The sequence below is a fragment of the Kitasatospora sp. NPDC004745 genome (assembly GCF_042873275.1).
Classification (GTDB): domain Bacteria; phylum Actinomycetota; class Actinomycetes; order Streptomycetales; family Streptomycetaceae; genus Kitasatospora.
The window spans coordinates 228,035-449,598 of sequence record NZ_JBIALK010000002.1 but is presented as its reverse complement, the minus strand read 5'-3'; the positions used below and the strand labels follow the sequence as shown (position 1 = coordinate 449,598).

At 73.4% G+C, this 221,564-nt stretch carries 224 protein-coding genes, 1 tRNA gene, 1 other RNA gene, 2 pseudogenes and 1 riboswitch (2 of these 229 running past the window's edge); of the genes and pseudogenes, 93 read left to right on the top strand and 135 right to left on the bottom strand.

Annotated features, from left to right (window positions below):
* From ACFYUY_RS05645 to ACFYUY_RS05620, 6 genes are all read left to right on the top strand, one after another.
* A protein-coding gene (locus ACFYUY_RS05645) for a hypothetical protein (RefSeq protein WP_387898232.1) crosses the window boundary here: on the top strand, positions 1 to 958 show its 3' portion. Its footprint begins 1,145 nt before the window's first position; the window shows 958 of its 2,103 coding nt (coding positions 1,146-2,103); its start codon lies beyond the left edge, outside the window; its stop codon occupies positions 956 to 958.
* Between the two features lie 206 nt (positions 959 to 1,164).
* The gene (locus tag ACFYUY_RS05640; RefSeq protein WP_387898230.1) at positions 1,165 to 1,353 is read left to right on the top strand and encodes a hypothetical protein; all 189 of its coding nucleotides are present in this window, start codon (positions 1,165 to 1,167) and stop codon (positions 1,351 to 1,353) included.
* Positions 1,354 to 1,387: 34 nt separating this feature from the next.
* Positions 1,388 to 1,816, top strand: coding sequence for a hypothetical protein (locus ACFYUY_RS05635; protein ID WP_387898227.1), 429 nt, complete (start codon positions 1,388 to 1,390; stop codon positions 1,814 to 1,816).
* Positions 1,817 to 1,991: 175 nt separating this feature from the next.
* Positions 1,992 to 3,986 carry a DUF3987 domain-containing protein gene (locus ACFYUY_RS05630; RefSeq protein ID WP_387898225.1) on the top strand — a complete coding sequence of 665 codons (1,995 nt, stop codon included), beginning with the start codon at positions 1,992 to 1,994 and terminating at the stop codon, positions 3,984 to 3,986.
* A 266-nt stretch (positions 3,987 to 4,252) separates the two neighbouring features.
* Entirely contained in the window at positions 4,253 to 4,480 is a 228-nt protein-coding gene (locus ACFYUY_RS05625; RefSeq protein ID WP_360214612.1) for a helix-turn-helix domain-containing protein, read from the top strand.
* Positions 4,481 to 4,483: 3 nt separating this feature from the next.
* The gene (locus tag ACFYUY_RS05620; protein WP_387898222.1) at positions 4,484 to 5,761 is read left to right on the top strand and encodes a tyrosine-type recombinase/integrase; all 1,278 of its coding nucleotides are present in this window, start codon (positions 4,484 to 4,486) and stop codon (positions 5,759 to 5,761) included.
* Between the two features lie 75 nt (positions 5,762 to 5,836).
* Here ACFYUY_RS05620 and ACFYUY_RS05615 read toward each other — a convergent pair whose 3' ends face one another.
* Entirely contained in the window at positions 5,837 to 7,198 is a 1,362-nt protein-coding gene (locus ACFYUY_RS05615; RefSeq protein ID WP_360214608.1) for a glutamine synthetase family protein, read from the bottom strand.
* 174 nt (positions 7,199 to 7,372) lie between these two features.
* Between ACFYUY_RS05615 and ACFYUY_RS05610 the strand changes: the two genes are divergently transcribed.
* A complete protein-coding gene (locus tag ACFYUY_RS05610; protein ID WP_387898219.1) occupies positions 7,373 to 9,127 on the top strand; it encodes an NAD+ synthase in 1,755 nt (584 codons plus the stop codon).
* A 26-nt stretch (positions 9,128 to 9,153) separates the two neighbouring features.
* On the opposite strand, the gene ACFYUY_RS05605 is transcribed toward ACFYUY_RS05610, so the two are convergent.
* From ACFYUY_RS05605 to ACFYUY_RS05595, 3 genes are all read right to left on the bottom strand, one after another.
* Positions 9,154 to 10,209 (bottom strand): endonuclease/exonuclease/phosphatase family protein, encoded by a 1,056-nt coding sequence (locus ACFYUY_RS05605; RefSeq protein WP_360214604.1) that lies wholly within the window; start codon positions 10,207 to 10,209, stop codon positions 9,154 to 9,156.
* 275 nt (positions 10,210 to 10,484) lie between these two features.
* Entirely contained in the window at positions 10,485 to 11,123 is a 639-nt protein-coding gene (locus ACFYUY_RS05600; RefSeq protein WP_360214602.1) for a TetR/AcrR family transcriptional regulator, read from the bottom strand.
* Positions 11,124 to 11,288: 165 nt separating this feature from the next.
* Positions 11,289 to 12,899 (bottom strand): MFS transporter, encoded by a 1,611-nt coding sequence (locus ACFYUY_RS05595; RefSeq protein ID WP_387898215.1) that lies wholly within the window; start codon positions 12,897 to 12,899, stop codon positions 11,289 to 11,291.
* A 279-nt stretch (positions 12,900 to 13,178) separates the two neighbouring features.
* Here ACFYUY_RS05595 and panB point away from each other — a divergent pair, with 279 nt between their 5' ends.
* From panB to ACFYUY_RS05580, 3 genes are all read left to right on the top strand, one after another.
* Positions 13,179 to 14,048, top strand: a complete 870-nt coding sequence (panB, locus tag ACFYUY_RS05590; protein WP_360214598.1) for a 3-methyl-2-oxobutanoate hydroxymethyltransferase — start codon at positions 13,179 to 13,181, stop codon at positions 14,046 to 14,048.
* A 255-nt stretch (positions 14,049 to 14,303) separates the two neighbouring features.
* Positions 14,304 to 15,311, top strand: coding sequence for an ATP-binding cassette domain-containing protein (locus tag ACFYUY_RS05585; RefSeq protein ID WP_360214596.1), 1,008 nt, complete (start codon positions 14,304 to 14,306; stop codon positions 15,309 to 15,311).
* Complete coding sequence (locus ACFYUY_RS05580; RefSeq protein ID WP_387898211.1) at positions 15,308 to 16,120, top strand: ABC transporter permease; 813 nt, start codon at positions 15,308 to 15,310, stop codon at positions 16,118 to 16,120. Before ACFYUY_RS05585 ends, ACFYUY_RS05580 begins: the two co-directional genes overlap by 4 nt.
* Before the next feature lie 442 nt (positions 16,121 to 16,562).
* On the opposite strand, the gene ACFYUY_RS05575 is transcribed toward ACFYUY_RS05580, so the two are convergent.
* Positions 16,563 to 19,937 (bottom strand): BTAD domain-containing putative transcriptional regulator, encoded by a 3,375-nt coding sequence (locus tag ACFYUY_RS05575; RefSeq protein ID WP_387898208.1) that lies wholly within the window; start codon positions 19,935 to 19,937, stop codon positions 16,563 to 16,565.
* 275 nt (positions 19,938 to 20,212) lie between these two features.
* On the opposite strand from ACFYUY_RS05575, the gene ACFYUY_RS05570 reads away from it, so the two are divergent.
* A complete protein-coding gene (locus ACFYUY_RS05570; RefSeq protein ID WP_360214590.1) occupies positions 20,213 to 21,028 on the top strand; it encodes a site-2 protease family protein in 816 nt (271 codons plus the stop codon).
* 92 nt (positions 21,029 to 21,120) lie between these two features.
* Here the strand turns inward: ACFYUY_RS05570 and ACFYUY_RS05565 are convergent, their stop codons facing one another.
* Together ACFYUY_RS05565 and npdG are read right to left on the bottom strand one after the other, a co-directional pair.
* Positions 21,121 to 21,312: a hypothetical protein gene (locus tag ACFYUY_RS05565; RefSeq protein WP_360214588.1), complete on the bottom strand. Its 192-nt coding sequence runs from the start codon at positions 21,310 to 21,312 to the stop codon at positions 21,121 to 21,123.
* Positions 21,313 to 21,424: 112 nt separating this feature from the next.
* Positions 21,425 to 22,117, bottom strand: coding sequence for an NADPH-dependent F420 reductase (npdG, locus tag ACFYUY_RS05560; RefSeq protein WP_387898205.1), 693 nt, complete (start codon positions 22,115 to 22,117; stop codon positions 21,425 to 21,427).
* Between the two features lie 47 nt (positions 22,118 to 22,164).
* On the opposite strand from npdG, the gene ACFYUY_RS05555 reads away from it, so the two are divergent.
* Entirely contained in the window at positions 22,165 to 22,770 is a 606-nt protein-coding gene (locus ACFYUY_RS05555) for a hypothetical protein (RefSeq protein WP_387898203.1), read from the top strand.
* Between the two features lie 139 nt (positions 22,771 to 22,909).
* Positions 22,910 to 24,313 carry an MFS transporter gene (locus ACFYUY_RS05550; RefSeq protein ID WP_387898200.1) on the top strand — a complete coding sequence of 468 codons (1,404 nt, stop codon included), beginning with the start codon at positions 22,910 to 22,912 and terminating at the stop codon, positions 24,311 to 24,313.
* A 14-nt stretch (positions 24,314 to 24,327) separates the two neighbouring features.
* On the opposite strand, the gene ACFYUY_RS05545 is transcribed toward ACFYUY_RS05550, so the two are convergent.
* Positions 24,328 to 24,564: a hypothetical protein gene (locus ACFYUY_RS05545; protein ID WP_360214580.1), complete on the bottom strand. Its 237-nt coding sequence runs from the start codon at positions 24,562 to 24,564 to the stop codon at positions 24,328 to 24,330.
* A 104-nt stretch (positions 24,565 to 24,668) separates the two neighbouring features.
* Here ACFYUY_RS05545 and map point away from each other — a divergent pair, with 104 nt between their 5' ends.
* Complete coding sequence (gene map, locus ACFYUY_RS05540; protein WP_360214578.1) at positions 24,669 to 25,514, top strand: type I methionyl aminopeptidase; 846 nt, start codon at positions 24,669 to 24,671, stop codon at positions 25,512 to 25,514.
* A 21-nt stretch (positions 25,515 to 25,535) separates the two neighbouring features.
* Here map and ACFYUY_RS05535 read toward each other — a convergent pair whose 3' ends face one another.
* Positions 25,536 to 26,237 carry a bifunctional DNA primase/polymerase gene (locus ACFYUY_RS05535; protein WP_360214576.1) on the bottom strand — a complete coding sequence of 234 codons (702 nt, stop codon included), beginning with the start codon at positions 26,235 to 26,237 and terminating at the stop codon, positions 25,536 to 25,538.
* Positions 26,238 to 26,736: 499 nt separating this feature from the next.
* Between ACFYUY_RS05535 and ACFYUY_RS05530 the strand changes: the two genes are divergently transcribed.
* Both ACFYUY_RS05530 and ACFYUY_RS05525 read left to right on the top strand, forming a co-directional pair.
* The gene (locus tag ACFYUY_RS05530) at positions 26,737 to 26,967 is read left to right on the top strand and encodes a hypothetical protein (RefSeq protein WP_360214574.1); all 231 of its coding nucleotides are present in this window, start codon (positions 26,737 to 26,739) and stop codon (positions 26,965 to 26,967) included.
* Between the two features lie 54 nt (positions 26,968 to 27,021).
* The gene (locus ACFYUY_RS05525) at positions 27,022 to 27,219 is read left to right on the top strand and encodes a hypothetical protein (protein ID WP_360214572.1); all 198 of its coding nucleotides are present in this window, start codon (positions 27,022 to 27,024) and stop codon (positions 27,217 to 27,219) included.
* A 48-nt stretch (positions 27,220 to 27,267) separates the two neighbouring features.
* On the opposite strand, the gene ACFYUY_RS05520 is transcribed toward ACFYUY_RS05525, so the two are convergent.
* Positions 27,268 to 27,918: a helix-turn-helix transcriptional regulator gene (locus ACFYUY_RS05520; protein ID WP_387898195.1), complete on the bottom strand. Its 651-nt coding sequence runs from the start codon at positions 27,916 to 27,918 to the stop codon at positions 27,268 to 27,270.
* 166 nt (positions 27,919 to 28,084) lie between these two features.
* Here ACFYUY_RS05520 and ACFYUY_RS05515 point away from each other — a divergent pair, with 166 nt between their 5' ends.
* Positions 28,085 to 28,483: an ACT domain-containing protein gene (locus tag ACFYUY_RS05515; RefSeq protein WP_360214568.1), complete on the top strand. Its 399-nt coding sequence runs from the start codon at positions 28,085 to 28,087 to the stop codon at positions 28,481 to 28,483.
* A gap of 101 nt (positions 28,484 to 28,584) precedes the next feature.
* Positions 28,585 to 28,842, top strand: a complete 258-nt coding sequence (locus tag ACFYUY_RS05510) for a Prokaryotic metallothionein (protein ID WP_360214566.1) — start codon at positions 28,585 to 28,587, stop codon at positions 28,840 to 28,842.
* Positions 28,843 to 28,902: 60 nt separating this feature from the next.
* Here ACFYUY_RS05510 and ACFYUY_RS05505 read toward each other — a convergent pair whose 3' ends face one another.
* The 6 genes from ACFYUY_RS05505 to ACFYUY_RS05480 all read right to left on the bottom strand — a co-directional run bounded on the left by ACFYUY_RS05505 (position 28,903) and on the right by ACFYUY_RS05480 (position 33,580).
* Entirely contained in the window at positions 28,903 to 29,169 is a 267-nt protein-coding gene (locus ACFYUY_RS05505; RefSeq protein WP_387898191.1) for a hypothetical protein, read from the bottom strand.
* A 166-nt stretch (positions 29,170 to 29,335) separates the two neighbouring features.
* Positions 29,336 to 29,734, bottom strand: an RNA gene (gene rnpB, locus ACFYUY_RS05500) — RNase P RNA component class A.
* Positions 29,735 to 29,747: 13 nt separating this feature from the next.
* Entirely contained in the window at positions 29,748 to 31,235 is a 1,488-nt protein-coding gene (locus ACFYUY_RS05495; RefSeq protein ID WP_360214564.1) for an MFS transporter, read from the bottom strand.
* Positions 31,236 to 31,262: 27 nt separating this feature from the next.
* A complete protein-coding gene (locus ACFYUY_RS05490) occupies positions 31,263 to 32,735 on the bottom strand; it encodes an RNB domain-containing ribonuclease (protein ID WP_387898189.1) in 1,473 nt (490 codons plus the stop codon).
* A gap of 66 nt (positions 32,736 to 32,801) precedes the next feature.
* Positions 32,802 to 33,173, bottom strand: coding sequence for a Fic family protein (locus tag ACFYUY_RS05485; protein WP_360214560.1), 372 nt, complete (start codon positions 33,171 to 33,173; stop codon positions 32,802 to 32,804).
* The gene (locus ACFYUY_RS05480) at positions 33,170 to 33,580 is read right to left on the bottom strand and encodes a hypothetical protein (protein ID WP_387898187.1); all 411 of its coding nucleotides are present in this window, start codon (positions 33,578 to 33,580) and stop codon (positions 33,170 to 33,172) included. The genes ACFYUY_RS05485 and ACFYUY_RS05480 overlap by 4 nt, the downstream gene beginning before the upstream one ends.
* A gap of 228 nt (positions 33,581 to 33,808) precedes the next feature.
* Here ACFYUY_RS05480 and yaaA point away from each other — a divergent pair, with 228 nt between their 5' ends.
* Positions 33,809 to 34,594 carry a peroxide stress protein YaaA gene (gene yaaA / locus ACFYUY_RS05475; RefSeq protein ID WP_387898184.1) on the top strand — a complete coding sequence of 262 codons (786 nt, stop codon included), beginning with the start codon at positions 33,809 to 33,811 and terminating at the stop codon, positions 34,592 to 34,594.
* 65 nt (positions 34,595 to 34,659) lie between these two features.
* Here yaaA and ACFYUY_RS05470 read toward each other — a convergent pair whose 3' ends face one another.
* From ACFYUY_RS05470 to ACFYUY_RS05460, 3 genes are read right to left on the bottom strand one after another with little or no spacing between them, the layout of a single operon-like run.
* On the bottom strand, positions 34,660 to 35,796 hold the full coding sequence (locus ACFYUY_RS05470; protein WP_387898182.1) for a bifunctional RNase H/acid phosphatase: 1,137 nt from the start codon (positions 35,794 to 35,796) through the stop codon (positions 34,660 to 34,662).
* Positions 35,797 to 35,800: 4 nt separating this feature from the next.
* A complete protein-coding gene (locus ACFYUY_RS05465) occupies positions 35,801 to 36,544 on the bottom strand; it encodes a zinc ribbon domain-containing protein (protein ID WP_387898179.1) in 744 nt (247 codons plus the stop codon).
* 23 nt (positions 36,545 to 36,567) lie between these two features.
* Positions 36,568 to 37,404: a Nif3-like dinuclear metal center hexameric protein gene (locus ACFYUY_RS05460; protein ID WP_360214550.1), complete on the bottom strand. Its 837-nt coding sequence runs from the start codon at positions 37,402 to 37,404 to the stop codon at positions 36,568 to 36,570.
* An 879-nt stretch (positions 37,405 to 38,283) separates the two neighbouring features.
* Between ACFYUY_RS05460 and ACFYUY_RS05455 the strand changes: the two genes are divergently transcribed.
* Both ACFYUY_RS05455 and ACFYUY_RS05450 read left to right on the top strand, forming a co-directional pair.
* Positions 38,284 to 40,275 (top strand): alpha/beta hydrolase family protein, encoded by a 1,992-nt coding sequence (locus ACFYUY_RS05455; RefSeq protein ID WP_387898175.1) that lies wholly within the window; start codon positions 38,284 to 38,286, stop codon positions 40,273 to 40,275.
* A 200-nt stretch (positions 40,276 to 40,475) separates the two neighbouring features.
* The gene (locus tag ACFYUY_RS05450; protein ID WP_360214546.1) at positions 40,476 to 40,649 is read left to right on the top strand and encodes a hypothetical protein; all 174 of its coding nucleotides are present in this window, start codon (positions 40,476 to 40,478) and stop codon (positions 40,647 to 40,649) included.
* 71 nt (positions 40,650 to 40,720) lie between these two features.
* Here ACFYUY_RS05450 and ACFYUY_RS05445 read toward each other — a convergent pair whose 3' ends face one another.
* Complete coding sequence (locus tag ACFYUY_RS05445) at positions 40,721 to 41,809, bottom strand: Zn-dependent alcohol dehydrogenase (protein WP_387898173.1); 1,089 nt, start codon at positions 41,807 to 41,809, stop codon at positions 40,721 to 40,723.
* A 183-nt stretch (positions 41,810 to 41,992) separates the two neighbouring features.
* On the opposite strand from ACFYUY_RS05445, the gene ACFYUY_RS05440 reads away from it, so the two are divergent.
* The 4 genes from ACFYUY_RS05440 (at position 41,993) to ACFYUY_RS05425 (ending at position 46,299) form a co-directional block, all read left to right on the top strand.
* Entirely contained in the window at positions 41,993 to 42,646 is a 654-nt protein-coding gene (locus ACFYUY_RS05440) for a class I SAM-dependent methyltransferase (RefSeq protein ID WP_360214542.1), read from the top strand.
* A 251-nt stretch (positions 42,647 to 42,897) separates the two neighbouring features.
* Positions 42,898 to 44,190, top strand: coding sequence for a hypothetical protein (locus ACFYUY_RS05435; protein ID WP_387898171.1), 1,293 nt, complete (start codon positions 42,898 to 42,900; stop codon positions 44,188 to 44,190).
* A gap of 7 nt (positions 44,191 to 44,197) precedes the next feature.
* On the top strand, positions 44,198 to 45,205 hold the full coding sequence (locus tag ACFYUY_RS05430) for an N-acetylmuramoyl-L-alanine amidase (protein ID WP_387898168.1): 1,008 nt from the start codon (positions 44,198 to 44,200) through the stop codon (positions 45,203 to 45,205).
* A 197-nt stretch (positions 45,206 to 45,402) separates the two neighbouring features.
* The gene (locus ACFYUY_RS05425; RefSeq protein WP_387898167.1) at positions 45,403 to 46,299 is read left to right on the top strand and encodes a hypothetical protein; all 897 of its coding nucleotides are present in this window, start codon (positions 45,403 to 45,405) and stop codon (positions 46,297 to 46,299) included.
* A 111-nt stretch (positions 46,300 to 46,410) separates the two neighbouring features.
* Here the strand turns inward: ACFYUY_RS05425 and ACFYUY_RS05420 are convergent, their stop codons facing one another.
* The 3 genes from ACFYUY_RS05420 to ACFYUY_RS05410 form a co-directional block, all read right to left on the bottom strand.
* Entirely contained in the window at positions 46,411 to 47,472 is a 1,062-nt protein-coding gene (locus ACFYUY_RS05420) for a prenyltransferase (RefSeq protein WP_387898165.1), read from the bottom strand.
* Positions 47,469 to 48,203 (bottom strand): class I SAM-dependent methyltransferase, encoded by a 735-nt coding sequence (locus tag ACFYUY_RS05415; protein ID WP_360214532.1) that lies wholly within the window; start codon positions 48,201 to 48,203, stop codon positions 47,469 to 47,471. The genes ACFYUY_RS05420 and ACFYUY_RS05415 overlap by 4 nt, the downstream gene beginning before the upstream one ends.
* Positions 48,204 to 48,328: 125 nt before the next feature.
* Complete coding sequence (locus ACFYUY_RS05410; protein ID WP_387898162.1) at positions 48,329 to 49,639, bottom strand: glycosyltransferase family 4 protein; 1,311 nt, start codon at positions 49,637 to 49,639, stop codon at positions 48,329 to 48,331.
* 221 nt (positions 49,640 to 49,860) lie between these two features.
* On the opposite strand from ACFYUY_RS05410, the gene ACFYUY_RS05405 reads away from it, so the two are divergent.
* The 6 genes from ACFYUY_RS05405 (at position 49,861) to ACFYUY_RS05380 (ending at position 56,529) form a co-directional block, all read left to right on the top strand.
* Positions 49,861 to 50,490, top strand: a complete 630-nt coding sequence (locus ACFYUY_RS05405) for a TetR family transcriptional regulator (protein ID WP_360214528.1) — start codon at positions 49,861 to 49,863, stop codon at positions 50,488 to 50,490.
* Between the two features lie 135 nt (positions 50,491 to 50,625).
* Positions 50,626 to 50,700: riboswitch (cobalamin riboswitch) on the top strand.
* 117 nt (positions 50,701 to 50,817) lie between these two features.
* Positions 50,818 to 52,059, top strand: coding sequence for a prenyltransferase/squalene oxidase repeat-containing protein (locus ACFYUY_RS05400; RefSeq protein WP_360214526.1), 1,242 nt, complete (start codon positions 50,818 to 50,820; stop codon positions 52,057 to 52,059).
* A gap of 92 nt (positions 52,060 to 52,151) precedes the next feature.
* On the top strand, positions 52,152 to 52,793 hold the full coding sequence (locus ACFYUY_RS05395) for an SCO2322 family protein (protein WP_387898660.1): 642 nt from the start codon (positions 52,152 to 52,154) through the stop codon (positions 52,791 to 52,793).
* An 81-nt stretch (positions 52,794 to 52,874) separates the two neighbouring features.
* Positions 52,875 to 53,978: an energy-coupling factor transporter transmembrane protein EcfT gene (locus ACFYUY_RS05390; RefSeq protein ID WP_387898159.1), complete on the top strand. Its 1,104-nt coding sequence runs from the start codon at positions 52,875 to 52,877 to the stop codon at positions 53,976 to 53,978.
* On the top strand, positions 53,975 to 55,576 hold the full coding sequence (locus tag ACFYUY_RS05385; protein WP_387898156.1) for an ABC transporter ATP-binding protein: 1,602 nt from the start codon (positions 53,975 to 53,977) through the stop codon (positions 55,574 to 55,576). The genes ACFYUY_RS05390 and ACFYUY_RS05385 overlap by 4 nt, the downstream gene beginning before the upstream one ends.
* A gap of 74 nt (positions 55,577 to 55,650) precedes the next feature.
* A complete protein-coding gene (locus tag ACFYUY_RS05380) occupies positions 55,651 to 56,529 on the top strand; it encodes an ECF transporter S component (RefSeq protein ID WP_387898153.1) in 879 nt (292 codons plus the stop codon).
* A 57-nt stretch (positions 56,530 to 56,586) separates the two neighbouring features.
* On the opposite strand, the gene ACFYUY_RS05375 is transcribed toward ACFYUY_RS05380, so the two are convergent.
* Positions 56,587 to 57,342 (bottom strand): SDR family NAD(P)-dependent oxidoreductase, encoded by a 756-nt coding sequence (locus ACFYUY_RS05375; protein ID WP_387898151.1) that lies wholly within the window; start codon positions 57,340 to 57,342, stop codon positions 56,587 to 56,589.
* Between the two features lie 89 nt (positions 57,343 to 57,431).
* On the opposite strand from ACFYUY_RS05375, the gene ACFYUY_RS05370 reads away from it, so the two are divergent.
* The 3 genes from ACFYUY_RS05370 to ACFYUY_RS05360 all read left to right on the top strand — a co-directional run bounded on the left by ACFYUY_RS05370 (position 57,432) and on the right by ACFYUY_RS05360 (position 62,506).
* Positions 57,432 to 58,382 carry a helix-turn-helix transcriptional regulator gene (locus ACFYUY_RS05370; protein ID WP_360214516.1) on the top strand — a complete coding sequence of 317 codons (951 nt, stop codon included), beginning with the start codon at positions 57,432 to 57,434 and terminating at the stop codon, positions 58,380 to 58,382.
* Positions 58,383 to 58,659: 277 nt separating this feature from the next.
* Positions 58,660 to 61,476, top strand: coding sequence for a glycoside hydrolase family 3 C-terminal domain-containing protein (locus tag ACFYUY_RS05365; protein ID WP_387898147.1), 2,817 nt, complete (start codon positions 58,660 to 58,662; stop codon positions 61,474 to 61,476).
* Positions 61,477 to 61,627: 151 nt separating this feature from the next.
* Positions 61,628 to 62,506: a LysR family transcriptional regulator gene (locus tag ACFYUY_RS05360; protein ID WP_387898144.1), complete on the top strand. Its 879-nt coding sequence runs from the start codon at positions 61,628 to 61,630 to the stop codon at positions 62,504 to 62,506.
* A gap of 76 nt (positions 62,507 to 62,582) precedes the next feature.
* On the opposite strand, the gene ACFYUY_RS05355 is transcribed toward ACFYUY_RS05360, so the two are convergent.
* Positions 62,583 to 62,906, bottom strand: a complete 324-nt coding sequence (locus ACFYUY_RS05355; protein WP_360214510.1) for an antibiotic biosynthesis monooxygenase — start codon at positions 62,904 to 62,906, stop codon at positions 62,583 to 62,585.
* A gap of 90 nt (positions 62,907 to 62,996) precedes the next feature.
* Positions 62,997 to 63,407: a cupin domain-containing protein gene (locus tag ACFYUY_RS05350; protein ID WP_387898141.1), complete on the bottom strand. Its 411-nt coding sequence runs from the start codon at positions 63,405 to 63,407 to the stop codon at positions 62,997 to 62,999.
* A gap of 63 nt (positions 63,408 to 63,470) precedes the next feature.
* Here ACFYUY_RS05350 and ACFYUY_RS05345 point away from each other — a divergent pair, with 63 nt between their 5' ends.
* Positions 63,471 to 63,947, top strand: coding sequence for a MarR family winged helix-turn-helix transcriptional regulator (locus ACFYUY_RS05345; protein ID WP_360214506.1), 477 nt, complete (start codon positions 63,471 to 63,473; stop codon positions 63,945 to 63,947).
* A 45-nt stretch (positions 63,948 to 63,992) separates the two neighbouring features.
* On the opposite strand, the gene ACFYUY_RS05340 is transcribed toward ACFYUY_RS05345, so the two are convergent.
* Complete coding sequence (locus tag ACFYUY_RS05340) at positions 63,993 to 66,065, bottom strand: MFS transporter (protein WP_387898138.1); 2,073 nt, start codon at positions 66,063 to 66,065, stop codon at positions 63,993 to 63,995.
* A gap of 322 nt (positions 66,066 to 66,387) precedes the next feature.
* Here ACFYUY_RS05340 and ACFYUY_RS05335 point away from each other — a divergent pair, with 322 nt between their 5' ends.
* Positions 66,388 to 67,482 carry a hypothetical protein gene (locus ACFYUY_RS05335; RefSeq protein WP_387898135.1) on the top strand — a complete coding sequence of 365 codons (1,095 nt, stop codon included), beginning with the start codon at positions 66,388 to 66,390 and terminating at the stop codon, positions 67,480 to 67,482.
* Positions 67,483 to 67,592: 110 nt separating this feature from the next.
* On the opposite strand, the gene ACFYUY_RS05330 is transcribed toward ACFYUY_RS05335, so the two are convergent.
* The 4 genes from ACFYUY_RS05330 to ACFYUY_RS05315 form a co-directional block, all read right to left on the bottom strand.
* Positions 67,593 to 68,183, bottom strand: a complete 591-nt coding sequence (locus ACFYUY_RS05330; protein ID WP_360214628.1) for a TMEM165/GDT1 family protein — start codon at positions 68,181 to 68,183, stop codon at positions 67,593 to 67,595.
* A 199-nt stretch (positions 68,184 to 68,382) separates the two neighbouring features.
* A complete protein-coding gene (locus ACFYUY_RS05325; RefSeq protein ID WP_387898133.1) occupies positions 68,383 to 69,192 on the bottom strand; it encodes an ABC transporter permease in 810 nt (269 codons plus the stop codon).
* Positions 69,171 to 70,781, bottom strand: a complete 1,611-nt coding sequence (locus ACFYUY_RS05320; RefSeq protein ID WP_387898130.1) for a dolichyl-phosphate-mannose--protein mannosyltransferase — start codon at positions 70,779 to 70,781, stop codon at positions 69,171 to 69,173. The genes ACFYUY_RS05325 and ACFYUY_RS05320 overlap by 22 nt, the downstream gene beginning before the upstream one ends.
* 157 nt (positions 70,782 to 70,938) lie before the next feature.
* Positions 70,939 to 72,231, bottom strand: a complete 1,293-nt coding sequence (locus tag ACFYUY_RS05315; protein WP_360214498.1) for an MFS transporter — start codon at positions 72,229 to 72,231, stop codon at positions 70,939 to 70,941.
* A 158-nt stretch (positions 72,232 to 72,389) separates the two neighbouring features.
* Here ACFYUY_RS05315 and ACFYUY_RS05310 point away from each other — a divergent pair, with 158 nt between their 5' ends.
* On the top strand, positions 72,390 to 72,950 hold the full coding sequence (locus ACFYUY_RS05310; protein WP_360214496.1) for a MarR family transcriptional regulator: 561 nt from the start codon (positions 72,390 to 72,392) through the stop codon (positions 72,948 to 72,950).
* Between the two features lie 122 nt (positions 72,951 to 73,072).
* On the opposite strand, the gene ACFYUY_RS05305 is transcribed toward ACFYUY_RS05310, so the two are convergent.
* The 3 genes from ACFYUY_RS05305 to ACFYUY_RS05295 all read right to left on the bottom strand — a co-directional run bounded on the left by ACFYUY_RS05305 (position 73,073) and on the right by ACFYUY_RS05295 (position 76,617).
* Entirely contained in the window at positions 73,073 to 74,890 is a 1,818-nt protein-coding gene (locus ACFYUY_RS05305; RefSeq protein ID WP_360220566.1) for a glycosyl hydrolase family 18 protein, read from the bottom strand.
* A 306-nt stretch (positions 74,891 to 75,196) separates the two neighbouring features.
* Positions 75,197 to 75,877 carry a hypothetical protein gene (locus ACFYUY_RS05300; protein ID WP_360220563.1) on the bottom strand — a complete coding sequence of 227 codons (681 nt, stop codon included), beginning with the start codon at positions 75,875 to 75,877 and terminating at the stop codon, positions 75,197 to 75,199.
* Positions 75,878 to 76,056: 179 nt separating this feature from the next.
* Complete coding sequence (locus ACFYUY_RS05295; RefSeq protein ID WP_387898125.1) at positions 76,057 to 76,617, bottom strand: DoxX family protein; 561 nt, start codon at positions 76,615 to 76,617, stop codon at positions 76,057 to 76,059.
* A 327-nt stretch (positions 76,618 to 76,944) separates the two neighbouring features.
* On the opposite strand from ACFYUY_RS05295, the gene ACFYUY_RS05290 reads away from it, so the two are divergent.
* Positions 76,945 to 77,577, top strand: a complete 633-nt coding sequence (locus ACFYUY_RS05290; protein WP_360220558.1) for a MarC family protein — start codon at positions 76,945 to 76,947, stop codon at positions 77,575 to 77,577.
* Positions 77,578 to 77,627: 50 nt separating this feature from the next.
* Here ACFYUY_RS05290 and ACFYUY_RS05285 read toward each other — a convergent pair whose 3' ends face one another.
* Positions 77,628 to 78,167, bottom strand: a complete 540-nt coding sequence (locus tag ACFYUY_RS05285; protein WP_387898123.1) for an NADPH-dependent FMN reductase — start codon at positions 78,165 to 78,167, stop codon at positions 77,628 to 77,630.
* A gap of 52 nt (positions 78,168 to 78,219) precedes the next feature.
* Positions 78,220 to 78,654: an Lrp/AsnC family transcriptional regulator gene (locus ACFYUY_RS05280; protein ID WP_360220552.1), complete on the bottom strand. Its 435-nt coding sequence runs from the start codon at positions 78,652 to 78,654 to the stop codon at positions 78,220 to 78,222.
* A gap of 300 nt (positions 78,655 to 78,954) precedes the next feature.
* Here ACFYUY_RS05280 and ACFYUY_RS05275 point away from each other — a divergent pair, with 300 nt between their 5' ends.
* From ACFYUY_RS05275 to ACFYUY_RS05260, 4 genes and pseudogenes are all read left to right on the top strand, one after another.
* Complete coding sequence (locus ACFYUY_RS05275) at positions 78,955 to 79,701, top strand: tryptophan 2,3-dioxygenase family protein (protein WP_360220549.1); 747 nt, start codon at positions 78,955 to 78,957, stop codon at positions 79,699 to 79,701.
* A gap of 8 nt (positions 79,702 to 79,709) precedes the next feature.
* Positions 79,710 to 80,942 carry a kynureninase gene (kynU, locus tag ACFYUY_RS05270; RefSeq protein ID WP_360220546.1) on the top strand — a complete coding sequence of 411 codons (1,233 nt, stop codon included), beginning with the start codon at positions 79,710 to 79,712 and terminating at the stop codon, positions 80,940 to 80,942.
* 228 nt (positions 80,943 to 81,170) lie between these two features.
* Positions 81,171 to 81,551: pseudogene (locus ACFYUY_RS05265) on the top strand (SDR family oxidoreductase); the annotation flags it as partial.
* Positions 81,552 to 81,638: 87 nt separating this feature from the next.
* Entirely contained in the window at positions 81,639 to 82,136 is a 498-nt protein-coding gene (locus tag ACFYUY_RS05260) for a hypothetical protein (protein ID WP_387898118.1), read from the top strand.
* A gap of 136 nt (positions 82,137 to 82,272) precedes the next feature.
* Here the strand turns inward: ACFYUY_RS05260 and ACFYUY_RS05255 are convergent, their stop codons facing one another.
* Positions 82,273 to 83,232: a hypothetical protein gene (locus ACFYUY_RS05255; protein ID WP_387898116.1), complete on the bottom strand. Its 960-nt coding sequence runs from the start codon at positions 83,230 to 83,232 to the stop codon at positions 82,273 to 82,275.
* A 76-nt stretch (positions 83,233 to 83,308) separates the two neighbouring features.
* On the opposite strand from ACFYUY_RS05255, the gene ACFYUY_RS05250 reads away from it, so the two are divergent.
* A complete protein-coding gene (locus tag ACFYUY_RS05250; RefSeq protein WP_387898113.1) occupies positions 83,309 to 83,938 on the top strand; it encodes a TetR family transcriptional regulator in 630 nt (209 codons plus the stop codon).
* A 215-nt stretch (positions 83,939 to 84,153) separates the two neighbouring features.
* Here the strand turns inward: ACFYUY_RS05250 and ACFYUY_RS05245 are convergent, their stop codons facing one another.
* Positions 84,154 to 85,716 carry a choice-of-anchor A family protein gene (locus tag ACFYUY_RS05245; protein WP_387898110.1) on the bottom strand — a complete coding sequence of 521 codons (1,563 nt, stop codon included), beginning with the start codon at positions 85,714 to 85,716 and terminating at the stop codon, positions 84,154 to 84,156.
* Between the two features lie 271 nt (positions 85,717 to 85,987).
* On the opposite strand from ACFYUY_RS05245, the gene ACFYUY_RS05240 reads away from it, so the two are divergent.
* The 3 genes from ACFYUY_RS05240 to ACFYUY_RS05230 all read left to right on the top strand — a co-directional run bounded on the left by ACFYUY_RS05240 (position 85,988) and on the right by ACFYUY_RS05230 (position 88,319).
* The gene (locus ACFYUY_RS05240) at positions 85,988 to 86,695 is read left to right on the top strand and encodes a 4'-phosphopantetheinyl transferase superfamily protein (RefSeq protein ID WP_360220528.1); all 708 of its coding nucleotides are present in this window, start codon (positions 85,988 to 85,990) and stop codon (positions 86,693 to 86,695) included.
* Positions 86,696 to 86,940: 245 nt separating this feature from the next.
* On the top strand, positions 86,941 to 87,423 hold the full coding sequence (locus tag ACFYUY_RS05235) for a DUF2269 family protein (RefSeq protein WP_387898107.1): 483 nt from the start codon (positions 86,941 to 86,943) through the stop codon (positions 87,421 to 87,423).
* 65 nt (positions 87,424 to 87,488) lie between these two features.
* Positions 87,489 to 88,319: a helix-turn-helix domain-containing protein gene (locus tag ACFYUY_RS05230; RefSeq protein WP_387898105.1), complete on the top strand. Its 831-nt coding sequence runs from the start codon at positions 87,489 to 87,491 to the stop codon at positions 88,317 to 88,319.
* A gap of 50 nt (positions 88,320 to 88,369) precedes the next feature.
* On the opposite strand, the gene ACFYUY_RS05225 is transcribed toward ACFYUY_RS05230, so the two are convergent.
* Both ACFYUY_RS05225 and ACFYUY_RS05220 read right to left on the bottom strand, forming a co-directional pair.
* Positions 88,370 to 88,798 carry a hypothetical protein gene (locus tag ACFYUY_RS05225; protein WP_387898102.1) on the bottom strand — a complete coding sequence of 143 codons (429 nt, stop codon included), beginning with the start codon at positions 88,796 to 88,798 and terminating at the stop codon, positions 88,370 to 88,372.
* A 225-nt stretch (positions 88,799 to 89,023) separates the two neighbouring features.
* On the bottom strand, positions 89,024 to 90,073 hold the full coding sequence (locus ACFYUY_RS05220; RefSeq protein WP_387898100.1) for an Lrp/AsnC family transcriptional regulator: 1,050 nt from the start codon (positions 90,071 to 90,073) through the stop codon (positions 89,024 to 89,026).
* 129 nt (positions 90,074 to 90,202) lie between these two features.
* Here ACFYUY_RS05220 and ACFYUY_RS05215 point away from each other — a divergent pair, with 129 nt between their 5' ends.
* Positions 90,203 to 91,045 carry an inositol monophosphatase family protein gene (locus tag ACFYUY_RS05215; RefSeq protein ID WP_387898097.1) on the top strand — a complete coding sequence of 281 codons (843 nt, stop codon included), beginning with the start codon at positions 90,203 to 90,205 and terminating at the stop codon, positions 91,043 to 91,045.
* Positions 91,046 to 91,186: 141 nt separating this feature from the next.
* On the opposite strand, the gene ACFYUY_RS05210 is transcribed toward ACFYUY_RS05215, so the two are convergent.
* The 6 genes from ACFYUY_RS05210 to ACFYUY_RS05185 form a co-directional block, all read right to left on the bottom strand.
* Positions 91,187 to 92,065: an amidohydrolase family protein gene (locus ACFYUY_RS05210; protein WP_387898094.1), complete on the bottom strand. Its 879-nt coding sequence runs from the start codon at positions 92,063 to 92,065 to the stop codon at positions 91,187 to 91,189.
* On the bottom strand, positions 92,062 to 93,696 hold the full coding sequence (locus ACFYUY_RS05205) for an acyl-CoA dehydrogenase family protein (RefSeq protein WP_387898093.1): 1,635 nt from the start codon (positions 93,694 to 93,696) through the stop codon (positions 92,062 to 92,064). The genes ACFYUY_RS05210 and ACFYUY_RS05205 overlap by 4 nt, the downstream gene beginning before the upstream one ends.
* Complete coding sequence (locus ACFYUY_RS05200) at positions 93,680 to 94,444, bottom strand: TetR/AcrR family transcriptional regulator (RefSeq protein WP_387898090.1); 765 nt, start codon at positions 94,442 to 94,444, stop codon at positions 93,680 to 93,682. Before ACFYUY_RS05200 ends, ACFYUY_RS05205 begins: the two co-directional genes overlap by 17 nt.
* A gap of 215 nt (positions 94,445 to 94,659) precedes the next feature.
* A complete protein-coding gene (locus ACFYUY_RS05195; RefSeq protein ID WP_387898087.1) occupies positions 94,660 to 96,144 on the bottom strand; it encodes a S28 family serine protease in 1,485 nt (494 codons plus the stop codon).
* A gap of 180 nt (positions 96,145 to 96,324) precedes the next feature.
* Entirely contained in the window at positions 96,325 to 97,248 is a 924-nt protein-coding gene (locus ACFYUY_RS05190) for a serine protease (RefSeq protein WP_387898084.1), read from the bottom strand.
* Positions 97,249 to 97,379: 131 nt separating this feature from the next.
* Entirely contained in the window at positions 97,380 to 98,009 is a 630-nt protein-coding gene (locus ACFYUY_RS05185; protein WP_387898081.1) for a TetR family transcriptional regulator, read from the bottom strand.
* Between the two features lie 118 nt (positions 98,010 to 98,127).
* Between ACFYUY_RS05185 and ACFYUY_RS05180 the strand changes: the two genes are divergently transcribed.
* From ACFYUY_RS05180 to ACFYUY_RS05170, 3 genes are all read left to right on the top strand, one after another.
* On the top strand, positions 98,128 to 98,283 hold the full coding sequence (locus ACFYUY_RS05180; RefSeq protein WP_360220492.1) for a hypothetical protein: 156 nt from the start codon (positions 98,128 to 98,130) through the stop codon (positions 98,281 to 98,283).
* 40 nt (positions 98,284 to 98,323) lie between these two features.
* Positions 98,324 to 98,653, top strand: a complete 330-nt coding sequence (locus ACFYUY_RS05175) for a DUF4190 domain-containing protein (RefSeq protein WP_387898079.1) — start codon at positions 98,324 to 98,326, stop codon at positions 98,651 to 98,653.
* A 106-nt stretch (positions 98,654 to 98,759) separates the two neighbouring features.
* Positions 98,760 to 99,632 carry a metallophosphoesterase gene (locus ACFYUY_RS05170; RefSeq protein ID WP_360220486.1) on the top strand — a complete coding sequence of 291 codons (873 nt, stop codon included), beginning with the start codon at positions 98,760 to 98,762 and terminating at the stop codon, positions 99,630 to 99,632.
* Positions 99,633 to 99,798: 166 nt separating this feature from the next.
* On the opposite strand, the gene ACFYUY_RS05165 is transcribed toward ACFYUY_RS05170, so the two are convergent.
* The 6 genes from ACFYUY_RS05165 to ACFYUY_RS05140 form a co-directional block, all read right to left on the bottom strand.
* Positions 99,799 to 102,357: an FtsX-like permease family protein gene (locus tag ACFYUY_RS05165; protein WP_387898076.1), complete on the bottom strand. Its 2,559-nt coding sequence runs from the start codon at positions 102,355 to 102,357 to the stop codon at positions 99,799 to 99,801.
* Positions 102,354 to 103,109: an ABC transporter ATP-binding protein gene (locus ACFYUY_RS05160; protein WP_387898073.1), complete on the bottom strand. Its 756-nt coding sequence runs from the start codon at positions 103,107 to 103,109 to the stop codon at positions 102,354 to 102,356. The genes ACFYUY_RS05165 and ACFYUY_RS05160 overlap by 4 nt, the downstream gene beginning before the upstream one ends.
* Positions 103,106 to 103,384 (bottom strand): SHOCT domain-containing protein, encoded by a 279-nt coding sequence (locus ACFYUY_RS05155; RefSeq protein ID WP_360220477.1) that lies wholly within the window; start codon positions 103,382 to 103,384, stop codon positions 103,106 to 103,108. Before ACFYUY_RS05155 ends, ACFYUY_RS05160 begins: the two co-directional genes overlap by 4 nt.
* A gap of 293 nt (positions 103,385 to 103,677) precedes the next feature.
* Entirely contained in the window at positions 103,678 to 104,355 is a 678-nt protein-coding gene (locus tag ACFYUY_RS05150) for a response regulator transcription factor (RefSeq protein ID WP_360220474.1), read from the bottom strand.
* The gene (locus ACFYUY_RS05145) at positions 104,352 to 105,650 is read right to left on the bottom strand and encodes a sensor histidine kinase (RefSeq protein WP_387898070.1); all 1,299 of its coding nucleotides are present in this window, start codon (positions 105,648 to 105,650) and stop codon (positions 104,352 to 104,354) included. Before ACFYUY_RS05145 ends, ACFYUY_RS05150 begins: the two co-directional genes overlap by 4 nt.
* 193 nt (positions 105,651 to 105,843) lie before the next feature.
* The gene (locus ACFYUY_RS05140) at positions 105,844 to 108,429 is read right to left on the bottom strand and encodes an ATP-dependent Clp protease ATP-binding subunit (RefSeq protein ID WP_387898657.1); all 2,586 of its coding nucleotides are present in this window, start codon (positions 108,427 to 108,429) and stop codon (positions 105,844 to 105,846) included.
* A gap of 715 nt (positions 108,430 to 109,144) precedes the next feature.
* Here ACFYUY_RS05140 and ACFYUY_RS05135 point away from each other — a divergent pair.
* The 3 genes from ACFYUY_RS05135 to ACFYUY_RS05125 all read left to right on the top strand — a co-directional run bounded on the left by ACFYUY_RS05135 (position 109,145) and on the right by ACFYUY_RS05125 (position 112,157).
* Positions 109,145 to 110,275, top strand: coding sequence for a hypothetical protein (locus ACFYUY_RS05135; protein ID WP_387898067.1), 1,131 nt, complete (start codon positions 109,145 to 109,147; stop codon positions 110,273 to 110,275).
* On the top strand, positions 110,259 to 110,696 hold the full coding sequence (locus tag ACFYUY_RS05130; protein WP_387898065.1) for a hypothetical protein: 438 nt from the start codon (positions 110,259 to 110,261) through the stop codon (positions 110,694 to 110,696). The genes ACFYUY_RS05135 and ACFYUY_RS05130 overlap by 17 nt, the downstream gene beginning before the upstream one ends.
* Positions 110,697 to 111,212: 516 nt before the next feature.
* A complete protein-coding gene (locus tag ACFYUY_RS05125; protein WP_387898063.1) occupies positions 111,213 to 112,157 on the top strand; it encodes a nuclease-related domain-containing protein in 945 nt (314 codons plus the stop codon).
* 1 nt (position 112,158) lies between these two features.
* Here ACFYUY_RS05125 and ACFYUY_RS05120 read toward each other — a convergent pair whose 3' ends face one another.
* On the bottom strand, positions 112,159 to 112,638 hold the full coding sequence (locus ACFYUY_RS05120; RefSeq protein WP_387898654.1) for an NUDIX hydrolase: 480 nt from the start codon (positions 112,636 to 112,638) through the stop codon (positions 112,159 to 112,161).
* A 17-nt stretch (positions 112,639 to 112,655) separates the two neighbouring features.
* Here ACFYUY_RS05120 and ACFYUY_RS05115 point away from each other — a divergent pair, with 17 nt between their 5' ends.
* The 16 genes from ACFYUY_RS05115 (at position 112,656) to ACFYUY_RS05040 (ending at position 122,359) form a co-directional block, all read left to right on the top strand.
* Positions 112,656 to 113,435, top strand: a complete 780-nt coding sequence (locus ACFYUY_RS05115; protein ID WP_387685950.1) for a GntR family transcriptional regulator — start codon at positions 112,656 to 112,658, stop codon at positions 113,433 to 113,435.
* Between the two features lie 182 nt (positions 113,436 to 113,617).
* On the top strand, positions 113,618 to 113,974 hold the full coding sequence (locus ACFYUY_RS05110; protein ID WP_387898060.1) for a hypothetical protein: 357 nt from the start codon (positions 113,618 to 113,620) through the stop codon (positions 113,972 to 113,974).
* A 5-nt stretch (positions 113,975 to 113,979) separates the two neighbouring features.
* A complete protein-coding gene (locus ACFYUY_RS05105; protein WP_387898059.1) occupies positions 113,980 to 115,362 on the top strand; it encodes an FtsK/SpoIIIE domain-containing protein in 1,383 nt (460 codons plus the stop codon).
* 83 nt (positions 115,363 to 115,445) lie between these two features.
* Entirely contained in the window at positions 115,446 to 115,664 is a 219-nt protein-coding gene (locus tag ACFYUY_RS05100; RefSeq protein ID WP_387898056.1) for a hypothetical protein, read from the top strand.
* 5 nt (positions 115,665 to 115,669) lie between these two features.
* Entirely contained in the window at positions 115,670 to 115,852 is a 183-nt protein-coding gene (locus ACFYUY_RS05095; RefSeq protein ID WP_387898054.1) for a hypothetical protein, read from the top strand.
* A complete protein-coding gene (locus ACFYUY_RS05090) occupies positions 115,849 to 116,013 on the top strand; it encodes a hypothetical protein (RefSeq protein ID WP_387898051.1) in 165 nt (54 codons plus the stop codon). The genes ACFYUY_RS05095 and ACFYUY_RS05090 overlap by 4 nt, the downstream gene beginning before the upstream one ends.
* Before the next feature lie 6 nt (positions 116,014 to 116,019).
* On the top strand, positions 116,020 to 116,736 hold the full coding sequence (locus tag ACFYUY_RS05085; protein ID WP_387898049.1) for a DUF2637 domain-containing protein: 717 nt from the start codon (positions 116,020 to 116,022) through the stop codon (positions 116,734 to 116,736).
* 12 nt (positions 116,737 to 116,748) lie between these two features.
* Complete coding sequence (locus ACFYUY_RS05080; RefSeq protein ID WP_387898047.1) at positions 116,749 to 116,943, top strand: hypothetical protein; 195 nt, start codon at positions 116,749 to 116,751, stop codon at positions 116,941 to 116,943.
* A gap of 23 nt (positions 116,944 to 116,966) precedes the next feature.
* Positions 116,967 to 117,497 (top strand): hypothetical protein, encoded by a 531-nt coding sequence (locus ACFYUY_RS05075; protein ID WP_387898044.1) that lies wholly within the window; start codon positions 116,967 to 116,969, stop codon positions 117,495 to 117,497.
* 87 nt (positions 117,498 to 117,584) lie between these two features.
* Positions 117,585 to 118,133, top strand: a complete 549-nt coding sequence (locus ACFYUY_RS05070; RefSeq protein ID WP_387898041.1) for a GGDEF domain-containing protein — start codon at positions 117,585 to 117,587, stop codon at positions 118,131 to 118,133.
* Positions 118,134 to 118,234: 101 nt separating this feature from the next.
* Entirely contained in the window at positions 118,235 to 118,420 is a 186-nt protein-coding gene (locus ACFYUY_RS05065; protein ID WP_387898039.1) for a hypothetical protein, read from the top strand.
* 3 nt (positions 118,421 to 118,423) lie between these two features.
* A complete protein-coding gene (locus tag ACFYUY_RS05060) occupies positions 118,424 to 118,591 on the top strand; it encodes a hypothetical protein (protein WP_387898036.1) in 168 nt (55 codons plus the stop codon).
* 67 nt (positions 118,592 to 118,658) lie between these two features.
* Complete coding sequence (locus ACFYUY_RS05055; protein WP_387898034.1) at positions 118,659 to 119,633, top strand: DNA cytosine methyltransferase; 975 nt, start codon at positions 118,659 to 118,661, stop codon at positions 119,631 to 119,633.
* On the top strand, positions 119,633 to 120,973 hold the full coding sequence (locus tag ACFYUY_RS05050) for a replication initiator (protein WP_387898032.1): 1,341 nt from the start codon (positions 119,633 to 119,635) through the stop codon (positions 120,971 to 120,973). Before ACFYUY_RS05055 ends, ACFYUY_RS05050 begins: the two co-directional genes overlap by 1 nt.
* Positions 120,966 to 121,190 carry a helix-turn-helix domain-containing protein gene (locus ACFYUY_RS05045; RefSeq protein WP_387898030.1) on the top strand — a complete coding sequence of 75 codons (225 nt, stop codon included), beginning with the start codon at positions 120,966 to 120,968 and terminating at the stop codon, positions 121,188 to 121,190. Before ACFYUY_RS05050 ends, ACFYUY_RS05045 begins: the two co-directional genes overlap by 8 nt.
* Positions 121,190 to 122,359 (top strand): tyrosine-type recombinase/integrase, encoded by a 1,170-nt coding sequence (locus ACFYUY_RS05040; RefSeq protein WP_387898028.1) that lies wholly within the window; start codon positions 121,190 to 121,192, stop codon positions 122,357 to 122,359. Before ACFYUY_RS05045 ends, ACFYUY_RS05040 begins: the two co-directional genes overlap by 1 nt.
* Before the next feature lie 62 nt (positions 122,360 to 122,421).
* On the opposite strand, the gene ACFYUY_RS05035 is transcribed toward ACFYUY_RS05040, so the two are convergent.
* Positions 122,422 to 122,496 (bottom strand) — tRNA-Val (locus ACFYUY_RS05035).
* A 167-nt stretch (positions 122,497 to 122,663) separates the two neighbouring features.
* On the opposite strand from ACFYUY_RS05035, the gene ACFYUY_RS05030 reads away from it, so the two are divergent.
* Together ACFYUY_RS05030 and ACFYUY_RS05025 are read left to right on the top strand one after the other, a co-directional pair.
* Positions 122,664 to 124,031, top strand: coding sequence for a hypothetical protein (locus tag ACFYUY_RS05030; protein WP_387898025.1), 1,368 nt, complete (start codon positions 122,664 to 122,666; stop codon positions 124,029 to 124,031).
* A gap of 152 nt (positions 124,032 to 124,183) precedes the next feature.
* Positions 124,184 to 124,405, top strand: coding sequence for a zinc ribbon domain-containing protein (locus ACFYUY_RS05025; protein WP_360222652.1), 222 nt, complete (start codon positions 124,184 to 124,186; stop codon positions 124,403 to 124,405).
* A gap of 222 nt (positions 124,406 to 124,627) precedes the next feature.
* Here ACFYUY_RS05025 and ACFYUY_RS05020 read toward each other — a convergent pair whose 3' ends face one another.
* The 3 genes from ACFYUY_RS05020 to ACFYUY_RS05010 all read right to left on the bottom strand — a co-directional run bounded on the left by ACFYUY_RS05020 (position 124,628) and on the right by ACFYUY_RS05010 (position 129,600).
* Positions 124,628 to 125,482 (bottom strand): HAD family hydrolase, encoded by an 855-nt coding sequence (locus ACFYUY_RS05020; protein WP_387898022.1) that lies wholly within the window; start codon positions 125,480 to 125,482, stop codon positions 124,628 to 124,630.
* Positions 125,482 to 128,211, bottom strand: a complete 2,730-nt coding sequence (locus ACFYUY_RS05015; RefSeq protein ID WP_387898021.1) for a phosphoribosyltransferase — start codon at positions 128,209 to 128,211, stop codon at positions 125,482 to 125,484. The genes ACFYUY_RS05020 and ACFYUY_RS05015 overlap by 1 nt, the downstream gene beginning before the upstream one ends.
* A 192-nt stretch (positions 128,212 to 128,403) precedes the next feature.
* Positions 128,404 to 129,600, bottom strand: coding sequence for an HpcH/HpaI aldolase/citrate lyase family protein (locus ACFYUY_RS05010; protein WP_360222643.1), 1,197 nt, complete (start codon positions 129,598 to 129,600; stop codon positions 128,404 to 128,406).
* 372 nt (positions 129,601 to 129,972) lie between these two features.
* On the opposite strand from ACFYUY_RS05010, the gene ACFYUY_RS05005 reads away from it, so the two are divergent.
* Positions 129,973 to 131,223: a TerD family protein gene (locus ACFYUY_RS05005; RefSeq protein ID WP_387898018.1), complete on the top strand. Its 1,251-nt coding sequence runs from the start codon at positions 129,973 to 129,975 to the stop codon at positions 131,221 to 131,223.
* 150 nt (positions 131,224 to 131,373) lie between these two features.
* On the opposite strand, the gene ACFYUY_RS05000 is transcribed toward ACFYUY_RS05005, so the two are convergent.
* A complete protein-coding gene (locus tag ACFYUY_RS05000; RefSeq protein ID WP_360222637.1) occupies positions 131,374 to 132,123 on the bottom strand; it encodes a Tellurium resistance in 750 nt (249 codons plus the stop codon).
* A 347-nt stretch (positions 132,124 to 132,470) separates the two neighbouring features.
* Here ACFYUY_RS05000 and ACFYUY_RS04995 point away from each other — a divergent pair, with 347 nt between their 5' ends.
* A complete protein-coding gene (locus ACFYUY_RS04995) occupies positions 132,471 to 133,688 on the top strand; it encodes a DUF2637 domain-containing protein (RefSeq protein WP_360222634.1) in 1,218 nt (405 codons plus the stop codon).
* A gap of 82 nt (positions 133,689 to 133,770) precedes the next feature.
* On the opposite strand, the gene ACFYUY_RS04990 is transcribed toward ACFYUY_RS04995, so the two are convergent.
* The 5 genes from ACFYUY_RS04990 to ACFYUY_RS04970 all read right to left on the bottom strand — a co-directional run bounded on the left by ACFYUY_RS04990 (position 133,771) and on the right by ACFYUY_RS04970 (position 137,939).
* Positions 133,771 to 134,865 carry a DUF475 domain-containing protein gene (locus ACFYUY_RS04990; RefSeq protein WP_360210003.1) on the bottom strand — a complete coding sequence of 365 codons (1,095 nt, stop codon included), beginning with the start codon at positions 134,863 to 134,865 and terminating at the stop codon, positions 133,771 to 133,773.
* Between the two features lie 149 nt (positions 134,866 to 135,014).
* Positions 135,015 to 135,593, bottom strand: a complete 579-nt coding sequence (locus tag ACFYUY_RS04985) for a TerD family protein (RefSeq protein WP_360210005.1) — start codon at positions 135,591 to 135,593, stop codon at positions 135,015 to 135,017.
* 214 nt (positions 135,594 to 135,807) lie between these two features.
* Positions 135,808 to 136,383 (bottom strand): TerD family protein, encoded by a 576-nt coding sequence (locus ACFYUY_RS04980; RefSeq protein WP_360210007.1) that lies wholly within the window; start codon positions 136,381 to 136,383, stop codon positions 135,808 to 135,810.
* Positions 136,384 to 136,678: 295 nt separating this feature from the next.
* Positions 136,679 to 137,137: a peroxiredoxin gene (locus tag ACFYUY_RS04975; protein WP_360210009.1), complete on the bottom strand. Its 459-nt coding sequence runs from the start codon at positions 137,135 to 137,137 to the stop codon at positions 136,679 to 136,681.
* Positions 137,138 to 137,501: 364 nt separating this feature from the next.
* Positions 137,502 to 137,939 (bottom strand): DUF3052 domain-containing protein, encoded by a 438-nt coding sequence (locus ACFYUY_RS04970; RefSeq protein WP_360210011.1) that lies wholly within the window; start codon positions 137,937 to 137,939, stop codon positions 137,502 to 137,504.
* Between the two features lie 516 nt (positions 137,940 to 138,455).
* Here ACFYUY_RS04970 and aceE point away from each other — a divergent pair.
* Positions 138,456 to 141,206: a pyruvate dehydrogenase (acetyl-transferring), homodimeric type gene (gene aceE / locus ACFYUY_RS04965; RefSeq protein WP_360210013.1), complete on the top strand. Its 2,751-nt coding sequence runs from the start codon at positions 138,456 to 138,458 to the stop codon at positions 141,204 to 141,206.
* Positions 141,207 to 141,439: 233 nt separating this feature from the next.
* Here aceE and ACFYUY_RS04960 read toward each other — a convergent pair whose 3' ends face one another.
* Positions 141,440 to 143,041 (bottom strand): MFS transporter, encoded by a 1,602-nt coding sequence (locus tag ACFYUY_RS04960; RefSeq protein ID WP_360210015.1) that lies wholly within the window; start codon positions 143,039 to 143,041, stop codon positions 141,440 to 141,442.
* 224 nt (positions 143,042 to 143,265) lie between these two features.
* On the opposite strand from ACFYUY_RS04960, the gene ACFYUY_RS04955 reads away from it, so the two are divergent.
* From ACFYUY_RS04955 to ACFYUY_RS04915, 9 genes are all read left to right on the top strand, one after another.
* Positions 143,266 to 143,958, top strand: coding sequence for a TetR family transcriptional regulator (locus ACFYUY_RS04955; protein ID WP_360210017.1), 693 nt, complete (start codon positions 143,266 to 143,268; stop codon positions 143,956 to 143,958).
* 121 nt (positions 143,959 to 144,079) lie between these two features.
* On the top strand, positions 144,080 to 145,384 hold the full coding sequence (locus ACFYUY_RS04950; protein WP_360210019.1) for a sensor histidine kinase: 1,305 nt from the start codon (positions 144,080 to 144,082) through the stop codon (positions 145,382 to 145,384).
* Positions 145,381 to 146,055, top strand: a complete 675-nt coding sequence (locus ACFYUY_RS04945) for a response regulator transcription factor (protein WP_360210021.1) — start codon at positions 145,381 to 145,383, stop codon at positions 146,053 to 146,055. The genes ACFYUY_RS04950 and ACFYUY_RS04945 overlap by 4 nt, the downstream gene beginning before the upstream one ends.
* A gap of 263 nt (positions 146,056 to 146,318) precedes the next feature.
* Positions 146,319 to 147,440 (top strand): alpha/beta hydrolase, encoded by a 1,122-nt coding sequence (locus tag ACFYUY_RS04940; protein WP_360210023.1) that lies wholly within the window; start codon positions 146,319 to 146,321, stop codon positions 147,438 to 147,440.
* 26 nt (positions 147,441 to 147,466) lie between these two features.
* Positions 147,467 to 148,696: an acyltransferase gene (locus tag ACFYUY_RS04935; protein WP_387898010.1), complete on the top strand. Its 1,230-nt coding sequence runs from the start codon at positions 147,467 to 147,469 to the stop codon at positions 148,694 to 148,696.
* Between the two features lie 232 nt (positions 148,697 to 148,928).
* Complete coding sequence (locus ACFYUY_RS04930) at positions 148,929 to 150,833, top strand: galactose oxidase-like domain-containing protein (protein ID WP_360210027.1); 1,905 nt, start codon at positions 148,929 to 148,931, stop codon at positions 150,831 to 150,833.
* A 34-nt stretch (positions 150,834 to 150,867) separates the two neighbouring features.
* A complete protein-coding gene (locus ACFYUY_RS04925) occupies positions 150,868 to 153,255 on the top strand; it encodes a Dyp-type peroxidase (protein WP_387898006.1) in 2,388 nt (795 codons plus the stop codon).
* 79 nt (positions 153,256 to 153,334) lie between these two features.
* Positions 153,335 to 153,670, top strand: a complete 336-nt coding sequence (locus tag ACFYUY_RS04920; RefSeq protein WP_360210031.1) for an MmcQ/YjbR family DNA-binding protein — start codon at positions 153,335 to 153,337, stop codon at positions 153,668 to 153,670.
* A gap of 186 nt (positions 153,671 to 153,856) precedes the next feature.
* Positions 153,857 to 155,071, top strand: coding sequence for an alpha/beta hydrolase (locus tag ACFYUY_RS04915; protein WP_387898003.1), 1,215 nt, complete (start codon positions 153,857 to 153,859; stop codon positions 155,069 to 155,071).
* Positions 155,072 to 155,101: 30 nt separating this feature from the next.
* Here the strand turns inward: ACFYUY_RS04915 and ACFYUY_RS04910 are convergent, their stop codons facing one another.
* Positions 155,102 to 156,130, bottom strand: coding sequence for a helix-turn-helix transcriptional regulator (locus ACFYUY_RS04910; protein WP_387898000.1), 1,029 nt, complete (start codon positions 156,128 to 156,130; stop codon positions 155,102 to 155,104).
* Between the two features lie 101 nt (positions 156,131 to 156,231).
* Between ACFYUY_RS04910 and ACFYUY_RS04905 the strand changes: the two genes are divergently transcribed.
* Positions 156,232 to 156,810 carry a TIGR03086 family metal-binding protein gene (locus ACFYUY_RS04905; RefSeq protein ID WP_360210037.1) on the top strand — a complete coding sequence of 193 codons (579 nt, stop codon included), beginning with the start codon at positions 156,232 to 156,234 and terminating at the stop codon, positions 156,808 to 156,810.
* A gap of 52 nt (positions 156,811 to 156,862) precedes the next feature.
* Here ACFYUY_RS04905 and ACFYUY_RS04900 read toward each other — a convergent pair whose 3' ends face one another.
* Complete coding sequence (locus ACFYUY_RS04900; RefSeq protein ID WP_387897997.1) at positions 156,863 to 157,888, bottom strand: aldo/keto reductase; 1,026 nt, start codon at positions 157,886 to 157,888, stop codon at positions 156,863 to 156,865.
* A complete protein-coding gene (locus ACFYUY_RS04895) occupies positions 157,885 to 158,388 on the bottom strand; it encodes a MerR family transcriptional regulator (protein WP_360210041.1) in 504 nt (167 codons plus the stop codon). The genes ACFYUY_RS04900 and ACFYUY_RS04895 overlap by 4 nt, the downstream gene beginning before the upstream one ends.
* 122 nt (positions 158,389 to 158,510) lie before the next feature.
* Between ACFYUY_RS04895 and ACFYUY_RS04890 the strand changes: the two genes are divergently transcribed.
* Positions 158,511 to 159,341, top strand: a complete 831-nt coding sequence (locus ACFYUY_RS04890) for a serine hydrolase domain-containing protein (protein WP_387897994.1) — start codon at positions 158,511 to 158,513, stop codon at positions 159,339 to 159,341.
* A gap of 30 nt (positions 159,342 to 159,371) precedes the next feature.
* Here ACFYUY_RS04890 and ACFYUY_RS04885 read toward each other — a convergent pair whose 3' ends face one another.
* Complete coding sequence (locus ACFYUY_RS04885) at positions 159,372 to 160,148, bottom strand: pirin family protein (protein WP_360210045.1); 777 nt, start codon at positions 160,146 to 160,148, stop codon at positions 159,372 to 159,374.
* A 195-nt stretch (positions 160,149 to 160,343) separates the two neighbouring features.
* On the opposite strand from ACFYUY_RS04885, the gene ACFYUY_RS04880 reads away from it, so the two are divergent.
* The 5 genes from ACFYUY_RS04880 to fabF all read left to right on the top strand — a co-directional run bounded on the left by ACFYUY_RS04880 (position 160,344) and on the right by fabF (position 165,378).
* Positions 160,344 to 161,540 carry a helix-turn-helix domain-containing protein gene (locus ACFYUY_RS04880; RefSeq protein ID WP_360210207.1) on the top strand — a complete coding sequence of 399 codons (1,197 nt, stop codon included), beginning with the start codon at positions 160,344 to 160,346 and terminating at the stop codon, positions 161,538 to 161,540.
* A 90-nt stretch (positions 161,541 to 161,630) separates the two neighbouring features.
* Positions 161,631 to 162,581, top strand: coding sequence for an ACP S-malonyltransferase (locus ACFYUY_RS04875; RefSeq protein WP_360210047.1), 951 nt, complete (start codon positions 161,631 to 161,633; stop codon positions 162,579 to 162,581).
* On the top strand, positions 162,578 to 163,609 hold the full coding sequence (locus ACFYUY_RS04870) for a beta-ketoacyl-ACP synthase III (RefSeq protein ID WP_360210049.1): 1,032 nt from the start codon (positions 162,578 to 162,580) through the stop codon (positions 163,607 to 163,609). Before ACFYUY_RS04875 ends, ACFYUY_RS04870 begins: the two co-directional genes overlap by 4 nt.
* A gap of 80 nt (positions 163,610 to 163,689) precedes the next feature.
* The gene (locus ACFYUY_RS04865) at positions 163,690 to 163,932 is read left to right on the top strand and encodes an acyl carrier protein (RefSeq protein ID WP_360210051.1); all 243 of its coding nucleotides are present in this window, start codon (positions 163,690 to 163,692) and stop codon (positions 163,930 to 163,932) included.
* Positions 163,933 to 164,112: 180 nt separating this feature from the next.
* A complete protein-coding gene (gene fabF / locus ACFYUY_RS04860; protein WP_360210053.1) occupies positions 164,113 to 165,378 on the top strand; it encodes a beta-ketoacyl-ACP synthase II in 1,266 nt (421 codons plus the stop codon).
* A gap of 63 nt (positions 165,379 to 165,441) precedes the next feature.
* Here the strand turns inward: fabF and ACFYUY_RS04855 are convergent, their stop codons facing one another.
* Together ACFYUY_RS04855 and ACFYUY_RS04850 are read right to left on the bottom strand one after the other, a co-directional pair.
* Positions 165,442 to 165,936, bottom strand: a complete 495-nt coding sequence (locus ACFYUY_RS04855; RefSeq protein ID WP_360210055.1) for a DUF3145 domain-containing protein — start codon at positions 165,934 to 165,936, stop codon at positions 165,442 to 165,444.
* A gap of 352 nt (positions 165,937 to 166,288) precedes the next feature.
* Positions 166,289 to 167,314 carry an NADP-dependent oxidoreductase gene (locus ACFYUY_RS04850; RefSeq protein WP_360210057.1) on the bottom strand — a complete coding sequence of 342 codons (1,026 nt, stop codon included), beginning with the start codon at positions 167,312 to 167,314 and terminating at the stop codon, positions 166,289 to 166,291.
* Between the two features lie 100 nt (positions 167,315 to 167,414).
* Between ACFYUY_RS04850 and ACFYUY_RS04845 the strand changes: the two genes are divergently transcribed.
* Together ACFYUY_RS04845 and ACFYUY_RS04840 are read left to right on the top strand one after the other, a co-directional pair.
* Entirely contained in the window at positions 167,415 to 167,879 is a 465-nt protein-coding gene (locus ACFYUY_RS04845; RefSeq protein ID WP_360210059.1) for a MarR family transcriptional regulator, read from the top strand.
* A 121-nt stretch (positions 167,880 to 168,000) separates the two neighbouring features.
* Positions 168,001 to 169,605: an LCP family protein gene (locus tag ACFYUY_RS04840; RefSeq protein ID WP_387897988.1), complete on the top strand. Its 1,605-nt coding sequence runs from the start codon at positions 168,001 to 168,003 to the stop codon at positions 169,603 to 169,605.
* 56 nt (positions 169,606 to 169,661) lie between these two features.
* Here ACFYUY_RS04840 and ACFYUY_RS04835 read toward each other — a convergent pair whose 3' ends face one another.
* The 50 genes from ACFYUY_RS04835 to ACFYUY_RS04590 form a co-directional block, all read right to left on the bottom strand.
* Entirely contained in the window at positions 169,662 to 170,579 is a 918-nt protein-coding gene (locus ACFYUY_RS04835; protein WP_387897986.1) for a 1-aminocyclopropane-1-carboxylate deaminase/D-cysteine desulfhydrase, read from the bottom strand.
* A gap of 9 nt (positions 170,580 to 170,588) precedes the next feature.
* Positions 170,589 to 171,239: a response regulator gene (locus ACFYUY_RS04830; RefSeq protein ID WP_387897983.1), complete on the bottom strand. Its 651-nt coding sequence runs from the start codon at positions 171,237 to 171,239 to the stop codon at positions 170,589 to 170,591.
* Positions 171,240 to 171,243: 4 nt separating this feature from the next.
* Positions 171,244 to 172,533 carry a sensor histidine kinase gene (locus ACFYUY_RS04825; RefSeq protein WP_387897980.1) on the bottom strand — a complete coding sequence of 430 codons (1,290 nt, stop codon included), beginning with the start codon at positions 172,531 to 172,533 and terminating at the stop codon, positions 171,244 to 171,246.
* Positions 172,524 to 173,273 carry an ABC transporter permease gene (locus ACFYUY_RS04820; RefSeq protein ID WP_360210069.1) on the bottom strand — a complete coding sequence of 250 codons (750 nt, stop codon included), beginning with the start codon at positions 173,271 to 173,273 and terminating at the stop codon, positions 172,524 to 172,526. The genes ACFYUY_RS04825 and ACFYUY_RS04820 overlap by 10 nt, the downstream gene beginning before the upstream one ends.
* Positions 173,274 to 173,338: 65 nt before the next feature.
* Positions 173,339 to 174,241: an ABC transporter ATP-binding protein gene (locus tag ACFYUY_RS04815; protein WP_360210071.1), complete on the bottom strand. Its 903-nt coding sequence runs from the start codon at positions 174,239 to 174,241 to the stop codon at positions 173,339 to 173,341.
* Between the two features lie 315 nt (positions 174,242 to 174,556).
* A complete protein-coding gene (locus ACFYUY_RS04810) occupies positions 174,557 to 175,201 on the bottom strand; it encodes a GPP34 family phosphoprotein (RefSeq protein WP_387897976.1) in 645 nt (214 codons plus the stop codon).
* 43 nt (positions 175,202 to 175,244) lie between these two features.
* Complete coding sequence (locus ACFYUY_RS04805; RefSeq protein ID WP_360210075.1) at positions 175,245 to 175,472, bottom strand: hypothetical protein; 228 nt, start codon at positions 175,470 to 175,472, stop codon at positions 175,245 to 175,247.
* Between the two features lie 13 nt (positions 175,473 to 175,485).
* Positions 175,486 to 176,439, bottom strand: coding sequence for an SPFH domain-containing protein (locus ACFYUY_RS04800; protein WP_387897973.1), 954 nt, complete (start codon positions 176,437 to 176,439; stop codon positions 175,486 to 175,488).
* A 733-nt stretch (positions 176,440 to 177,172) separates the two neighbouring features.
* Positions 177,173 to 178,456: a DUF6349 family protein gene (locus tag ACFYUY_RS04795; RefSeq protein WP_387897972.1), complete on the bottom strand. Its 1,284-nt coding sequence runs from the start codon at positions 178,454 to 178,456 to the stop codon at positions 177,173 to 177,175.
* Entirely contained in the window at positions 178,453 to 178,995 is a 543-nt protein-coding gene (locus ACFYUY_RS04790) for a hypothetical protein (RefSeq protein ID WP_387897970.1), read from the bottom strand. The genes ACFYUY_RS04795 and ACFYUY_RS04790 overlap by 4 nt, the downstream gene beginning before the upstream one ends.
* Before the next feature lie 51 nt (positions 178,996 to 179,046).
* On the bottom strand, positions 179,047 to 179,916 hold the full coding sequence (locus ACFYUY_RS04785; protein WP_387897968.1) for a hypothetical protein: 870 nt from the start codon (positions 179,914 to 179,916) through the stop codon (positions 179,047 to 179,049).
* A gap of 60 nt (positions 179,917 to 179,976) precedes the next feature.
* Positions 179,977 to 180,669: a hypothetical protein gene (locus ACFYUY_RS04780; protein ID WP_387897965.1), complete on the bottom strand. Its 693-nt coding sequence runs from the start codon at positions 180,667 to 180,669 to the stop codon at positions 179,977 to 179,979.
* Positions 180,670 to 180,766: 97 nt separating this feature from the next.
* A complete protein-coding gene (locus tag ACFYUY_RS04775; protein ID WP_387897962.1) occupies positions 180,767 to 181,789 on the bottom strand; it encodes an N-6 DNA methylase in 1,023 nt (340 codons plus the stop codon).
* Between the two features lie 33 nt (positions 181,790 to 181,822).
* Entirely contained in the window at positions 181,823 to 182,434 is a 612-nt protein-coding gene (locus tag ACFYUY_RS04770; protein ID WP_387897959.1) for a hypothetical protein, read from the bottom strand.
* 62 nt (positions 182,435 to 182,496) lie between these two features.
* Positions 182,497 to 182,802: a hypothetical protein gene (locus ACFYUY_RS04765; protein ID WP_387897956.1), complete on the bottom strand. Its 306-nt coding sequence runs from the start codon at positions 182,800 to 182,802 to the stop codon at positions 182,497 to 182,499.
* Positions 182,803 to 182,905: 103 nt separating this feature from the next.
* Positions 182,906 to 184,009 carry a PP2C family protein-serine/threonine phosphatase gene (locus ACFYUY_RS04760; RefSeq protein WP_387897953.1) on the bottom strand — a complete coding sequence of 368 codons (1,104 nt, stop codon included), beginning with the start codon at positions 184,007 to 184,009 and terminating at the stop codon, positions 182,906 to 182,908.
* 22 nt (positions 184,010 to 184,031) lie between these two features.
* On the bottom strand, positions 184,032 to 184,172 hold the full coding sequence (locus ACFYUY_RS04755) for a hypothetical protein (RefSeq protein ID WP_387897949.1): 141 nt from the start codon (positions 184,170 to 184,172) through the stop codon (positions 184,032 to 184,034).
* Positions 184,166 to 184,678: a hypothetical protein gene (locus tag ACFYUY_RS04750; protein ID WP_387897946.1), complete on the bottom strand. Its 513-nt coding sequence runs from the start codon at positions 184,676 to 184,678 to the stop codon at positions 184,166 to 184,168. The genes ACFYUY_RS04755 and ACFYUY_RS04750 overlap by 7 nt, the downstream gene beginning before the upstream one ends.
* The gene (locus tag ACFYUY_RS04745; RefSeq protein ID WP_387897945.1) at positions 184,675 to 185,055 is read right to left on the bottom strand and encodes a hypothetical protein; all 381 of its coding nucleotides are present in this window, start codon (positions 185,053 to 185,055) and stop codon (positions 184,675 to 184,677) included. The genes ACFYUY_RS04750 and ACFYUY_RS04745 overlap by 4 nt, the downstream gene beginning before the upstream one ends.
* Positions 185,056 to 185,114: 59 nt before the next feature.
* Positions 185,115 to 185,474 carry a hypothetical protein gene (locus tag ACFYUY_RS04740; protein WP_387897942.1) on the bottom strand — a complete coding sequence of 120 codons (360 nt, stop codon included), beginning with the start codon at positions 185,472 to 185,474 and terminating at the stop codon, positions 185,115 to 185,117.
* A 59-nt stretch (positions 185,475 to 185,533) separates the two neighbouring features.
* On the bottom strand, positions 185,534 to 185,905 hold the full coding sequence (locus ACFYUY_RS04735) for a hypothetical protein (protein WP_387897939.1): 372 nt from the start codon (positions 185,903 to 185,905) through the stop codon (positions 185,534 to 185,536).
* A 108-nt stretch (positions 185,906 to 186,013) separates the two neighbouring features.
* A complete protein-coding gene (locus ACFYUY_RS04730; RefSeq protein WP_387897936.1) occupies positions 186,014 to 186,628 on the bottom strand; it encodes a hypothetical protein in 615 nt (204 codons plus the stop codon).
* Positions 186,629 to 186,710: 82 nt separating this feature from the next.
* Positions 186,711 to 187,091 (bottom strand): hypothetical protein, encoded by a 381-nt coding sequence (locus ACFYUY_RS04725; RefSeq protein WP_387897933.1) that lies wholly within the window; start codon positions 187,089 to 187,091, stop codon positions 186,711 to 186,713.
* Positions 187,092 to 187,135: 44 nt separating this feature from the next.
* The gene (locus tag ACFYUY_RS04720) at positions 187,136 to 187,498 is read right to left on the bottom strand and encodes a hypothetical protein (RefSeq protein ID WP_387897930.1); all 363 of its coding nucleotides are present in this window, start codon (positions 187,496 to 187,498) and stop codon (positions 187,136 to 187,138) included.
* Positions 187,499 to 187,517: 19 nt separating this feature from the next.
* Positions 187,518 to 187,928, bottom strand: coding sequence for a hypothetical protein (locus tag ACFYUY_RS04715; RefSeq protein WP_387897927.1), 411 nt, complete (start codon positions 187,926 to 187,928; stop codon positions 187,518 to 187,520).
* A gap of 55 nt (positions 187,929 to 187,983) precedes the next feature.
* Positions 187,984 to 188,256, bottom strand: coding sequence for a hypothetical protein (locus tag ACFYUY_RS04710; RefSeq protein WP_387897924.1), 273 nt, complete (start codon positions 188,254 to 188,256; stop codon positions 187,984 to 187,986).
* A complete protein-coding gene (locus ACFYUY_RS04705) occupies positions 188,256 to 189,752 on the bottom strand; it encodes a DNA cytosine methyltransferase (RefSeq protein WP_387897921.1) in 1,497 nt (498 codons plus the stop codon). The genes ACFYUY_RS04710 and ACFYUY_RS04705 overlap by 1 nt, the downstream gene beginning before the upstream one ends.
* Positions 189,753 to 189,858: 106 nt before the next feature.
* Complete coding sequence (locus tag ACFYUY_RS04700; protein ID WP_387897918.1) at positions 189,859 to 189,993, bottom strand: hypothetical protein; 135 nt, start codon at positions 189,991 to 189,993, stop codon at positions 189,859 to 189,861.
* Positions 189,990 to 190,130 carry a hypothetical protein gene (locus tag ACFYUY_RS04695; protein WP_387897915.1) on the bottom strand — a complete coding sequence of 47 codons (141 nt, stop codon included), beginning with the start codon at positions 190,128 to 190,130 and terminating at the stop codon, positions 189,990 to 189,992. The genes ACFYUY_RS04700 and ACFYUY_RS04695 overlap by 4 nt, the downstream gene beginning before the upstream one ends.
* A gap of 34 nt (positions 190,131 to 190,164) precedes the next feature.
* Complete coding sequence (locus ACFYUY_RS04690; protein ID WP_387897912.1) at positions 190,165 to 190,830, bottom strand: hypothetical protein; 666 nt, start codon at positions 190,828 to 190,830, stop codon at positions 190,165 to 190,167.
* 162 nt (positions 190,831 to 190,992) lie between these two features.
* Positions 190,993 to 191,931 (bottom strand): hypothetical protein, encoded by a 939-nt coding sequence (locus tag ACFYUY_RS04685; RefSeq protein ID WP_387897909.1) that lies wholly within the window; start codon positions 191,929 to 191,931, stop codon positions 190,993 to 190,995.
* Positions 191,932 to 191,983: 52 nt separating this feature from the next.
* Positions 191,984 to 193,114, bottom strand: coding sequence for a PD-(D/E)XK nuclease family protein (locus ACFYUY_RS04680; RefSeq protein WP_387897906.1), 1,131 nt, complete (start codon positions 193,112 to 193,114; stop codon positions 191,984 to 191,986).
* Between the two features lie 40 nt (positions 193,115 to 193,154).
* A complete protein-coding gene (locus tag ACFYUY_RS04675; RefSeq protein WP_387897903.1) occupies positions 193,155 to 194,228 on the bottom strand; it encodes an AAA family ATPase in 1,074 nt (357 codons plus the stop codon).
* Between the two features lie 30 nt (positions 194,229 to 194,258).
* The gene (locus ACFYUY_RS04670) at positions 194,259 to 194,615 is read right to left on the bottom strand and encodes a hypothetical protein (RefSeq protein WP_387897901.1); all 357 of its coding nucleotides are present in this window, start codon (positions 194,613 to 194,615) and stop codon (positions 194,259 to 194,261) included.
* A 281-nt stretch (positions 194,616 to 194,896) separates the two neighbouring features.
* Positions 194,897 to 195,511: a hypothetical protein gene (locus ACFYUY_RS04665; RefSeq protein ID WP_387897898.1), complete on the bottom strand. Its 615-nt coding sequence runs from the start codon at positions 195,509 to 195,511 to the stop codon at positions 194,897 to 194,899.
* 242 nt (positions 195,512 to 195,753) lie between these two features.
* Positions 195,754 to 196,005: a hypothetical protein gene (locus ACFYUY_RS04660; RefSeq protein ID WP_387897895.1), complete on the bottom strand. Its 252-nt coding sequence runs from the start codon at positions 196,003 to 196,005 to the stop codon at positions 195,754 to 195,756.
* Between the two features lie 29 nt (positions 196,006 to 196,034).
* Entirely contained in the window at positions 196,035 to 197,078 is a 1,044-nt protein-coding gene (locus ACFYUY_RS04655) for a peptidoglycan-binding protein (RefSeq protein ID WP_387897892.1), read from the bottom strand.
* 56 nt (positions 197,079 to 197,134) lie between these two features.
* A complete protein-coding gene (locus ACFYUY_RS04650; protein WP_387897890.1) occupies positions 197,135 to 197,494 on the bottom strand; it encodes a hypothetical protein in 360 nt (119 codons plus the stop codon).
* A 93-nt stretch (positions 197,495 to 197,587) separates the two neighbouring features.
* Entirely contained in the window at positions 197,588 to 199,330 is a 1,743-nt protein-coding gene (locus tag ACFYUY_RS04645) for a hypothetical protein (protein WP_387897889.1), read from the bottom strand.
* A 2-nt stretch (positions 199,331 to 199,332) separates the two neighbouring features.
* Positions 199,333 to 200,421, bottom strand: a complete 1,089-nt coding sequence (locus tag ACFYUY_RS04640) for a hypothetical protein (RefSeq protein ID WP_387897886.1) — start codon at positions 200,419 to 200,421, stop codon at positions 199,333 to 199,335.
* Positions 200,421 to 201,350, bottom strand: coding sequence for a hypothetical protein (locus ACFYUY_RS04635; protein WP_387897884.1), 930 nt, complete (start codon positions 201,348 to 201,350; stop codon positions 200,421 to 200,423). Before ACFYUY_RS04635 ends, ACFYUY_RS04640 begins: the two co-directional genes overlap by 1 nt.
* Before the next feature lie 34 nt (positions 201,351 to 201,384).
* On the bottom strand, positions 201,385 to 202,293 hold the full coding sequence (locus tag ACFYUY_RS04630; RefSeq protein ID WP_387897882.1) for a hypothetical protein: 909 nt from the start codon (positions 202,291 to 202,293) through the stop codon (positions 201,385 to 201,387).
* On the bottom strand, positions 202,293 to 206,486 hold the full coding sequence (locus ACFYUY_RS04625) for a phage tail tape measure protein (protein WP_387897880.1): 4,194 nt from the start codon (positions 206,484 to 206,486) through the stop codon (positions 202,293 to 202,295). The genes ACFYUY_RS04630 and ACFYUY_RS04625 overlap by 1 nt, the downstream gene beginning before the upstream one ends.
* Before the next feature lie 10 nt (positions 206,487 to 206,496).
* Positions 206,497 to 206,802, bottom strand: a complete 306-nt coding sequence (locus ACFYUY_RS04620; RefSeq protein WP_387897878.1) for a hypothetical protein — start codon at positions 206,800 to 206,802, stop codon at positions 206,497 to 206,499.
* A 26-nt stretch (positions 206,803 to 206,828) separates the two neighbouring features.
* The gene (locus ACFYUY_RS04615; RefSeq protein WP_387897875.1) at positions 206,829 to 207,446 is read right to left on the bottom strand and encodes a hypothetical protein; all 618 of its coding nucleotides are present in this window, start codon (positions 207,444 to 207,446) and stop codon (positions 206,829 to 206,831) included.
* Between the two features lie 11 nt (positions 207,447 to 207,457).
* A complete protein-coding gene (locus ACFYUY_RS04610; protein ID WP_387897873.1) occupies positions 207,458 to 207,949 on the bottom strand; it encodes a hypothetical protein in 492 nt (163 codons plus the stop codon).
* Between the two features lie 175 nt (positions 207,950 to 208,124).
* Positions 208,125 to 208,562, bottom strand: a complete 438-nt coding sequence (locus ACFYUY_RS04605; protein ID WP_387897870.1) for a hypothetical protein — start codon at positions 208,560 to 208,562, stop codon at positions 208,125 to 208,127.
* Positions 208,563 to 208,832 (bottom strand): hypothetical protein, encoded by a 270-nt coding sequence (locus tag ACFYUY_RS04600; protein ID WP_387897867.1) that lies wholly within the window; start codon positions 208,830 to 208,832, stop codon positions 208,563 to 208,565.
* Entirely contained in the window at positions 208,829 to 209,233 is a 405-nt protein-coding gene (locus ACFYUY_RS04595; RefSeq protein ID WP_387897864.1) for a hypothetical protein, read from the bottom strand. The genes ACFYUY_RS04600 and ACFYUY_RS04595 overlap by 4 nt, the downstream gene beginning before the upstream one ends.
* Positions 209,233 to 209,640, bottom strand: a complete 408-nt coding sequence (locus tag ACFYUY_RS04590) for a hypothetical protein (protein WP_387897862.1) — start codon at positions 209,638 to 209,640, stop codon at positions 209,233 to 209,235. Before ACFYUY_RS04590 ends, ACFYUY_RS04595 begins: the two co-directional genes overlap by 1 nt.
* A 118-nt stretch (positions 209,641 to 209,758) precedes the next feature.
* Between ACFYUY_RS04590 and ACFYUY_RS04585 the strand changes: the two genes are divergently transcribed.
* Positions 209,759 to 210,373 carry a GIY-YIG nuclease family protein gene (locus ACFYUY_RS04585; protein WP_387897859.1) on the top strand — a complete coding sequence of 205 codons (615 nt, stop codon included), beginning with the start codon at positions 209,759 to 209,761 and terminating at the stop codon, positions 210,371 to 210,373.
* 104 nt (positions 210,374 to 210,477) lie between these two features.
* Here ACFYUY_RS04585 and ACFYUY_RS04580 read toward each other — a convergent pair whose 3' ends face one another.
* The 15 genes and pseudogenes from ACFYUY_RS04580 to ACFYUY_RS04510 all read right to left on the bottom strand — a co-directional run.
* Complete coding sequence (locus ACFYUY_RS04580; RefSeq protein WP_387897857.1) at positions 210,478 to 210,909, bottom strand: DUF6093 family protein; 432 nt, start codon at positions 210,907 to 210,909, stop codon at positions 210,478 to 210,480.
* Positions 210,906 to 211,355, bottom strand: a complete 450-nt coding sequence (locus tag ACFYUY_RS04575) for a DUF6093 family protein (RefSeq protein ID WP_387897855.1) — start codon at positions 211,353 to 211,355, stop codon at positions 210,906 to 210,908. The genes ACFYUY_RS04580 and ACFYUY_RS04575 overlap by 4 nt, the downstream gene beginning before the upstream one ends.
* Before the next feature lie 155 nt (positions 211,356 to 211,510).
* Positions 211,511 to 212,686 carry an enhanced intracellular survival protein Eis gene (gene eis / locus ACFYUY_RS04570; RefSeq protein WP_387897852.1) on the bottom strand — a complete coding sequence of 392 codons (1,176 nt, stop codon included), beginning with the start codon at positions 212,684 to 212,686 and terminating at the stop codon, positions 211,511 to 211,513.
* Between the two features lie 11 nt (positions 212,687 to 212,697).
* Positions 212,698 to 213,228: a MaoC family dehydratase gene (locus ACFYUY_RS04565; protein ID WP_387897849.1), complete on the bottom strand. Its 531-nt coding sequence runs from the start codon at positions 213,226 to 213,228 to the stop codon at positions 212,698 to 212,700.
* Positions 213,225 to 214,097 carry an HpcH/HpaI aldolase/citrate lyase family protein gene (locus ACFYUY_RS04560; RefSeq protein WP_387897846.1) on the bottom strand — a complete coding sequence of 291 codons (873 nt, stop codon included), beginning with the start codon at positions 214,095 to 214,097 and terminating at the stop codon, positions 213,225 to 213,227. The genes ACFYUY_RS04565 and ACFYUY_RS04560 overlap by 4 nt, the downstream gene beginning before the upstream one ends.
* Positions 214,094 to 214,354, bottom strand: a complete 261-nt coding sequence (locus ACFYUY_RS04555; protein WP_387898651.1) for an acyl carrier protein — start codon at positions 214,352 to 214,354, stop codon at positions 214,094 to 214,096. The genes ACFYUY_RS04560 and ACFYUY_RS04555 overlap by 4 nt, the downstream gene beginning before the upstream one ends.
* Before the next feature lie 3 nt (positions 214,355 to 214,357).
* Positions 214,358 to 215,365: pseudogene (gene dmpG, locus ACFYUY_RS04550) on the bottom strand (4-hydroxy-2-oxovalerate aldolase); the annotation flags it as partial.
* Entirely contained in the window at positions 215,362 to 216,255 is an 894-nt protein-coding gene (locus tag ACFYUY_RS04545) for an acetylating acetaldehyde dehydrogenase (protein ID WP_387897844.1), read from the bottom strand. The gene ACFYUY_RS04545 and the pseudogene dmpG, both read right to left, overlap by 4 nt.
* A 48-nt stretch (positions 216,256 to 216,303) precedes the next feature.
* Complete coding sequence (locus tag ACFYUY_RS04540) at positions 216,304 to 217,101, bottom strand: 2-keto-4-pentenoate hydratase (RefSeq protein WP_387897841.1); 798 nt, start codon at positions 217,099 to 217,101, stop codon at positions 216,304 to 216,306.
* Positions 217,094 to 217,846: an NUDIX hydrolase gene (locus tag ACFYUY_RS04535; RefSeq protein ID WP_387897840.1), complete on the bottom strand. Its 753-nt coding sequence runs from the start codon at positions 217,844 to 217,846 to the stop codon at positions 217,094 to 217,096. The genes ACFYUY_RS04540 and ACFYUY_RS04535 overlap by 8 nt, the downstream gene beginning before the upstream one ends.
* 94 nt (positions 217,847 to 217,940) lie before the next feature.
* Positions 217,941 to 218,834 (bottom strand): hypothetical protein, encoded by an 894-nt coding sequence (locus ACFYUY_RS04530; protein WP_387897838.1) that lies wholly within the window; start codon positions 218,832 to 218,834, stop codon positions 217,941 to 217,943.
* A 36-nt stretch (positions 218,835 to 218,870) separates the two neighbouring features.
* Positions 218,871 to 219,338, bottom strand: coding sequence for a hypothetical protein (locus tag ACFYUY_RS04525; RefSeq protein WP_387897835.1), 468 nt, complete (start codon positions 219,336 to 219,338; stop codon positions 218,871 to 218,873).
* Positions 219,335 to 219,517, bottom strand: a complete 183-nt coding sequence (locus tag ACFYUY_RS04520; protein ID WP_387897832.1) for a hypothetical protein — start codon at positions 219,515 to 219,517, stop codon at positions 219,335 to 219,337. Before ACFYUY_RS04520 ends, ACFYUY_RS04525 begins: the two co-directional genes overlap by 4 nt.
* Before the next feature lie 130 nt (positions 219,518 to 219,647).
* Positions 219,648 to 221,156 carry a Scr1 family TA system antitoxin-like transcriptional regulator gene (locus ACFYUY_RS04515; RefSeq protein ID WP_387897830.1) on the bottom strand — a complete coding sequence of 503 codons (1,509 nt, stop codon included), beginning with the start codon at positions 221,154 to 221,156 and terminating at the stop codon, positions 219,648 to 219,650.
* Positions 221,157 to 221,275: 119 nt separating this feature from the next.
* On the bottom strand, positions 221,276 to 221,564 hold the 3' portion of the coding sequence (locus ACFYUY_RS04510; RefSeq protein WP_387897828.1) for a hypothetical protein. It continues 218 nt past the right edge of the window; 289 of the gene's 507 nt are visible here — the last part of the coding sequence; its start codon lies off the right edge, out of view; its stop codon occupies positions 221,276 to 221,278.

Below are 221,564 nucleotides of genomic sequence, written 5' to 3'. Positions count from 1 at the left end.
TCCGGAGGTCGTCATCATCATGGACGAGGGCGCCGAGGTCGCCGCCACCCGCGAGGCCCGCCAGGTCCTCGCCGGAGTCTCCGAGGTCGTGCGCATCGCCCGCGCCATGGCGATCCGCGCGGTCATCTCCGTCCTGCGCGTCACTCAGGACGTCATGCCCGACCCGCTGGTGCGCAAGATGGCGAGCAACCGCCTGGCCACCGGCGCCCTGGAGGACTCGGAGTTGGGCCACCTCTTCGGGTGGCGGGCCCTGCGGGCGGAGGACTCGTTCTCGGGGAAGGGCTCGGTGCTGGTCGGCACCGAGGGCAAGCAGCCCGCCAAGGCCCGGCAGTCCCGCATCAAGCCCGACGTGATCGAGGAGATCACCGCGCTCACCGCCCACCGCCGCCCCGCGCTCGACGCCCCCTCGCTCGAAGCGGCCGGCGCCGACTACACCGACCGCTGGCTCCTGGAGCGCTGCGGCCACCTCTGGGCCGGCACCGCACCCGTCACCACCCCCGCCGCACCCGCGGCACGGACCACGGCCGGGCCCGCCGCCGGCCCCGGCGCAGGCAGCGCACCGGCCGGTGGGTGGAAGGCCACCGCCGGATGGGACCGCCCCGCCGAGACGACGGTCGACGACCTGGAGTCGATCTGGCTCCTGCCCTCCGCCATCGAGCCCGACGCCACCCCGCCCGGAACCGACTGGGCCGACGCCTCCACCTGGGCCACCGGCCGCGAGGACACCACCCCCGAGACCCCGGGCGCGAAGGACGCGGCGCTCGCGCTGCTGCGCGAGGCCGGCCCCGAGGGCACCGGCGCCTCCGCGATGGAGAAGGTGTTGCAGCCCCGGTTCGGCACCCGGCGGCAGGCCATCGCTGGATGGCTCAAGGGCTGGGCCGATAGCGGCGAGGCGGTCCGGATCGGCGAGGGCAGCAAGGCCCGCTACGTCCATCGCGATCACGCCCCCGACGCCTGAAACGGCCCCTGTCCTGTCGTCTGTCGCCACTCCCGAACGAGGGGGGCTTTCGCCTGTCGCGCAGCCTGTATCCCCCCTCTGACCTGCGGACGACAGGCGACAGGACAGGACAGACGACAGGCCGCACGACAGGTGAACCAACCCCGCCCCGGACCCCTTCGGGGCCGGCCCCCAACGCCCGCCCACATCTGCCGGAAGGCTCTGCCGTGATCGTCTCGCTCAGCACCGCTGTCCTGTTCGCGATCATCTCCGTCGTCCTCATCCGCGGCCGGCACCTCTCCCTGTCCGCCGCCGTCGTGCTCTGGCTGAGCGGGTTCACCGCCGCCTCCACCGGCATCTCCGGCCCCGTCAACGACGCCCTCACCGCACTCGTCCAGGCCGTCTCCGGCCACTGACCCACCAACCCACCGCCCCGACGGGAGAAGCACCGTGAACCACACCCCACAGCCCGGCCCGGTGCTCTACACCGCCGACGGCCACCCCCTCTACGCCGCAGCCCCGCTCACCACACCGCCCGCCCTCTACCAGCCCACCACCCCGATACCCGCCACGGTCAGCCCGGCGCCCGGGCCGACCGTGGTCTACCTCCCCACCCCGCCCCCGGCCACCGAACCCGCCCCGGCCCGCGACCCGTGGCCCGCCCGCCTGCTCGCCGGCGGCGTCGCCCTCGGCGCCGGCGGCCTGGGCATCGGCTACGCCGTCCAGGCCGTCGCACAAGCCGCCGGAAGCGTCGGCGGCCTCGCCGCCCTCGGCGTCGGCGCCTACGCCCTCGCCAAAACCACCACCGCCCGCGGCGGCGGGGGCGGCGGGCAGAGCGCCGTGAACGTCCACGTCAACGTCACCAACCACAACCGCTGAACGGACCGCCCGATGACCAACCCCATCGACGCCCTGCTGCCGCCCGCACCGGCCACCGTCTGCGACGGACAGCTCCCGCTCGACCTCTGACCTCCCCTTCCGTCGGGCGGTCCCGCCCGGCACCTCGTCCCGGTCTCGGGCCGCCCCGCTTTGCTCCGCACGAAAGGAGCCCGCGTTGAGCACCGAGTACGCGCCGAACGTGATCCCGTTCCGCCCCGAGCCCGCCGAGGTCAAGGCCGCCGAGCAGGCCGTCATCGGCGCAGCCCTGCTCGACCCCACCCAGATCCCCGCGCTCGCCGCCCAGCTCGGCGACCCCGGCGCCTTCCACCACCCCGCCCACGAGACGATCTGGCACGCCATCACCCGCATGGCCGGCGGCGAGCGGCCGGTCGACCCGCTGCTGCTGACCGGCGTCCTGCGCGCTCAGGGCGACCTCGGCCGCGTCGGCGGGCCCGGCTACCTGCACACCTGCATCGAGGCCACCCCGACCGCCGCGAACGGCGACTACTACGCCGAGATCGTGCGCACTGCCGCCGAGCGGCGCCGGATCGGCACGAACACCAGCCGCCTGGCCCACATGGCCGGTGACGACCAGGCCGACCTGGAGGCCGTCCGCACCGCCGCCCTCTCGGTGCTCGCGGACCTCGCTGCGGGTGACACCTGGCTCGACCCCGTTCCCCTTGGCTCCCACACCGGCCTGCCGACCTTCCCCGTGAAGGCCCTGCCCGGATGGGTCGGCGCCTACGTCGAGGCGGTCGCGGAGTTCACGCAGACCCCGCCCGACGCGTCCGCCACCATGGCCCTCGCCGCGCTGTCGACCGCCGCCGGCGGCCGGGTGGGCGTGGAGATCCGGCCCGGCTGGCGCGAGCAGTCCAACCTCTACCTGACCTGCGCGATGCCCCCGGCCAGCCGCAAATCCGACGTGTTCGCCTTCACCATGGGCCCCGTCTACAAGGTCGAGGCCGAGCTCCAGACCGAGGCCAAGGCCGCCATCATCGAGGCCGAGACCGCCCGCGACGCAGCCCTCGCCGAGGTCGACGCCCTGATGGCCAAGGCCCGCAAGAACCCCGACACCGACCGCACCCAGCTCGTCGCCGAGATCGCCGCGGCCAAGATGCTCGCCGAACAGATCATCGTCCCGCCGAACCCGCGCCTGACCCTGTCCGGGGACATCACCCCCGAGACCGTCACCAGCCAACTCGCCGTCCACCGGTGCCTGGCCGCGCTCAGCCCCGAGGGTGACCTGTTCGACAGCATGGTCGGCCGCTACTCGAGCAAGCCGAACCTGGGCGTGTTCCTCCAGGCCCACAAGGGCGAGCGCCTCCAGGCCGACCGCATCACCCGCGAACAGCCCACCGTCGACAAGCCCGCGCTCACCATCGGCGCCACCCCGCAGCCCGCCGTCCTCCAGGAACTCGGCTCCGCCCCCGGCGCCCGCGACCGCGGCCTGCTCGCCCGCTTCCTCTACTCCCTGCCGCCCTCCAACCTCGGCTACCGCAAGATCCGCACCGACCCGATCCCCGACAAGGTGGCGAACGCCTACGACCGCAACCTCACCCGCCTGCTCCGCGCCATGACCGACCTCACCGAGCCCGTGGTCGTCCTCATGGACCAGGCCGCCGACCTCGCCGTCGAGAAGCTGCAGGAGCGTGTCGAGGTGCAGCTGCGGCCCGACCAGCCGCTCGCCCACATCAAGGACTGGGCCGGCAAGCTCGTCGGCCACATCGCCCGCATCGCCGTCCTGCTCCACCTCGCCGACCACATCGCCTCCGACCAGGACCAGGGCGCCTGGCGGGCCGATCTGGACGCCGCGACCGTCGAGCGGGCCGCCGAGATCGCCGACTACTACACCGCCCACACCCTCGCCGTCTTCGACCTCATCGCCGCCGACCCCGCCACCGAGGACGCCCACGCCATCCTCCAGTGGCTCCAGCGCCCGAAGAAGGACGGCGCCCACCGCACCCACATCAAGGCCCACGACGCCGTCGCCAGCAGCCGCCGGTTCAAGAAGGTCGCCGACGTCGAACCCGCCCTCGCCCTCCTCGAACAGCACGGCTACCTGCGCGCCGACCAGCACACCGCGACCGGCCAGCGAGGGCGCCCCCAGGCCGCTACGTACCGTGTCCACCCCACCATCGAGAGGCCCGTGGACGGAGAGGAAGCCCCGTAACCGTCAGGGATGTCAGGACAAATCCCTGACCAGCAAAAACGACCCCGGACACGGCGTCAGGGATTGTCAGGGATGTCAGGAAAAACCCGGCGGCGGCGCTTTTCCCTGACATCCCTGACAATCCCTGACGCCCTGCCAGGAGCCAAAGCCCCAGGTCAACGATTTGTCCTGACATCCCTGACACTTTCCGGCCCCAATCCCCGTCCACACACAGGGGCCATCACGCACTGCAACCACCATCCGTACTCGCCAACGGAGGCTTCGCCATGCCCTCGAAGGGCCGCAGCACGGGCACCGGCTCGAACATCCGCCCCCTCCCAGACGCGTACCTCGAACCCGAGGACATCGCCCGGATCTTCAAGGTTCCGCTGGAGACCGTCTACCAGTGGCGCCGCAAGCGCACCGGCCCGCCCGGCTTCCGTGTCGGTCGACACGTCCGCTACCACCCCGCCGCCGTCGCCGAATGGGCGCACAACGGAGAAGAGGCTGCCTGACCCATGGCCGGACACATCCAGGACCGCTGGTACAAGACCGAGATCGGCCCCGACGGCAAGCCGCGGCGGGTCCGCACCGAGCGCTACGGCACCGGCCTGCGATACCGGGCCCGCTACGAAGGCCCCGACGGCACCGAGAAGAGCAAGAGCTTCCCCGACCGCCGGAAGCGCCTGGCGGAGATTTGGTTGACCGAGATCGAGGCCGACATGTCGCGCGGCCAGTACATCGACCCGAAGGCCGCCCGCGTCACCTTCAAGCAGTTCGCTGAAAAGTGGTTGGAGTCCCAGAACACCGACCTCAACACCCGCTCGTCCGTCGACGCGCAGGTCCGGCGGCACGCGATTCCCTACCTGGGCTCCCGCCCGATGGACTCGTTCCGCCCGTCGCACATCCGGGAGTGGCTGGCCGAGCTGGAGAAAGCAGTCCCCGCCTCCTCGTACCGCCGCGTCATCTTCGGCAGCGTCTCCGGCATCTTCACGGCCGCCGTGGAGGACGAGCTGCGGACCTCGAACCCATGCCGTTCCCGCGCCGTCACCGCGCCGAGCCGGGGTTCGGGTCGTGTGCGACCGTGGCTTCCCGACCGTGTCGCCGCCGTACGGGCCGGGCTACCGGACCGCTACCGGGCCATGAACGACGCCGGCGGGGGCTGCGGGTTGCGGCAGGGCGAGATCTTCGGTCTCCCCGTGGACGAGATCGGGTTCGACACGGGGTGGCTCCACGTCGGCTACCAGGTCAAGGACATCGGCGGACGCCTGGTGTTCGCGCCGCCGAAGCGCGGCAAGGTGCGGGACGTACCGCTCCCGGAGCGGGTGGGGCACCTCTTCAAGGCCCACATGGAGGCGTTCCCGCCGGTGGAGGTCACGCTGCCGTGGCTGACCCCGGACGGGCCGCCGGTCACGAAGCTGCTGCTGTTCTCCCGGGAGGAGGGCGGCCCCGTCCGGCGGAGCGACTTCAACACCTACGCGTGGAAGCCCGCGCTCGTCTCGGCCGGGGTCATCCCGGCACCCGAGAAGGGCAAGCGGCACCAGGCATCCCGCGAGGACGGCATGCACGCCCTCCGGCACTTCTACGCCTCCGTCCTGCTGGACGCCGGCGAGAGCGTGAAGGCACTGAGCGGGTATCTCGGGCACACCGACCCGGGCTTCACGCTCCGGGTCTACACGCACCTGATGCCGAGCAGCGACGGCCGTACCCGCCGGGCCGTGGACAAGCTCTACGAAACGCTCGGATGGACCACCGATCCGAGCGCTGACGGCCCCCAGACGGCCCCGGGCGAGTGAGAGGGCCCCGGGTCGGCGACACGACATCGCCGACCCGGGGCCCTCACTCGCCCGGAAATGTGCTCTGGCCTGCGGTTACAGCACCTGCAGGTTCTTGCGCAGCTCGAAGGGGGTGACCTCGGAGCGGTACTCCTCCCACTCCTGGCGCTTGTTGCGCAGGAAGAAGTCGAAGACGTGCTCGCCGAGGGTCTCGGCGACGAGCTCGCTGCGCTGCATCAGGTCGATCGCCTCGCCGAGGTTCTGCGGCATCGGCTGGATGCCGAGGGCGCGGCGCTCGGAGTCGGAGAGCGCCCAGACGTCGTCGTCGGCGCCGGGCGGGAGCTCGTAGCCCTCCTCGATGCCCTTGAGGCCGGCCGCGAGGGTGACGGCGTAGGCGAGGTACGGGTTGCAGCCGGTGTCGAGGGAACGGACCTCGACCCGGGTGGAGCCCTGCTTGCCGGGCTTGTACATCGGCACCCGGATCAGCGCCGAGCGGTTGTTGTGGCCCCAGCAGATGTACGAGGGGGCCTCGCCGCCGGCGCCGGCGGTGCGCTGGGAGCCGCCCCAGATGCGCTTGTAGGAGTTCACCCACTGGTTGGTGACGGCGGCGGTCTCGGCGGCGTGCTTGAGCAGGCCGGCGATGAAGGAGCGGCCGACCTTGGAGAGCTGGTACTCGGCGCCCGTCTCGTGGAAGGCGTTGCGGTCGCCCTCGAACAGCGAGAGGTGGGTGTGCATGCCGGAGCCCGGGTGGTCGGAGAAGGGCTTCGGCATGAAGCTGGCGTGCACGCCCTGCTCCAGCGCGACCTCCTTCATGACCAGACGGAAGGTCATGATGTTGTCGGCGGTGGACAGCGCGTCGGCGTAGCGCAGGTCGATCTCCTGCTGGCCGGGGGCGCCCTCGTGGTGGGAGAACTCCACCGAGATGCCCATCGACTCCAGCATGGTGATGGCCTGGCGGCGGAAGTCGTGGCCGACGCCGCGCGGGGTGTGGTCGAAGTACCCGGACTGGTCGGCGGGGATCGGCGGGGTGCCGTCGCCGGGCAGGTTCTTCAGCAGGAAGAACTCGATCTCGGGGTGGGTGTAGAAGGTGAAGCCCTGGTCGGAGGCCTTCTCCAGGGTGCGCTTGAGCACGAACCTGGGGTCCGCGAAGGAGGGCGAGCCGTCGGGCATCAGGATGTCGCAGAACATCCGGGCGGTGCCGGGGGTCTCGGAGCGCCACGGCAGGATCTGGAAGGTGGTCGGGTCCGGCTTGGCGATCATGTCGGACTCGTAGACCCGGGCGAAGCCCTCGATCGCCGAACCGTCGAAGCCGATGCCTTCCTCGAAGGCCTGTTCCAGTTCGGCCGGTGCCACCGCCACCGACTTGAGGAACCCGAGCACGTCGGTGAACCAGAGCCGGACGAACCGGATGTCACGCTCTTCGAGCGTCCGAAGCACGAACTGCTGCTGCTTGCCCATGGGGACAGTCTCACCTCTGCTCTTTACGCTCGTGTTACGCCCGGAGAACCCTCGGGAGACCTCCGGAGGCGACTGCCCCCATCATGGCCGATCACCGGCCCGGACGGCAGCGCCGACCCCCGTTCCGCCCCCTCGGACCGCACATTGCGTCAGATCGACGATTACACTCGGGGCATGCCCAATCTCCGTCTCGCCCTGAGCCAGATCGACCCGTGGGTCGGTGACATCGCCCGCAACAGCGATGAGGTGGTGCGCTGGACCGAGCAGGCCGTGGCGGCCGGCGCCCAGCTGGTCGCCTTCCCCGAGATGGTCCTGACCGGCTACCCCGTCGAGGACCTCGCCCTGCGCCGCTCCTTCGTCGAGGCGTCCCGCACCGCGCTGGTCGGGCTGGCCGGGCGCCTGGCGGCCGGCGGACTGGGCGAGGTGCCCGTCGTGGTCGGCTACCTCGGACGCTCGGAGCACGCCTCGCCGCGCTTCGGCCGCCCGGCCGGGTCCCCGCAGAACTGCGCCGCCGTGCTGCACCGGGGCGAGGTGGTGACCCGCTTCGCCAAGCACCACCTGCCCAACTACGGCGTGTTCGACGAGTACCGCTGGTTCGTCCCCGGCGACCAGCTGCCGGTGCTGCGGGTGCACGGGGTGGACGTCGCGCTGGCCGTCTGCGAGGACATCTGGCAGGACGGCGGCCGGGTCACCGCGGCCCGCGAGGCCGGGGCCGGGCTGCTGCTGGTGGTCAACGGCTCGCCGTACGAGCGGAACAAGGACGACCAGCGGCTGGAGCTGGTCCGGCGCCGGGCAGCCGAGGCGGGCTGCACCCTGGCGTACGTCAACATGGTCGGCGGCCAGGACGAGCTGGTCTTCGACGGCGACTCGATCGTGGTCGGCGCGGACGGCGAAGTGCTGGCCCGCTCCCCGCAGTTCGAGGAGCACCTGCTGGTGCTGGACCTCGACCTGCCGGCCGCCAGCAGCGACCACACCGACGGCCTGCTGCTGAGCGACGGGCTGCACCTGGTCCGCACCGAGCTGGACGGCGGCCCGCGGGACGCACCCGCCCTCCCGGTGGCCGCCGGGGTCGCGCCGCGGCTGTCCGACGAGGCCGAGATCTGGGCCGCGCTGGTCTCCGGCACCCGGGCGTACGTCACCAAGAACGGCTTCCGGTCGGTGCTGATCGGCCTCTCCGGCGGCATCGACTCGGCGCTCGTGGCCTCGATCGCGGTGGACGCGATCGGCGCCGGGAACGTGTACGGCGTCTCGATGCCCAGCCGTTACTCCTCCCAGCACTCCCGGGACGACGCGGCCGAACTGGCCCGCCGCACCGGCCTGTACCTGCGGACCGTCTCCATCGCGCCGATGTTCGACGCGTACGTGGCCGCCACCGAACTGACCGGCCTGGCCGAGGAGAACCTGCAGTCCCGGCTGCGCGGCACGCTGCTGATGGCGATCTCCAACCAGGAGGGGCACATCGTGCTCGCGCCCGGCAACAAGAGCGAACTGGCCGTCGGCTACTCGACCCTGTACGGCGACTCGGTGGGCGCGTACGGGCCGATCAAGGACGTCTACAAGTCCCTGGTGTTCCGGCTGGCCCGCTGGCGCAACGAGGAGGCCGAGCGGCGCGGCGAGGTGCCGCCGATCCCGGAGAACACCATCTCCAAGCCGCCGTCCGCCGAGCTACGGCCGGACCAGAAGGACACCGACTCGCTGCCCGACTACGACCTGCTGGACAGCGTCCTGGACCGCTACATCGAGGGCGACGAGGGCCGGGACGCGATCGTCGCGGCCGGTTTCGACCCGGCCGTGGTGGACCGGGTGGTCCGGCTGGTGGACACCGCCGAGTACAAGCGGCGGCAGTACCCGCCGGGCCCCAAGATCTCGGTGAAGAACTTCGGCCGGGACCGCCGCCTGCCGATCACCAACCGCTGGCGGCGCGGCTGAGACCGTCCCGCGGACGGCGGCCGGGGCTACTGGAACCGGTAGGTGGCGGCCACCGCGAGGTGGTCGCTGCCGTCCTGGGGCAGGGTGCGGGAGTCGACCGGCTTGAGGCCGCCCTTGCTCATGATCTGGTCGATCCTGGCCATCGGGAAGGCCGCCGGCCAGCTGAACCCGAAGCCGTCCCCGGCGGCGCCCTGGGCCGAGCGCATCTGCGAGGTGACGGGCGCCAGGCTGCGGTCGTTCATGGTGCCGTTGAGGTCCCCGAGCAGCAGGACCTTCTTCACCTGCTCGGCCTGGATCGCGTCGCCGAGCGCCTGCGCGCTGACGTCCCGCTGGTGGACGGTGAAGCCGCCCTCGGCCTTCAGCCGCACGGAGGGCAGGTGCGCGACGTACACCGCGACCGGGCCCTGCGGGGCGGCGACCTGGGCCCGGAACGCCCTGGTCCAGCCCATCCTGAGGTCCACCGGCGAGACCCCGCTGATCGGGTACTTCGACCAGAGGCCGACCGTCCCCTCCACCGCGTGGTACGGGTACGCCTCGGCGAGCCCGGTCTCGTAGGAGTGCAGCGGCTTGCCGGCCAGTTCCTGGAGGGCGATGATCTGGGCGCCCGAGGCGACCAGCCCGCGGACGGTGCCGGGCACGTCGGTGTTGGCGGCGGCGACGTTGTGGCTGACCACCGTGAAGTCGCCGGAGCCGCCGTTCTTGTCGCTGAGCAGGCCGCCGAACAGGTTGAGCCAGATCGCGACGGGCAGCAGCAGGGCGATCAGCGCGGTGGCGGAGCGGCGCAGCAGCGCGGGCACCAGCAGCACCGGGACGGCCAGGCCCAGCCAGGGCAGGAAGGTCTCCAGCAGGCTGCCGAGGTTGCCGACGCTGTTGGGGACCTCGGCGTGGAACGCCAGCAGGGCGGCGGTGAGCACGGCGAGTGCGGCGACGACCAGTCCGCGGCGCCAGGTGGTGCTGCCGCGGCCGTCCCGGCCCCAGTGCCGCAGGCCCAGGAATCCTCCGGGACGGTCGACGGGCTCCGGGGCGTCCTGCTCCCCCCGCTCCGCGGCCGTGGTCCGGTCGGTCCTGTCCGCCTGCGTCATCCGTGGCTCCCGCCTGTCGTGCCGTCCGCCGCTCCGGGGTCCGGCCCGCGGGTTCACGGGCGTGTGCCGGACCGGTGCCGGTTCGTTCGGATACCGGCTCAGCCTATGCCGGGACAGACGCGGGGCCCGGCGGAGCGGGTTCCGGCGCGGCCCGCTTTGGTGAGCCAGGCCACGTCGGGCGCCGCCGGGCGGTCGGTGGACGGTCGGCGGGCGGCCCGGCGGCGGGGGTCCGGGCGCACGGGGGCCAGGGTGCCCGGGGGCCAGGGTGCCCGGGGTCAGGAGGCGGCGCGCGGCGCGAGGCCCTCCAGCAGTGAGTCGACCATGGTGCGGGCCAGGTCCGGGTCCTCCAGGTCGGAGTCGTCCCAGAGGATGCTGCGGTAGAGGATCGGGCCCATCAGCAGGTCGCCGAGCAGCTCCACGTCGAGGTCGGCGCGGAGCACGCCCTCGTCGACGGCCCGGCGGATGAGGTCGAGCGCGGCCTCCCGGCGCGGCCTGACCACCCGCTCGCGGTACACCTTGTACAGGTCGGGGAGGCCGTGCATCTGACCGAAGGCGGCCTTGAGCACCCAGCGGCTGCGCTTGGCGAGGCCGCGCCGGCGCATGTAGTCGACCATCTCGACCAGGTCGTCCCGGGCCGTGCCGCCGGTCGGCTCGGGCATCGGCACCTCCAGCCGGCTGACCACGTCGACCAGCAGGGCCTCCTTGTTGGGCCAGCGCCGGTAGATGGTGGCCTTGCCGACGCCGGCCGCGGTGGCGATGCCCTCGATGGTGAGGTCGGACAGCGTGGTGCCGCCCGCCATCAGGTCCTCGACGGCGGTGAAGATGGCCTGTTCGGCGGCCTCGCTGCGCGGTCGGCCGCGCCGGGCGGCGACGCAGGGTCGTGCGGTCCCTGCGGCCGGGGTGTCCGTCGTCATCCCCGCTGTTCTCCCTCGCTGTCCGCGTGGCGCGCGGGCGCCGCTCGTCGTCCGGTGGTGGCCCGTGGGCCGGGCCCGCGGGTGGCCGCCGCCCTGGACCACGGCCCCACCACCCGGGGGTTCATCCGGGTGGCAGGGCCCATTGTCGCTCAGTTCAACCGCGGATCAGGCGTCCGCGGGGACGGTCGGGCGGCTGTGGTCGGGCTGGTCGGCGCCCTGCCCGACCGGTCCGCCGGGGGCGGCCGAGCGGCGCGGGAGCAGGAACCAGGCGATCAGGGCGCCAGCCACCGTGATGCCGGCGGACAGCGAGGCCACCACGTGCATGGCGCTGATGAAGGCGTCGTCGGCGGGGGCGACCAGGGCGGCGCCCTTCGGCCCCATCCGCCCGGCGATGGCCAGGGTGGCCTCCAGCGACTCGCCGGCCTTGTCGCGCAGCTCGGCGGGCAGCTGGTTCAGCGTGTCGGACATGTGGTCGCGGTAGACGGTGGAGAGCACCGCGCCGAGGACGGCGACCCCGAGCGAGCCGCCGACCTGGCGGAAGGTGTTGTTGACGGCCGAGCCGGCCCCGGCCTTCTCACGGGGCAGCGAGCCCATGATCGCGACGGTGACCGGCGGCATGACGTGCGCCATGCCGGTGCCCATCAGCAGGCCGAGCACGATCAGCACCCAGATCGGCGTGGCGACGCCGAGCAGCGCGTAGCCGACGAAGCCGACCGCGATCAGCAGCATGCCGACGGCGGCGGTGGCGGCGACGCCGAAGCGGTCGACGACCAGCCGGGCCCGCGGCGCGAACAGCAGCTGGGCGACGGCCAGCGGCAGCATCAGCAGGCCGGCCTGCAGCGCGCTGTAGCCGCGCACGCTCTGGGTGTAGAAGACGCCGAAGAAGGAGACGCCCATCAGCGCGAAGAAGACCACGCCGACGACGACCACGGAGGCGCTGAACACCTTGTTGCGGAACCAGGTGACGTCCAGCGCGGGGAAGCGGGTGCGGCCCTCGAACCAGACGAAGGCGGCCAGCGCCAGCAGGCCGACCAGGGTCGGGCCCCAGGCCTCGACGGCGGTGAAGTCGGCGAGCTCGCCGCCCTTGATGATGCCGTAGATCAGCGCGACCAGGCCGATGATCGACAGCAGCACGCCGACCGGGTCCAGCTTGCCCGGGTTCGGGTCCTTGGACTCGGGCACCAGGACCACCATCGCGATCACCGCGACGATCACGATCGGGACGTTGATCAGGAAGACCGAGCCCCACCAGAAGTGCTCGATCAGCACGCCGCCGGTGATCGGGCCGATGGCGATGGCCAGGCCGACCGCGCCGGCCCAGATCCCGATCGCCTTGGGCTGCTCGGAGCGCTCGAAGACGTTCATGATGATGGCCAGCGTGGCGGGCATCGCGAGGGCGGCGCCGACGCCCATCAGGGCGCGGTAGCCGACGAGTTCACCGGGCGAGGCGGCCATCGAGGAGAGCAGCGAGGCGATGCCGAAGACCACCATGCCGCCGAGCAGCGCGCGCTTGCGCCCGAAGCGGTCGCCGAGCAGGCCGGAGGTGAAGAGCAGCCCGGCGAAGACCAGCGTGTAGGAGTTGATCGACCATTCCAGGTCGCTCTGGCTGGCGCCGAGGCCGACCGGCGCGGGGGTCGCGATGGTCTTCATCGCGACGTTGAGGATCGAGTTGTCGAGGACGACGACGAGCAGGGCGAGCACCAGGGTGCAGAGGATCGCCCAGCGCCGACGGTGGATGGCTTCCGGCACGCGGGGTGGCGCGGCTGCGGTGGTCATTGGTCTTCCCGTCCGTGGTGGTGTGGCACTGGCGGGCAATTCCGAGCCATCGTCGTCTCGTAACCCCCCGCACCAGAGTAGCGGCCATTACGATACGAGACGACCCCGTTTCGTAAAATGAAGGCAAAGTCCGGGCACCCCCCCGGCCACCGGTGTGCCGTAGATCGCACCCGGTCGCACGCACGCCTCTTTGCGCCCGCGCCGGGGCGTGCAAGCATGGAGGTGATCCGGGGACGCCGCACGGCGCCACGAGACGACAACCCTTCAGGAGTCCGTTCCATGAACGCTTCTTCGCCTTCGCCTGCCCAGAACCAGGCGACCACCGCCTCGCTCTACGGCGGGGTCACCAACCGCCGCGTCACCGTCCGGGACCTCGCCGCCGCCAAGCAGCGCGGCGAGAAGTGGTCCATGCTGACCGCGTACGACGCCCTCACCGCCGGGGTGTTCGACGAGGCCGGCACCCCGGTCCTGCTGGTCGGCGACTCCGCGGGCAACTGCCACCTCGGCTACGAGACGACCGTCCCGGTGACCATGGATCAGATGGTGATGCTCTCCGCCGCCGTCGTCCGCGGCACCAAGCGCGCGATGATCGTCGCCGACCTGCCGTTCGGCTCGTACCAGGAGTCCCCGGCGCAGGCCATGCACAACGCGGCCCGGCTGATGAAGGAGGCCGGCGTCGGCGCGGTCAAGCTGGAGGGCGGCGAGCGCAGCGCCCGCTCGATCGAGCTGCTGGTCGAGGCCGGCATCCCGGTGATGGCGCACATCGGCCTCACCCCGCAGTCCGTGCACGCCTACGGCGGCTACCCCGTCCAGGGGCGCGGCGACGAGGCGGCGCACCAGCTGCTGCGCGACGCCAAGGCCGTCCAGCAGTCCGGCGCCTTCGCGGTCGTGCTGGAGGCGGTGCCGGCCGAGCTGGCCGCCCAGGTCACCGAGCAGCTGATGATCCCGACCGTCGGCATCGGCGGCGGACCGGACACCGACGCCCAGGTCCTGGTCTGGACGGACATGGCCGGGATGACGGCGGGCCGGGTGCCGAAGTTCGTCAAGCAGTACGCCAACCTGCGGGCCGTCCTCGGCGACGCCGCCCGCGCGTTCGCCGAGGACGTCCGCGGCGGCGCCTTCCCGGCGGAGGAGCACAGCTTCCACTGACGGCGCCCGCCCGGCCGGGCGAGCAGCAGGGCCCCGCTCCCGACCGGAGCGGGGCCCTCGTCGTCCCCGGACCCGACGCGCCCGGCCCGGATCCGGCCCGGCCCCGACCCGGCGAGCCCGCTCCCACCGCTCCAGGCCCTCCCGGGGCGGCGGGCCGCACCGGTGACAGCGGCCCGACAGCGCACTGACAGCGGCCCCGCCGGTCCGCCACCGCCACGACAGCCCGCTGACAGCCGGGCCGGACAACCTGGTGGCATGACACGAATCGCCACCGCCCCGAACGACCGGGGGAACGCCGTCGAGGTGCACGGCATCGTCAAGCACTACGGCAGCACCAAGGCCCTCGACGGGGTCGACCTGACCGTCCGCGAGGGCACCGTCCTCGGCGTGCTCGGCCCCAACGGCGCCGGCAAGACCACCCTGGTCCGGATCCTCTCCACGCTGATCAAGCCGGACGCCGGCACCGCCTTCGTCGGCGGCTACGACGTGCTGCGCCAGCCCAAGCAGCTGCGCCGCACCATCGGCCTCACCGGCCAGTACGCCTCGGTCGACGAACTGCTGTCCGGGTACGAGAACCTCTACCTGATCGGTCGGCTGCTCGACCTCTCCAGCCGCGACGCCAAGGCCCGGGCCACCGAGTTGCTGGAGCGGTTCTCGCTCACCGAGGCCGCCAAGCGGTCCGCCAAGACCTACTCCGGCGGCATGCGCCGCCGCCTCGACCTGGCCGCCAGCATGATCGGCCGCCCCCGGGTGCTCTACCTGGACGAGCCCACCACCGGCCTGGACCCGCGCACCCGCAACGAGGTCTGGGACGAGGTCCAGCGGATGGTCGCCGAGGGCACCACCGTGCTGCTGACCACCCAGTACATGGAGGAGGCGGAGCAGCTCGCCGACGAGCTGACCGTCATCGACCGCGGCCGGGTCATCGCCAGCGGCGGCGTCACCGAGCTCAAGGCCCGGGTCGGCGGCCAGACCCTGCAGGTGCGCCCGGCGGACCCGGCCGACCTGCCGGAGATGACGCGCTGCCTGCAGGAGACCGGCATCGCCACCGCCACCTACTCCGCCGACACCGGCCTGCTCGCGGTGCCGCTCACCGACGACGGGCAGCTGACCACCGTCATCGGGGTGCTCGGCGGCCGCGGCTTCGCGATCGCCGGGATCGACACCAAGGTGCCCAGCCTCGACGAGGTCTTCCTCGCCATCACCGGCAAGCCCGCCGCCGCGGACACCGCCCTCAGCCTCGCCAAGGAGCCCGTCGCATGACCACCGCCACCGTCGCCCCCGCCCGGGTGGAGGACACCCGGATCGGCCTGGCCGGCACCATGCGCCACGTCGGTGCGCTGACCAGGCGCAACCTGATGCGGATCAAGGCCGACCCGGAGTCGATGTTCGACGCCGTCCTGATGCCGGTCATCTTCACCGTGCTGTTCGTCTACGTCTTCGGCGGCGCCGTCTCCGGGGACCAGGACGCCTACAAGCAGTACATGATCCCCGGCCTGCTCGGACAGACCGGGCTCACCCTCGCGATGGCCGTCGGCACCGGTCTGAACAGCGACTTCCAGACCGGGGTGATGGACCGCTTCCGCACCCTGCCGATCGGCCGCTCCGCCGTCCTGCTCTCCAAGATCGCCGCGGAGACCTGCCGGGCGCTGCTCTCCTTCGTCATCCTCATCGGCTTCGCGATGTGCATCGGCTTCGAGGTGAAGACCGGCCTGCCCGAGGTGGTCGCCGCCGTCGGACTCTCGCTGCTGTTCGGCATGTCGATCGTCTGGATCTCGATGCTGCTGGGCATGTCGCTGCGCAGTGCCCAGGCCGTCCAGGGCGTGTCCATGCTGGTCCTGATGCCGATGCAGTTCGGCAGCTCGATCTTCGCCCCCACCAGCACCATGCCGGGCTGGCTGCGCTCGTTCACCGAGGTCAACCCGCTCTCGGCGCTGGCCGACGCCTCCCGCGCCCTGCTCAACGGCCACGCGCCGGTGGCCCACCCAGTGATGATCGTGCTCGTCTGGTCGGCGGCCTCGACCGCGGTCTTCGCCCCGCTCGCCGTCGCCCGGTTCCGCAAGCGGACCTGAGCCGACGGCCCCGGAACGTCCGCCGCCCCCTCCCCCGGGCCCGGCGGACGACCGGCCGGCACCCGGGACAGGTGCCGGCCGGAGCACGGGTGGGCCGGCCGGTGACCAGGGGACGGGCACCGGCCGGCCAGGCCCTCGCCGCCAGGTGGCCCCGGGCCCGTTCGGCGGATTCCGCCGGGCGGGCCCCGGGCGCGCCCCGGCTGATCGGCTGGGGCGGGCCCTAGGGGCGTGTCTTTCGGATCACGCCAGGCGGTCGCCGCCGGGGCACGCACTCCCCCAGCCTTCGGCCGGGGGTACCCCCACGCCGGCTTCTCGTCAGTCGCCGATGGCCCCCAGCCTGGCGGCCGGGAGGTGCCCCCACCGCATGGACTCCCTCCTCGGCGCCGCCGATGCACGCACCCCAACGACGCCCGCTGATCCGACGTGATCCGAAAGACACGCCCTAGCCGATCAGCTCCTCCAGCAGGTCCCGGGTCTGCCGCGTGGTCAGGCCCTCCCCGGCGGCGCGGGCCGCGTCGAACCCGTCGTCCCCCAGCAGCCGCCGCAGCTCGGCCTCCGCCCGCTCGCGCTCGGCGCGCTCCAGGAAACCGCCCTTCGGGCCGTTCAGCCCGCCGTACGCCCCGTGCAGCGCGGCGGCCTGCCGGGCCTTCGACAGGTCGCCGTCGCGGACGGCGAAGGCCCGCAGCACCCCGACCGCCGCCGGGACCACCATGACCGTCATCTGCTCGGCGAAGCCGCTCGCGACCTCCATCGAACGGAGCAGCCGCCGCCCTTCGCGGAGCAGGGCGAGCCCCTCCTCGGGATCGCCGCCCCGGGCGGTGATCCAGCCCCGGGAGGTGGTCAGCAGCCCGGCCACGATCCCGGGGGCGAAGCCGCCGACGCTGGACACGGTCAGCTGGTCCAGCTCGGCCAGGGCCAGCCGGTACTCGCCGCGGTAGGCGTGGATGCCGCAGAGCGTCAGCCGCCCGAACAGCAGCGCGCCGGTGTTGGCCTGGTCCACGGCCGGCGAGTCGATCCCCGCGAGGGTCTCCCGGATGATCCGCTCGCCCTCGGCCATGTCCCGTTCCAACAGGGCGGCGCCCATGTTCACCTGCAGGATCGGCACCTCCTGCGGCGCCCCCAGCTCCTCGGCCAGCGCGATCGCCCGCCCGTAGGCGGCGACCGCGCCCTCGGCGTCGCCGCCGTTGGCCAACGACTCCCCGCGGGCCGCCAGCGCCTGGGAGGTCCCCCAGAGGTCGCCGGCCTGCTGGTACAGCGCCAGCGAGCGCTCGCCGTCCAGGATCCCCTGCTCGGCCCCGCCCGGCCAGTCGTTCATCATCTTGGCCCGCACCTGCAGGATGAAGGCCAGGTCGCTCGGCTCGCCGTGCTCCTCGCAGCCGCGCACCGCGTCGTCCAGCAGGTCCTTCATCTTCTCCAGGTGGCCGGCCAGGAAGGCACCGAACACCCGCATCAGCGCCGGGAAGCGGTAGGACTGCGGCAGGTCCGGGGTGTAGACCGCGAGCAGGTGCTCGGCGACGGCGAGGGCGTCCGCGTCCCCCAGCACCTCCAGGTTGCCCTCGAACAGCCCGATCAGCCGGTGCATCGCCAGCAGTCGCCGGGCCTCCTCGACGACCCCTTCGGGCATCGGCACGCCCTGGGCCAGGACGCCGCGCTCCAGCGGCACCGGTGGCGGGGTGCCCGGGGCGAACGGGTCCGGGCCCAGCCCGGCGACCGCGGTGTACCAGCCGCGGGCCTCCATGCTGTAGCCGCGCAGCGACCAGTACCAGCTCATCCCGAGGGCGAGGACCAGCGCCTGCTCCTCGTCCGCCAGGTCGATCGCGCGGCGCAGCGCGGCCCGGATGTTGTCCTGCTCGCGCTCCAGCGTCGACAGCAGGTGCAGCTGGCGGGGGCCGTGGATGTCCAGGTCGGCGGCGGCGACCACCGCGCGGAAGTGCGCCAGGTGCCGGGCCTCCGTCGCGCTCCGCTCCTCGCCCGACTCGGCCAGCCGCTCCGTCGCGTACTCGTGGATGGTCTCCAGCATCCGGTAGCGCGGCAGGGCGCCGTCGTCCAGGTCGGCCACCAGCAGGGACTTGTCGACCAGCGAAAGCAGCAGGTCGGCGACCTCCTCGCGGGCGACCCCGGTGCCGTCGGCGCAGATCGCCTCGGCGTCCTCCAGCTGCCAGCCCCCGGCGAACACCGATAGCCTGCGCAGCACCGCCCGTTCGCGCTTGCCCAGCAGGTCCCAGCTCCAGTCGACCACCGCGCGCAGGGTCTGCTGGCGCGGCAGCAGGGTGCGGCTGCCCGCGGTCAGCAGGGCGAACCGGCCGTCCAGGCGGTCGGCGATCTGACGGGCCGTCATCACCCGCAGCCGGGCGGCGGCCAGTTCGATGGCGAGCGGCAGGCCGTCCAGGCGGCGGCAGATCTCGGCGCAGGCCTCCGGGTCCCCGCCCGGGTCGAAGCCCGGTCGGGCGGCGGCGGCGCGCTCGGCGAGCAGCCGCAGCGCCACCGGGTCCGGCAGCGGCTCGACGGGCAGCACGCTCTCGCCGGGGACGCCGAGCGGCTCGCGGCTGGTAGCGAGCACCGTCAGCCCGGGGCACTCGGCGAGGAGGACGTCGGCGAGGTCGGCGGCGGCCTGGATCAGGTGCTCGCAGTTGTCCAGGACGAGCAGCATCCGGCGGTGGCCGCAGTGCTCGACCAGGCGGCGCACCGGGTCCTCGGCGCGCTTCTCCATCACCTCGGCGACCATGTTGGAGCTGTGCAGGACGATCTCGCGCAGGCCGAGCGCGGAGACCACCGCGGCGGGCACCGCGTCCGGGCTCTCCAGCGGGGCGAGTTCGGCCACCCAGACGCCGTCCGGCCACAGGCCGGCGGACTGCTCGGCGCGGCCGGCCTCGATCGAGAGCCTGGTCTTGCCGGAGCCGCCGGGGCCGGTCAGGGTGACCAGCCGACTGTCCGTCAGGGCCGCCCGCAGCGCCGCGAGGTCGGCCTCCCGGCCGACGAAGCTGGTCAGCCGTCCGCGCAGGTTCCCGCGCGGGAACGGTACGCGCGCGGCGGGCGGGCCCGCTGCGGGCGCCGGTATCGGCTCCGGCGCGGCGGCCTGCGCGGACGGCTCCGGCACGGGCTCCGCCGGTGCCAGCAGCTCGGCGTACAGGGACTGGAGCCGGCGCCCCGGGTCGACCCCGAGCTCCTCGGCGAGGGCCCGCCTGGTCCGCTCGTAGTGGCGCAGGGCCTCCGCCGTCCGACCGCTCTCGTGCAGCGCCCGGATCATCAGCTGCTGCAACGGCTCGTCCAGCGGCTGCCGTTCGCACAGCTCGGCGAGTTCGGCGACGAGGTCGGCGGCCCGGCCCAGCCCGAGGTCCGCGGTGATCCGGTGCCGGCGGGCCTCGTCGCGCTGGGCCTCCAGCCGGGCGGCCGGGCCGCCGCGGTCCGGCAGGTCGGCCAGCGCGGGCCCGCGCCACAGCGCCAGGGCGGCCCGCAGCCGGTCGGCGGCGAGCGCGTGGTCGCCGGTGTCGAGGGCCCGGCGGCCCTCGGCGCCGAGCCGCTGGAACTCGGCGAGGTCGGTGGCCGGGCCGGTCAGCCAGTACCCGGCCGGGCCGGAGCCGACCTCGTCCCGGCCGATGGTGCGGCGCAGCCGGCCGACCAGGGTCTGCAGTGCGGCGGAGGAGTCCTGCGGCGGCTCGGCCTCCCACACCTCGTCCACCAGCAGGTCGGCCGGCACCGGGCGGCCCTGCCGCAGGGCCAGTGCGGTGAGCAGCGCCCGCAGCCGGGCGCCGCCGAGCGGCACCGGCGTGCCGTCGTCGTGGTGGGCCGTGGTCGTTCCGAGGATGCCGTAGTGCACCGGACCATTCTGGTCGATGGGCGCCTCCGGGGCCGCACAATTGTCCTGTCGGCCGTCCCGTCCGCCGCCCGTCGGCCGTCCGCCGGCCCGCTCCGGCCCCGCCACCGGGGGCGGAACCCGGGACGGGGTCCCGGACGTTCACCCTGGGCGGCTTGTCCGTCCACCGGAGCGCCGGGCATGATCGGTCCCCGGTCCGGTCACCCGGACACCAGCCCGCACGCCCGGCCCGGACAGCCGGCCCGGCCACCCCTCGGACCCCCCGGAGCACCCACGCCATGACCTTCGCCGCCACGCAGCGCTCACGCAGCGAGGACCGCCGGATCAGCCCGGTGTTCTGGGTGCTCCTCGCCGTCCTCGGCACGTCCGGCTGGGCGGTGTACGCCGGCTACGGCAACGCCTCGTTCGGGGTGTTCCTGTTCGTGGTGGCGGGCTGGATGGTCTCGCTCTGCCTGCACGAGTACGCGCACGCGCGCACCGCGCTGCACGGCGGCGACATCACCGTCGGCGCCAAGGGCTACCTGACCCTCAACCCGCTGAAGTACACCAACGTGCTGCTCAGCTTCGTGCTGCCGATCGTCTTCGTGATCCTCGGCGGCATCGGCCTGCCCGGCGGCTCGGTGTGGATCGAGCGGCACCGCATCCAGGGCCGGCTCAAGCACAGCCTGATCTCGGCGGCCGGACCGCTGGTGAACGTGGTGTGCGCCGCCCTGCTGCTGATCCCGATCGGCGCCGGCTGGCTGGACGACCCGAAGGTGCACGCGGTCTGGAACGGCTACGAGCTCACCGTGTCGCCGTTCGCCGGGGCGCTCGGGTTCCTCGGCCTGCTGCAGCTCAGCGCCGCCCTGCTGAACCTGCTGCCGGTGCCCGGCCTGGACGGCTACGGGATCGTCGAGCCCTGGCTGTCGCTGAAGACCCGGCGCGCGGTCGAGCCGTTCGCGCCGTACGGCCTGCTGGCCGTGTTCGCGCTGCTCTGGCAGCCCGAGGTGAACTCCTTCTTCTTCGGCGTCATCCACGACCTGATGAACCTGTTCGGCGTGGACCAGGACTACGCGACGCTGGGCCGGTACCTGTTCAGCTTCTGGAAGAACTGACGGCTCCCGGCCTCGGGCCGGGGCGGACGCGGGCCGGGGCCCGTCCGGTGGATCCCGCCGGGCGGGCCCCGCTCCGTCCGGCGGATCCGCCCCTACGCCTGCTCGGCGGCCTCGACGGCCTCGGCGATGCGCGCGCGGCGGCGGTTCAGCCAGAGCACGTTGCTCGCCACGCCGGCCATCGGGAGCCAGATCAGGCCCAGCCAGAAGCCCTGGGTCAGCGAGACCACGGCGGCCGCCAGCGCGAGGACGACGACGATCAGGGCGAAGAGGGACGTGCGGGGCATGGCGGGAGGCTCCTAGGGGCGGCTACGGACGGCCGGGTCGTGGCCGGAGCCCATTGTCGCCGACCTCACCTCCGGACCGGGTCCGGGGGTGAGGCCGACACGCCCGTCGGGCTCAGACGTCGGTCACCCGCAGGCCCGCGTGGGCCTTGTAGCGGCGGTTGACCGAGATCAGGTTGGCCACCAGCGCCTCCACCTGGTGGGCGTTGCGCAGCCGGCCCGCGAAGACGCCCCGCATGCCGGGGATCCGGCCGGCCAGCGCCTGCACGACGTCGGTGGCGGCCCGCTCCTCGCCGAGCACCATGACGTCGGTGTCGATCCGCTCCACCGACTCGTCCTGCAGCAGCACTGCGGAGAGGTGGTGGAAGGCGGCGGTGACCCGGGAGTCCGGCAGCAGGGCGGCGGCCTGCTGGGCGGCGCTGCCCTCCTCCGGCTTCAGCGCGTAGGCGCCCTGCTTGTCGAAGCCGAGCGGGTTGACGCAGTCGACGACGATCTTGCCGGCCAGCTCCTCGCGCAGCGCGGTCAGGGTCGCGGCGTGCCCGTCCCACGGCACCGCGACGATCACCACGTCGCTCTCCCGGGCGGCGGTGGCGTTGTCGGCGCCGCGCACGCCGACGCCCAGTTCGGCGGCGGAGGCCTCGGCGCGGGCCGCGTCGCGCGAGCCGATGATCACCTGCTGGCCGGCCCTGGCCAGTCGGAGGGCGAGTCCGCGCCCCTGGTCGCCGGTGCCGCCGAGGACACCGACCACCAGGTGCGAGACGTCCGGCAGTTCGTGGGCCGGGTTTGTCGCTGAATCGAGGGAAGTCATGGGCCGATCCTGCCAAATGCCCGGCCGGGCGCGACATTCTGGGCCGCATGGACGCGGTGAGAGTTTCGGCACTCCGGCAGCACCTGGCGGGCACCGGCTGGCTGGAGGCGGTCGGCGGCTTCGCCGGATCGCTGCGGCGCGCGGTGTCCCGGCGCGGGGCCGGCGAGCTGCTGCTGGTCGGCACGGAGGCGTACGAGCCCTGGCACCTGGCCGCGCACCTCGCGGACGAGGCCGCCTGGTCGGCCGTTCCCCGACTGGCGCCCACCCTGCTGCGGCACCGCCCGCCCGCCGGCGCCGCGGCCCACCTCGCGCACGACCTGGACCGGCTCGCCGCGGCCCGGCGCGGCGCCACCGTCCTGGTGGTGGCCCCGGACGCGGCCGGCGCGCCGCTGCTGGAACGGGTGCAGGACGCCCGGCGGCACGGCGCGACGGTGCTGGCGCTGGACGGCGCCGCCCCGGCCTCGCCGGGCGACCTCGGCGGCCTGGCGCACGAGCGGCTGGCCGTCGGCACCGCCGCCGAGGAGCCCTTCGACCTCGCCCAGCACCTGGTGAGCGCGGCCGCCGGGCACCCCCCGGCCCGCCGGCCGGCGCTGGAGCGGCTCGCCGGGCTGGCCCGGCGGCTGACCGCGCCGCCGGCGATCAGCCGCTGGTAGCGCCGGCGCCGTCAGCCACGGCCGGACGGCGGAGCCGCAGGCGGGCAGGCGGGGCCGCGGGCGGGCAGCGGCTGATCGTCGGCGGCCGGCCGGAAAACCCTTTGCGGCGGCGGGAACGCCCGCCGCAGGATGGTGGTTCGTGAACGACGACGAACCACCGCATCCCCCCGGCCGGGTGCGGTCGCTGCTGCGTGCCCTCCGACCCGACCTCGCGCCCTGGCACGCCTCCCGCGACTTCCGCTTCCTCTGGCTCTCCGGCTGCGTCACCAGCTTCGGCAGCTTCCTGACGTACGTGGCCGTGCCGATGCAGATCAAGCAACTGACCGGCTCCTCGTTCGCGGTCGGCCTGGTCGGCGCCTTCGAGCTCGTGCCCCTGATCGTCTTCGGCCTCTGGGGCGGCGCCCTCGCCGACGCCCTGGACCGCCGGAAGCTGGTGCTGCGCTCCGAGGCGGCCCTCGGACTGCTGGCCGGGCTGCTGCTGCTCAACGCGCTGCTGCCGTCGCCGCTGCTCTGGCCGGTCTACGTCGTCGCCGCACTCGTCGCGGCCTGCGACGGGCTGCAGCGCCCGGCGCTGGACTCGCTCACCCCGCGGATCGTCCCGCACCAGCACCTGGCCGCCGCGTTCGCCCTCAAGTCGCTCTACCACAACGCCGCTTCGGTGGCCGGCCCGACGCTGGCCGGCGTGGTGGTGGCCTTCTCCGGGGTGCAGACCGCGTACGCCCTGGACGTGCTGACCTTCGTCGTCTCGCTGCTGCTGCTCGCCCGGATCCGGGCGGTGCCGCCGGCCACCGGCGCCGAACGGCCCTCGGTGGCCGCGGTGCTCACCGGTGTGCGGTACGCCTGGAGCCGAAAGGACCTGCTCGGGACCTACGCGATCGACCTCTGCGCGATGCTGTTCGCCTTCCCGGTGGCCGTCTTCCCCTTCCTGGCCGCCGAGTTGGGCGCGGACTGGGCGCTCGGCCCGATGTACGCGGCCTCCGCGGCCGGTGCCCTGCTGGTCGGGGCGACGAGCGGCTGGACGTCCCGGATCCACCGGCACGGCCGGCTGCTGCTGGTCGCCGCCGTCGGCTGGGGCGCGGCGATGACGCTCGCGGGCCTGTCCGACAGCGTCTGGCCGGTGCTGTTCGGGCTGGCGCTGGCCGGCGGCGCCGACCAGATCAGCGGGATCGCCCGCTCGACGATGTGGAACCAGTCCATCCCGGACGAGGTCCGTGGCCGGATGGCCGGGGTCGAGCTGCTCAGCTACTCCGTCGGCCCGCAGCTGGGCCAGGTCCGGGCGGGCACCATGGCCGGGCTGATCGGCGTCCGCGCGGCCGTCTGGACCGGCGGCCTCGCCTGCGTCGCCGCCGTCCTGGCGGTCGCGGCCGCGCTGCCCCGCCTGCTCGCGTACGACGACCGGACCGATCCGCACGCCGCCGCCGTCCGCGCCCGGCACGAGGCGGCCGAACGCGAACAGGCCGAACGCGAGCAGGCCGAGCCCGAACCCACCGGGTCCGCACGGACGGACGGCGAGCGCGCCGGGCGGGCGCCGGCGGCGAACTGACGGCCGGACAGGACCTACTCGGCCCGGTCCTCGGGCTGGTCCGTCCGGTCCGTCCAGCGCGGGTCGTTTTGCCACTCGCGGTTGCGCTCGTCCGCGGTCTGCAGGGCGTGCGCGGCCTCCTCCGGGCTGCCGTACGGCCCGAGGCGGTCCTTGGCGGGGCACTCCGGCCCCTCCTCGACCTTGCCGTGCTTGATGCAGTAGAACCACTCGCCGGGCTTGCCGGTCGGCTTGCGGTGGAATCCCAGGGGCATGGTGCCCTCCCGTCGACGTGTTGGGGTCGTACTGATCATTCCCCGGCCCGGGCCGCCGCGCACACCACCCGGTCGGGCCGGGGCCGGCCGATAGACTCGCGGCCATGGCACTCGTACCCGGCATCCAGTCCCCCACCCGCAAGGTCCCGTCGCACATCGCGCGCCCCGAGTACGTCGGCCGGCCCGCCCCGGCGCCGTACACCGGGCCCGAGGTGCAGACCGCCGAGACGATCGAGAAGATGCGGATCGCGGGCCGGATCGCCGCGCAGGCGATGGCGGAGGCCGCCGCGCTGATCGCCCCCGGCGTCACCACCGACGCGCTGGACGCCGTCGCCCACGAGTACATGTGCGACCACGGCGCCTACCCGTCCGACCTCGGCTACCGCGGCTTCCCCAAGTCCGTCTGCACCTCGATCAACGAGGTGATCTGCCACGGCATCCCGGACTCGACCGTGCTGCAGGACGGCGACATCGTCAACATCGACGCCACCGCCTACATCCACGGGGTGCACGGCGACCTCAACGCCACCTACCTGGTCGGCGACGTGGACGAGGAGTCCCGCCTGCTCGTCGAGCGGACCAGGGAGTCCCTCGACCGGGCGATCAAGGCGGTCAAGCCGGGGCGCCAGATCAACGTCATCGGGCGCGTCATCGAGTCCTACGCCAAGCGCTTCGACTACGGCGTGGTGCGGGACTTCACCGGGCACGGCATCAACACGTCGTTCCACTCCGGCCTGATCATCCCGCACTACGACAGCGAGCGGGCCACCGAGGTGATCAAGCCCGGGATGACCTTCACCATCGAGCCGATGCTGACCCTCGGCACCTACGACTACGAGATCTGGGCGGACGGCTGGACGGTCGTCACCAAGGACCGCAAGCGCACCGCCCAGTTCGAGCACACCCTGGTGGTCACCGCGGACGGCGCGGAGGTCCTCACCCTGCCGTGACCCCCGCGCGGCGCGCCGCCGTCAGCCGATGAGCCACTGCTCCTCGGCGACGGCGCCCACCTCGGTGCAGGCGTCGGTCAGCACGTCCAGGACGCGCAGCGGGTCCGGCAGCGGCTGCTCGGGACCGCGCAGCCAGCGCACCCGGGAGCCGTCCGGCAGGGCGGCCGGCGGCAGCAGGGTGTACGAGCCGCGGCAGTGCCAGCGCAGGCCGGGGTGCTCGGACATGGTGTCCGGCGTGGAGTCGAGCGCGCTCGGCCACCACTCGTCCTCGTCCTGCGGGGTACCGCGGGTGGCGGTGAAGAAGAGGTACCGGTCCTCGCCGACGGCGGCGACCGGGCCCTCGACGCCCAGCTCGGTCAGCCGCTCCAGGGCGAGCCGGCCGGCCTCCGCCGGGACGTCCAGCACGTCGTGGGCGCGGCCGGTGGCGGTGACGAAGTTGGCCTGGGGGTCGCGGGAGAGCCAGCGGGCGAGCTGTTCGGGGTCGGTGGTCGCCTGCGTCTGCCAGGCGAAGGACACCGGGTGCTGGGCGGGGGCCGGACAGGCCACCCGGTCACAGGAACACCGGTACCCGGCCGGATGGGCGGCGGGCGCGAGCGGGAATCCGGCGCGGACCGCGCCGAGCAGCTGATCCAGTCTGGCCGCGGGGCCGTCCACGTCGCCCGACCGGGCCCGCTGACGATCACGCTTCTGCCACCAGGTCGTCCACCTGCCGCCGGCTTCCATCGGGCCCCTTCCGCGCACTGCCGTGCCTGGTGCGACACAGCGTTCGACGTACCACTCCGACGCAACGCACAGCGCCCCCCGCTGCTTCCCGGGACGGTGCTCGGCCCTGCTGTCCGCGCCCTGCCGACCGGATCCGGGGTCACCGGAGGCCGACGCCCGGGTCACGGTACGAAGTCGCGGCAGCACGCTGTCCGCGCCATCTCGGCCGGAACGCACGCGGATTCGCGCCTCGCCCGGCCCGTACGGGGCCCGCTGACCCGGGTGAACCCCGAGGGCGTAACAGGAAGGATAAGGGTGCGCGGGGCATCCGGATGACCGGGGGCGGTGCCTCTCCGGTCACACTCCCGGCACCCGGCCGACACACGGCCTGCGCCGGACCCCCCTGCCACGTCCTCCCGGCACGGCCCGGACCAGCCGTGCGGCCCGTCCGCACGGCCCCGCCGGCCGACTGCTCCGGCCGGCGCTCCGGTCACCCGTGCGGAGGTGAGACCCTGGTGGGGTGAAGAGCACGGACACCGCATTCGTCGGCGGCCCCCTGGACGGCCGGATCCTCCCCGTCCCGCTGGGGCCGATGTTCGGCGTGCCGAAGAAGTACACGGTGCCGGTCCCCGCGCACGGGGACACCCCGGCGCGCACACTGGTCTACGTCCGGTCCAAGCAGGTGCGGGGCATCAGCTGGCACTGGCGCTACGAGTTCGACGAGGCGGCCACCGCCCGCGCGTCCGGCTGACGGCCGCGCCCCGCGCGTCCCGGGCCGCCCTCGCAGCCTCCCCGGGAGGACGGCATGGCGAGAACGGTACGGCACCCCAGGTCCCGCTCCCAGGCGGTCGCGCACCACAACCGGCAGGTCGCCGGCGTCACCGGGGCCCTGCTGGTGGTGGTGAGCCTCTACACCGTGGTGATCGGCCCGAACGGCTGGCTCTGGTTCGGCTGGGCGGTGCTGCTGCTCGCCTGCGTGGCCCTGTTCGCGGTCCGCTCCTGAGCGGCCGCACCGCCCGTCGCCCCGGTACCGGTCGGCACCCCGCACCGGTCAGTCGTCCTCGGCGAGGATCAGGTACAGCTTCTTGCGGGCCTCGGTGAGCACCGCCAGGCCCTTGGTGCGCTGCGCCTCGGTGCCCGTCGTCATGACCTGACGGATCGCCTGGTCGACGGCGGCCAGCGCCTGGCCGACCTCCTGGACGGCCTCCCAGTCGACCTCCCGGCCGGCCTCCGCCCACGGCTCGGCGGGCCCCGCCTCGGCCACGGCCCGGCCCGCCTCGGTGAGCGAGACCAGCCGCTTGCCGCCGACCTCCTCGGCCGTGATCAGGCCCTCCTCCTCCAGCAGCTGGAGGTTGGGGTAGATCGAGCCGGGGCTGGGCCGCCAGGCCCCGCCGGTCCGCTCGACGATCTCGGCGATCATCTCGTAGCCGTGCATCGGCCGTTCCTTGAGCAGGGCCAGCAGCGAGGCGCGGACGTCCCCGCGCCGGGCCCGGCCGCCGCGCCGACCGTGCGGACCGCCGCGCCGGCCGCCGTGCCCGCCGAAGCCGTGGCCGAACGGGCCGCCCATCGGGCGACCGGGGCCGCCACCGCCGAACGGCGGGCCGAAGCCGCCGAAGGCCTCCCGGCCGCCGAAGCCCTCCGGCCCGGGGCCCGGCCCGAACCGGCGCCGAGCACCGCGCGGGCCCTCTCCCCTGAATCGCATTCCCGGGTTTCCTGAGCGCATGGCGCCCACCTCCTTGTCGACCGAGCCAGTCGAGTTACTGTCTCGATAGCTCGACGATATATCGGTGACTGTCGCTCGTCAACGGATTCCGACACGGCCGCCGGACGCGGCGCCCGTCCGCGACCCAGCCGCTACGGTGGCGCGCATGGCCGGAGAACGAGACCTTGCGACCCTGCTGCGCGGAATGCGCCCGCTGCTCAACCCGGGGCGGTACGTGTACTGCACGCTCCCCGCGAAGGTGCCCGCCGGAATGCGGCCGGTGGTGACCGTCGCCGAACCGGAGGGGGTGACGGTGGTGGTGACCCAGGAGGAGGCCGACGCACTCGGCCTGCGCTACTCGTACGTGGCGGCCTGGATCACCCTCCGGATCCACTCCGCCCTGGAGGCCGTCGGTCTGACCGCGGCCGTCTCCGGGCGGCTCGCCGAGGAGGGCATCAGCTGCAACGTGGTGGCCGGCTTCCACCACGACCACCTGTTCGTCGGCGCCGACGACGCCGAGCGCGCCGTCCGGGCCCTCGAGGAGCTGGCCGCCCGGTCCACCTGACGCAGCCGCCGGGTGGCCGCCCCCGGGCGACGCCCGGACACTGGGAGCAGGCCGCCCGGCCACCCCGGCCGGCCGGCCCCGACCGGAAGGAGACGGCCGCCATGGCCATCTGCGTCACCTGCGGCAACGACTACTGGCTCGCCTTCGAGATCAGGACGGTCACCGGCGACACCTACACCTTCGACAGCTTCGAGTGCGCGATGGAGAAGCTCGCGCCGCGCTGCGAACAGTGCGACGTCCGCATCGTGGGCCACGGCGTGGAGGTCGCGGGCATGTTCTTCTGCTGCGCCAACTGCGCCCGGGTCAACGGCGGCCTGGGCGAGCAGATCCGCGACGCCGTCGGAGTCCACCCGTCCTGACCCCGCCGGCGCCCGCCCCGGAGCGGGGCGGGCGCCGGGCCACGGGGGTCCGCTCCCCCGTCACGGAGCGACGGCCCCGCACTCGAGGTCGAACTTGTGCTGGAGATCGGACAGCCGTTTCTCGTCCTGCGACAGCAGGCGGCGGTCCGCGGCCAGCCCCGCCTCCGCCGATGCGAGCTTCTCCGGATCGGGGTACGGCTGGGTGCGCAACTGGTCGAGGCCGGCCGCGTCGTGCTCGACGACGAACTGGTCGTGCTTCACCGCACGCTCGGCCGAGGCGATCCAGGTCCGCATGCGACTGCACGGGTCGGGTGGCAGAGGAGCCATGGTCCCGCCCCCTTCCTCTCGGATTCGGGCGTTGCCCGCTGCCTCCATCGTGGCGCCGCCCTGCCGGGGCCCGCATCCGGAACTCCACGGCGGGGCGCCGGAACACCACCGAGGGCCCTCCCACCTGTCGTTTCCGCAGGTCGGAGGGCCCTCGTGAAGTCAGGGGCGGAAGAGTCGGCCTTGTACGCCGGGTTCTGTCTCCCGGGTTGCTCGCGCGGCCCGGGGAGGCGGCCATCCATCTAGGACTGCCGTTGCCGACAGCCTCGTGCGGTCTACCCGCGAGCTCGGGCGAGCAGCCCTCGAACACTCGCGCACGGTGCCCGAGGGCACCGATCTTGACCTTGCTCCAGGTGGGGTTTACCGAGCCGGCCGGGTCACCCCGGTCGCTGGTGGTCTCTTACACCACCGTTTCACCCTTACCCTCCGCCGAAGCGGTGGGCGGTCTGTTTTCTGTGGCACTGTCCCGCGGGTCACCCCGGGTGGGCGTTACCCACCACCCTGCTCTGTGGAGCCCGGACGTTCCTCGGCGGGTCCTGGGACCCGTCGCGACCGCCCGGCCGGCTCTTCCGCCGTAGTGGTCATCGTAGCCGCTCGGGCGGCGCCTCCCGCACACCGGACCGGTCCACCGGCGGATCGCCGCCGAGGCGGGCGGCCACCCGGGCGGCCGTCCCGGTGGCCCACGCGGTCGTGGTGACCAGGCCGAGGAGGGAGATCGCGCAGCCCAGGCCGACCAGGATCCACCAGCCGGCGTGGGTCGCCGGGGCGAAGCCCGTCGCCACCGGGCCGACCACGGCCGCCGTCACCACCGTGCCGATCACCGCCACCCCCAGCGACTGGCCGACCTGCCGGCTGGTCGAGGCGACCGCCGCGGCCACCCCCGCCTGGGCACGCGGCATGCCCGAGACGGCCGCGTTGGTGATCGGCGCGTTGACCGTGCCGAAGCCGAAGCCGAACAGCGCGTACGCGACCAGCAGCAGCGCCGGCGGGGAGTCCGCGGCCAGCCGGGTGAGCAGCAGTCCGCTCGCGGCCAGGCCCAGCCCGGCCGCGACCAGCGGCCCGCGCGGCCCCCGGGCCGCGACGACCCGCCCGGACAGCGGCGCGCAGACCAGCATCATCCCGGCCATCGGCAGCGTCCACAGGCCGGCCTCGATCGGGCCGTAGTGCCGGACGCCCTGCAGGTAGAGGGTGTTGAGGAAGAGGAAGCCGCCGAGCGCCGAGAAGGCGCAGACCGCGGTGACGGTGGCCCCGGTGAACGGCGCGCCGGCGAAGAACCGCGGGTCCACCAGCGGCTCGGCCACCCGCCGCTCCCAGAGCGGGAAGGCAACCAGCGCGGCCAGCGCGGCCGCCGCCAGGGCGAGGATCAGCGGGGACGTCCAGCCGTGGCCCGGGCCCTCGATGATGGCGGCGGTCCCGCAGCCGAGCAGGACGACCATCAGCAGCTGCCCGACCGGGTCGAGCCTGCGCGGCCGGGGCGAGCGGGACTCCGGGACGAAGCGGACGGTCAGGGCGATCGCGACCAGGGCGACCGGGACGTTGATCAGGAAGATCGACGGCCAGCCGGCCGCGTCGACAAGGAAGCCCCCGAGCAGCGGGCCCAGCGCCATCGAGAGGCCGACCACCCCGCCCCAGACGCCGATCGCCCGGGCCCGCTCCCGCGGGTCGGTGAAGGTGTTGGTGATGATCGACATGGCCACCGGGTTCAGCATCGAACCGCCGACCGCCTGCAGGGCGCGGAACGCCACCAGCCACTCGAGGTCCGCCGCCAGGCTGCACAGCAGCGAGCCGAGCGCGAAGCACGCCAGCCCGGTCGTGAACACCCGGCGGCGGCCGAAGCGGTCGGCCACCGAGCCGAACAGCATCAGCAGGGAGGCGAGGACCAGGGTGTAGGCGTCGATGATCCACTGGAGCCCGGACGCCGGGGCGTCGAGGTCCCGCTGGATCGCCGGCAGCGCGACGTTCACCACGGTGTTGTCCAGACCGACGATGAACAGGCTCAGGCAGCAGATCGCGAGGACGAGCAGACGGCGGCGGCGCTCCGGGGCGCTGGAGGGGTCGGCTTCGGGCACGCACCGATCCTCCCATCCCCGCGGCGCTCAGACGGCGGCGAAGCGGACCGTCCGGGTGGCCGGGTCGGCCCGGGTCAGCCGGACCCGGACCAGGCCGCCGAGCGGCAGGGCGCCGGGCGCGGCGGCGCCCGCCTCGGCCGGGCCGTCGCAGCGGGCCCGGACGGCGGGCTCGCGCAGCTGCACCGTGCCGGAGCCGGGCCGCTTCCCGTCCACGTCGACCACCACCGCGGTGAAGTCCTCGCCCTCCCGGCCCGTGAGCAGCTCCGCCTCGACCAGGTCCACGCAGGCCCGTTCGACCTCGGCCGCCCGGCGGTCCCCGGTCGCCATCAGGCCCGGCACCTCGGGCAGCGCCTCGCGAGCCCAGTCCGGCACCTCCTCCCCGGCCGCCACCGCGGCGCACACCTCCTGCGCGAAGCGGTCGCCGAGCCGGCGCAGCGGCGCCGTGCAGTGCGCGTACGGGGCGGCGAGCGCGGCGTGGGCCGGATCCGCCGGGGCGGGCACGCCGCGGGCTTCGTCGAAGGCCCAGTAGCCGGCGCCCCGCAGCAGGCCGGTGCACGCGTTGAGGAAGGCGGCGTCCAGCGGGGTGTCCGGGTCCAGCGAGCGGACCAGCTCCGGGTACGGGAGCCCCTGCGGCCAGTCCACGTCCAGTGCGGCGGCGATCCGGCGCAACCGCTCGTACGCGGCGGCGGGGGCGGCCGGCAGGGTGCGCAGCAGGCCGACGCCCGCGTCCAGCATCAGTTCGGCCGCGGCCATGCCGGTGAGCAGCGAGATCTGCGCGTTCCAGCCGTCGGCGGGGCCGGCGGCGCGGTAGCCGAGCACGTACCCGTGCAGGGTCTCCTCCACCTCCTGCTCGGGCACCGGCAGGCTGACGCCGCCCCGCGCGCGCTCCTGCTCCTCGCGCAGCCGGCCGACGGCGGCCAGCAGGGCGAGCTGCTCGTCGGCGCCGCCCAGTTCCACCGCGCGCTCGACGGCGGCGTAGTCCAGGCGCCGGTGCGAGCGGACCAGGGCGCGGCGCAGGTCGGCGAGCAGCACGGCGCCGTCGGCGTCGAGGTCCAGCTGCCAGAGCAGCGCGGGCCGGGGCTCGCCGGGCAGCAGGCTGGCGGCGTCCTCGGAGATCCGGGCGGGGTGCAGCGGGACGCGGTGGTCCGGGAAGTAGAGGGTCTCGACGCGGCGGCGGGCCTCGGCGTCGATCGCGCCGCCCGGGCGGACGAAGGCGGCGACGTCGGCGATGGCGTAGTACACCCGGTACCCGCCGCCGGGGCGGTGGGTCAGGTGCATGGCCTGGTCGAGGTCGCGGGAGCCGGGCGGGTCGACGGTGAACAGGGGCAGGTCGGTGGCGTCGTACTCGGGGAGCCGGGGGCGTTCGGCGGCCTCCTCCGCCTCTGCCAGCACCGGTTCGGGCCACTCGGTGTGGACCTCCAGGCTGGCGCGGAGCTCGGCCAGTTCGGCGTTGATCCGGGCGGAGTCGGCGGCCTTGACGCGCAGTTTTCGGCGAGGCATGCAGGCAGCGTAGGGCGAATCGGGTGATTCCGGACGGAGGCGGCCGCCCGGCGGCGTGCCGCGAACTCACCGCCCCAGCAGGGACTTGAGGTCCTTGGCGGCCAGCGAGACCGCGTCGTCGTAGCCCCCGGTGGCCAGCCGCAGCATGAAGGCCACGGCGTCGTCCGGGTGCGGGTCGGTGTACGGCTCGGCGTTGTAGTCGAGGAACAGCAGCATCGCCTCGAAGGCGGTGCGCTTGTTCCGGTCGACCAGCGGGTGGTTGCGGGCCAGGCTCTGGCCGAGGGCGGCCGCCTTGGACCAGAGGTCCGGGTAGGCGTCGCCGCCGAACAGGCTCGCCTGCGGGCGGGCGATCGCCGAGAGCAGGCCGCCGAGGTCGCGGACGTTCCCCGGACCGCCGGCGAGGTAGGTGACGTCGTCGAGGTCCAGGTACTCGGTCACAGGTCCTTGAGCCTCTCCAGCGTCTCCGCGTTGGCCGCACGGATCCGGGCCACCAGGGCCGCACGGCGCTCGGCCCGGCCCGGCCCGGCATGCTCCGGGGGCTCCGACGGATCCGGGGACTCCGGGGACGGCTGCGCCGCCGGCCGGGACGGCGGCCTCGGGTGCTCGGTGAGGACGTCCGGGACGGCGGAGCGGCGGACGTCGAAGGCCAGCTCGGCGGTGTCCGAACCGGCCGGCGCCTCCGTCACCCGGACCCTCCCGGCCATCACGGCCTCGGCGGCCGCGCGCACCGCGAACTCCAGGGCCTGCCGGGTCTCCGCCGGCAGGCCGGCGGGCACGGGCACGGACAGGGCCTCCGCCGCGGCGTCGTCGTCGCCGGGCACCGGGTCCAGGGGTCGCAGGGTCATCTCGTTCACGCTCCTCGTTGCTCACGGTAGTGGCGGACGCCGGCCGGGCCCACCGGATTTCGGGGGCGCGGGCACGGACCGGGCGCGGCAGGTGCGGAAGGTGCGCGCGGGAGGTACGGGCGGGGGCGCCCGGGCGGCCGTCCCGGCGACGGTCGCCCCCGCCGGGGTCCGGCGGCCCGGCGGTAGGGTGGCGGGGTCCGTCTGCCACAAAGTGTTGAGGAGTCCGCTGTGCTGGTGCTGTTGCCGCCCTCGGAGGGCAAGGCCGCGTCCGGGGACGGCGTGCCGGTGGCACTCGACCGGCTGTCGCTGCCCGGGCTGACGGCCGCGCGCGGCGCGGTGCTGGACGCGCTGGTCGGCCTCTGCCGGGGCGACGAGGACACCGCCGCCGGGGTGCTGGGGCTCAGCCCGGGCCTGCGCGGGGAGGTCGCCCGCAACGCCGGGCTGCCGACGGCGGGGGCGCGGCCGGCCGGCGAGGTGTACACCGGCGTGCTGTTCGACAACCTGGGCCTGGCCACGCTGGACGCCGCCGCGTACGACCGCGCGGAGCGTTCGCTGCTGGTCTTCTCCGGTCTCTGGGGCGCCGTGCGGATCTCCGACCGGATCCCGCCCTACCGCTGCTCGATGGGCGTGAAACTGCCGCCGCTGGGGGCGCTCGGAGCGTACTGGCGGGGTGCGATGGCCGACGTGCTGCCCGAGGTGGCCGACGGGTTGGTGCTGGACCTGCGCAGTTCGGCGTACGCGGCGGCGTGGAAGCCGGCCGGTGAGGTGGTGTCCCGCACGGCGACCGTCCGGGTGCTGCAGGAGCGCAACGGCAGGCGCACGGTCGTCAGCCACTTCAACAAGGCGACCAAGGGCCGTCTGGTGCGGGACCTGCTGGTCGCGGGGGCCGAGCCGAAGACGCCCGGTGAACTGACGGACGCGCTGCTGGGCCTCGGCCACCGGGTGGAGGTGGCGGCCGAGGGGACGGCGCGCAGGCCCTGGCAGCTGGACGTGGTGGTCACCGAGGTGCACTGAGCGCGGCGGCCCCGCGGCGCGCCTCCGGGGCGGGGCACCGGCCCCGGCCCCGGCGGCGCGGACGCTCAGCGCAGGTGCGAGGTGTCGTTGAGCAGCCGCAGCGAGGCGTTGCCGTCCGCGTAGTACTGGACGGAGCACAGCGCGGCGGCGGACAGCTCCATCCGGTACATCGAGTCCGGCGGGGCGCCGAGGGCCAGGCGGACCAGCGTCTTGATCGGGCTGACGTGGGAGACCACCAGCACCGTCCGGCCCGGGTTCCGCGCGATGATCCTGTCCCGGGCGATGCCGGCCCGGTGGGTGAGCGTGGTGAAGCTCTCGCTGCTGCCGGTCGGCTTGGCCTTGGCCGAACCGAGCCAGGCCGCCAGGTCGTCCGGGTAGCGCTCCTGGACCTCGGCGAAGGTCAGGCCCTCCCAGTCGCCGAAGTCGACCTCGCGCAGCCCGTCCTCGTACCGGACCTCCAGGCCGAGCCGGGCCGCGACGATCTCCGCGGTCTGCCGGGTGCGGCGCATCGGGGAGGCCACCACGGCCTGGACGCTGCCGCGCGCGGCGAGCGCCGCGGCGGCCCGTTCGGCCTGCCAGCGGCCCCGGTCGGAGAGCTCCGGGTCGGTGCCGCCGCTGCCGGAGAACCGCTTCTGCGGGGTCAGCGCCGTCTCGCCGTGGCGCAGCAGGACGAAGGTGGTCGGGGTGCCGAGGTCGGCCTCGGCCGCCCAGCCGGCCCTGGGGGCGGCGGTCTCCAGCGGCGGTTCCGCGGCGACGGCGGCGGCCTTCGGCCGGGGCTCCCACTGGCGGCCGGCCCGGCCCGCGTCCATCGCCTCGTTGGCGAGCCGGTCGGCGTCCTTGTTCCGCTCGCGCGGGATCCAGGTGTACGTCACCCGGCCGCGCGGCAGGACGGTGCGCGCCTCGGCGGCCAGCGGCTGCATGTCGGGGTGCTTGATCTTCCAGCGGCCCGACATCTGCTCGACGACCAGCTTGGAGTCCATCCGGACGTCCACCGAGGCGTCCGGGTCGAGGTCCCGGGCCGCCTTGAGGCCGGCGATCAGGCCCCGGTACTCGGCCACGTTGTTGGTGGCGTGGCCGATGAACTCGGCGGCCTCCGCGACGATCTGCCCGGTGTCGCCGTCCCGGACCACCGCGCCGTAGCCGGCCGGCCCCGGGTTGCCCCGGGACCCGCCGTCAGCCTCGACGACGAAGCGTGCCGCCACCGGTTCAGACACCCGAGTCGGCGGTCCGGACCAGGATCCGCGAGCAGTTCTCGCAGCGGACCACCTTGTCGGCCGGCTCGGCCTTGATGGCGTTCAGCTCGGTGATGGAGAACTCGGTGCGGCAGCCCTCGCAGCGGCGCTGGTACAGCCGGGCCGCGCCGACGCCGCCCTGCTGCTCGCGCAGCTTGCCGTAGACCTTGAGCAGGTCGGCGGGGATGACGGCGGCGACGGCCTCGCGGTCCCGCTTGACCTTCTCGGCCTCGCCGTCGATCTCGGCGAAGGCGGCGTCGCGGCGGGCCTCGGCCTCGGTGAGGACGACGGTGGAGTGCTCGAGGCGGGCGCCCAGCTCGACGACCCGGCCCTGGGCGCTCTCCAGCCGCTCCATGACCTCCAGCACGACCTCCTCCAGGTCGCCCTGGCGCTTGGCCAGCGAGCCGATCTCGTGCTGGAGGTTCTCCAGGTCCTTCGGCGAGGTGATCGCGCCGGAGTCGAGGCGCTGCTGGTTGCGGGCGGACCGGGCGCGGACCTGCTCCACGTCCCCCTCCGCCTTGGTCAGCTCACGGGTGGTGTCGCCCTGCTGGGCCTCGGCGGCGACCACCAGGTCCTTGAGCGCGGTGTGGTCGGCGGAGGCCTTCTCGATCTCGGCGTGCTCGGGCAGGGTCCGGCGCCGGTGGGCCAGCTGGTCGAGCTTCGAGTCGATGGCCTGGAGGTCGAGCAGGCGGATCTGGTCGGCGGGCGCGGCGTTCAAGCGGAGGGCTCCTGTGAATCGGGTCAGGCGGTGAAGGACATGGGGGCGTGCGCGGTCCACGGGTCGGTGACCCGGTGGGAGACCTTGGTCTCCACGGCCCAGCCGCGCTTGTCCGCGGCGGCCAGCAGGGCCCGCTCGGCCAGGGTCAGCCAGGGCCATTCGGTGGCCCAGTGCGCGGCGTCGACCAGCGCGACCGGCGCCGCCTCGGCGGCCTCGGACGCCGGGTGGTGGCGCAGGTCGGCGGTGAGGTAGGCGTCCACCCCGGCCGCCCGCACCTCGGCGAAGAATCCGTCGCCCGAGCCGCCGCACACGGCGACCCGGCTCAGCAGCCGGTTCGGGTCCCCGGAGACGCGGACCCCGGCGGCGGTGGCGGGCAGGCCCCTGGCGACCTGCGCGGCGAAGGCGGACAGCGTCAGCGGGGGCTCCAGCAGGCCGATCCGGCCGGAGCCGCGGCGGCCCAGCGGGTCGGTCGGGTCCGGCACCAGCGGGCCGGTCACCCGGAGTCCGACCGCCTCCGCCAGCGCGTCCGAGACACCGGGGTCGGCGTGGTCGGCGTTGGTGTGCGCGACGTGCAGGGCGATGCCGTTGCTGATCAGCGTGTGCACCACCCGGCCCTTGAAACCGGTCGCGGCGACGCTGGTGGTGCCGCGCAGGTAGAGGGGGTGGTGGGTGACGACCAGGTCGGCGCCCCATTCGACGGCCTCGTCGACGACCGTCTGCACGGGGTCGACGGCGAACAGCACGCGGCCGACCTCGGCCTGAGGGTCCCCGCAGACCAGGCCGACGGCGTCCCAGGACTCCGCCCACTGCGGGGGGTAGACCTCTTCGAGCGCGGTGATGACGTCGGACAGTTTCGGCACCTGTCGAGACTACCGTGCGCGCGGGGGCGGTCGGGCCCCGGCCGTGGGGCGGGGCGGGCCGGGCTGCGGGGGCCGGAGGAGTCCGGGGTGCCGTTCGGGCGGGGCGCGGGCCCCCGTCGGGCGGGGGTCGGGCCCGAGCGGGGGCGGCGTTCGGACGGAGGTGCCGTCGGCGTACGGATGCGCGTCAACCGGCGGAGGGGGCGGCCGGGAGCGACCGGCGCGGCCTCCACGCCTCCGCACGCCGGGCGCGCGTTGCTCACACCGGGGCCCTCGCACGAAGGCGAAACGAAGCCCGGATCACCCTTATGAGTGAAGTGACCGGCGCTCCGTTGAGTCACCCCCGCCTCGAAAGTAACTTCAGTCCTGCGAACGGGAGTTGCCCCGGGAGGCGCCCCGACTTGGCGGTCCGGACGGCGCTCCGCCCCGCGCGGGCCCGGCAGGAGCGGGCACCGGGCGGGGCACGGCGGGGCCGGTGACTCCGGCCCCCGGGGCTCCCGCTCCTTCCGAGGAACCGATCAGGCCGGGGCGTCGGCCCGGGTGCCGGAGCAGTGGGCACCCGGGCCGGCGGCCCAGACGAAGGGATGTGGCGGCGCATGGAGGCGGACACATCGCTGCGTACGGCCGCGGGCGGGGAATCGGCGGGCCACGGGCCGGATGCGGCGGCCCCGTGGCCGGGGACGACGCGGGCGGCGCCGGCCGGCGCCGGAGGCCGGGGAGGCGACGACGACCGGGAGGTCGCCGTCGAGGGCCTCCGGTGCACGGCCGGGCCGTCCGCGTCGGGTCCGCCCGGTCCACCGGATCCGCGACGGGCCCGCGTCCGGAGCCGGCACGGCCGGAGGTCCACCGGTGTCGCGGCACGACGAGCGGGGTGATCGGGACGTGAACCTGGCCACCCGGACCGTCGCGCCGGCGCTGCGCCGGCTGGGCTTCGCCTTCGCCGCCGACGGCGGACACGCTGCCTGCCTGGCCTCGGCCGCCGACGGCGGCTGGTACGCGGAGAGCTGGCGGCTGCCCCCGGACGGCGGCCCGGCCGCCCCGCTCGCCCTGCCGCTGTCCGGCAACCGCTCGGAGGACCTGCGCTCCCACCTGGTCGCACTGCCGGACGGCTCGGTGCTGATCTGCCGCCACGACGGGGACCGCCACGACCTGGTCCGCCTCTCCTACGGCGGGACCTCCGCCGCGGAGCAGCCGGTGGCCACCATCCGGATGCCCGGACTGCGGCTGCTGGCACTCCCGACGGGCCCCGGCGCCGGCCCCCGCACGCCCGTCGCCCTGGCCCTCGGCACGGACAACCGCCCGGCCACCACCGCCTGGCTGGTGCGCACGGACGGCAGCGAGCCCGAACGGGTCGCCGAGATCCCCGGACTGCACGGCGGCGGCACCTGGCTGGACCGCACCGGTGACCTGCTGGCGCTGGACCGGGTCGACGCCGGACTCGTCCGCAGCGTGCTGCTGGACCTGCGCAGCGGCACGACCGCCCCGCTGCTGGAGATCGGCGGGCACAGCAACGACCGGCTGGTGCTGTTCGACCCGGACAGCGGGTTCGCGATGGTGCGCAGCGACGCACCGGGCACCGACCGGCTCGGCTGGGGCGTGCTGGGCGGCGGCGAGCCGCTGCGGTTCCCGGCGTGCCTGCACGTCGCGGGCACCGTCCTGCGTCCGGTGGCGCTGCGGCCGGACGGCGACGGCCTGCGGGTCGCGGTGCAGGTCGACCACGGCGCCGGCTCGGCGCTCGCCCTCTGGCGGCCGGGCACCGGCCGGCTCGAACCGCTCCCCGTCCCGCCCGGCCGGCTCGGTTCGGTCGGGCAGTGGGGCGAGGCGGCACTGCGGCTCCCCTACTCCTCGCCCGACCACCCCGCGGCGCTGGCCGCCCTGGACGTCGACGCGCTGCTCGCGCACGGCCCCGCCCCGGCCGCCGGCGGCCCGACGCCGCTGCCGCTGCAACTGGCACCACTGGGCTCCGGGCCCCCCGGCCCCTGGCGGGGGGCCGGGCTGCCGTGGCAGCCCGACGGCCCCCGGGCCACCCGCACCCCGCCGCCGGGCTGGCGGGTGGACGGCAGCACCGCACCCGGCGACGGCGGCCGCTGGCAGCCCGCGCAGAGCCTCGAACTCGCCGGCCCCGCAGGGCCCCTGGAGGCCGTGGTGTACGGCGGGGACGCCTGGCTGAGCAGCCCGCACCTGGTGCTGGCGCTGCACGGCGGCCCGGCCGACGCCTGGCGGCTGGAGTTCGACCCCGCGCTGCAGCGGATGTCCGCCGAGGGGCTGGCCGTCGTCGCCCCCAACCAGCGCGGCTCCACCGGCTACGGGGTGGCGCACGCGATGGCCATCCGGGGCGCCTGGGGAGGACCGGACCTGGACGACGTGCTGCACCTGCTGGACGGCATCGCCGGGCAGCGTGCGGCGCTCGGCCTGGAGCCCCCGGCCCTGTTCGGGGTCAGCTACGGCGCGTTCCTCGCCCTGCTGGCGGCCGCGCACGCGCCCGCGGAGCAGGTGTCGCGCTGCGCGGTGGTCGCCCCGTTCCTGTCCGGCGCCCGGCTGCTGGCCGAGGCCGCCGGGCCCGTCGGAGCGTTGACCACCCGGCTGGGCGGCGGCGAGACGATCGCCGACGCCCGCGGCCCGCGCGACGTCCTGCAGCTCGCGCACCGGCTGACCGCACCGCTGCTGATCGTGCACGGCAATCGGGACGAGGTCGTCCCGGTCGGCCAATCCCGCTCGCTGCGGCACGAGTTGCTGCGGATCGGCCGGGTCGAGGGAGTGGACTTCCGGTACGTCGAGGCGGCCGGCTCCGGCCACGAGGTGCTCGCCGAGGAGGGCGCCGCCGTCCTGCACGAGCTGCTCGCCGGGTTCCTGCGGACCGGCCGACCGGGCTGATGACACCGCCGCGCCCGGCCCCCGGGCGCGCATCGTGATCTCGATAGGATCTCGTCCGCTCCGGCCGTTATGGTGGCCGGGGCACGGGCCGCGATCACCGGCTGTGGCGCGTACCGAGCGCCCGATCGGGGACCGGGCCGCGCGCCACGCGCCGGCCGGGCGCCGATGACCTGCACCCTCGCACGGAGAAGACGATTCTGATGTCCGACACCCTCACCGACACCACCGGACCCGCGGCCAACGGGACCGACGCCGACGAGAACACGGCCGAGGACACCGCGTCGCACGGTCGGCACCGCGGACGGTCCGCCGCCGACGACAGCCCCGCGGCCGACCCGCACGGCCGGCACCGCGCCGCGGCGCGCCTGGGCTGAGCACGCACGCACGGAAGGGCCCGCCGGGGACGCACCCCCGGCGGGCCCTTCCGCGTCCGGTGCCGGCCGCCTCAGCCCAGCGTCACGACCGTGCGCAGGGCCTCGCCGCTGCGCATCTGCGCGACGGCCTCGTTGACGTCCGCCAGCGGGACCCGGTGGGTGATCATGGCGTCGAGGTCGATCCGCCCGGCCCGCCAGAGGTCGACGACCAGCCCGATGGTGCGGGCGACGGGCGCGCCGCCGTAGAGCGAGGGCAGCAGGCGCTTCTCGTTGAAGAACAGCTCGCCCATGGTGAACTGCGCGCGGTCGTCCTGCGCGCCGGCGCCGATCACCACGACCGCGCCGCCGCGCCGGGCGGCGTCGTACCCGGCCCGGACGGTGGCGGCCCGGCCGACGGCCTCGAAGACGTAGTCGAAGCCGCCGCCCGGCAGGCCCTTGGCCGCGGCCCTGAGCTCCTCGGGGGCGAGGGCCTCGGTGGCGCCGAAGGAGAGCGCCCGCTCGCGGCGGGACGCGACCGGGTCGACGACGGTGATCCGGGCGGCCCCGCAGACCCGGGCGCCCTGGACGGTGGCGATCCCGACCCCGCCGGCGCCGATCACCGCGACGGAGGAGCCGGGTTCGACCCGGGCGGTGTTGACGGCGGCGCCGACGCCGGTGGTGACGCCGCAGCCGATCAGCGCGGCGGCCTCGTGGGGCAGGTCGGCGGGCACCTTGATGACGGCGTCGGCGGAGACCACGACCTCCTCGGCGAAGGCCCCGGTGCCGTAGAACCCGGAGGCCTCGACGGCGGCGCCGCCCTCCTCGAAGCGGAAGCCGGGCGCGCCGAGCCGCCGCAGGCTGGCGACGCACAGGTGGCCCCGGCCGTGCTCGCAGTGCGCGCAGCGGCCGCAGGGGGCCATCCAGCAGAGCACCACGCGGTCGCCGGGGGCGATGCCCCGGACGCCGTCGCCGACCTCGACGACGTCCCCGGCACCCTCGTGCCCGGGGACGAACGGCGCGGGCTGCGGCAGGACGCCGCTCATGGCGGAGAGGTCGGAGTGGCAGAGGCTGGCCGCGCGCATCCGGACCCGTACGGTGCCGGGGCCGAACCCGACGGCCGTCACGTCCTCCCGGACGTCGAGGGTGTCCTGGCCGGTCTTGTGCAGGACGGCTGCGCGCATGGGGCTGCTCCCGGTGTGCCTGGTGTGCCTCGGATCGGCGGTCGGGCCGATTCTGGCACGGGCGGCCCGGCGGGACTAGAACACGTTCCAGGGCCCCTGTGGTCCCCCCGTCTACCGTCGAGTAGGGTCCGGGGCGAGCACGTCCGCCCCCGTCCCGGACGTCCCGAACCCGAGGAGCACGGCATGTCCGACCTGCTGGAGAGCGCCCGCCCGGCGCCCGAGGTGCTGGCGGCGTTCGAGGCGGCGACCGGGTTCATGCCGGTGGACGAGGGGCTGGCGCTGTACGCGGCGGCGGTGACCGCGGCGCGCGGCACCGGGCTGCCGGTGCTGGAGATCGGCACCTACTGCGGGCGCTCCGCGGTCCTGCTGGCCGCCGCGGCCCGGGAGACCGGGACGGTCGCGCTCACGGTGGACCACCACCGCGGCTCGGAGGAGCAGCAGCCCGGGTGGGAGTACCACGACCCGACGCTGGTGGACCGGGAGGTGGGGCTGATGGACACCCTGCCGCGGTTCCGCCGCACCCTGCACGCGGCCGGGCTGGAGGAGCACGTGGTGGCGCTGGTGGGCCGCTCGCCCCGGATCGCCGCCCTGTGGGGGCGGCCGCTGGCTCTGGTGTTCATCGACGGCGGGCACACCGACGAGCACGCGACCGGCGACTACGAGGGCTGGGTCCCGCACCTGGCGCCGGAGGGGCTGCTGGTGGTGCACGACGTGTTCCCGGACCCGGCGGACGGCGGCCAGGCCCCGTACCGGGTGTACCTGCGGGCGCTCGCCGAGGGCTTCGAGGAGGTCTCGGTGACGGGCTCGCTGCGGGTCCTGCGCCGCACGGCGGGCTGAGCCTCCCCCGCCGTCCGCCCCGGCGCCCGCCGCACCCCGCCCGGGGAGCCCCGACGGGCCCCGCGAACCCTCCCGCCCGGCCCCGACGCGCACGGACGACCGCCGCGCCTCCGACCGATCCGCCGAGCCGCCCCACAGCCACACCCCGATGCTCTAACGTCGTGCCGGGGCTGTCGGGCGGGGGTTCGAACGGTACGGTGTCCGCGCAGCACCAGGCAGAGCAATCGGCGGACGGTGGGGGCTAGCGGCACATGACGGACCAGCACAATACCGCTCCGGCGGTCTGGGACCCCACCGCGCGCGGTGGTGCGGGCGGCTGGGTGCGCGGCCCGCAGCAGGCCTCGGGCGAGGAGGCCGCCGGCCCGCCGCCGCTCGTGACCGGCCCCGTCCCTCCCGGCCCCGTGGCCCCGCCGCCCACCGCGGGCGCCGTGGGCGACCAGGGCCCCCCGCTGGCCGCCCGCCCCTACCTGGCCGCCGCACCCGGCCACGAGGCGCCGACCGCGCCCGCCTTCCCCGCCGCGGCCCCGCAGCCGCCCGCCGCGCCGCCCGCCGCTCCGTTCCCCTCCCACGCGACGTCCCAGCGCACCGCCCCGGGCCCGGGTCACGTCTCGGGCCGGGAGGCCGGCCCCGGCTACGTCTCCGGCCAGGCCCCCGGCCCCGGCTACGTGTACCCGCCGCAGCCGCCCGCCGGCCCCCCGCAGGCCCCGTACGGGCACGGCCCGGGCCCGTACCCGGGCGGTCCCGGGCAGCCGGGGTACCCGGCCGGCCACCCCGCCGACTACCCGAACGACTACGCGGACCCGGACGACGAGGACCGCCCGGGCAACCGGAAGGCCCCCCTACTGATCGGCTTCGCCCTGCTCCTGGTGCTGGCGGTCGGCGGCGGCCTGCTGATGGCCGCCAGGAACGGCGACGACAAGAACGGGCAGGCCGCGCCCGCCCCGTCGGCCACCGCCCCGACCTCGGCCGGCAACCCGCCGCCGGCCCCGGCCCCGACGGGCACCGACGCCGCGCCGAGCGGCGCCGCGACCGACCCGGCCTCGGCCGGCGCCACGCCGAGCCCCACCGCCTCCGGAGCCGGCCCGAACGCCAAGGGCCAGGCCCAGGCGCTGGACGACCTGCTCACCCAGGGCGAGAGCGCGAAGGCCCCGATCGGCAGCGCGGTCGCCAAGGTGACCAGCTGCCCGGCGAAGGCCGACATCGAGAGCGCGGCGCAGGTGTTCGACAACGGTGCGAAGCAGCGCGACGACCTGCTGCGCAAGCTCGCCGGGGTGGGCGTCGGCGACGTGCCGGGCGGCGCCGACGCGGTGGCCTCGCTGAAGCAGGCCTGGCAGCTGTCGGCCGACATCGACCGGGCGTACGCGAGCTGGGCCCGGGCGGTGGCCGGCCAGGGCTGCTCGGGTTCGGCCCCGAACACCGCCGACAAGAAGCACGCCGACGAGCTCAACCCGCAGGCCACCCAGGCGAAGAAGGACTTCGCCGCCAAGTGGAAGCCGATCGCCGACAGCTACGGCCTCACCCCGCGCACCCAGGACAGGATCTGAACCACCCGTGACCGGCTCCGCCTCCCGACCGCCCCGCCGTTCCGCCCTGCTGCGCGTCACCACGGTGGTGGGCGCGGCCGTACCGCTCTGCATGGCGGGCTGGTTGGGCTGGCAGGCCCTCGAAGGCCCCACCCCGGTGAGCGCCGCGGGCACCTCCGCCGCGGCGCCCACCACCCCGTCCGGCACCGACCCGTCCGGAGGACCGGGGACGCCGGGTGCGTCCGGCGCGCCGGACGCCTCGGGCACCCCGGCCGCGGACCGGCCCACCGCGGCCTCCCCGGCTCCGTCGGACACCGCGGCCGCCACCGCCTCCCCCGGCGCCTCCGGCTCGCCCGACGCGACCGCGCTCAGCGGCCGCACCGTCGTGCTCGACCCCGGCCACAACCCGGGCAACTCGGCGCACACCACCGAGATCAACCGTCAGGTCGACATCGGCAACGCCCACAAGGAGTGCGACACCACCGGCACCGAGACCAACGCCGGCTACACCGAGGCCGAGTACACCCTGGACGTGTCCCGCCGGGCGCGGGCCATCCTCGCCGCCCGCGGCGCCACCGTGGTGCTGGTGCAGGACGGTGACCGCCCGTGGGGCCCGTGCATCGACGAACGCGCCCGGGCGAGCGCCGCCGCGCACGCCGACGTCGCGCTCTCGGTGCACGGCGACGGCGGCCCGGCGAGCGGCAGCGGCTTCCACGTGATCATGCCGGCGCGCGTGGTGGCGGGGAAGGCGGACACCTCCGCGATCGTCGAACCCTCGCACCGGCTCGGCCTGCTGCTGCGCGAGCACTTCCGCGCGGCGACCGGCGAGCAGTACGCGGACTACGTCGCGAACCAGGGCCTGGACACCCGCTCCGACCTGGGGGGCCTCAACCTGTCCACGGTCCCCAAGGTGTTCATCGAGTGCGGTAACATGCGCAACCCGGCGGACGCGAAGCGGATGACGGATCCTCAGTGGCGGCAGCAGGCGGCACAGGGGATCGCAGACGCGCTGACGGCGTATCTGACCACGCGGTAAAGGGAGTTGGGGCGGGCCGGCCCGGTGGGCGGCAGCGCGCCCGGCCCGCGCCGTTTGCAACGACTTCGCCCCATTACCGGTCCCGCCGTGCGCCGGCGGCGCGGTTGGGCCTAGGCTTCTGGTCCGTTCGGGAGTTTCGGCCGGTCAGCCCGACCGCACGAACCGCCGACCACGACACGTCAACGAGGGGAACGTTAGTGAATCTGCGCGCTCTCACCAGGGGAGACGCCGCCGTCGCAGGCGCGGCCGTCCTGCTCTTCATCGCCTCCTTCCTGCCCTACTGGACCGTGGACTGCAGCGGCCGGTACTGCGGCGACACGTCGCAGAACGCGTGGAGCACCCAGCTGTTCCCCATCCTGCCCTCGATCTACCTGCTCGGCATCGCCGCCGCGGTGCTGATCCTGCTGCAGCGGTTCCAGGGCCCGGCCGCGGCCGGCCGCCAGGTGCTCGGCCTCCGGCTGGACCAGTGGGGCATCGCGTTCGCCGTCACCGCGCTGTGGACGGCGCTGTGGTCGCTGGGTGGCGGTCCGTCGGGTTCCGGCTTCGGTCACGGCTTCGGCGCCTGGCTCGGCCTGATCTCGCTGATCGTGCTGGCGGGTGCGGCCGCGGCCGCGCCGCTGGTGCCGGCGCTGAAGGCCCCGCTGGTCACCGACCGCCCGGCCGCCGTGCCGTACCAGGGCTACCCGGCCCCGGGCCAGCCCGGTCAGCCCGGTCAGCCCGGTCAGTACGGCTACCCGGGCCCGGGCCAGGACCCGAACCAGGCCCCGGCGTACGGCGCCCAGCCCGGCGGCTACGGCTACCCGGCCGGTGCGGCCGCCGGCCAGCCGCAGGACGCGGCCGCCCCGGCCCCGCAGCCCGTCCCGGCCGCGCAGGCGCAGCCGGCCCCGGCGGCCGACTTCGCGCCGTTCTGGTTCGCCGTGCCGGCCCCGCGCCCGCTGGCCCCGAAGGACAACCCGGTCGGTGCCCCGATCGGTGAGCTGGTGCCCGGTACCTGGTACCTGGCGGTCGAGCAGCGCGGCTCCGCGCTGGTCGCCCAGCTGGCCGACGGCAGCCTCGGCCTGCTGGCCGACACCGCGGGCATCCAGCGCGGCTGACGCCCCGGCGGTACGGCGAAGGGGCGGGACCGGATCTCTCCGGTCCCGCCCCTTCGCGCTGTCACGTCCCTTCGCCGTCCCGCCCCTTCGGGCCGGCCCGGCGCGGGCGGGTCAGCAGCAGTCCCGGACCACCAGCCCGGCGGGCAGCTGCTCGCCGCCGAAGACCGCGACGGTCGCCGGGTCACCGCCGAGCGCGGCGACCGCGAGCAGCAGTGCGCCGGCCGTCCAGGTGGTGCGCTCCTCCGGCCAGATGGCGTCGTCCTCGAAGACGTACCCCGTCCAGTACGAGCCGTCCTCGTGCCGCAGGTGCTCCTGGATCCAGCGCAGGATGTCCACCGCGCGGTCGGACTGGCCGATCGCCCAGAGCGCCAGGGCCAGTTCGGCGCTCTCCCCGCCGGTCACCCAGGGGCGGTCGCTGACGCAGCGCACGCCGAGGCCGGGGACGACGAAGCGGTCCCACTCCCGGTCGATGCGCTCGACCGCCGCGTCGCCGCGCAGGCCCGTGCCGAGGACCGGGTAGTACCAGTCCATCGAGTAGCGGTCCTTGTCGAGGAAGCGCTCGGGGTGGTGCGCCACGGCGTGCCCCAGCCGGCCGGTCGCGAGCTCCCAGTCCGGCTGCGGCTCCTCCAGGTACTCGGCGATGGCCAGGCCGCAGCGCAGCGCGTGCAGGATGCTGGACGAACCGGTGAGCAGCGCCTCGTCGGTGGCGGTGCCGTCCTCGTCGAGGCGCCAGGCGATCGGGCCGCCGGGCAGCCGCAGGCCGACGATGAAGTCCAGGGCGCGCCGGACGACCGGCCAGATCCACTCCAGGAAGGCGTCGTCGCCGGTGCTGAGGTGGTGGTGCCAGACGCCGACGGCCACGTAGGCGCAGAAGTTGGTCTCCTTGGCGTGGTCGGTGACCACGCCGTCGGTGTAGGCGGCGTACCAGGAGCCGTCCGGGTTCTGGCTGGCGGCGAGCCAGCGGTAGGCGGCCTCGGCGGCGGCGTGCTCGCCGGCGGTGTCGAGGGCCATGGCGGCCTCGGTGTGGTCCCAGGGGTCCAGGTGGTGGCCGGCGAACCAGGGTATGGCACCGTCGGGGCGCTGTTCGGCGAGGATGCTGCGGACGGTGCCGGCCGCCTGCTCGGCGTCGAGCACCCCCTCGAGCAGCAGCACCTCGGGGACGGCCGCGGTCATGCGCCCGCCCTCCGCGGCTTCGAGGCGTACGCGACGAAGCTCTTGCCGATGACCGGGTTGAGGGCCCGCTCGGCGGCCTTGGTGAGGGTGCTGATCACCGGGGTGCCGACGATGTCCCAGACCAGCAGCTGGTGGTAGGCCTTGACCGGCAGCGCCTTGTCGTTGTCCACGCCGACGGCGCACTTGATCCACCAGTACGGCGAGTGCAGCGCGTGCGCGTGGTGGGTGCCGTACGGCTCCAGGCCGGCGTCCTTGAGCTTGCCGAGCAGTTCGTCGCCGCGGTAGATCCGGATGTGGCCGCCCTCGACCTCGTGGTACTCGTCGGACAGCGCCCAGCAGATCTTCTCGGGCAGCCAGCGCGGCACGGTGACGGCGAGCAGGCCGCCGGGCTTGAGGACCCGGAACATCTCGTTGAGCACGCCCTTGTCATCGGGTATGTGCTCCATCACCTCGGAGATGATGATCTTGTCGAAGTACTCGTCCTCGAACGGCAGCGCCAGCGCGTTGCCCTCCATCGCGACCGCCGACGCACCCTCGGGGGCCTCGCCGGCCTGCTCCATCGCGGCGAACCACTTCTTGACCTCGGCGATCTCCTCGGTGTTCTGGTCGAGGGCGATCACGTTGGCGCCGCGGCGGTAGCACTCGAACGCGTGCCGGCCCCCGCCGCAGCCCAGGTCGAGCACCCGGTCGCCGGGGGCGAGCGGGAAGCGCGAGAAATCGACGGTCAGCACTGCAGGGCTCCCATTCCTTTTGCTACCAAGCGGACTTGACGCCGCGTCAGAACGATTCGCGCCGGGCCGGCGGCCGGGTGGGTCGGGGCCGCCGGAGCGCGCCCGGGCCGGCCGGGGCGGGTGGCTCAGGGCACGTAGCGCCAGCCCGGCCCCGAACGGGCCCGGGCCCCGGCCCCGGTGGCGATGGCCGCGCGGTAGGCCTCGGCGGTCAGCTCGGCGGCCCGCTCCCAGGTGAACCGGGCCAGCACCCGCTCGCGGCCGGCGCCGCCGAGCCGCCCGCGCAGCTCCGGGTCGTCCAGCAGCCGTCCGAGCGCCGCCGCCAGCCCGTCCGCCTCGCCCGGCGGCACGGCCAGGCAGGTGCGCCCGTCCGGGCCGGCCACCTCGGGGATCGCGCCGCCGGTGGTGGCCACCAGCGGGGTCCCGGTGGCCATCGCCTCGGCGGCGGGCAGCGAGAAGCCCTCGTACAGCGACGGCACGCAGGCCACCTCGGCCGAGCGGTAGAGGTCCACCAGCTCCCGGTCGGTGAGGCCGCTGCGGAACTCGATGTGCTCGGCCAGTCCGAAGCGGCGCACCGCCTCGGCCACCGGGCCGTCGTCCTTCTGCGGCTTGCCGACCACCACCAGGTGCGCGGGGCGCTCGGTGCGCACCTTGGCGAGCGCCTCGACCAGGAACACCAGCCCCTTCAGCGGGACGTCGGCGCTGGAGGTGGTGACGATCCGGCCCGGCACCCGCTCGACCGCGTCCGAGGGCGACCACAGCCGGGTGTCGGCGCCGATCGGCACCACCGAGATCGCACCGGGCGCAACGCCCAGGTGCTCGGCGATCTCGCGCTGCGAGCTGCCGGAGACGGTGATCACGTGCTCCAGGCGGGCGGCGACCCGGCGCTGCATCCGGGTGAAGGCGTACCAGCGGCGCAGCGACAGCCGGCGCAGCCGGGTGCCGGCCGCGTCCAGCTCCAACTGCCGGTCCACGGTGATCGGGTGGTGGATCGTGGTGACCAGCGGGAAGCCGTGCCGGGCCAGGCCGAGCAGGCCGTAGCCGAGGGTCTGGTTGTCGTGCACCACGTCGTAGCGGCCCTTGTGCCGGGCCAGGTACTGCCGGGCGCGCAGCGAGAAGGTCAGCGGCTCGGGGAAGCCGCCGGTGCGCATGGTGGCGAACTCCAGGACGTCCACCGGGCCGCGGAACTCCCCGCGGGCCGGCGTGCGGAACGGGTCGTCGGCGCGGTAGAGGTCCAGGCTGGGGAGTTCGACCAGGCGCACCGAACCGGGGCCCTCGACCTCGTCCAGCACCGGGAAGGGCTGGGCCCCGATCACGTCCACGTGGTGGCCGAGCCTGGCCAGCTCGCGCGACAGGTGCCGGACGTACACGCCCTGACCGCCACAGAAGGGGTCCCCGCGGTACGACAGCAGGGCAATCCGCAGCGGCTGCGCGGTCATCCTCGGGCCCTCATCTCTAGCTGCTATCTGTGCTGCTGGTCGCTAAAGTAGATCAGGTTTCAGTGGGTGTGGAACTCGTCATCGACCATGTGAACAATGAGAGACCTCGAAGATACCGGCCCGTAGCTTTCCCTCAGGAGCCAGGGCTGGTGATTCCCGCCACGCCGGACCATGCCGACCTTGTGGAGCACACCGCCACCCACGCGCCCCGGGAGCACTCCTTGCCGCCTCCGACCACCTCCACGAGCCCCGCCGCACCGCCGCCCGCACCGCCCGGTGAGCCGTCGCTGACCGCGCGCCAGGCCGAGCGCCGCCGGCGGATCCTGCGGGCCGCCACCGCCCTGGCCGCCCGGGGCGGGTACGAGGCCGTACAGATGCGGGAGGTCGCGGAGAGCGCCCAGGTCGCCCTCGGCACGCTCTACCGGTACTTCCCGTCCAAGGTCCACCTGCTGGTCGCCGTCATGCTGGAGCAGCTGCAGGGCCTCCAGGAACACATCCGGCGGCACCCGCCGACCGACCTCGAACCGGCCCCCCGGGTCGCCGACACGCTCACCCGGGCCTTCCACGCCCTGCAGCGCGAGCCCCTGCTCGCCGAGGCGATGGTCCGGGCGCTGTCCTTCGCGGACCGCTCCGTCGGTGCCGAGGTGGACCAGGTCAGCTCCGCCACCGGACAGCTCATCCTGGACGCCATCGGCCAGTCCGGGCCACCCAGCGACAGCCAGCGCGCGGCCGTCCGGGTGATCGAGCACACCTGGCACTCGGCCCTGGTCGCCTGGCTCTCCGGCCGCGCCTCGATCGCCGAGGTCCGCGCCGACCTGCAGACCGCGGCCCGGCTGCTCACCCTGCCCTGAACCGGGCCCCGACTGGAACCTGTTCCTCCCCGGGCGGCACCCCGGCGGGCTGCCCCGGACGGGCCCTGAGCCCGGCGGCGGACCCCAGGGCTTAGAGTCGACGGGCAGCACAACTCCATCCCGCCCCTCCCGCGGGGGAAGCCGGTGCGAATCCGGCGCTGACCCCGCAACCGTGAGTCCGGAGCCGCCGCGGCCCCGGCGAGTCGGACCGCCCGCGGAGGGGCGAGCGGCCAGTCCGGGCCCGCCACCGCGCACCGCCCGGCACCGTCGAGGACTACGGAACGGCCCCCGGGGCCACCACCGCTCACCGAAAGGCACCACTCCACCATGCTCACCGCCGCCCGCCTGGGCGCCGCCGCCCTGTCCGCCGCGCTGCTCACCGGCGCCGCCGCCGCACCGGCCCTCGCCGACAGCCCCGCGCCGACCACCGCGGTCGTCCCCGACGGCCTGTACGGCAAGGGCGACCCGACGTACGACGGCGTCTGGCGGCAGTCGCTCGCGCTCACCGCCCTCGCGGCGGCCAAGGTCACCCCGGCGGCGTCCGCGGTCGGCTGGCTCACCGGGCAGCAGTGCGAGGACGGCGGCTGGCCCTCCTACCGGGCCGCCGGCGCGGCCTGCGACGCCAAGACCGAGGACAGCAACGCCACCGCCGTCGCCGTCCAGGCCCTGGTCGCGCTCGGCGGGCACCAGGACGCCGTCGACAAGGGCGTCCAGTGGCTCAAGGCCAACCAGAACGCGGACGGCAGCTGGGCCTACAACCCGGGCAGCCCCGGCGACGCCAACTCCACCGGCCTCGCCGTCAACGCCCTGTTCGCCGCCAAGGCCGACCCGGCGGCCGTCGCCAAGGCCGGCCGGAACGCCTTCGACGGGCTCGCCCTCTACCAGCTCGGCTGCGCCGCGCCCGCCGACCAGCGCGGCGCCTTCGCCTACCAGCCCGACCCGGCCACCGGCGCCCTCGCGCCCAACGCCCTCGCCAGCGGCCAGGCCTCGCTCGCCGCCGCCGGCGGCCACCTCCCGGTCGCCACCACCGCCCGCGCCGACGCCGCGCCCAAGGCCCTCGGCTGCCCCGACGGCGCCCCCGCCGCGCCCGTCGCCCACGCCGACTCGGGCGAGGCCGCCGCCGCGTACCTGAGCGCCCAGCTCACCGCCGGCGGCGACCACCTCTCGCTCACCACCCCCGGCGCCCCGGCCACCCCCGACTACACCGCCACCGCCTGGGCCGCCCTCGGCCTGATCCAGAGCGGCCACCCGCAGCAGGCCACCGGCGCCGTCGACTGGCTCGGCAAGGAGGGCGCCACCTGGACGAAGGGCGGCACCGACGCCGGCGCCACCGCCACGCTCCTGCTGGTCACCCAGGCCGCCCAGCGCGACACCGCCGCGCTGACCGCCCAGCTCACCGCCCTCGGCCCGGCCCCCGCGGCCACCGCGAGCCCGGCGGCCGCCGCCACCCAGCCGGCGAAGAAGAGCGACGGCTTCGGCCAGTACTGGCTGATCATCGTCGGCCTGCTGATCGGCGTCGGCGGCGGCCTGGTGCTCAGCCTCCAGCGCAAGCGCGGCGCCAGGCCGTGACCCCCCGCACCACCGGCCCCGCCGGGGGCGGCCCGGCGGGCTCCCCCCGGACGGGCCCCGGGGCCCGTCCGGGCCGGCGGCCCCGCACCGCCCTGCCGCTCGCCCCGCTGCTGCTCGCCCCGCTGCTGGGCGCGCTGCTGCTGGTCGCCACCGCCGCGCCCGCCGAGGCCGCCGGGTACCGGTACTGGTCGTTCTGGCGCGCCACCGACACCGGCTGGGCCTACCAGCAGCAGGGGCCGGCGGTGTCGGTCCCCCCGGACGGAGCGGTGGACGGCTGGCGCTTCGCCGTCAGCCCGGACGGCGGCCGCGACGCCGCCCGGCCGCGTGCGGCCACGGGCTTCGCCGCCGTCTGCGCGGACACCCCGGCCCAGGAGGGCCGCAAGCGGGTCGCCGTGGTGCTGGACTTCGGCACCGCCGCCGACGCCGGCTCCACCGAGGCGCCGCCCGAGCAGCGCACGGCGTGTGCCGCCGTCGCCCCGAACGCCACCTCGGCCGAGGTGCTGGCCGCCGTCGCCCCGCCGCTGCGGTACGACACCAACGGCCTGCTCTGCGCCATCGCCGGCTACCCCAGGGCCGGGTGCGGCGAGCAGCTCGGCGGCGCGGCCGCGGCGGGCGGCCCGGCCGACGGCGGGGGCCACGGCGGGCCGGACCTCGGCCTGATCGCCGGCGGAGCGCTGGTCGCCGTCCTGGCCGGCGGCGCCGTCTGGCAGACCCGCCGCCGCCGCTCCTCCTGATCCCCCGAACCGAACCACAGCGAACCGAACCGCAACGACCCGAACCGGCCCGCCCGCCCCGATCCCGACCTGGACTGATCCGTGCGCCCAGCCCGCAGCACCCGACCCCCCACCGGCCCCCGTCAACTGCACCCCGGGGCCTGGTGGCTGTGGGCGCTCGGGCTGGGCGCCGCGGCGACCCGCACCACCAACCCGGCGATCCTGCTGCTGCTCGCCGCCGTCGCCGGGTACGTGGTGGCGGCCCGGCGCGGCGACGCGCCCTGGTCCCGTTCGTACGGCGCGTTCCTGCGCCTGGGCCTGCTGGTGCTGGGCATCCGGCTGGTGTTCGCGATCCTCCTCGGCTCGCCCGTCCCCGGGACGCACGTCCTGTTCACCCTGCCCGAGGTACCGCTCCCGGCCTGGGCGCAGGGGGTGCGGATCGGCGGCCGGGTGACCGTCGAGGGGCTGCTCGCGGCGCTGTACGACGGCCTGCGGCTGGCCACCCTGCTGGTCTGCGTCGGCGCCGCCAACGCCCTGGCCAGCCCGGCGCGCCTGCTGCGCACCCTGCCCGGGGCGCTGTACGAGGCGGGTGTCGCGGTCGTGGTGGCGATGACCTTCGCGCCCAACCTGGTCGCGGACGTGCGCCGGCTGCGCGCCGCCCGCCGGCTGCGCGGCCGCAGCGACAAGGGCGTCGCCGCCGTGCTCAAGGTCGGACTGCCCGTCCTGGAGGGCGCGCTGGAGCGCTCGGTGGCGCTGGCCGCCGCGATGGACACCCGCGGCTTCGGCCGCACCGCCGACGTCCCGCGCCGCCTCGCCCGGGCGACGGCCGCACTCACCCTGGCCGGCCTGCTCGGGGTCTGCCTGGCCGCGTACGGGCTGCTCACCGCCGGGGGCGCCGGCTGGGCGCTGCCGGTCCTGCTGCTCGGCCTGGCGGCCGCCTTCACCGGGCTGCTGCTGGGAGGCCGACGGTCCGTCAGGACCCGCTACCGGCCCGACCCCTGGGCGCTGCCCGAGTGGCTGACCGCAGGCTCCGGCGCCGCCGTCGCCGCGCTCACCGTCCACCTCTCCTCCGTCGATCCCGCCGCCTTCGCCCCCACCGTCGTCCCGCCGACCGTCCCCGCGCTGCCGCTGGCCGCCGTCCTGGCCGTACTCCTGGGCCTGGTACCGGCGTTCGCCACCCCGACCCCGCCCCGGAGGGCCTCGTGATCACCTTCGAGCAGGTCTCCGTCCAGTACGCGGACGCCGCCGAGCCGGCCCTGAGCGGCGTCGACCTGACCGTGCCCGAGGGCGAACTGTGCCTGCTGGTCGGCCCGTCGGGCTCCGGCAAGTCCACCCTGCTGGGGGCGGTCAGCGGCCTCGTCCCGCACTTCACCGGCGGCGTCCTGCACGGCCGGGTCACCGTCGGCGGCCGGGACACCCGCGAACACCGGCCCCGCGACCTCGCCGACCTGGTCGGCACCGTCGGACAGGACCCGCTGGCGCACTTCGTCACCGACACCGTCGAGGACGAACTCGCCTACGGCATGGAGTCGCTGGGCCTGCCCGCCGACGTGATGCGGCGCCGGGTCGAGGAGACCCTCGACCTGCTCGGCCTCGCCGACCTGCGCGACCGCGCCCTCGCCTCGCTCTCCGGCGGCCAGCAGCAGCGCGTCGCGATCGGCTCGGTGCTCACCGTGCACCCCCGCGTCCTGGTCCTCGACGAACCCACCTCGGCGCTCGACCCGGGTGCGGCCGAGGAGGTGCTCGCCGTCCTGCAACGGCTGGTGCACGACCTGGGCACCACCGTGCTGATGGCCGAACACCGGCTGGAACGGGTCGTCCAGTACGCCGACCAGGTGCTGCTGCTGACCCCGGGCTCCCCGCCCGTCCTCGGCGGACCGGCGGAGGTGATGGCGCACTCGCCGGTGCACCCGCCGGTGGTCGGCCTCGGCCGGCTCGCGGGCTGGCGGCCGCTGCCGCTGTCCGTCCGCGACGCCCGCCGCAAGGCCGGCCCGCTGCGCGAACGCCTCGACGGCCGCCACCCGGCCACCGCCGGCACCCCGACCGGCACCCCGGTCGCCACCGTCGAGCGCCTCGCCGTGCGACGCGGCCCCGTCCAGGCCCTGCGCGGGGTCGACCTCACGCTGCGCCCCGCCGAGATCACCGCCCTGATGGGCCGCAACGGCGCCGGCAAGTCCACCCTGCTGGGCGGCCTGGTCGGCCTGCACGCGCCCGCCTCCGGCAGCGTCCGGGTCGGCGGCCGCACCCCGCACCGCACCCGGCCCGCCGAGCTGGTCCGCGAGGTCGGCCTCGTCCCCCAGGACCCGCGCGACCTGCTGTACGGCGAGAGCGTCGCCGCCGAGTGCGCCGCGGCCGACGGCGACGCGGGTGCCGACCCCGGCACCTGCCGCGCCCTGGTCGAGCGCCTGCTCCCGGGGATCCCCGACACCGCCCACCCGCGCGACCTCTCCGAGGGCCAGCGGCTCACCCTGGCCCTGGCCGTGGTGCTCACCGCCCGGCCCCCGCTGCTGCTCCTCGACGAGCCGACCCGCGGCCTCGACTACGCCGCCAAGGCCCGGCTGGTGGAGATCCTGCGCGACCTCGCCGCCGACGGCCACGCCGTCCTGCTGGCCACCCACGACGTCGAGCTCGCCGCCGAACTCGCCCACCGCACGGTGATCCTGGCCGAGGGCGAGGTCGTCGCGGACGGGCCGACCGCGGAGGTCGTGGTCTCCTCCCCCGCCTTCGCCCCGCAGGTCGCCAAGGTGCTGGCGCCCGGCCCGTGGCTCACCGTGCGGCAGGTCGCGGAGGCGCTGAGCTCATGAGCCGCCCCGACCCGGGCCCGCCCCGCCCGAACCGCCCGGAAGCCCACCGCCCGGAGCCCCGACCCCCGGCACCCGTGCGCCCGGAGCCCGGGCAGCCCGAGGCGGCCCGCACCCGCACGCTCGCCCGGCCCGTCCCGCTCGGCCGCCGCTCCGTCACGACCCTGCTGCTGGTCTCCGCGGTCGGCGTCGCCGGCTTCGGCTGGCCGCTGCTCGCCGCCACCGACTCCGCCCTGGTCGGGCACTCCGCCGACGCCCCCTGGCTGTTCGCACTGCTGCTGCCGCTGCTGCTCGCCGTCGTCGTCGCCCAGATCTCCGAGGGCCGCACGGCCGGCGGCGGGGCCCCCGGACTGGACGCCAAGTCCGTGGCCCTGCTGGGCGTGCTGGCCGCGACCGGCGCGGCCCTGCGCCCGCTCGGCGCGGGCACGGCGGGCCTGGAGCCGATGTTCTTCCTGATGGTGCTCTCCGGCCGGGTGCTCGGGCCGGGCTTCGGCTTCGTCCTCGGCGCGCTGTCGATGTTCGCGTCCGCGCTGCTGACCGGCGGCGTCGGGCCGTGGCTGCCGTTCCAGATGCTCGCCATGGGCTGGGTCTGTCTCGGTGCGGGCCTGCTGCCCGGCCCGGCCACCCTGCGCGGCCGGCGCGAACTCTGGCTGCTCGCGGTCTACGGCGCCCTCGCCGCCGTCCTGTACGGCACCGTCATGAACCTCCAGGGCTGGCCCTACATCGCGGGGCTGTCCGGCTCCATCTCGTTCGTCCCCGGCGACCCGGTCTCCGCCAACCTGGTCCGCTTCGCGGCCTACTGCCTCACCACCTCCCTCGGGTGGGACCTCCCCAGGGCGGCCCTCACCGTCGTGCTGTGCCTCACCCTCGGCACGCCCGTGCTGCGCGCCCTGCGCCGCGCCACCCGCCGCGCCGCCTTCGACGCCCCGGTGTCCTTCCGCCCGCCGGGCGGGTGAGGCCGCACCCGGGGCGGGCCCGCCGGCCACCGGCCCGTACGCGCGCCGCCGGCGCCGTCAGGTGTCGCGCAGCAGCCGGTACGCCGTCGGGGGGTGCAGCCGGAGCAGGGCCAGCAGCGTGCGGGCGGCACCGATCGGGATGGTCGGGCGGCCCCGGCGGATGCCCTCCAGCAGGGCGGCGGCCGCCGTTGCGGCCGGGATCTTGCGGACGGCGCCGTCCCGGCCGGCCGTCATGGGCGTGTCGACCAGCGGCAGGACCGCCTCCTGGACCCGGATCCACGGGGTGGACTCCTCGGCCTGGTAGCGCAGCGACCGCAGCAGGGTGTGCACGGCGGCCTTGGTGGCGCAGTAGACCGGGGCGGAGCGCTTGGGGGCGTAGGCCAGTCCGGAGGTGACGGCGACGAAGGCCGCGGGCTCGGCGCCACCGCCGGCGGCCAGGTGGGGCCAGGCCGCGGCGGCCAGTTCCACCACCGAGCGGAGGTTGACCTCGATCTCCTCGGCGGTCCGGTCGAGGACGGCGGCGCTCGGGCCGCCGGTGAGGTCGACGAGGTGCTGCACGCCCGCGTTGGCGACGACCACGTCGAGCCCGCCGAGCGCGGCCGCCGCCCGGTCCACCACCCGGACGGCCTCGCCGCGGCGCCCGAGGTCGGCGGCGAGGGCCGTCACCCCCTCCGCCGGCGGCGCGCCGCCCTCCACGACCCGGCGGCCGCAGACCGCCACCCGCGCACCCGCCGCCGTCAGTTCCGCCGCCAGGGCCAGTCCGACCCCGCTGGTGCCGCCGGTGACCAGGACGCGTCTTCCGTTCACGTTCATGCCCCCACGATGGCCTCCCCGGCCGGTCCGCATTTGTACCATCGCGCCATGCCGCACGCCTGGCCGCTCCGCCCGGCGGGGCCCGACCGGTGACCCGCACCGTCAGCCCCGAGCTGGCCGCCGCCGCCCTGCACGGGGTGCTCCGGCACGGCCGGGGCCCGCTCGCGCCCTCCGCCGGCACCGTCCGGGCGCTGCTCGCCGAGGGCGCACCGGTGCCCGAGGGCCTGCACCGCGAGCTGCTCGGCGCCCTGTACTCCTGCGGGCCGGCCGCCGTGCTCGACGCCGCGCGCCGGCTGTTCGAGCGCCCCCGGGACGCCCGGCTGCGGGCGCTGCTCTGCGCCGCCGACGTCGCCGACCTGCTCGCCCGGGCGAGCCTGGCCGAACCGTGGCTGCACGCCGGCCACCGGACGAGCACCCTGCTGCGACCCGGCCGCCTGACCGTCGAGCACCTGCCCTACCTCGGGCGTCGCCCGGCCGTGGCCGAGACGGTCTTCGTCTGCGCCCTGCACGCCGCCGGGGTGGGGGCGGTGGTCGACGGCCCGGTGCGCGTCACCCTGCTCGGGGCGGCCTCGACGGCCCTTCCGGCGGACGCCCCCTGGCGGCCCGGCGGGGCCCCGGAGATCCACGGGTGGCGACTGGAGTGGTCGGACCGGCCCGCCCCCACCGCTGCGCCCACCCCCGGGCCGCGGGCCGGACGGGCCCTGGTGGACGCGGCCCGCGCCCGGTTCGCCCGGGAGCCGGCCGCGGCCTGGCGCGTCGCCGCGCTGGCCGGCGAGCTCGCGGTGGCGCCGCGCTCGCTGCAGCGGGCCTTCGCCCGGGCGGGCACCAGCTTCCAGGCGGAGCTCGCGGCCGTGCGCCTGGACGTGGCGGGCCATCTGATCCGCCGCACCCGGCTCCCGCTGGCCGAGATCGCGGCCGCCGCCGGGTTCACCGACCACCCGCACCTGACCCGCCGGTTCCGCGCGCACCACGGATGCACCCCGACGGAGTTCCGCCACCGCGGTCCCGCCGCCGAACGTCGCGCGCCGCAGTCGGGGTGACGCCCCGCCGGGCGTCCCGAAACCCGATCGCCCCCGCCCTCGGCGGACGGGGGGCACACGAAGGGCGCCCACCGCGGAAGCCCTCCGCTCCCGCCGACCTGCACGACACACCCCCGCACGACGTGTAACCAGGTGTTCACCATGGGTAAGTTTGACAGACAGTCACATTTTCTCGGCCGCCCCACACGGCCGCAGTTCATCGATCGGTGTCGCCATGCGTCGAACCTCCTCCTGGACGCGAACCCTCCGCCTCGGCCTCGGTGGCTGTCTCCTCACGGTGACCACCGCCTCCGGAACCACCACCGCGGTCGCCGCCCCCGCCCCCGCCCCCACCACACCCCCCACCACCCCCAGGACCGCCACCGCGGCCTCCCCGGAACAACGGGTCGAGGCCCTGCTCGCCCAACTGACCACCGACGAGAAGGCCCGGCTGCTGCTGGGCGTCACCGCGCCGGACGACGCCCACTCGGTGGGCTACGTCGAGGGCGTGCCCCGGCTCGGGATCCCCCCGCTGCTGCTCTCCGACGGCCCGGCCGGCGTCCGGGACGGCCTGCCGGCGACCGCGCTGCCCGCGCCGGTCGCCCTGGCCGCCGCCTTCGACCCCGCCCTGGCCACCACCTACGGCACCGTCCTGGGCCGCGAGGCACGGGCCCGCGGCTACCAGGTGCTCTACGCCCCGATGGTGAACATCGTGCGCGTCCCGCAGGGCGGCCGGAACTTCGAGACGCTCGGCGAGGACCCGTTCCTGGCCTCCCGGGTCGCGGCCGCCGAGGTGCGCGGCATCCAGTCCCAGGGCGTCGCGGCGCAGGTCAAGCACTACGCGGCGAACAACCAGGAGGACAACCGGCAGTCGTACAGCTCCGAGGTCGACGAGCGGACGCTGACCGAGATCGAGCTGCCGGCCTTCCGGGCGGCCGTCCGGGACGGCCGTGCCTGGTCGGCGATGTGCGGCTACAACCCGGTCGAGGGCGTCTGGGCCTGCGAGAACTTCCCGCTGCTGCGCGACGTGCTGAAGGGCCGCTGGGGCTTCGACGGGGTCGTCGGCTCCGACTACCCCGCCACCCACTCCTCGGTGAACGCCGCTGCGGCCGGACTGGACCAGGAGTTCGGCGGCTCCACCTGGTTCACCGACCTGCCCGCCGCCGTGGCCGACGGCCGGCTCGCCCCGGCGGTCCTGGACGACCAGGTGCGCCGGGTGCTGCGGCTGATGGTCCGCACCGGGGCCCTGGACGGCGGCCAGGCACCCGCCGCCGATCCGGCCGCCGGGGCCCGCGACGCCCGGACGGCCGCCGCGGCCGGAACGGTCCTGCTGCGCAACCAGGGCGCGGCACTGCCCCTGGACGCCTCCCGGCTGCACTCGATCGCGGTCATCGGGCCGTGGGCCGACCGCAGCTACACCGGCGGCTACGGCTCCTCGCACGTCACCCCCTACGACGGCTACACGGTGACGCCCCGCCAGGGGATCGCCGCCAGGGCCGGCGCCGGGGTCCAGGTGCGCTACCACAAGGGTGACGACGCCGGCGCCGCCGCCTCGGTGGCCGCCGGGGCGGACGTCGCGGTGGTCGTGGTCGGGGACGAGGAGACCGAGGGCGCCGACCGCGGTTCGCTGGACCTCGCGCCGGCGGACGACGCCCTGATCCGGGCCGTCGCCAAGGCCAACCCCCGGACGGTGGTGGTGCTCGACACCGGCGGCCCCGTCACCATGCCCTGGCTGGACTCCGTCCCCGCGGTCGTCGAGGCCTGGTACCCGGGCGAACAGAGCGGCACCGCGCTCGCCGACGTGCTGTTCGGCGACGTCGACCCCGGCGGCCGGCTGCCCGTCACCTTCCCCACCTCGGCCGCGGCCACGCCGATCCGCGACGCGTCGCAGTACCCCGGCACCGACGGCGCCTACCACTACACCGAGGGGCTCGACGTCGGCTACCGCTGGTACGACGCCTCCGGGACCCCGCCGCTGTTCCCCTTCGGGTACGGCCTGTCCTACACCTCCTTCGGCTACTCCGGGCTCACCGTGACGGGCCCGGACGCCGCAGGCCGGGTCCGGGTCGGCTTCGACGTCACCAACCGGGGCACCCGGACCGGCACCGAGGTCCCGCAGCTGTACGTCGCCTTCCCGTCCGCCGCCGGGGAGCCGCCGCAACAGCTCAAGGGCTTCGACAAGGTCACCCTGGCGCCCGGCCGTTCGACCCACGTGGAGCTGCGGCTGGAGCGCCCGGACTTCTCGGTCTGGGACTCCGGGGTGCACGGCTGGCAGGTGCCCGGCGGCCGGTACGGCCTCACCGTCGGGTCCTCCTCCCGGGCCCCGCGGCTGCAGGGTGCGGTCGAGGTGCCGGGCTCCCCGGCCGTCTCCACCTGGTCCGGCCGGATCACCGGCGCCGACGGGTCCTGCCTGGACGCCGAGGTCGCCGCGGCGGACCCGGACGAGGCGGTGCGGTCGGCCGGTTGCGCGGGCACCGCGGCCCAGGACGCCACCGTCGGCTCCGACGGCGGCATCGCGTTCCCGGGCGGCTGCCTCACCCCGGCCGGCACCGCCGACGGCTCCGCGGTGCGCCTGCGGGACTGCACCGGCGGCGCCGGCCAGGAGTGGCGGCTCCGCCCGGACGCCTCGCTGTTCCAGCCCGCCTCCGGCCGCTGCCTGGCCGCCGCCGACGGCCGGCTGCTCCTGCGGGACTGCTCGGGAGCCGCCGACCAGCGCTGGAACACCCCCCGGCCGAGCGGCCCGGTGACCGGCATCGCCGGCCAGTGCATGGACGTCATCCGCGCCGCGACCGTCAACGGCACCACCGTCCAGCTCTACCACTGCAACTCCACCGGCGCCCAGGACTGGACCGTCCAGCAGGACGGCTCGCTGCACGCCTTCGGCAAGTGCCTGGACGTCACCAACGGCTGGACCGCGGCCGGGACACCGGTCCAGCTGTACGAGTGCAACGGCACCGGAGCCCAGCACTGGCAGCCGCGCCCGGACGGCACCCTCGTCAACCCGCTCTCCGGCCGCTGTCTGGACGCCCGCGACGGCAGCAGCGCCGACTGGACCCGGCTGCAGATCTGGGACTGCCACGGCGGGGCCAACCAGCGCTGGATCCTGCCCTCCTGAGCCGCCCCGCACCGCACCGCCCCGGACCCGGCCCCCGCGCCGGGCCCGGGGCGGTGCGGTGGTGACGATCCGTCGTACCCGTACGCGACCACGCGTCCCACCCGTACGCTGTCCCGCGGAACGAGCAGCAAGGACGTTCGAGGGGTGCCGGGTGGAATTCCGTCAGTTGCGCGTCTTCGAGGCCGTCGTGGCCCACCGGACCGTCACCGGCGCGGCCGTGGCGCTCGGCCTCGCACCCTCCTCGGTGTCCGAGCAGATCCGGACGCTGGAACGGAGCCTGGGCACCGAGCTGTTCGACCGGGCCCCGCGCGGAATGGCCCTCACCGCCGCCGGCGAACGGCTGCTGCCCTGGTCCCGCCGCCTGCTCGACCAGGCCGACCAGGCGCGCCGGGAGGTGGCCACCGCCCGCCCCCGGCTGCGGCTCGGCGCCCTGGAGACCGTCGCGGCGACCCACGTGCCCGCCGTGCTGGCCCGCCTCGCCGAGCGCCGGCCCGACCTGGCGGTCTCACTGCACACCGGCACCGCCCGGGACGGCCTGCTGGGCGGCGTCGCCGCCGGGGCCCTGGAGGCGGCGCTCGTCCTGGACACCGCGGGCCCGCTCGGCGAACTCGGCTTCTACCTGCCGCCCGCCCCGCTCGACCACCTGGACCTGTGCGACGTCCCGCTCTCGCTGGTCGCCGCGCCGGCCCACCCGCTCGGCCGCGCCGGCGGCCTCCACCGCGAGGACCTGCGCGGCCGGCACCTGCTGGTGGACTCCCCCGCCTGCTCCTTCCGGCTCGCCGGGGAGCGCCTGCTCGGCAACGACGTCGAGCGCGTCCGCACCGGCGGTGTCGCCGTCACCCGCGCCTGCGCGGAACAGGGCCTCGGGATCGCCCTGCTCCCCGACTTCGCGGTCCGGGAGCAGCTCGCCTCGGGCACCCTGGTCCGGCTCCCCCTGGAGGTGCCGGGGCTCCGGCTGCGGCTGGTCTGGCGCGCCGACCGCGAGCCCGTCCCCGGCCTGCGCGAGGCCCTCCGCCCCGCCGCCGCGTGACGGCGCCCGACGGGGCGTCCCGCCGCACACGACGGCGCGCCCCGGAACCCCGGGACGCGCCGCCACCGCCGTCGGATCAGCCCTTCGGGCCCGCCGACTGGACGACGTCGAAGGACCAGAGGGTGGAGCCGGAGGCCGCGGGGCGCTTGGGCGCCTCGCCCTCGCCGCCGTTCTGGTGGGCCGACTTCATCGGGCCCTCCATCCAGGCCTGGAAGGACTCCTCGTCACGCCAGCGGGTGTAGACGAGGTAGCTGTCGGTGCCCTCGACCGGGCGGAGCAGCTCGAACCACTCGAAGCCGTCGGAGCCCTCGACCGAACCGGCGCGGGAGGCGAAGCGCTTCTCCAGCACCTCGCGCTGCTCGGCGGGAACGGTCAGTACGTTGATCTTGACTACGCTCATGGCTCCATCCTGCCCCACCGAACAGCGCACGGAACGGAGCGGTGCCCCGAAGCGGTCGGCGGCCCGGAGGCGCACCGCCCGGGCGGCGGCTCAGGCGATCCAGGCCGGGAGGACCCGCTCGGCGTCGCGCGGGGCCATCGCGCAGGCGCCCTCGGGGGTGACGGCGTCGGGGTTGTAGGCGTGGGCCGGGGAGGGGCCGGCGACGACGGCGGTGAAGCCGTCGGCGGTGGTGAACTGCCGGGCGGTGTCGGCCGGGAGGACCAGGGTGTCGCCGGCCGCGACGGTGACCGGGCCCTCGACGAGGTCGACGGTGGCGGAGCCGGTGAGGAGGGTCCAGACCTGCTCGACGTCCATGGCGTGCAGCGGGCCGGTGCCGCCGGCGCGCATGTCGACGCGCCACAGGGCGAGGCCGGTCGAGCCCTGGGTGGGCGAGGCGTAGGTGGTCATGACGGCGTTGGGGGTCTCGGTGCGGCGGGCTTCGGCGTGACGGATGACGGGCATGGCTGAGGAATCCCCCTAAGATGGTCAATGGCGTTGTCTATATGGTCAATGAGGTTGTCTATCGTGTCAAGTGAACCCGCCCCGCCCGGCTTCGAGCTGCCGCTGCGCCTGCTGTCCGCGTTCCGCACGATCATCGACGAGCTGCACGAACGCATCGCCCGCGAGGGCCACCCCGACCTGCGCCCGACGCACGGCTTCGTCTTCCAGGCGATCGGCCCGGACGGCACCACCGCCGTCGAGCTCGGCCGCCGCCTCGGCGTCTCCAAGCAGGCCGCCGGCAAGACCGTCGAGCACCTGGAGCAGCTCGGCTACGTCGAACGCGCCGCGGACCCGGCCGACGCCCGCCGCAAGGTGGTCCGCCTCACCGCCCGGGGCGTCGACTGCCTGGTCCGCTCGGCCCGGATCTTCGACGAGCTGCGCGCCGAGTGGTCCGCCGCCCTCGGCGAGGAGCGGCTGCGCGAGCTGGAGGCCGGCCTGCGGCTGCTCGCCCCCGGCGACCCGTTCCGCCTCGACACCGCCCGGTGGTTCGGGGGCCCCTGACGGGCGCCCACCGACCCGGGCCCTACGCCTGCGGAACGACCACGCCTAGAGCGTCCGGCCCTCCGCGAAGTTCGGCGGCTCGGGCTCGACCCGGTCGGGGCGGTCGCGCCGGTCGGCGCAGAGCGCGGAGCTGAGCCGGGTGAGCAGGTCGGCGAGGTCGGCGTACTGCTGCTCGTCCCAGTCGCCGAGCAGTTCGGAGAGCTGGGCGCGCCGGGCGGCGACCAGCTTCAGCGCGGCCTCCTCCCCGGCCTCGGTGAGCCGCAGCGGCAGGCCGCCGGAGCGGGCCGCCAGGCCGCGGCCCTCGACCTCCCGGACCGCCGCCTCCACGACGGCGAACGGGACGACCCGGTGCTCGGCGAGCTCCGCCGGCTCGACCGAGCCGTGGTGGTGGATCTGCAGCAGCAGCCAGCTGGAGGCCGGGAGCAGGTCGAGCCCGGCGGTGGCGGTGATCCGCCGGAAGAGGTCGCGCCGGGCCTCGCGGGTGTTCAGCACCGAGAGGGCCCGGGCGATCTCGTCCAGCGAGGAGCGTTCGACCGGGTTGAGGCCGATGGACTCGCTCAGGTCGGGGGCGGTGACGGTGGAGCGCAGCGGTTGCTCGCGCAGGAACAGCGAGAGCACGAAGGCGACCGCCGTAACGGGCACCGCGTAGAGGAACACCCGGGTGATCGACTCGGCGTACGCGTGGTGGACGCTCTCCTGGACGGCGGCCGGCAGGGCGGTGATCACCCGCGGGTCGGAGGTGATGGCGTCGGGGTCGAAGCCGGGCGGCAGCGGCACACCGGCCAGGGCGTCGGCGAGCCGGTCGCGCAGTCCGCCGGCGAAGACCGTCCCGAAGACGGAGACGCCGAAGGAGGCCCCGATGGAGCGGAAGAACGTGGCGCCGGCGGTGGCCACGCCGAGGTCCTGGTAGCCGACGGAGTTCTGCACGATCAGCACCAGCACCTGCATCACCAGCCCCAGCCCCAGGCCGAAGACCAGGAAGTAGAGGCTCATCTCGGCGGTGCTGCTGTGCTCGTCGAGCCGGGAGAGCAGCAGCAGGCCGACGGTGGTGACGGCCGTACCGGCGATCGGGAAGGCCCGGTAGTGGCCGGTGCGGGCGACGACCTGGCCGGAGCCGATCGAGGTGACCAGCATGCCGAGCACCATCGGCAGCATGTGGATGCCGGACAGGGTGGGCGAGACCCCCATGACGACCTGGAGGAAGGTCGGCAGGTAGGTGAGCGCGCCGAACATCGCGAAGCCGACCACGAAGGAGATCACCGCGACCAGGCTGAACGTCCGGGAGCGGAACAGCCGCAGCGGCAGCACGGGCTCCTCGGCCGTCCGCTCGACCTCGACGAAGGCCAGCAGCAGCACCAGCCCGAGCACCCCGAGGCCGACGACCTGCCAGGAGCTCCAGGCCCAGGTGGTGCCGCCCAGCGAGGTCATGAGCACCAGGCAGGTGGCGACGGCGGCGATCAGCGCGGTGCCGAGGTAGTCGATCCGGTGCCGGCGCCTGACCTCCCGCCCGTGCAGCACCACCGCGATGACCACCAGGGCGACGGCGCCGATCGGCAGGTTGACGTAGAAGACCCAGCGCCAGCTGAGGTGGTCGACGAACAGCCCGCCGAGCAGCGGGCCGAGGACGCTGGTGACGCCGAAGACGGCACCGAACAGGCCCTGGTACTTGCCGCGGTCCCGGGGTGGGACGAGGTCGCCGACGATGGCCTGGGAGAGCACCATCAGACCGCCGCCGCCGAGGCCCTGCAGGGCGCGGAAGGCGATCAGCTCCCCCATGTCCTGCGCCGCTCCGCAGAGGGCGGAGCCCAGCAGGAAGATCACGATGGAGGCCTGGAAGAAGCGCTTCCGGCCGTACATGTCGCCGAGCTTGCCCCACAGCGGGGTGGCGGCGGTGGAGGCCAGCAGGTAGGCGGTGACCACCCAGGAGAGGTGTTCCAGGCCGCCGAGGTCGCTGACGATGGTGGGCAGCGCGGTGGAGACGATGGTCTGGTCGAGGGCGGCGAGCAGCATCGCCAGCAGCAGGGCGCCGATCGGCAGCCACAGGTTGGGGACGGTGACCTCCGGCGGCCCGGGCGCGGGCGCCGGGCCCCGGTCGGACGCGGCGAGCGGGTCCGTCATGGCGTCTCCGTAGGGTCGCGGGCCGGCCGACGCGGCGGTCCGGGCGGATGATCACTCCCAGCTCACCATGCTGTCAGAAATGCCCTGGTTTGCGCCTCGTGGTTGAGCCGAACGTAAGCACGGGGGACATCCGCTCCTCCCCGACCGTTCATCAGGAGCCAACCACCACCAACCGGCACAACACCCCCACCCGGGGTCGGACGCCCCTGTCCACCCTCCGGGACGTCCTGCATAATCAGGCGCGATCGTGGGCCGGGGGGCACCGCGATCGTGAGCCCGGGACCGCCCCGGAGACCACCCGAGTACCGAGGAGGGCCGGCCGATGCCGGACCAGCACTGCCCGACGTGCGGCACCGCACGCTCCACCGGGTGCGGCTGCCTCCCGGACCCGAGCCTCACCGAGACGGCCGTCCTCCCGCACCTGGAGGGCCCGCCGCTGGTCCGCCCCTACGTGGCGCAGGCGGCCGGCCGGCCCACCGACGGGGCCGCCGCGGGATTCCCCGCGGCGGACGCCTTCGCCACCGCACTGCTCCCGCCGGTCGCGCCCCCGGCCGGGCCGGCCACGCCGGTGGCCCCGCCGCTCGGGCCGGACGCCGACGCCTACGCCACCACCGTGCTGCCGCCGGTGCCCGCCTCCGGGCCGGGCGCCTACGCCGCGGCGGCGCCGCCGCAGGCCCCGCCCGGCGGCGACCTCGGCGTCTTCCCGTTCGAGTACGCGGCGCCGGCGGCGGAGGACCCCGACCGGGCCGGCGGCCGGGCCGCGCGCCGGGCGGCCGAGCAGTCCGCGCAGAACCCGCTCGCCCGGCACAAGCTGGTGCTGGCCGGGGCCGGTGCGGGACTGCTGGCGCTGACCGTCGGCATCGCCTACGCGGTGACGCCCTCGCCCGGGGCGGGCCACCGGCAGGCGCAGCCGCTGCCCACCACCACCCTGGCGCCCGCCCCGGTGGATCCGACCACCCCGGCGGTGCCGACCCCGAGCGCGCAGCCGCCGACCAGCGAGGCGCCGAGCCCGACGCCGACCAGGACGAGCCGGCCGAGTCCGACGAGGACGCCCTCCCCGGTGGCGACCAGTCAGGCCCCGCCGGCCGCTCCCCCGGCCCCGGCCGCCACGCCGACCCCCACGCCCACCCCGACCCCGACGCCGACGACCACCCCGTCGCCGACCGCCACCCCGACGCCGACCGCGACCACCCGGGTGCTGCAGCTCGGGATGTCGGGCCCGGACGTGAAGGACATGCAGCAGCGCCTGTGGGCCGCCGAATGCGGATTCGTCGACAAGTCGATCGTGACCGGCACCTTCGACTACTGGACCCAGTCGGTGCTGACGGACTACCAGAACTACAACCGGATCAAGGGCGAGAAGAACGTCTACGGGCCGAAGACCCGGGCCGCCCTGGAGGCCGACCCGGGCTGCTGACCGGCCGGCGCCCCCGGAACCCGGGCGGCCGTCCGCCGGACGGCGACCAGCCGGGCCGTCCGCCGGAGGGCGACCGCCCGGCCCGTCGCCGGAGAGTGGCCGACCGGGCGTCAGCCGGTGATCGCCTTGACGATGCTGACGCCCGCCAGCACCACCATGATCGACGCCGCGACCCGGATGATCAGCTTCATCGGCACGTGCTTCAGCAGCTTCTGCCCGCCCACGATGGCGACCCCGCCGACCGCGCACAGCGCCAGCCAGGAGCCCAGGCCGACGGCCAGCGGGTCGGCGTACTTGGCCGCCAGGTTGGCGGTCATGATCTGGGTCAGGTCGCCGAACTCGGCCACCGCGACGACCACGAAGCTCGCCCCGGCCACCTTCCAGAAGCTGTTCGAGGAGGGCTCCTTGGCGGCGTGGCCGTCCTCGTCCTCGCCCCCGCCGTGGAACAGCAGCATCGCCGCGCCGGCCAGGAACAGCACGCCGGTGACGCCCTCGACCCAGCGCTGCGGCAGCAGCGAGAGCAGGTGCCCGGCGGCGAGCGCGAGGCCCACCTGCAGGGCGAAGGCGGCGGCGATGCCCGCGAACACGTAGCTCGCGCGGTACTTGGTACCGAGCACCAGGCTGGCCAGGGCGGTCTTGTCCGGCAGTTCGGCCAGGAAGATGATGCCGAAGGTCAACGCGGCAACGGTCAGGCTCATCAGGGGGATTCCCTCGGTCGGGCTGCCCGGCCTCCGCAGCTCCGTCAGGGGACGCCTCGGCCCGACAGCACTGGTCATGGTCACAGCACTGCGGCCGAAGGTCTCGCCGGCACCGACCCGGAGGTACGGGTGCCCCGGGCGCCGGGCCCCGGGGGGCCAGTGTGTCGACGGTCCGGTGGAGGGCTACTCCCCTTCAACGTCGTCAAGGGTACCCGACGTCGCCCGGTGCCCCGGCGGCCACCAGTCCGCGGCCCACCAGTTCCAGCACCACCACGATCGCCACCGACTCCACCGCCAGCAACCCGACCAGCACGAACAGCTGCACCGCCCCCGCCTGGACGGGCGAGGCGCCGCCGAGCAGCATCCCGACGAAGGCCCCGGGCAACGTGACCAGGCCCACCGTGCGGGTCTGGTCGAGCGCGGGCACCAGCGAGGTCGCGGCGGCGGTGCGGCAGATCTCCAGCCGGGCGTCGCGGTCCTCGAAGCCGAGCGCCAGCGCGGCCTCCACCTCGCCGCGGCGCTGCCGCAGCTCGTCCAGGGCCCGCCGCCCGGCCAGCGAGGTGGCGGTGAGCCCGCCGCCGATCAGGATGCCCGCGACCGGGATGACCGACAGGCCCTTCGGCGGCAGCAGCCCGACGGCCAGCAGCAGGCCCAGGACGGGCAGCACCCCGGCGCCGATCGGGGCGGCCGCCCAGACCCAGCCGGGGCCCGGCGTCATCCGCCGCCCGGCGGTGCGCACCGCGACCGTGAACATCAGCAGCACGAAGAGCGCCGACCACCAGAGCGAGCCGACCACCCAGGTGATCACCGCGGCGACGGCGGCCAGCTGCACGACCGCCCGCAGCCCGGCCCGCAGCACCGCGTGCCCGTGCCCGAGCAGGCCCCACCCGGCCACCCCGACGGCGGCCAGCAGCAGGACGGCGGTGACCGCCCCGAGCACCGGGGTGACGGGCAGCAGCTGGCCCCCCTGGGCGGCCAGCGCCACCGGCGTCAGATCCAGCTGGTGAACCACATCCGGTCCTGCCAGGACGACATCGGGATCACCTCCGCCGTGTACAGCGGGTAGAAGAAGGCGAAGCAGCCGACGATGGCGAGCACGATCAGCCCGGCCCCGGCCGCGCCGATCCGGCGGCGCTCGGCGCTGCACCCGGGCGGGCCCAGGATCGCGCCGAGCATCTGGGCGACGGCCAGGCACAGGAACGGCACCAGGACGACCATGTAGAAGGAGAAGACCGTCCGCTCCTGGTACTGGAACCAGGGCAGGTAGATCCCGGCCACCGCGCACAGCACGGCGCCGGAGCGCCAGTCCCGGCGGAAGAACCAGCGCCACAGCAGGTAGACCAGGGCGAAGCAGGCCGTCCACCAGAGCAGCGGGGTGCCGAGGCCGAGGATCTGCGCCGCGCAGCCGCCGGAGTCGGTGCAGCCGCGCTGGCCGTTCGGGACCTGCTCCCAGTACATGGAGACCGGGCGCCCGACCACCAGCCAGCTGAAGGGGTTGGACTGGTAGGTGTGCGGGGTGCTCAGGCCGGTGTTGAAGTCGTACATCTGCGAGTGGTAGTGCCAGAGGCTGCGCAGCGCCGCCGGCACCCAGCTCATCGGCACCTGTGGCAGCGGGACGCCCAGAAAGCGGTCCGGGGACAGGCCGGCGCGCCCGTCGGCCCAGTGCCGGTCGTAGCCGCCCTCGCCGTTGCCGCCGCTGGCGAGCCAGCCGCCCCAGGCGCCGACGTAGACCACCAGGGCGGAACCGACCATGGCGAGGAGGGCGGGGGCGGCGTCCCGGCGCAGCATCGAGCGCCACGGGCGGCGGGCACCCGCCCCGCGGCGGCCGGACTGGTCCCACAGGACGGTGAGCAGGCCGAAGGCGGCGAGGATCATCACGCCGTTCCACTTGACCGCGCAGGCCGCGCCGACGAGGACGCCGGCGGCGATCCGCCAGGGCCGCAGGCCCAGCCGGACCCGGTCCGCGTCGGCGACCCCGGCCAGCCGGGCGCGGACGTGGTCGCGGTCGATCAGCAGGCTCCCGAAGGAGGCCAGCACGAAGAACATCTGGATGCCGTCGAGCAGGCCGACCCGGCTCATCACCAGCTGGAGGCCGTCGACGGCCATCAGCAGCGCGGCGGTGCAGCCGATCAGGGTGGAGCCGAAGAGCCGGCGGCCGATCCGGGCGAGCATCAGCACGGTGACGGTGCCGAGCAGCGCGGTCATGAACCGCCATCCGAACGGGTGCAGGCCGAACAGCTGCTCGCCGATCGCCATCACCCACTTGCCGAGCGGCGGGTGCGCGATGAACTCGGGCGAGGGGGTGAGCGGGACGGTCTGCGGGACGGCCAGGATGTCGGTGTTGGCGTGGTCCGGCCAGCTGCCCTCGTAGCCCTGCCGGAGCAGCGACCAGGCGTCCTTGGGGTAGTACGTCTCGTCGAAGACGAAGGCGTTGGGGTAGCCGAGGTTCCAGAACCGCAGCAGGCCGGCGAAGAGCGCGACGGCGATCGGTCCGAGCCAGCCGGCGTGGTCGGCCACCCAGGGGGGCAGCCGGCGCGGGGCCGGTGCGGGGGCGGCGGGGGCCGCTGCCGCCGGGGGGTGCGTGAGCGCCGCTTGCGTCATTGCCTCGCCGATCCGACTGTCTGCTGTGCCCGGGTCCGCCCCGTCGGCCGGGGGCCGGGCGGCCAACAGCCACTGACACTATGTGGCGGTGGTCGCGAAGCCAAGCGCGACGGGCGCCGACCAGGTGACCTGGTCGGCGCCCGTTCGAACGGCTCTGCTACGCGGCGGTCTGCAGCTCCCGGACCGGGGCGACGCGGACCACGGCCGGTGCGGCGTTGTCCTGCTCCGGCGTGAGGTGCGGGCGCAGCCGCAGCGCCAGGGCGACGATCAGCAGCGTGGAGCCCGCCATGGCCGCGAGGTAGAGCGGCCAGGTGCCGGAGCCGACCAGCAGCACGCCGACGGCCGGGCCGACCGCGATCGCGATCTGCTTCACCAGGGCGTAGCCGGCGTTGTAGGTGCCGAGCAGCCGGGCCGGGGCGAGGTCGGCGACGATCGGGCCCATGGTGGGCGCGAGCAGCGACTCACCGACGCCGAACAGCGCGTAGATCGAGACGATCGCGACCGTGGCGGCCATGGTCTCGGTCCGGATCAGGCCGGCGACCAGGGCCATCGTCCAGGCGCCGAGCCAGACCACGCCGGCCGCGGCCATCGCGGTGGTGCGGCGGCGGCGCGCGGTGATCCGCACCACGAACATCTGCAGGACGACGATGGTCAGCGCGTTGGCGCCGATCGCGAAGCCGAGGGTGGAGGGCGCGGTGCCGACGGTGTCGGTGGCGAAGGCCGCGACACCGGACTCGAACTGGCCGTAGCAGGTGAAGAAGATCAGCCCGGCGAGCAGGCAGAGCCGCAGCATCGCCTTGTCGGCGACCAGGGCGCGCAGGCCGGTGGGGCCGTCCGCCTTCCCGTGCAGGACGGTCAGCGGGGCGGCCGGCATCCGGGCGGTGCCGGTGACCAGGGCCAGGCCGAGGAAGGTCGCCGCCTCGATGGTGAACAGCCGGGTGAGGCTGGCCGGGTCGGCGACGTCCACGATCTGCCCGCCGACCAGCGCGCCGATGCCCATGCCCAGGTTGACCAGGGTGAACTGCAGCGCGAAGGCGTGCGAGCGGGTCGCGGCCGTCGAGCAGCGGACGATCATCGTGGCGAGCGCCGGCTGGCAGGTGGTGACGCCCGCGCCGAACAGGAAGGACGCGACCAGCAGCGCCGGGGTGCCGGTGGCGTGGCCGAAGGCGAACGCGCCGGTGGCGGCGAGCGCCGTGCCGGCCAGCAGGACCGGGCGGGGGCCGTACCGGTCGATGCCGCGGCCGGTGAACGGGAGCACGGCGAGCGCGGCCAGCGCGAAGACGGTGAACACCATCCCGGCGGCCAGCGAGCCCAGCCCGCGCACCTGGTCCACGTACACGAACATGTACGGCATCGTGAACCCGCTGCCGAACGCGCTGAGCGCGTTGCCGATCTGGACGCGGCGCAGCGGGCTGCCCGCCCCACGTCGCTGCTGCCTCTGCTGCTTCACCGTGCCGATCACCGTGCACATCCCTTCCTGGCTTCAACTGGATACTCTTAAGTCCAGAAGATTTCAGAGCTAAAGTTTGACGAGATAAAGTCTTAGCACCGGAAGACTGCGGAGTCAAAGGCTTAAGAGATGCACGCCCCCGTGCGACACTGGTCCGCATGACTACGGACAAGCCCGCGCCGGCCACCGACCGGGAGCTCGGCATCGCCGAGCAGGTGGCCGTCTACCAGCGGGAATTCCCCACCGTGGACCCTCAGGTGGAGACCATCGTGCAGACCCTCTCCCGGGTCGCCCGGCGGATGGGCGTGGCCTACGACCGGCAGCTGACTGTGCTGGGGATCACGGCCGCCGAGTGGGAGGTGCTCAAGGCCCTGGTGGTCTCGGGCAGCCCGTACCGGCTCGGACCCGGCGAGCTCGCCAAGCGGCTCGGGCTCACCCCGGCCGCGATGACCCACCGGATCGACCGCATGGTGGCCGAGGACCTGGTCACCCGGGAGCGGGACGAGAGCAACCGGGTCCGGGTGATCATCGAACTGACCGAGAACGGCCGCGACAAGTGGCTGGAGTCGATGCGGATGGCGGCGGTCTTCGAGGAGGAGCTGCTCCAGGACATCACCGGCGAGGAGCGGGCGGTGCTGTCCGGGCTCCTGGCCCGGATGCTGCGGCGGATCGAGGAGAGCCAGCCGGACGCCCTCGGGCGCACCGCCGACCTGGCCTGAGTCCGGGTCCGGCCCGAACGCGAGGAGTCCGGCCCGCCGGGGGGTGCTCCCCCCGGCGGGCCGGACTCCTCGCGTTCAGGTGACGTCGGGGTCCGTCGGGCCCCCGGCGCGTGGTGCGTCGGTCAGCAGGGGCCGTTGTCGGTCCAGACGCCCCACTGGCCGCTCAGGCTCGGGTCGTCGCCCTTGGTCCACCACTTGTTGGTGTAGTAGTGACCCTTCCAGGAGACCTTGGTGCCGCCGGCCGCGTAGGTGGTGCCGGCGTCCCAGCTCGGGGCGGCCGGGCAGCCGGCCGGCGAGGTCGGGGTGCTGGTCGGAGTGCCGGTCGGGGTCGACGTGGGGGTGCTGGTCGGCGTGCCCGTGGGGGTCGGGGTGGCCGTGCCGGTCGGGGTCGGCGTCGGGCTCGGCGCGGCCGGGCAGGACGCGGCGGAGCCGTTGGTGGCGTCGACCATCTTGTCGAACAGCGCGGTCTTGGTGCCCAGGTCGTACAGCGAGAAGGCGAAGGAGCCGCCGAGGCCGTTGCAGTGCGCGTAGTCGGCCTTGGCCTGGATCGAGCGGGCGTCCTCACCGCTCCAGAACGTGGTGCCGTCGTAGAAGTAGGTGGCCTTCGCGTCGTCGTCCCAGAAGGTCTTGGACGGGTTGTCGACGAAGCCGCCGAGCTCCTTGTACATCTGGATGCCGGGGACGTTGCCGGACATCGCCGCACCGGCCGCCGGGTTGGCGGCGGGCTGGAAGAGGCCGTTCTTGCCGTTGTTGGCGACGCCGGTCCAGCCGCGGTAGTAGAACGGGACACCCATGTTGATCTTCTTGGCAGGGAAGCCGCCGGGGATGCCGTAGTCCGCGTCGCCGGCCGTCCAGGCCTTGATGGCGTTGTCGATCGAGTACTTGCCGTGGCCCGGCTTGGCCGGCGTCATCGGGTCGTTCGGGCCGGAGTAGAGCGGGGCCTGGTGGTTCGTCGGGCCCTGGGCGTCCCAGCCGCCGTGCATGTCGTAGGTCATGACGTCGAGGAAGGTGAGGTACTGGCCGACCTTGTCGGTCTCGACGTTCATGATCTTGTCCTGGCCGGCGCCGACCGCGGCGGACAGGGCGTAGGTCTTGTTGTTGGCCTTGCCCTGGGCGTCCAGCTGGTTGCGGAACTCCTGAAGCAGCAGGGTGAAGTTCTGCTTGTCGGCCGGGCTGGAGATGTTGCCGGTGTGGCCGCCGCCGCCCGGGTACTCCCAGTCGATGTCGACGCCGTCGAAGAGGCCGGCCGCCGAGCCCGGGCCGCCGTAGCCGGCGTCCGAGGGGAGGTTGCCCTTGATGAACATGTCGATGCAGGAGGACACCAGGTGCTTGCGCGAGGCGTCGGTGGCGGCGGCCGCCGAGAAGTACTTGGAGTAGGTCCAACCACCCAGCGAGATCAGGACCTTGAGGTTGGGGTTCTTCGCCTTCAGCTTCTTCAGCTGGTTGAAGTTGCCCGCGATCGGCTGGCCCCAGACGTCACCGACGCCGTCGACCGCGATGTCCGGGCCGAAGCTCTTCTGGTAGTCGGCGAACGCGTCGCCGGCGCCGTCACCCGCGTTGGGGTTGTTGTCGTCGGTGCTCGCCGCCTTGGTCGCCTCGAAACAGCCGAGGTCGGTCGGGTGGATGTTGGCGAACGAGTAGATCATGTAGTCCAGCTTCCCGGCGACGCCGGTGTCCTGGATGGTCTTGGGGTAGTACGCGTTCGCGTAGATCGACCACTGGTCGAAGTAGGCGACCTTGATGCCGCCACTGGTGGCGGGCGCGCCGGTGCTGTTGGTGGTCGCGGCGTTGGCCGCGCCGCCGCCGGTCAGCGCGAGGCCCGCGCCGAGCAGCACGGAGGCGGCGGTGCCGGCCGCGATGGCGGCCAGGCTCTTCGGGCGGCGCCGACGGCCGCCCTCCGGAGCCGGGGCCCCGGCCCTTTCAATGCGTGAACGCAGCATGGGTGCGTGACTCCTGGTTGTGGGGGGTTCCGTCGCCCGGTGGGCAGCGTCCGGGGTGGGGCCGGACGACCGGGACATGACAGATCAGGGGTGGGGATCGAGCGGGATCAGCGGGATCAGGCCTGACGGACACCGGGATGTGCCGAACCGGCGCCCCCGGCACGAGGCCGGTGACGCCGGTTCAGGGGCTCCCTGCACCTGGGCATTAAAAATGGACTAGACCAACTCCCCCGTCAAGGGGTGATGTTGGGGCTTGAGCCGCGCTTAAGGTTCGGTCGCCCCCGGCCACCCCCGCCGACCTGCGGGTCAGTACCGCACCGCGTTGGCCACCACGGCCTTCACCGTCCCGGACAGGTCCCGGTTGCTGGAGGCGACGGCCTGGGCGGTCTGACCGGCCGCCACGTCCTGGACCGTCACCACGGTCGCGTCCTGCACCTGGCCCGAGTCGTCGGTGAAGTTCACCTGGATCAGGTACCGGTACGACTGCTGCCCGTGGTTGGTGACGGTCAGCGCCGCCTGCGCCTTGCCGCCCGACACGCTCGTCACCCCGTCGACCGTCACGTCGCCCTTGGCGTCCAGCCCGCCCTTGATCCCGGCGATCGCCGAGGAGGCCGAGGCCACCGCCGAGGAGGCCTGCGACCCGGCCGAGGCGAGCGCCGAGGAGACCCGCGCCTCCGCCGAGGCGAGCGCCGACCCGGCGCCGCCGGCCGCCGAGCCCAGCGCCGAGGCCGCGGAGGCCGCGGCCGAGGCGCCCTTCTCCACCGCGGAGACCGCCGAGGAGGCCACGCTGCTCGGGCTGCTGCCGGAGGAGCACCCGGCCAGCACCAGTGCGCCGGCCGCGACGGCGGCCAGCACCCCGGCCGCGGCCCGCTGCCGGCGGTGCGGCGGCCGCCCGCCGGCGCGCGCGTCCGGGCGCTGTGCGGTGACCCTGTGCTGCGTGCCGGTGCGTGGCCCGGACGGGCCCCGGGTGAGCGGCTGGCGGTTCATGCGGTTCCTCGATTCTGCCCGGCGCCGGGCTGCCCGGCACACCTCTGCGCCCACCCTCGGAGCGCCGGACGGGGCCCGCCAGCAGGGCTGGTGCCTCCGGGTGACGCCGCCACCGGGAGGCACCGGCACCGCCGCCGCGAGGCACCGCCCCGCCGGGAGGCACCGCCGCCGGGCCGCTGTCAGGACAGGCCCGAGCCCTCCTGCTCGTCCGCCTCCACCGCGGCCCGCTCCTCGCGCAGCCGCACCACGTGCCGGCGCCGGGCCACCACGCCGTAGGCCCCGGCGGCGCTCGCCACGAAGGCCAGCAGGCCCACCCACGGCCGGCCGAAGGCGTGGCCGCTCAGGTGGTCCAGCGAGTACCGCCCCGGGCCCGCCAGGCCGAGCGCCAGCCCGGTCGCGCCCAGGAAGGCCGGGTACTCGTAGCCGCCGGAGGTCACGAAGAAGCCGGCCGGCGCGTGCACGGCCACCGCGCCCGCCATCGTCCCGGCCACCACCGCACCGGCCGCCGGGGTGGCCAGTCCGGCCACCAGCAGGGCGCCGCCGCCGGCCTCGCCGACGCCCGCCGCGATCGCGCTCTGCCGGGCCGGATGGAACCCCATGTGCTCCATCGCCGCGGTGGTGCCCTCCAGGCCGCCACCGCCGAACCAGCCGAACAGCTTCTGGGTACCGTGCGCGATCAGCACCCCGCCGACCGCACCGCGCAGGGCCAGCAGGCCCAGGTCCCTACGGTTCAGACACATCTCGGATCCTCGTTTCCGCGCGGGGCCGCCCGCCCGTTGGCGCAGCCTGCCTCCATAGCAACCGAGAGCGCGCACCCGTTCGAGCCGGGACCGCCATCCGGGGGAATCCGGCCGGTTCGCGGAATGAACCGCGGACCGGCCGGATCACGCCCCCGTCGGCCCTCCGCGCGCCGTTCCCGACCGCGCCCGTCCGGGCCGCACCGTCCGCCCCCCGGCCGCCCGGTCCGCGGCCGCCCGATCCGCGTCAGGAGCGGCCCGCACCACGCCGCGCCCGGCCGCGGGGCGTGGCGGAGCTGCCGCGCCGACCGGCGCGGTCATGCTTGGCGCATGTTCGTCTTCAACCTGAGCAGCGCCTTCATCGCCTTCTTCGCCGTGGTCGGCCCGCCGAAGGTCCTGCTGGCCTTCGCCCGGCTGGCCACCACCCGGAGCACCCGGGAGCTGCGGCGGCTGGCGGCGTGGAGCACGGTCATCTCGGCGCTGATCGGCCTGGTGCTCGGCTTCACCGCGGACGAGGTCAGCACGCTGTTCCACATCAGCGACCAGTCGCTGCAGCTCGCGGGCGGGACGATCTTCTTCATCTACGCGGTCGCGCTGGTCTTCGGCCTCCACCTTGGCGCCGACGACGAGGACGCCGAGCACCTGCGGAACCCGCTGGTGGACGGCATCCGCGAACTGCTGCTGCCGTACATCGCCAGCCCGCTCGCGGTCACCGCCGTCCTGGTCGCCTCGCTCGCCAAGGACGACTGGGGCTGGAAGGCCACCGTCGCCGGGGCCTACGTCGCGGTCGTGGTGATCAACTACGTCTGCGTGGCCCTGCTCGCACCGCTGATGCGGCGCACCCACCGCACCTCGCTGGAGGTGCTCTCCCGGCTGCTCGGACTGCTGCTGGCGGCGGTCGGCGTGGAGCTGTTCCTGAACGGGCTGTCCGGGCTCGGCGTGCACCTGCCCGAGGCGCACTGAGCCCGGCCGCCCGCCCTCGGCCCGTCGTCGGCCCGCCACCCGGCCCGTCGTCAGCCCGCGGTCAGCCTGGCCAGCACCTCGCCGATCCGCTCGCGCACCAGCGGGTCGGCGACCAGTCCGTCCGGGCCGACGGCCTGGCGGTCCAGCGGGATCCTGGCGCAGGCCCCGTCCACGACCGCCGCGCCGGTGTAGCCGAGGACGGTGCGCAGGGTCGCCTCGGCGCCGCCGCCGCGGCCCGGGCCGGCCGCGTTGATCCAGGCCGAGGGCTTGTCCGAGATCTCCGTGCCGCCGACCGTCCAGTCCAGCAGGTTCTTGAAGGAGCCGGGCAGCGTGCCGGCGTACTCGGGGGTGCAGATCAGCAGCGCGTCGGCGGCCGCGACGGCCGCGCGCAGGTCGGCGACCGGTCCGGGCAGCGGGTCGGTGTCGTGGTCGGGGTTGAAGTGCGGCAGCGCGGCCAGCCCTTCGAAGTACGTGGCCCGGACGCCCGGGGTGGCGGCCGCCACGGCGGCGGCGGTGCGCAGCACCGTCTCGTTGGTGGAACCGGCGCGCAGGCTCCCGGACAGCAGCAGGACGTGACGCTCGTTCGACATGCCGAGGAACCTACCGCGTCCCGCCCGGCCCCGGGCCGCCGGACGGGACGCCCTACGGCGCGACCACCGGGCGCCAGGGCACCGGGCTGGAGAGGATCATCGAGCTGGACGGCTGGCCGTAGCCGCCGAGCCGGTCGCAGAGGGCCTCGAATTCGGCCATCGTGGGCACCGCGACCAGCAGGGCGCAGCAGGCCCCGCCGGTGACCCGGTGGAGCTGGAGCACCTCCGGCCAGGCGGCCACCTGCGGGTCGCGCAGCACGCAGCGCGGGCCGTAGCACTGGATCTGGACCAGCGCGGTGATCGGCAGGCCGGCCCGGGTGAGGTCCACGTGGGCGTGGTAGCCGGTGATCACCCCGTCCGCCTCCAGCCGGCGGACCCGTTCGGCCACCGCGGGTGCGGACAGGCTCACCCGGCGCGAGAGTTCGTTGTAGGAGAGCCGGGCGTCGGTCTGCAGCTCGGCCAGCAGGCGGCGGTCCACGGCGTCCACGGCGGCTCCCTGAGTGACTGAAAACGAGTGGTTTTGCGATCGTAAAGCGAATCCGCCGAACGCCTCGCAAACGACAGCCGCGAGACCGGTTGCGGTGTCCGTCGACCATTCAAGCCGGGGGTGGCACCGCCGCACAATGGCCTCCCCGGCGGAACCAGGCCGTCCGCCTGGTCGCCGGTCCGGGCGACGCGCCCGGGTGGATCAGGAGGAATCGGGATGGGGCACGACACGGTGGAGACACCCAACCTGTCGTTCGGTCGGCGTGGGGAACCGGGTCGCGGCACACCGTACTCCCGGTACGTGCGCCTGGAGGAGCTGCACAGCCTGCAGCAGCCGCAGAGCAAGATACCGGCCGAGCTGTCGTTCATCGTCACCACCCAGGTGATGGAGCTGCTGTTCGACCTGGTGCGGCACGAGTGGACGCTCGCCCAGCAGGCGCTGCGCGAGGACGACCTGCCCGCCGCACTGGCCGCCCTGCGGCGCGGCACCCACGCGCAGAACGTGCTGGTGGAGTCCTGGGACCTGCTGGCCACCATGACCCCGCAGGAGTTCAACGCCTTCCGCCCGGCGTTCGGCGAGGCCTCCGGCTTCCAGTCCTCGGCCTTCCTCCACCTGGAGTTCCTGCTCGGCAACAAGAACCCCGCGCTGCTGTCGATGTACGACGGGATGCCGCAGACCCGGGCCGAACTGGACGAGGCGCTGCGCGCGCCCAGCCTGTACGACGACGCGCTGGCCCTGCTGGCCCGCCGGGGGCTGCCGCTGCGCGCGGAGCCCTCCGCGCAGCGCTACCGCCCCTCCGAGGAGGTCGCGGCGGCCTGGCGCCTGGTCTACACCGACCCGGAGCACGCGGCCCTGCAGCCGCTCGGCGAGGCGCTGCTGGACGTCGCCGAGCGGGTCACCCGCTGGCGCCAGCGCCACCTGTCCGCGGTGAAGCGGACGATGGGCGGCAAGCCCGGCTCGGGCGGCTCGAGCGGGCTGACCTGGCTGCGCAAGTCGGCCGAACAGGACGTGTTCCCGGAGCTGTGGACGATCCGGGACGAGCTGTGAACGAGGGGATGGGCATGATCACTCGCGAGGAGTGCGCGGCGCTGGACGGCGTAGACCCGCTGGCGGCGTTCCGCAAGGAGTTCGCCCTGCCGGACGGCGTCGTCTACCTGGACGGGAACTCGCTCGGCGCGCTGCCGGTGCGGACCCCGGAGCGGGTGCGCCAGGTGGTCGAGGAGGAGTGGGGCCGGGAGCTGATCCGCAGCTGGAACGACGCCGGCTGGTTCGAGCAGCCGTACCGGCTCGGGCGCCGGATCGCGCCGCTGGTCGGGGCCGCGCCGCAGGAGGTGGTCGTCTGCGACACCACCTCGGTCAACCTGTTCAAGGTGCTGTCGGCCGCGCTGCGGCTGCGCCCCGGGCGGGGCACGGTGCTGGGCGACGGCGAGGCCTTCCCGACCGACCTGTACATCGCCGAGGGCGTCACCGGGCTGGTCGAGGGCGCGCGCAGCGTGCTGATCAGGCCGGAGGAGCTGGACCGGCACCTGGACGGCGACGTCGCCGCGGTGGTGCTCTCCCACGTGGACTACCGCACCGGCGAGCTGCTGGACCTGCCCGGGATCACCGCCCGGGTGCAGGCCGCGGGCGCGCTGATGATCTGGGACGTCTGCCACTCGGTCGGCGCGGTGCCGGTCGAACTCGGCGCCGCCGGGGCGGACTTCGCGGTCGGCTGCACCTACAAGTACCTGAACGGCGGCCCGGGCTCGCCGGCCTTCCTCTACGTCGCCGAGCGGCACCTGGCGGCCGGTCCGCTGCAGCCGCTGAGCGGCTGGTTCGGCCACGCCCGCCCGTTCGCCTTCGAGCCCGGGTACGAGGCGAAGCCGGGCATCGGCCGGTTCCTCACCAGCTCGCCCTCGCTGCTCGGCCAGGCCGCCCTGGAGGCCAGCCTGGACGTCTGGGAGCGGGCCGACCTCGCCGCCGTGCGGACCAAGAGCCTGGCGCTGACCGACCTGTTCATCGGTCTGGTCGAGGGCCTGGACGGGGTCGAGGTGGCCACCCCGCGCGAGCACGCCCGCCGGGGCAGCCAGGTGGCGCTGCGGCACGCCGACGGCTACCCGGTGGTGCAGGCGCTGATCGAGCGCGGCGTGATCGGCGACTTCCGCGCGCCGGACCTGATGCGCTTCGGCTTCACCCCGCTCTACCTCTCGTACACCGACGTCTGGGACGCGGCCCGGCAGCTGGCCGAGGTGCTGGAGAGCGGCGAGTGGCGGGCGGAGCGGTTCTCCCGCCGGGGCGAGGTGACCTGAGCCCGGGGGCGGAGGGCGTTCCTTGCCGCCGTGCAGTACCGGTTCGGCTCCCGCGAGGGCCTGCTCGACGCGATCACGGCCGGCCACCAGGAACGCGCCGAGCAGCCCCTCGCACCGCGTCTGCCCGCACTCGCGGACGCGGACCCGCCCGGGCTGCTCGGCGCCCTCGTCGCAGCCGAGGCCACCGAACCGCGCACCGAACGTGGACGGCACCGCCTGCGGATCTCCGCCGGCGGCGGCTCGATCGTCAACATCTCCTCGGCCGCCGGCCTGATGGGCCTGGCGCTGACCGCCGGCTACGGCGCCTCCAAGTGGGGCGTCCGCGGCCTCAGCAAGATCGGTGCGGTCGAGCTGGGCGCCGAGCGGATCCGGGTCAACTCGGTGCACCCGGGCATGACCTACACCCCGATGACGGCCGCGGTCGGCATCCGGCGCGGCGAGGGCAACTACCCCAACACCCCGATGGCCCGGGTCGGCGAGGCGCCCGAGATCGCCACCGCCGTGGTCTACCTGCTCTCCGACGACGCCTCCTACGTCACCGGCGCCGAGCTCGCGGTGGACGGCGGCTGGACCACCGGCCCGACCGTCCGGTACGTCATGGGACAGTGACACACGTCATGTCCAGGTAAAGTTCGACGCCCATCATCCTTGGGAAGCCTCCCGGTTGACCGTCCGTCAGCACCAAGGGAGGTTTGCGTGAACTTCGAACTCGGACCGCTCAAGCCCGAACCTTTCATGCTGGCCCTCGGGCTGGCCCTGTTCTTCCTGGTCCTGTGGATCCTCGGCCACGGCCTGTTCCCCCGCATCGAACGGATCATGGCGGAACGCTGGGAGGCCACCGAGGGCCGCACCCTGCGGGCGGAGGCCGTCCGGGCCGAGGCCGAGGCCGCCCGCGACGCCGGCCGGCACGAGCTGGCCCGGGCCCGGCTCCGGGCGGCGCGGATACGCCAGGAGTACGCCGAACGGGGTGCGGCCGCCGTCACCGCGGCCCGCGAGGAGGCGACCCGGGAACGCAGCCGGCTGGTCACCGCCGCGCACGCGCGGATCGCCGCCGACCAGACCGAGGTGACGAACCGGCTGCGCAGGGACGTGGGCGAGCTCGCCGTCGCGCTGGCCGGCCGGGTGGTCGGCGAACCGGTGCACGGCGTCGCCGCCGACCGCCGCACGGTGGACCGCTTCTTCGGCTCGCTCTGAGCCGGGGCCGGGCCGGGCCGAGCCGGGCCGAGCCGGGGCAACCCTGAGCCGGGCCCGATCCGAGCCCTGCCCGTGCTGAGCCCGGCCGGCCGCGGGCCCGTCGTCCCGCCACGCCGGGCGCCGGCCCGTCGGCGATTCAGGCCTTCGAGGCGGCGGGAGCCACCGTCAGCTCCGCCACGAGCCGGCGGTAGACGTCGAAGGCCGGCTTGCGGGAGTAGTCGTCGCGCAGCAGCCCGAAGTGGTGGAACAGCCCCGCGCCGGCACTGTCGGCGTCCCGCAGGCCGAAGAACGCGTAACCGCTGACGGCGAGTTCGGCGGCGAGGCCGGCCACCGTGCGGACCACCTCCTCGACCACCTCGGCCTGCCGCGCCTCGTCGCGCCCCGGGCCGGTGGGCCAGCCGTGCTCGCAGATCCGCATCGGCACCGAGGCCGCGATGCCGGCCCGGGCGGCGTCCCGCCGGAAGCCCGCGAGCACGGCCCGCACCCCGTCGGCGAGCCGGTCCGGCGGCAGCGGACGGAAGACATCCGGGAAGAAGTCCAGGCCGACGTAGTCCAGCGCGCGGTGGAAGCGCTCGTCGGCGAGGCGTCCGAGCTCCGGCCAGAAGGTGTCGGCCGGGTCGAAGACCGGCACCGCGTTGAAGCCGACCGCCAGGTCGTACCCGTGTGCCAGCGCCTCCTCCTTGGCGGCGACCACCCCCTCCACCAGCGCCCGGCGCACGCCCGGGACGCTGCCGTCCAGGACGGGCAGGTCGGCGTTGGGCTCCTCGCAGATCTGCAGCAGGGCGATCCGCCCGCCGTCGGTCCGGACGGTGTGCCGGACGAAGTCCAGCCAGCCCGCCGACTCCCCGCTGCGCTCGCGGTACTGGAGCACCAGGTCGAGCCGCCGGCCCTGCCCGGCGTACTGCTCGGGCCGCTCCGGGGTGTGCTCCCCGGTGGGGTACGAGCGGTAGGCGCGGACGAGGAACTCGGGCGCGTCGCCCTGGAGTTCGCGCAGGGCGGCGGCGATCAGGGCGGGGTCGTCGGGGCGGACGGGCTCGATCACCGAGGTTTCGTCGCCGAGCAGGCCGCCGGGATAGATGCCGAAGGTGAAGGTCATGCCGTCACCGTACCCGATATTTTTGGTGTCACTGCAAATTTACTGTGACACCATGATTCGCCCGTAGGATGCCGCCATGGGACTTCGCGAACTCAAGAAGCAGCAGACCCGGGAGCTCCTGTCGGGCACCGCCATGGTCCTGTTCGCCGAGCACGGGTTCGACCGGGTCACGGTGGTCGAGGTGGCCCGGGCGGCCGGGGTATCCCCCAACACCGTGTTCAACTACTTCCCGACCAAGGAGGACCTCTTCTTCGACCGGCAGGACGAGGTGGTCGCCCACCTGGCCGGAGTGGTCCGGCGGCGGCCCCCGGGCAGCTCCGCGGTCGACGCCGTCCGGGCCGACCTGCTGGCCGCGGTCGAGGCCGGCGAACCGACGGTCGGACTGGACCCCGGCATGACCGCCTTCTGGCGGATCGTCGCGGACAGCCCGGCCCTGCGCGCCCGGCTGCTGGAACTCGGCGAGCGCTCCGAGGCCGCGCTGGCCGAGGTGCTGGCCGAGGAGTCGGCCGCCGCCCCGGCCGACCCGCTCCCCCGGATCGTGGCCGGCGCCGTCGCCGGGGCCCACCGCGCGGTGCTCGGAGAGATCCGCCGGGCGGTGGTGGCCGGGGAACCGGTCGAGGCGGTGCGCACCCGCGCCCGGGAGGCGGTGGAACGGGCCTTCGGCCTGCTGGCCGCCGGGCTCGCCGACTACCCGCGGCGGCGCTGACCGCCGCCCGTCCCGTTCGCCATCTCCCCCCGTGACCGCGACCGGACCCGGGGGCGGCCGCGTGTCCGGCCCCGGCCCCGGCCGCGTGTCCGGCCGGGCACAGGCACGGCACGGCACAGGCCGCCCGGTCGGATGCGGACCGGGCGGCCTGTGCCGTCACCTCGGGTTCCGGGTGCGCTCAGACGTCACGCACGCACCCGCCCTGTGGGGGTCGTTCAGCTGTGCCGGCCGCGGCGGCGGGCGGCGAGGACGGCGAGACCGCCCAGACCGAGCAGGCCGACACCGGCCAGCCCGAAGACCACCGGCGCGTTGCCCGCACCGGTCGAGGGCAGCTCACCGCCGCCACCCGGGTGGTGGCTGCCCGGGTGACCGGACGGGTGGTGGCTGGTCGGCGCGGGGCCGGAACTGGACCAGCTCGCCGAGGGCGAGGTGCTGCTCGCGGTCGGGGACGGGGAGGTCGGGGTCGCGGTCGGGGACGTGGGCGTCCAGGTCGGCGACGGCCAGGTCGGCCTCGGGGAGGTGGGCCGCGGCGAGGTGGGAGTGGGAGTCGGCCGCGGGGAGGTGGGCCGCGGGGAGGTGGGAGTGGGGGACGTCGGCTTCGGCGAGGTGGGGGTCGGCGAGGTGGGGGTCGGCGAGGTCGGGGTCGGCGAGGTCGGGGTCGGCGAAGGGGACGGGGACGGCGAGGGCGACGAGGAGGTCGGCGTCGGACTCGGGGTCACCCGGCAGTCCGGCAGGTCCCCGTCGAACGGGTAGCTGTGGATCTCGTAGCCGCCCGTGCCGGTGTGGATCAGGTTGCCCGCCAGGTAGACCCGGCCGTTCGTGCCGGCCTGGCCGATGGTCGTGGTGCCGGCCGGATTGCCGGCCATGACGGACCCCTGGAACTGGGCGCCGCCGAGGATCCGGGCGTCGGTGGCGGTCGGGAAGTTGTACATCAGCCTGGGGCGCAGCTCGGTGGTCTGGTCCCCCGCCAGGCCGGTGCCCGTGTAGGTGTTGATGACCGGGCTGTCGCCGAGCATGTTGACCACGACGGTGGCGCCGTCCGGGATGCCGCGGAAGACCAGGCCGATCTGCCCGCCGGACGACGAGGCGAGGTTCCGGGTGACGTTGAAGACCTGCTTCATGCTGGTGCCGTCGCCGGTGAAGGTCGCCTCGCTGTTGGTGACGGCGACCGTCCCGGTCGCGGCGGCCCGGCCCACGCAGGCGGAGACGTCCTCGATCCGGGTCAGCACCGACCGGTACGGCGCGGCGGCGTCCGCGTCCGCGATCGACCGGCCGGTGGGGTCGATGTTGACCGTGCCGGTGACCGTCCCGGCGTGGCGCAGGTTGCCGAAGGCCTGGCCCTTGGAGTCGCTGCCGCCGATCAGGATCCGGTTGCCGGTCTTGACGTCGACGTTGCCGCCGGCGGTCACGAAGTCGCTGCCGTTGGGCGGTGCGATGCGCGAACCGACGCCGACGACGCCCATGTTGTAGGCGCCGCCGCCCTGGCTCTTGTCGACGGTGAGGTTCCCCAGTGCGACGATCTTGCCCTCGGCCTCGGCCGCACGGCCGGTCACGGTGTAGTCGCCGCCGGCGAAGACGTTGATGGTGGCGTCCCGGCCGGTGAAGTCGCCGTTGTTCGGCGGCGGCCAGGTGGCCGGGCAGTCCGGCCCCGTGCAGGCGCCGAGCGGCGGCGCCAGCGGCGCGGCCGAACCGACCGTCAGCACGGCGGCCAGCGGCAGCGCGGCGACGGCGGTGGCCACGGCGACCCGCGCCGCCCGACGCCGACCGGTGGTGGACACGCCCCTGGCGGCGGTCGTTCTGTGATCCGGCGTACCGGTGCCCTGAGCCATCGACACATTCCTCCGCGCATAGAAAAGGGCAGGTGTATGACCTGCCACGTTCCGTGTGATGTGCTGCCAATCCCACAAATCCGAGACATCCAACCCGAAACAGGACGAATGACACCCTGGAGACCCTCGGATGCGATCCGGCGATCAGCCGAACGGCGGAGCGGCTCCGCCAGGACGGCCCCGGCCCCGGGGCTCCGGCCGGGGCCGTTAGGTTGGGGGCATGACCACCGAGGCCAAGGACCACAGCGCACCGCTCGTCGCCGTCGCGTCCGCCGACGCCGTGCTGCGCCACCCCGAGGCGGGCGAGCACCTGCTGACCCCCGTCGAGCGCGAGCGCGCCGCCCGCTTCCGGCACGAGTCCGGGCGGATCGACTTCACCGCCGGGCACCTGCTCGTCCGGCTCTGCGCCGCCCGGCTCCTCGACGTCCCGGTGGCCGCCGTCACGCTCGCCCAGCAGTGCCCGGACTGCGGTCTGGCCGACCACGGCAAGCCCTTCCTGCCGGACCACCCCGACGTGCACGTGAGCCTCTCCCACACCCGCGGCGTGGTCGCGGCCGGGGCCGGCCGCCACCCGGTCGGCGTCGACGTCGAACTGGCCGGGCGCAGCGGATCGCTGCGCGCCGTCGCCCGCCGGGTCCTCACCCCGGCCGAACTGGCCCGGGTCGAGGCGGCACCGGAGCCGGACCGGGCCTTCCTGCGCCAGTGGGTCCGCAAGGAGTCACTGATCAAGATCGGCCGGGCCACCCTGGACACCCTGGCCGGCGTCGACCTCTCCGCCCTCCCCCTGGACGTCCCGCCCGGCCCCCCGCTGCGCAGCCGGCACCAGGACCTGCACCTGCTCGACTGGACCGACCGGGAGCACGACGCCGCCGTCGCAGCCGTCAGCACCGCCGCACCGGAGGTCGTGGAGCTGACGACCGCGGGCTGAGCGGGCGGGACAACCGAGCGGTCTGGCGGGCCGAGCAGGCGGACGGCTGGGCGGGCCGAGCAGGCGGACGGCGCGCGTCCGGGCCCGCCGGACGGGCGCGGCGGACGGGCCCGGCGGCGACGACCCGCGCGGCGGCCCGGTGCGTAAGCGGTGTTAGCGTGCCTGGTCGCGGGCGGATGTCCACCGGTGTCCACCGGGCGCCCGCCCCACCAGCTGCCCACCGCCGGATTAAGGGTGTCCCCGCCATGGCCAAGTTCCTGCTGAGCCTGCACGTCCTCGCGTCGGTCCTGTTCATAGGCCCGGTCGCGGTGGCCGTCAGCATGTTCCCGCGGCGGGCCAGGGCCGCGCTGGCCGGCGGACCGGACCAGGCCTCGGACGCCGGCGTGCTGCGCATCCTGCACCGGATCACCCAGGTCTACGCCCTGCTGGGGATCGCGGTGCCCGTGCTGGGGATCGGCCTGGCCCAGGTGATGGACGTGCTCGGGCAGTCCTGGCTGATCGTCTCGATGGTGCTCACCGCGATCGCCGCGCTCTCGCTGCTGCTCTTCGTGCTGCCCGGACAACAGGCCGCGGTGGACGCACTCGGTTTCGACGACTCGGACGAGCGGCACGCCAAGGCCGTCAGCGGCCTGCGACTGCTGCCGATGACGGCCGGGGTGTTCAACCTGCTGTGGGCCGTGGTCGTGGTGATGATGGTGATCCGCCCCGGGTCCAGCACCGGCGTCTGAACCTCCCCGAGCGGGCACCCGGCCCTCTCCCGCCCGACCGGCCCGGTCCAGTACCGTCGTCGACCATGACGATCATGGCGGGCATGGGGACCGGGGTGGGGACGGGCGTCGGCGCACTGCTGCGCGGCTGGCGGGAGAGACGGCAGCTCAGCCAACTGCAACTGGCCCTGCTGGCCGACTCCTCGGCCCGGCACATCAGCTTCGTCGAGAACGGCCGCTCCCGGCCCAGCCAGGAGATGGTGCTGCGGCTGGCCGAGCACCTGGACGTCCCCGTCCGCGCACGCAACACGCTGCTGCTCGCCGCCGGCTACGCCCCCCTCTACCCCGAGACGCCGCTGGACGACCCCTCGATGGCGGCGCTGCGGGGCGGCCTGGAGCGCCTGCTCGCCGCGCACGACCCCTACCCCGCCCTGGTCGTCGACGGCGCCTTCCGGGTGCTGGCCGCCAACCGCGCGCTCGGCCTGCTCCTCGACGGCGTCGCCCCGCACCTGCTGCAGGACCCGCCCAACGCGATGCGGATCACCCTGCACCCCGAGGGCGTGGCGCCGCGCATCGTCAACTTCCGCCAGTGGCGTCGGCACCTGCTGGAGCGGATGGAGCACCAGATCGACCTGGTCCGCTCCGAGCCGCTGCGCCGACTCTACGAGGAGGTCTCCGGGTACCCCGAGCCGGCGTCCGACGCGGGCACGGCGGAGGAGGACACCACCGAGGCGTTCCCGTTCGCGCTGCCGCTGCGGATCGCGCACCAGGGGCGGGTGCTGTCCTTCCTGTCCACCATCGCGACCTTCAACACCCCGCTGGACGTGACCGTCTCCGAGCTGGCCATGGAGACCTTCCTCCCGGCGGACGCGGAGACGGTCCGGTTCCTGCAGTCCGCGGTGGGGCCGGAGCGGTAGGAGCGGGCGGTCAGGCGGGCGGACGGAGGGGCGTCCGTACGGTCCGGACCTCAGGTGCGGTCGGCGCGGCGCAGGGCGGTGGACTGCAGGGCCACGAACAGGGCCACCACCGCGGCCTGCGCGGCGATCCAGACGGACCCGGCGGTGGTCGGCTCCAACCAGACCTCCGGCGCGACCAGACTGAGCACCACCCACACCGCGTTGAGGCCGGTCACCGTCCACACGGCCGCCCGCGGCGGGCGCCTGCGGGCGGCCAGGGCGCCGACCGCCACCGCGTACACGGTGAGGAAGGCCCCGAGCTCGACCAGGGTGGACCGGCCGACGCCGAGCAGCTCGCCGACCGGACCGGCGAGGATCAGGTAGGCCAGGCCGTTGCCGCCGGTGACCAGTGCGTCCAGGGCGAGCACCCCGCGCACGGTCCGCAGCGAGAGGACGGAGTCGGCGGGGCGCGTGGGCGGCGTCAGGGTGTGGGCGGACACGGCGGATCAGCCTCCTGAGGGGGTTCGGGTCCTGGTTGCCGGTGGCCGTGCGCCGACCGGACGCCTCCAGCCTGCCCGGCGACCCGCGGGGCGTCGATTACCCGCCAGGTCATGATCGGTACCCGCCGGGTCACGGCCCGGGTCGGGGTCAGGTCGGGTCGGGTCGGGTCGGGGCTGGGTCGGGGTCGGGTCGGGGCCGGGTCAGGTCGGGTCGGGGCCAGGGCGTCAGCCGGCGTGTCGGTCGGGGCGTGCGCCGGAACGTGGCTCGGTGCGTGCGCCGGGCCGCGGATCGGCCCCGGGGCGGCGGAGCACGACACCCGCCCGTTTCACCGCCCGGGCGGTGATCGTGGTCTCGGCCCGGGCCACCCCGAGCGGGCCCAGGGTCTCGGTGAGGAACCGGTAGAGGCCGCCGTGGTCCGCGCAGAACAGGGTGGCCAGCAGGTTGGCCGGACCACTGGTGGCGAACACCCCGTGCACCTGCGGATGACCGGCGAGCGCGGTGCCGACCTCCGCGAGCCGACCCGGCGGGACGTCCAGCCAGAGGTTGGCGTCCACGGCCATCCCGAGCAGCCTCGGGTCGACGGTGGCGTGGGTGCGCAGCAGCCCCAGCTCGTCGAGCCTGCCCAGCCGGCGGCGGACGGTCGACTCCGCGGCGCCGACCGCTCCGGCCAGCGCCGCGTGCGACTGCCGGGCGTCCTCGCCCAGCCGGGCCAGCAGCGCACGGTCGAGCTCGTCCGTCGGCGGCGGCACCGCGGGACGCGGCACGACCGGCCGGGCGAGCGCGGCGACCTCCGCCTCCGTCAGCTGGCCGGCCCGCCACTGCCCGGCGTCCGCGAAGGCGTGCAGCACGGCGTGCGTGGTGGTCTCGACGACCGCGCTGGTCGCGGGCAACTGCCCGTACAGCAGGCGGTCGCGGGCCCCGGCGTCGGTCAGCATGACGGCGCCGACCTCCTGGCCGCCGAGCATCACGTCGACGAAGGGCACGTCGGGCCGGTCGGCCAGCGCCCGGGCGACCGCGTCCACCGCCCCGCTCAGCACCCGGACCCGCAGCAGCAGCGCGCCCACCGCGGCGTCCTCGACGTCGGGCAGCCGGACCACCCGCAGCACCCCGGTCTGCCGCAGCCGGCCCAGTCGGCGGGTGACCGTCCGGGCGGAGACGCCGAGCACCTCGGCGATGCGGCCGGGCTCGGCCCGTCCGTCGACCTGCAGGGCGCAGACCAGGCGGCGGTCCAGCTGGTCCAGCACGGTGTCCGGATCAGCGGCGGAAAGGTCCATGGTGTCCGATCTCCGTCATCCGGGGCCGTTCGAGCGTCCTGTTCCAGCGCCCTGACGGTACTCCTTGTCCCGGGAGGCCGGAGCGACCGGCCCCCGGCGGAAGGGACGACGACGATGGAGGCTGCGGCGATGGGGACCGTGTCGGCTGAGACCGTACCGGCCGAGCTGTGGGCGCTGGCGGAGCAGGTGACGACGGCCGTGCGCCTGGCCGGTGCGGGGCTGGCGGCCCGTCGGCCCGCCGCGCCGACCCCGGCGGCGACCGGGGAGGAGGCGGGCGCCCGGTTCGCCGAGATCGACGGCCCGGCCGCCGCCGAGCTCCGCGAGCGGCTGAGCGCACTGCACCCCCGCGCCGGGTGGGTACCGGAGGAACTGGACGGCTCGATGCCCGCCGAGGGCGAGTGGTGGCTCTGCGACGCGACGGACGGCGCGGTGCAGTACCTGCTGGGGCAGCCGCACTGGGCCGTCACGGCGACGCTGATCCGGGACGGCGCGGCGGTGCTCGCCGTGGTGCACGCGCCGGAGCTGGGCACCGGCCCCGGCGCGGGGTGGACGTACCAGGCGGTGCTGGGCGGCGGGGCCCGGCTGGACGGGCGGGCGATCGCGCCGCTGCCGCGCGAGCTCGCGGCCACCGTCGCCGGCACCAGCCAGCCGCCGTTCGTCGCGGCCGACCCGGTGGCACTGCGCCGGGCGGGCGAGTCGCTGTCCGCGATGGCCGGCGCGGTGCCCGCCGTGCGCAACCTCGGCCCCACCGCGCTGCAGGTGGCGCAGGTCGGCTCCGGACACCTGGCGCTGTTCTGGGAGTACGGCCGGGACGCCGGCAACCTGCTGCCCGGAGCACTGGTCGCGAGCGAGGCCGGGGCGACGGTGACGGACGCCGCCGGTGCGGCCTGGACGGCCGGGTCCGACAGCTTCCTCGCCGCCGCGCCCGGGCTGCACGCGGACGCGCTGGGGGTGCTGCGGGTGGTGCGTTGAGCCGGCGTCGGTCGGCCGGCCGGGGGCGAGGGGCGGGTCGCTCGGCGTACGGCCGGGCAGCGTACGGCCGGGCGGCGCGCGTCTGGTGACGTGCGGTCTGGTGACGTGCGGCCGGCCGGGGTAGGGCGGCCGGCCGGCGCGTCAGAGGCCGAAGAGCGCGGCGGCGTTGTCGTGGCAGACGGCCCGCAGCCACTCCTCCCCCAGGCCCAACCCGGCCAGCGCCTCCAGCTGGTGGACGTACCGGTACGGGATGTTGGGGAAGTCGCTGCCGAGCAGCACGCGGTCCCGGAGGGCCCGCAGGCGCGGCAGTTCGGTGCGCGGGAACGGGTCGTCGGCCTCGACGAAGTCCGTGAACGCCATGGTGGTGTCCAGCCGGACGGAGGGGTGCCGCTCGGCGAGGTCGAGGAAGTCGCGGTACTCGGACATGCCGAGGTGGGCGACCACCAGGACCAGTCCGGGATGCCGGTCCAGCACCTCCCCGATCGGACCGGGGCCGGTGAACTTGCCGGCCACCGGCCCGGATCCGCAGTGGCAGACCACCGGCGTCCCGCTCTCGGCGAGCATCCCCCAGACCTCGTCCAGCCGGCGGTCCGTCGGGTCGTAGCCGCCGACCTGCAGGTGTGCCTTGAACACCCGGGCGCCGTCCTCGAGCGCCCGCGCCACGTAGCCGGGTGCCTCGGGCTCGGCGAAGAAGGTCGCGGTGTGCAGACAGTCCGGGGTGCGGGCGGCGAAGTCCGCCGCCCAGGCGTTCAGCCAGGCGGCCATGCCGGGCTTGTGCGGGTAGAGCATCGACGTGAACGCGCGGACGCCGAACTCCCGCAGCCGGTCGACGCGTTCGGACTCGGCCACCCGGTAGGTGATCGGCCACGGGCGGTCGACGAGCGGGCCCGCGGCGTCGAAGTACGCCCACACCTTGTCCATGACGTTCTTCGGCATGAAGTGGGTGTGCACGTCGATCAGCCCGGGCAGGCCCAGCGCCTGCCAGAACGCCCGGACGTCCGCGGCCTCGGTGCCGGTCACGCCGGCACCGGGCGGGCCCGGTCGATGATCGCGGTGGTGTCGACGCCGGAGGGCAGCGTGCCGAAGGCTGCGCCGTGGTCGCCGCCGAGCCGGCTGGCGCAGAACGCGTCCGCCACCGCCGCACTGCCGTGGCGCACCAGCAGCGAGCCCTGCAGGGCCAGCGCCATCGACTCGACCAGCCGACGGGTCCGGAACTCCAGGTCGGCGGGGTCCGACAACTGCTTGCGCAGGTCGGCGACGGCGGCGTCCAGCCGGCGGTCCGCCCCGGCCGCGGCGTCGAGCTCGCCCAGGAAGGCCTCCACGGTCTCCGGGCGCCTGGCCATCGCGCGCAGCGCGTCCAGGGCGGCCACGTTCCCGGAGCCCTCCCAGATCGACACCAGCGGCGCCTCCCGGTAGAGCCGCGGCATCCCGGACTCCTCGACGTAGCCGTTGCCGCCCAGGCACTCCAGCGCCTCGGCGGCGTGCGCCGGACCGCGCTTGCAGACCCAGTACTTGGCCACCGCCAGGCCCAGCCGCCGGACCAGCGACTCCGTCCCGTCCCCGGCCAGCGCCCGGTCGGTGGCCTCGGCGAGGCGCATCGCGACGGCCGTCGCCGCCTCGGACTCCACCACCAGGTCGGCGAGCACGTTGCGCATCAGCGGCTGGTCCACCAGCGCCTCGCCGAACGCACGCCGGTGGAGGGCGTGGTGGACGGCCCGGGTGGCGCCGTAGCGCATCCCGGCGGCGGCGCCGGTGGTGCAGTCCAGGCGGGTCATGTTGACCATCTCGATGATGGTCGGCACCCCGCGCCCCTCCTCGCCGACCAGCCAGCCGACGGCACCGTCGTACTCCAACTCGGCCGAGGCGTTGGACTTGTTGCCCAGCTTGTCCTTGAGCCGCATCAGCTGGAGCCGGTTGCGGCTCCCGTCCGGCAGCACCCGCGGCAGCACGAAACAGCTCAGGCCGCCGGGCGCCTGGGCGAGCGTCAGGAAGAGGTCGGACATCGGCGCGGAGGTGAACCACTTGTGGCCGGTCAGCCGGTAGGTGCCGTCCGCCTGCGGGGTCGCGGTGGTGGTGTTGGTGCGGACGTCCGAGCCGCCCTGCTTCTCCGTCATCGACATGCCGGCGATCAGCCCGCGCTTGGTGCGCGGCTCGCGCAGCCCGAAGTCGTACTCGGTCGCGGCCAGCAGCGGCTCCAACTCGGCCGCCAGGGCGGGGTTCGCGCGCAGCGCCGGGACGGCGGCGTAGGTCATCGAGATCGGGCAGGTGTGGCCGGCCTCGACCTGGCTCCAGACGAGGAACTTCGCGGCGCGGGCCGCGTGCGCGCCGGGCCGGTCGTCCCGCCAGGGCGCGGCGTGCAGGCCGTGGGAGACGGCGGTGCGCATCAGCTCGTGCCAGGCCGGGTGGAACTCGACCTCGTCGACCCGGTGGCCGAAGCGGTCGTGGGTGCGCAGCACCGGCGGGTTCTCGTTGGCCAGCCGACCCCACTCGGCCGCCTGCTCGGAGCCGGCCAGCCGGCCGAGCTCCCGCAGCTCGGGCTCGGCCCAGCCGGCGCCGGCCCGGTGCAGCGCGGCGAGCAGGGTCGGGTCGGCGGCGGTGTCGTGGCCGTACGGCAGGGGCACCTGGTTGGTGACCTCATGCGTCGCTGTCATCGCGTCCTCCCAGGGCACGCAGGGTGAAGGAGACCAGGGCGGGAACCACCACGGCGGCGGCCCCGGGTGCGGGTGCGGGTGCAGGCTCGGTGGGTGCGCCGGTGGCGGGTGCGGGCTGGGTGGGTGCAGGCTCCGGGAGCGCTCCGGCGGCGGTGGCGGGTACGGGCTGGGCGGCGGTGGCGGTGGCGGGCCCGGCGGGTGCGCCGCGCCGGCCGGGTGCGGCCGAGAGCGGGCCGGCGAGCGCCTCGCCGACCGCGCCGACCAGGGCGGCCGCGGTCAGCACCGGGTCCTGTTCGGGGAGTTCGCCGTCGGCCACGGCGGTGGCGATCTCGGTGGCGATCACGTCCCGGAACGCCCGCCGGAACACCAGGCGCTCGCCGTCGACCACCGCGTCGGCCGGCTCGACCAGCAGCGCGTACGCCAACCGGGGCGCGCGCAGCGCCCGGGAGGCGAAGGTCTCGACGACGGCGGCGATCCGGTCCTGCGGGGTCTCCCGGGCGGCGACGGCCGCGTTGACGGCGTCCATCTCGCGGGTCACCACCCGCCGGAACAGCTCCACCGACAGCTCGGCCTTGTTGGCGAAGTGCTGGTAGAGGCTCCCGGTCGCGATCCCGGCGCGGTCCGCCACGGCGGCCATGGTGCAACCGCCGTACCCGCGCTCGGCGAGGAGCAGGACGGCGGCCTGGAGCACCGTCTCACGCTGGGCGTCCAGCCGGGCTTGGACGGCGGGCGTGCGTCGGTAGGCCATGGAAGCATTGAAGCACCGATTCACTGCTTCGGTAAGGGGGCGGACGGCGTCGCGCGACGCCCCGGGCCCGGCCCGGGGCGCGCGGCCGGCCCGGAACGCGGAAAGGCTCCGGAACGCACGGGCCCCGGGAACACACGGGCCCGGGGACGCGGGGGAGCCCCGGAACGCACGGAGGCCACCCCGGCGGGGGTGGCCTCCTGGTAGCGCGGTCCCGACTACAGCGGGCGGCGCTCCAGCTTCTGGCCCTCCTCGTCGAGCGGGCCGAACGGCGGGATCTGCTGCGCCTTGGCGAGCGAGCGGGCCGAGTCGTGGTCGGCCAGACCGGCCCACTCCAGCACCTTGGCGGTCGCCTCGGCCGACTCCGCGGCCGGCAGCTTGCCGATGTTGGAGCCGTGGTTGCCGCCCGGCACGGTGTAGACGTAGCTGTCCTCGCTGCCCCGGCCGAGCTTGAACGGCTTGGCGCCCCACGGGTCGTTGCCGCCGTAGACGAACATGATCCGCTCGGCGTCGCGCTTCACCCAGCGGTCGATGTCACGCATCGCGTACGGGTTGAAGGTGGTCGGGATCTCCTTCGGCACGTAGGAGCGAGCCGAGTAGAGCTCCTTGTAGTCGTAGTGCAGCTGGTCCTTCAGGTACGAGACGTCGAAGAACGGCGCACCCAGCTCGGTGGCGGCCTGGTAGTAGTAGGCGGTGTACTTCGCCAGCGACTGGTCGCTGTTGCCGGTGATGCCGGACTGCGCGTCGAACCAGGCGTACAGCTCGTCGTCGGTCGCGGTCGCGGCGGCCGGGACCTTCGCGCAGTCCGCCTCGGTGCTGTACTGCCAGAACGCCCAGACCACGTCGAGGACACCCGCCTCGTAGGCCCGGTCCGGCGTGCCCAGGGTGTTGAAGGTCGAGCCCGCGGTCTTGTTGTCCGCCACGTAGCGCGCCTCCAGGCGGTCGCGGCGCACCAGCAGCTCCCGCTGCGCCGCGTTCAGCGCGGCCCGGCACTCCGCGGTGCCGACCGTGCGGAAGAACTGGGTGTAGGCGGCATAGTCGTTGACGTCGGTGTTGTTCGGCGCCACGTACGCGACCGTGCCCGCCATGTCGTCCGGGTAGAAACGGCGGTAGTAGGTGGAGGACATGCCGCCCTTGCTGGCGCCGGTGGAGATCCACTCCTGCTGGTAGATCCGCTTGAGCGCGGTCACCAGCCGGTGCGAGTCGGCGGCCTGCTGGCGGATGCCGGCCTTGGTCCAGTCCGCCGGCTCGGGGCGCGAGGGCATGAAGAAGCGGTACTCGATCGACACCTGGTTGCCGTCCACCAGTCGCGCCGGCTCGGTGCGGGACGGCGTGGTGCCCAGCGTGTAGCCGTTGGTGTAGAAGACGGTCGGGCGGTCGTACCCGCGGTGCAGCAGGCTGAAGCGCTGCTGGAAGGTGCCCAGCCAGGGCCGCGCGTGGTCGATCGGCTGGGTGTAGGTGGCCAGGAAGTACCGGTGGCCGGTGGTGGTGGGCTTCTCCTCGGTGACGGTCACCCCGGGGATCGCCGCGAGGCGGTCCTTGATGTCCGCGTTCGGGTCGTCGGCGGGGCTCCGACCGGCGGCGGCATCGGCCGCCCCGACGCCCTGCGCACCGGCGGCCATCGCCGGGGCGGACAGGCCGCCGAACGCGAGCAGCGGTATCAGCAGGGCGGAAACCAGCAGCCTTCGCACTGTGGTGGTCATCAACTCTCCATCTGGTCAACGGACATGACTGCTGCCTTGTCGGCACAACTCTGCGGTGCGGGTGGTGCGACGGCCGCCTGGTAGACGGCCGAATGGGCCACCCGCCGATCGCGGGTGGCCCATCGGGAACGGATGCTGGTCAGTGGGGTCGCCCCGGGCCCGTGACGGGCGGCCCACCGGTCACGGGCGGGGCAGGGTGCAGCCGGGCAGGGTGAGGTCGAAGCGGTTGCCGGCGGCGAAGCAGGCGGGGATCCCGTAGGTCTCCTGGGCGTAGCCGATGCCCTGGTGCACCGTCACCCGGCCGCTCTGGTCGACCTCGCAGGGGTTGTCCAGGGTGCAGGACTCGCCGCTCTCGTTGATCGTGTTGTTGACGGCGACCACCTGGCCGGTGTTCGCGTCGACCACCGGCGAGCCGGAGGTACCACCGATCACGTTGCACCCGGAGGTGTAGCGCACCGAGTCCTTGAAGACCCAGTCGGCCTCGTGCAGCCGGTAGGCGAAGCCGTCGATCGAGCAGGAGTAGATCTTCTTCCAGTACCCGGAGACGACCTTGATCGAGGCGCCCTGGGTGGGGTGGGCGGCCGAGATCGTCAGCGGGGCGATCCCGTAGCGGGACTGGATCGAGGAGTAGCTGGTGTTCAACTGGTAGATCGACACGTCGGTGTCGGTCATCGCCCCGTAGACCACCTTGGTCGCGCGCAGGGTCGCGAGCCGGCCGCCGGTGGAGCTGAGCAGGGTGAAGGTCCGGCTGGAGGACTGGTTGAGGACCACTTGGCCGGGGCCGGGCATCCCGGACTCCAGGCAGTGCCCGTTGGACAGGACGAGGGCCGGGTCACTCGCGGCCGAGCCGGGCATCCGGACCAGCGAGCCGGAGCAGTTGCTGAGCGCCACCGTCCCGGCGAAGGTCACGGCGGCGAGGGGGGCAGCCTTGGTGTCCACCGCGGCGGCGTCCGCCCCGGACGCGGCGGCGGTCTCGGCGGCGGTGTCGGCGGCGACGGAGGCGGGGGCCTCCGGGGTCGCGGCCTGGGCGGGGAGGGCTCCGGCGAGGGCGGTCGTCCCGGTGACCAGGAGCGCGGCGAGCATGCCTATGAGCGGCTTCTTCATGAGAGACCTCTCGGTGTGGGGGTCCACCAAAGCTGTCGCGGACATGACTCACTGTCAAGAGTCAAGACCACCCCAAGAGGTCACTCCGGCCGCAATGGCCAGTTCCCGCCCTCAGCCCGCCAGGGGAGCCGTCAACTCCCCTGCCAGTGCCGCCGACCGACGCTGATCAGGCGCAGCTGCAGGCGCGCGGTGGCGGCGATCCGCTGCACCCTGGCCGGATCAGCCTCCACGGCCTCCAGCAGGGCCGAAGCCGTCGACACCATGTGATCCACGTACAACTCGGCGAGCATCCCCAGGTCCCGCCCGCTCCACCCGCGCGAGACCGGCTGGAGCGCCAGCGCCTCCCCCACCTCGGCGGCGAACCGCCCGAGTTCCGCGTCGATCGCCTCGCGCACCCGCCGGACCCCGCCGTGCCGCTCGCGCGCCAGGAAGCGGACATGCGCCCGGTGATCCATGACGTGCCGCTCGATGACGTCCACCGCACGGTCGATCAGCTCCTCGGCGCCGCCCGCCTCGGCGAGCACCGACCTGATCATCACGTGCAGGCTCGCCAGCGACTCCTCGACCAGCGCCACCCCGAGCGCGGCGAGGTCCGGGAAGTGCCGGTAGAAGGCGGCCGGGGACAGTCCGGCCTCCCGGGTGACCTCGCGCACGCCGAGGCTGGCGAGGTTCTGATCGGCCAGCAGGTGCAGACCCGCGTCCAGCAACGCGCGCCGACTCTGCTGCTTCTGGGCCTGTCTGGCCCCAACGATGTGACTCACGCCATTCAGTAAACAAGTGTTTGCCGAAATTGGCCAGTCGGCGTAGAGTGACACCGAAGTCAGTGAACACTTGTCAACCGAAACTCGGATGACACCGCACCGGCCGGAGGGGCCAGCCATGATCCTGTTCTCTGCCCTGGTCGCCATGGGCGTCCTGATCGGCGCCGCCGCACACACCTCGCTCCCCGTCTTCCTCACCGCCTCGGCCGCCATCGCCGCCTGGCTGCTCGCCTTCGGCGCCCGCGAGGGCATCGCCCGCCTCCGGCAGCGCTGACCCGGCCGCTCCGACTCCCCAGAGAGGACCCGCCACCGCCATGAGCACCGTCACCGAACACCGCGGCACCGCCACCGAGCACCGCGGCACCGACCACGCCACCGAGCACCGCGGCACCGCCACCGACCGCGCCGGCGCCGAGGCCGACAACCTGGCCGTCGCCTCCTTCCTCCTCGGCCTGCCCGGCCTGCTGATCTTCAACATCGCCCTGGGGCCGCTCGCCATCGTCCTCGCCACGCTGGCCCTGGTCCGCGGCACCCGGCGCCGCGGCCGCGCCCTCCTCGGCCTGGCCCTCGGCATCGCCTCGCTGGCGATCCTGACCGTCACCACCGTCTCCGCCCACGGCGTGCTCATGGACTTCGGCAGCTGAACCGCCGACGCCGGCCGCTCGAACGCGCGATCCCGCCAACCCGCCCCACGGCCCCCATCCGCCACGTACTGTGGCGACATCGGCAGGGTGAGCACAGGGGGCAGGAGTGACGACCGAACACCGCGGCGACGCGTCGACGGAGCCGACCGGAGCGGGCGGGCGGCTGCTCGCCGTGAGCGACCTCCACATCTCCTACCAGGAGAACCGGGACCTGGTGGAGAAGCTCCAGCCCACCTCCCCCGACGACTGGCTGCTCGTCGCCGGGGACGTCGCCGAGCTGACCACCAGCATCGAGTGGGCGCTCGGCCTGCTCGCCGAACGCTTCGCCCGGGTAATCTGGGCCCCCGGCAACCACGAACTGTGGACCCACCCCGAGGACCCGGTGACGCTCCGCGGTGTCGCCCGCTACGAGCACCTCGTCGAACTCTGCCGGAACCTCGGCGTGGTGACTCCCGAGGACCCGTACCCGCTCTGGCAGGGCGCGGGCGGCCCGGTCCGGATCGCCCCGCTCTTCCTGCTGTACGACTACTCCTTCCGGGCGCCGGGGACGACCACCAAGGAGGAGTCCCTCGCGGCCGCCTACGAGAGCGGCATCGTCTGCGCCGACGAGCGGATGCTCCACCCGGACCCGTTCCCCGACCTCGACTCCTGGTGCCGCGAGCGGGTCCGGCTGACCGAGCAGCGGCTCGCCGCCTGTGACCCGGACGTACCGCTCGTGCTGGTCAACCACTATCCGCTGGTCCGCCACCCCACCGAGATCCTCTGGTACCCCGAGTTCGCCCAGTGGTGCGGCACCGAGCTGACGGCCGATTGGCACCGCCGCTTCAACACCGCGGCGATGATCTACGGCCACCTGCACATCCCCCGCAAGACCAGCTACGACGGCGTCCCCTTCGAGGAGGTCTCGCTCGGCTACCCGCGGGAGTGGCGCCGCCGCGGACTGCCGGACCCGCTGCTGCGGGAGGTGTTCCCGCGGTAGGCCCGGGGAGCACCGGGCCCGGGGGGGGTACGGCGGCACGGGGGGTACGGCGGCACGGGGGGTACGGCGGCACGGGGGCACGCTCCCTCTCCTCGTCCGCTCACGACTCCGCCTCCTTCCGTCGTTGGTTCGGCCCGCCGACCGTTCTCCGCCCTGGCCCCTGCCGTCACTCCGTGGCGATCGCCCGAAGGACGTCCAGCCGTGCCGCCCGCCCCGCCGGGCGGAGGCCGGCCACCGCGCCGGCGAGCAGCCCGGCCGCCAGCACCACGGCGAGCTGCCCCGGCGGTATCGCGAAGGAGCTCGTCCCCGCGCGGTCCGCGGCCCGGACCAGCGCCCAGCCGAGGAAGGCCCCCAGCCCGAGCCCGCCGACCGTCCCGAAGGCGGCCACCAGCACCGACTCCCAGCGCACCATGCCGCGCAGTTGCGCCCTGGTCTGGCCGACGGCCCGCAGCAACCCGAGCTCCCTGGTCCGCTCGTGCACCGCCAGCGTCAGCGTGTTGGCGATGCCCAGCAGCGCGATCAGCACCGCCAGCGCCAGCAGCGCGTAGACCACCGACAGCATCATGTCGACGCCGGAGGCCGCGCTCTTCGCGTAGCCGTCGCGGTCCTGCACCTGCGGACTGCCGAACGGGACCAGTGCCTTCTCCACCGCCGCCTTGCCGGCGGTGGTGGAGACGCCGTCGCGCAGGCCGACCGCGACCATGGTGTCCGCGTCCTGCCCCCGGTGCGGGGCCCAGGCCTGGCGGGTCACCAGGTAGTCACCGGCCAGCCCGCCGCCCTCGTAGAGTGCGCGGATCGTGAACGGACCGCTGCTGCCGTCGGTGAAGCCCACGGTGACGGACTGTCCGAGCTGCCAGCCGTGCTGCCGCGCCTCGCTGCGGGAGACCGCCAGGCCGTCCGTGCCGAGCCCGTCCAGCGAGCCGTCGACCCGGCCGAGGTCGACGATCCCCGGCAGCCTGGCCGGATCGGTGACGTCCAGCGCCCGCCCGTGCCCGTCGATCCGGGCGACGCCCCGGCCGAGCCCGACCGCCTGCCGGACTTCGGGCAGCCCGGCCAGCGCGTCCGCCACCTTCGGGCTGATCCCGCTGCCGCCGGCCCCGAACGAGGGGCTGGTGACGGCCAGGTCTCCCGCGAAGGACTTGCTCACCGTGGAGTCCAGGGTGGCCTTGATCGATGCGCCGAAGACGGTGAACAGCGTCACCACCGCGACCCCGATCATCAGCGCGCTCGCCGTCGCCGCCGTCCGGCGCGGGTTGCGCGCCGCGTTGCGTCGGGCCAGCAGGCCGGAGACCCCGCGCAGCCGGGGCAGTGGCGCGCCCAACGTCCGGACCGCGAACGCCGCCGCGACCGGGCCGAGCACCGCCAGCGCCCCGCCCGCCGTCAGGGCCACCGACGGGCCGTCGGTGGCGCCGAGGACGGCGACCGGCACTCCGCCGGCCAGCAGCAGACCGCCGGCCAGCACCCGGACGGTGCCGGAACGCCCCTGTCCGGCCCGGTCGACGCCCGTCTCCCGCAGCGCCGCCAGCGGTGCCGTCCGCCCGGCCCGGACCGCGGGCAGCAGCGCCGAGCCCACCGCGACCAGCGTCCCGACCAGCAACGGGAGCACGATCGCCGCCGCACCGATCACCATGCCGCCGGTCGGCAGGGCGAAGCCGAGGGTGGAGAACAGTGCCTTGAGGCCGGTGGCCACGCCGATCCCGCCCAGCAGGCCGCCGAGCGAGGCCAGCAGGCCGACCGCCGAGGCCTCCGCGAGCGTCGCGCCCAGCACCTGACCGCGCACCGCGCCGAGCGCCCGCAGCAGCGCGTTCTCCCTGGTGCGCTGGGCGACCACGATGGCGAAGGTGTTGTGGATGGTGAACGTGGCGACCAGCAGCGCGATCCCGGCGAAGACCAGCAGCAGGGTGGTGAACATGCTCAGGAACCGCCCGGACAGCAGCTGGGTGCTCTCCTGGGTGGCCGCCGTTCCCGTGATGGCCTGGACGCCCGCCGGGAGCCGCGGGGTGATCCGGTCGACCAGCTCCCGCTGGCCGACCCCGGCCGCCGCGCGGACCTGGATCGAACTGGCCTGCCCGGCGCCCTTCGGAGTGAGGTGGTGCTCGGCGTCCGCGAAGGTCATGGCGGTGAAGGTGCTCGGGCCCATGCCGTCCGCGCTCGCCCCGAAGGTGGCGATGCCGACGACGGTGACCGGGACCGGGTCGGGGGTGCGCAGCACGGTGGTCGAGCCGATGTGCAGCCCGCCCGACCGCGCCGCTCCCCGGTTGACCACGACCTCCCCCGGCGCCGCCGGTGCCCGGCCCTCGGCGAGCCGGTACGGGTTGAGCCTCCCGTCGGTGAGCCAGTTGCCCGCCAGGGTCGGGGGCCCCTGACCGCCGATCGGCTTGCCGTCGGAGCCGACCAGTTGGCCCGCGCCCTGGACGGACGGCTCTGCGGCGGCCACCCCGGGGACGGTGCGCAGCCCGTCGGCGAGCGCGGCGTCCACCGGGGCCCGCACCCCGCCGGCGGTGCCCGGGGAGTCCAGCACGTCGGCGCTGCGGACCACCACGTCGGTGCCCGCGTTGGCGTCGGCGAAGAGGGTGTCGAAGTTGGCCCGGAGGGTGTCCCCCAGCACCATGGTGCCGGTCAGGAAGCTGACCCCGAGCAGGATGGACAGGAAGGTGCCGGCCAGCCGCCGCTTGTGGGCGCGCAGTGAGCGCAGGCTGAGCCGGAAGGTGACCGCGGACGTCATGACCGCCCCCGTTCGAAGGCCTTCATCCGGTCCAGCACCGCCGCGGCGCTGGGGCGCTCCATCCGGTCCACCAGCCGCCCGTCGGCGAGGAAGAGCGCCTCGTCGGCGTGGCCGGCGGCCGTCGGGTCGTGGGTGACCATGACCACCGACTGCCCCATCTCGTCCACCGCGCGGCGCAGCAGGCCGAGCACCTCGCCGCCCGAGCGGGAGTCGAGGTTGCCGGTGGGCTCGTCGGCGAAGACCACCTGCGGCCGCCCGGCCAGTGCCCGGGCCACCGCGACCCGCTGCTGCTGGCCGCCGGAGAGCTCGCCGGGCCGGTGGTGCAGCCGGTCTCCGAGGCCGACGACGTCGATCAGCGCCGTCAGCCAGTCCTCGTCGGGGGCCGCCCCGGCGAGGTCGAGCGGCAGGGTGACGTTCTCCAGGACGGTGAGCGTGGGCACCAGGTTGAAGGCCTGGAAGACGAAGCCGACCCGCTCGCGGCGCAGCAGGGTGAGCCGCCGGTCGTTCAGGGAGCCGAGCTCGGTCTCGCCGATCCAGGCGCGGCCCGAGCTGAGGGTGTCCAGCCCGGCCGCGCAGTGCATCAGGGTGGACTTGCCCGAGCCGGAGGGCCCCATGATCGCGGTGAAGCGCCCGGCCGGGAACTCCACCGTCACGCGGTCCAGCGCACGGACCTCGGTGCCGCCGACGCCGTAGACCTTGACGGCGTAGGCGACCCGGGCGGCGGTGCCCCGGACGAGGTCGAGGGTCGTCACTTCCCGGCACCCCCTCGGGACTGGTCGCGCGGCGACTCGGTGAGCACGGCCCGCTTGGCCCGGTACTCCTCGGCGTCGATGTCGCCCTCGGCGTAGCGGCGGCCCAGGACGGCCATCGGGTGGTCCGCCCCGGCCCCGGGCCCGCAGCCGCGCCGCCAGAACGTCCGGCGCAGCACCGTGATCACCAGGACCACCACGGCGATCCAGACCAGGGGGACCAGCAGGATCCAGGGACCGGGACCGTGACCGTCCCAGTCGGCCAGCAGTGTGTACATGGTGGTTCATCTCCTCGGCGGTTGCCTCCAGGACCCCGGGCGGTTCCCGAGGTGACTAGAGCGTGCCGCGGAGCCCTCTCATCACGCGTCCTACCAGCAGCGACAGTTGCGGTACTCCCGGGAGAGTACGGACGGCTCCCGACACGCCGGGCCGGGAGTACCGGGCCCTTGCGCACCGCCACTCGGCCCGGTCGCCACTCATCCCTGCCACCGCTCGGACCCACCGGCCCTCGGACTCACCGGCCCTCGGACCCACCGCCGATCGGCCCGGCTGCCCGCGTCCCTACCGCCGCTCAGCCCAGCCAGCCCGGCCGCACCAGCCCCGACTCGTAGGCCAGCACCACCAGTTGCGCCCGGTCCCGGGCGCCGAGCTTCAGCATCGTCCGGCTCACGTGCGTCTTGGCCGTCAACGGGCTCACCACCAGCCGCCGGGCGATCTCGTCGTTGGACAGCCCCATCCCGACCAGCGCCAGCACCTCCCGCTCCCGCTCGGTCAGCGCGGAGACGTCCGTGAGCCCCGCCGGCGCCGCCCCGGGCCCCTTCGAGCGGGCCGCGAACTCGCCGATCAGCCGCCGCGTCACCCCCGGCGACAGCAGCGCGTCCCCCGCCACCGCGACCCGGATCGCCCGCAGCAGCTCGGCCGGGTCGGTGTCCTTGACGAGGAAGCCCGCCGCCCCCGAACGCAGCGCCTCGAAGACGTACTCGTCCAGCTCGAAGGTGGTCAGCACGACCACCCGTACGGAGGACAGCGCCTCGTCCCCGGCGATCCGCCGGGTCGCCTCCAGGCCGTCCATCCGCGGCATCCGGACGTCCATCAGCACGACGTCCGGCAGGAGTTCGCGGGCCAGCCGGACCGCCGCCTCGCCGTCGTCCGCCTCGCCGACCACCGTGAGGTCGTCCTCCAGGTCGAGCAGGGCGCGGAACCCGGCCCGGACCAGCAGTTGGTCATCCGCCAGCAGTACCCGAATCACTCACTCTCCGCCTTCGGTGTCGGCAGCTCCGCCCTGACCCGGAAGCCGCCGCCGGGCAGCGGCCCCGCCGTGATGGTGCCACCGAACGCGCCGGCCCGTTCGCGCATCCCCGCCAGTCCGCTGCCCGAACCGCCCGCGTCGCCCAGCACGGCCGGGCCCGGGTCCTCGACCAGGACCACCAGCACCGCCGGATCCCGCCAGTCCAGGACCACGACGGCCTGCCGGGCCACCGAGTGCCGGATCACGTTGGTCAGCGCCTCCTGGACGATCCGGAAGGCGGTGAGGTCGACGGCGGCGAACAGCGCCCGCCGGTCACCGTCCTCGTGCACCTCGACGGCCAGGCCCACCCGGTCGGCCTGGTCGGTGAGTTCGTCCAGCCGGTCCAGCCCGGGCGCCGGTCCGCGCGGCGCCGCACCGGGCCCGCGCAGCGTCGCGAGGACCTGGCGGACCTCCCCCAGCGCCTCCTTGCTGGTCGACTTGATGGTGACCAGCGCGGTGCGGGCCTGCTCCGGCCGGCGGTCCAGCAGCGCGAGCGCGACCCCCGCCTGGACGTTGATCAGCGACAGGCTGTGCGCCAGGATGTCGTGCAGCTCCCGGGCCATCCTCAGCCGCTCCTCGTTCGCCCGGCGCTGCTCCACCTGCTGCCGGTAGGCCTGGTGCGCGGCGATCCGCTCCCGCCGGAACCGGACCAGCTCGGCGCCCACCGCGACCAGCAACAGCCAGGCCAGCAGGCCGAGTTCCTCCTGCCAGGCGACACCGGACGACGACGTGCGCTGCCAGTCCTCCGGGAGCACGAAGGTGACCAGCACGTGCACCAGGTACACACCGGCCAGACCCGCCCAGGCCGCCCGGCGGTGCCCGGCGCCGATCGCCGCGCAGCAGGCGATCAGCCAGCTCAGGAACACCGGCCCGTACGGGTACCCGGCGCCCAGGTAGACCGCCGTGACCACCGAGGTGCCGAGCACCGCCGCGACCGGCCGGCGGCAGCGCAGCACCAGCAGCGCCGGGCCGACCAGCAGCAGGAAGTAGCCCAGCCCGTCCAGCGGGACCCGGCCGGGCTGGTTCCGGGCGGCGAACGTCGACCCGACCACCTGGATCATCGCGGCCGCGGCCGCCAGCCCGAGCGGCCAGCCCGCCTTGGCCGCCCGCACCCACGGCGGGCGCCACGGCTCGGGCGGCCCGGGCGGCTCGGACGGCGGCCCGGCCGATCCGGGCGGCTGCGGCGGCCCGGCCGGTTCCGGTGTCCCCGGCCCGACCGGGGGGTCCTCCGACGGCGGGGGCGTGCGCGGCATCATGCCCGGAAGGCTAGACCCGCGCCGCCTCCCCACGCGTCCTCCACCAGTGGCGTTCGGGCGTACTCCCACGGGAGTACGCCCGAACCCGCCCGCGGGCACGCCGACCTGCCGGTCTGCCCGCCTGCCTGCCCTGTCTGCCTCTCTGCCCGCCGGCCCGACCGCGCGCGGCCCGACCCGCTCGCCGGGCCCCCGGTCACCCTGCCGCCGGCGCTCCCTGCTCCGCCACCGCGACGTCCGCGGACGCCTCCGGCCGCGCCAGGGTGACCACCAGCTCGCCGTCGCCCACGTCCGCGATCAACGTGTCCCCCTCCCGCACCGTGCCGTCCAGCAGCAGGTTCGACACCCGGTTGTCCAGCTCCGACTGGATCGTCCGACGCAGCGGCCGGGCCCCGAACTCGGGCTGGTAACCACGGTTGACCAGCCACTCCTTGGCCGCCTCGGTGACCTCCAGCCGCACGTCCTGCGCCCTGAGCCGGCGCCGGCTGCGCTCCAGCAGCAGGTCGACCACCGACAGCAGGTCCTTCCGGGTGAGCGCGTGGAAGACGATCACCTCGTCGATCCGGTTCAGGAACTCCGGCCTGAACTGCTGGCGCAGGTCGCGCATCAGGTCGTCCCGCAGCGCCTGGTCGGGTGCCCCGCTCCGGGCGTCCACCGCTCCGGCGCGCTCGAGGATCCGCTGCGACCCGATGTTGCTGGTCATGATCACCACGGTGTTCCGGAAGTCGACCGTACGCCCCTGGGAGTCGGTCAGCCGCCCGTCGTCCAGCACCTGGAGCAGCAGGTTGAAGACGTCCGGGTGCGCCTTCTCCACCTCGTCGAAGAGCAGCACGCTGTACGGCTTGCGGCGCACGGCCTCGGTCAGCTGCCCCGCCTCGTCGTAGCCGACGTACCCGGGCGGGGAACCCACCAGCCGGGAGACGGTGTGCTTCTCCTGGAACTCGCTCATGTCGAAGCGGATCATCCGGTCCGGGTCCCCGAAGAGCAGCGCCGCCAGGGCCTTCGCCAGCTCGGTCTTGCCGACGCCGGTCGGCCCGAGGAAGAGGAACGAGCCGGTCGGCCGCTCCGGGTCGCCCATCCCGGCCCGGCCGCGGCGCACCGCCTGGGCCACCGCTGTGACCGCCTCGTGCTGGCCGACCACCCGCTCGTGCAGGTGCTCCTCCAGTTTGAGCAGCCGCTCCCGCTCCGTCGCGTTCAGCTCCGCCACCGGGATCCCGGTCCGGGACGACAGCACCTGGGCGATGTCGTCCGCGGTGACCTCCACGACCTCCTCGCGGGACTCCCCGACCGCCGCCAGCTCGTCCTCGGTCTGCCGCAGCTCCGTCTTCAGGTTGGCGGCCCGCACGAACTCCTCGTCCGCGACGGCCTCCTCCAGTTCCCGCTTCAGCTTGGTGATCCGGTCCTGCACCCCGGTCGCCGCGGTCGACCCGCTCAGGCTGCGCAGCCGCACCCGCGCACCCGCCTGGTCCAGCAGGTCGATCGCCTTGTCCGGCAGGAAGCGGTCACTGACGTACCGGTCGGAGAGCGACGCCGCCGCGTCCAGCGCCGCATCGGTGAACCGCACCTGGTGGTGCGCCTCGTAGGCGTCCCGCAGCCCCTGCAGGATCTCGACGGTCTCCTCGACGCTCGGCTCGGGCACCAGCACCGGCTGGAACCGCCGCTCCAACGCCGCGTCCTTCTCCACGTACCGGCGGTACTCGTCCAGCGTCGTCGCCCCGACCACGCTCAACTCACCGCGCGCCAGGGCCGGTTTGAGGATGTTGCCGGCGTCCATCGAGCCCTCGCCGCCGCCCCCGGCACCGACCACCGTGTGCAGCTCGTCCAGGAAGAGGATCACGCTCTTCTCCGCCGCCGTGACCTCGTCGATCACGCTCTTCAGCCGCTCCTCGAACTCCCCCCGGTACTTGGACCCGGCCACCAGGGCGGTCAGGTCCAGGGTGACCACCCGCTTCTCGCGCAGGCTCTGCGGCACGTCCCCGGAGACGATCCGCTGCGCCAGCCCCTCCACGATCGCGGTCTTGCCGACCCCCGGCTCCCCGATCAGCACCGGGTTGTTCTTGGTCCGCCGGGAGAGGATCTCGACGGTCTGCTCGATCTCCTCGGCCCGCCCCACCACCGGGTCCAGCCGCCCCGCGCGCGCCGCCTCGGTGAGGTCCCGGCCGTACTCGTCCAGCGTCGGGGTCTCGCTCGGGTGCGCGCCCGTGCTGCTGCGCTCACCACCCACCCCGCGCCCGTCCAGCACCGTCTTCAGCGCCTCCTGCGAGGGCGCCGCGTTGCGCAGCGCCGTCCCCGCACCGGAGCGCTCCTGGTCCAGCAGCGCGCCCAGGATGTGCTCCGGACCGATGTACGAGGCCCCGGCCGCCTGCGACCGGGCGTGCGCGGCCAGCAGCGCCCGCTTCGCCGCCGGGGTCAGCGCCGGCCGCCCCTCCGCCCCGGACACGTCCCCGGGCAACCCTCGCGACCCGCTACCGGACGTGTTCCCGGACGGCAGCGACTGCTCGAGGTCACCGCGCAACCGGTCCGGATCGATCCCCGCCCGCGCCAGCATCCGGCGCGACGGCTCCGCCCGGGTGGCCGCCCAGGCCAGGTGCGCCGTGTCGAGGTCGCTGCTCCCGTCCTCCGCCGCCCGCTGCGCCGCCAGCGCCAGCAGCTCCTGCGAGGACTCGCTCAGCAGCCGCCCGATCGGCACCCGCTGCACGGCGGGCGGGGAGGCCACCGGACTCATCCCGAAGAACCGGCTGAGCAGATCGGAGAACGGATCGCTCGATCCGAACGGGGGCATGGTCACGGCACTTCACCTCTCCCAAGCGGTCTGCAGCCACACAAACACAGCCCGCACCACCCCGCCTCCCGAACGAACCCGCCCGGTCCCACCCCCGTACCCCGTCACCAACCCCGCCAGGCACCCCCACCCGGCCGCCGGCCACGGACTGGTCAACACCAGCGGTTCGATGCCGAGTTCGGTCCACGCGCCGTCGACCCCACCATCTCCCCCGGCCTGCGCACCCACCGTGATCATCTGGGAGGAAATCAGGAGATCCGGACGCTCCAGGAACCCGGAGACCGGCGCAAACGGCGGTGGCCTGGATCGGGATCACGTTCCCGATCCAGGCCACCGCCTGCGCTTCTTCGTTCTGCTGGTGGGCGCGGACGGTTTCGAACCGCCGACATCTGCTTTGTAAGGCTTGGTGTGGAGCATCCGCTCTGACCTGCACCGCGCGTGGCCTGCCCGTTCCCCGGTCGCCTCGCTGCTGGCGCCCGTGGCTGACCGCCACGTACCGCCCGTTCTGGCACGCCTACGGCACGGTGCGGTGCCTCGACTGGGGCTCCAACCCCCGCATCGCCGGTCCACTTCGCGCTGACCAGGATCGCTCCGGCCTCGCAGGGGCGACCCGTCATTAGGTGCGCCGTCCAGCCCGCCGGCGCCTTGGATCTCAGGTCGGTGTCAGACTCGGAACCCCCTGAGCGCCTGCGACTCAGACTAGTAGGGTTGGCCCATGGGTAGCGATGCGCGAACCTTCGGTTCCTGGCACCTCCGCGGCGGCCGGTATGAACAGCACGGCCTACCGGTCGATGTCTTGTCTGAGTTCGCCCGGTACCAGCGTCTTGTGGTGGATGTGGCACGAGGGCTGTACAAGCAGCGCTTCATGACTAGGCAGCGAGTTCCTCGCGGCTTCGCTTCCGGCTTCTCTCTTCGTCTGGCGGCAGTCCATGAAGGCAGCGTTATTCCCGTCCTTGAGGTCAGTCGACCCAGTGAGCCAGACCTCTTTGATTGGGATGCGCTCGGAATCTTCGACGACGCTCGGGTTCTGATCCAGGAAACGCTCCGCGCCGTCTCCGATGGGGAGAGAATCCCGCCAAACTTCCCGGTTCACGCCCTTCGAGAGTTTTCCACATTTGGCCGCAGTCTACAGGAAGACGAGTTCATCGAGTTTGATCCAGGAACGGATCATGCTGCAGTCTATTCGCAGGCAGTGCGGCGGTCACTCCAGGAACGAGCCAAGCTCGATAAATTTGAAGTTGAAACACTAATCACTGGCCAGGTCACAGGAATCTATGCTGATGACGGAAGCTTCAAGTTTCGTCTCGCCGAGAACGGGCGAGTAATCTCCGGGCACTTCTCCTCAGACGATGTCGTACCGGACTTGAAGCAATACCTAGACCTTTCGTCGATGGCCCCGACAGTAGCGCTGAGCGCCGTCGCCATCCAGTCGATGACAGAAGATATTATCGAGATTCAGGATGTCCTGGGTATCGAGCCTGTCCTTCCTTCAGAACTCGTGGAACGCCTTACTGAGCTGTCAAAGCTTGAGAGCGGCTGGCTTGAGGGGGCCGGGGAGGAAATCTCCAAGATCGTTCTAAGGCAGGCAGAATCCCTTCTACTCAGCTTCCTTGACGAGGGAATTGAGCGACCTCGGATCTTTCCAACAGACCGGAGCGGGGTCCAGTTCGAGTGGTCTGGCGCCCATGGCGAAGTCACTGCAGAGATCACCCGCGACGAGAAGGTGGAGCTGTACGCCTATTCGAAGACTGATGACGACGACGAGGAAGAGGCCACTTACAAGTGGAGTCAGTTCGAGGACGTGATCAGCTTCCTCCGGAGGGGGATTCGTGAGTACGCAGGATGAGTTCGGCGAGCTCCGAGATAACGAGGTTCAGGTTCCCGCCTCCAAGGAGCTCCTTTGGAGGCAGATTCATCCGGCTTTCCTCGACGGCGGGCAGGTGTCGAGCCAAGCTTTCGCACCCTCCGACAAGGACGATGGCGAGCTGTCAGTAAATCGCCAATCGATAGTCTCCGCCACAGAGGCTTTTCAGCACTTCACGGAAGTACAACGCTTCCAGTCTGCCGCTGTTTATGCGGTTTCCGTCGAGGAGGTCGCGGCTAAAGGCTTGCGAACAGTCGACGACTCCACGTCAGATCCAGAAAATGCACCATCCCCTGGGCATGCGTATATAGACTTCAAGGCAGTCGCCGCGAACAAGCGGCGCAAGAAGATCGGCGGCCTGCTCCGCGACCAGGCTGTCGCGCGGGGCCAACAGCACCCCTGATCGTGATTCGCGCGGGCGGTGGAGCGGTTTTGGCCGGTGTCCTGCCTGGTTTGGGGTCGAGCATGATCGGGGGGCCGTAAGCTGTTGCGACTCGGTCAGGGCTCTTGGGCCTGACCGCAATTTGGCCGAGTGGCCCCCCGTTCTTGCTCGACTCGGGCCCCGAGCCTGGGAGGTGGGTAAAACCGTGGAGCCGCCCGACCCCAGCCACGACGGGCTCTAACCCCGGCTCCCTCCCGGCCACACGCTCGTCGTGCGCGGCCGGCCGCCGCCGAAGCGGGGCGCAGACAGGAGCGACGGCGAGCGGCAGGGCCGCGCGCTGGCGCGCTGTGCGCGCCCTTGAACCCGTGGAGAAGATTTTTACGCACCCACCCTCCCGCTTCCTCCTTCTCGCACCCCTTCCGCTCTGCCTCCTTGCCTCTGGCTGAACTGGCCCGGCTGTCTGCTTCTCCGCGTTCCTGCCGATCCGCGCGTGGGCATGCTGACCATGGTCAGGACGCGCATGCCGGAGGGGGACGCATGACAGCGCTGGTGGTCAAGCCTTGGCGGGTGCCGGGGAAGGAACGGCTCTACGTCAACAAGGCTGGTGCCCGCGGCGATTCGGTGGCCTGGCTGGACTGCAAGACCGGCGTTGTCATGGTCGAGCTCCCGGAGTTCGAGGAGTCTGCACTGGCCAAGGTCGAAGAGTGGTGCCGATCCTTCGGCGCTCATGTGCCGCCCCGCATCGTCCAGCGTCGCGGAGAGAAGAACCTGCCTCCGAAGGTGGTCTCAGCACAGGTGCCGCAGCCTCGTGCAGAGGTCCCGTTCCTGCCCCCGATGCGCGACGAGGACGACCTTTCACGGAACCTGCCCGGTGCCGGGCTGGAGAGCCTGGTGCGTGAGGGCGAAGAGCGGTACGGGCTGCTTGTCCGCCTCGCTGCCAAGCTCTCTCGCCAGCGTCTCGGCGATTCGAGCACGCTTCGTGGTCTGGAGGGCGAGCAGATCGTCGGGGCCCGGCTGGAGCCGTTGAAGGTCGCCGGCTGGAGGGTCCTACACGGGGTGCCGCTGCCGTCCGGGTCCGACATCGACCACGTGGTGATCGGTCCGCCGGGCGTTTTCACGGTCAACTCGAAGCACCACCCGGGCGCCACCGTGTGGGTCGGCGACAAGGTGGTGAAGGTCAACCGCAACGGCTTCCCGTACCTGGAGAACTCGGAGTTCGAGGCGAGCCGTACCGCCAGACTGCTCACCGAGTGGTGCGGCTTCGAGGTGCCTGTTCACCCGGTCATCGCCGTCGTCGGCGCCCAGAAGATCACGCTTGGGGCGGCGCCGGCGGTGACGGTCATCGATGGCGAACAGATCGCCGACGTCCTGCCCACTCGGCCGGCCGCGCTGTCCCCGAGCAGGGTGGACCGGGTCTTCACCATCGCTCGCCACCGCCATGTCTGGAGCCAGATAGGCAAGCGCGGCAAGAAGACTCGCTGACTCAGCTTGCCCGCGGCATGTCGATGAGCGTCCGCCCGTCATGGGTCCGGACCTGCGGGACCGTGTCGCTCCGGACGGCGTCGAGCAGGCGGACGGCGTAGACCTCGCCCATGCGGTCGGTGATCTCTTCCGGGGTGAGCCAGGCGACGGCCGTCGACTCGTCGGACAGCTGCTCGCTGCCGCCCTCGGGGTGGCACCGGAAGACCAGGGCAACGATGCCACGGGTCACGTTCTTGTAGACCCCGGTGAGCCGCTCCACCGAGACCTTGATCCCGGTCTCCTCGTACACCTCGCGGCGCACGCCGTCCTCGACCGTCTCCGACAGTTCCAGCACTCCGCCGGGCGGTTCCCAGGTGCCGTTGTCGGCTCGCCGGATCGCGAGAATCCGGCCGTCCTCACGCACCACCGCCCCGGCCACGGACACGGAGTGGAGAGGCGTTGAAACTTGTCGCGAGGGACTGGTACTCATGTACAGGAGAATAGGAGACCTGTAGCACCATGGCGAGTGGCGAGGCCGCATCGACGGCGAAGGCGAAGTACCAGCAGATCGCGGATGACCTGGCGTCGCAGATCCGGTCCGGGGTCCTGGCCCCGGGGGCGGCGATCCCCAGTGAAGCCGAGCTCATGGAGCGCTATGGAGTGGCCTCCGGCACGGTCCGCAAGGCCGTCGCCGAGCTACGGACGACGCAGCTGATCGAGACGCACCACGGCCGCGGCTCTTTCGTCCGCTCCCGTCCTCCGGTCCAGCGCAAGTCCTCGGACCGCTTCCGCCGCGCCCACCGGCTCGCCGGCAAGGCGGCCTATCTTGCCGAGGCCGAGCAATCCGGCGGCAAGCCCTCCGTGAACGTGCTCTTCGTCGGACCGGTCGACGCCCCGGAGGAGATCGCCGAGCGGCTGAACGTGCCCGCCGGCTCGAAGGTGCTGGCCCGCAAGCGACGGTACTTCCGCGACGGGACTCCGACCGAGGAAGCAACGTCCTACCTGCCGTGGGACGTGGTCAAGGACATCCCGGAGACCTTCGCCGAGAACCCCGGCGGCGGTGGCATCTACGCACGGCTGGAGGAGCACGGCCACAGGCTGGCTGAGTTCACCGAGACGGTCCGGGCCCGCCTGGCTACCAAGGCGGAGACGGCGGCGTTGGCGTTGAGCCCCGGCTCCCCGGTGATCCATCTCGTCCGGGACGCCATCTCGGACGCCGGCCGCGTCGTCGAGGTCTGTGACACCGTGATGGCTGCTGACCAGTTCGTTCTTGACTACCGCTTCCCAGCACGGGACTGACGCCACCTCAACTCCCGCAACCCGTCGCGAGATTCTTTCTCGCGGCGGGTTGACTCATGTACAGGAGTCGGGCACTCTTCTATCCATCAACTCATGTACATGAGTGCATGAGCTTCACTCCGCTAGAGGAGAAGCACCCGGCTGTGCTCATTGACCCGGGTGCCCGATGAAGGAGCCAGAGAATGCGCTTCATCCCCGTCGACACGACCGCCGCACTGGTGATGGTCGCCCAGGCGCCCCGACCGAAGCTGAAGGACCGCCGCACCGGCGAGATGGCCATGGACGCCGAGACCGGCGCGCCGCTGGTCACGCTGGACGTCACGTTCGTGGCCAACGGCGAGGCCGACATCCTGTCCCTGACCGTGCCGCAGCCGGGCATCCCGGACGGGCTGGCGCCGGGCGTGCTGGTCAGCCTCACCCGGCTCATCGCCCGGCCGTGGGAGAACGAGTTCAACGGCCAGAAGCGCTCCGGCATCGCCTTCCGGGCCGACGCCGTGACCGTCACCGCCGCGCCGGCCCTCGTCGGCACGAACGCCTGACCATCGTGAACACCCTGACGACGACGCTCCTGGAGCTGAGCGTCCCCGCGGCCGCCGTCGGCTCCGGAGCGCTCTACGCCAAGGCGAAGATGCCCCGGACCTACTGGGCGACCGTCGGCCTCCCGCTGACCGTCCACCGCATCTGGCACGACTTCGAGAACGTCATGGAGGCCTGCGGGCTGACCGTGGAACCGTCGTTCTGGCGCGCCATGGCCTCGTCCGCCACCAATCGGCCGACGAAGCCCGCGATGCCGAGGATCCGGGGCATGCAGGCGAGCTCGACCGGCCTGCGGGTCCGGCTCCGGCTCGCCCATGGTCAGCAGACGTCGGACCTGGACGATGCGGCCGAGCGGCTTCGGCACGCCTGGGGCGTTCACGCGGTGCACGTCTCGGAGGTCAAGCCCGGGGTGGTGGATCTGCGGATCGTCGGCTTCGACGTTCTCCGGAACGTGCGCATGCCGCGTCGCGCCGGCGCCAAGTCTCATGAGCTGCTGCGGGTCCCGGTCGCGCTGCGGGCCGATGGGACCGTGCACCACCGGGACTACCGGCAGGCTCCGAACGGGCTGAACCTCGGTGCCAACCAGTCCGGCAAGTCGATGTTCACCCGGAACCTGATCCACGGCCTCGCTCCGCAGCCCGTTGCCCTGGTGGGCATCGACTGTAAGCGTGGCGTCGAACAGCGCCCCTTCGCCCCGCGGATGTCCGCGCTGGCCACCGACCAGGGCGAAGCGCTTGGCCTGCTGCTCGCGCTGTTGGTCGAGATGGACGACCGGTACGACCTGATCCGCGACCACCAGGGTGTCCCCGGATCGGTGGCGGCCGAGGACCTGACCGCCGATATCTGGGGCCTGCCCGTCAAGGTCCGGCCGGTGCCGATCGTAGTCGTGGTGGACGAGATCGCGGAGCTGTTCCTGGTCGCCAGCAGGGCCGATGAGGATCGGCGGAACCAGATCGTCACGGCGCTCATCCGGCTCGCCCAACTCGCCCGCGCCGTGGGCATCTTCTTGGAGATCTCGGGCCAGCGCTTCGGCTCGGAGCTGGGCAAGGGCGCGACCCTGCTCCGCTCCCAGCTCACCAGCCGCACCGTCCACCGGGTCAACGACCTGGAGACGGCGAAGATGGGGCTCGGTGACATCTCGGATGCCGCCGTCGCCGCGTCCACCCGGATCAGCCCCGACATGCCAGGGATGGCCGTCGCCGGCGACACCTCCGGCCAGTGGTCCGCGATCCGCACCCCGTTCCGCTCGCTCACCGAAGTCGCCGAGCGTTGCGCTGAGTTCGCGCACCTGACGCCCGACCTGGACCGCCTGGCGGCCTTCCGCCCGCCGGCCGCCACGCCGGCGAACATCCCGCCGATGCCCTTCGCGCCGGTCCCGGCCGCCGAGTAGCGGCACCTCACTCACCGGTTGGCGCGACCGCTTCGTGCCAAGTCCCAACCCCCGCCATGCCTCGACTAGGAGGAGACCCGCCCATGTCCCGCAAGCCGTCCATCGCCGAGATCGGCGCCTTCCTCGGCCACCTCAAAGCCGCCCGCGACAACGACACCGACACCGACACCGGCCCGCTGCTCGCCGACAAGGCGGACCTGCTGGAGCGCATCGCCCAGGCCAACCCGGACGACCGCGACGCCGCCCAGGTCGCCCGAGAGGCCCGCGCCGCCGCCGACCGCGCCCAGCGCAACCGCCGGTGACCCCGGTGGCCGCCCGCAAGCGCACCGCGCCGCCGAAGCCTGCGCCCTGTCAGCCCTGCAAGGGCACCGGCCAGACCACCGAGTCCGTGTACGTCGGCCGTGGCGCCCGCCGTCGTCGGATCGCCGAGCAGGAGGCCACGTGCCTGGACTGCCTCGGTACCGGCATCGCCATGGAGGCATCGCTGTGATCCAGATTCGCGTGATCTGCGACGTCAACGACGTGCCGACCGCCGTCGCCGACCTCTGCCGGCTGTGGCGCGTGCACGACGTCAAGGAACTCCCCGCGCGGGACTCCGGCCACCGTCGCCTCTACGTCACCGCCACCCGCCGAGCGACCAGTACCAGGTGAATGAACATGCGCCGACTCCCCAAGCTGGACGCCGTACTCGCGCAAGCGGTGATCGCCGCCGCGCTCTCCTTCGCCCACCTGCACGACCTCGCCGAGGCCGCCGGCCAGAGCGGCTGGAAGTCCTGGGCCTACCCGGTGTCCGTCGACCTCCTGCTCGTCGCCGCCTGGCGCCGGATGCGCGGCGGAACCGCCCGTCGGCTCGCCTGGTGCTGGTTCGTGATCGCGCTGGCCGCCTCGCTCGGCGCCAACGTCGGAACCGCCGGGCTGCTCGACCTCGGCCACGCCCCGGCCTGGCTCCGAGTCCTGGTCGCCGGCTGGCCCGCCGCCGCCTTCCTCGGCGGCACCCTGCTGGCCCACTCGGCCACCGTGCCCGGCGAGGAAGCCCCGCCGGCCGAGCTGGAACCGGACTACGCCGAGGTCGACGATGACCCGCCGCTGTACGCCCCGGCCGCCGAACCGATCACCGAACCGGACGTCGAGCCGATGCCGGTTCCGGCGCCCGCGGCTGTCCCGGCGATCGAACCGGCTCCCGCCCCGGCACCGTCCCCGGTCCCCGCGCCGGCCTCGGCGCCCGCGGTCCCGGGCTTTCTCCTCGACCACGCCCGCAAGGTCGCCGACGACCACCGCACCCGGACCGGCACTCCGATCGATGCCGCCACGCTCCGCGCCCGCCTCGGAGTCCAAGACCCGCTCGCCTCGGCGCTCGCCGCCGAACTCGCCTGAAGGAACTACGTGATGAACATCCAGCTGCCCTTCCTGCTGATCCTCGCGCTCGCCGCCTGGTTCATCGTCCGGAACCTCCGACTGCGCTGGTGGGCCGTCGCCGCGCTGGTCCTCCTCGGCTTCTACCTCGCCGACACCTCCGCCGCCCCGCTGATCGACAACACCACCCACGACGGCGTGAACATCATCAACGAGACCACCAAGTAACCAACAAGACAAGGGAGTTGCCCGTGAAGACCACTGTCCGCCTACCGCCCCTGGTCACCGTGGACGGCTCCGGCCTCGTCGCCGAAATCGAGGCGTACTTGGCCTCCCTGCCCGCCCCGGCCCGCATCGCCGTGCCGTACGTCTCACCGCTCGGCTCCGCCGCCCAGGCCTGGAATGCCGGCTACCCGGTCCCGCGGCTCACGCTTCTCGACCGGGTCACCCACCGCCCTGCCCGCCCGGTCCCGGTGAGCGCCGCCGGCCACCTCCGGCTCACCTCCCGCTACATCGACGTCTTCGGCTGGCTCCAGGGCGCCATGTGGGACTCGGCCGGCCGCGTCTGCCTCCTCGGCGCCCAGGCCGCCGTCCTCGCCCACGGCTACGGCACTCCGGCCACGGTCACCACCGCCCGGGTCCAGCTCATGGAGATCCTGCACGCCACCAGGCGCCCCGTCCGCTCCCCGGACGAGTACAACGACCGCCCCACCACCCGCAGGGCCGACATCCACCACCTGCTCGACCAGGCCGCCGTCCGCGCCCAGCGCCTCGGCCTCTGACCTCCCCGGGACGGCCAACACGCCGCCAGTATCCCGCCGCCCGGAGATCGCAACCCCCAACCACCCGCCCAACACGAAGGACCGCACATGGACGTGCCCACGATCCTTGCCGCCGGTGTACCGCTGATCGGATGGACCACCCACGGCACCTGGCTGAACCGGCGCCTCGCCACCTCCCGCCGTGACCCGCTCACCGGGCTCCACACCCGCAGCGGCTTCACCGCCCGCGCCCACCGGCTGACCCAGCGCCACCCGGACCGCGCCTCGGTGCTGCTGGTCGACCTGGACGACTTCAAGGCCACCAACGACACCTACGGCCACGACGCCGGCGACGCGGTCATCACCGCCACCGCCGTCCGCCTGTCCGCGTGGTGCGGCCGCTCCGGCATCGCCGCCCGCCTCGGCGGGGACGAGTTCGCCGCCGTCGTCCTGGACGCCCCCGCGCGCCTGCCCGACCTCCGCACGGCCCTCAACCAGCCGGTCCCATACGCCGGTTTCACGCTCCCGGCCTCCGCCTCGGTGGGCATCTGCCCCGTCGCCGAGCTGCCGGTCGTCTCGCTCACGGACGCGCTCGCCTCCGCCGACCGGGACATGTACGCGCACAAGCGCGACGGCCGAACCTCCCGCCGCCGCTGATTCGAAGACCGGCCCCGGGGCGGCAACACGCCGCCAAGCATCCCGCCGCCCCGAGGCCGCAACCCCTTCCCGAACCGAAGCCCACGAAGGAGAGCACCATCATGCCGCAGCACAGCCACGCCCCGACCCGGATCTGCCCGAACTGCTCGGGTCACGCCACCGCGCACATCGCCACCGGCGTCCGCCTCCGCGACGGCTCCCGCGCCACCGTCCCGGTCACCTGCCCCACCTGCCACGGCACCGGCACCGTCGCCCGCCCGCTGGCCACCGCTGCCAAGGCGGTCTGACCGATGGCACTCCTCGACTGGCGCGACTCCAAGCACTGGGCCGCCAAGCCCGCTCCCTGCGGCGTCTGCAAGAAGCCCACCAACCTCCGCTCCGACCGCGGCAAGCCCGTCCACAAGGTGTGTGCCGAGGAGTGGACCGACCACCACCAGAAGCCCGCCGACCAGTCCTGACCAGCCCGGCCCCGGGACTGGTACCGCTGGTCCGTCCCGGGGCCTCCCCACGGAGGGAGGAACCGCATTGAACCGCCACATCATCGACCTGTTCGCCGGCCCCGGCGGCTGGTCCGAGGGGCTGCGCCGTCTCGGCCACACCGACATCGGCCTTGAGATCGATGCCGCCGCCTGCACAACCCGCGCCGCCGCCGGCCACCACACCATCCGCACCGACGTCGCCGCCTACCCGACTGCCCCGCTCATCGGCAAGGTCTCCGGCCTGATCGGCTCCGCGCCGTGCCAGACGTTCAGCTCAGCCGGGCTCGGCGCCGGGGGTGACGACATCACGCTCTGCCACCAAGCCCTTGACGACCTCGCCGCTGGCCGCGACACCCGCACCGTCCTTCGGACCGCCTGCGTCGATGCACGCTCGCTCCTGGCCGTCGAGCCTCTGAGGTACGCCCTCGACATCCGCCCGGAATGGATCGCCCTGGAAGAAGTCCCCTCGGTGGAACCCCTCTTCGACCACATGGCCCGTGTCCTGCGCACGGTCGGCTACTCAACCTGGGTCGGCATCCTCAACGCCGCCGACCACGGCATACCGCAGACCCGCCGCCGCGCCTTTCTCCTGGCCTCCACGACGCGCCAAGTCGCCCCGCCCGAAGCCACCCACGCCAAAGTGTCCGAACCCGAAAACCTCTTCGGCCCCGGCCGCGCCGCCTGGACCACCATGGCCGACGCCCTTGGGCTTTCCGCTGGCGACGTCACCACCCGCGGCGAGCACACCGCTGGCGGCAACCGCTTCACCACCGCCGGCCCGGCCTGGACCCTGACGGGCCGCGCTCGGTCGTGGAAGCTCTCCACCGAATCCGACCCGGAGCGCGAACTGAGCGCCGCCGAAGCCGGTGTTCTCCAGGACTTCCCCGCTGGCCACCCGTGGACCGGCTCCCGGACCAAGCAGTTCGAGCAGATCGGCAACGCCGTCCCGCCCGGCCTCGCCACCGCGGTCCTCCGCTCGGTTCTGGAACCCGCTCGCCTGCGGCTGGCGGTGGCTGCCTGATGGCCACCACCACCGCTCCGCCGGTCGCCGATCTCCTTGGAATCGCCCAGCTCGGCACCATGCCCGCCCTGATGCGACAGCTGTCCGGACTCGCCGGCTGCACCTCGCCCGTCCGCCTCGACGGCTGGCGCACCGAGATCAACGAAGCCACCGGACAAGTACTCCACCACATGGAGTCGGCCGACCTGCCCGCCGGGAACCTGCTCCTGCGCTGCGGCAACCGCCGCGTCACCCGCTGCCCGTCGTGCGCCGAGACCTACCGCCGCGACACCTACCACCTGATCACCGCGGGACTCGTCGGCGGCAAGGGAACCCCGGAGACGGTGTCCGCCCATCCCCGGGTGTTCGCCACCTTCACCGCGCCCAGCTTCGGCCCCGTCCACAACCGGCCCGGCTCCGGCGCCTGCCGCTGCGGCACCGCCCACCCGGCCGATGACCCGCTACTCGGCTCACCGCTGGATCCCGAGACGTACGACTACGCAGGCCATGTCCTGTGGAACGCCCACGCGGGCAAGATCTGGGCCCGGTTCACCATCCACCTGCGCCGAGAGATCGCCAAGCTCGCCGGACTCTCCCAGCGCGCCTTCAAGGACATCGCCCGGGTCTCCTTCGGCAAGGTCGCCGAGTACCAGAAGCGCGGCGCCATCCACTTCCACGCTGTCATCCGCCTCGACGGCCCCGAAGGCGGGAATACGCCCCCACCCGCCTGGGCAACCGCTGGCCTGCTCACCGACGCCATCCGCGCCGCCGCCCGCCGGGCCGACATCGCCGGCCCGCTGGTCGACGGCCGACAGCACCGCTTCGCCTTCGGCAAGCAGATCGACATCCGGACGATCCGCAACGCCGACTTCACCGGCCCCGTCCAGATCACCGAACGGGCTGTCGCCGCCTACATCGCCAAGTACGCGACCAAGGGCGCCGAAGCCGCCACCGGCACCCTGGACCGCCCCGTCCGGTTCCTCGCCGAGATCGCCCAGCACGACATCCCCGAGCACGCCCGCCGGCTCATCCGGACCTGCTGGAACCTCGGCGCCCGCCCCCAACTGGCGGAACTCCGCCTCCGCGCCTGGGCCCACATGCTCGGCTTCCGCGGCCACTTCTCCACCAAGACCCGCAAGTACTCGACCACCCTCGGCGCACTCCGCGACGCCCGCACCGCCTGGCGCCGCGCCCAGACTCTCGAACGCCTCCACGGCCCCGACGCCCCGGCCACCGATGACACCACGCTCGTCCTCGCCCACTGGGCCTTCGCCGGCCTCGGCCTCACCCGCGGCGAAGCCTGGCTCACCCAAGCACTGCAACCCGCACCTGGCAGGGAAGGAGAACCGACCCATGACTGACCGCCTGCTGACCGCCGCACAGGCCGCCGAACTGCTCGGCACCTGGGAGACCAGCGGGGAACGGTTCCCCCGCCGGCTGATCGCCGAACGACGCATCGCCTACGTCAAGCTCGGCCACCACGTGCGCATCCCCGCCTCGGCCATCGACGCATTCATCGCCGAACGGACCGTGCAGCCCGTGGCCTCCCGCCGTCGTCCGGCCCGGAAGGTGGCGTGATGGCCAACTCCAGGGGCAACCGTCGGCGCTTCGGCTCGGTCCGCCAACTCGCCTCCGGCCGGTGGCAGATCCGCTATCCGGACCCGGTCACCGGCCTGATGCGGCCCGGTGAGCAGACCTACCCCACCAAGACGGACGCCGATATCGCGCTCACGCTCATCGAAGCCGACATCAAGCGCGACCGGTGGAGCGACCCGGACGCCGGGAAGGTCAAGCTCGGCGACTTCGCCGCGGCCTGGCTGCGGGACCGCAAGCTGGAGGAGAGCACGCGCGAGCGGTACGCCATCACCCTCCGCCAGTACATCCAGCCCGGGTTGGGGCACCGGACACTCGCCGAGATCACCCCGGCTCGGGTGCGCTCCTGGCGCTCCGCCCTCCTGGAGGCCGGGGCCGGCGAACCCTCCGTCGTCAAGGCGTACCAGCTGCTGCGGGGCATCATGAACACCGCCCTCGATGACGAGTTGATCCAACGCAACCCGTGCCGGATCAAGGGGGCCGACACCTACGACGTCCCGGAACGGCCTGTCCTCTCCGTGTCTGAGGTGTTCTCCGTCGCTGACGCCATCGGTCCGCGCTGGCGGGCCCTGGTACTGCTGACCGCGTTCACTACGCTCCGGTTCGGGGAGCTGGCCGCTCTCCGCCGGCGGGACGTCGACCTGGCGAACCGGCTCGTCCGGGTGCAGCGCAACCAGGCGGAGCTGAACAGCGGACGGCTCTACGACAAGGCACCGAAGAGCCGCGCGGGCTTCCGCCCCGTCGCCTTCCCCACCGAGATCGTGGACGACCTGGAGCACCACCTCGACCGGTACGCCGGCCCCGGCCCGGACGGGCACCTGTTCATCGGACCCCGCGGCGGCAAGCTCCGCCGGAGCAACTTCCGGGACGACTGGATCCGGGCCCGCACCGCCGCCGGGGTGAGCGCGGACGCCCACTTCCACGACCTGCGCCACACCGGGAACACCCTCGCCTCGCAGAACGGCGCCAGCACTCGGGAGCTCATGACCCGGATGGGCCACAGCAGCACCCGAGCCGCGCTCATCTACCAGCACATGACCAGCGATCGGGACCGCGCCATCGCCGACCGCATGGGCGAAGCCGTCCGCCAGGCGCTCGGCGAGCAAAGACCGGCGCCGGGGGCATCTGGCACGCCGGTGGCACGGCCAGACTGAGACCCCTGAAACGACCAAGGGCCAGTTCGTGAGGATCACTCCTCCGAACTGGCCCTTCGTGCTGGTGGGCGCGGACGGTTTCGAACCGCCGACATCTGCTTTGTAAGAGCAGCGCTCTACCGCTGAGCTACGCGCCCCCCGTCGTGGGCTGGTGGGCGCACGACGAGTGCCTAGGGTACCTGGTTCCGGGGGGTGGTGTGGTGCGGGGTGGTCGGGGGGTGGGACGGGTGGTGGGGGGTGCCGGTGGGGTGGGGCGATCGGGAAGAATGGGGGTGGATCAGAGGGTCGGAGCAGGGAGCGCGCAGTGACGGTGGCCGGCGGGAGCGGGCGGGGGTGGCGTCGGGCGGGAAGTGCGCTGGCCGACGCGCTGGTGTTGCCGGTGGTGCTGGCGGGTGCGCTGGGTGCGGTGGGGTTGGCCTCGGCCGGGAGCGGTGGCTGGTGGGGTCGGCGCGGTGGGGACGGTGTGCGGGCGGAGGCCAAGGCGGCCCGGGACGCCGCGCAGGAGGCGTTCTACGAGCTGGACTCGACGCAGCGCGAGGTGCAGCTGGCGGTGGAGACGGTCCGGGCGGGTGAGGACGAGGCGGCGACCCGGCGGGCGCTGGCCGACCTGGAGGCGATCTCCGGCCGGGTGGACCAGGTCACCGTGAACTACCTGGGCGCCCTGGACGCGTACAACCTGGACGACGAGGCGCTGGACTCCGGTGCCGCGGCGCGGGCGCGGCGGCAGCTGGAGGACGTGAAGGGGCAGCTCGGGTCGGCCCGGGCGGAGCTGAACGACTTCCTGCAGCGGCTGCAGCCGGCCGTCGATCGGGCCGAGCAGCAGTTGATGCGGGTCGCCCCGGCGGTCGAGCAGGCGAAGCGGTCCCTGCTGGAGGCGAGCAACGCGCTGGACGCGGCGCGCGGGGCCGGCCTGCGGGCGGACGACCTGGCGGCCCGGCTGGCCGAACTGGCCCCGGAGTTGGGGCGGCTGAACGAGGGCCCGGCCCGGCACGGGGTGGCGGAGACGCTGCGTCGCGCGGACGGGGTGAAGCAGCGCGCGGAGGCGATCGCGGCGGATGCCGGGCAGTTGCCGGAGCGGGCCAGGGAGATCGACCGGCGGGTGGCCAGCCTGCGGACCCGGATCCAGGCGCTGGAGACGAAGGCGGAGACGGTCCAGCCGGCGCTGAGCGAGTTGCGCCGTCGGTTCAGCACGGCCTGCTGGCAGGACCTGCAGCGGGTGCCGGACCAGGTCGCGGAGACCGGCCGGGCGGCGGAGCGCAAGCTGGCGGAGGCCGCGCGGGCGCGGGACGAGCAGCGCTGGGCGGACGCGACGGGCGCGATCGGTACGGTGCGCGCGCTGCTGGACACGGCGGACGGTTCGGTGGTCGCGGTGAACGACCGGCTGCGGCAGTTGAACGAGGTGCAGCACGATCCGAGCCGCGAGGTCGAGCGGGCCCGCTTCGCGCTGCGTGACGCGCAACGGCTGGCGATGGCGGGCCGCAGCGCGCCGGACCCGCGGCACGCGGCGCCGCTGGACGAGGCGGTGGCGCGGCTGGACCGGGCGGTGGCCGTGCTGGAGGCGGCCGGCCGGCATCCCGACTACTGGCACTTCCTGACGGAGCTGGCGGGCGTGCGGGAGACCGCTGCCCGGGTGATCGACCTGATCCGCGGCGATCTCGGCGGTCACCGGTAGGACAAGGCAGCACGGGCAGGACGGCACGGCAGAACGGCACGGCGAGGCGGCAGGGGCCGAACCCGGAGGGGGAACCCGGGCGGAAGGGGAGCGGCCGGGCCGCTCCCGCGCAGGGCTCGGACAACAGGCCCGCCCCTGGGTACCCTGCGGGTATGCCACGCTACGACTTCCGCTGCCGCTCCTGCGGCGCCACCTTCGAGCTCCGTCGCCCGATGGCGCAGGCCAACGACCCCGCCGTCTGCCCGCAGGGCCACGAGGACACCGCGAAGCTGCTGTCCACCGTCGCCGTCACGGGCGCCGCTTCCGGCGGGGCCCCGCAGCAGGCCCCTTCCGGTGGTGGCGGGGGCTGCTGCGGCGGGGGGTGCTGCGGCTAGGGCGTGTCTTTCGGATCACGCCAGGCGGTCGCCGCCGGGGCACGCACCTCGCCGGCTTCTCGTCAGTCGCCGATGCTCCGCATGGACTCCCTCCTCGGCGCCGCCGATGCACGCACTCCAACGACGCCCGCTGATCCGACGTGATCCGAAAGACACGCCCTAGGACCCGAAACCCTCCCGTTCACCACCACCCCCGGCCCCCGATCTCCCGGCCCCGAGCCCTCAGCCCGCCACCGGGACGCCGCCGCGGACCCGGGTGAGGAAGCGCCGGACGATCTCCTCCCCCGCCGCCACCCCCACCTCGTCGAGGGCGGTGACGCCGGGGGCGGTCCAGCCGGAGTCGGCGAGTTCGCCGTGCCCGGGCCGCCAGGCGGCGTCGGCGGCGAGCAGCAGGTCGGCGTCGAGCAGTGAGTCGCCGGCGGCGAGGACGGTGGTCGCACCGGTGCGCCGGACGGCTTCGGCGAGGGCGGCGCTCTTGGTGAGCGGCGCCGGGACGGCGTACACCTTCCGCCCCTGGAGGGAGACCGTCCAGCCGCGTTCGGCGCACCAGCCGGTCAGCTCGTCGACCCAGCCCGCGGGCAGTTCGGCGCGTTCGACGACCAGGTAGGCGAAGAGCCCGTCGGCGGCGCGGCGCTTGTGGGTCCACTCCGGGGCCGCAGTCAGCGCGAGGTGGCGGACGACCTCGTCGAGCGGGGCGGAGCCGGCGGCGAGGCGCCCGGTGATCTCGGCGCGCCAGTCCTGGTCGGGCACGCCGTCGACGAGCAGCTGCCCGCCGTTGCTGCAGATCGCGTAGGCGGGGACCCAACCGGGCGTCGGGCCGGGCAGGTTGATCCGCTCGTACTGAGTGAGGGTGCGGGTGGTGGCGGGGACGAGGCAGGCCTCGCGGGCGAGGTCGACGAGCAGCGCGGCGGCCTGCTCCGTCATGAAGGAGAGCGCCTTGCCGTCGTGCACCTCGACGGAGAGCAGCCGCGGGGCGAGCCGGTCTGGCACGTCCAGGGCGAGGGCCCGGTTGGAGTAGATCAGCGTCCGGTCGAGGTCGCTGGCCACCAGCACCTCGGTCGCGACGTCGGTGTGCATCAGGACTCCTTCGTCAGAACGGCCCTACCGGAGGCTCCGGTCGCGCCTCGACTGTAGCGGGGGTGGATGAGGCCGACGCAGGTGTAGGGCAGGCCGTCGACCTCCTCGACCTCGACGCCGCGCTGGGCGGCGAGCAGCCGGACGTGGTCGAGGTCGGCGCCGGCACCGCGCCGGGCGAGCACGCGCCAGGGGACGCGGCGCAGCAGGACCCGGGTGGTCTCGCCGACGCCGGGCTTCACCAGGTTGACGTTGTCGATGCCGTACTCGCCGCTGATCCGCTCGACGGCGGCCCAGCCGGCCCAGTCGGGTGCGCGGTCGGGGTCGACGGCGAGCCGGTCGGCCGCGGCGACGGCTTCGGCGCGGACGGCGGCGAAGTGGTCGGCCACGGTGTCCAGGAAGGCGGCGGAGACGTCGGCGGTGCCGAGTTCGGCGTAGTGCTTGGCGCCGTGGAAGTCGTCCGGTCCGATCAGGCCGGGCCGCAGGACGGTGCGCGAGATCAGCCCGGAGACGGTGGAGTTGAGGCAGGCGGACGGGATCAGGAAGTCGTCCCGGGTGCCGTGGGTGCGCACGCAGCGGCCGGGGTCGGCGAGGACGGCGAGGTCCGGGTCGAAGCCGGTCCCGGCGAGGGCCTCGGCGAGTTCGCGGGTGATCGCGCCCTTGCCGGTCCAGCCGTCGACGAACACCACGTCGCCGGCCGGGTGGTGGGCGTCGAGGTAGCGCAGCGCGACCGGGTCGATGCCGCGGCCGCGGACGATCGAGACGGCGTAGTGCGGGGTGTCGACGCCGTGGGCGAAGGCGAGCCAGCGGCGGATCAGGATGCCGACGGGCGTGCCGGCCCGGGCCAGCGAGGCCAGCACCAGGCCGGGGCCGCGTTCGCGCAGCAGGGTCTCGGCGACGGTGCCGACGGCGAGCGCGATCCGGCGGGCGGAGCTGCGCAGCGCCTGGTGGAACAGCTCCTGGTACTCGGGGCTGGGCTGGTACTCGACCGGCAGCGACTCCGCGTAGTGGGCGCCGCCGTTCTGGACGGCCTCCTCCCGCTCCTCGGTGGGGGCTTCGAGCGGCACGTCGGAGAGGTCCTTGAGCAGCCAGGCGACCTCGTCGGGGCGGTAGGAGGAGAACGCCGGCCCTCGGAGGGGCGTCGGCAGCACCACGGGCGACGCCGGGACCGGCGGGGCAGCCAGGCTGGACGGGGCAGCCGGGCCGGACGCCGCAGCCGGCGCGGACGGGACAGCCGGGCTGGGCGCCACAGCCGGCACGGACGCCGCGACCAGGCCGGACGCCGCGCCCGGAACCGTCGGGCCACCCTGAACCGAGGAGGACGCCGGCCCCGCCGCGGACGGCCGGTGGGAGGGCAGCACCGCCAGCACCACCCGGTCGGTGACCTGCCGCAGCTGCCCGATCAGGGCGTGCTCGCCCTCGTGCAGCGCGGGCGTGTCGGCGACGTCGTCGACGACCAGCACGACGGCGTCGAAGCGGCGGGTCGGGTCGGCGCCGGGGGCGACGTTGTAGGCGTAGCGCTCCCGGGAGGCCCCGTCCTGCGGGTCGTCGTGGGCGGGGAAGGCGAGCCGGGTGCGGATGGCGTAGCCGGGGTCGTCGACCGCGAGGACCGGTGAGCGGGTGGTGGTGGAGTAGCGGACGCGGTCGCCGCCGAGCCGGTCGGCGAGGGCGTCGGCGAGGCGCAGCGGCGCGTACATCAGCTCCTCGAAGCCGAGGACGAGGACGCGCTCCGCCGTCGTGGGCAGTGCCGCGGCCAGCTGCTCGGCCAACCGGGGCAGGGCGGCGTCGAGCCGGGCGCGGTGCCGGGCGGTGAAGCCGTGCCGGCCGCCGTCCGGGAGTCCGGCGGGCCAGTCCAGGGCGGCCCGGACCAGCGGGGCCGGCCGGGGTGCCGGCGGGGCGGCCGGGGCCGGGCCGACCTCGGCGATCAGCCGCTCGGCGCGGTCCAGGATGTCGGCGGGGAGCCGGACGGCGCCGCTGGCGGTGGCCACCAGGTCGAGCCGGGCGCCGAGTTCGGCGGCGGTGCCGTCGAGCCGGTGCCGGTCCTCGGCCGAGCGGAGGTCGACCAGGGCGACGACGACGTAGTGGTCGCGCGGGTGGCGGGCGTGCAGGGCGCGGATCGTGTTGAGGACGGTCTGCCCGGTGGAGAACTCGTCGTCGACCAGCACCAGCGGGCCGTCTCCGGCGAGCAGGCCGGGGTCGTCGGGGAGGAGCAGGTGCGAGGTGGCGTGCGAGTGCTCCTCCTCGAAGCCGCCGAGCGGCGCCGTGCCGGGTACCGGGCGGCGGGTGGAGTGCAGGTAGGGGGCGTCGAGGCCGTCGGCGACGCTGTGGCCGAGGCCGGTGGCGGTCTCCGCGTAGCCGAGGACGACGGCTCGCGCGGCCGCCTCGGCGCCGAGCAGTTCGCGGACCCGGGCACCGAGTTCGAGTCCGGAGCGGTGGACGACCGAGGGCCGCTGCGGGACGTGCTTGCCGAGCACGGTGGAGACCAGCAGGTGGGCGCGCTTGCGGTTCTCGCGCAGGGCGAGGCCCACGAGTTCGGGGAGGCGGTCGGATCCGGTCAGGCCGATGCCGGCCCGGTCGGCGACCCACTGACCGGTCCACGTCTGCTGTGCTGTCACTGCTGGTCCTGCCTTCGGTGGTGCGGTTGCGGATCTGTGGGTCGTACGGACCTGGTGGGCCACTCGGACCTGCCAGGCCTTGCGGACCTGGTAGGTCCTACGGATCGAACAGCTCATCCGGATCAATCAGGTCGTCCGGGTCAATCGGGCGGTCCGCGTCAATCGGGCCATCCGGGCCAATCGGGCCGTCCGGAGCGAACGGGTCATTCGGATCAGCGGTCGAGCGCCCCGCGGCCCTCGCCGCGCGGCCCTCGCCCAGCGGCCCTCGCCCCGCGGGCGGACGCCCACGGCCGCGGGGCGCCGCCCGCCTCAGCCCCCGCACAGGCAGGCCGACAGCAGTTCCGCGAAGCTCACGTCCTCCCGGGCCACTCCGAACACCTCCGCCCGCAGCAGTACCCGTTCCGCCCAGGCGCGGTGCGGCCGGGCCTCGTTCATCTTGTTGGTGTACGCCGAGCGCAGTACCCCGCCGCCGTCCTGCTCCTGCCGGAGGATGTCCCGGGCGTCGCAGTACTCCTCGTGCGTGACCACGGAGAGTGCGTGCACCGCGGGGACGTGGCTGGGGTGGATGCAGGTCTTGCCGAGCAGGCCGTTGGCCCGGTCGAGTTCGACCTCCCTGATCAGCCCGTCCAGGTCGTGCTCGATGATCCGCCGCCGGACCTCCTCGCCGGAGGCGTGGTCGGTGCCGGAGGCCTCGGCGAAGGGAGTGCGGCGCAGTTGCGGTTTGAACATCCGCTCCTGGACCGGGAAGTACTCCCAGACCGGGCCGGTGACGGTGTACCCCGTGCCGTCGGCCCGGCCGAGCACGTTGACGACGTCGCCGATCACGGCGGCGACCAGCGCGACGTCGTACGCGGTGAGGTCGGGCGAGCGGCGCAGGCCGTACGCGGAGCAGAGGTCGGTCACGCCCAGGCGGACGGCGAGCACCCGCTCCCGGTGGGCGGCGAGCAGCTCCGCGATGCCGAACAGCTGCCCGCGGCGGGTCTCCAGGTGGGCGAGTTCGGGCGATTCGAGCACGGGCATGGCGAACAGCCGGCGCCCGGTGGCGGCCTCGGCCTCGGCCAGGGCGGTCAGGTAGGCGCCGCCACTCTCGGTGGTGAACTTCGGCAGGACGAAGCCGCTGAGCAGGTCGACGGCCGGCCCGAGCCGGCGGGCGAGGTCCGGGATCTGGGAGGCGGCCCGAACTCTGATGAAGAGCAGGGGGTGGCCATGTGTGCAGTCGGTGAAGTCCGTGACCAGATCATTCAACTGCTCGACCAGGTTGCGCTCCCCGGCGTCCACCTCGTGGTCGGCGATGGCGTCCTCCAGGCAGAGCACCATCGAGACCACCCCGCGAGCAGCCTGTTTGCGGACGTCCGCGGCCAGGGCGGGCCGGGTGGCGGGGCAGTAGAGGGTGCCGCCGAGGGCGGTCGCGAGGACCGCGGGCTCGCTCCGGGCGGTGAACGGCCTGGGTTCCTCCAGGAAGAGCCGGCCGCGTACGTCGTCGGCGAGGTGGCCGAAATGGCGCAAGGTGCTCTCCTCAGGATGGACGGGCTCCGGCCCGTTGCCGGGGCGTGCGGCGGCGCGGCGCGGCACCGGGTTCGGGCCGGACGGCACGGGGGTCGACCGGCTCGCCGGGCGCCGTGGTTCCCGGGTGCGCACCGGCGGATCCCCCTCCGCCGGACCCCCCGGGGGCCCTTCGACCGCCCATCGTACGGACGGGATCCGGCCGTCCGCGGTTCCGGGTCACTGAACTCTCGGAACATCTCCGTCCACTTCATCGATCGCGGGTGAAGTCCCGGCAAACCCCCGGCAAGCGCAAGTCTTGGCAAAGTCCGACGCGAGTCCGGCAACCCCGGTCACGTTGTCCGAAGGGGTGGCGAACGGGCAGGATGGTCCGCTATGACGCACGTGATGGCCAAGGGCGCCAACATCGCACTGCCGGCGGCGGCGGTCCGCGCCGTGCTGCGCTGGAGCGCCACGCCCGGTGCGCCGGACGTGGACGCGTCCGCGCTGCTGCTCGGAGCCGACGGCAAGGTCCGTTCGGATGCCGACTTCGTCTTCTACAACCAGCCCCGGCACCCGTCCGGCCTGGTCCGCCACCTGCCCAAGCAGCAGACCTCCGGCGGCGCCGAGATCATCGACACGGTCGAGGTCGAGCTGGCCAAGCTGCCCGCCGACGTGGACCGGGTGGTGCTGGCGGGCTCCTCCGAGGGCGGCCCGTTCCGGGCGGTGCCGGGGCTGCGCCTGCTGCTCTTCGACGCCGCGAGCGGTGACGGCGGGACGGCGCTCGCCCAGTTCGACATCAGCGACGGGGAGAACGTCACCGCCCTGGTCGCGGGCGAACTGTACCGCCGGGCCGGGGCCTGGAAGTTCCGGGCGATCGGCCAGGGCTACACCTCCGGGCTGATCGGCCTGGCCACCGACTTCGGTATCACGGTGGACGACGAGGCGGAGGGCGCCGCCTCCGGGGCGCCCACGGGGGCCCCCACGGCCGCGCCCGCCTCGACCGCCACGCCCACCGCCGCCCTCGACCCGCGCAGCACGCCGCTGCCCGACCCGCGTCCGGCCGCCCGGCCCGAGCCCGGCACCTTCACCCTGGCCCCGGCCGTCCCGCAGCCCTCGACCCCGCCCCAGGGCCAGGGTCAGGCCCAGGGCCGTCCGCAGACCACCGCCGCCGCGGGCCAGGCGCCGACCCCGCCGCCGCCCACCGCCCCGCCGACCGTGACTCCGCCGCCGACCGCGCCACCGGCCATGCCGACGGCACCGCCGACGCCTCCGCCCGCGCCTCCGGGCCACCAGCCCGGCACCGGCTACGGCTACCCCCAGCCGCCGCAGGCCCCGTCCGGCGCCGGCTACGGCTATCCGCAGCAGCACTCCGCCCCGCCCCCGCAGGGCACCGGCTACGGGTATCCGCAGCCCACCCCCCAGCAGTACCCGCCGCAGGCCGGCACGGGCTACGGATACCCGCAGCAGCAGCCCGCCCCGCCGCAGCAGGGCACGGGGTACGGGTACCCGCACCAGCAACAGCACGCCCAGCCCCCGGCTCAGCCGCCGGCCCAGGCCCAGGGCCAGGGCCAGGGCCAGGGCCAGCCCTCCGCCGGCGAGGACTTCGCCCTGCCGCCACAGGGCCCGCAGTTCCAGCCGCGCTGACCGGACCGCCTCACTCACCACACGGCCGCGCGGACCACACGGCCGCACGGGGCTCGCCCGGCGGGATCCGCCGGCCGGCCCCGGCCCCCGGTCCGCCCCCCGGTCCGGGCCCGGCAGCGGGGCACCACCGGGCCGCCCCGGCCCGCCGGACTACTCCGCGCCGCCCGACTCGCCCTTGTAGCCGCGCTGCCACTGCATCCCGAACCCGTACAGCCGGTCGATGTCCGCCTGGAAGCCGTTGACGTACCGCACCTCCCGGCGCACCGTCAGCTGGTTGTCCCCGGCGTTCTCGATCAGCACCACCGCGCAGGAGCGCGCCGCCCGGGCCCGCTCGTCCAGCTTGATCTCGATCCGCGGCCCGGTCTGCGGCACGATCGTCACCACCGCGTGCGACTGCTCGAAGGCCGGCGTCCCGTCGTAGATGTAGACGAAGATCAGCAGCCGCTTGAACTTGTCCTTCTTCTCCAGGTTGACGTACATCGTCTCGCCGGAGGGCGCCCCGTACTGGTCGTCGCCGCTGAGCTTGATGTACGGCGGCTGCCGGAGGTCGCCGAAGTAGCCGCCGAGCGGCTGCACCACCCCGCTGCTGCCGTCGGACAGTTCGTACATGCAGGCCAGGTCGAGGTCGACGTTGACCTGCTCGTTCTGGGTTGTGTCCGGCTCCAGCGGGCTGAGGATGCGCGGGCTGAAGAAGCGTTTGATCCGCTCGCCGCCGCTCGGGCGGACGGCTCCGGAGCGGGTGGTCCAGTGCAGGTTGACGTAGAGGTATCCGGTGGTGGCCGCGGACCCGGTGATCGCGTGCTGCGGGGTCGACTTGGTGAGTATGACCTTGTGCTGACCGCCGGGGTTGTCGAAGGTGTAGTTGCGCTCCCCGCGCAGGTACTCCCAGATCGAGACCATCCCGTCCTCTCCCCCTTTCCCGTCAGGCGTTCTGACGGGGCGCCGTTCCATGATCGGGCATCAGCCCGGCCGCCGGATACCCGAACCGTCCTTTCCCCTACCCCAAAGCGCCGCCCGGCGCTCACCCTCGGGCCGATTGGCCGGGGAAGCCGCCCTCCCGTAACATGCGGCCCCCTCGGACGCGATATCGTCTAGCCGCACAGGTGTCCCGTCCCGTCCTGCGCGGGCGCGGTGGGCACGCCGTGCGGCGACGAACGATCCGTCAGGCGGCCCAGGCACCAAGGGAGCTGGCCGCCTGTGTCGCTCCGTGAACCCGTCCCCTGCGGAAACCCGAGGCCCGACCCGCAATGAACCTGACCTCCATACAGCTGGTCTGGACCGTCGTCGGAGGCGCAGCCCTGCTGTTCGTCGCCGTGCTGGTGGCGACGCTGCGTTTCAAGAACACGAAGAAGGAGGAGGCCGGCGACTCCTGGGAGCGCAGTGAGGAGCGGCGGCGGCGCAAGGAGATGATCTACGGCATCTCCTCCTACACGCTGCTGTTCTGCTGCGCCGGCGTCGCGGCCGCGCTCTCCTTCCACGGCCTGGTCGGATTCGGCAAGGAGAACCTGGGGCTCTCCAACGGCTGGGAGTACCTCGTCCCGTTCGGCCTGGACGGCGCCGCGATGTTCTGCTCGGTGCTCGCGGTGCGCGAGGCCAGCCACGGTGACGCCGCGCTCGGTTCGCGCCTGCTGGTCTGGGTGTTCGCGATCGCCTCGGCCTGGTTCAACTGGGTGCACGCCCCGCGCGGCGTGTCGCACGACGGTGCCCCGCAGTTCTTCTCCGGCATGTCGATCTCGGCGGCCATCCTGTTCGACCGGGCGCTGAAGCAGACCCGCAAGGCCGCGCTGCGCGAGCAGGGCCTCGTGCCGCGCCCGCTGCCGCAGATCCGGATCGTCCGCTGGCTGCGCGCCCCGCGCGAGACCTACGCGGCCTGGTCGCTGATGCTGCTGGAGAACGTCCGCAGCCTGGACGAGGCGGTCGAGGAGGTGCGCGAGGAGCGTCAGGCGAAGCTGGACGCCAAGGCCCGCGCCCGCACCGCCGACCGTCGCGAGCGGGCCGAGCTGAAGGCCATCTCCCGCCAGGGCGGCATGCTGACCCGGGCCCGCGGCGGCCGCCAGGTGCCGGCGCTGACGGCGGCCGGAGACGGCCCGACCGCTACGGAGCCTGCCCTAGCGGCCGAGTCGGACACCGCCTCCCCGCGCCAGTCCGCCTCCGCGGCGCTCGAGTCGACCCCCTCGGGCGCCCTGGACGCCGGCCGCCGCCCGCGTGCCGCCGTCGGCTCGTCCTACTCCTCCTCGTCCTACTCCTCGTCGTCGTCCTACTCGTCCTCCTCGTCCTACGAGTCGGGTTCGTCCTACGACTCGGGTTCCTACTCCTCGGGCTCGTCGTACTCCTCGGGCACCGAGAAGGGCTCGTCCCAGCGCGGCTCGACCGTCGACCTGACGGCGGACGACGACACCCTCTCGATGCCGAAGCTGGACTCGCTGGAGCGCAAGCTGCGCGCCATCGAGCAGCAGCTCGGCTGAGGACCACGCACCACACCGCACGCGCGAAGGCCGCCCCCGGGAGTCCCGGGGGCGGCCTTCGCGCGTGCGGTGTGCCGAACGACTACTGGTCGCTGCTCACCAGTTCGTGGTCGTCGTCCGACCCCTCGCGCCGGTTGCGCAGGATCGAGGAGCCGAGCGCCAGCCCGATGAACGCCACGCCGATCAGGCCGGTGACGATCTCCGGGATGTGGTACTTGATCCCGACCATCAGGATCACGGCCAGGGCGCCGATCGCGTAGTGCGCGCCGTGCTCCAGGTAGACGTAGTCGTCCAGGGTGCCCTTGCGGACCAGGAAGACGGTCAGCGAGCGGATGTACATCGCGCCGATGCCGAGGCCCAGGGTGATCTGGAAGATGTCGCTGGAGATGGCGAACGCGCCGACCACGCCGTCGAAGGAGAACGAGGCGTCCAGGACCTCCAGGTAGAGGAAGAGGAAGAACGCGGCCTTGCCGCCGACCTGGACGATCGACTTGCCGCTCTTCTCGGCCTCCTCCTCGCGCTCGGCCTCCTCCTCCAGGCCCGCCTCGAAGACGGAGGAGAGCCCGCCGACCACGAGGTAGGTGATCATGCCGAGGACACCGGCGAGCAGAACGGTCTCCGCGTGCTCCCCGGCGAAGAAGTTGGAGGCCAGCACCAGGGTGACCAGCGCGACGACCACGGAGAAGGCGTCCAGCTTGCCGACCTTCTCGAGCGGGCGCTCGATCCAGGCCAGCCAGTTGTGCTCCTTCTCCTCGAACACGAAGTCGAGGAAGATCATCAGCAGGAACACGCCGCCGAAGGCCGCGATGGCGGGGTTGGCCGCCTCCAGGTACTGGCCGTAGGTGAGGCCCTCGTACGTCTTGTCGGAGTGCAGCGCGAGGTCGATGACCGTGCTGGGGTTGAGCTGGGCGGTGAGGCCGACGACCAGCAGCGGGAAGACCAGGCGCATGCCGAAGACGGCGATGAGCACGCCCACCGTCAGGAAGATCTTCTGCCAGTACGGGTTCATCCGCTTCAACACCGTGGCGTTGACCACCGCGTTGTCGAACGACAGGGAGATCTCCAGGATGGAGAGGATCAGCACGATGCCGAATCCTTGGGCCCCCCAGAGCAGTCCGGCCGCGATCAGGCCGATGACGGTGATCGCGAACGACCAGCCGAAAGTGCGGAGGAACACGGGACTTGGTTACCTTTCGGGTTCGGGCCGTGCCGGGGGTCGGCCTCGTCCCGAGACGCCCTGACCGGGCCCGGCCCGGTCAGGTCACCCCCGCACTGCCCTCTGTTCTCATGATCGTTGGTTGGGTGCGATCGTTCTGATTTTCGCCCTTACTGTACGTTCACTCCGAAATCGAGCGCGATGCCGCGCAGGCCGGAGGCGTACCCCTGGCCCACCGCGCGGAACTTCCACTCGCCCGCGTAGCGGTACAGCTCGCCGAAGATCATCGCGGTCTCGCTGGACGCGTCCTCGGACAGGTCGTAGCGCGCGATCTCCTGGCCGTCCAGGGAGTTGGCGACCCGGATGTAGGCGTTGCGGACCTGCCCGAAGTTCTGCAGCCGGGCCTCGGCGTCGTAGATCGACACCGCGAAGACGACCCTGTCCGCCTGGGCCGGGACGAGGTCCAGGTTGACCAGGACCACCTCGTCGTCGCCGGTGTCGTCGCCGCCGGTGAGGTTGTCGCCGGTGTGCTCGACCGAGCCCTCGGGGCTCTTGAGGTTGTTGTAGAACACGAAGTACTCGTCACCGAGCACCCGGCCGCCGCCGCAGATCAGGGCGCTCGCGTCGAGGTCGAACGGTGCGCCCGTGGTCGAACGGGCGGACCAGCCGAGGCCGATCTGGACCTGCGTCAGGTTCGGCGCGGCCTTGGTGAGCGAAACGTTCCCGCCCTTGGCGAGCGTGACCACCATGACTGTTCTTCCTCCCTTGCCTTCTCCCGGGGCGCGCCTACAAGGTGTAGTCCCCCGAGACCCCGGCCGGCCCCGTTTGGCCGGCTGAACTTCCTGAACTCACATCCTCCCAGCGCGCGGCGCCGGGACGGAACGGGGGCGGCCCCGGACCGGGAAGGTCCGGGGCCGCCCCTCGCACGGCGGGCCGGTCGGCAGACCGGCGGCTGCCGTCCGGTCAGACGTTGACGCCGAAGTCCTGGGCGATGCCGCGCAGGCCGGAGGCGTAGCCCTGGCCGATGGCCCGGAACTTCCACTCGGCGCCGTTGCGGTACAGCTCGCCGAAGACCATCGCGGTCTCGGTGGAGGCGTCCTCGGAGAGGTCGTAGCGGGCCAGCTCCACGTTGTCGGCCTGGTTGATCACGCGGATGAACGCGTTGCGCACCTGGCCGAAGTTCTGTCCGCGGCTCTCGGCGTCGTAGATCGAGACCGGGAAGACGATCTTCTGCACGTCGGCCGGGACGCCGGCCAGGTTGACCTTGATCGCCTCGTCGTCACCCTCGCCCTCACCGGTGCGGTTGTCACCGGTGTGCTCGACCGAGCCCTCGGGGCTCTTCAGGTTGTTGAAGAAGACGAAGTTCCCGTCCGAGGCGACCTTGCCCTGGTCGTTGCAGAGCAGCGCGCTGGCGTCCAGGTCGAAGTCCGTCCCGGTGGTCGTCCGGACGTCCCAGCCCAGGCCGACGACCACGGCCACGAGGCCCGGAGCCTCCTTGGTGAGCGAGACATTGCCGCCCTTGCTCAGGCTGACACCCACTTGTCCTCCAAGATTCGGGAGGCACGCCCTGGTGCCCCCGGCGGTGCGGTTCGAGGCGCCGGCCGGCGAACGGCTCACGTGCCCTGTCCGGCCAACGGACCGAGCGTAGTGCGCGGTTCCCGTCCGGACCCGCGAACGGGCCCGGCGCGGCCGTTCGAAGTTCGGCCGGGCCGGGCCCGGAGGCGGTCGCGCGGGCGTCCGAGCGCGGGCATCGGAACGCGGGCGTCCGAGCGCAGGCGTCAGAGCGCGGGCATCCGAACGCGGGCATCCGAGCGCAGGCGTCAGAGCGCGGGCGTCAGAGCGCGGCGAGCGCCGCCAGGTACTCCTGCACGTCCCGGGCGTCCGGGAGGTCGTTGACGACGCTCCAGCGCACCACGCCGGCCCTGTCGATCACGAAGGTGCCGCGCAGCGCGCAGCCCTTCTCCTCGTCGAGCACGCCGTAGGCGCGGGCGACCTCGCCGTGCGGCCAGAAGTCGGCGAGCAGCGGGTACTCCAGGCCCTCCCGGTCGGCGAAGACCCGCTGGCCGAACTGCGAGTCGACCGAGACGCCGAGCACCTGGACGTCGTCGTTCTGCAGGCGCGGCAGCTCCCGCTGGATCGCGCCCAGCTCGCCGGTGCAGACGCCGGTGAAGGCGAACGGGTAGAAGACCAGGACCACGTCGCGCAGGCCCCGGAAGTCGGAGAGCCGGACGGTTTCGCCGTGCTGGTTGTTGAGCTCGAAGTCCGGAGCCTCGGTGCCGACCTCGACGGCCATGACGTGACCTTTCTGACGCGACCGGGCCGCGCGCAGCGCGCGACCAGCGCCATCCTCGCATCCGTCCGGGTGCGTTCCGCCGAACGGATGAGGGCGGGGCTCCCGGGCCGCCCGGCTTTCGCCCTGGGCGAACGCCGCGAAGGGTGCGATCCACCCGACCCGCCGTGGCGCACCGCCACCTCGCCGCCCGGATTCGTCACCCTGCGTCACCGATGCGGGCCGGCCCCCGTCGGTCCCGGGTGACCCACCGGGCCGGCCGGGCCCACGGGGCCCGCCCCGGCCACCCCGGGCCGCCACGGCAAAGGACCGGGCCCCGCCGGAGGAGGTCCTCCGGCGGGGCCCGGTGCGGGGCTTCAGGGCCCGCTCAGCGCTTGCCGCCCTTGGCGGTGGACTTGGTGGCGAGGCGGGTGGCCGCCCAGTCCTTGGCGATCGCGATCGAGCTGGTCTGGGAGAGGCCGGCGGTGCGGGCGGCGTCCGCGATGTCGGAGGCCTCGATGTGACCGTCACGGCCGGTCTTGGGCGTGAGCAGCCAGATCAGGCCGCCCTCGGCCAGGTACTCCAGGGCGTCGACGAGGGCGTCGGTGAGGTCCCCGTCGTCGTCGCGGTGCCACAGCAGGACGGCGTCGGCGACGTCGTCGTAGTCCTCGTCGACGAGATCCGTCCCGGTGAGCTCCTCGATGCCCTCGCGGAGATCCTGGTCAGTGTCTTCGTCGTACCCCAGCTCCTGGATGATCTGGCCCTCTTCGAAGCCGAGTCGGGTCGCCGGGTTGGACTTGTCCGCGGGGTCCGCGGTCGCGCTCACGGGAATAACCTCCAGTATTCGGCTCGGCGTCCATGCCGAGGCTGTGGCCGTAGTCCACACGGGCGCGGCGGTTCGCGCAAGTACCCGACCCCCGATCCCCCCCAAAGGTTGACGTGTCGAAGCGGGACACGCCGGTCGAGGTGGCGCGAATCACACCGATTTGCCCTTCTCTGCGTGGGACAAGGATGCTTCGGGTGGTCCCGGCCCACAGGCCGTACTCATGCCCGAGATGCGAACGGCATTCGGGTCCGCGCGTGCGCGGGCGTAGAGTCTCCTGTTGGCCCTCACCCCGGCCGCCCGCCATCGGGCGGACGGGAAACCAGGTCGGACCACCTCTTTTCGTAACACCCGGGGGTGTGCGGGGCGGGCGATGACGCCCGGACCGCACGCCGCCAGACCGTCCCGCCCACCAGGCGGAACGGTTACCGATCGGTAGAGATGACGGATCTCCGAGCGCGGTAGCACGATGGAGGCGGCGCGACACACCTCAGTTTCGACCGACAGTGAAGGAACAGCGTGGCTTCCGGATCCGATCGCAACCCGATCATCATTGGCGGCCTTCCGAGTCAGGTCCCGGACTTCGATCCCGAGGAGACCGCGGAATGGCTGGAGTCGCTTGACGCGGCCATCGACGAGCGGGGGCGCGAGCGTGCCCGCTACCTGATGCTCCGCCTGATCGAGCGCGCCCGCGAGAAGCGTGTCGCCGTGCCCGAGATGCGCAGCACGGACTACGTCAACACCATCGCCACCAAGGACGAGCCGTTCTTCCCGGGCAACGAGGAGATCGAGCGCAGGATCCTCAACGCGACCCGGTGGAACGCGGCCGTCATGGTCTCCCGGGCGCAGCGCCCCGGCATCGGCGTCGGCGGGCACATCGCCACCTTCGCCTCCTCCGCGTCGCTCTACGACGTCGGCTTCAACTACTTCTTCCGCGGCAAGGACGCCGAGGGCGAGTCCGGCGACCAGATCTTCTTCCAGGGCCACGCCTCCCCCGGCATCTACGCCCGCGCCTTCCTCCTGGACCGACTCACCGAGCAGCAGCTCGACGCGTTCCGCCAGGAGAAGTCGAAGGCGCCGTACGGCCTGTCCAGCTACCCGCACCCGCGGCTGATGCCGGACTTCTGGGAGTTCCCGACCGTCTCGATGGGCCTCGGCCCCCTCGGCGCGATCTACCAGGCCCGGATGAACCGCTACCTGGAGCACCGCGGCATCAAGGACACCTCCGACTCGCAGGTGTACGCCTTCCTCGGCGACGGCGAGATGGACGAGCCGGAGTCGCTGGGCCAGCTGTCGCTCGCCGCGCGCGAGGGCCTCGACAACCTGACCTTCGTGGTCAACTGCAACCTGCAGCGCCTGGACGGGCCGGTCCGCGGCAACGGCAAGATCATCCAGGAGCTGGAGTCCCAGTTCCGGGGCGCCGGCTGGAACGTGATCAAGCTGGTCTGGGACCGCAGCTGGGACCCGCTGCTCGCGCAGGACCGCGACGGCGTCCTGGTCAACAAGCTGAACACCACGGTGGACGGCCAGTTCCAGACCTACGCCACCGAGACCGGCCAGTACATCCGCGAGCACTTCTTCGGCAGCGACCTTCGCCTGCGCAAGATGGTCGAGAGCATGACCGACCAGCAGATCCAGCACCTGGGTCGCGGCGGCCACGACCACAAGAAGATCTACGCGGCGTTCAAGGCGGCCCGCGAGCACAAGGGCCAGCCGACGGTCATCCTGGCCCAGACGGTCAAGGGCTGGACCCTCGGCCCCAACTTCGAGGGCCGCAACGCCACGCACCAGATGAAGAAGCTGACGGTCGAGGACCTGAAGCGCTTCCGCGACCGGCTGCACCTGCCGATCACCGACAAGCAGCTCGAGGAGGGCTACCCGCCCTACTACCACCCGGGCCGCGACTCGGAGGAGATCCAGTACATGCACGACCGCCGGCAGGAGCTCGGCGGCTACGTGCCCACCCGCAAGGTGCGCCCGCGCCAGCTGGAGCTGCCCGGCGACGACGCCTACAAGGCGGTCAAGAAGGGGTCCGGCAACCAGACCATCGCCACCACCATGGCGTTCGTCCGGGTGCTCAAGGACCTCATGCGGGACAAGGGCATCGGCAACCGCTTCGTGCCGATCGCGCCCGACGAGTACCGCACCTTCGGCATGGACTCGCTCTTCCCGTCGGCGAAGATCTACAACCCGCTCGGCCAGACCTACGAGTCGGTCGACCGCGACCTCCTGCTCGCGTACAAGGAGTCGCCGAAGGGCCAGATGCTGCACGACGGCATCTCCGAGGCCGGCTGCACCGCCTCGCTGATCGCCGCCGGTTCGTCCTACGCCACCCACGGCGAGCCGCTGATCCCGGTCTACGTCTTCTACTCGATGTTCGGGTTCCAGCGCACCGGCGACCAGTTCTGGCAGATGGCCGACCAGCTGGCCCGCGGCTTCGTGATCGGCGCCACCGCCGGCCGCACCACGCTGACCGGTGAGGGCCTGCAGCACGCCGACGGCCACTCGCAGCTGCTCGCCTCGACCAACCCGGGCGTCGTCGCGTACGACCCCGCGTACGGCTTCGAGATCGCGCACATCGTCCAGGACGGTCTCCGCCGGATGTACGGCTCCAGCGCCGAGCACCCGCACGGCGAGGACGTGTTCTACTACATGACCGTCTACAACGAGCCGATCAAGATGCCGGCCGAGCCCGAGAACGTGGACGTCGAGGGCATCCTGAAGGGTCTGCACAAGTACGCGCCGGCCACCGCCGGCCAGATCCCGGCCCAGATCCTCGCCTCCGGCGTGGCCGTGCCGTGGGCCCTGGAGGCCCAGCGCATCCTCGCCGAGGAGTGGAACGTCAAGGCCGACGTCTGGTCCGCGACCTCCTGGAACGAGCTGCGCCGCGACGCGGTGGAGGCCGAGGAGTTCAACCTGCTGCACCCCGAGGAGCAGCAGCGCGTGCCGTACGTCACCCAGAAGCTCCAGGGTGCCGAGGGCCCGGTCGTCGCGGTGTCCGACTGGATGCGCGCCGTGCCGGACCAGATCTCCCGCTGGGTGCCGGGCCAGTACCAGTCGCTGGGCGCCGACGGCTTCGGCTTCGCCGACACCCGGGGCGCGGCCCGACGCTTCTTCCACATCGACGCGCAGTCGGTCGTCCTGGCCGTGCTCACCGAGCTCGCCAAGCAGGGCCGGATCGACCGCAGCGCCCTGAAGGACGCGATCGACCGCTACCAGCTGCTCGACGTGACGGCGGCCGACCCGGGCGCCGCCGGCGGCGACGCCTGATCCGCGGCTAGGCACGCGCCGACAGGCGCTGAGGGGCCGGACTCCCGTACGGGGGTCCGGCCCCTTCGCCGTCCACGGGCGGCCCCTGCGTGGGGCCGTCCGGGCCCCGCCGTGGGGGCGCGCACCGCGAGCCGGACGGGCCGCCGTGGACGCCCGCCGGGGCGCGCCGGCCCGCCCGGGCAGCACGACGGCCCCGGACTCCGTCGAGTCCGGGGCCGTGCGGCGCGGGTGCGTCAGATGTGGACGGCCGGCCCCGCGTCGGTGGCGCCGCGGCGGGTGAGCAGGCCGAGCAGGGCGGCGGCGAAGGCCACCACGGCGGCCACCGCGAAGGCGAGCGACATGCCGCTGACGAAGGACTCGTGGACGGCACCGGCCATCGCGTCGACCGCCTGCTGCGGGGTGCCGGCCGGGGCCGGCGGGGCGATGCCGAGCTGGGCGGCCTGCTCGAGGCCCTCGGCCGCGGCGCCCTCCACCGGCGGCAGGCCGGCCCCGGCCCAGTTGCCGGGCAGCACGTCGGTGACCTTGGCGGCCATCAGCGCGCCGAGCACCGCGGTGCCCAGGCTGCCGCCGACCTGCATCGCGGCCTGCTGGAGGCCGCCGGCCACGCCGGACAGCTCCAGCGGGGCGTTGCCGACGATCACCTCGGTGGCGCCGACCATGACCGGGCTGATGCCGAGGCCCATCAGGACGAACCAGAGCGACATCACGCCGTTGCCGGAGCCGGTGTCCAGGGTGGACATGCCGAACATCGCGGTGGTGGTGATCAGCATGCCGGCCACGATCGGGATGCGCGGGCCGAGCTTGCCGATCGCGATGCCCGCCACCGGCGAGCCGACGATCATCATGCCGGTCATCGGCAGCAGGTGGACGCCGGCCTGGACCGGCGACATCCCGTGCACGTTCTGCAGGTAGAAGGTCACGAAGAAGATCGCGCCGAAGAACGCGAAGGCCATCAGCACCATCAGCAGGGTGCCCGCCGACAGCGGCACCGAGCGGAACAGGCTGAGCGGGATCAGCGGCTCCTTCGCCCTGGCCTGCCAGAACGCGAACAGGACCATCAGGACCACCGCGCCGCCCAGGAACAGCAGGGTGCGGGTGTCGCCCCAGCCCCACTCGGGGGCCTTGATGATGCCGAAGACCAGCGCGAACATGGCCACCGAGAGCAGCGCGATGCCGGGCAGGTCGAAGGACTTGGCGGCCTTCTCGGCCCGGACGTCCCTGAGGATCCACAGGCCCAGGCCGAGCGCGACCAGGCCGACCGGGACGTTGATGAAGAAGACCGACTCCCAGTTGACGTGCTCGACCAGCAGGCCGCCGACGATCGGGCCGGCCGCGGTGGAGGCGCCGATCACGCCGCCCCAGATGCCGATCGCCATGTTGAGCTTCTCGGCCGGGAAGGCGCCGCGCAGCAGGCCGAGCGCGGCCGGCTGGAGCAGGGCGCCGAACAGGCCCTGCAGCACCCGGAAGGCGATCACGGTCTGGATGTTGCCGGCGAAGCCGATCGCGGCCGAGGTGGCGGCGAAGCCGACCGCGCCGACCAGGAAGGTGTTCTTGTGGCCGAACCGGTCGCCGATCTTGCCGGCGGTGATCAGGAAGACCGCCAGGGCGAGCAGGTAGCCGCTGGTCACCCACTGGATCTCGGAGGGCGCGGCGTTCAGCTTCTCCTGGATGACGGGGTTGGCGATCGCGACGATCGTGCCGTCCAGGGCGACCATCATCACGCCGACCGCGACGGTCAGCAGGGTCAGCCAGGGGTGCCCCTTGAGGCCCCCTCCGGACGGCGGACCGAGCGGCGGGGCGTCCGCCTCGGCGTTCTTGACGACGGACTGGCTCATCTGGGGCCCTCCGGGGGCGTGGCGCGGGGTGCGGAACCGGACGAAGAGGTCGTGGCGCCGCGGCCCACCCGTCCCCACGAGTGCCCGGCCGGCGAGCGCCACTCCCGGCAGATTATGTCAGCCTCTGACATTCGACAAACACTGACTTCTGGCCATGTCTGACATTTGGCAGAACGCTAAGGTTGTCCTCCCACCCCGCCCGCACGCGCCCGGAAGGCCCCGCCATGGCCGCTCGCACCCCCGCCCCCACCCCCGCCCCGGCCGGCCCCGGCCGGCAGCCCGGGCTGCGCGAGCGCAAGAAGCAGCAGACCAGGGACGCCCTCGTCCAGGCCGCCCACGGGCTCTTCCTCGGCCAGGGCTTCGCCCGCACGACCGTCGACGAGATCGCCTCCGCCGTCGAGGTCTCCCAGCGCACCTTCTTCCGCTACTTCGCCAACAAGGACGAGGTCGCGCTCGCCGTGATGGCCGACGCCGAGGACTACTTCATCGAGTGCCTGCGCCGCCGCCCCGCCGAGGAGTCCCCGCTGCAGGCCCTGCGCGCCGCGATCGTCCAGTCCTGGCGGGAACTCGGCGCCGAGCACCGCAGCGGGCCCGGCTCGATCACCACCGCCCTGGAACTGATGCGGATGATCGAGGAGACCCCCACCCTGCTCGCCGCCCACCTGCGCCGGGTCACCGAGCAGGAGCGGGTGGTCGTCCGGGTGATCGCCGAGCGCGAGGGCCTGGACCCGACGACGGACCTGCGGCCCACCGTGCTCGCCGCCGTCTTCGGCAGCGTGCTGCGCGCCGCCCACCTGTCCTGGACGCCCGAACAGGAGCCCGCCGGGCCCGAGGGCATGGTCGCCGTCATCGAGCGCCACTTCGACCAGCTCGGCCCCGCCCTGGCCGGCCACTGGCGGACCGTCACACCGCGGTAGCAGCCGCGGGTCGTACCCGGGTGGCAGCCCGGACCCCGCCCCACCCCCTACCCCGGTAGCACCCGGATGTTCGACCCCAGGGCGACGACGGGCGGGCGGGGCCCTCCTAGGCTGGCCCGCGATGAAGACGATCACCACGACCGAGGTCCGCGCGCGCACCCTCCGGTCGCTCCGCTCGCTGCGGCACCACCTCACCACCCCGACCGGCGGGCACACCCCGCTGCTCGGGGACTCGCCCCGGGGGTGGCTGCGCCGGCTGCCGTACGTCGTCGCGCTGATCATGCAGGCCTCGCTGATCCCCACCGGGATCGTCGCGCTGGTCGACTTCTACGACGTCGCCCCGCCGATCGCCGGCGCGCTCACCATCGCCCAGACCACCCCGCTGCTGCTCGCCATCACCCGGCCGCTGGCCGCGTGGTGGATCAGCGCGGCCGCCCTGGTCACCACGGCCTCCATCACCGCCCGCCACGACCAGCTGGGCGGCACCTGGCCGTGGACGGCGCCGATGATCCTGGCGTACGTCTTCCTGCTGATCGCGCTCGCGCTGCGGGAGAGCCGGGCCACCCTGATCTCGGTCTGGATCGCCACGATCCTGCTCACCCTCCTCACCACCACGCTCGGCTTCCCGCACTCCGACGACGGCACCACCATGCTGCTGGTCGCGCTCGGCGGCGCCGCCCTGCTGCTCGGCTGGGCCGTCCAGGACCGCACCGAGGCCCGCCGGCTGCTCGCCGAGCAGGAGCACATCAGCGAGGCCGAGCGCGAGCGGCGCACCCTGCTGGAGGAACGCGCCCGGATCGCACGGGAGTTGCACGACGTCGTCGCCCACCACATGTCGGTGATCGCCGTGCAGGCGGCCAGCGCGCCCTACCGGATCACCGGCGTGCCGGACGAGGCCGCCGAGGAGTTCACCGCGATCGCCGGCACCGCCCGCGAGTCGCTGACCGAGATGCGCAGGCTGCTCGGCGTGCTGCGCAGCGAGGAGTCCGCCGCCGAGAAGGTGCCGCAACCCGGGATATCCCAACTGCCGCAGCTGGTCGAGACGGTGGGGCGGGCCGGGATCCCCGCCGCGCTGGCGGTGGACCCCGGGCTGGCCGAGGCGGTGCCGCAGGCGGTCGGCCTGTCCGCGTACCGGATCGTGCAGGAGGCGCTGGCCAACGTGGTGCGCCACGCGCCGGGTTCGCGGGCCACCGTCTCCCTCGCCGACGAGGGCGCCACCCTGCTGCTGACCGTGGTGAACACGCCCCCGCCCCGCTACACCGAGTCGCTGGAGGCCTCCATGGAGGGCACCGGGCAGGGACTGATCGGAATGCGGGAACGCGCCCGGCTGGTCGGTGGCAGGCTGGAGACCGGCCCGATGCCGGACGGCGGCTACAAGGTGGCCGCTTCCCTGCCCATCGACACCTCCCGGGAGACCCCCGCATGACCATCCGCGTGATCATCGTCGACGACCAGGCCATGGTGCGGGCCGGCTTCGCCGCCCTGCTCAACGCCCAGAGCGACATCGACGTGGTGGGGGACGCGGCGGACGGCGCGCAGGCCCTGGAGGTGAGCGGCCGCACCCACCCCGACCTCGTGCTGATGGACGTCCGGATGCCCGTCATGGACGGCCTGGAGGCGGCCCGCCGGCTGCTCGACCCGGCCGTCCCGGGCACCCACCGGCCCAAGGTGATGATGCTGACCACCTTCGACGTGGACGACTACGTGTACGAGGCGCTGCGTGCCGGGGCCAGCGGCTTCCTGCTCAAGGACGCCCCGCCGGCCGACCTCATCTCCGCGGTCCGGGTGGTCGCGGCCGGCGAGGCCCTCCTCGCCCCCTCGGTGACCCGCCGGCTGATCGAGGAGTTCGCCCGCAACCGGCCGGCCCGGCGGCACGACCCCAAGCTGCGGCTCAACGGCCTGACCCCGCGCGAGACGGAGGTGCTGGAGCTGATCGCCCGCGGCCTGTCCAACCAGGAGATCGCCGCCCGGCTGGTGCTGGCCGAGCAGACCGTCAAGACGCACATCGGGCGCATCCTCGCCAAGCTCGGGCTGCGCGACCGCGCCCAGGCCGTCGTCCTGGCCTACGAGTCCGGCCTGGTGACGCCGGGCGGATGACCCGGCCGAACAGCACCGGCCCGCCCCATCCGCCCTCCGGGAGAAGCTCGTTGACGCCCCGCCAGGTCGCCGGCCCGGCCCGGTGGTGCAGCCAGCCGGTGCACCGGGGGTGGGGCTGGCCCCACCCATCACGGTACTCGGGCAGGGCTCGAGTCATACCCCGGTACCACCGGGCAGTTGGCCCCGCGGTGTGACGTCCGCGGGGCCGCCGCGTTCCTACCTTCCTCTCCGTCGAAGTCGAACGGACCAGGGAGGGGCCGGACATGGGGAAGCATCGGGTCAGGAGGGCCCTCGCGGCCGGCGCGGTGGCGCTGACCGCGGTACTGGGGCTCGGCGGCTTCGCCGCGGACGGCCAGCAGCCCGTCACCGGCCCGCCGCCGGGCAGCGCCGCCTGGGTCGCCGACACCGCGTTCGGCCTCCACCCGCCCGACCCGGCCACCACCACCCCGGCCGGGGTCGCCGCCTTCTTCGCCGGGCTGACCCCGGCGCGGCAGGACGCACTGGCCGCCCGCCACCCGCTGGTGGTCGGCAACCTCGACGGCGCCCCGGTACGACTGCGGTACCGGGCCAACGCGCTGGCCCTCGCCGCCGAGCTCGACCGGGAGACCGCCCGGGCCACGGACCCGGCGCTCACCCCCGAGGACCACGAGGCCGCCCGGGCCCGCACCGCGCGCTACCGCGGCCTGCTGGACGGCGGCCGGCAGATCCTCGCCTTCGACCCGCGCGGCCGCGGCCAGGTCGCCGAGGTGTTCGGCGACCTCACCACCGCGGACCGCACCGCCGTCGTCGTCCCCGGCTCGGACATCGACCTGCTGCGGTTCGACCGCCCGGACAACCCGTACGGCACCCCGGTCGGGATGGCCCGGGAGCTCCACCGGGCCACCGGCGGCCGGACCGCCGTGATCGCCTGGGCCGGCTACACCACCCCCGAGGGGATCGGCCTCGACGCCGCCACCGAGGACCTGGCCCGGGCCGGCGCCACCCGGCTCACCCGGCTGCTCGACGGACTCGCCGTCACCACCGGCCCGCAGGCGCCGCCCACCGTGTTCTGCCACAGCTACGGCTCGGTGGTCTGCGGCCTGGCCCGCCCCGGCCCGGAGCAGGCCTCCGGCGTGGTCGTCCTCGGCTCGCCCGGGATGGGCGTCGGCTCGGCCGCCGACCTCGACCCGCGGGTCCCGCTCTGGGCCACCGCCCGCAACGACGGGGACTGGATCGGTGACGTCCCGTTCGTCTCGGTGCTCGGACTCGGACACGGCGCCGACCCGACCTCCCCCGGCTTCGGCGCCCGCCCGCTGCCCGCCACCGGATCCACCGGCCACACCGGCTACTTCGCCCCCGGCACCTCCTCGCTCGCCGCCTTCGCCGCCGTCGCCCTCGGCCGCTGACCCTCCCCACCGAAAGGAGCACCGCCATGGCCCACCCGCTCACCGCCCTGCACCGCGCCGCCCGGCAGGTCGACGCGCGCACCCCCGTGACCCGCGACCGCGCCCTGGACGGACTGCGCGCCCTCGCCCTGCTCGCCGTGCCGGTCGGGCACTGGCTGCTCGGCGGATTCACGCTCTCCGCCGACGGCGCCCTGCACAACGCCAGCCCGCTCTCCGCGCTCGGCTCGCTCGCCCCGGTCAGCTGGGTGCTGCAGATGCTCGGGGTGTTCTTCCTGGTCGGCGGGCACTCTTCGGTCCGGTCACTGGAACGGGCCCGGGCCAAGGGCGTGACGTACGGGGGCTGGCTGCGCGGCCGGACGGTGCGGCTGCTGCGCCCGGTGCTCGGGGTCACCGCCGTCTGGGCGCTGCTGATCGCCCTGCTGCCCGCGCTCGGCGTCCCCGGGGACACCGTGCGCACCGGTGCGACGCTCGTGGTGCAGCCGCTCTGGTACATCGGGGTCTACCTGGGGCTGACCGCGCTGACCCCGCTCTGCGCCGCGGTCGGCCGCCGGCTGGGCGGCTGGTCGGCGGGCCTCCTGGTGACCGCCGTGGCCGCCGTCGACCTGCTGCGGTACGGGCCGTGGGCGGAGTCGGTGCCGTCCTGGATCGCGCTGCTGAACATCCTTCCGGGCTGGCTGTTCGGCTACCAGCTGGGCGTGTTGTGGGCGCAGGAGCGGCTCGGCCGGCCGGCCGCCCGGGTACTGCTGTTCGGCGGCGGCACGCTGTTCGCCGTCCTGCTGCTGGTGTTCCACTACCCGGCCAGCATGGTCGGGGTGCCGGGGGTCGAGCGGACCAACTCGCACCCGCCGTCCCTGCTGGTGCTCGCGCTGGCGGCGCTGCAGTGCGGCGCGGCGGTGCTGCTGCGGGAGCGGCTGGGCCGGCTGCTGACCCGCCGTCCGCTGCTCTGGCTGCCGGTGGTGGTGGTCAACCTCTCGGCGATGACGGTCTTCACCTGGCACCAGAGCGCGATGCTCGCGGTGGCGGTGCCGGGTGCGGCCGGCCTGGGCGCCGTCCAGGGGCTGACCACGGTGCCGGACTCGTTCGGCTGGGTGGCGGCCCGGGTGCTGCTGCTTCCGCTGTTCGGAGCCGTGCTGGTGGCGATCGGGTGGTTCACCCGGCGGTTCGACGGGCCGTGGACGGCCTTCTCCCGGGCCGGGAAGGCGCTGGCCGCCGCGGGGTCCGCGCTGTTCGCCGCCTACGCGCTGGGCATGGTGTGACCTGCGCCGGAAGGTGAGGCGAGGAGGGGGCGCGGGCCAGTCGGTCCGCGCCCCTTCGGCGTGGTCCGGCTCTGCGCCGCGGGGCCGCCACGGGCCGGTGCATCCGCATGCGAACCACCACGCACTGTGATGCCATGTGACCGTCGGCGACCATCGCCGGATCGCGCCCGCCCACGGCCGTCCGCCCGCATTCGCCCGCCTTCCCCCGAACAGCCCCTTCCCGAGGAGTCCCATGTCCCTGCCTCCGCCATGCCCGCGGCCGCGGGCCCGCCGACGGCTGTCCGCGGCCCTGGTGGTCTGCGCCGTCACCGCCGGCACCCTGATGAGCGCCGTCGGCCCGGCCGCCGCGCACGGTGAGCCCGCCGCCCCCGGGCAGAACGACCTCGCCCCGCACGTCGCCTCCCCTCGGGTGATGGCCGAGATGCGGGACGACGAGGTGGCCGCGCTCGGACCGGAGCACGCCGAGGAGCACGCCCGGGCCCGCGCGGCCATCCGCGGCATCGGCGATTACCCGCAGACCACCCGCACCAACCGCTACAACGCCCTGACGGCCTCCCAGGCGAGCACCAACGCCGGCTTCGACCCGGCGGTGTCCGGCGCGTTCAAGGAGTACTTCCCCTCCCCCGACTTCGGCGACCACGTCGCCCTGCTGCCGACCGGCAAGGTGCTGCTGTTCTCCTTCGAACGGATCGAGAGCAACCCGGAGAAGGAACCCGCCCCCACCCAGACCATCGGCCGGGAGAACGCCGGCCGGGCCTTCCTCTGGGACCCCGCCAAGGGCACCGGCACGGACGCCTTCAAGCAGGTCACCCCACCGATCGCCAACATGCCGGACGGCCTCGACCAGGAGCGCCCGGCACCGTTCTTCTGCTCCGGCCACTCCTTCCTCCCCAACGGCATGCTCGGCGTCTTCGGCGGGAACCTGGGCGGCAACGGCGGCACCGGCGCCAAGCTCTCCCTGGTCTTCGACCCGTGGACGGAGACCTGGACCCGCAACCCCGACATGTCCGTCGGCCGCTGGTACCCCTCGGTGGTCACCGGCGCCGACGGCCGGCAGCTGATCATGTCCGGCCAGTCCGAACTCGGCTACGGCACCCCGACCCCGGTGGTCGAACGCTTCCCCGCCAAGGGCTTCCCCGTCCCGCAGGGCCGGAACGACACCCCGCGGAACACCCCGGTGGACCGGTTCAAGGCGGACGCCCCGTTCAGCACCGACTACCCGCACCTCTTCTCGCTCAACGACGGCAACGTCTACGGCTTCGGGCGCCAGGCCGACGAGCAGTGGCGGTTCGACCCCGTCGCCGAGTCCCGCAGCGACCTCACCGCCCGCCCTGACGGCCGCCGGCGCAACTACGGGTCCGCCGTCATGCTGCCCGGCGGCGTGAGCGGCCCGGACTCCGCGCTGGTCCTCGGCGGCGACCGCGACAACCCGAGCACCCTGCGCTTCTCCAACGGCAGTTGGACCGCCGAGAAGTCCCGCGCCTTCGGCCGCACCCAGGACGACACGCTGCTGCTGCCCAACGGCCGGCTGATGACCGTCAACGGCGCCTACGACATCCGCGACTACGGCAACGGCCCGTACAACCCGAACGCGGACCTCAAGTACCGCCAGGTCGAACTGCGCGACGACCAGGGCAACTGGAAGCTCGGCCCCGTCCAGCGGCTGCCGCGCGGCTACCACTCCAACGCCGTGGTCCTGCCCGACGGCCGCGTGATGGTCACCGGGGACGAGCTCCAGCAGCTCGCCAACAACCCCGACACCGCGGCCATCCCCAGCAGCATGAACGGCACCATCGAGATCTACGAGCCGGCCTACCTGCACCAGGGCGCCCGCCCCGCGCTGGACAACCCGCCCACCACGCCGGTCGGTTACGACAAGAGCTTCACCGTCACCAGCACCACCCCCGGCCAGGCCGTCAAGGCCGTGCTGCTGGCCCCGACCACCTCCACCCACTCGGTCAACACCAGCCAGCGCCACCTCGACCTGCGGATCACCAGCCGGGCCGGCAACCGTCTGCAGCTCCAGGCCCCGCCGGACGCCAAGGCCGCCCCGCCCGGCTGGTACATGCTCTTCCTCCTCAACGACCAGGGCGTGCCCAGCGTCGCGAAGTGGGTCCAGCTCAGCTCGACGGCCTGATCCCCCGGAATCCACCGAAAGGAACACCAGAACCATGGCAACGGATCTGAGACTGCGCGCGAGCGAGGAGATCCAGGGGGACATCCTGGCCGGCTTCAGGAAGGACAACGTCAGCGTCCTCTTCCTCAAGTTCGAGGACGCGGCCCGGGCCCGCGACTGGGTGCGCCGGCTCGTCCCGCAGATCTCCACCACGCGCGAGGTCGCCGAGTTCAACGAGGCCTTCAGCGAGGCCCGCAGGTCCTCCGGCGGGGACGACCCGAAGACGCTCAAGGCCACCTGGCTCGGCGTCAGCTTCACCTACGAGGGCCTGCGGATGCTCTCCACCACCGACCCGTTCCCGACGCCGCCGCCGGTCGGCAGCGGGCTGGAGGCCTTCCAGGAGGGCTCGGCCAGACGAGCCGGCGCCCTCGGCGACACCGGCGACAACTCCCCGGAGAACTGGCTCTTCGGCAACGGGCGGAACCAGCCGGTCCACGCGCTGCTGAAGATCTCCGCGGACACCGAGAGCGACCTGGTCACCGCGATCGAGGCGCAGCGCATCGCCGCCGCCGAGTGCCGGATCCTGATCGCCTACCAGCAGAACGCCAGGACGCTCCAGGGCAGTCGCCGGGGCAAGGAGCACTTCGGCTTCAAGGACGGCATCAGCGAGCCCGGCGTCCAGGGCTTCGACCGGCCCGACCCGGCCAGACCGCAGGAGGAGGACGGCCACCCCGGCACCCGGCTCATCCCGGCCGGCGAGTTCGTGTGCGGCGAGGACAACGACCCGTTCAGCTTCCCCAAGGACCAGTACCCCGCCTGGTGCCGCAACGGCTCCTTCCAGGTGGTCCGGCGGCTCGCCCAGGACGTCCCCGGCTGGTGGTCGCAGGTCTCGGTCAGACTCCGGGAGCTCAAGCAGGCCAAGGCCGTCCCGGAGAGCGCCACCGCCGAGTGGCTGGCCGCCCGGATGGTCGGGCGGTGGCGCTCCGGCGCGCCGGTCTGCAAGCACCAGGACCGGGACGTCCCGAACAACCCCGCCGCCGCCAACGACAACGACTTCGACTTCCGGGACGACCTGGAGGGCCTGGTCACCCCGCTCTGGTCGCACCTGCGCAAGACCAGCCCGCGCGCCGGACTGCAGGAGGCCCCGGACCAGCCGCCGCTCGACGCCGGGGTCCTCGACGGCCGGCGGATCATCCGCCGCGGCACGCCGTACGGGTCCCCGTTCGACCCGGCCTCGGAGGGCCCCGGCGGCCCCGACGACCCGCGCGGCCTGCTGTTCATCTGCTACCAGGCCGACATCCAGCGGCAGTTCGAGTTCATCCAGGCCGACTGGATGGACCAGCCGAACTTCCCGCCGAACCGGGACAGCGGCGGCGCCACCCCGGCGGGGCACGCCGGCCCGCGGCCGGTGCCCGGCAAGGACCCGGTCACCCAGGAGGCCCCCGAGGTCGACTTCGAGAGCCGGGGCCCGGACGGCCTCGTCGGGCACACCCCGGTGAGCTTCCAGCAGTTCGTCCAGACCACCGGGTCGGTGTACGCCTTCATGCCGTCCCTCAGCCTCCTCAGGGCGCTCGCCGACGGCCGGCTCACCCCCCAGGGCGGCACCCAGGGCGGCGGGCAGGGCACGACCGGCGGCCAGGGCGGCACCCAGGAACAGGGCGGCGGGCAGGCGCAGCCGGCCCCGCAGCCGGTGAAGGCCTACCCCTGCGACGAGTTCCTCCCCGTCCCCGACCAGCAGCGCCGCGCCGGGCAGAGCCGGTACTGGGCGTTCCACGGCGACCGCTGCCGGCTGATCTCGGTGGCCGACGGCTCCGCCCACACCGACCGCAAGGTCGAGGACGACACCTGGCTGGACACCTGGTCCTGCCTGCAGGGCGTCGGCCGGGTCGACTGCGTCCTGCCCATGGCCGACCTGCAGGACCCGGGCGGCACGAGCTGGTACTGGGTCTTCCACAGCACCAACGGCCGCCAGCAGTACCGGACCGTCACGATCACCTGCGACGGCGGCCGCTACACCACCCGGCAGGAGCGCCCGGACCGCGAACTCACCGCCTGGGGATCGCTCAGCGGCGTCGGGCAGGTGGACTGCTGGCTGCCCGTGCCGGACCAGCAGCGGGTCGGCGGCAAGAGCTGGTACTGGGTGTTCCACACCACCGGCGGCCGGCAGCAGTACCGGCTGTGCTCGATCGCCGACGGCTCCGCGCACACCGACGTCCGCGAGCGCACCGACCGCGAGCTCACCCAGTGGGGCTCGTTGACCGGCCTCACCCGGGTGGACTGCTTCCTGCCCGTGCCGGACTGTCAGCGGGTCGGCGGCCGGAGCGAGTTCTGGTGCTTCTCCGGCCAGGGCTACCGTCGGATCTCGGTCGCCGACGGCAGCGGCCACCCGGACCGGCTGGTCGCCGGCGACCGCTCCTGCGACGCCTGGTCCTCGCTGCTCTGACGCCGCCGCGGCCGGTGCTCCCGGTGCGTTCCGCGCGCACCGGGAGCACGGTGTCGGTCCCCTGCCCTACGCTGCGGCCATGGTGACGTTCGACGAGTTCCGTGCGATGGCCCTGGGCCTGCCGGAGGCCGCGCAGGAGCCGACCTGGGACATCGAGACCCTGCGGGTGCGCGGCAGGATCTTCGCGATGGGCGCGCCGGGCGGCCTGGCGGTCACGGTCAAGGCCTCCCCCGAGGACCAGGCCGAACTGCTCGCCGCCGAGCCCGAGGTGTTCTCCGTCGCGCCGTACGTCGGCCGGCACGGCTGGGTGAGCGTCCGGCTGGACCGGGTCGACCGGGAGGAGCTGCACGACCTCGTCACCGAGGCCTGGCGGCGGACGGCACCCAAACGGCTGGTCCGCGAGTTCGACGCGTAGACGGCCCCCGGGCCACGCCCGGACGCCGCACCGACACTCCCGGTTCATGTGACCCATCCCACAGTTTGGCCGGGTCCGTCATACTCCTGTGACCTCTAGGCTTTGCCCAGGAAGTCAGCAGTGTTTGAGTCGCACCCTCCGGGCACCGCCCGAGAAACGGTGACGGGCCCCAAGGGAGTTGGTGCGGTGCGCAACCGTCGACGCTGGAAGCGGGTACTGATCGGGGCGTTCGCGGGTTGTGCCGTGCTCGCCGACGCCGGCGCCGCGGCCGCCCAGGCCGCCGCCTCCACCGAGCAGCTGGCGATCTCCACACCCCCGGCCGGCAGCGCCGCCTGGGTCCAGGACCACAGCTTCGGGCGCACCCTGCCCGACCCGGCCACCACCAGCCCGGCCGCCGCCGCCGACTTCTTCGCCTCGCTCGCCCCGACCGAGCTGGACCGGCTGATCAAGGACTACCCGCTGGTCGTCGGCAACTACGACGGCGCCCCGCTGGACCTGCGCTACCGCGCCAACCGGATCGCGCTGACCGCCGAACGGGACCGCGCCCGGGCCCGGGCCGCCGACCGGAAGCTCGACTCCGACACCCGCGACCTGGCCGTCTCCCGCGCCAACGACGTCGACCACCTGCTCGCCCCGGGCCGGCAGATCCTCGCCTTCGACCCGCGCGGCCGCGGTCTGGTCTCCGAAGTGTGGGGCGACCTCGCCGACGCCGAGCGGATCTCCGTCCTCGTCCCCGGTTCGGACGCCGACCTCGGCCACTTCGACCAGTCCGCCGAGCCGCTGCGCTCCCCGGCCGGCATGGCCCGCGCCCTGCACGCCGAGGAGCGGAGGCAGGCTCCGGACACCCGCACCGCGGTGATCGCCTGGACCGGCTACGTCACCCCCTCCGGCCTCGGCCCCGACGCCGTCACCTCCCGGCTGGCCGACGTCGGCGCGCCCCGGCTCCAACGGCTGCTCGCCGGGCTCAAGGAGACCACCCGGCCGGACGCACCGCCGGCCCTGCTCTGCCACTCCTACGGATCCGTGGTCTGCGGCAACGCCGCCCCCGAGATCCCCCGCGCGGCCGCCTCGCCGTCCGACACCACCGGGGTCACCGACATGATGGTGTTCGGCAGCCCCGGCATGGGCGTGCAGAGCACCGGCGAACTGGGCACCGGTGTGCACGTCTGGGCCACCCGCAACCCCAGCGACTGGATCGGCAACGTCCCGTACCTGGAGGTCGGCGGGCTCGGCCACGGCGCCGACCCGACCGCGAGCGGCTTCGGCGCCGAGCAGATCTCCTCCGCCCGAGCGGCCGGCCACAACGGCTACTTCACCGAGGGCACCGACAGCCTGCACAACTTCGCGGCGATCTCGCTCGGCCACTACCAGGACGTCGTCCGCCCGAACACCGGCTCCTGACGCCCCGGGCCCGACCTCCTGAAACAACCCTCAGGGCGTGCCCTGGTCCTGGTAGAGGCGCAGCGCGTCGGCCGCCGCGCGGGCGAGTTCGCGCCGGGCGGCCGGCGGGGACAGCACCTCGGCGTCGGCGCCGAAGGCGAGCAGCGAGCGGACGGCCGCCGGCGAGGGGAAGGCCATCGCGACCTCCACCCACTCCTCGGCCGGCCCGGCGCCTGAGTCGGGCGAGGCGGTGACCCGGCCGCCGTGGATCCGGACGAACATGTCCAGGCGCCCGCGCCGCACCCGCACCCGCACCTGCAGCTCCTTGGGCAGCCGCTCCACCTGGTCGCGCAGCACCGCCCAGGCGTCCCCGAGCCCGATCCCGGGGCGGCGGCGCACCGGCTCCTCGGTGGTCCCGGCGAGCAGCACCCGGTCGGCCCGGAACAGCCGGGGCTCCCCGCGCAGGTCCGCCACCAGGTACCAGACCCCGGCCTTGCTCACCAGCCCGTACGGGTCGACGGTGTAGTCCACCGGCGCGGGCGTGCCGCTGTGGCGGTAGCGCAGCCGCAGCCGCCGGTCGGCGAACACCGCGTACTGCAGCTCGCCGAGCTCCGCCCCGCTCCGGGCCCCGGACTGCGCCCCCGCCGGGGTGCCCGGCTGAACGCCGCCCGGCGGGCCGCTCTGCATCCAGCGCGCCGGGTCGACCAGGACGCGTTCGCTGATCCGCTCGGCGGCCGGGCGGTGCGGTGCCGGCAGCGCGGCCATCACCTTGCGCAGGGCCGAGCCGAGGGCGCCGTCGAGTCCGAGGTCGCTGTGCGCGCCCTGGGCGGAGAGCACGAACAGGGCCCGGGCCTCGTCCGCGGTCAGCCCGGTGACGTCGGTGCGGTAGCCGGGCAGCAGGCTGATGCCGCCGTGCCGGCCGCGTTCGGTGAACACCGGCACGCCCGCGGCGGAGAGCGACTCGACGTCGCGGTAGATGGTGCGGACGGACACCTCCAGCCGCTCGGCCAGTTCGGTGGCGGGCACCCGGCCGCGGGTCTGGAGCAGGAGCAGGATCGAGAGCAGGCGGTCGGCCTTCATGGCAGCAGAATCCCAGAAAACCTGACGGCGGTTGTCAGGTTTTACTGGGAGATTGCCGTCCGAGCCCGAAAGACCGCCCGACACCAGGGAGCTGATTCCACGTGACCTCCGTCCAGGACGCCCGCCCGCAGTACCTGCTCGCCCTCGGCCAGCTGGAGAAGCTGTTCGCCGAGATCACCCCGGACGCCCTCGACCGGCCCACCCCGTGCACCGACTTCACGCTGCGGCAGCTGCTGGGCCACGTGGTCGGCGGCGTCCACCGCTTCGCGTACATGGGCGAGGGCGGCCGGGCCGAGGACGTCGTCGCGGCCACCGGGGACCTGCCCGACGACGCCTGGCCGGCCGCCCTGGAACGGGCCCGCGACCGCGCCGCCGCGGCCTGGGCGGACGACGCCAAGCTGGACCGCCCGACCCACGCGCCCTGGGGCGTGGTGCCCGGCGCGATCGCGGTCGGCGGCTACCTGATGGAGGCGGTCGGCCACACCTGGGACATCGCCCGGGCGCTCGGCTCCGCCCAGCCGCTGGACGACGCCCTGTCGCACGCCGCGCTGGCCGTCGCCGGGGCCGTCCTGCCCGCCGGACACCGCGGCGGTGCCGTGCCGTTCGACGAGGTCCGGCCGGTCGCCGAGGACGCCGACGTGCACACCCGGCTGGCCGCCTGGCTGGGCCGCGAGGTGTGAGCTGGCGCGGACGCCCGGAGGGGCACCGGCGGCCGTTCCCCCGGGGCGCCGGCTACTCCCGCCCGACCTGGGTGAACCGCATGTCCGGGTAGCGGTCCCCGGCGACCGCTCCCGCCACCGGCTCCAGCTGGTCCAGCTCCTCCGCGGTGAGCCGCAGCACGGCGGCCGCGGTGTTCTCGGCGAGCCGGCTCCGCTTGCGGGTGCCGGGGATCGGGACGACGGTGAGCCCGTGCACCTCGGCCCGCTGGTGCACCCAGGCCAGCGCGACCTGGGCGAGGCTCGCCCCGCGGTCCGCCGCGATCTCCCGCAGCGGTGCCAGCAGTTCGGTGTTGGCCGCCGCGTTGGCCCCGGTGAAGCGCGGCTGGGTGCGCCGGAAGTCGTCGGCCGCGAGCTCCTCGGCGGCCTGGAAGGCCCCGGTGAGGAAACCCCGGCCGAGCGGCGAGTACGGGACGAAGGCGACGCCCAGTTCGGCCGCGGCCGGCACCACCGTGCGCTCGACGTCCCGGGCGAACACCGACCACTCGGACTGCAGCGCGGCGATCGGGTGGACGGCGTGGGCCTCGCGCAGCTCGGCGCCGGTCACCTCGGACAGCCCGAGGTGGCGCACCTTGCCGGCCGCCACCAGCTCGGCCATCGCGCCGACCGAGTCGGCCAGCGGCACGGCCGGGTCGCGGCGGTGCATGTAGTAGAGGTCGATCTCGTCCACGCCGAGGCGGCGCAGCGAGGCGTCCACGGCGGAGCGGATGTAGGCGGGGTCGTTGCTGATGCCGCGGTAGCCCGGGTCCTCCTGCCTGCGGACGAGCGCGAACTTGGTGGCGAGCACCACCCGTTCCCGGTTGGCGCGGACGAAGGGGCCGATCAGCTCCTCGTTGTGGCCGGAGCCGTAGGCGTCGGCGGTGTCGAACAGGGTGACGCCGGCCGCCAGGGCCGCGTCCAGGGTGGCGAGCGACTCGGTCCGGTCGCTCGGGCCGTAGAACTCGCTCATGCCCATGCAGCCGAGGCCCTGGACCCCCACGAGGGGGCCGTCGGCGCCGAGTCGGGCGGTGGGGAGGGCGGTGGGGAGGGCGGGGTCGGTCATGCGCTCTGCTCTTCCTCTGCTCGGTGGTGCTGGCACTGGACCGGGGCGTCGCCGCTGTCGGCGATCTTCCCGGCGTAGAGGTCGATCTTGTAGTCGAGGACGGCGAGGGTGGCCTGGAGGTCGGCGATCCGCTGCCGCACCTCCTCGCGCTGGTCGACGAGCAGCTGCCGGCGCCCCTCGTAGGTCTCCTCGCCGCGGCGGGCCATGTCGACGTACCGGAGCATGTCCGCCACCGGCATCCCGGTCAGCCGCAGCCTGCCCAGGAAGGCCAGTCGGTGCAGGTCCGCGTCGCAGTAGCGGCGCTGGCCGCTGGCGGAGCGGTCGACCGGGTCGAGCAGGCCGATCCGCTCGTACCAGCGCAGGGTGTGCGCGGTGAGGCCGCTGGCCGCGGAGACCTCGCTGATGGTGTGCCGCGGGGTCCGGTCCGGATCGCCGACCGGGCGGCTGAACACCTCGGTGCAGCTGCGCAGGTCGAGCGGGACGGCGGCGAGCACGGCCATGATCGGTTACCCCCTGTGGTGTGCGGTGACGACGACGCTAGCGAGTTGGAGTGCACTCCAAGCAAGCCCGTCGGCCGGGTGCTCCCGCCACCGGTTTTCCGCGCTTCGTTAGAGTCGGGCGCATGGAGAGCTTGCGGATGATCGAGAACTGGCCGGTGCCCCACGCCGCGGCGGCGGTGGTCAGGGGGTCGGACGGTGCCGTGCTGGGCGCGCACGGCCCGCAGCAGCACCTGTTCCCGCTGGCCTCGGTGACCAAGCCGCTCACCGCGTACGCCGCGCTGGTCGCCGTCGAGGAGGGGGTCTTCGAGCTGGACGACCCGGCCGGCCCGCCCGGGTCGACCGTCCGCCACCTGCTCGCGCACACCTCCGGCCTGGCCTTCGACGAGGACCGGGTGTTCGCCGCGCCCGGCGACCGCCGGCTGTACTCCAACGCGGGCTTCGACGCGCTGGCCCGGGCGCTGTCCGAGGCCGCCGGGATCGAGTTCTCCCGGTACGCCGCCGAGGCGGTGTTCCAGCCGCTGGGCATGCACGACACCCTGCTCAACACCGCGCACAGGTCCCCGGCCGGGGCGGGCGGCCTGTCCACGGTCGCCGACCTGGTCCGCTTCGCCGCCGAGCTGCAGTCCCCCAAGCTGCTGGACCCGTCGACCATCCGGCGGGCCACCCGCGAGGTCGCCTTCCCGGGGACCAGCGGCGTGCTGCCCGGCTACGGCCACCGCCGCCCGAACGACTGGGGCCTGGGCTTCGAGATCCGCGACGGCAAGTCCCCGCACTGGACGGGCACCGCCAACTCGCCCGGCACCTTCGGTCACTTCGGCCAGTCCGGGACGTTCCTGTGGGTCGACCCGGAGGCCGGCGTGGCCTGCGTCGCGCTCACCGACCGGGACTTCGGCCCGTGGGCCGCCGAGGTCTGGCCGGCCCTCTCGGACGCCGTGCTGGCCGAGCTCCGCTAGCCGGACCCCGGGGAGCCGGCCGGCGGCGGGTCAGCCGTACGAGACCGGCGAGTGCATCTCCCAGAGCAGCAGTTCGGCGCCGTCCTCGCCGGCCGTCGGGTCGGCGAAGGCGTCCCCGGTGATCCGCACGCTGTCGCCCGGGGCCATCGAGCGCCCGCCGCCCTTCGGCCCGGGGACCGTCCGGTAGCCGAGCGAGCCGGCCGTCAGGTGCGCGTAGCGCCAGGCGGCCCCGGGCAGCGGGGGCAACGGCTGCCACGGTCCGGCCTTCGCCAGCCAGAGCGCGGCGTCACCGCGGCGCAGCCGCAGCGCCTCCGTCCCGGCGTCGCGGGCCAGCCCGGAGGCGAGCAGCGTCAACCCGCCGTCCGCGGGTTTCACCCTGCGCAGCCCGTACACCGGGGGCGCGTCGAACACGTCCGGCTGGAGCCACATCTGGACGAACCGCACCGGGCCGTCGGCACCGCCGACGTTGCGCTCGGTGTGGGTGACCCCGGAGCCCGCGCCGAGGTGCTGGATCATGCCGGGGCGGACCACGCCGCCGTGGCCCTGCGAGTCCCGGTGCGCCAGCGCCCCCTCCAGCACCCAGGTGAGGATCTCGGTGTCCCGGTGCTTGTGCTCGTCGAAGCCTGCGCCCGGGGCGAGGAGCTCCTCGTTGCACGCGAGCAGCGCGCCGAAGTGGGTGTTGCGCGGGTCGTAGTGACCGGAGAAGGAGAACGCGTGTCGGGTCTCGACGCCCTCGGCCGGGGTGGAGAGGTAGCGCTCGGCGGTGCGGCGCAGGTCGGCTCGGGGGCGGGCGGCGGCGTCGGTCACGGGCCCCACCGTAGCGCGCTTCCCGGCTCGCCCCCGGGGCCTGTGCACGAGCAGTCACTCACGTGAGGCAGTCTTGTCCCTGTGCCAGCCGCATCCGCGAACTCCAAGAGCGAACCCAGCCCCGAGCCCGGGACGACCGGGACGAGTCCGGCTCCCCGGGCCGTGCGCGACCGTCCCGGCCGGGCGGCGCCGCGCCTGACCGCGCAGGAGCGCAGAAACGCCGCCGAACGCGCCGAGCGCCGTGCCGCGACGCTGAAGCGGCTGGAGAAGTCCTCGGGCAAGCTGGCCACCGCCGCGATCTCGCGGATGGACGACCAGCTCGGCTGGTACCGGCGGATGCCGCCGGAGCACCGCTCCTGGATCGGCCTGGTCGCCCAGGCCGGCATCGCCGCCTTCACCGAGTGGTACCGCCACCCGGACACCGCGCAGGCGATCTCCACCGACGTCTTCGGCACCGCCCCGCGCGAGCTGACCAGGGCGATCACGCTGCGCCAGACCGTCGAGCTGATCCGCACCACGATCGAGGTGATGGAGGAGGCCATCGAGGAGGTGGCCGCCCCCGGCGACGAGGCGGACATGCGCGAGTCCGTGCTGGTCTACGCCCGGGAGATCGCCTTCGCCACCGCGCAGGTGTACGCCCAGGCGGCCGAGGCCCGCGGCGCCTGGGACGCCCGGCTGGAGGCGCTGGTGGTCAACTCGCTGCTGTCCGGCGACGCCGACGAGGGCGTGCTGTCCCGGGCGGCCGCACTGGGCTGGGGCCAGCCCAGCCAGGTCCGGGTGGTGATGGGCAGCGCCCCGGACGGCGACAGCGAGCTGGTGGTCGAGGCGATCCGCCGGGCCGCCCGCTACGCCAAGCTGCACGTGCTGACCGGTGTGCTCGGCAAGCGGCTGGTGGTGGTGGTGGGTGGCGACAAGGAGCCGGTGCACGCCGCCCGGGCGCTGATCGGCCAGTTCGCGCCGGGCCCGGTGGTGGTCGGCCCGACCGTGCCGGACCTGCTCTCGGCCACCCGTTCGGCGCACGCCGCGGCGGCCGGGCTGCGCGCCTGCGCCGCCTGGCCGGACGCCCCCCGACCGGTCCTGGCCGACGACCTGCTGCCCGAGCGGGCGCTGGCCGGTGACCAGGCCGCCCGCCGCCAACTGGTGGAGGAGATCTACACACCACTGGACGAAGCCGGCTCGGCGCTGCTGGAAACGCTGAGCGTCTACCTGGAGCAGGCCTCCTCCCTGGAGGGCGCGGCCCGGATGCTCTTCGTCCACCCCAACACGGTGCGCTACCGGCTACGACGTGTGACCGACGTCACGGGGTACGCCCCCTCCGACGTACGTTCGGCGTTCACGCTGCGGATCGCACTCGCCCTCGGCCGGCTGACCGCCGCCGGGGAGCCGAGTTGAGCCGAATGTAGGGAACTTACAATCCCGGATGGTTTTCTTCGTTACCGTCGCCTACCCGCCCCTGGGCGCCTGGCGAGAGAGGGTTGAACCGTGCTCGTAATCGTCGCCCCTGGACAGGGTGCCCAGACCCCCGGTTTCCTCAGCCCCTGGCTGGAGCTCGACGGTGTCGCCGACCGCCTGCGCGGCTGGTCGGAGGTCGCCGGGCTCGACCTGGTGCACGCCGGTACCGAGGCCTCCGCCGAGGAGATCAAGGACACCGCCGTCGCCCAGCCGCTGCTGGTCGCCGCCGGTCTCATGACCGCCCGGGAGCTGTTCCCGGACGAGGACGTCGCCCGCAAGCTGGTCGGCGCCGTCGCCGGCCACAGCGTCGGCGAGATCACCGCCGCCGCCGGCGCCGGTGTGCTGAGCGCGCACGACGCGCTGGCCTTCGTCCGCGAGCGCGGCCAGGCCATGGCCGCGGCCGCCGCCGTCACCGAGACCGGCATGATCGCCGTGCTCGGCGGCGACCAGGAGGTCGTGGCGGCGAAGCTCGCCGAGCACGGCCTGACCGCGGCCAACAACAACGGTGGCGGCCAGATCGTCGCGGCCGGCACGCTGGCCCAGCTGGAGGCGCTGCGGGCGGACCCGCCGGTCGGCGCCAAGCTGGTGGCCCTGAAGGTCGCCGGCGCCTTCCACACCGAGCACATGGCCCCGGGTGTCGAGCGGCTGGCCGCACTGGCCCCGACGCTGACCGTCGCCGACCCGCAGGTCCGCTACGTGTCCAACCGGGACGGCGGGGTCGTGGACTCCGGCGCCGAGGTGCTCGACCGCCTGGTGTCGCAGGTCTCCAACCCGGTCCGCTGGGACCTCTGCATGGAGACCCTGGGCCGCCTGGGCGCGACCGCCGTCATCGAGCTGTCCCCCGCGGGCACGCTCACCGGACTGGTCAAGCGCAACCTCAAGGGTGTGGCGACGCTTGCCCTCAAGACCCCCGCCGACCTGGACAAGGCCCGCGCGCTCGTCGCGGAGCACGGCGGTCAGGAGCAGGAGACCCAGGCATGAGCAAGCCGCAGATCCGTCCCACCGTGGGTGCGCAGTTCTCGCGCATCCTCGGGGTGGGCGGCTACCGCCCGGTGCGGGTGATCCCCAACGCCGAGGTGCTGGAGTGGATCGACTCCTCGGACGAGTGGATCCGCACCCGCAGCGGGATCGCCGAGCGCCGCTGGGCGGGCCCGGAGGAGACCGTCGCCGAGATGTCGGTGCAGGCCGCCGGCAAGGCCATCGCGCAGGCCGGGATCTCCCCCGACCAGATCGGCGGCGTGATCGTCGCGACCGTCTCGCACCTCAAGCAGACCCCGGCGATCGCCACCGAGATCGCCGAGCGGCTCGGCTGCGGCACCGCCCCGGCCTTCGACATCTCGGCCGCCTGCGCCGGCTTCGGCTACGGCCTGGGCCTGGCCGACGGCATGATCCGCGGCGGCAGCGCCGAGTACGTGCTGGTGGTCGGCGTCGAGCGGCTCAGCGACCTGACCGACCAGTCGGACCGCTCGACCGCGTTCATCTTCGGCGACGGCGCCGGCGCCGCGATCGTCGGCCCCTCCGACACCCCCGGCATCGGCAAGGTGATCTGGGGCTCGGACGGCTCGCAGTCGGACGTCATCTCGCAGACCCACGCCTGGGACACCGCCTTCGCCAAGCCCGACGCCGTCAACGGCGCGGGCGAGGAGACCAAGTGGCCGGCCCTGCGGATGGAGGGCCAGACGGTCTTCCGCTGGGCGGTCTGGGAGATGGCCAAGGTGGCCCAGCAGGCGCTGGACGCCGCCGGGATCACCGCCGACCAGCTAGGCGCCTTCATCCCGCACCAGGCCAACATGCGCATCACCGACGCCATGATCAAGGCGCTCAAGCTGCCCGACTCGGTGCCGGTCGCCCGCGACATCTCGGAGACCGGCAACACCTCCGCCGCCTCCATCCCGTTGGCGATGGAGCGCATGCTGGAGAGCGGCGAGGCCCGCAGCGGCGACCTCGCCCTGATCATCGGGTTCGGGGCGGGTCTCGTGTACGCCGCCGCAGTCGTTACGCTCCCCTAGGCGCGTTTCGCCCCAGTCATCCGCAAGCCTGTGTCCGGCCGCCGGTCGGACGCGTTCAACACCGAAGAGGAGCAGCCAGTATGGCTACCAAGGACGAGGTTCTGGAAGGTCTCGCCGAGATCGTCAACGAGATCGCCGGTATCCCGACCGAGGACGTCGAGCTCGAGAAGTCCTTCACGGACGACCTGGACGTCGACTCGCTGTCCATGGTCGAGGTCGTCGTGGCCGCTGAGGAGCGCTTCGACGTCAAGATCCCGGACGACGAGGTCAAGAACCTGAAGACCGTCGGCGACGCCGTGGACTACATCCTCGCCAACGCCTGATCGATCGACACGCTCGATCCGTCCAGCCCGTCCGGCGTTCCCCACGCCTCGGGCGGCTGACCCGTCGACCGGCTCACCGAGCCGGACCGACCAACCGGCCGGGACGCCCCACCGGGCGCCCGGCCGGGCCCTTCCTCGGCTCGCCGCCGACCCCCGCACAACGTGAGAGAAGAAGATCCAGTGACCGCTGAAAACCGTACCGTGGTCGTCACGGGTATCGGCGCCTTCACGCCGCTGGGCGGCGACGCCGCCACCACCTGGGAGAACCTGGTCGCCGGGCGCTCCGGAGTGGCGGCCCTGACCGAGGAGTGGGCCGAGGACCTGCCCGTCAAGATCGCCGCGCGCACCGCCGTCGAGCCCGGCGAGATCCTCCCCCGCCCGCTGGCCCGCAAGCTGGACCGCTCGGCGCAGTTCGCGCTGATCGCCGCCCGCGAGGCCTGGGCCGACGCCGGCTACGAGACCCCGGCCACCGACGAGTCCTCCAAGCTCGCCCCCGAGCGCCTGGGCGCCGTCATCGCGTCCGGCATCGGCGGCGTGACCACCCTGCTCGACCAGTACGACGTGCTGAAGGAGAAGGGCTCCCGCAAGGTCTCCCCGCACACCGTCCCGATGCTGATGCCCAACTCCCCGGCGGCCAACGTCGGCCTGGAGGTCGGCGCCCGCGCGGGTGTGCACACCCCCGTCTCCGCCTGCGCCTCCGGCGCCGAGGCGATCGGCTACGCGATCGAGATGATCCGCACCGGCCGCGCCGACGTCGTGGTGGCCGGCGGAACCGAGGCCGCGATCCACCCGCTGCCGATCGCCGCGTTCGCCAACATGATGGCGATGTCCAAGAACAACGACGACCCGCAGCGCGCCTCCCGCCCGTACGACAAGGGCCGCGACGGCTTCGTGCTGGGCGAGGGCGCCGGCGTGGTCGTGCTGGAGTCGGTCGAGCACGCCGAGGCGCGCGGCGCCCGGATCTACTGCGAGGCCGTGGGCCAGGGCCTGTCCTCGGACGCCCACCACATCGCCCAGCCCGAGCCGACCGGTGCGGGCGTGGCCCGCGCACTGGCCGACCTGTTCGAGCGCAACACCCTGGACAAGGCCGAGATCGTGCACGTCAACGCGCACGCCACCTCGACCCCGCAGGGTGACACCGCCGAGCTGAAGGCGCTGCGCAAGGAGCTCGGCGACGACCTCGACCACATCGCCGTCTCGGCCACCAAGTCGATGACCGGCCACCTGCTGGGCGGCGCCGGCGGCATCGAGACCGTCGCCACCGTGCTGGCCCTGCACCACCGCCTCGCCCCGCCGACCATCAACGTCGACGAGCTGGACGACGACGTGGACGCGGACATCGTGCGCGACGAGCCGCGCAAGCTGCCCGAGGGCCGGATCGCGGCGCTGAACAACTCGTTCGGCTTCGGCGGCCACAACGTGGTGCTGGCCTTCCGCACCCGCTGACCGCCCCGAACGGAAGGGGCCGGCGCTCACGGAGAGCGCCGGCCCCTTCCGCCGTTCCCGGGGTCAGACCACCTGGTGCAGCCAGCGCACCGGGGCGCCCTCGCCCGCGTAGCGGAAGGGCTCCAGTTCGTCGTCCCAGGGCTTGCCCAGCAGCCGGGAGATCTCGGCCTCCAGGTCGGCCCCCTCGCTGCGGGAGCGCAGCAGGACGGCCCGCAGCCGGTCCTCGGGGATGAGGATGTCGCCGTGGATGCCCGTGACGGCGTGGAAGATGCCGAGCGAGGGCGTGCTGCTGTACCGCTCGCCCTCCGCCGTGGCGCAGGGCTCGCTGGTGACCTCGTACCGCATCAGCTGCCAGCCGCGCAGTGCGGAGGCGAGCTTCGAGGCCGTGCCGGGCTCCCCCTGCCAGGAGAGCTCGGCGCGCCAGTGTCCGGGTGCGGCCGGCTGGCGGATCCAGTCCAGGCTCACCCGCACACCGAGCACTCCCGCGACGGCCCACTCGACGTGCGGGCACAGCGCGCGGGGCGCGGAGTGGATGTAGAGAACTCCACGTGTCGTCACCGGGACCTCCAGGCTGTGGACGAGGGTCGCCTTCCCCAGCTGCCTCGTGCCTGCAGTTGATCCACAGTTACCCACGTTTGCCGACATTAAGCCACTAAATTGAGCAAAACGGACAGGCTTTCGCTCAATGCTAGTCGAATCCCCAATGAGGTCTACCCCTCGGCCGGATCTCTCCCCCGAACGGCCCCATCGCCGGGCGGGACCACCGTACCGCGCCGCCCCGCACCGTGGATGACGCACTTTCGGATCCGGCCGGAATGCGGTAGTGCGGCCGGATCCCCCGCGCCCGTACGCAAACCGCCCCGCGGGCCCGAACGGGGCGCGCGGGGCGGTTCGAGGAGCTGACGGCCGGTCAGCCCTCCAGGCGGACCACCATCTTGCCGGTGTTGACGCCGCCGAGCAGGCCGAGGAAGGCGTCCACGGTGCTGTCGATGCCCTGGGTCACCGTCTCGCGGTACTTGAGCTCACCCGAGCGCACCCACGCCGCGACCTCCTCGACGAACCTCGGCTGGAGGTCGTAGTGGTCGCCGACGAGCAGCCCCTCCATGCGGAAGCGCTTGGCGATGATCTGCGCGAGGTTGCGCGGGGCCGGGGTGGGCTCGGTGGCGTTGTACTGCGAGATCATGCCGCACACCGCGATGCGGCCGTGCAGGTTCATCACCTCGATGGCCGCCTCCAGGTGCTCGCCGCCCACGTTGTCGAAGTAGACGTCGATGCCGTCGGGGGCCGCCGCCCGGAGCTGCTCGGCGACCGGGCCGTTCTTGTAGTTGAACGCGGCGTCGAAGCCGTACTCCTCCAGGAGGAGCTTGACCTTGTCGTCCGAGCCCGCGGAGCCGATCACCCGCGCCGCGCCCTTCAGCTTGGCGATCTGGCCGACGATGCCGCCCACCGCGCCGGCCGCGCCGGAGACGAACACCACGTCGCCGGCCTTGACCTCGGCGATCCGGGTGAGCCCCGCGTAGGCGGTCAGGCCGGGCATGCCCAGCACGCCCAGGTACGTCGAGAGCGGCGCGGCGTCCGGGTCCACCTTGACGGCGGTGGCGGCGGCGAAGGTCGCGTACTCGCGCCAGCCGTAGTAGTGCAGCACGTAGTCGCCCTCGGCGAAGCCGTCCGCCTGCGAGGCGACGACCCGGCCGACCGCGCCGCCCAGCATCGGCTCGCCCAGCGCGTACGGCTCCGCGTAGGACTTGGCCGCCGACATCCTGCCGCGCATGTACGGGTCGACCGAGAGGTAGAGGTTGCGGACCAGGACCTCGCCCGGGCCCGGGGTCCGGACCGGCGCCTCGACCAGGGCGAAGTCGGTCGGCTGCGGCCAGCCCTGCGGGCGGGCGGCGAGGTGCCATTCACGGGCGGTGGCGGGTGCGGCCTGCTCTGCCATGGGGGGCTCCTTGTGTTCCGGTACCTGAAAGGTTGAGCTACTGAAGTAACGATGGACATGAAAGGTTCATGTTGTCAACTTTTCAGGTAGACTCTGGGGCATGGACACCCAGCCGCCCCGGTCCGCCGCGCCGCAGTCCGACGAGATCACCCGCGAGGTCGTCGACCTGATGGCCAACCTGGTCGCGCTGTTCCACCGCGAGTACGAGGAGGCGGCCGCCGCCCGCTCGCTCACCGGCGCCCAGGCCAAGGTGCTCGCCCTGCTGCGCCGCGGCCCCATGCCGATGCGCCAGATCGCCCAGACGCTCAGCTGCGAGCCGTCCAACATCACCGGCATCGTCGACCGGCTCGAGGCGCGCGGCTTCGTCACCCGCGAGGCCGACCGGCAGGACCGCCGGGTCAAGCTGGTCGCCGCCACCGGCACCGGCGCCGCCGCCTCCGAGGAGCTGCGGGAGTCGCTGAACTTCGCCCGGGAGCCGCTGGCCGCCCTCGGCGACGACGAGCGGACCGTCCTGCGCGACCTCCTGCGCCGGATGCTCACCGGCGCCGCCGGCCCCGGGGCGTGAGCAGCATCACAGGCTCCCCGCGGGATCCGCACCCCGCTCGGAGGTAACCGAACCGTCCCTCGAAACGTCTAACGTTCGAACATCGAACGCGAGAGACGCAAAGACGGGGGGCACGCGGCAGATGGGCAGCAGCACGCGCAGGCGCCGCTACGTGCGGACCGCCATCGGCCTGGCGGCCGTCCTGGTGCTGTCCGTCGTGGGAGCCGGGGCCTGGTTCTACCACCGGCTGGACAGCAACATCACCACCTTCGACGCGGGCGGCGTCGCCACCGAGCGTCCGCCGGCACCCGTCCCGACCACCCCCGGCGCCTCGGTGCCGGTGAACATCCTGGTGCTCGGCTCGGACACCCGCGAGGACGGCAACAGCGCGATCGGGGGCGGCGAGGAGGGCGTCGGCCACTCCGACACCGCGATGGTGGTGCACGTCTACGCCGACCACAAGCACGCCGTCGGCGTCTCCATACCCCGGGACACCCTCGTCACCGTGCCCTCCTGCAAGCTGCCGAGCGGCAGGTGGACATCACCCCGCACCAACCAGATGTTCAACTCGGCCTTCACCGTCGGCGAGTTCCCCAAGGGAAACCCGGCCTGCACCCAGAACACCGTCGAGACGCTCACCGGCCTGCGGATCGACCACACCATCGTGGTCGACTTCAAGGGCGCGGCCGCGATGACCGAGGCCATCAACGGGGTGGACGTCTGCGTCCCCAACGACGTCGACTCGCACGGCATCCACCTCAGGAAGGGCATGCAGAAGCTCTCCGGGCAGCCCGCGGTGGACTACCTGCGGGCGCGCTACGGCTTCGGCGACAACTCCGACATCGGGCGGATGAAGCGCCAGCAGGCCTTCGTCTCGTCCATGATCAGGAAGGTCCAGAACCAGGGCTTCTCGCTGCCCACCCTGCTCCCGCTGGCGGACGCGGCCACCCGCTCGCTCACCGTGGACGAGGGACTGGGCACCGCGATGAAGCTGGTGGACTTCGCCCGCTCGCTGCAGGACATCAAACTCTCCGACATCACCTTCGTGACCGCGCCCTGGCGCTTCGCCGGCGACCGCGTCCAGCTGGTGCAGCCCGACGCCGACACGCTGTGGCGGCTGATGCGCGAGGACCGCACCCTGGACGGCCGGGGCACCGCCGGCACCGGCACCCCGGCCCCCTCCCCCACCGTCCCCGGGCCCGACGGCTCCTCCGCGCCGGCCGCCCCGAGCGGACCGCTCGCGCCCGAGCAGGCCGCCGCACCGGTGGTCGTGGTCAACGGCGTCGGCACCTCCGGACTGTCCACCTCCGGCGCCGAGGCGCTGCGGGCCAGGGGCTTCAAGAACGTCGCCCTCGGCAAGCCCACCGGCGGCCGGCTGCAGACCGAGATCGCCTACGACCCCGCCCTCAAGGCCGCCGCCGACCAGGTGGCCGCGCTCTTCCCGGGCTCGCGCACCGTCGAGGACCCGGGCTCCGAGGCGATCACCGTCACCCTGGGCCGGGACTACCGGCCGGTGCCCTCGACCGGGCTGGACTCGGTGGGCGCCGACCCGGCCCCGGCGACGGACGCCGCGGGCGGCTCGCCGAGCCCCTCCCCGGGCGCCACCGCGAGCGGATCACCGGGCGCCACCCCGGGCGCCACCGCGAGCGGCTCGCCCGGCGGCACGCCCGGTGGGGTCCCCACCGGCATAGCGGAGAACTCCCGCGGCGCCGACACCGACCCCTGCGCGGACCTCACCTTCGGCTGACGGCACCGGCCGTGGACCCCGCGGCCGGGTGGCGGGCCGGTTCGGCTCGGGCCCGGTCAGACCGGGTCCGGCACCCCGGTGACCACGGCCGTCAGCCGGGTGCCCCGGGGGAAGGCGCCGGCGGCGGCCAGCCCGGTCAGCGCCGCCAGCAGCTTGGCCACGTAGCGGCGCTCCAGCGGCACGCCGTGCCGGCGCTCGAACCGCCCGGCGAAGGCCTCCAGTTCGGCCGGGACCTTGCCGTAGCCGCCGCCGTGGTGCCCGTGGTCGATCCGCCAGTTGTCGAACTCCCGGCCGCGGGCGGCCCGGTGCAGCCGGGTGACCTCGGCCTCCAGGTAGCCCTCGCCGCCGCGCAGCACGGCCACCCCGAGGGCCCGGGCGCCCGGCGGCAGACCGGCCGCGACGCCGGCCAGGGTGCCGCCGGTGCCGACCGGGCAGCAGACCACGTCGCGCTCGCCGAGGTCGGGCAGTTCGGCCGGGATCGCCGCCGCGCCCGTCACCGCGAGGGCGTTGGAGCCGCCCTCCGGGAGCACCAGGCCGGGGCCCCAGCGCCACTGCGGCCCGGCCGCGGCACCGCCGTCGCCGGCCGCCGCCCGGCCGGTGGCCTCCCGGTACTCGGTGCGGCTGAGGAACTCCAGCCGCATGCCGTCCCGCTCGGCCGCCCGCAGCGACCAGTTGCGCGGCCGGTCGGCCAGCTCCTCGCCGCGGACCAGCCCGACGCTCTCCAGCCCGAGCGCCGTGGCCGCCGCCGCGACCGCCCTCAGATGGGTGGAGTACGCCCCGCCGAAGGTCAGCAGCCGGGTGTGGCCCTGCTCCACGGCGGCCGTCAGGTTGGGCGCCAGCTTGCGCCACTTGTTGCCCGGGACGGCGGGGTGCAGCAGGTCGTCCCGCTTGAGGCGCAGCTCCACCCCGGCCCGGGCGAGCGCCTCGTCGGTGCAGTCCACCAGCGGGGTCGGCAGCAGGGCGGGTTCGAGCATCAGGCCAGCTTACGGGCGGCGGGTCGGGGTGAGCAGGCCCAGGTTGTAGGCGGCGGCGACGGCCGAGGCGCGGTCCTTGACGTCGAGCTTGGCGTAGACGTGGATCAGGTGGGTCTTCACGGTGGCCTCGCTGACGAACAGCCGGGCCGCCGCCTCCCGGTTGGTGGATCCGGCGGCGACCAGCTCCAGCACCTCCAGCTCGCGCGGACTGAGCGCCTCCTGGACCGGCGCGCGGACCTGGCCGAGCAGCTTGGCGGCGACGGTCGGCGCGATCACCGAGGCGCCGCGGGCGGCCTCCCGGACGGCGTGGAAGAGGTCCTCCCGGGCGGCGTCCTTCAGCAGGTAGCCGGTGGCGCCGGCCCGGACGGCCGGGAGCACGTCGGCGTCGGTGTCGTAGGTGGTGAGCACCAGGACCCGCCCGGGCAGGCCGCGTTCGGCCATCTCGCGGATCGCGGTGACGCCGTCCATCCGCGGCATCCGCAGGTCCATCAGCACCACGTCGGGCCGCAGTGCGGCGACCAGCACCAGCGCCTCGGCGCCGTCGCCGGCCTCGCCGACCACCTCGAAGCCGGGGGCGGCGGTGAACATGCCGCGCAGCCCGTCCCGGACCACCGGGTGGTCGTCCACCAGCAGCAGTCTGATCGTCGTCTCGTCGCTCACGGTCCTACTCCTCCACACTGATCGCCGGCAGGGTCGCGGACACCGTCGTCCCGGCGCCGGGTTCGGTCTCCAGGTCCAGCCGCCCGGCCAGCCGCTGCACCCGGCGGCGCATCACGTCCAGCCCGTAGCCGCCGCCGGTGGCCCGGGAGGGCGGCTCGGCCGCCGGGTCGAAGCCGACGCCGTCGTCCCGGACGTCCAGGGTCACCAGCCCGGGCATGTAGGAGAGGGTCAGCCCGATCCGCGAGGCCCGCGCGTACTTGGCGGCGTTGGCCAGCGACTCCTGGGCGATCCGCAGCAGGGTCACCTCGACCTCGGGGTGCAGCGGGCGGGCCTCGCCGGTGACGGTCAGCGCAGCGGTGGCGCTGTTGCGCTCCCGCCACTGCTCGACCAGTTCGGCGAGCGCCTCCGGCAGGGCGGCCCGCTCCAGTTCGAGCGGGCGCAGCGCGTGGACGGCCCGGCGGGCCTGGGTGAGGCTCTCCCGGGCGAGGGCCACCGCGTTGGCCAGGTGCCGGTCGGCGTCCGCCGCGCTCGCCTGCCGCGCCTGGTCGGCGGCCTGGAGCTGGGTGACGATGCCGGCCAGGCCCTGGGCCACGGTGTCGTGCATCTCCTGGGCGAAGCGGCGGCGCTCGTCGGCGGCCCCGGCCTCACGGGCCTGGACCAGCAGCTGGGCGTGCAGTCCGGCGTTCTCGGCGAGCATCTCGGTCAGCCGCCGGTTGGCCTCGGCGAGTTCGGCGTTGGCCTGCTTGCGGTGGCGGCTCAGCCGGTCGGCGACCTCGCTGAGCGCGAGGAGCACCCCGACGACCGCCAGGTTGAAGGCCAGGACGGTCAGGAACCCGCCGACCTGCCCTGGGGTCGTCGGCAGCACCCCGCCGGTCTGGGCGAGCGTGGTGGGGACGGCGGCCACCGCCGTGCCCACCACCCGGGCCCGTCCGTGCAGGTACTGCGCGGCGTGCAGGTAGGAGCTGAAGGCGAAGAAGCCGTAGATCGGGTTGTCCAGCACCAGGACGGTGGTCACCGCCAGCAGCCCGACGAAGTGGGCGCCGGCGTGGCGCGCCCGGCCGTCCGGGCGGGGGGTGCGGTCCAGGGCCGAGCGCAGCAGCAGCCAGAGCAGGGCGAGGAGCGCGACCGGCAGGGTGACCCGGACGGACCGCGCGGTCGGCACCGGGACCAGCAGGACGAGGGTGGTGGCGATCAGCAGTCCCACGTAGCCGAGCAGCCCGGCAGCGCGGTCCAGCCGCTCCTGCCAGGCGCCGAGCGCACTCTCGTCCACCGGGTCGGTCTTGATCACTCCCACCGGAACAGCCTGGCAGCCGCGGCGCCCGCGAGCAGGGCGTACGCCGCGAGTGTGAGCAGGCCCACGGCGTGCGGGAAGTGGCCGGCCCAGGAGTCCTGCAGGGCCTGCACCGCGGCACCGCTGGGGGTGAAGTCGCCGATCCGGTTGACCACGGCGGGTGCGAACTCGCGGGGCAGCCAGATCCCGGAGAAGAACATCATCGGGAAGAAGGCCAGCGCGCCGACCGCGTTGCCGGCCTTCGCCGAGGGGACGACCGAGGCGAGCAGCAGGCCGACCGAGAGCATCGCGGCGGCGGCGAGCAGGAAGGCCAGCACGAATCCCAGCGGCTGGCGCGGCAGCGCCACCCCGAGGACCGGCCCGACCGCCATCACCAGCAGCAGTGCGACGGTGGCGATGCCCAGGTAGAGCGGCAGCAGCGCCCCGAACAGCAGTGCCGGGCGCACCGGGCTGGCGGACATCCGGCGCAGCACGCCGCGTTCGCGGTAGGCGGCGAGCAGCGAGGGCAGGGCGTTGAGGCCGAGCAGCATCAGGCTGAACACGGCCAGGATCGGCGCGTACAGCTGGATGGTGCTCATCCCGTGCATGTCCGGCGAGGCCTTGCGCATGGACGGGATCGAGCCCAGGACGCCCAGCAGGACGACCGGGAAGAGCAGGCCGAAGAAGGCGGTCAGCGGGTCGCGCAGGAAGAGCCGGGTCTCGGCGACGGCCAGGCGGCGTACGGCGTGGACGGTGTGGTTCACGGTGGTGGTCCCCTCGGGTCGGGTGGCGGCTGGTCGGGTGGCGGCTGGTCAGGAGCCCGGACTGGTCAGGAGTCGTGCCGGGTGAGCGCGAGGTAGGCCTCGTCCAGGCCGTGCTCGCGGATCCGCAGCCCGGTGACGACGATCCCCTCGCGGGCCAGCAGCCCGGTGACCTGGTCGGCGAAGTCCCCGACCCCGGAGACCTCGATCCGGCCGTCCCGCTCGCGCACCGAGGTGACCCCGGGCAGCGCCGCCAGTCGGGCCGGGTCCAGCGGCGCGGTGGGGCGGAAGCCGAGGGTGCCGCCGGCGCCGGAGCGGGCGACCAGCTCGGCGGGGGTTCCGGTGGCGACGATCCGCCCGCCGTCGAGCACGGCCGCGCGGTCGCACAGCGCCTCGACCTCGTCCATGAAGTGCGAGACCAGCACCACCGTCACCCCGTTGTCGCGGATCCGGCGGACCAGCTCCCAGGTGTCGCGGCGGCCCTGCGGGTCGAGTGCCGTGGTCAGCTCGTCCAGGAACGCCACCTCGGGGTTGCCGATCAGCGCGAGGGCGATGAACAGCCGCTGCCGCTGGCCGCCGGAGAGCTTGTCGAAGGGCGTCCGGCGCTGGTCGGCGAGCCCCCACTCGTCCAGCAGCTCCCGCCAGTCCCGGGGGCTGGGGTAGAGCGCGGCGTACAGCTCCAGTGCCTCGGCGACCCGCAACCCGCCCTGCAGCTGGGCCTGTTGGAGCTGGACGCCGATCCGCGGCCGCAGCCGGTGGGCGTCCCGCACCGGGTCCAGTCCGAGGACCCGGACCGTCCCGGCGTCGGCCCGGCGCAGGCCCTCGCAGCACTCCACGGCGGTGGTCTTGCCCGCGCCGTTGGGCCCCAGCAGGCCGAACACCTCGCCGCGTTCCACGCTGAAGGAGACGTCCTCCAGCACCTGCCGCCGCCCGTAGGCCTTGCGCAGCCCCGCCACCTCGATCACGGCCATCGCGCCGCTCCCTCCCGCTCGTCCTGCTCGCTCCGGCCGTGTTCCCCGGCCTGCTACGAGCCTCCCGCGCGGGGCCCCTGCGGCGGATCGACCGGACGGTCAGAGCGGTCGGCGGCCGCGGTGGAGGGGGGATCAACCGATCGGTGGATGGGGCCCGGGCCGGGGCCGGGGCCCGGAACGGCGCGCGGCCCGGCCGCCGTGCTGTCGGCGACCGGGCTGCGGGTCGTGCGGGGCCGGGTGGGAGCCGGGCGGGGTAGTGGATCGGGCCGGGCGGAGCCGGGCCGGGGGCGGTGGATCGTGCCGGGGCCGGGCCGGTCAGCCCGCCCCGCCGTCGGCGTGCGTGGCGTTGACGGCCCGGCGCAGGGCGCGCGGGACGGGCCCGGCGGCCGGGGCCAGCTTGTCGATCCGGCCGCGGAACTCACGGCTCTGGCGCCAGGTCAGGGCCGAACCCAGCCGGGCGGCGTCGATCAGGGCGACCAGCGCGGCGTCCGCCGGGTCGACCCGGCTGAGCGGGCCCCTCAGCGCGGAACCGACCGACGCCGCCAGCGACTTGCGCAGCCGGGGCTCCGGCAGGGTGACCCGGGAGCACGGGAAGATCCCGAGCACCCGGCGCTCCTCGACGCGGATCCGTCCGCTCGCCGCCAGGCCGTCCCGGACCACCCGGGCGGCACGGGAGGTCGGGCCCTGGCCGCGGCCGACCCAGCTCTGCCAGCTGCGCCGGCGCCCCTGCCGGAGCTGTTCCAGCAGTGCCGCGGAGAGCGGGTCGAGGCCGTCGGCCCGGGCGCCGTCCACGGCGGCGGGGTGCCGGCCGTCGTCGCGGACCAGGCCGCGCCGCAGGAGTTCGGCGAGCGCGGCCGCCCGCATCACCAGGTCGAGCGTGGCGGTGGCGGTGAGCCGCTCGCGGTCCGGGCGGTAGGCGAGCAGGTACAGCTTCTCCGGCAGGGTGGTGGGCACGTCCATGGTGGACTCCAAGCAGGTGGACGGTGTCGGTGGGACCGCCCGGTCAGTCGGCGTCGGACCCGCCGGGTTCCGGGCTCTCCTTGGGCGGTCGGCCGCGCCGGGGAAGCCGGGCCGCGCCGCCGGGCATCCGGCCCGCGTCGGTGAGGGCCCGACGGAGCAGGAACTCGATCTGCGCGTTGGCGCTGCGCAGTTCGTCGGCGGCCCACCGGGCCAGCGCGTCGTGGACCGCAGGGTCCAGCCGCAGCAGGATCTTCTTCCGCTCCGTCGCCAACGCGCGCCGCTCCTTACTGGTAGAGGGAGCCCGTGTTCACGACGGGCTGGGCGCCCCGGTCGCCGCAGAGCACGACCAGGAGGTTGCTCACCATGGCGGCCTTGCGCTCCTCGTCGAGCTCGACGACGTCGTTCTCGGCGAGCCGGTCCAACGCCTCCTCGACCATACCGACGGCGCCCTCGACGATCAGCCGACGAGCCGCGACCACGGCCCCGGCCTGCTGCCGCTGGAGCATCACCTGGGCGACCTCGGGGGCGTAGGCGAGCCGGGTGATCCGGGACTCGACGACCCGCACACCGGCCGAGACGACCCGGGCGGCGATCTCGGCGGAGAGCATCCGGGTGATCTCCTCCGCGCCGTCGCGCAGCGACAACTGGCCCTCGTGGTGGGCGTCGTACGGGTAGCTGCTGGCGATGTGCCGCACCGCGGTCTCGGTCTGGATGGCGACGAAGTCGGTGTAGTCGTCCACCTCGAACACGGCCTTGGCGGTGTCCTCGACCTGCCAGACCACCACGGCGGCCATCTCGATCGGGTTGCCGTCGGCGTCGTTGACCTTGGCGGTCTCGGTCTCGTGGTTGCGGATCCGGGTGGAGATCCGGCGGCGGCTGGTGAAGGGGTTCAGCCAGGTCAGGCCCTCGGCGCGGATGGTGCCGCGGTAGCGGCCGAGCAGCTGGACCACCCGGGCCTCGCCCGGGGAGACGACCGTCAGCCCGCACATCAGCACCAGCGAGGTCAGCAGCACCAGCGGCCCGAGGACCACCAGGGTGGCACCCGACCCCTTGTTCCCGCCGGACAGTTGGACGCCACCGGCGATGACGGAGGCGAGCCCGGCGAGCAGTCCGAGCAGCGCGCCGCCGAGCACCGGCAGGCCCGCGGCGCCGGTGAGGGCCCGTTCGGTGATCTTGGGGGCCGGGAGGTCGAGGACGGGGGCGTCTTCGACGTCGACGGCAGGACTGGGTGTGGCCATCAGAGCAGCTCCTCGAGCGCGTTCATCCGCTTCAGCTGTCAAAGTGATATCACTTTTTTCGCGGACGGCGCCAGGGGCCCGACGGGACGGAGCGAACGGGGCGGAACGGTCCGACGGCAGCGGAAGGGCGGCGGGAGGAGACGACGGGAGCACGCGGCACGGAGCCGAGGCGCGGAAGGCTCCGGGCGGTGGCCGGCAGGGTGTCGCGGGAGGCCCGGGCGATGCCCACGGGCGGGTGAATTCCGGCGCGCCGCACCGGAGGAGAAGGCGGCCGCGCTCTAGACTTCCGTCGTCACGGACGGGCGGAGCCCCGGCCCGGGGCCGGCCCGCGGACGGTTCACGGCATGCGTCTCGGGGTGGGGCGGGTGGGACTCGAACCCACGACCAAGGGATTATGAGTCGTCAGGCCACCTGCACCACCTTGCACCGCACGGCACCATCCTGGGCGTTTCCCCAGCCCAGGAAGGTGCTAGCAGCTTCATGCTGCACTGCTTTGCGCCTGGGTGCACCGCCGTGTCGTTCCCATGACGTTCCCATTCGGCGTGGCTCCGAGAGCATCCGCGAGTCCACCTGGCCGTCTACCAGAGAGGCGGCGGACCTTCAAACCGCAGACCAAGGGAGAGCCCTTCCCAAGCAAAGTGGCTCCGGCCCAATCGAGTTGGGGCCGGAGCCACTTTGTTACGCCATCTTGAACTCTACCCGACCTTCGGCATCGCGAACCGCCATCGTCGGCCTACACGATGGACAGCTGCTCAGCCATGGGGCCATCAGTCGGCCGGTAGATCTTGATGAGGTAGCCGCCGCCCGGGGCTCGGCCGGGCTCGTGCAAGTCCTTGGCGCTGCTGGCCGAGACCTTGAGCGGTCCGCCTGTATCCCACCAGCCGGGCGGGTAGATGGCGTCGCGGTGGGCGCAGAGGCGGGCGTCGTTCTTGCCGCTGCTGCCGAGGGGCATCGTGGGGAGCGACCGCCAGCCAGGGTGCGTGTGGTCGAGCGCGTCCTCGACAGCTTCGTTCCGGTTTCGGCGGGAGGGGCCTTCCCAGCGGCAGGCCAAACAGGCGCCTCGGATCTCGTGGCCGGTGTGGAGGCGACGGTCGAGGCGGGTTGCGGTGTGCTGCTCGGTGGAAGTGGTGGGCCGGAGGCCGTTGAAGCCGGGGTGAGCGTATCCGATCTTCCAGGCTGCGCTGAGCGTGTCCCTCGGAAGGGTCCGGGGAAGGGCGACGTAGGCGTTCTGGCGGGCGACAGCGCCGGTGGCGGTGTGCGCCGCGATCCAGGCCTTGGCGGCCGTCACGCAGGCGGCTGTGTCGGATTCGAGGCCGAGTCCTCCCGGGCCGTCGTAGATCTGGAGGTAGGGGCCGGGGTCGTCGGGGTCGTAGAAGTGGGTGGCGCCCCAGGAGTCATGGGCAGCGGGTGGGTGGGTGATGTCGGCCTGGCCGGTGAGCCAGATGGTGCTGCTGTCGGGGAGGTTGATGCGGATGGCGCGTCCGGCGATGCTGGTGTCGATGCTGGGGGTGATGCCGGCGGCGATCAGGCTGTCCCAGAGGTGGTGGCCGGCAGCGGGCTCGCCGTCGGGCAGCGGGGGGTCGGTGCGGGCGGTGATGAGCTTGCGGAGTTCGTCGAGGGCTGCGGGCGGGACGGCGGTGCTGGCCGTGCGGGCGGCGAGCCAGGAGGTGACGGCCTCGACGCAGGCCGCGGTGTCGACGGTGTGCGGAAGGTTGCCTCCCAGGTAGAGGACGACGTAGCTGCCCGGGTCGGTGGGGTCGTCGTAGTGGAGGGCGTACCAGGCCTGGTGTTCCTCGGCGGGGTGGGAGATGTCGCCCTGCTCGCTGATCATGACGGTGGTGCCGTCGCCGAGGTCGAGGGTGATGGCGATCCCCGCGTTGTGATCAAGGAGCGTGGGGGTGATGCCGGCGGCGATGAGGGTGTTCCACAGGAGTTGTCCGGCGGAGGGCTCTTGGCCGGGGGTCGGGGTGATTCCGGCAGCGGTGCTGAGGTGGCGGGCGTAGTCGGAGTCGGTCATGAGGTCCTCGTCGGGGTGAACAGGCGAGTCTGGTCGGTGATCGGCTCGCAGGACGCCGGGCAGGGGATGTACTTCCAGGGGTTGCCGTGGGGGTAGCGGTGCTGTTCGAGGTGTCGGTCGGGGTCGTTGGGGGCGCAGCGGACGGGGAGTTGGCCTCGTGATCCGCAGTGTGGGCAGAGGTTGAGCGGGTCGTTGTTCTCGGTGACGGGGTGGGGGTAGGGGCGGGCGGAGTGGTTGGCCGGCGCTCCGTTGGAGGGGTTGAAGAGGTAGAAGGGCGACCGTGGGTGAATCGGAAGGGACCACCAGCGGTATGTGGGGTCGCTGGTGAGGATGTAGCGGGCGTTGTGGAGGGTGCGGCCGTGGTGGTGGGCCCAGGCGACGAAGGCCCAGGCGGTGCCGATGTGGCGGTGGTGGACGCGGGTGACGTTGCGGGTGAGGGCGCCGGGGATGGCGGCGGCGGCTTGTTCGAGTTGTCGCCGTGTGCGGGTGGTGATCACGGGGACGAGGTCGAGCGGCAGGGCTGTGATGTCGATCTCCATGGTGGTGTCCTTGGGCGGGCCGGGCAGGGCAGGCCTGCCCGGCCGGGGTGGTCAGGGGGTCTCTTCGGCGGGTTGGTGAGTGGGGATGCCATCGCGGAGGTGACGGGGGTCGGTGAAGAGCCGCACGATCGATTGGTCGCTGGTGGGCTCGGTGCGGCGCTTTCGGTTCTGCTTGAACCATTCGCCGTTGGTGCGTTCCCAGGTGCGTCCGTTGTGGACGACGCGGTCGCCGTCGTAGAGGGCGGGGATCTCGGGGTAGGGGGGCCGCGGCAGGGTGTCGGGGTCGATGTGGCGGTTCGCTACGACGGAGACCCACTGGCTGCCACTGCAGCGAAGGCTTGAGGGGAACTGCCACCAGGTAGCGGGCATGGCGGTCAGCGGGCCGCGGGTGGCAGGGGTGATGGTTTGGACGGTGCGCCAGTACTGGCCTGCGCCGAGGCGCATGGTGTGGGTGACGAGGGACTCGTGGCCGCTTGTGGTGTGCACGATGACATCGCCGGGGCGCAGGAGCTTGGCGGGTATGTGCATGACGCCCTGGGGGGCGACCGGCCGCTCGGGGTGGCGTGCGGCGGGGGACTTGGGCCAGTTGGTGACGTAGGTTGCGATGGCGTCTACCAGTTCCTCGACGACCTGTAGGCGGTTGCGGCTGCTGTCGAACGCCCGGCCGTAGACGTTGATCTCGTCGTCGGGGCTGCCGGCCCAGGGGTCGCCGAGGTGGTGGGTCGCGGACACGCCGTCGATGTCATCGACGGGGACGTCGATGCGGGCGTGGTGGCCGGAGGTCCAGATGACGGTGTCGTCGGGCAACGTGATGGTGAGCCTGTTGAAGCGCCCGGCGAGGTCGTCACCGTCGGCTTGGGCGGTGATCCCGCGCTCTCGGAGGCCGGTGCGGAGTAGCTCGTGCAGAGTGGGGTCGTTCACGGGCTCGGGTCCTTCGGTGTCGGGCCCCGGGGTGTGATGTCCCCGGGGCCGGGGGTTCGGTCAGGCCGTGGTCTTCGGCGTGCTGCTGGCCTTAGTGGTCTTGCGGGCACGGGTGGGCTTGGGGTCCGTGGCCTTGGCGGTCGCCTTGCGGGCGCGGGTCGGGGTGGGCTTGTCGGCCTGGGCCTTCGGGGGCTTGGCGCTGGTGGTGCGCTTACGGGCGGGTTTGATGTCGGGCTCGGCGACGTCGGGTTCGGTGGTCGGGGCGGTGGCGGTGCCGTGGTTGCTGACAGCGGGGCTCGGGGCGCTGGTGGCCGGGTGCTGCTGGTCGGCGGTGTCGGATTCGGGTGCGGGGGTCTGCGGCGGTGTGGGGGTGGGCTGGTCGCTGTCGGCGCCCTCGTCGTCGAGCTCAAGCCAGGGGCGGTGGCCGACCGCGAGAGGCGGGTAGCGGAAGGCGGGGAAGAGGTCGACGGCGACGGCCCCGGCGATCGCGGCGAAGGGCTCGGTGACGTCGGCCAGGTACAGGACTGCGTGGTAGTTCGCGCCGCGCTTGAGGGCGGTGTTGTCGCCGCCGGTGATCCAGAGCTGGAGAGTCTGGCCGTGGGTGCGGGTGCGGATTCCGGCGCGACATCCGTCCGGTCCGTCGAAGTAGGCGACGGCGTCGGCGGAGCGGTCGGTGTCGAGGCTCCAGTCGGCGCCGAGGAGTTCGGCGGTGGCGGTGGCGATGCGGGGCAGGTCCGCGGCGTGGATCTTCATCTCTTCTCCAAGAGGTCGGGGCCCGGTGGGGGGCTGGTGGGCACACCAACCCCCCATTGGAACTTATTTTTATACGCATTCAGGGCATGGGTTCGCCTCAGGCGGCCTCCTCGGCGCCCTCCGGCGTCGACATCCGGTCGAGGAGCGCGACCATGCGAGCGACGCCCAGGTGCCGGTTCCGGTGCTCGATCACCTCGGCCCGCGCGCGGGCTGCGCGCTCGCCGCCGTCCGGCTCGGTGAGGGTGTCACCGCACCAGACGAGGACGTCCGGTCCCAGGCCCCACAACGTGGCGTTCACCGCGCTGCACGCCGCCGCGACCGGGTTGATGTCGTTCATCGACCAGCGGTAGTCGGCGGGGTCCGCGTTGCGCTCGCGCAACGCCTGGGCGTAGCTGCGCATCAGGCCGCCGGTTCCGCTCGCGGGGTCGGTGAATGCCTGGCCGGCTTCGGGGGTGCCGCCTAGCAGGACACGGGCCATGAGGTCGGCCATCTCAGGAGGAGTGTGGAACTCGGCGTAGGCGTCGCGCTCGACCCTGGAGCGGAAGTGAGCCAGCAGCGGGCCGAGGACGTCAGCCTCGGATGCAAGGTAGGGGTCGTCGCTTCCGGTGAGGTCCGTGAGCCGGTAGTCGAGGGCGGTGAGGAGTGCGGCACGAACGGGTTCCGCGTACTTCTTGGTGACGGTCTCGTCGGTGAGCCATTCGTGGATGGGGCGGGCGACCTCGGCGAGGTCGGGCCGGAAGACCCACCAGCGGGCGAAGGAGTCCCGCAGGGCGCCGGTGGTCTGCTCGGCGGTGAGTCCGCGCCACCAGTTGGCCACGATCGGGGCGATGGTGTCGCCCTTGAAGGGCCACAGTGCGGTGCCTGCGATGACGCCGATGGGGATCTCCATGCGGTGGTCGCCGCGGGCGCGGAACCAGGCGGCGGCGACGGCCTCGCCGAGTTCGAAGGCGGCTTCGTGTGGGCGGCTGGGCATCCGCAGCCGGCGCAGCGGGGCGGTGGGCCCGGTGGCCGGTTCGGCGAGGGCGGGGCTCGGCGCCGGGGCGGGGGCGGGCAGGGCCCGCGGGTGGAGCCTGAGCGCGGGCTTGGGCTCGGGGGCCTGGGCGAAGATGTCGAGCTGCACGGCGTCTCCTCTTCGGGTAATCGATCGGCTTGGTCAGCGGTCGGCTTGGTCAGCGGTGCGGGCGATGGCGGCGTGGGCGAGGAGGAGGGCGTCGGCGGCGGTGGCGGCGTGGACGGTGATGCTCTGCAGGCAGAAGACGCTCAGGGCGGGGTCGCGATCGTCTGGATCCGGCTCGATGGCGAGGATGTTCGGGAGGGCGCAGACGTGCAGCGGGTAGTAGACGGCTCGCCAGGCACGAGGGGGTGCTTCGGGGTCAGCGGCGGGCTCGTCCGCCCACAGGTAGTCGCCGGCGTTGTTGAAGGTGCCCTTGCCGCGGTTGCGCAGCACCGTCAGGTGGGTGGAGTTGAGGACGTAGACCCAGGGGTGGCGCGCGTCCGCCGTCCGTTCGGTGAAGCTCCGGTCCACGGACCGGTGGTGGGTGTGGCAGTAGCAGGCGCCGGGCAGGCCGCGGTCAGGCAGCATGAGCCAACCGGCGGGGTGGTCGTGGACGTAGCGGGCCGCAGCGGCTGCGGCGTCGCCGTGGTGCTGGTTGCGGACGAGTTCGAGCAGCAGGGGCACTCGGGCGCCGGGCTGGCCGAGGGTGTCGACGGCGCAGCCGATGAAGCCGGTTGGGGCGGGGGTGGCGATGATCGAGCCGGTGAGCATCTGGGGTCTCCAGGGGTGGGGCCGGGGGGCCGGGCCGCCGCGGGGCGGCCCGGCCGGGCCGGTCAGTTGATGAGGTCGGCTACGTGCGCGGTGATGAGGTCCATGACCTTGCGGATGTAGCGGCGGTCGCCGTTGGCGGCGAGGGCCTGGCCGAGGGCGTAGGGGTAGGCGGCGTATATGGCGAGCTCTTCGTACTGGGCCTGGGTGATGGTGAGTTGGTCGTCGGGGCGCAGGGCCCAGGCGGCGATGGTGGCGTTGGCGATGAGGCTCTGGCAGGCGATGAGGACGGGGCCGTGGGCGTGGGTGGTGAGGTTGGTGATGGCCGCGTGGTGGTGGGTGTTGGCGGGGCGGGTGAGGGTGGCCTGCATGGGTGCTCCTTGTGTCGGGGCGGATCACCTCCGCCTTATGGCTTTATTCTATATGCATTTGGGGTAGGGGTCCACTCGCTTGGCGAGAGATCGATGAGGTCAACTACCGCCAGTGCGAGACCAGTTCGCCATGGAACTGGACGATGAGCGCCGTCGCGTTGTCCACGGCGCCACCGTGGGCGCCGGCGGCCTCCACGGCATCGCTCACCAGGAGCCCGGTCGCCTCCTGCGGGTTGAGCGGCAGGTCTAGGCGGTTCGCCACGCCCTGCGGTCCGGCGTTCTCCAGCGGGCGGTAGACGCCGCCCGAGCAGAGCAGCAGGCGAACGCCGGAGCGGGCCGGGGTCCGCGTCCTCCCGATCGGCCCGTCTGCGATCCAGGACAGCGCCAGGTCGTGGTCGTCTACGCCCGGCACCTTCCCGGCGGCGATTCGCCGCTGGGCGGCGTTGTGGCCTGCCGTGAGGAGGGTGACCACGCCGTCCGGGCCCTGCCGGTAGGCGCGGACGTCGCCGCTCCAGGCGATCTCGGCCTCTCCCCACCAGGGGTGGTAGGTGGCGACGACGGCGACGGCGCTGGGCGCCCGGTCGGGATGACCGTGCTCCTCGAGGGTCTGGGCCCGGATCAGGCGCAGGGCGGCCGCGGGGTCGCCGAACTCAGCGGCGGCCTGCGCGAGGCGGGGCGCGAGGTCCCGCACGGCGTCGCGGGCGGTCCGGTCGTCGCCGATCCCGTCGAGGACGGCCCACGCGTGGACGCCGCTCTTGTGGTCGTGGTGGACGGCGAAGGCGTCGTTCTGCTGCCGGCGGGTGCCCTGCAGCTGCGTGGCGCCGACCTCGACGGGACCTGGGTAGGCGGATGGCACGGTGTCGGCGGCGTCGAGGACGGCCAGGTGCTCACGGTCCCCGATGAGGTGGATGGCGCCGCCTGGCCGGACGGGGCCGGTCACGATGACGAGGCCGCGCATCTGCGGCGGCTGGCTGCCTCCGGAGAGGCGCCGCCAGGCCGCCTCGGCGTAGCGGTTGACGCTCTGCCGGTAGGGCCAGCCGCTGACGAAGAACGTGGCTCGCTCACCGAGGCGGTGCACGGCGCGGTTCGGGCCGAGGTGGAAATCGATGATCTCGCGGGGCTCGGTGCCGCCGGTGTAGTCGAGGTTGTCGCAGTCGCCGTCGACGTCCAGGTAGACGCCGAAGGTCTCGCGGATGTAGTCGCTCAAGTGAGCCTCCTTGGTTGGGTGTTCACAGTCCGCTGATCGCGAACTGGTGGGCAAGCACGCAGTCTTCGCAGCGCAGCTCGTCGAGGACGTAGTCGACGGGGTCGCCGGGCGAGATCGGCATGCGGCACTGGGCGCAGGTCAGGTCGGTGAGCGCGGTCAGCATCCGGCACTCCGTGGGGACGGGCGGCGGATCCACTCCGGGCCGGGTCGGCGGGATCGTGAGCTGGTGCGCCACCGGTCGTCGAAAACCTGCTCGTAGGGGTGCAGGACCTGGATGGTTGCCCCGCTGTCGCACAGCAGCGCCATGGCGGCGAGTTCTTCGCCGATGACCCATGCGATGTCGTGGCGCGCGCGGCCTTCGGGTACCCCCACTGAACCGCCCCAAGGGGGGTTTGCGCGGTAGGTGATCCAGTCGACGGCCGCGCACTCGATGGACCAGGTGCAGGCCACCAGCACGGTGTCCTCGAACAGGTCGGTGGTGCGGCGGGTGTGCCAGTTCCGGGGCTGGACGTAGGCGGGGCCGCCTTCCTCCGCGGTGGCCGGAAGGCAGGAGTTGGCGTCGGAGATGTAGTAGGAGATGTTGCGCTCGACAGTGGCGTCTCCGGAGCCCTCGGCTTCGACCCAGCGGTCCACGTCGATCAGGAACCGGGTGTCGAGACGGACCCTCACGCCCGCGCCTCGGCCATTGGGTGCAGATGCCGCAGAAGGGCGAGGGCCGCGATGGCGAGGTCCTCCGGGAGACTGCCGGGCCGGCGTCCGCTTTCGGGGGCGCCGAGGAGGACGACGGGTCCGTACAGGGTGGTGCCCGAGGTGTGTCCCATCAGCTCGATGAGGGCGGTGGCGTACGCGTTGGGCGGGGACGTGGTCGTGCTGGCCACGGTGATCGCCCGTCCGTTGCACAGCTCATAGGTGACGGTGGACGGTTCGCCGGGTCCGGTGTGCCTGCGCAACGCAAGGTCGAGGTCGCGAGCTAGGAGGGCCAGCAGGGAGGCGGTGCCGGCGGGGTGGATGAGCAGGCCGCACACCGGGGTGCTGTTCGGGTTCATGGGGTTGTCCGTCTGGGGTCGGGCGGGTGGTCGCCGCCGGGCGGCGGCCACCCGCGGGGTCAGGAGGCCGGGCTTTCGGTGAAGTGCGCGATGTAGGTGGCGACCGAGCTGCGCAGCCTTGCGGGGGTGATGTCACCCCCCATGGCCATGTCGTGGTGGTTGTCGGTCGTGACCTTGGAGTTCTCCGCCTTGGGGAGCGTGGAGTGCTGGCTGAACGAGAAGAAGTTGCGTGCGATCTCGCCTGCGGCCAGCGTCGTGACGATCACGGTGACGCCGTCGTAGACGTCCTGGCGGATGGTTTCGTGGAGGTGGGCGGTGATGATCACGGGGCCGCTGCGGGTGATCTGGACGCGCCCTTCGACTGCGCCGCCGTCCAGTACGTCGAGGGCGGTGAGGATGCAGGTGTGGCTGACCGGCATGGTGCGCTCCTGGGGTTCAGGGTGGGCGGGGCCGCCGACGGGCGGCCCCGCGGGTGGGGCTAGCGGCGGTGCAGCTCGTGGGCGAGCTGGCCGAGAAGGATGGAGCCGAGTTTCTGTGTGCGCAGGGCGTCGTCGGGCTCGGTCTCGGCCTGGACGGTGATGTCGATCAGGAGGGTGAGGATCGCGTCCGGCATCTGCTCCAGCCAGTAGTGGAAGTTGGAGCTGCGGCCCGTGGCCTGGTGGGTGGCGCGCGCTGTGCGCTCTACGGTGCCGGCCACCCGGTGCGCGCTGTCGCGGTCCAGGCCGTAGGCCGTTTCGAGTACCTCGCTGAACAGCGGGCCGCTCGCGATCAGATCGGCCGGGCCTTCGGCGGTGATCCAGCCGTCGCGGCGGCTGTAGCCGAGTTCCACCGGGTAGGTCAGCGAGTGCACGGGTTCCTCCTTCTCGGGGGCCTCTCCCCCTTCCTTGCATCTTAATTCTATATGCATTGCGGCGGGGGGTCCACTTTGATTTCATGATCTTTTTCTAGTTTTCGCAGGTCAGAGGCCATCCGTTGCCGTCTCGGCCTGCTCGGGCCAGGCGACCCCCTCCAGGGCGCGCCGGTGCGTCTGTGGCACGGGCGCCACCGGCTGGCCCAGCCAGTCCCGCCCCATGTGAGCCATCACCGCCGCGTCCGCTTTGTCGTACCGCCCGGCCCCTTCGCACTCCAGGCCGTACCGCTGCACCACCGCGTCGCGCACCATCCCCTTCGCCACCAGGGAGCGGCCCTTGGCCGGGAAGTCCTTCGCCGGGTTCGCCCGCCCGCAGGCGTAGACGATCCGGCAGGAGGGCGGAACGACGGCGTACGGGATCCCGCGCTGCCACAGCATGTGGGTGACGTGCCACCACAGGCCCGCCAGCTCGTGGTGGAATGCCTGCCTGCCATGCCCGTGCGACGGCCCTTCGACGAGGACCAGGTCGGCACGACGTGTGCGTTCCCTGATCTCCCGCAGGTGCCAGTCGATCCGGGCGTGGCCACGCAGGGTCGCCCTGGGGCGAAGCGCGTCGGCCCAGTCGACCCCGGCGATGCCGGTCGAGGTCAGGCTCAGGTCGAGGCCGATCACCAGCGGGATCGGGATGGGGCCCGGGTTGGTCGGTGTCGCGGTGGTGCTCATGGGTCCTTCCGGTTGTCGGGCCCGCGCTGCGCCCGGCCCCATCTGGGGCGCAGCGCGGGAGTTCAGTCGAGAGCGGCTGGTCTCACCGCTTGTTCAGGCGCTCCAGGTGGATGCCGATGTCGGAGAGGCCGTAGACCGCGTCGCAGTGGCCGCCTTCCGAGCAGGGCCTCACGAGTTCGAAGGTGCTGCGGGCCTCGTGGGTGCTGCCGCCGCGCCAGCGCAGGAACCAGCCAGGGGTGCCTGGGATCGGGGCGGTGGCTAGGTTCCCGGCTTCGTCGTCCGGCTCCGGCACCGCCCAGATCAGGAGGCTGGCGATGAAGCCGAACGTGTCCTCGGCCGCGGTCCAGGCCTCATGGCGGAAGTCCTCAGCACGCACCCTGGCCTCCTGCTGCTGCTCCTCGCGGTGCTCGGCCAGCGCGTGGAGCGCCACGTCGGCGAAGTTCGGCTCGGAATCGGTGGTCACTGGTTTCTCCTTGTCGGGTCTGGCGAGTTGAGGCCCATGCCGGGTCAGTGGGAGGTGTGCAGGTCGGCGAGGTGTTCGCCGAGGTCGGCCAGGTCACGGATCGGGTACTTGTGATCTCCGAGCGGGCACGGACGGATGAGCGAGAGGCCCTTGCTCCCGGCGCTCCAGAGCAGGTACCAGCCAGGGGTGTCCGGCAAGTCGGCGTGCACCGAGACACCGGTGCCGATGTCGCGGGTCAGGGTCCACGTGAGGAACTCGGCGGCCTCGGAGCCGAAACGGCTTCGGATGGCCCTCTGGACGTCGGCGAGCATGCGCTTCAACTCCAGGTTGGCTTCTCTGGTCTGGTCGGCGACCCGGGTGGCGAGGGCGGAGGAGGCGAAGTCGGCCAGGCTGTTCGGGGTGGGCATGTCGAAGCCTTTCGGGTCGTCAGGCGGTTAGCTGGAGCTGGACGCTGCTGTCCTTGAGATCGCGACAGGGAGTGCAGTACTGCTCGCCGCGGGTGTAGTGGGTGTCGATGCCCTGCTGGGTGCCGCAGGTGTCGCGCTGTTTCAGGGCGCGCGGCAGTTCGCGGTCGTCGGCGTCGTCGAGGGTGGCGACGACTTCGCCGAGGTACCAGATGCGGCCTCCGCAGACGCCGTCGAACTTGCTTGGACGGGGCCGGACTTGGTAGATGCAGTGGGCGCGGACCGGGCACGGCCCGCACTCCGCCAGGGCGGACAGGCAGTGCTCCAACAGCTCGGCGCGATTGCTGTAGTCGTCTTCCTTCGGGGAGAAGGCGGGGTCGCCGAAGCATCTGGGGATGAACGACTCGGTGGCTGGCAGCGCGACGTAGACCATGGGGTGGTTCCTTTCGGCGCCTGGCCCGCCGAACGGCGGCGGGCCAGGCGGGAGTTCACGGGCGGGAGCGGCGGTCGAGCGGGCTGCGCCGTTCGTCGAGGAAGCGCGGGATACGGGTCAGGCGGATCTGCCAGTCCGGCTCCCAGCACATGCACGGGATCCACCGGTCCCAGTGCAGGCCGCCGAGCCAGCCTCCGTCGCCGTGGCAGTGCCGGCAGTGCCGGTCGGGGGTGTCGGCGAGCACCCACGCGGGCGCGGGTTCGTCGATGATCGTGATGCGCAGGCGCAGCAGGAACGGGGTGCGGCGAGGGATGGCGGGGAACGTCATCACAGCACCTCCTGGAGCTGGGCACCGATCCACCGGGCGGCGTTGACCGAGACGGCGTTGCCGGCCTGCATGGTCTGCTCCGCGCCGGACCCGTAGACGATGTAGTCGGCGGGGAAACGCTGGGCGAGTAGCTGTTCGCGCGGCTTGAGCATCCGGAAGTGGCAGTCCTCGATCTCCGGTGCCGACTGGACGATGGCGGCGGATGCCCGGGTGGTCATGGTGTGGAAGGGGTGTCCGACGGTCCTCACGGCGGCCTTGCGGTACGGGATGACGAGGGTGTTGTTGTACGGCTCGCCGCCGTGGTGGCCGTCGGTGATCAGCGCGTGGTGGGTGCCCTTGGCGGTGATGCCGGACAGCGGAGCGGTGATCGGGGCCGCGGTCGCGTTGTTGCGGTACTCCACGATGAATGGCAGAGCAAGCAGGGCTTCACTCTCGCGGGTGGTGCGGGTGCGGAAGGGCGCGTGGACGTCGGACGCGGTCGTGTTCCAGGAGCCTCCGACCGGGACCAGGAGTCCTTCGCCCTGCTTGGTGGAGCGCGCTGGCAGCGGCCGGGCTCGGGGGTCGAAGGCGCGTGCGGTTCCGCTCTTCCCGTGGGTGACGGTGAGGGTGCTGGGGTGGTGGGGGAACATTTCCAGGCCTGCCCGGATGCGGTCCATCGTGGTGTCCTCGAGCGCCTTGCTGCGGTCGCCGATCCGCCTTCCGAGGTCGGTCCAGTCGATGACGGCGGCGGCGGGGCGCACGTACGGTTCCACGATGGCGTGAGCGCAGCGGGTGTTGGGGCAGCGGTAGTCGTAGGCCTGGCCGTACTTCCCGGCCAGCACGCGCTTGTTCCACGTCTGCCGGGCCTTCACGTCCATGCCGCAGCGGAAGCACCAGGCCTTCGGCCGAGGTGCGAGCTTGGGCTTGCGGGCCCCCTTGGGGGTGAACACGATGTACACCCGGTCCCGCCACTGGGGTGCGGGCACGTTGAGGTCGTCGCCGATGTGTGCTGAGTTCACCGACACGATCTGGTGCTGGTAGCCGAGGCTGCTCATCGCTTGGAGCCAGACCCTGAACAAGGCCCAGTCGGTGACGAATTCGACGACGTTTTCGATCACGAGCGCCTTGAAGGACTTGGCCTCGGCGGCGCGCACGACGCACCAGGCGGTGACGCGGGTACGCTCGAACGCCTCCTTCGGCAGCGTCTTGATGCCGTCCTCGTCCTCGTCGAACAGCGCGAGCTGGTTGTCGGGCTGCTGCGGGCGGGCTCGGCCGCCCGCGGGGCTGATTTCGGTGCAGATCGGCGAGGCCCAGAGGAGGTCGGCCTTGGGCAGGTACGTCATCCGGATGTCGGAGACGTCGCTGAGCAGGTGGTCGGCGGTGGGGTGGTTGGCGGCGTGGGTCCGCAGCGCGACGTTCCAGTGGTTGACTGCGAGCCGCAGCTGCAGGCCGGACTCAACGAGGCCGGTGCTGCTGCCGCCGGCGCCGCACAGAAAGTCGACGAAGGTCAGGGACATGTGACTCTTCTCCAAGAGGTCGGGGCGGACCGGGGCGCGAAGACGCGGCCGGTGGTTCGCCGGGGGCCCGGCTCCCGGGCGGTTGCCCGGGAGCCGGAGCGGGTTGCTACTTGCGGTGGCGGGGCCGGTGGCAGCGGGCGCAGAGGCCGTCCCGGCGCTCCCACCGGTAGTGGGCGACCGCGGCGCCAGCCCACACGGTGATCCCGGTGGCGGTCAGGGCCATGAGGCCGAGGAGGATCACGGCTGCTCCCGTCGCCGGGCCGGGCAGGAGCTGGCGGTGGTGAGCCGGATGACGGCGATGATGATCCCTAGGGTGTCGCCGATGGACCGGGCGTAGTCGAGGGCCTCGTTCAGCGTCTCGCGGTCCTCGTCCGTCACGGGGTGCGCGATGACGCAGTGGCAGCAGGACCGCTCAGCCACGGACGTGGCCCCGGTCCGAGGTGGTGAACTCGCTTTCGGCGACGCCGAGTCGGAGCATCATGTCGGCGCGCAGCCAGGTGCTGGTCGGCCACTGCCTGCTCGGGTGGGCGTAGATGCGGGCCCAGCCGTTCTCCGCGAGCATGTCGTGCGCCTGGGTGTAGGCGCCGACGGCGAGCCGGCGGTCGATGAAGTACCGGTCGGCCGGGTAGAGGACGACTCCTTCGGTGTTGGTGACCTGGCTGCGCAGGACAGCGATCGGCTGGGTCACCCGCTGCCGGGGCAGGAGGTCGCGGGCGCCGAGGTAGGCGTCGATTGCGGCGAAGAGAGGGGAGAGCAGTTGGCGCTGCGCCCAGTCGGCGCCGGTGAGGGTGGAGTCGTAGACGATGTCGGCGATCGTGGGGTTGTCGTCGGAGTGGCGGCTGACGTTCCAGCCCTTGACGTCGAGCGGGTCGGTCGGCAGGGCCGTGTCGGTGCCGACCATCAGGACGGTGCGGTCGGGCAGCTCGGCGGTGATGAGCTTCTCGCCGCCGCACATCTCCATGTCGGTGATCAGCCCGCGACGGCGCAGCGGTGCGATGACGTGGTGGTACGCGTGAAATGCGTCCTTCCATGCCGGGTCGGTGACGAGGTTGTGGTCGGGCAGAGGGGCGAGCTTCATCGACGTCTCCAAGAGGTTTATGGTGTGCATCATCTGGTTGAGTTCCCGCCTATCTCTGGGGCGAGAGGTGCGGCCCGGGGTGGGCGACCCCTGGGCCACCCCTCCGGCTTATATCTTAATTTTACGCGCATTACTGGGGGTGATCAAGTACAGGGCAATCCGTCATCGACTCGTTACCGGCCCGCCCATGCGCTTCCGCTTCTCCTGGCTCTGGCGCACCGCCGCCTTCGCAGCCTCCTGCGCCTTGCTGATCGCGTCCACCCCCTGCTCCGCCTTGCGGCGGCGCTCCCCCGCTTCCGCCCGCAGCTCCCGGTGGAACTGCTCGGCCTCCGACTGGTCGGCCTTCCTGCGGGCCGCATCCCGCCGGGCGCGCTGCGCCCTCGGGCTCGTCCCGCAGGCCCGGCAGTTCGCCGCCGGCTTCCGGTGGCTGGGGCAGTCGCTCTCCGGTGCCGCCGGTTCCTTGCCTGGATCCTCGGCGCGGGTCTCCCCTGCGGCGCCAGCCGCGGGGGTAGGGGGGTGAAGGAAGGAGTCAGGAAGAACAGAGGAAGGACAGGGTTCCACGGGCGGAACCTGCTGGGTTCCACCGGTGGAACCAGCGGGTTGCACCGGTGGAACCTGTCCCGGGCCCGCCTCTGGGTTCCGCCCGTGGAACCCGTCTGCCTCGGACGCCTTCGCGCGCGCCTTGCGGTCGGCGACGTCGGCGGCCGTCCTGGCCGGCTGGGACGGGCGGGCACGGGGCACGCTCGCCCGCGCCTTCGCCGAGTTCTTCGGCGCCGCATCCGCCGCCGCATGGCGGGCCCGCAGCTCCTCGGTGCTCGGGATCCCCGGCGAGCCGCCCGGGAAAACGCGGTACTGCGCGGCCCGCCCCGGGCGTCCCACCTCGACCCGCTCCACCAACCCCTTCTCCACCAGCTCGGTGACGATGGTCGTAGCCCGGGCCCTGCCCACCCCGACGAAGGCCCGCAGGCGGACCATGCCGGGACGGGACAGGCGCGTCTCGTCGTCGGCGCTGTCGCACAGCTTCATCAACGCGAGCTTCTGCCCCTGGGTGACGACGTCGGGCCCCAGGTAGGCGGCGACGATCATCAGTTGGATGGACACGCGGGTGGATCCCCTCTACGGTGCTGGAACGTTTCCTCTCGTGCGGCGCGGGCTACTCGCGGTAGGGGACGATCCGGATGGTCCGCGCGGTCTTCCGCCTGCTCGGGCGCATCGGCACCGGGAGGCCGGCGTCCTTGAGGAGCTTGACCATCTGGTCCTGGTCCGCCTTGAGCGGGACCACCAGCTCGGCGATGTCGAACAGCTCGATCATCTTCGCGAGGTCGGGCTCCTCCACCGGGTTCTCTCCGCCCCACTTGAGGACGTTCGGCCCGTACCGGGCTTCCGGGGAGGCGTCGACCATCTTCCGCACCAGCTTCTTGATGCGATCGGCCTCCGACCACTGCTTCTGGGCGGTGACGTAGTCGGCGAGGGCCTTCTCGACGTCGGCGTCGCTGCGGATCAGGGTGGTCTGCACGGGTCGCCCGGGTGCAGGAATGCCCCAGCAGGCGGTGGCGAAGGGACAGAAGTCGCAGACCGCGTCCAGGCCGGGGCCGTTGAAGTCCCTTCGGGCCTCGTCCGGGCAGGCGGTCTCGGCGACGCGGTCGAGCCACCAGCGGGCCTCGGCGGCGCGCGCCGGGTCGTAGTCGATCTCCTGGACGAACTCGGCGCCGCTGTCGCGGTTGATGAACCGCAGGCGGATCCGCTCGACCGGCACGGGCCCGAGGCGGGCGATGACCTGCTGACCCTTGCGGTCCTCAAATCCGGCGGCGCGCAGCAGGTCGGCGTATAGGTGGACTTGGCGCAGCTCGGCGTCGGTGGCGCCGTAGCGCAGGACGTTGTCCCAGAGCCACGTCGACTTGGTCTTGATGTCCTCCACGGTGACGGCCTCGGCCGGGATCAGCGGGCGCAGCCGGGAGGGGAGCTTGCGGGCCGTCGCGGCGTCGAGTTGGACGATGTCGATGCTGCCGCGCACCTGGGCGTCGGCGACCTTGCGCTCGACGAGCCAGTTGAACTCCTGCTTCGCGGCGGCGGTCAGCCCGGCGTGCGTGTAGGTGCCGAGGATCGCGGCCGGGCTGACGACGTGGTCGGTAGGCGGGTGACCGTGGTACTTGTACGCGCAGCGGCGTTCGCAGACGGTGTCGCTGGCGCCGATCTGGGTCTGCTGGGAGCGGGGCCGGCGTTGGTCGGCGGCGTCGGCGGCGGTCCAGATGGACGGCACGCCGGTGAGGGTGGTGACGGACATGGGTTCTCTTCTCCAAGAGGTCTGCTGCAGTTGGGCCCGGTCAGGCGTCGGCGAGCTCGGCGTCGGTGGACTCCGCTTCCGCGGCGGCGGCCCGGGCGGCGGCGCGCAGCTTGTCGACGTCGCTCAGGGGCTGGTCCTCCAGACCCCGTTCGGGTTCTGCGAGTTTGGCGACGCGGCGCCGGATCGCGGCGCCCACCGTGTGCGCCTCCTGCTCGGTCAGCCCGGACTTCTCGGGGTGGGCCTGCCGCCAGAGGTCCTGGAGGACCTCCTTCTCCTTCGCGGCCTCGACTTTGGCCAGCCACGGCCGCGTGCGGTCGGCGGCCAGCTCGGGCATGTCCCGGGGCTGAGACTCGATCGAACAGCCCATCCGCTCGAACACGAGGTTCTCGATCGTGAAGTCGGGTATCTGGAGCGGCCGGCGGGGATTGACCTGCATCCGCAGCGAGCGGACCTTTACCAACTCCGGCTCCTCGCCCCGGCGCATGCGCACGCATGCCGTGGCATCGAACACCAGCTCTTTGTGCCCGGCGACCTTCCACTCCTTGCGGCCGGTGATCGGGGTGCCGTTCTCGTCGACGGAGCTGACCTGCTTGCCGCGGGCGAGGATGACGACGATGCCGGGGAAGGTCTTCAAGAGGTACAGGACCGCGCTCCAGCGTTCGACCGCGTCGTTCCACAGGTTCATGGGGATGTCGATGGCGGCGTCCGGGTCCTCGGCCAGGATCTTCTCGTTCTTCCTGGTCCTGCGGGCCCGCTCGTGCGTCCAGGCGGTGAGCATGCGCCACAGGGCGCTGACCGAGTCGATCGTCAGGACGACCGGCGGCTCCTTCGCGAGCGCGGCCCGCCGAGCCTCGTGGAAGACGGCCTCGATCTGCTCGTAGATGTCCCTGTAGGTGCCGTCGTGCTCGATGATCAGGTACCGGGCGCCGGGCAGGGCCGCGTACTCGTCTGCGGATCCTTCGTCCAGGTCGATCCAGTACATCTGGCCGATCTTCTCGGAGCTGCTGAACACGGCGGCTCCGTACGTCTTGCCCGCGCCCTCCTCACCTTCGATGAGGACGAGCGGCCATGGGACGACGCCGGTGGGCTTCCTGCTTTTGATCTTGGGTGGCACGGGGTCTCTCTCCAAGAGGTCGTGTCGGTGTCAGGCTGCGCGCAGGGCGCGCGTTTCGAACAGCGGCTCCCACTCGGGGTGCCGCTCGAGGAGCAGCCGCACGTAGCGGCTGCGCCAGTTGTTGTTGAGGCGGAACTCGTCTTCGCCACGGGTGGCCTGGCCGTAGCGGTAGCGCAGGAGCTCCCAGAGCATCCCGATGCTGATGCGCGTCCAGCCGTTGTCGACGCAGTCGGCGGTCCGGCGTTCCAGTTCGCGCAGCACCCAGGGGTTGAGCTGGTGGAATGCCTCGAAGCGGGCCTGGATCGAGGCGTTCGGCTCGTGGTCTGGGTAGACCAGTTGCTCGATGTCCTCGAACCCCGGCAGGTGTGGCTGGGCAGCTCCGAACATGACCATCCCCCTCATAAGGCAGCAACCTACCGTTAAGTTACCCCCTATCTTTGCCTCAGGGTGCGCTTTCGATCAAGACGAATCCCGGCGGCCGGGTGCGACTCGACCCGCCACCCCCGCCCTCGCGGACGCCCGGGAGGGCTTCCGCGAGGGCGGGGCGGCAGGTCGCGTTCGCCTCGGCCCGCTCGGCAGCGGGCAGTTGGCACGACTCTCCATTCGGCGGGACGCTCCCGCCTTATGCCTTTATTCTACACGCATCATTGCGGGGCGTCCACCGACCGTTACTCTTCGGTGATCTTCTTGGCAGCGCGCCCGCGGGGCAGGATCTTCGAGCCGGGGCCGTCGTAGGTCCGGCTCCGCAGCGCCTCCACGACCCCGGCATCGGCCTGCCAGGCACGGTCCAACGACTTGTGCCTGGCCCGGGCGGCGTCGGCCGGCGCCCACGGCCTGGCGGTCAGGTCCGCGGCCATCAGCTCGGCGGCGTCGAGCACCGTGGACAGCAGCCACAGGTGCGAGCCCGACAGGTGCCAGTCACCGGCCGGGAACGTGCCCCGCGCCTGAGCCTGCTGCACGAGTGTGCCGTGCTCCAGGCCGAACAGGGCCATGACCTCCTGCTGCCCGACGATCGGCGGCACGGCGGTGATGTCGGAGGCCCACGACGCCGGCTGCTGCGCGTCGGCAATGGCCTGGAGGGCACCCTCATTGAGGACCCTCCTACGCGTGGTGGTCTCGCCGTAGCCCCGTACGAAGCTGAGCAGCCAGTAGGGAGAGCCCGAGACGATGAGCGCACGGCTGTAGTCGAGGTTCGCGCGGGTGATCCACTCCGACACCCGCACCGCAGTCGTGTCGTAGGCCATCCCGAACTCGGTCTTGCCCGCCAGAAGCGGCTTCATCACGTCGTGCGCCTTCCCATCGACCTGCCTGATTACGGCTTGATTCTATGCGCGAGGGGAAAGTCTGGGCGCTACGGCGACGTCCTGATAGCCTGGTGGTCTCCAAGAGGTCAGGCCCCCCACCAAGGTGGGGGGCCTTTCCCGTACCCGGGCTGCGCCCGACACCCGTTTCGGCCCATCAAGGGCGGGCTACTCTCGGGCGGCACAGCCCTCGCCCGGTCGGTCCGGCGATCGCCAAGTCTCGGCTACGAGGGAAGCGGTGCCTTCGCCGGGGCGTACGCCGGCGGCCGGGCGTAGCCGAGGAGCCAGCCCCACCGCGGGGAGATGTAGTGCTCGGCCGCCCGGAACACGGCGTAGTAGACGAATACCGCGATCGGCGTCAGCACGCCGGACAGCGCGCCCGCGTCGATATCCAGGCCCCACGACGAGGCGAGCGCGATCAGCCAGCCAACCAGCGCGGGCACGCCGGTGCGGATCGCGGACACGTACAGGTTCACAGAACTCCTTTCAGAGGTAGGGGGGTTGGTCACGACCACAGGCGCTTCCACGTCTCGGGGCCGGGGTAGCCGTCGGCGCTGCTGCCGCTCCAGCCCTGCGCGCGCTGGAAGGCGGCGCAGTTGCGGCGGTCCGCCTCGCCCCAGGTCGGACCGGGGCCGACCGAGTAGGCGCCGCCGAAGCCCTTGGCGACCAGGCGCTCGCCAAGCTGGCGGACGTAATCGTTGGACTGTCCGGGCCGGAAGTAGTCGACGCCGGGAAACGGCGGCTGCTCACCCGGCAGGCCGCCGAGCAGACGGTGCAGCGAGTCCGGCCCCGGGACGCCGTCGGCCGCCGACCCGCTCAGGCCCAGACTGCGCTGGTAGTCGGCGTAGTTAAGGGTGTCCGCGTCGGTCCAGCGCGGCCCCGGACCGGACTCGTAGTGGCTGCCGAACCCGCTGGCCACCAGGGCCTCACCGACCTCGGTGACCTGGTCGCCATAGGTGCCGAAGCCGTAGGTGCGGCCGTCGATGGTGACCTGGTAGCGGGCAGGCTGGTCCGCGGGCGGCTCGGGCGGCGTACTCGTGCCGCCGCCGGGCCGGGGCGCACCGGCCTGCACCCAGCGGTACAGGGCATCCCCGGGGCAGGAGGTCGCGTAGCCGTCCCGGTGGCCCCGTACCTCGGATCCCGCGCCGTGGGCCTGGAGCAGGTCGATGCCGTCGCGCAGGGCGCCGAGCAGAGCGTCGTTCGGCTCGGTCAGGCCTTCGCTGCCGACCAGGGCGCAGACGGCGTAGTGCGCGCGGTTCAGCGGCTGGGAGCCGTTGGCGCCAGTCCGCTTGCCCAGGCCGCGGCCCTCGAACAGCACGCCGTGAGGGCAGGCGAGGTAGTTGTAGGCGATGTCCGAGTAGCCCTCGGCCTTGTTGGCGAGGTGGCTGTTCCTGATCGCCTTGACCTCGCGGACGCACCGGTCATGGTCGGTGAGGAGAGCCGGGTCCACCCAGGTCCCCTCGTAGTGGATCTTCACGCCCTGGGTCGATGCCTGGTCGGGCGCGGCGGACGCGGGCCAGCCGAGCTGGTCCCGGGTCACGAGCTGCATGCGCGTTCCTGCTTCTCCCCCGCGCCTGCTTGGTGTCGAGCTGTTGAGCGTGCCGCCTACGGGCTGTTGCCCTTGGACATCAGCCACAGCTGGAGTGCCGCTACGACGATCGGGGCGACGAACGCGCCGATCAGCCACCGCCGGGCGGTCACTGCCTCGGCCTCTGCCACCTCCCTGGCGCGGACCTCAGCGGCGAGATCGCGCTCCAGCACGGCGAGCCGCTGGTCCGTGAGCCTCTGGTCGGCGAGGTAGACGTCCTTGGTCACGGCCTGCTCGATCCGGCCTGCCAGGACCTGGAGGTCGGCTCGCAGGTCGTCCCGGAGTCCGGCGATGCCGTCGCGCTGGTCCTCGCGCATCTGGAGGAGCGCGCGTTGAAGCTCCCACAGGGTGGGCTCGGAAGTCGGCGGGGTACTCACGGCATGCTCCAACGTGGCGCCCCCGCGCCGCTGTCCATCGTACGGGTTCCGACCTGAACTGCCATGTCGCCGGGCGCCGCGGGATTGCGGGCATCAGTCGGTGAACCAGCGGGTGTGCCCGAAGCTGATCCAGCCCCCAAGCGCGCCCGTTGCGTTCTTGATCTGGATGCGGCCGTCGGGGTTGACGAAGATGTTCGCCCGCGCTGTGGACTCGTTGTCGGCGCGAAACACCTCGATGACGCTGGGCCGGCACGCCGCGTCGGCGATTGTGCCGATCAGACCGCCGTTCGGGAAGCCTCCCGGGATGATCGCCAAGCCTCGCAGGACACAGGTGCCGTCCGGCATCCGCCGGTACTGCACGGGCCGCCATCCGAAGTTCCGGACGCCGTCGGCGAACACCAGGTCCTGCCACTCCCCCACCGACAGCTCTCGGTCGCCGAAGTCGTAGCTCTGGCTCCGGCTTCCATCCACCGAGGCCACGTTGATGCTGACCCCGTCGAACAGCTCGGACAGGAGCACGGACATCCGAGGCGTGCGCAACGAGATGTCGTTCTGGTCGGAGGCCGAGCCGATCGTGAGCGAAGACGGCGTGCCCGAGCCGAACTTCGGCGGCTTGATGACCAGGCTGCCGAGGGTGTTGAGGATGAGCCCACCAGGCTCGGTCTCGTTTCCAAGTCCGGCGTACATCAGGACTGTTGGCCGGTTTCCGAAGAGCGCCGGGGCGGGGCTGATCTTGACTCGGGCTCCGGTGCGAGCGGTCTGGACGGTGGTCCCGGTGATCTCCATGCCGTCGATCGCACCGGCGCTCAGGGCCGTGGCGGTGACGGCACCGGCGGCAAGCTGCGTGGCTGTGATCGAGTTGACGGCGATCTTGTCGGCGGTGATGGCCTGCGCCTTGATCTCCCGGCCTGTGACGGTTCCCGCCGCGATCGTGCCAGCTGTCACCGAGTCCGCCGCCAGCTTGCCCGCGGCAACGGCCCCCGCCGCCAGCTTCTCGGTGGTCACGGCACCGGCGGCGAGCTGCCCGGCGGTCACGGCGCCCGCCGTCAAGGCAGCGGTGGTGACCGAACCGGCGGCGAGCTCGGCGGCGGTGATGGATCCGGCGGCGATCTCCCGCGCGGTGATGGCGTCGACGGCGACCGTACCGGTGGTGACCGCGTCCTGGGCGATCTTTCCGGCGGTGACGGCGGCCTGGCCGATCTTGGTGGCGGTCACGGCGGCGTCAGCGATGGCGCGGCCGTCGATGGCGGCCGCAGCGATCTTCGCGGCGGTCACGGCGCTGGCGGCGAGCTGGAGTTCACCGACGATCCCGGCGAGCACCTGCTGCGCCACGACGGGTGCGGGCCCGGAGGTCACCGCCGCGGACGGGCCGGACGCCTTCCCGGAGGTGGTCCGCGCCGCCAGGGTGACCCACACCGGGACGCTGGTGGGGACGGTGACGATGCCGCCTTGAGGGGTGTCGATGGTGGTGACCAGGGTGGCGGGCGACGGGACGAAGCCGCTGGTGGTCGAGGCGTGCACCTCGACGCGGGCAAGGTCGAGGGGGCTCGGCGCGCCGACGGCGAACGTTCCGTCCCAGGTGACGCGGACGCCGCCGAGGGTCGGTGTGGCGGTCGGCGCGGTGGGGACGGGCGGGACGGGCCCGTTGACGGCGGTGATCGCGGTGGTGCCGTCGGGCTGCTGCCCGATGATGGCGCGCAGACGTCCGGCAGCGGTGACGGTCAGCGCGCCGTCGTCGATGCTGCTGTGGGAGAGCCGGGAGGCGCGGGAGAGTTCGGGCAGCGCCACTTCCAGGGCGGCGATGCGGGCGGCGAGTTCGTCGAGCGGGTTGGGCATGTTCAGGCTCCGGTGGTGTAGGGGCGGTCGAGGCGCAGCGTGGCGGCTTCGGGCTTGTCGCCTTCGGCGGGGTGCAGCGTCCAGGCGGTGATGCGGCACCACGCGTCGAAGTCGGCCCACTGGTCGTGGATGGAGACGCGGACGTCGTCGCCCACGGACCAGGAGCCGATCGGCGCCGCCGGGTGGTCGACGACGGTGATCTCGTCGACGGTGGCGGGCTGTTGGCGGCGGGCTCGCTCGGTGCGGGCGATCTGGGTCAGGGCAGCGGGGTCGGTGACCGAGGGCCGGTCCAGAACGTGTTCGAGGCGCAGCCGGCCGTCCCGGACGGCGTCGACGGCGCGTACCTTCGCGGAGCCGTCACCGGCGCCGAGGGCGATGACGACCTGCGCGTAGTCGTCGGCGCTGCTGGTGACCGGCGTCGGTTCCGCGATGTTGACGCCGGAGGCGAAGTAGAGGTCGTCGCGGCGGGTGCCCAGGCGCGGCCAGGCGACGACGATGCGCCGGCCCGGCTGCTCGCCCTCCCAGGCGACGCGCTCGGTCCACTCTGGGCCGCCGTCCAGCGCGGTGGCGTCCCGGATCACCCCCGCGAGCGGGGGCGCTTCCCACTCCTTGGTGGTGTAGGGGTGTTCGGCGGTGCCGAGGCGGGCCGGGCAGCCGCCGGGTGGCAGGTCGACGTGCACGCCGAGGTCGCCGTCGGGCTGCTCTTGCAGGTACGCCCATGCGTCGGCGATCACCGTGCAGGGGTCGACGCCGGGGTAGGGGCCGCGGCCGCCGAGGTTGCCGTGCAGGTCGAACCGCCGCGTGGGGTAGGAGCCGAACCCCGCGGCCTCGATGATGAGTTGATCGCCTTCGGGTTTGGAGTGCCAGATCAGGCCGCCCCACATGAGGCGCTGGTCGCGCTCGGCCCACAGCAGCACCGTGCCGGCTTCGGCCTGGCTGGGCGCGAGGTGCGCGAGCCGTGGTTCGAGGACTCCGCGCAGCTGGCCGGGCCCGTTGCGTTCGGGGCCGTAGGAGACGCCGGACAGCGGCAGGTCGTGGGCCAGGACCTCGCCGGTGAGGGCGTCGGTGGTGAAGTACCGGTAGACGGGCATCAGTAGACGCCCTCGACGAAGTCGACGTCCGTGTGCATGGTGGTGTTGCCGTTGACGTCGATGCTGCCGTTCGGCGGGGCGTACCAGGCGGCCTGCACGGCGAGGGTCTGGGTGGTGCCGCGCTGCTCCGACGTCCACCAGAAGGTGTCGACCATGCTGATGTCGGCACGGGACCAGCCGGACACGGAGTCGGTGTCCATCTGCGCCTCATTGCCGATGGCCCCGGCGATGACCTGCCGGAACCCGGCGAAGATCGAGCCGGAGATGCGCAGGCCGTGAAGGCTGGTGACGACGGACGCCTGGGTGGCCCAGCTGGGCACGTCGAAGGTGACCTTCGCGCCGGACGGCCAGTTGTCCTGCCACGCGCCGACCTGGCCTTCGATCGGCGCGTACCCGAAGCCGCCGATGGTGCGGATGCGGCGCTCTCGCCGGGGGTTGGCGACCTGACGCAGGTCGGTGATCATCGCGTCGGTGACCGTCTGGCAGTTCGGCGGCAGCGTGACGCGGGCGAGTGGGATCGCGGTCATGCCGGGCGGCGGCGCGCTCTGGTTCGCCGGGACGCCGGGGATGACGTGGACGTACCCGATGTCCTCCGTCGCCGGGTTGCGGGAGCCTTCGTACTCGGGGTCCTCGACGCGCAGGCACACGAAGTCGGTCCGGCCGACGGCGCCGGTCGGCGCGATCGGCACCAGGTGGTCGCCGGAGTTGTACTGGGTGTAGGAGCCCTGGCCCCAGGTCGCGCCGCGGATGATCGCGGACCCGTTGCCGACCCGCACGCCGGGGCCTGGCGTGGTCGTGGAGCGGACCTTCAGGTCTCCGCCTTCGGTGACCCCCTGGGAGCCGCGGGAGAGGTCCCGCACCATCATGCGCAGGGCGCGGGCGGGGTGAGTGCCGCCGGTGACCATCAGGGGCGGCTGGATGAGCGTCATCGTGTCGGGCTTCCTTGCGTGCGGTCGGGCAGGGTCAGAGGGAGGAGGAGGCGTCGCGCCAGGTGAGGGCGAGGCGGGAGGTGCCGGTGGCGTCCTGCGCTGTCCACCGGACTTCGGAGCGGCCTGAAGGGACGCAGAACTGGTCGAGGCGGCTCGCGCGGGTGAGGGTGCCGGCAGCCGAGCCCTGGCCGTTGCGAATCACGGTGCGCCTGCCGGGCCGGGTCTCGACGTCGAGGGTCTCGCCGTCGCTGAGGACGACGGCGAAGTCCAGGACGGCGGGACTGCCTTCGATCCACACACGCGGGTTGACGACGGGCCCGGTGATGCGCACCGTCGGCCAGGTCGGCCGGTTGCCGGTGTTGACGGCCCAGCCGGGCCGGGACTTCGGGTCGGCGGTGCCGGTGGTCATCGGCGCGCGCAGCGGGGCCGTGAAGCCCTGGCCGCGCTGGGCCGATACGTCCAGTCCCAGGTTCAGGCCGGACGGGGTGTCGGCGTACCACACCGGGTCCAGACCCAGGTAGGTGATGTGGACCGGGATCCACCCGTGGACGGCACGGGCGAGGCTGGCAGCCTGGACGCTGAGCAGCCGCCCGTACTGGCGGCGCACCGGCTGGCCCGGCCTGCGGATGCGCAGCGCGTCGGCGGCGCCCGGGGTGAGGCGCACCTGCGTGTCCGCGGCCCGCTCCAGGACGGCGAGCTGGTCGAAAGCCGCAGCGGGGTCCCCTGGGGTGCGGATGCCCGCCGTGATGCGCAGGGTGCGCGGAGCGAGGGTGTCCCGGCCGGGGTAGTTGCCGTCCTCGCCGGGGATCGGCCGGTCCCCGGTGCGCTTGTCCGGGGTGCCGATGCCCTCGATGTCGTCGATGAGCACCTTGGTGCCGTGCCCGATCAGGACGCCGCCGAGGTCGATCTGCCAGTCGGCCAGCAGGGTGGTGTCGGTGGCCATCAGGCACGCCCTCCCCGCTGGATGTGGCGAAGGCGGCGCATCACGGCGTCGGCGACCTGCTCGCCCGTCACACTGCTGCCGGTGACGGTGATCGGCATCGAGCCGACCAGCGGCGCCGGGGCTGCGGCATCCCGGACGATCACCGTCGTGGCGCCGCTGCCGTGGGCAGGGACGAGCTTCGCGACAGCTGGCCGGGCCGGTGCCGTGCTGCGGCCGGTGGCGAAGATCCCGCCATCGGCGAGGTGCAGCCGTCCCGCATCGCCGTACAGCACGGTCCCGCCGAAGCGCCGCGCAGTCTCCTCCAGGATCAGTTTGGAGCGGGCGCGCTTGGCCGGGGCCAGCGGGATGTAGCTCTCACCCAAAGTCTCCGGCTCGCCGAAGACCCTCCAGGTGCCGGCGGGGACGATCTCCGCGATGTGGGTCTCAGGACCGCCGGGTGCCCGCAGGCGGCCACCCCGGATGCCGCCGTTGGCGTAGAACTCGAGCACCCCGCCGTCAGCCTTGCGGGCCGCGAAGGGCGAGTCCCAGGCACCGCTGTTGAAGTTCTGCTGTCCCTGCGGGGTGAGAATCACCGGGACGTCGATGCGGGACGGCGCGTTGACGGATACGTTGATCGTCTTCGACCCGGGGATGTTCTTCACCGATACGCCGATGCTGTTCAGCTGGGCCTCGACGGCCGCCATGTCACCGGACAGCAGCGCCTTGGTCAGAGCCTGTGCAGCGGCGGCGCCCTTGGTCTGGCTGACCTGCGCGATCAGCGTGAGCATCGCCGACCACTCGGCGTTCGCGGCGCCGCCCGCGTTCTTGAACGCGCTGATCACGGCGCTCAGGTCCGGGGCGTCGATGGGCTGCTTGGTGCCCCAGATGCTCTTGATGATGTCCATCGCCGCGTTGATGTCGCCGGCAAGCAGCGCGGCGGAGAACGCCTTCGCGCTGTCGAGGCCCTTGGCCTGGGCGATCTGTGTGACCAGGTCGAGGCCGGACGACAGCTCCTTACCGGAGGCCTCCGCGCCAGCCTTCGCCGCCTTGGACATGTCGGTGACGGCCATCTGCTGCATGAGTCGGCCGAACGCGGCGATGTCGTCGGTTTCGGCGGCCGACGCCCAGGCCCTCGCCGTGTCCTGGCCGTACTTCGCAGCGATCTGCGGGACCTGCTCCAGGCCAGCCCGGTAGGCGTTGGTCGAGCGGGCGGTGCCCTCGGAGACGATCTTCTCCAACTCATCGGCGACCTGCGTCTGCCCGCCCTTGAGCTGGCCGACCAGCTCAGCGAGCATCCCCGAGCTGGAGATGCCGAGCTTCGTGAAGTGGTCGGCCAGGTCCAGCCGCCCCTGCACCGCAAGCTCGCTCAAGTTCCGCTGGAAGTCCCTCTGGGACTGGAGCTGGCGGCGCATCTCCGCCATGTAGTCGTTGAGCCCGGCCTTGGTGACCTGCGTGAGAGCGGCCAACTCCTCCGCTGCGCCCGTCTTTCCCGCGCGCAGGTTCCCGACCAGCTGGTGGACCATCTGGGCGCTGGCGTCGCCCAACTTCGAGAAGTGCTGGGCAAGCGGCTCGTACCCGCGGGAGCTGAGCTCGTTCAGGTCGGCCTGGAAGCCCTTCTGTTCCTGGGCCTGGTCCTTGAGCGCCTTGATGTAGCCGGACAGGGAGGTCTTGGCGAGGTCGAGCTGCAGTGCGCCGGCGCGGGTCGAGGACGCGACGCGGTCCTGTGCGGCCTTCCAGGCGTCGGCGGGCTCGACGATGGAGGCCATGGCCTTGGCCATGTTCTTCATCTCGTCGGTCCACTTAGGGTTGCCGTTCTTGTCGACCGGCAGCGCCATCGACGGCGACCACGCCTCCAGGTTCGCTTGCACCGTGCCCTTGACCTTGGCGTTGACGATGTCCATCGCGGTGGCGCGGTCGGCGTCTGCCTTGATCGCGTCATTCCACGACTTGGCGCGGTCGGCGAGGATCTTCTTCGTCTTGTCGAAACTGACGTCGAAGCCCCCGGCCTCGGGGTTCCAGGACTTGGCCTTGGCGAGGTCGATCTTGTCGTTGAGGGCGGCAAGTTTGTCGCCGCCGCTGATGAGGCCGTCGATGACGTCGCTGAGTTCCAGGCCCGCGTCCTTGAACTTCTTCATGTCGTCCGAGGCGACGAGGGACTCGGCCAGCGCGCGCATGCCCGCGCCGACGTCGTGCTGCTCTCGTTCCTGCCGGAGCGCCTGGGTGAGGTCGTTGGTGACCGCGGCCGCCTTCTGCTTGGACGCGGAGTAGGCGGCGTAGCCGAGGACGCCGAGGGCGAGCACGCCGGTGAGGCCGGTGACGGCCAGGCTGGTGCCGCTCAGGATCGCGGGCATGAGAGCCCCGCCGGCCCGGAACTCGGTGACAGCGGTGCGGAACGCCGTGAACTGCGTGCTGAGTTGGGCGACTCCAGCGCGGGTGACCATCGCGACGGCGGACAGCGCCAGGAGGACGCCGATCACCTCCTTCACGCCCGGTGGGAGGCTGCCGATGGTGTTCACCAGGAGCGATGCGTCCTGGGCGAGTTCCTGGAGGACTGGCAGGAGAACGCGGGCGATGTCCATGCCCAGCGCGCTGGCGCGGTTGCGGAAGAGGTCCCACTGGCCGGACACGGTGTCCATCTGGAGCGCGTACGCCTTCTGCGTGGCGTCCGCCCGGTTCACGGCGATGGCGATCGCCTCGTAGGAGTCGGCGTAGTTGCGCCCGTCCGCGGCGGCCAGAGCCAGCGCCGCCCTGGATGCCCTGATGTCCTTGAACAGCGTGACCGTCGCCTCGGCCTGCCCGTGCGTGACCGCGTTGATCTTGGACATGACGGTGTAGAGGCCGTCCTGCGCGACTGCCGACGCTGACGACTCGTAGCCCATGTCCCGGAACAGCTGCGCGAGTTCCTTCGTGGGCCGCATGAGCCGGGTCATCAGCATGTTGAGGGCGGTCGCGGACTCGGCGGCGGGGATGCCGCTCAGGGTGATGGCGGCGAGGGCCGAGGACATGTCCTCGAAGCTGATGCCTGCGGCTGCGGCCATGGGCACGACGTCGCCCAGCTGCTGGGCCAGTTCCGAGAAGCTGATGACGCCCTTGTTGACCGTCTGGAACATGATGTCCATGACGGATGCGGCCTGGCTGGCGGGCATGCCGTAGGCCTTGAGCACGCCGAGCAGCGCGGTCGCCGAGGTCTCCGTGGTGGTCAGGCCGGCGGAGGCGCCCTTCGCGGACACCTCCAGGATGCTCATGGCCTCGGCACCGTCGAAGCCCGTGCTGACGATCTGGTACAGGCCTTCCGCCAACTGGCCTGCAGTCTGAGGCAGTTGAGTGCTGAGGCGGACGATTTCATTCGTGAACGCGGCGACGTTCCGGCCGTCGATCTGCTCGGAGATGGTCAGGACGTTGGCCATCTCCTTCTCCAACCGGATTGCCCCGACTGCGCCGGCGGCCAGCACCGCGCCGAGTGCAAGCCCCCCGGTGACCCAGCCGGAGATCCGGGCGGCGGTCGCAGCCTGCGACGCGGCGGCGGCCTCGGTCTGCGCCCGGCTGACCTCGGCGGCGGCGGTCGCGGCCCGCCGCGCGGCCTGTTCCTCGGTGGAGGCGAGCGCGGTTCGGGCCTGCGCGGCCCCGGCCCCGGCCTGGGCGGCGGTGGCGCTGGTCCGCTCGGCCAGACCGGCGGCGCGCGCGGCGGCTTCCTGCGCGGTGGCGGCCCGGGTCGCCTGCACCGCCTGGGCCTCGGCTGCGCGGGCGGCGGAGGCGGAGGCTGCTTCGGCGGTGCGCTGCGCGGCGACGGCGCCCGCGCCGGTGGTGGCCTGCGCGCGGGCGGCCATGGTCTGGGCGACTTCCTGGGCGCGGGTCGCCCGGGTGCTCGCCTCGATCGCCGCCGTGTGCTCCGCCTCCGCCCTGGCGGCAGCCTGGGCGGCCACCACCTGGGCGCGGCCGGCACGCTCGGCGGCCGCCATCGCGGTCTGCTGCGCGACGGCAGAGCGTTCCGTGGCCTCCCGGACCGCGACCTGGGAGACGGCGGCCTGCTCTGCGGCGGCGACCTGGGCCCGACCGAGGCGGGCAGCGGCCGCCTCGACGCGTTCCAGCTCGCCGCGGGTGGCAGCGAGCTGGCCGTCGAACTGCCGTAGCTGCTGCGCGCCGCCGCGCAGCCCGGCAGTCAACTGCGGGAACGAGGCCTGTAGCTGGACGTACAGGGTGTAGGCGCCGGACACCCGGCTGCTCCTAACTGGACTGCTTGATCAGCCCGATGCGCACCCCGCGCCCCTCGGCCCCCTCGGGGACCTGCTCCGACTCCATCTCGATCAGCTCGCAGCCCAGGCAACGGCTGGTCTGCGGCACGTAGGCGTACCGGTCGCCGCCCTGCTGCTCATCCCACTCCTGCGGCCGTGTGCCGCACCCGTCACACACGGCCGCCTTCCACGCGGCCCACGCCAGCGCCTTCGCCCGGTCCAGTGCGCTCCACCGGCCGCCCGCACTCGCGCCCATCAGCTGCGAGTGCGGGATCCGGTAGGTCTCGCACAGCTCCATCTCCGCGCGGAAGCCCGGGTCGGCCTCTAGCCTTTTCCCAGGTCAACCCGCAGGGTCTGGTTAATGGCCAGTGCCGCGGTGAACAGCACCTTGGCGTCGCCGTCCGACCACTCGTCCAGCAGGGCCTGGGCGTCCTCGACGGTCATGCCCTCGACCTCGGCGCCGGTCTCGTCCCGCTCGACGTGCGACGCGGCGATCAAGGCGGCCGGGAACGTCTCGATGTTGTACTCCTGCCCGCGGTCGGCCTGCTCCTCCGTCGGAGCGTGCTCGCGAAGCAGCGCCTCCCACGCCGGCCGGGGCAGCGCCCGGAACCTCAGCTGAACCGTGGCGTCGGCGAGGACCTGTTCAGCGGTCGCGAGGACCGAGCGGGCGATGACGACCTGGGGGTGCGCCTCCGTGAAGGCGTCCACCTCAGTGTCGTCGACGCCCTGCCCCGCAGCAGCGGTGCGCGCCGCTGCGCGGGCCCGCGCCAGCTGCATCTGCGCATCCGTCACGGCCGCCTTCGCCGTGTCGTCGTCGCAGATCGACACGGTCCGCTCCGGCAGCGAACGCGCCCGGAGCCGGGCCATCTTGGCGCGCCAGTGTGCGTCCTTGGCGACTGCCTGCGCCGGCGGTTCGACCGTCGTGGTCGTGGTGGTCGTCATCGCCCGCCCCCTCAGCCTGCGGCGGCGGCCGGGACCGGCGCGTCCAGGGTCGGCAGGTCGCTGATCGAGAAACTGACCTTGAACTTCGCGGGTTCGGCGCCGGTGCTGTAGCTCGGCGCGCGGGAGCCGACCCGGACCGGGAAGACGTCGAGGGACTTCGAAGCCGGGACGTCTCCCTTGCGGAGGATGCAAACGTAGCCAACCGTGTCCTTGGACAGCAGAGTCTCGACGGCGTCGCTGCCCAGGTCCTCGTAGAAGGTCAGCGAGCTGTTCGCCGCCTTGTCCTCCCCGGGGATGCTGGTGGCGAACTTCGCGCCCAGGTCCGGGGTTTCGATCGGGGAGTTCTCCAGGCTCCAGCCTTCGATATCGGACACCTGCCGCGACAGGTCGGTGCCGGCCGTCAGCTCCTGTCGGGTGGGGATGTTCGTCGCGGCCGCGATCGTCTTCACGAAGACGATCCGGGTGACGCCGCGGCGCATGTACCGCTGCTGCGTGGATGCCACGCTGACTCGCATTTCCGGAGACACGATCACCCGGGCGGTGCGCCGCCGGAGACCCGTCCCCTGGTCACGCCGCCCACGGTCGGGGCAGCGGAAGGGAGTCGGCCCGTGCCGGTGGCCGGGCGTCCGTGCTGGGGCTCCACGGTGAGCTCGCCGCCGAAGTCGGCAGCGGGGCGGATCAGCTGTCAGGCGTGCTGACGTGCAGAATGAACCGCGATACGTAACTGTATACGCCGTTGGCGACCACCTGACCTTCCTCCTTGTCGATCTCCCGGGCGACGACGGTGTGCCCGGCCGGGGTGATCGGCGTCGCGAAGCCGCCCTTCGAGCCGATGCCGACGATCGCGCTGCGCACCCTGTCTGCCATCCATTCCGCCTGCTCACCGGTCGACGCCACCGACGTGACCTGGTACAGCAGGCGGCCGTCACCGGTCTGGTCGCCGAACGGCGGCCCAGACGCCGTACCCCCCAACGGGTACAACACGCTGTAGGGGATCGTGTTTCCGCTGGGCTTGTCCGCCGCAACCGGCGGCGCCCCGTACCCGCAGCTGCGGCCGGTCGCCGCGGCGAGCGCATCCCGGAGAGCCGTCGACACGACGCGTCCCTGCACCGACATCTACTCGTCCTCCTCGTCCTCTTCGGCTTCGGCCTCTTCGATCCGGTTCGCCGTGATCTGCCCCGCCAAGTCGAGGTCGCAGTAGCGCAACATCCCCGCCCGGTCCCACACCGGCATGTCGGGCGGCGAGACCTCCATGAACAGGCCCAGTTCCCCGGTGTCCTCGTCCACGACCTCGAGGACGAGCACCGCCCTCGACAGCAGGCCGGCACCGTGCGCTCGGAGCACTCCGCCGATCGCCTGGTGAATGTCGTCAATGAGCTGGCTCACTCGGACACCACCGTCTCGGCGACACGGGCGATCGCGGCGACGAACAGCGGCTCGATCCGCTGCACAGCGGGGCCGACGTGCGGAAACGGCGGCTGGTGGTAGACCCGGCCAAGGCTGTCCGGTCCAACGAACCCGTACTCCAGGCGCGGCCCTTGCGGACGGGCGGTGCCGACGACCGCATCTACTCCGGTCGCGGTGGCGTGGACTTCCGTGGTCCATGACCGCCGGTACTCGCCAGTCTGAACCCCGGGCCCGGGCCGCCCAGACGCGGCTGCCTTGATCGCGGTCTCCAGCAGCATCGCGTGATGGCGTACCACTGCCGTCGCAGCCGGCACCGCGACGACGGCCCGCGCCTCCAGCCGCGCGGCCAGGACCGCGGCGTTGCTCGTGACGTTCGCCATCAACCGCCCACCCTCTCGTGCTCACCGGGCTGCCGGACACCGAGCGCCCACTCGGACAGCTGGGCGAGCAGTGCCCGGGTGAACTCGTGCGGGCCGCCGTCGAGCAGGTCGTGCCGGGCGAGGACCGCGCGTTCGATCTCGCCCGGGTCCAGGGCGGCCAGGAACGCCGCGGCGGCCGGGCCGGGGTCGGGGGCCTCCCCGACCCCGACCCGGGCGGCGCCCTCCCACTCGGGATCGGCGTTCGGGCGCAACAGCAGCTGCAGCTCCGGCAGCTGCCCGGCCGTGTGTCGCAGCTCGTAGGAGCGCACCTGGTCAGCGATGTCGTGATCGTCGATCTCCAGGCGCGCGGTCAAGCCGGTCGCGTGGATACGGACATGCCGCTGCTCAGGGGGGTTGGTGGGGGTCATGGATCCGAGCCTAGGCGGGGCAACGGACAAACTCCCCGAAGGGCGAGTGCGGACGTCCACCCCCTCTGCTGCGACGGTGTACCGGACGCAAGGCACCTGGGCCGGAGAGAATCAGGTCATGACTCAACCACAACCGCTCGCACCTGAGCTAGAGAGGCAGCGCAGGGAGTACGCGCAGCTTCTCCGTGCCGGGATGCTCTCTCCCTACTCGCTCCCAGCGGTGGGATCCGCCGTGGAGGAGGCCGTCCTCGAACGTGCCTGGGCACGGACCCGAAACCCATTCGAAAGCGTGGGGAGCCGAATCTACGTCCTCTCCGTGGCAGGAACACATGGACGGGTCAAGGTCGGAACAGCAGGAAGCGTTCGCGGGCGCATCGCCACTCACCTGAACGAGTACCACTGCAATGGGCACGGACTTATCGATGCGTGGATCTCGAACTCACTGCTCAACGCAGCCCCAATGGAGAGAGCAATACACAAACTGCTGAAGATCAATCACCAGCCCAGCTACCGAAAGGAGGAATATCCGGACGGTGACTTCGAACGCATCTGCGCACTGGTAGCCGAATTGGATGCGAAGCACAGTCTCACTGAGGAACAGGTCCAGTTCCACGAGTGGGAGCAACAGGAACGTATGAGAGAGGGGGGCGAGGAGGTCCTGCGCGAGATCGAGCGCCAGGTCGGCCGTACCACCGGCATGGGTAAACCCGGCGAAACCGCCTCATCTATCTAACGCTCCTGGCCCGGATACTGATGGCCTATCGCTCCGCTCATCAGAAGCGATGGGCACGGTGCACGACCTGGCGCCCGCGCTCAACGCCAGCCCGCGCGCCAGGCCTACGGACCAACGACCTCGTCGAGGCGGGTGATCCGCGCGACTTCCACGGTGCTGGCCTCCCCTGGGTCGAGGGCCTGCCAGGTCCGGCCGACCGTGCCGGCCGTCGCGGATGCGACAGCGGTCACGCTCACTAGGTCTCCCCGCTGCGGGATCGGTGCGGACAGCGGGGTGACGAGTCCGTACCAGGAGGCGTTGTCGTCGAGCCAGCGGCCACCGACCAGGTGCTCAGTCGCGGCGAGTCCGTGGGCGGAGAGCAGCGCACCGCTGCCTTCCCAGACGACGACGGCCGGGACGGGTCCCACCAGCCCGGTCTCGACGTCCAGTTGGGCGGTGCCAGTCGGCCTGCTGATCCGCACGCGATCGACCATCACCGTCGCTTCCAGGTTGCGGCGGACCGCATCGAGGTCAACCAACTGGGAGGGCGTGCTCATGCCCCACCCCCGGCCTTCTCGATCCGCATCCACGTCGTCCGCACCACCGCCATGGCGCCGCTCTCGCCCGGGTCGAGAACCTTGAAGTTGCGGCCGGCAGCGGCCGGGTCCTTGCTCTTGACGATGGTGACCTGGTTGCCCTCGGCCGCAACCGGTGATGCCAGCGGCGTGAACAGGATGTAGCGGCCGTCGCCGTCGTCCTTATACGGCTGGCCCTCCAGCCGGAGCACGATCCCCGGCCCGCCTGAGGCCCGGTGCAGTCCGGGGCCTTCGAACTTCACGACGGCGGGGCCGGGAACGTACTGGCCGGTGGCCGGGTCGAGGACTTGGGGGCCGGGTTCGCTGATCCGCACGACCTCGTCGGAGAGCAGCATGCGTTCAACGATCGCGACGATCCCGGTGGGCGCAGGCGCGCCGGGGCTGGGTTCAGTGGTGGGGGTGGTCATGGTTCGAGCGTAGGAACCAGGAACGACAGCCCTTCGCTCCCTCCGACCGAATTGAGGTGGCCGTATGCCTATTGTGGCGGTTTCCCGAGCCGCTGACGGCCGACCCTCATCGACTCGCCGTGGTGCTGGTCTGTCGTGTTCGGCGAGTTGGGACCTCAGAAGTGGTCGGGCAGCCAGGGCTCCTGGCGGCCCGTGGCTCGGATGAACCCGGACAGGGACGCATCGGAGCGGGCTTGGACTCCGCACAGCCGAGCTGCCTCGGTGGTTCGCAGTCCTCCGGCATACCATGCTGCGAACTGGCCTCGGGTGAGGGTGACTTGAGCTTCGAAGCCGGCGGGAGTGAGGTCGGCGTGGCCTGCGCGGATCACCAGGAGGTAGCGGCGATGCGTCGTACAGTCCGCTTCTTCGCAGATCTCAATCGGCAGTTCCAGGTCGAGGTCGTCAGGCCACCCGCGCAGGCGGACGGCACCTTGCAGGTCGAGGATACGCAGCATCCAGGGGTGCCAAGCCTGGGTTGCGACCCGGTAGCGGTGGAGGTTGTGCAGCAGCAGCGGTGCCGGCGGCAGGGCGCCGCGGCGGAAGTGGATGGTCTCGGTGCGGCTGCTGTAGCGGCCGAGGAAGGCGAGCATCGCGGCGGCGCAGTCGTGGTCGCCGGCCCAGAAGTCGTGGACGGTGAGGTCGGTGCCGTGGTTTTCCCGGCGGCTGGTGGTGAGGGTGAGCCATCCGGAGATCGGATTGCCGAGCCGGTGGAAGCGGTAGGTGGTCAGGCGGCTCTTGGTGGTCTTCCAGCCTTCCCACCAGGCGGGGCGCTCGACGGGGCCGTTCCAGCGTCGGGCGAGGTCCTGTTGCAGGTCGAGGGCTGCTGGGGTGGTGCCCGTCTCGATGCAGAAGTCCGCGGTGTCGAAGGAGCGTTTGAGGTCTTCGGCGCGGACGGCGTGGGCGTAGACCGGGGTGGGAGCCTGCCATCCCAGGTGGCGGGCGTAGCCGTTGGAGAGGGTGGAGATGGTGGAGATGACGGCGCCGCGCTCGCGCAGGGGGTTAAGGCGTTCGTGGACCATGCGTGCGGCGAGGCGGTCGCCGCGCTCTTCGGGGGCGACGCTGCCGGCGGCGAGGAGCGCGCTGGGGACGGGTGCGCCGCCGAAGTACTGGGGCAGGAGGAGGCCGAGGCCCCCGGCGACGACCCTGCCGGAGCGGAGGGCGACTCGGATGTCGGCGTGGCCGTGCAGGTGGGTGATGTCGCCTACGGGGTGGCCGAAGCTGCGTTCGGCCATCTCGTCGTACTCCTGGGCCAGGCTGTCGTCGGCGTGGACGAAGGTGAGTTCGCTGGTCACGGTGCTCCCTTCTAGTAGTTGGTGAGGGTGCGGACGGCGTGGGGGTCAAGGGGTGCGAGGAAGGTCCTGCCGAAGGTGACCACCGGTGCGCCGTCCTGGTTGAGGCCGGTGGTGCGGCAGGTGATGACACCGGTGTCCGGGCGGCTGCGGGAGGTGCGGCGGCAGGTGATCTCGGTTTCGGCGTAGAGGGTGTCGCCGACGAAGACGGGGTGGGTGAACCGCACATCGTCCATGCCGAGGTTGGCGGTGGTGAGGCCGCTGACGGAGCGGGCGGTCATACCGCCAACGACCGCGAGAGTGACGGCGCTGCACACGAGGACGCGGCCCCACGGGGTGTGCGCGGCGTAGGCGGCGTCGAGGTGGATCGGGGCGTCGTTGCCGCTGAGCGTGGTGATGAGGGTGTTGTCGCTCTCGGTGATGGTGCGGCCGGGGCGGTGTTCGATGGTCAGGCCCTCGGTGAGGTCGTGGTAGCCGAGTCCGACGACTTCGCGTACGCGCCCCGTGCCAACGTGGCGGTAGCCCTGAGGCAGGCCCGAGGTCATTTCGGCGGCTCCGGGTGTTCGCCGATGCCGGCGAGGAGGCGGCGTGCCCGGGTGAAGAACGGGGTCCCCCGCATGCGGCCGTCGACGGAGGTGATGTGGTTGCCGCTGTGCTCGGCGGCGGCGACGATCGCACGGGCTTCGGCGAGTTCTTCGTCGGTGGGGCGGAAGGCCTCGGCTATGTGCGGCAGGTGGCGGGGGTGGATGGCGCCCTTGCCATAAAAGCCGATCTCCTTGGCACGGCGCGCTTCGGCGATGAGGCCGTCGAGGTCGTCGAGGTCGAAGAACGGGGTGTCGATGGCCAGGAGGCCGGCCGCGGCGCAGCTGTTGGTGATGGTGTGGCGGGCGTGGCGCATCGGTTCCCAGCTGGTGCCGGTGCCGAGTTCTAGGGAGTAGTCGGCGGAGCCGAAGACGACGCCGGACAGGCGGGGTGCGGTCAGGATCTGGGGCAGGTGGTCGATGGCGTGAGGCGTTTCGATGAGGGCGAAGAGGGTGGGGGTGTAGGTGGGGGTGTCGAGGATGGCCGCCAGGAGGTCGATGTCGCGGGCGGACTCGGTCTTGGGCAGGAGGATGAGGTCGGGCTTGCGGGGGTAGGAGGCGAGGGCGGCGAGGTCCTTGGCGCCGTCCAGGGTGGAGAGCGCGTTGGTGCGGATGCCGAGGGTGCAGGGTCCGCTGTCCTGGGCGAAGAACGCTCGGGCGTCTCGGCGGGCGGTGTCCTTGGCGTCGGCGGCGACGGAGTCTTCGAGGTCGACGAGCGCGACGTCGGCGCCGCAGGTGAGGGCGGAGGCGTAGCGGTCGGGCCGGGTGCCCGGTGTCATGGTCCAGGCCGGTCCGATGTGCGGGTGCGCGGTGGCGGTCATGGCGGTGGTCATCCCTTCTGGCTGGTGGCGATGAAGAAGCGGTTCAGGTTCTCCAGGGTGTGCAGGCCGGTGATCTGGTCCTCGGTGACCGGCGTGCCGAACTCCTCGCTGAGCAGCACGGCCAGTTCGACTTCGGCCAGGGAGTCCAGGCCGATCGCCGCCAGCGTCGAGGCGGGGTTCAGGGAGCCGGGCTCGATGCGCAGCTCGCGCACCAGAAGGTCGTGGAGGCGCGGGTGGATCGCCGGGGCGGGCTGCTGCTGGTCGGTCATGGTGCGCTCCTTGAGGTGGGCGGCGGCTTCGGGGATCAGGTCTTCCTGGCCGGCTACCGCCTGGCGGCGGCCGAGTTCGGCGAACAGGTCGCCGGGGTGGACGCCTTCGCGGGCGGCGACGGCGAGGACGCGGTTCTTGAAGCCGGAGAACACCCCGGACAGGCCGCTCATCACGGCGACGGAGTCGGTGAAGGGCGGGGTCTTCATCAGCTGCTGTTCGGCGAGGTCGGCTGCGGCGAACAGGGCGTGCTGGTCGATGCCGGTGGAGTAGCCGAGGCGTTCCAGGACGGGGACCAGCGCCTCGATCTGCGTGTTGCCCGCTCCGGCGCCGAAGCCGCGGGCGCACGCATCGATGATCCTGGCGCCGGCTTCGACGGCGGCGACCGAGTTGGCGGTGGCCATGGTCAGGTTGTTGTGGCCGTGGAAGATGACCGGCACGTCGACGGCTTCGGTGATCTCCGTGATGCGTTCGGCGACATCCTGCGGGAGGTAGTGGCCGGCGGAGTCGTAGATTCCGACCGCCTGGGCCCCGTAGGTGGCCATGAGGGCGCACTGTTCGGCAAGTTGGGCAGGGGTGGCCATGTGGCTCATCAGTAGGACGCCGTGTGCTTCGACGCCCCATTCGGCGAGGAGTCCGAGGTGGCGTTCGGTGACGTCGGCTTCGGTGCAGTGCGCGGCGAGGCGCACCACCTGCACGCCGTGGCTGACGGCCAGGCGCAGGTCGTCGCCGGTTCCCCATCCGGGGCCCATGAAGACGCCCATGCGGGCGCTGGTGAGCACGGCGCGGACGGCGTCGAGCATCTCGGTGTCGGCCAGCTTGGCCAGGCCGGTCTGCAGGGAGGAGGCGCCGAGCCCGTTGCCGTGGCCGACTTCGATGACGGGCACGCCGGCGCTGTCGGCGGCGGCCGCGTAGGCGGACAGCTGCTCGCGGGTGAGCTGATGGCCGACGGCGTGGTGGCCGTCGCGCAGGGTCGGGTCGTGGAGCTGGATCTCGGGCGCCGTTGCGGTCATGAGCGGGCTCCTTCGGACTGGTGGGTTCCTGCGTGCATCTCGGCTGCCTGGATCGCGGCGGCGTTGATGATCTCCAGGTTTCCGGCGTGGCGGGGGATGCGGCGTCCGGTCGCGGTGACCTCCACGGTGGCGGTGACGCGGTCGGCCTCGGCCTCCAGGGCGGTCAACGCGTAGCCGGGTACGAACCGCTGGACCCGGTGCGCGGCGGCGGCCACGAGGGAGCGGATCGTCTCGGGCTGGGGGGCGTCGACGAGGCAGGTCAGGGTGACGCGGAAGGGCGGCGGCACAGTGGCCGGGCTGATGTTGACGAGCACCTTCGCCGTGGGGGCGCCGGTGAAGTGGCGGGCGGCCTGCTGGGTGGTATGGATGTACTCGTCCAGGTTCAGCCTGGTCGCCCGGCCCGCGCTGCGGCTGGCGCCGGTGGATACGACCTCGACGTAACGGGGTGTGCGGTGGCGGGCGATGGCGTGCAGGATCGGGATCGCGCTCTGACCGCCGCAGCTGATCAGGCCTATATGGCGCTCGGTCAGCGTGTCGGCTCCGTTGACGGTGGGGACGATCGGCACGCCGAGATCACTCGGGGTCAGGTCGACGAGCAGGGCGTTCGTGGGCTCCAGGTGGCGCCAGTGCTCGGCGTGGGAGTCGGCGTTGGAGGCGTCGAAGACCACGTCGATGCCGTGGCCGTCGATGGCTTCCGTCAGCGCGGTGATGCCGCCGTCGGTGGTCGGGTAGCCCAGGTCGGCGGCGCGTTTCAGGCCGAGGGTCTGCCGGTTGCGGCCTGCGACGAGGCGGCACTCCAGCCGCGGCGAGCAGCGGATCTTGTCCAGCAGGTCGAGGCCGATCAGGCCGGCGCCGAGCACGGCGACGCCGGTCCTGCGGTGTGAGGGCATAGGGGCGCTCCGGATGAAGGCGGGGAAGGCGCGAAGGAGCGGGGCCGGTCAGGCCGCGCGCAGCTGGACCGCGGGAAGGCGGGGCGAGGACGCCTGTACCGTCGTGCCGACTGCCAGCGGGATGCTGGCGTGTACCGAGCCGGGGAGGACGATGTCGCCGGCTCGTAGGCTGGTGCCGAGGGTGTGGAGGCGGCGGGCGAGCCAGAGGAGTGCGTTGATGGGGTCGCCGAGGACATCTCGGCCGTAGCCGCCGCAGGTCAGCTGGTCGTCGACGCGGACGGCGACGAAGATGCGAGCCAGGTCCGTGTCGGGATGGAACGCAACGGGTTCGCCGGTGGCGAAGCGGGCGGAGGAGGCGTTGTCGGCGACGCTGTCCTCCAGGGTGATCCCCCAGCTCCCGTAGCGGGTGTCGATGACTTCGAGAGCGAGGAACACCTCGGCCACGGCGCTGCGGGCGGCCTGGTCGTCGATGTCGGGTCCCGTGAGGTCCTCGCCGAGGCGCAGCCCGATCTCGGCCTCGATGCGGGGGGCGAGCAGGCCTGCCGTGTGCAGCTCGCCGCCGCTCGGCAGCGCCATGTCCTCCAGCAGGACTCCGGAGTCCGGCTCGCTGACCCCCATCTGCCGTTGCATCGCCGCCGACGTCAGGCCGATTTTGTGGCCGACGAGGCGCGCCCCGCCGTCCAGGCGGCGGCTGATGGCCGCCGCCTGGACGCGGTACGCCGTCTCCAGCGTCAGCCCGGGGAGGACCTGGGTCAGCGGGGTCGTGGCCTTGCCCGACTGCTCGGCCGTCCGCAGGTCATCGGCGGCGTTCAGCAGCCAGTCCGGGTCACGTGCGGTGTCACTCATCTGTCCTCCCTGTGCGGCGGTGGAGCAGGGATTCGAGGTAGTCCGCGTGCGGACCCTCCAGCTCGGCGACGGAGCCGGCCACGACGGTGATCAGGTCCAGTTCCGGGGTACAGCCGTTGACGGTCTCCGCCTGGACCAGCGCCTGGAACTGCTCGCGCACGACCTCCTCCGGCAGGACCGGTGCCTCGTAGTGCACGCCGATGTTGCCGTGCTCGCCTCGGGTGACCGCCCACAGCGTCAGGTCCTGGGGCGCCGCGTGCACGCCGACCTCCTCGGCCAGCTCCCGGCATGCCTGGCGTCGCAGTTCGGCCTCGTCCAGGACCGCTCCGTCGACCGGCGGCTCGACGTTGCCGCCGGGCAGCTGCCAGCGTCCGGGCGCCGCGGTCGAGGCGGACATGCGGCCGACGAGCACACCGCCCGCGTCCACCGGCTGCGCGACGGTCACGTACACCGACGACACCTGGGGTGCTCCCGGTACTCGGCGCAGCGCGAAGTGTCGGTACGTCACGGGCGCCCAGGACAGAACGAGGGTGTCGCCGTCGTAGGCGGCGTCGGTGCACACCACGGCGGGGCCGTCGTACAGGTCCGGGTTCGCCTGGGTGGCTTGCTCCCATACCTGGTCCATGGACGCGTGGTGCTCCGATGAGAGCTGCGGTGCGGCAGTCTCGACGAGGCGCAGCTCACCTCGTTCGAAGACATCGAGCCGATCGCCGGTGGCGGCGGTGGCGGGGAGTGAACTGCTCATGTTCGGGGGTCCTTTCCGAGGGCCTTGCGCATGTGGTTCTTCCTCCTGCTCAACGTGGTGGGGGACGGGAAGTGGCGGTGCCGACCGGGGGCCGCTACGGGAGGTGGCCGTCGACGACGGCGAACGGGGCTGGCGTGTCGGACTCGACGGCCCTCTGGAGGCGGGCGATCCACGGAGCCGGGTCTACGATCTCGGCCTCGGTCGGCACCAGCTCCTCCTGGGCCAGGAGCAGTCGCAGCAACGGGTGGCCTCCGGCCTCGACAACGGCGGCGACGAACTGCTCGCCCCTGCTGTAGGCGGGGTTGTTCGTCGGTGCGGCGGGGTCGGCCTTGAGCTCCTTGTAGAGGTCGCTGGGTTCCGGCTCGCCGTGCAGGGCGCCGATCGCGGCCTCCCCGCACAGCTTCTGGGAGACGAGGCGCTCGACGTACTGGCCGTGTCCCTCGGTGAGGGCGGCGGCGTTGCGGTGCTGCTCGGGCGGCAGGCCCGCGCCGGTGTCCAGGAGCTTGCACCTGAGCGGTGCGGTCGCCAGTTCGGGCCGGAGCGCGAACTGCGCGAGGTGGGTGATCTCGTGTGCGAAGACCGTTGTGAGCTGGCGGTCGGACGGGCGCAGATGCCGGGCATGGACCTCGGGCATGAACGTCAGCTCGGGCTGGCCGGGTCCGCGCCACAGGATCGCCGCACGGTTGGTCGGGTGGAACCGGGTGACCATCGTCTCGGTGTTCGTCCGGACCTGTTCGAGCAGTGCCGTGGCCGCCTCCTCCGGGAGGGCGGGGACGGAGTCCAGAGCCATTCCGGTCACGCACACGCGGTCCTCGGTCTGGCGCTGGATGAACTGGGCGGGCGTGACCGGGCGGGCGGTGATGCACTCGGGCAGGGCGAGGCCGGACAGCTCCGCCACCAGCGGCGCGGCGGCCTCGATGAGGCCGCAGTAGCGGGCGTACTCGGCGGTATCGAGGTCAGCGTCGTTGCGAAATATGAAGGTGGTCATGGTGTTCCAACTCGACTAGGCGACAACGGTGTTGTGCTATCGGGAGCGGTGATAGGGGTGTCCGGGTCGGCCGGTGGGCAGGGAGTCCGCGCCGATCAGCCGCAGGCCCGGGAGGCGGCCTCGGCCGTTGTGGTCGAGGGTGAGCTGGAGCAGGGTCCAGTCCTGCCACACGGCGGCGCGGGCGAGGAGGCCGTCGTGGCGCAGCTCGACGGCGCGGGCCATCTCGACGGGGGTGGCGAGGTAGGCGGTGGTGATCTTGAAGGCGCCGGGCAGGGCCCGGCGGACGAGCTGGGCGGGGTCGGGGCCGCCGGGGGCGTGGACCTCGGTGCGGACGCCGTCCTCGTACAGCGCGGTGGTAGAGGTGTAGCGGCGCGAGTCGCCCCCGGTGCCGGCGGTCAGGGTCGGCGGGGCGAACTGGTCGGCAAGCAGAAGTACGGGAATGCCGGTGCGGGCGACGAGCTCGCGCGCCTGGTCGCCGGGCACGGTCTGCGGGGTGCCGCTCACTGCGCGGGCTCCGGCCGCATGGCCTGGACGGTGCTGGTCGTCGGGTCGAGGAGGGAGACGGCGCCCGCCATGGCGGAGTCGGCCGTCGTCCCGGGCAGGGGTTGTGCGCCGAGGTCCCGGTAGACGCGGGCGGTAGGCGCGTCCAGGGCCTCGTAGGCCTGATCAAGGGCGTGGGTCATGAGGTCGTCCAGCGGTAGCGCGGCCGCGGGGCCGTCGGGTGGATGGTGTGGCCGCCAGCGCGGTCGGCGTACGGCCGGCCACCGCGCGGGAGTGGGTCGAGCAGAGGCAGAGGCACCCCGCGGGCGCCGGTCACCTCGGCCACCGCCGGGGAAGGTCTCCGGCGGCCGCCCGTTCCAGCAGCCCGATGCTCCTGTCCGGTGGGATCGAGCGCGCCAGTGCCATCCCCGCCCGGTGGGATGCGCCTTCGTGGTACGTCACGTCGAACAGGCCCCAGACGGCCGTCACGGTCTCCCTGCCTGTGCGCAGCAGGGCCAGGTCGTGGGTGGCGAGGAATCCGTCGTCGGAGGGCAGGATGCGCACGCGCAGCGCGGTGGTGCGGGCGAGGTCGGCGAGGTGGAGCATTTGATCGGCGTGGACAGTGGCTCCGCCGTGACGGCGCTCCAGGATGTCCCAGCTGAGGATCAGCGTCGTCTCCGGTGCGTCGGGGTGTCGCAGGCGTTGTTCGAGCACGGCGGCCCGCTCGGAGTTCACCCTCTGCTGCCACGCGGCGGGCACATCGGGCAGGGCCAGGAGGTCGGTGCGGTAGAGCTGGCAGACCGGGCACCCGACGGCAGCCGCGGGCACGGCGCGCGGAGCCGGTACGTCGCGCGGGACGCGCAGCACGGGGGCGTCCAGGGAGGCGGCCGCCTCGTAGGCGGGGGTGCGCAGTGCGGCGGGCACGAGGACGGACCCCAGGAGCATTACGGTGTCGGCTCGCTGTTCGAGGATCTGGTAGCGGTGCGGGCGGCCGGGGCCCCGGTCGATGGCGTGGCCGGGCTTGGCCAGCTCGGTGTCCGCCAGGAGCTGGTGGACGTCGGTGGCGGCGATCGCGCCCGCACCGTAGGCGTGGAGGAAGACCCCGAGCTGGCCTCGGTGGGCGGCCTCGCGCAGGAGCGCGTCGGTTCCGGCCTCCAGGTCGGCGATGGTGCCGGCGTCCGTACGGGCGGCGGCGGGCATGCGGGCGGCGACCTGGGCCCAGGACAGGTCCTGGCATTCGCGCAGGTGCCGCAAGTGGGCCCCGAGGACGGTGTCGCCCAGGCGCGGGCCCGCCCACGGAACCTCGGGCACCGGCGGGCCGGGCGTCGCCGTGGAGAGGGCGATGGCGACCGGCGGCACCGAAGGCTCCAGGATGCGTAAGCGAGGCCGGTCCGGGCGTGCGGATGCTGCGGGGCCGACCACTGCGGCCGGTAAGCCGCCCTCCGGCGGGGCGCTACCAGCGATCTTGTCCACGCACAGGACCATCACGCACACGCGCCGGACCCGGTCCACTGCCTGAGCGTGCTCGGCCCGGTGCAGCTCCTCTTCGGCGAGGAGGAGTTCGTCGGTCAGCGTGTCCAGCAGGGTGGCCCGTGGGTCGGTGCCGTCCGCGCGCCGCAGCCGGACGGCGGTGCGCGTCACGGCGTCGGCGAGCGCGTCCAGGGGCGGGCTGGTGAGCGCGGGGCCGCCCAGCTCGAGCAGCTCGGCGGCGACGCGGTCGATCGCCTCGTCCAGGGGTAACAGCGGGACCCCGTTCACGAAGGGCACGCCCGCTCTCAGCTTCGGTGCGGCCCAGATCCGAAGGGCGTCGAAGGCGGCGGGGACGGCGGGGCCGTCGGGCATCACTGGAGCTCTCCTGAGGTGGTGGCAGGAACGGAAGGCGGCCGTCGAGCCGTACGACGGGGGTGGAGCGACGGGCCTGGTGCCGCGCCGCCTCGGACCGTGCCGAGGGGCGGGAGGTGTCAGGGGCCGAGCCGGTACCCGGCGGCCTGGAGGCCGGTGCGGGCGACGGCCGCGGCCTCGACCAGGCGGTACGGATCGGTGAGCGCCGCCGGACTGCCTGGCAGCGCCCTCGGCGGGAACAGCCACCGGCGCCGCTCGGCCTCGCGGCCCGGCGGCGGGCACTTGACCGTCGCCCTCGACGCGCCGCGCCCGTCGACCAGCTCGGCTCCGGGGCCCGGCCACACCGCCGGCGTCGGCGGCAGGAAGACCTCGACGACCGAGTCATTGACGAGCACCGGACCGACGAGG

Excerpts from the sequence above, each read along its gene's own strand:
- ACFYUY_RS05625 (WP_360214612.1), top strand. The coding sequence starts at position 4,253 with ATGCCCTCGAAGGGCCGCAGCACGGGCACCGGCTCGAACATCCGCCCC.
- ACFYUY_RS05620 (WP_387898222.1), top strand. The coding sequence starts at position 4,484 with ATGGCCGGACACATCCAGGACCGCTGGTACAAGACCGAGATCGGCCCC.
- ACFYUY_RS05615 (WP_360214608.1), bottom strand. The coding sequence starts at position 7,198 with ATGGGCAAGCAGCAGCAGTTCGTGCTTCGGACGCTCGAAGAGCGTGAC.
- ACFYUY_RS05610 (WP_387898219.1), top strand. The coding sequence starts at position 7,373 with ATGCCCAATCTCCGTCTCGCCCTGAGCCAGATCGACCCGTGGGTCGGT.
- ACFYUY_RS05605 (WP_360214604.1), bottom strand. The coding sequence starts at position 10,209 with ATGACGCAGGCGGACAGGACCGACCGGACCACGGCCGCGGAGCGGGGG.
- ACFYUY_RS05600 (WP_360214602.1), bottom strand. The coding sequence starts at position 11,123 with ATGACGACGGACACCCCGGCCGCAGGGACCGCACGACCCTGCGTCGCC.
- ACFYUY_RS05595 (WP_387898215.1), bottom strand. The coding sequence starts at position 12,899 with ATGACCACCGCAGCCGCGCCACCCCGCGTGCCGGAAGCCATCCACCGT.
- panB (WP_360214598.1), top strand. The coding sequence starts at position 13,179 with ATGAACGCTTCTTCGCCTTCGCCTGCCCAGAACCAGGCGACCACCGCC.
- ACFYUY_RS05585 (WP_360214596.1), top strand. The coding sequence starts at position 14,304 with ATGACACGAATCGCCACCGCCCCGAACGACCGGGGGAACGCCGTCGAG.
- ACFYUY_RS05580 (WP_387898211.1), top strand. The coding sequence starts at position 15,308 with ATGACCACCGCCACCGTCGCCCCCGCCCGGGTGGAGGACACCCGGATC.
- ACFYUY_RS05570 (WP_360214590.1), top strand. The coding sequence starts at position 20,213 with ATGACCTTCGCCGCCACGCAGCGCTCACGCAGCGAGGACCGCCGGATC.
- ACFYUY_RS05565 (WP_360214588.1), bottom strand. The coding sequence starts at position 21,312 with ATGCCCCGCACGTCCCTCTTCGCCCTGATCGTCGTCGTCCTCGCGCTG.
- npdG (WP_387898205.1), bottom strand. The coding sequence starts at position 22,117 with ATGACTTCCCTCGATTCAGCGACAAACCCGGCCCACGAACTGCCGGAC.
- ACFYUY_RS05555 (WP_387898203.1), top strand. The coding sequence starts at position 22,165 with ATGGACGCGGTGAGAGTTTCGGCACTCCGGCAGCACCTGGCGGGCACC.
- ACFYUY_RS05545 (WP_360214580.1), bottom strand. The coding sequence starts at position 24,564 with ATGCCCCTGGGATTCCACCGCAAGCCGACCGGCAAGCCCGGCGAGTGG.
- map (WP_360214578.1), top strand. The coding sequence starts at position 24,669 with ATGGCACTCGTACCCGGCATCCAGTCCCCCACCCGCAAGGTCCCGTCG.
- ACFYUY_RS05535 (WP_360214576.1), bottom strand. The coding sequence starts at position 26,237 with ATGGAAGCCGGCGGCAGGTGGACGACCTGGTGGCAGAAGCGTGATCGT.
- ACFYUY_RS05525 (WP_360214572.1), top strand. The coding sequence starts at position 27,022 with ATGGCGAGAACGGTACGGCACCCCAGGTCCCGCTCCCAGGCGGTCGCG.
- ACFYUY_RS05520 (WP_387898195.1), bottom strand. The coding sequence starts at position 27,918 with ATGCGATTCAGGGGAGAGGGCCCGCGCGGTGCTCGGCGCCGGTTCGGG.
- ACFYUY_RS05515 (WP_360214568.1), top strand. The coding sequence starts at position 28,085 with ATGGCCGGAGAACGAGACCTTGCGACCCTGCTGCGCGGAATGCGCCCG.
- ACFYUY_RS05510 (WP_360214566.1), top strand. The coding sequence starts at position 28,585 with ATGGCCATCTGCGTCACCTGCGGCAACGACTACTGGCTCGCCTTCGAG.
- ACFYUY_RS05505 (WP_387898191.1), bottom strand. The coding sequence starts at position 29,169 with ATGGCTCCTCTGCCACCCGACCCGTGCAGTCGCATGCGGACCTGGATC.
- ACFYUY_RS05490 (WP_387898189.1), bottom strand. The coding sequence starts at position 32,735 with ATGCCTCGCCGAAAACTGCGCGTCAAGGCCGCCGACTCCGCCCGGATC.
- ACFYUY_RS05480 (WP_387898187.1), bottom strand. The coding sequence starts at position 33,580 with ATGACCCTGCGACCCCTGGACCCGGTGCCCGGCGACGACGACGCCGCG.
- ACFYUY_RS05450 (WP_360214546.1), top strand. The coding sequence starts at position 40,476 with ATGTCCGACACCCTCACCGACACCACCGGACCCGCGGCCAACGGGACC.
- ACFYUY_RS05445 (WP_387898173.1), bottom strand. The coding sequence starts at position 41,809 with ATGCGCGCAGCCGTCCTGCACAAGACCGGCCAGGACACCCTCGACGTC.
- ACFYUY_RS05440 (WP_360214542.1), top strand. The coding sequence starts at position 41,993 with ATGTCCGACCTGCTGGAGAGCGCCCGCCCGGCGCCCGAGGTGCTGGCG.
- ACFYUY_RS05435 (WP_387898171.1), top strand. The coding sequence starts at position 42,898 with ATGACGGACCAGCACAATACCGCTCCGGCGGTCTGGGACCCCACCGCG.
- ACFYUY_RS05420 (WP_387898165.1), bottom strand. The coding sequence starts at position 47,472 with ATGACCGCGGCCGTCCCCGAGGTGCTGCTGCTCGAGGGGGTGCTCGAC.
- ACFYUY_RS05410 (WP_387898162.1), bottom strand. The coding sequence starts at position 49,639 with ATGACCGCGCAGCCGCTGCGGATTGCCCTGCTGTCGTACCGCGGGGAC.
- ACFYUY_RS05400 (WP_360214526.1), top strand. The coding sequence starts at position 50,818 with ATGCTCACCGCCGCCCGCCTGGGCGCCGCCGCCCTGTCCGCCGCGCTG.
- ACFYUY_RS05375 (WP_387898151.1), bottom strand. The coding sequence starts at position 57,342 with ATGAACGTGAACGGAAGACGCGTCCTGGTCACCGGCGGCACCAGCGGG.
- ACFYUY_RS05355 (WP_360214510.1), bottom strand. The coding sequence starts at position 62,906 with ATGAGCGTAGTCAAGATCAACGTACTGACCGTTCCCGCCGAGCAGCGC.
- ACFYUY_RS05350 (WP_387898141.1), bottom strand. The coding sequence starts at position 63,407 with ATGCCCGTCATCCGTCACGCCGAAGCCCGCCGCACCGAGACCCCCAAC.
- ACFYUY_RS05340 (WP_387898138.1), bottom strand. The coding sequence starts at position 66,065 with ATGACGGACCCGCTCGCCGCGTCCGACCGGGGCCCGGCGCCCGCGCCC.
- ACFYUY_RS05335 (WP_387898135.1), top strand. The coding sequence starts at position 66,388 with ATGCCGGACCAGCACTGCCCGACGTGCGGCACCGCACGCTCCACCGGG.
- ACFYUY_RS05320 (WP_387898130.1), bottom strand. The coding sequence starts at position 70,781 with ATGACGCAAGCGGCGCTCACGCACCCCCCGGCGGCAGCGGCCCCCGCC.
- ACFYUY_RS05310 (WP_360214496.1), top strand. The coding sequence starts at position 72,390 with ATGACTACGGACAAGCCCGCGCCGGCCACCGACCGGGAGCTCGGCATC.
- ACFYUY_RS05305 (WP_360220566.1), bottom strand. The coding sequence starts at position 74,890 with ATGCTGCGTTCACGCATTGAAAGGGCCGGGGCCCCGGCTCCGGAGGGC.
- ACFYUY_RS05300 (WP_360220563.1), bottom strand. The coding sequence starts at position 75,877 with ATGAACCGCCAGCCGCTCACCCGGGGCCCGTCCGGGCCACGCACCGGC.
- ACFYUY_RS05295 (WP_387898125.1), bottom strand. The coding sequence starts at position 76,617 with ATGTGTCTGAACCGTAGGGACCTGGGCCTGCTGGCCCTGCGCGGTGCG.
- ACFYUY_RS05290 (WP_360220558.1), top strand. The coding sequence starts at position 76,945 with ATGTTCGTCTTCAACCTGAGCAGCGCCTTCATCGCCTTCTTCGCCGTG.
- ACFYUY_RS05285 (WP_387898123.1), bottom strand. The coding sequence starts at position 78,167 with ATGTCGAACGAGCGTCACGTCCTGCTGCTGTCCGGGAGCCTGCGCGCC.
- kynU (WP_360220546.1), top strand. The coding sequence starts at position 79,710 with ATGGGCATGATCACTCGCGAGGAGTGCGCGGCGCTGGACGGCGTAGAC.
- ACFYUY_RS05255 (WP_387898116.1), bottom strand. The coding sequence starts at position 83,232 with ATGACCTTCACCTTCGGCATCTATCCCGGCGGCCTGCTCGGCGACGAA.
- ACFYUY_RS05250 (WP_387898113.1), top strand. The coding sequence starts at position 83,309 with ATGGGACTTCGCGAACTCAAGAAGCAGCAGACCCGGGAGCTCCTGTCG.
- ACFYUY_RS05240 (WP_360220528.1), top strand. The coding sequence starts at position 85,988 with ATGACCACCGAGGCCAAGGACCACAGCGCACCGCTCGTCGCCGTCGCG.
- ACFYUY_RS05235 (WP_387898107.1), top strand. The coding sequence starts at position 86,941 with ATGGCCAAGTTCCTGCTGAGCCTGCACGTCCTCGCGTCGGTCCTGTTC.
- ACFYUY_RS05230 (WP_387898105.1), top strand. The coding sequence starts at position 87,489 with ATGACGATCATGGCGGGCATGGGGACCGGGGTGGGGACGGGCGTCGGC.
- ACFYUY_RS05220 (WP_387898100.1), bottom strand. The coding sequence starts at position 90,073 with ATGGACCTTTCCGCCGCTGATCCGGACACCGTGCTGGACCAGCTGGAC.
- ACFYUY_RS05215 (WP_387898097.1), top strand. The coding sequence starts at position 90,203 with ATGGGGACCGTGTCGGCTGAGACCGTACCGGCCGAGCTGTGGGCGCTG.
- ACFYUY_RS05205 (WP_387898093.1), bottom strand. The coding sequence starts at position 93,696 with ATGACAGCGACGCATGAGGTCACCAACCAGGTGCCCCTGCCGTACGGC.
- ACFYUY_RS05200 (WP_387898090.1), bottom strand. The coding sequence starts at position 94,444 with ATGGCCTACCGACGCACGCCCGCCGTCCAAGCCCGGCTGGACGCCCAG.
- ACFYUY_RS05195 (WP_387898087.1), bottom strand. The coding sequence starts at position 96,144 with ATGACCACCACAGTGCGAAGGCTGCTGGTTTCCGCCCTGCTGATACCG.
- ACFYUY_RS05190 (WP_387898084.1), bottom strand. The coding sequence starts at position 97,248 with ATGAAGAAGCCGCTCATAGGCATGCTCGCCGCGCTCCTGGTCACCGGG.
- ACFYUY_RS05180 (WP_360220492.1), top strand. The coding sequence starts at position 98,128 with ATGATCCTGTTCTCTGCCCTGGTCGCCATGGGCGTCCTGATCGGCGCC.
- ACFYUY_RS05175 (WP_387898079.1), top strand. The coding sequence starts at position 98,324 with ATGAGCACCGTCACCGAACACCGCGGCACCGCCACCGAGCACCGCGGC.
- ACFYUY_RS05165 (WP_387898076.1), bottom strand. The coding sequence starts at position 102,357 with ATGACGTCCGCGGTCACCTTCCGGCTCAGCCTGCGCTCACTGCGCGCC.
- ACFYUY_RS05155 (WP_360220477.1), bottom strand. The coding sequence starts at position 103,384 with ATGTACACACTGCTGGCCGACTGGGACGGTCACGGTCCCGGTCCCTGG.
- ACFYUY_RS05145 (WP_387898070.1), bottom strand. The coding sequence starts at position 105,650 with ATGATGCCGCGCACGCCCCCGCCGTCGGAGGACCCCCCGGTCGGGCCG.
- ACFYUY_RS05140 (WP_387898657.1), bottom strand. The coding sequence starts at position 108,429 with ATGCCCCCGTTCGGATCGAGCGATCCGTTCTCCGATCTGCTCAGCCGG.
- ACFYUY_RS05135 (WP_387898067.1), top strand. The coding sequence starts at position 109,145 with ATGGGTAGCGATGCGCGAACCTTCGGTTCCTGGCACCTCCGCGGCGGC.
- ACFYUY_RS05125 (WP_387898063.1), top strand. The coding sequence starts at position 111,213 with ATGACAGCGCTGGTGGTCAAGCCTTGGCGGGTGCCGGGGAAGGAACGG.
- ACFYUY_RS05115 (WP_387685950.1), top strand. The coding sequence starts at position 112,656 with ATGGCGAGTGGCGAGGCCGCATCGACGGCGAAGGCGAAGTACCAGCAG.
- ACFYUY_RS05110 (WP_387898060.1), top strand. The coding sequence starts at position 113,618 with ATGCGCTTCATCCCCGTCGACACGACCGCCGCACTGGTGATGGTCGCC.
- ACFYUY_RS05100 (WP_387898056.1), top strand. The coding sequence starts at position 115,446 with ATGTCCCGCAAGCCGTCCATCGCCGAGATCGGCGCCTTCCTCGGCCAC.
- ACFYUY_RS05085 (WP_387898049.1), top strand. The coding sequence starts at position 116,020 with ATGCGCCGACTCCCCAAGCTGGACGCCGTACTCGCGCAAGCGGTGATC.
- ACFYUY_RS05080 (WP_387898047.1), top strand. The coding sequence starts at position 116,749 with ATGAACATCCAGCTGCCCTTCCTGCTGATCCTCGCGCTCGCCGCCTGG.
- ACFYUY_RS05070 (WP_387898041.1), top strand. The coding sequence starts at position 117,585 with ATGGACGTGCCCACGATCCTTGCCGCCGGTGTACCGCTGATCGGATGG.
- ACFYUY_RS05065 (WP_387898039.1), top strand. The coding sequence starts at position 118,235 with ATGCCGCAGCACAGCCACGCCCCGACCCGGATCTGCCCGAACTGCTCG.
- ACFYUY_RS05060 (WP_387898036.1), top strand. The coding sequence starts at position 118,424 with ATGGCACTCCTCGACTGGCGCGACTCCAAGCACTGGGCCGCCAAGCCC.
- ACFYUY_RS05050 (WP_387898032.1), top strand. The coding sequence starts at position 119,633 with ATGGCCACCACCACCGCTCCGCCGGTCGCCGATCTCCTTGGAATCGCC.
- ACFYUY_RS05045 (WP_387898030.1), top strand. The coding sequence starts at position 120,966 with ATGACTGACCGCCTGCTGACCGCCGCACAGGCCGCCGAACTGCTCGGC.
- ACFYUY_RS05040 (WP_387898028.1), top strand. The coding sequence starts at position 121,190 with ATGGCCAACTCCAGGGGCAACCGTCGGCGCTTCGGCTCGGTCCGCCAA.
- ACFYUY_RS05025 (WP_360222652.1), top strand. The coding sequence starts at position 124,184 with ATGCCACGCTACGACTTCCGCTGCCGCTCCTGCGGCGCCACCTTCGAG.
- ACFYUY_RS05020 (WP_387898022.1), bottom strand. The coding sequence starts at position 125,482 with ATGCACACCGACGTCGCGACCGAGGTGCTGGTGGCCAGCGACCTCGAC.
- ACFYUY_RS05015 (WP_387898021.1), bottom strand. The coding sequence starts at position 128,211 with ATGAGCTGTTCGATCCGTAGGACCTACCAGGTCCGCAAGGCCTGGCAG.
- ACFYUY_RS05005 (WP_387898018.1), top strand. The coding sequence starts at position 129,973 with ATGACGCACGTGATGGCCAAGGGCGCCAACATCGCACTGCCGGCGGCG.
- ACFYUY_RS05000 (WP_360222637.1), bottom strand. The coding sequence starts at position 132,123 with ATGGTCTCGATCTGGGAGTACCTGCGCGGGGAGCGCAACTACACCTTC.
- ACFYUY_RS04995 (WP_360222634.1), top strand. The coding sequence starts at position 132,471 with ATGAACCTGACCTCCATACAGCTGGTCTGGACCGTCGTCGGAGGCGCA.
- ACFYUY_RS04985 (WP_360210005.1), bottom strand. The coding sequence starts at position 135,593 with ATGGTGGTCACGCTCGCCAAGGGCGGGAACGTTTCGCTCACCAAGGCC.
- ACFYUY_RS04975 (WP_360210009.1), bottom strand. The coding sequence starts at position 137,137 with ATGGCCGTCGAGGTCGGCACCGAGGCTCCGGACTTCGAGCTCAACAAC.
- ACFYUY_RS04960 (WP_360210015.1), bottom strand. The coding sequence starts at position 143,041 with ATGAGCCAGTCCGTCGTCAAGAACGCCGAGGCGGACGCCCCGCCGCTC.
- ACFYUY_RS04955 (WP_360210017.1), top strand. The coding sequence starts at position 143,266 with ATGGCCGCTCGCACCCCCGCCCCCACCCCCGCCCCGGCCGGCCCCGGC.
- ACFYUY_RS04950 (WP_360210019.1), top strand. The coding sequence starts at position 144,080 with ATGAAGACGATCACCACGACCGAGGTCCGCGCGCGCACCCTCCGGTCG.
- ACFYUY_RS04945 (WP_360210021.1), top strand. The coding sequence starts at position 145,381 with ATGACCATCCGCGTGATCATCGTCGACGACCAGGCCATGGTGCGGGCC.
- ACFYUY_RS04940 (WP_360210023.1), top strand. The coding sequence starts at position 146,319 with ATGGGGAAGCATCGGGTCAGGAGGGCCCTCGCGGCCGGCGCGGTGGCG.
- ACFYUY_RS04935 (WP_387898010.1), top strand. The coding sequence starts at position 147,467 with ATGGCCCACCCGCTCACCGCCCTGCACCGCGCCGCCCGGCAGGTCGAC.
- ACFYUY_RS04930 (WP_360210027.1), top strand. The coding sequence starts at position 148,929 with ATGTCCCTGCCTCCGCCATGCCCGCGGCCGCGGGCCCGCCGACGGCTG.
- ACFYUY_RS04925 (WP_387898006.1), top strand. The coding sequence starts at position 150,868 with ATGGCAACGGATCTGAGACTGCGCGCGAGCGAGGAGATCCAGGGGGAC.
- ACFYUY_RS04920 (WP_360210031.1), top strand. The coding sequence starts at position 153,335 with ATGGTGACGTTCGACGAGTTCCGTGCGATGGCCCTGGGCCTGCCGGAG.
- ACFYUY_RS04910 (WP_387898000.1), bottom strand. The coding sequence starts at position 156,130 with ATGAAGGCCGACCGCCTGCTCTCGATCCTGCTCCTGCTCCAGACCCGC.
- ACFYUY_RS04900 (WP_387897997.1), bottom strand. The coding sequence starts at position 157,888 with ATGACCGACCCCGCCCTCCCCACCGCCCTCCCCACCGCCCGACTCGGC.
- ACFYUY_RS04895 (WP_360210041.1), bottom strand. The coding sequence starts at position 158,388 with ATGGCCGTGCTCGCCGCCGTCCCGCTCGACCTGCGCAGCTGCACCGAG.
- ACFYUY_RS04890 (WP_387897994.1), top strand. The coding sequence starts at position 158,511 with ATGGAGAGCTTGCGGATGATCGAGAACTGGCCGGTGCCCCACGCCGCG.
- ACFYUY_RS04870 (WP_360210049.1), top strand. The coding sequence starts at position 162,578 with ATGAGCAAGCCGCAGATCCGTCCCACCGTGGGTGCGCAGTTCTCGCGC.
- ACFYUY_RS04865 (WP_360210051.1), top strand. The coding sequence starts at position 163,690 with ATGGCTACCAAGGACGAGGTTCTGGAAGGTCTCGCCGAGATCGTCAAC.
- ACFYUY_RS04850 (WP_360210057.1), bottom strand. The coding sequence starts at position 167,314 with ATGGCAGAGCAGGCCGCACCCGCCACCGCCCGTGAATGGCACCTCGCC.
- ACFYUY_RS04845 (WP_360210059.1), top strand. The coding sequence starts at position 167,415 with ATGGACACCCAGCCGCCCCGGTCCGCCGCGCCGCAGTCCGACGAGATC.
- ACFYUY_RS04840 (WP_387897988.1), top strand. The coding sequence starts at position 168,001 with ATGGGCAGCAGCACGCGCAGGCGCCGCTACGTGCGGACCGCCATCGGC.
- ACFYUY_RS04835 (WP_387897986.1), bottom strand. The coding sequence starts at position 170,579 with ATGCTCGAACCCGCCCTGCTGCCGACCCCGCTGGTGGACTGCACCGAC.
- ACFYUY_RS04815 (WP_360210071.1), bottom strand. The coding sequence starts at position 174,241 with ATGGCCGTGATCGAGGTGGCGGGGCTGCGCAAGGCCTACGGGCGGCGG.
- ACFYUY_RS04810 (WP_387897976.1), bottom strand. The coding sequence starts at position 175,201 with ATGGACGTGCCCACCACCCTGCCGGAGAAGCTGTACCTGCTCGCCTAC.
- ACFYUY_RS04800 (WP_387897973.1), bottom strand. The coding sequence starts at position 176,439 with ATGGCCACACCCAGTCCTGCCGTCGACGTCGAAGACGCCCCCGTCCTC.
- ACFYUY_RS04795 (WP_387897972.1), bottom strand. The coding sequence starts at position 178,456 with ATGACCGACTCCGACTACGCCCGCCACCTCAGCACCGCTGCCGGAATC.
- ACFYUY_RS04790 (WP_387897970.1), bottom strand. The coding sequence starts at position 178,995 with ATGGAGATCGACATCACAGCCCTGCCGCTCGACCTCGTCCCCGTGATC.
- ACFYUY_RS04780 (WP_387897965.1), bottom strand. The coding sequence starts at position 180,669 with ATGAAGATCCACGCCGCGGACCTGCCCCGCATCGCCACCGCCACCGCC.
- ACFYUY_RS04770 (WP_387897959.1), bottom strand. The coding sequence starts at position 182,434 with ATGCTCACCGGCTCGATCATCGCCACCCCCGCCCCAACCGGCTTCATC.
- ACFYUY_RS04765 (WP_387897956.1), bottom strand. The coding sequence starts at position 182,802 with ATGCAGGCCACCCTCACCCGCCCCGCCAACACCCACCACCACGCGGCC.
- ACFYUY_RS04755 (WP_387897949.1), bottom strand. The coding sequence starts at position 184,172 with ATGCTGACCGCGCTCACCGACCTGACCTGCGCCCAGTGCCGCATGCCG.
- ACFYUY_RS04745 (WP_387897945.1), bottom strand. The coding sequence starts at position 185,055 with ATGAACCCGAACAGCACCCCGGTGTGCGGCCTGCTCATCCACCCCGCC.
- ACFYUY_RS04740 (WP_387897942.1), bottom strand. The coding sequence starts at position 185,474 with ATGCCGGTCAGCCACACCTGCATCCTCACCGCCCTCGACGTACTGGAC.
- ACFYUY_RS04730 (WP_387897936.1), bottom strand. The coding sequence starts at position 186,628 with ATGAGCACCACCGCGACACCGACCAACCCGGGCCCCATCCCGATCCCG.
- ACFYUY_RS04720 (WP_387897930.1), bottom strand. The coding sequence starts at position 187,498 with ATGCCCACCCCGAACAGCCTGGCCGACTTCGCCTCCTCCGCCCTCGCC.
- ACFYUY_RS04715 (WP_387897927.1), bottom strand. The coding sequence starts at position 187,928 with ATGGTCTACGTCGCGCTGCCAGCCACCGAGTCGTTCATCCCCAGATGC.
- ACFYUY_RS04710 (WP_387897924.1), bottom strand. The coding sequence starts at position 188,256 with ATGACGTTCCCCGCCATCCCTCGCCGCACCCCGTTCCTGCTGCGCCTG.
- ACFYUY_RS04705 (WP_387897921.1), bottom strand. The coding sequence starts at position 189,752 with ATGTCCCTGACCTTCGTCGACTTTCTGTGCGGCGCCGGCGGCAGCAGC.
- ACFYUY_RS04690 (WP_387897912.1), bottom strand. The coding sequence starts at position 190,830 with ATGAAGCTCGCCCCTCTGCCCGACCACAACCTCGTCACCGACCCGGCA.
- ACFYUY_RS04680 (WP_387897906.1), bottom strand. The coding sequence starts at position 193,114 with ATGTCCGTCACCACCCTCACCGGCGTGCCGTCCATCTGGACCGCCGCC.
- ACFYUY_RS04670 (WP_387897901.1), bottom strand. The coding sequence starts at position 194,615 with ATGTTCGGAGCTGCCCAGCCACACCTGCCGGGGTTCGAGGACATCGAG.
- ACFYUY_RS04655 (WP_387897892.1), bottom strand. The coding sequence starts at position 197,078 with ATGCAGCTCGTGACCCGGGACCAGCTCGGCTGGCCCGCGTCCGCCGCG.
- ACFYUY_RS04645 (WP_387897889.1), bottom strand. The coding sequence starts at position 199,330 with ATGCCCAACCCGCTCGACGAACTCGCCGCCCGCATCGCCGCCCTGGAA.
- ACFYUY_RS04640 (WP_387897886.1), bottom strand. The coding sequence starts at position 200,421 with ATGCCCGTCTACCGGTACTTCACCACCGACGCCCTCACCGGCGAGGTC.
- ACFYUY_RS04635 (WP_387897884.1), bottom strand. The coding sequence starts at position 201,350 with ATGACGCTCATCCAGCCGCCCCTGATGGTCACCGGCGGCACTCACCCC.
- ACFYUY_RS04630 (WP_387897882.1), bottom strand. The coding sequence starts at position 202,293 with ATGGCCACCGACACCACCCTGCTGGCCGACTGGCAGATCGACCTCGGC.
- ACFYUY_RS04620 (WP_387897878.1), bottom strand. The coding sequence starts at position 206,802 with ATGGAGCTGTGCGAGACCTACCGGATCCCGCACTCGCAGCTGATGGGC.
- ACFYUY_RS04615 (WP_387897875.1), bottom strand. The coding sequence starts at position 207,446 with ATGACGACCACCACGACCACGACGGTCGAACCGCCGGCGCAGGCAGTC.
- ACFYUY_RS04605 (WP_387897870.1), bottom strand. The coding sequence starts at position 208,562 with ATGTCGGTGCAGGGACGCGTCGTGTCGACGGCTCTCCGGGATGCGCTC.
- ACFYUY_RS04595 (WP_387897864.1), bottom strand. The coding sequence starts at position 209,233 with ATGGCGAACGTCACGAGCAACGCCGCGGTCCTGGCCGCGCGGCTGGAG.
- ACFYUY_RS04590 (WP_387897862.1), bottom strand. The coding sequence starts at position 209,640 with ATGACCCCCACCAACCCCCCTGAGCAGCGGCATGTCCGTATCCACGCG.
- ACFYUY_RS04585 (WP_387897859.1), top strand. The coding sequence starts at position 209,759 with ATGACTCAACCACAACCGCTCGCACCTGAGCTAGAGAGGCAGCGCAGG.
- ACFYUY_RS04580 (WP_387897857.1), bottom strand. The coding sequence starts at position 210,909 with ATGAGCACGCCCTCCCAGTTGGTTGACCTCGATGCGGTCCGCCGCAAC.
- ACFYUY_RS04575 (WP_387897855.1), bottom strand. The coding sequence starts at position 211,355 with ATGACCACCCCCACCACTGAACCCAGCCCCGGCGCGCCTGCGCCCACC.
- ACFYUY_RS04565 (WP_387897849.1), bottom strand. The coding sequence starts at position 213,228 with ATGACCTCGGGCCTGCCTCAGGGCTACCGCCACGTTGGCACGGGGCGC.
- ACFYUY_RS04560 (WP_387897846.1), bottom strand. The coding sequence starts at position 214,097 with ATGACCACCGCCATGACCGCCACCGCGCACCCGCACATCGGACCGGCC.
- ACFYUY_RS04555 (WP_387898651.1), bottom strand. The coding sequence starts at position 214,354 with ATGACCGACCAGCAGCAGCCCGCCCCGGCGATCCACCCGCGCCTCCAC.
- ACFYUY_RS04545 (WP_387897844.1), bottom strand. The coding sequence starts at position 216,255 with ATGCCCTCACACCGCAGGACCGGCGTCGCCGTGCTCGGCGCCGGCCTG.
- ACFYUY_RS04540 (WP_387897841.1), bottom strand. The coding sequence starts at position 217,101 with ATGAGTGACACCGCACGTGACCCGGACTGGCTGCTGAACGCCGCCGAT.
- ACFYUY_RS04535 (WP_387897840.1), bottom strand. The coding sequence starts at position 217,846 with ATGAGCAGTTCACTCCCCGCCACCGCCGCCACCGGCGATCGGCTCGAT.
- ACFYUY_RS04530 (WP_387897838.1), bottom strand. The coding sequence starts at position 218,834 with ATGACCACCTTCATATTTCGCAACGACGCTGACCTCGATACCGCCGAG.
- ACFYUY_RS04520 (WP_387897832.1), bottom strand. The coding sequence starts at position 219,517 with ATGACCCACGCCCTTGATCAGGCCTACGAGGCCCTGGACGCGCCTACC.
- ACFYUY_RS04515 (WP_387897830.1), bottom strand. The coding sequence starts at position 221,156 with ATGCCCGACGGCCCCGCCGTCCCCGCCGCCTTCGACGCCCTTCGGATC.